Annotated in this window: 216 protein-coding genes, 4 tRNA genes and 3 pseudogenes (2 of these 223 running past the window's edge); 127 read left to right on the forward strand and 96 right to left on the reverse strand. The window is 67.5% G+C overall.

The genetic code is table 11. The features are described from left to right. Together ACFOM8_RS00515 and ACFOM8_RS00520 are read right to left on the reverse strand one after the other, a co-directional pair. Positions 1–1,450: the 5' portion of a propionyl-CoA synthetase gene (locus ACFOM8_RS00515; protein WP_377758322.1), read on the reverse strand. Its footprint begins 443 nt before the window's first position; the window shows 1,450 of its 1,893 coding nt (coding positions 1–1,450); it begins with the start codon at positions 1,448–1,450; its stop codon lies beyond the left edge, outside the window. Positions 1,451–1,684: 234 nt separating this feature from the next. After that, on the reverse strand, positions 1,685–3,964 hold the full coding sequence (locus ACFOM8_RS00520; RefSeq protein WP_377758324.1) for an NADP-dependent malic enzyme: 2,280 nt from the start codon (positions 3,962–3,964) through the stop codon (positions 1,685–1,687). Positions 3,965–4,091: 127 nt separating this feature from the next. Between ACFOM8_RS00520 and ACFOM8_RS00525 the strand changes: the two genes are divergently transcribed. The 6 genes from ACFOM8_RS00525 (at position 4,092) to ACFOM8_RS00550 (ending at position 9,570) form a co-directional block, all read left to right on the forward strand. Then, the gene (locus ACFOM8_RS00525) at positions 4,092–4,487 is read left to right on the forward strand and encodes a cytidine deaminase (RefSeq protein ID WP_377758326.1); all 396 of its coding nucleotides are present in this window, start codon (positions 4,092–4,094) and stop codon (positions 4,485–4,487) included. After that, a complete protein-coding gene (locus ACFOM8_RS00530) occupies positions 4,484–5,767 on the forward strand; it encodes a thymidine phosphorylase (RefSeq protein WP_377758327.1) in 1,284 nt (427 codons plus the stop codon). The genes ACFOM8_RS00525 and ACFOM8_RS00530 overlap by 4 nt, the downstream gene beginning before the upstream one ends. Then, on the forward strand, positions 5,764–6,951 hold the full coding sequence (locus tag ACFOM8_RS00535; RefSeq protein ID WP_377758329.1) for a phosphopentomutase: 1,188 nt from the start codon (positions 5,764–5,766) through the stop codon (positions 6,949–6,951). Before ACFOM8_RS00530 ends, ACFOM8_RS00535 begins: the two co-directional genes overlap by 4 nt. Then, positions 6,948–7,907, forward strand: a complete 960-nt coding sequence (locus ACFOM8_RS00540) for an adenosine deaminase (RefSeq protein WP_377758331.1) — start codon at positions 6,948–6,950, stop codon at positions 7,905–7,907. Before ACFOM8_RS00535 ends, ACFOM8_RS00540 begins: the two co-directional genes overlap by 4 nt. Next, positions 7,904–8,539 carry a uracil phosphoribosyltransferase gene (upp, locus tag ACFOM8_RS00545; protein ID WP_377758333.1) on the forward strand — a complete coding sequence of 212 codons (636 nt, stop codon included), beginning with the start codon at positions 7,904–7,906 and terminating at the stop codon, positions 8,537–8,539. The genes ACFOM8_RS00540 and upp overlap by 4 nt, the downstream gene beginning before the upstream one ends. Positions 8,540–8,622: 83 nt before the next feature. Then, positions 8,623–9,570, forward strand: a complete 948-nt coding sequence (locus tag ACFOM8_RS00550) for an SPOR domain-containing protein (protein WP_377758334.1) — start codon at positions 8,623–8,625, stop codon at positions 9,568–9,570. Positions 9,571–9,631: 61 nt separating this feature from the next. On the opposite strand, the gene ACFOM8_RS00555 is transcribed toward ACFOM8_RS00550, so the two are convergent. Both ACFOM8_RS00555 and tyrS read right to left on the reverse strand, forming a co-directional pair. After that, the gene (locus ACFOM8_RS00555; protein ID WP_377758336.1) at positions 9,632–9,772 is read right to left on the reverse strand and encodes a hypothetical protein; all 141 of its coding nucleotides are present in this window, start codon (positions 9,770–9,772) and stop codon (positions 9,632–9,634) included. Between the two features lie 119 nt (positions 9,773–9,891). Beyond that, complete coding sequence (tyrS, locus tag ACFOM8_RS00560; protein WP_377758337.1) at positions 9,892–11,136, reverse strand: tyrosine--tRNA ligase; 1,245 nt, start codon at positions 11,134–11,136, stop codon at positions 9,892–9,894. Between the two features lie 59 nt (positions 11,137–11,195). On the opposite strand from tyrS, the gene ACFOM8_RS00565 reads away from it, so the two are divergent. From ACFOM8_RS00565 to ACFOM8_RS00580, 4 genes are all read left to right on the forward strand, one after another. After that, positions 11,196–12,323, forward strand: coding sequence for an anhydro-N-acetylmuramic acid kinase (locus ACFOM8_RS00565; RefSeq protein ID WP_377758339.1), 1,128 nt, complete (start codon positions 11,196–11,198; stop codon positions 12,321–12,323). Positions 12,324–12,390: 67 nt separating this feature from the next. Next, positions 12,391–12,467 (forward strand) — tRNA-Asp (locus ACFOM8_RS00570). 26 nt (positions 12,468–12,493) lie between these two features. After that, positions 12,494–12,570, forward strand: a tRNA-Asp gene (locus tag ACFOM8_RS00575). 149 nt (positions 12,571–12,719) lie between these two features. Further along, the gene (locus ACFOM8_RS00580) at positions 12,720–13,985 is read left to right on the forward strand and encodes a glutamate-5-semialdehyde dehydrogenase (protein WP_377758341.1); all 1,266 of its coding nucleotides are present in this window, start codon (positions 12,720–12,722) and stop codon (positions 13,983–13,985) included. A gap of 16 nt (positions 13,986–14,001) precedes the next feature. On the opposite strand, the gene ACFOM8_RS00585 is transcribed toward ACFOM8_RS00580, so the two are convergent. Further along, positions 14,002–14,625 carry a histidine phosphotransferase family protein gene (locus tag ACFOM8_RS00585; RefSeq protein WP_377758343.1) on the reverse strand — a complete coding sequence of 208 codons (624 nt, stop codon included), beginning with the start codon at positions 14,623–14,625 and terminating at the stop codon, positions 14,002–14,004. Positions 14,626–14,665: 40 nt separating this feature from the next. On the opposite strand from ACFOM8_RS00585, the gene ACFOM8_RS00590 reads away from it, so the two are divergent. The 4 genes from ACFOM8_RS00590 to ACFOM8_RS00605 all read left to right on the forward strand — a co-directional run bounded on the left by ACFOM8_RS00590 (position 14,666) and on the right by ACFOM8_RS00605 (position 18,953). Continuing rightward, positions 14,666–14,845, forward strand: coding sequence for a DUF3553 domain-containing protein (locus tag ACFOM8_RS00590; RefSeq protein ID WP_377758345.1), 180 nt, complete (start codon positions 14,666–14,668; stop codon positions 14,843–14,845). 146 nt (positions 14,846–14,991) lie between these two features. Continuing rightward, entirely contained in the window at positions 14,992–15,774 is a 783-nt protein-coding gene (locus ACFOM8_RS00595; RefSeq protein ID WP_377759153.1) for a GNAT family N-acyltransferase, read from the forward strand. Continuing rightward, positions 15,771–16,619, forward strand: a complete 849-nt coding sequence (locus ACFOM8_RS00600; protein ID WP_377758346.1) for a lysophospholipid acyltransferase family protein — start codon at positions 15,771–15,773, stop codon at positions 16,617–16,619. Before ACFOM8_RS00595 ends, ACFOM8_RS00600 begins: the two co-directional genes overlap by 4 nt. Before the next feature lie 69 nt (positions 16,620–16,688). Further along, positions 16,689–18,953, forward strand: a complete 2,265-nt coding sequence (locus ACFOM8_RS00605) for an adenosylcobalamin-dependent ribonucleoside-diphosphate reductase (RefSeq protein ID WP_377758347.1) — start codon at positions 16,689–16,691, stop codon at positions 18,951–18,953. Positions 18,954–19,524: 571 nt separating this feature from the next. Here the strand turns inward: ACFOM8_RS00605 and ACFOM8_RS00610 are convergent. Next, positions 19,525–20,265, reverse strand: a complete 741-nt coding sequence (locus tag ACFOM8_RS00610; RefSeq protein WP_377758349.1) for an N-formylglutamate amidohydrolase — start codon at positions 20,263–20,265, stop codon at positions 19,525–19,527. A gap of 113 nt (positions 20,266–20,378) precedes the next feature. Here ACFOM8_RS00610 and pyk point away from each other — a divergent pair, with 113 nt between their 5' ends. The 7 genes from pyk (at position 20,379) to pheS (ending at position 26,252) form a co-directional block, all read left to right on the forward strand. After that, positions 20,379–21,824 (forward strand): pyruvate kinase, encoded by a 1,446-nt coding sequence (pyk, locus tag ACFOM8_RS00615; protein WP_377758351.1) that lies wholly within the window; start codon positions 20,379–20,381, stop codon positions 21,822–21,824. Between the two features lie 33 nt (positions 21,825–21,857). Next, positions 21,858–22,082, forward strand: coding sequence for a hypothetical protein (locus tag ACFOM8_RS00620; protein WP_377758353.1), 225 nt, complete (start codon positions 21,858–21,860; stop codon positions 22,080–22,082). Positions 22,083–22,190: 108 nt separating this feature from the next. Next, positions 22,191–22,391: a 50S ribosomal protein L35 gene (gene rpmI / locus ACFOM8_RS00625; RefSeq protein WP_103171044.1), complete on the forward strand. Its 201-nt coding sequence runs from the start codon at positions 22,191–22,193 to the stop codon at positions 22,389–22,391. Positions 22,392–22,407: 16 nt separating this feature from the next. Next, the gene (rplT, locus tag ACFOM8_RS00630) at positions 22,408–22,767 is read left to right on the forward strand and encodes a 50S ribosomal protein L20 (protein WP_089388309.1); all 360 of its coding nucleotides are present in this window, start codon (positions 22,408–22,410) and stop codon (positions 22,765–22,767) included. A gap of 232 nt (positions 22,768–22,999) precedes the next feature. Then, entirely contained in the window at positions 23,000–23,602 is a 603-nt protein-coding gene (locus ACFOM8_RS00635) for a hypothetical protein (RefSeq protein WP_377758355.1), read from the forward strand. A 117-nt stretch (positions 23,603–23,719) separates the two neighbouring features. Next, the gene (locus tag ACFOM8_RS00640; protein WP_377758357.1) at positions 23,720–25,111 is read left to right on the forward strand and encodes a cytochrome P450; all 1,392 of its coding nucleotides are present in this window, start codon (positions 23,720–23,722) and stop codon (positions 25,109–25,111) included. A gap of 58 nt (positions 25,112–25,169) precedes the next feature. Next, a complete protein-coding gene (pheS, locus tag ACFOM8_RS00645; RefSeq protein WP_377759155.1) occupies positions 25,170–26,252 on the forward strand; it encodes a phenylalanine--tRNA ligase subunit alpha in 1,083 nt (360 codons plus the stop codon). A 517-nt stretch (positions 26,253–26,769) separates the two neighbouring features. Here the strand turns inward: pheS and ACFOM8_RS00650 are convergent. Further along, positions 26,770–27,261, reverse strand: coding sequence for a hypothetical protein (locus tag ACFOM8_RS00650; RefSeq protein ID WP_377758359.1), 492 nt, complete (start codon positions 27,259–27,261; stop codon positions 26,770–26,772). 111 nt (positions 27,262–27,372) lie between these two features. Here ACFOM8_RS00650 and ACFOM8_RS00655 point away from each other — a divergent pair, with 111 nt between their 5' ends. Beyond that, entirely contained in the window at positions 27,373–27,783 is a 411-nt protein-coding gene (locus tag ACFOM8_RS00655) for a SufE family protein (protein ID WP_377758360.1), read from the forward strand. Here ACFOM8_RS00655 and mnmA read toward each other — a convergent pair. Continuing rightward, positions 27,755–28,921: a tRNA 2-thiouridine(34) synthase MnmA gene (gene mnmA / locus ACFOM8_RS00660; protein WP_377758362.1), complete on the reverse strand. Its 1,167-nt coding sequence runs from the start codon at positions 28,919–28,921 to the stop codon at positions 27,755–27,757. The two genes, ACFOM8_RS00655 and mnmA, sit on opposite strands and share 29 nt — an antisense overlap. Positions 28,922–29,065: 144 nt before the next feature. Between mnmA and sciP the strand changes: the two genes are divergently transcribed. The 4 genes from sciP (at position 29,066) to recG (ending at position 34,513) form a co-directional block, all read left to right on the forward strand. Next, positions 29,066–29,341: a CtrA inhibitor SciP gene (gene sciP, locus ACFOM8_RS00665; RefSeq protein WP_377758364.1), complete on the forward strand. Its 276-nt coding sequence runs from the start codon at positions 29,066–29,068 to the stop codon at positions 29,339–29,341. A 94-nt stretch (positions 29,342–29,435) separates the two neighbouring features. Beyond that, complete coding sequence (ctrA, locus tag ACFOM8_RS00670) at positions 29,436–30,143, forward strand: response regulator transcription factor CtrA (RefSeq protein ID WP_154765440.1); 708 nt, start codon at positions 29,436–29,438, stop codon at positions 30,141–30,143. Between the two features lie 90 nt (positions 30,144–30,233). Further along, positions 30,234–32,420 carry an NAD-dependent DNA ligase LigA gene (gene ligA, locus ACFOM8_RS00675; protein WP_377758366.1) on the forward strand — a complete coding sequence of 729 codons (2,187 nt, stop codon included), beginning with the start codon at positions 30,234–30,236 and terminating at the stop codon, positions 32,418–32,420. Then, positions 32,417–34,513: an ATP-dependent DNA helicase RecG gene (gene recG, locus ACFOM8_RS00680; RefSeq protein WP_377758367.1), complete on the forward strand. Its 2,097-nt coding sequence runs from the start codon at positions 32,417–32,419 to the stop codon at positions 34,511–34,513. The genes ligA and recG overlap by 4 nt, the downstream gene beginning before the upstream one ends. A 260-nt stretch (positions 34,514–34,773) precedes the next feature. Here recG and ACFOM8_RS00685 read toward each other — a convergent pair whose 3' ends face one another. Continuing rightward, on the reverse strand, positions 34,774–35,211 hold the full coding sequence (locus tag ACFOM8_RS00685) for an iron-sulfur cluster assembly scaffold protein (protein ID WP_377758369.1): 438 nt from the start codon (positions 35,209–35,211) through the stop codon (positions 34,774–34,776). Positions 35,212–35,272: 61 nt separating this feature from the next. Here ACFOM8_RS00685 and hisI point away from each other — a divergent pair, with 61 nt between their 5' ends. After that, on the forward strand, positions 35,273–35,629 hold the full coding sequence (gene hisI, locus ACFOM8_RS00690) for a phosphoribosyl-AMP cyclohydrolase (protein WP_377758371.1): 357 nt from the start codon (positions 35,273–35,275) through the stop codon (positions 35,627–35,629). 63 nt (positions 35,630–35,692) lie between these two features. Here hisI and gluQRS read toward each other — a convergent pair whose 3' ends face one another. The 5 genes from gluQRS to ACFOM8_RS00715 form a co-directional block, all read right to left on the reverse strand. Further along, positions 35,693–36,544 carry a tRNA glutamyl-Q(34) synthetase GluQRS gene (gluQRS, locus tag ACFOM8_RS00695; RefSeq protein WP_377758373.1) on the reverse strand — a complete coding sequence of 284 codons (852 nt, stop codon included), beginning with the start codon at positions 36,542–36,544 and terminating at the stop codon, positions 35,693–35,695. After that, positions 36,526–37,863, reverse strand: coding sequence for a methylenetetrahydrofolate--tRNA-(uracil(54)-C(5))-methyltransferase (FADH(2)-oxidizing) TrmFO (trmFO, locus tag ACFOM8_RS00700; RefSeq protein ID WP_377758374.1), 1,338 nt, complete (start codon positions 37,861–37,863; stop codon positions 36,526–36,528). Before trmFO ends, gluQRS begins: the two co-directional genes overlap by 19 nt. Positions 37,864–37,954: 91 nt before the next feature. Further along, complete coding sequence (locus ACFOM8_RS00705) at positions 37,955–38,575, reverse strand: 50S ribosomal protein L25/general stress protein Ctc (RefSeq protein ID WP_377758376.1); 621 nt, start codon at positions 38,573–38,575, stop codon at positions 37,955–37,957. A 65-nt stretch (positions 38,576–38,640) separates the two neighbouring features. After that, complete coding sequence (locus tag ACFOM8_RS00710; RefSeq protein ID WP_377758378.1) at positions 38,641–39,849, reverse strand: alpha-hydroxy acid oxidase; 1,209 nt, start codon at positions 39,847–39,849, stop codon at positions 38,641–38,643. 56 nt (positions 39,850–39,905) lie between these two features. After that, entirely contained in the window at positions 39,906–40,172 is a 267-nt protein-coding gene (locus tag ACFOM8_RS00715) for a hypothetical protein (RefSeq protein WP_377758380.1), read from the reverse strand. 74 nt (positions 40,173–40,246) lie between these two features. Here ACFOM8_RS00715 and ACFOM8_RS00720 point away from each other — a divergent pair, with 74 nt between their 5' ends. The 7 genes from ACFOM8_RS00720 (at position 40,247) to ribD (ending at position 48,678) form a co-directional block, all read left to right on the forward strand. After that, positions 40,247–40,831 (forward strand): TetR/AcrR family transcriptional regulator, encoded by a 585-nt coding sequence (locus ACFOM8_RS00720; protein WP_377758382.1) that lies wholly within the window; start codon positions 40,247–40,249, stop codon positions 40,829–40,831. 75 nt (positions 40,832–40,906) lie between these two features. Then, entirely contained in the window at positions 40,907–42,802 is a 1,896-nt protein-coding gene (gene dnaG / locus ACFOM8_RS00725) for a DNA primase (RefSeq protein WP_377758383.1), read from the forward strand. A 140-nt stretch (positions 42,803–42,942) separates the two neighbouring features. Further along, positions 42,943–44,916: an RNA polymerase sigma factor RpoD gene (rpoD, locus tag ACFOM8_RS00730; protein WP_377758385.1), complete on the forward strand. Its 1,974-nt coding sequence runs from the start codon at positions 42,943–42,945 to the stop codon at positions 44,914–44,916. Positions 44,917–45,058: 142 nt separating this feature from the next. Beyond that, complete coding sequence (gene rmuC / locus ACFOM8_RS00735; protein ID WP_377758387.1) at positions 45,059–46,657, forward strand: DNA recombination protein RmuC; 1,599 nt, start codon at positions 45,059–45,061, stop codon at positions 46,655–46,657. After that, entirely contained in the window at positions 46,654–47,076 is a 423-nt protein-coding gene (locus ACFOM8_RS00740; protein WP_377758389.1) for a secondary thiamine-phosphate synthase enzyme YjbQ, read from the forward strand. The genes rmuC and ACFOM8_RS00740 overlap by 4 nt, the downstream gene beginning before the upstream one ends. Before the next feature lie 120 nt (positions 47,077–47,196). Further along, a complete protein-coding gene (gene nrdR, locus ACFOM8_RS00745; RefSeq protein ID WP_377758390.1) occupies positions 47,197–47,661 on the forward strand; it encodes a transcriptional regulator NrdR in 465 nt (154 codons plus the stop codon). 30 nt (positions 47,662–47,691) lie between these two features. Beyond that, the gene (gene ribD / locus ACFOM8_RS00750; protein ID WP_377759156.1) at positions 47,692–48,678 is read left to right on the forward strand and encodes a bifunctional diaminohydroxyphosphoribosylaminopyrimidine deaminase/5-amino-6-(5-phosphoribosylamino)uracil reductase RibD; all 987 of its coding nucleotides are present in this window, start codon (positions 47,692–47,694) and stop codon (positions 48,676–48,678) included. A 6-nt stretch (positions 48,679–48,684) separates the two neighbouring features. Here the strand turns inward: ribD and ACFOM8_RS00755 are convergent, their stop codons facing one another. Beyond that, positions 48,685–51,105 (reverse strand): penicillin acylase family protein, encoded by a 2,421-nt coding sequence (locus ACFOM8_RS00755; protein ID WP_377758391.1) that lies wholly within the window; start codon positions 51,103–51,105, stop codon positions 48,685–48,687. A gap of 157 nt (positions 51,106–51,262) precedes the next feature. Between ACFOM8_RS00755 and ACFOM8_RS00760 the strand changes: the two genes are divergently transcribed. Beyond that, positions 51,263–52,126: an NAD(P)-dependent oxidoreductase gene (locus ACFOM8_RS00760; RefSeq protein WP_377758392.1), complete on the forward strand. Its 864-nt coding sequence runs from the start codon at positions 51,263–51,265 to the stop codon at positions 52,124–52,126. On the opposite strand, the gene ACFOM8_RS00765 is transcribed toward ACFOM8_RS00760, so the two are convergent. Genes ACFOM8_RS00765 through ACFOM8_RS00775 form a run of 3 tightly spaced genes read right to left on the reverse strand, consistent with a single transcriptional unit; the run spans position 52,123 to position 55,175 of the window. Continuing rightward, positions 52,123–52,896 carry a hypothetical protein gene (locus ACFOM8_RS00765; RefSeq protein ID WP_377758394.1) on the reverse strand — a complete coding sequence of 258 codons (774 nt, stop codon included), beginning with the start codon at positions 52,894–52,896 and terminating at the stop codon, positions 52,123–52,125. The two genes, ACFOM8_RS00760 and ACFOM8_RS00765, sit on opposite strands and share 4 nt — an antisense overlap. Further along, on the reverse strand, positions 52,893–54,293 hold the full coding sequence (locus ACFOM8_RS00770; RefSeq protein WP_377758395.1) for a dihydrolipoyl dehydrogenase: 1,401 nt from the start codon (positions 54,291–54,293) through the stop codon (positions 52,893–52,895). Before ACFOM8_RS00770 ends, ACFOM8_RS00765 begins: the two co-directional genes overlap by 4 nt. A gap of 57 nt (positions 54,294–54,350) precedes the next feature. After that, positions 54,351–55,175: a 2-dehydro-3-deoxygalactonokinase gene (locus tag ACFOM8_RS00775; RefSeq protein WP_377758397.1), complete on the reverse strand. Its 825-nt coding sequence runs from the start codon at positions 55,173–55,175 to the stop codon at positions 54,351–54,353. Between the two features lie 81 nt (positions 55,176–55,256). On the opposite strand from ACFOM8_RS00775, the gene ACFOM8_RS00780 reads away from it, so the two are divergent. From ACFOM8_RS00780 to ACFOM8_RS00795, 4 genes are all read left to right on the forward strand, one after another. Then, complete coding sequence (locus ACFOM8_RS00780) at positions 55,257–56,072, forward strand: TIGR00282 family metallophosphoesterase (RefSeq protein WP_377758399.1); 816 nt, start codon at positions 55,257–55,259, stop codon at positions 56,070–56,072. 90 nt (positions 56,073–56,162) lie between these two features. After that, positions 56,163–57,941, forward strand: coding sequence for an SLC13 family permease (locus ACFOM8_RS00785; RefSeq protein WP_377758400.1), 1,779 nt, complete (start codon positions 56,163–56,165; stop codon positions 57,939–57,941). A 125-nt stretch (positions 57,942–58,066) separates the two neighbouring features. Then, positions 58,067–58,291, forward strand: coding sequence for a hypothetical protein (locus ACFOM8_RS00790; RefSeq protein WP_377758402.1), 225 nt, complete (start codon positions 58,067–58,069; stop codon positions 58,289–58,291). Between the two features lie 140 nt (positions 58,292–58,431). Next, positions 58,432–59,175, forward strand: a complete 744-nt coding sequence (locus tag ACFOM8_RS00795; RefSeq protein WP_377758404.1) for a YebC/PmpR family DNA-binding transcriptional regulator — start codon at positions 58,432–58,434, stop codon at positions 59,173–59,175. 94 nt (positions 59,176–59,269) lie between these two features. Here the strand turns inward: ACFOM8_RS00795 and ACFOM8_RS00800 are convergent, their stop codons facing one another. Further along, entirely contained in the window at positions 59,270–60,160 is an 891-nt protein-coding gene (locus ACFOM8_RS00800; protein WP_377758406.1) for a LysR family transcriptional regulator ArgP, read from the reverse strand. A 50-nt stretch (positions 60,161–60,210) separates the two neighbouring features. On the opposite strand from ACFOM8_RS00800, the gene ACFOM8_RS00805 reads away from it, so the two are divergent. Both ACFOM8_RS00805 and ACFOM8_RS00810 read left to right on the forward strand, forming a co-directional pair. Continuing rightward, positions 60,211–60,804 carry a LysE/ArgO family amino acid transporter gene (locus ACFOM8_RS00805; RefSeq protein WP_377758408.1) on the forward strand — a complete coding sequence of 198 codons (594 nt, stop codon included), beginning with the start codon at positions 60,211–60,213 and terminating at the stop codon, positions 60,802–60,804. Positions 60,805–60,843: 39 nt separating this feature from the next. After that, on the forward strand, positions 60,844–61,740 hold the full coding sequence (locus ACFOM8_RS00810; protein WP_377758409.1) for a DMT family transporter: 897 nt from the start codon (positions 60,844–60,846) through the stop codon (positions 61,738–61,740). 48 nt (positions 61,741–61,788) lie between these two features. Here the strand turns inward: ACFOM8_RS00810 and glyA are convergent, their stop codons facing one another. Next, positions 61,789–63,084, reverse strand: coding sequence for a serine hydroxymethyltransferase (glyA, locus tag ACFOM8_RS00815; protein ID WP_377758410.1), 1,296 nt, complete (start codon positions 63,082–63,084; stop codon positions 61,789–61,791). Between the two features lie 158 nt (positions 63,085–63,242). Between glyA and ACFOM8_RS00820 the strand changes: the two genes are divergently transcribed. The 7 genes from ACFOM8_RS00820 to ACFOM8_RS00850 all read left to right on the forward strand — a co-directional run bounded on the left by ACFOM8_RS00820 (position 63,243) and on the right by ACFOM8_RS00850 (position 69,146). After that, entirely contained in the window at positions 63,243–64,034 is a 792-nt protein-coding gene (locus ACFOM8_RS00820) for an NAD kinase (RefSeq protein ID WP_377758412.1), read from the forward strand. 65 nt (positions 64,035–64,099) lie between these two features. Beyond that, positions 64,100–65,116: an alanine racemase gene (alr, locus tag ACFOM8_RS00825; protein ID WP_377758414.1), complete on the forward strand. Its 1,017-nt coding sequence runs from the start codon at positions 64,100–64,102 to the stop codon at positions 65,114–65,116. Further along, the gene (locus ACFOM8_RS00830; protein WP_377758416.1) at positions 65,113–65,877 is read left to right on the forward strand and encodes an MlaE family ABC transporter permease; all 765 of its coding nucleotides are present in this window, start codon (positions 65,113–65,115) and stop codon (positions 65,875–65,877) included. The genes alr and ACFOM8_RS00830 overlap by 4 nt, the downstream gene beginning before the upstream one ends. Next, positions 65,874–66,584: an ABC transporter ATP-binding protein gene (locus ACFOM8_RS00835; protein ID WP_377758418.1), complete on the forward strand. Its 711-nt coding sequence runs from the start codon at positions 65,874–65,876 to the stop codon at positions 66,582–66,584. The genes ACFOM8_RS00830 and ACFOM8_RS00835 overlap by 4 nt, the downstream gene beginning before the upstream one ends. Positions 66,585–66,647: 63 nt before the next feature. Further along, a complete protein-coding gene (locus ACFOM8_RS00840; protein WP_377758420.1) occupies positions 66,648–67,724 on the forward strand; it encodes a PhoH family protein in 1,077 nt (358 codons plus the stop codon). Next, positions 67,717–68,211, forward strand: coding sequence for an rRNA maturation RNase YbeY (gene ybeY / locus ACFOM8_RS00845; protein WP_377758422.1), 495 nt, complete (start codon positions 67,717–67,719; stop codon positions 68,209–68,211). Before ACFOM8_RS00840 ends, ybeY begins: the two co-directional genes overlap by 8 nt. Next, positions 68,211–69,146, forward strand: coding sequence for a hemolysin family protein (locus tag ACFOM8_RS00850; protein ID WP_377758424.1), 936 nt, complete (start codon positions 68,211–68,213; stop codon positions 69,144–69,146). Before ybeY ends, ACFOM8_RS00850 begins: the two co-directional genes overlap by 1 nt. On the opposite strand, the gene ACFOM8_RS00855 is transcribed toward ACFOM8_RS00850, so the two are convergent. Beyond that, a complete protein-coding gene (locus ACFOM8_RS00855; protein WP_377758426.1) occupies positions 69,143–70,057 on the reverse strand; it encodes an alpha/beta fold hydrolase in 915 nt (304 codons plus the stop codon). The genes ACFOM8_RS00850 and ACFOM8_RS00855 overlap by 4 nt on opposite strands. A 47-nt stretch (positions 70,058–70,104) precedes the next feature. Then, entirely contained in the window at positions 70,105–70,389 is a 285-nt protein-coding gene (locus ACFOM8_RS00860; protein ID WP_347139669.1) for an SCP2 sterol-binding domain-containing protein, read from the reverse strand. A gap of 152 nt (positions 70,390–70,541) precedes the next feature. On the opposite strand from ACFOM8_RS00860, the gene ACFOM8_RS00865 reads away from it, so the two are divergent. From ACFOM8_RS00865 to ACFOM8_RS00900, 8 genes are all read left to right on the forward strand, one after another. After that, entirely contained in the window at positions 70,542–71,045 is a 504-nt protein-coding gene (locus ACFOM8_RS00865) for a hypothetical protein (RefSeq protein ID WP_377758428.1), read from the forward strand. Positions 71,046–71,049: 4 nt separating this feature from the next. Then, positions 71,050–73,992: a helicase-related protein gene (locus ACFOM8_RS00870; protein ID WP_377758430.1), complete on the forward strand. Its 2,943-nt coding sequence runs from the start codon at positions 71,050–71,052 to the stop codon at positions 73,990–73,992. After that, a complete protein-coding gene (locus ACFOM8_RS00875) occupies positions 73,989–74,267 on the forward strand; it encodes an RNA-binding S4 domain-containing protein (RefSeq protein ID WP_377758432.1) in 279 nt (92 codons plus the stop codon). Before ACFOM8_RS00870 ends, ACFOM8_RS00875 begins: the two co-directional genes overlap by 4 nt. Before the next feature lie 156 nt (positions 74,268–74,423). Next, positions 74,424–74,762: a ferredoxin FdxA gene (fdxA, locus tag ACFOM8_RS00880; protein ID WP_377758433.1), complete on the forward strand. Its 339-nt coding sequence runs from the start codon at positions 74,424–74,426 to the stop codon at positions 74,760–74,762. Positions 74,763–75,091: 329 nt separating this feature from the next. Next, the gene (locus ACFOM8_RS00885) at positions 75,092–75,601 is read left to right on the forward strand and encodes a CarD family transcriptional regulator (RefSeq protein WP_377758435.1); all 510 of its coding nucleotides are present in this window, start codon (positions 75,092–75,094) and stop codon (positions 75,599–75,601) included. Between the two features lie 105 nt (positions 75,602–75,706). Further along, positions 75,707–76,174 carry a GNAT family N-acetyltransferase gene (locus ACFOM8_RS00890; protein ID WP_377758437.1) on the forward strand — a complete coding sequence of 156 codons (468 nt, stop codon included), beginning with the start codon at positions 75,707–75,709 and terminating at the stop codon, positions 76,172–76,174. Between the two features lie 7 nt (positions 76,175–76,181). Next, positions 76,182–76,517: an MliC family protein gene (locus tag ACFOM8_RS00895; protein ID WP_377758439.1), complete on the forward strand. Its 336-nt coding sequence runs from the start codon at positions 76,182–76,184 to the stop codon at positions 76,515–76,517. A gap of 39 nt (positions 76,518–76,556) precedes the next feature. Then, positions 76,557–76,633: transfer RNA gene (locus ACFOM8_RS00900), tRNA-Arg, on the forward strand. Between the two features lie 58 nt (positions 76,634–76,691). Here the strand turns inward: ACFOM8_RS00900 and ACFOM8_RS00905 are convergent. From ACFOM8_RS00905 to ACFOM8_RS00925, 5 genes are read right to left on the reverse strand one after another with little or no spacing between them, the layout of a single operon-like run. After that, positions 76,692–76,931, reverse strand: a complete 240-nt coding sequence (locus tag ACFOM8_RS00905; RefSeq protein WP_377758441.1) for a DUF1236 domain-containing protein — start codon at positions 76,929–76,931, stop codon at positions 76,692–76,694. 60 nt (positions 76,932–76,991) lie between these two features. Continuing rightward, complete coding sequence (locus ACFOM8_RS00910) at positions 76,992–77,960, reverse strand: TRAP transporter substrate-binding protein (RefSeq protein ID WP_377758443.1); 969 nt, start codon at positions 77,958–77,960, stop codon at positions 76,992–76,994. 4 nt (positions 77,961–77,964) lie between these two features. After that, the gene (locus ACFOM8_RS00915) at positions 77,965–79,224 is read right to left on the reverse strand and encodes a TRAP transporter large permease (RefSeq protein WP_377758445.1); all 1,260 of its coding nucleotides are present in this window, start codon (positions 79,222–79,224) and stop codon (positions 77,965–77,967) included. Then, a complete protein-coding gene (locus tag ACFOM8_RS00920) occupies positions 79,221–79,766 on the reverse strand; it encodes a TRAP transporter small permease (RefSeq protein WP_377758447.1) in 546 nt (181 codons plus the stop codon). The genes ACFOM8_RS00915 and ACFOM8_RS00920 overlap by 4 nt, the downstream gene beginning before the upstream one ends. Positions 79,767–79,770: 4 nt before the next feature. After that, a complete protein-coding gene (locus tag ACFOM8_RS00925) occupies positions 79,771–80,337 on the reverse strand; it encodes a cytochrome b (RefSeq protein WP_377758449.1) in 567 nt (188 codons plus the stop codon). Between the two features lie 181 nt (positions 80,338–80,518). Between ACFOM8_RS00925 and ACFOM8_RS00930 the strand changes: the two genes are divergently transcribed. The 3 genes from ACFOM8_RS00930 to ACFOM8_RS00940 are packed head-to-tail and all read left to right on the forward strand — an operon-like array spanning position 80,519 to position 86,233. Beyond that, positions 80,519–82,147, forward strand: a complete 1,629-nt coding sequence (locus ACFOM8_RS00930; protein ID WP_377758451.1) for a (2,3-dihydroxybenzoyl)adenylate synthase — start codon at positions 80,519–80,521, stop codon at positions 82,145–82,147. After that, positions 82,144–82,380: a phosphopantetheine-binding protein gene (locus tag ACFOM8_RS00935; protein WP_377758453.1), complete on the forward strand. Its 237-nt coding sequence runs from the start codon at positions 82,144–82,146 to the stop codon at positions 82,378–82,380. The genes ACFOM8_RS00930 and ACFOM8_RS00935 overlap by 4 nt, the downstream gene beginning before the upstream one ends. Next, positions 82,373–86,233 carry an amino acid adenylation domain-containing protein gene (locus tag ACFOM8_RS00940; protein ID WP_377758455.1) on the forward strand — a complete coding sequence of 1,287 codons (3,861 nt, stop codon included), beginning with the start codon at positions 82,373–82,375 and terminating at the stop codon, positions 86,231–86,233. Before ACFOM8_RS00935 ends, ACFOM8_RS00940 begins: the two co-directional genes overlap by 8 nt. Here the strand turns inward: ACFOM8_RS00940 and ACFOM8_RS00945 are convergent. Continuing rightward, positions 86,176–87,012, reverse strand: a complete 837-nt coding sequence (locus tag ACFOM8_RS00945) for an alpha/beta hydrolase (protein ID WP_377758456.1) — start codon at positions 87,010–87,012, stop codon at positions 86,176–86,178. The two genes, ACFOM8_RS00940 and ACFOM8_RS00945, sit on opposite strands and share 58 nt — an antisense overlap. 137 nt (positions 87,013–87,149) lie before the next feature. On the opposite strand from ACFOM8_RS00945, the gene ACFOM8_RS00950 reads away from it, so the two are divergent. Genes ACFOM8_RS00950 through ACFOM8_RS00965 form a run of 4 tightly spaced genes read left to right on the forward strand, consistent with a single transcriptional unit; the run spans position 87,150 to position 91,468 of the window. After that, entirely contained in the window at positions 87,150–88,550 is a 1,401-nt protein-coding gene (locus ACFOM8_RS00950) for a YncE family protein (protein ID WP_377758458.1), read from the forward strand. Positions 88,551–88,575: 25 nt separating this feature from the next. Continuing rightward, complete coding sequence (locus ACFOM8_RS00955; protein ID WP_377758459.1) at positions 88,576–89,670, forward strand: ABC transporter substrate-binding protein; 1,095 nt, start codon at positions 88,576–88,578, stop codon at positions 89,668–89,670. Then, entirely contained in the window at positions 89,649–90,704 is a 1,056-nt protein-coding gene (locus ACFOM8_RS00960) for a FecCD family ABC transporter permease (RefSeq protein WP_377758461.1), read from the forward strand. Before ACFOM8_RS00955 ends, ACFOM8_RS00960 begins: the two co-directional genes overlap by 22 nt. Continuing rightward, positions 90,701–91,468 carry an ABC transporter ATP-binding protein gene (locus ACFOM8_RS00965; RefSeq protein WP_377758463.1) on the forward strand — a complete coding sequence of 256 codons (768 nt, stop codon included), beginning with the start codon at positions 90,701–90,703 and terminating at the stop codon, positions 91,466–91,468. Before ACFOM8_RS00960 ends, ACFOM8_RS00965 begins: the two co-directional genes overlap by 4 nt. Here ACFOM8_RS00965 and ACFOM8_RS00970 read toward each other — a convergent pair. Together ACFOM8_RS00970 and ACFOM8_RS00975 are read right to left on the reverse strand one after the other, a co-directional pair. Further along, on the reverse strand, positions 91,427–92,773 hold the full coding sequence (locus ACFOM8_RS00970; protein WP_377758464.1) for an ATP-binding protein: 1,347 nt from the start codon (positions 92,771–92,773) through the stop codon (positions 91,427–91,429). The genes ACFOM8_RS00965 and ACFOM8_RS00970 overlap by 42 nt on opposite strands. Further along, a complete protein-coding gene (locus tag ACFOM8_RS00975) occupies positions 92,770–93,489 on the reverse strand; it encodes a response regulator (protein WP_377758466.1) in 720 nt (239 codons plus the stop codon). Before ACFOM8_RS00975 ends, ACFOM8_RS00970 begins: the two co-directional genes overlap by 4 nt. Before the next feature lie 187 nt (positions 93,490–93,676). On the opposite strand from ACFOM8_RS00975, the gene ACFOM8_RS00980 reads away from it, so the two are divergent. The 4 genes from ACFOM8_RS00980 to ACFOM8_RS00995 all read left to right on the forward strand — a co-directional run bounded on the left by ACFOM8_RS00980 (position 93,677) and on the right by ACFOM8_RS00995 (position 100,296). Beyond that, positions 93,677–95,941 (forward strand): FepA family TonB-dependent siderophore receptor, encoded by a 2,265-nt coding sequence (locus tag ACFOM8_RS00980; RefSeq protein ID WP_377758468.1) that lies wholly within the window; start codon positions 93,677–93,679, stop codon positions 95,939–95,941. Between the two features lie 109 nt (positions 95,942–96,050). Then, on the forward strand, positions 96,051–97,649 hold the full coding sequence (locus tag ACFOM8_RS00985; RefSeq protein ID WP_377758470.1) for a GMC family oxidoreductase: 1,599 nt from the start codon (positions 96,051–96,053) through the stop codon (positions 97,647–97,649). Between the two features lie 33 nt (positions 97,650–97,682). Beyond that, positions 97,683–99,329: a gamma-glutamyltransferase gene (ggt, locus tag ACFOM8_RS00990; RefSeq protein WP_377758471.1), complete on the forward strand. Its 1,647-nt coding sequence runs from the start codon at positions 97,683–97,685 to the stop codon at positions 99,327–99,329. A gap of 7 nt (positions 99,330–99,336) precedes the next feature. Continuing rightward, complete coding sequence (locus ACFOM8_RS00995) at positions 99,337–100,296, forward strand: 2-hydroxyacid dehydrogenase (RefSeq protein ID WP_377758473.1); 960 nt, start codon at positions 99,337–99,339, stop codon at positions 100,294–100,296. A 54-nt stretch (positions 100,297–100,350) separates the two neighbouring features. On the opposite strand, the gene ACFOM8_RS01000 is transcribed toward ACFOM8_RS00995, so the two are convergent. Further along, positions 100,351–101,721, reverse strand: a complete 1,371-nt coding sequence (locus tag ACFOM8_RS01000) for a dicarboxylate/amino acid:cation symporter (protein WP_377758474.1) — start codon at positions 101,719–101,721, stop codon at positions 100,351–100,353. 215 nt (positions 101,722–101,936) lie between these two features. Here ACFOM8_RS01000 and ACFOM8_RS01005 point away from each other — a divergent pair, with 215 nt between their 5' ends. The 3 genes and pseudogenes from ACFOM8_RS01005 (at position 101,937) to ACFOM8_RS01015 (ending at position 104,921) form a co-directional block, all read left to right on the forward strand. Next, positions 101,937–103,607, forward strand: a complete 1,671-nt coding sequence (locus tag ACFOM8_RS01005) for a sensor histidine kinase (protein WP_377758476.1) — start codon at positions 101,937–101,939, stop codon at positions 103,605–103,607. After that, positions 103,604–103,885, forward strand: a pseudogene (locus ACFOM8_RS01010) (response regulator); the annotation flags it as partial. The gene ACFOM8_RS01005 and the pseudogene ACFOM8_RS01010, both read left to right, overlap by 4 nt. Positions 103,886–104,189: 304 nt before the next feature. Beyond that, positions 104,190–104,921: a sigma-54-dependent transcriptional regulator gene (locus ACFOM8_RS01015; RefSeq protein WP_377758478.1), complete on the forward strand. Its 732-nt coding sequence runs from the start codon at positions 104,190–104,192 to the stop codon at positions 104,919–104,921. Here the strand turns inward: ACFOM8_RS01015 and cysW are convergent, their stop codons facing one another. The 7 genes from cysW to ACFOM8_RS01050 form a co-directional block, all read right to left on the reverse strand. Then, positions 104,922–105,743 (reverse strand): sulfate ABC transporter permease subunit CysW, encoded by an 822-nt coding sequence (cysW, locus tag ACFOM8_RS01020; RefSeq protein ID WP_377758480.1) that lies wholly within the window; start codon positions 105,741–105,743, stop codon positions 104,922–104,924. Further along, the gene (cysT, locus tag ACFOM8_RS01025) at positions 105,740–106,591 is read right to left on the reverse strand and encodes a sulfate ABC transporter permease subunit CysT (RefSeq protein WP_377759158.1); all 852 of its coding nucleotides are present in this window, start codon (positions 106,589–106,591) and stop codon (positions 105,740–105,742) included. The genes cysW and cysT overlap by 4 nt, the downstream gene beginning before the upstream one ends. Positions 106,592–106,593: 2 nt before the next feature. Beyond that, positions 106,594–107,589 carry a sulfate ABC transporter substrate-binding protein gene (locus ACFOM8_RS01030; protein WP_377758482.1) on the reverse strand — a complete coding sequence of 332 codons (996 nt, stop codon included), beginning with the start codon at positions 107,587–107,589 and terminating at the stop codon, positions 106,594–106,596. Next, positions 107,586–108,683: a sulfate/molybdate ABC transporter ATP-binding protein gene (locus ACFOM8_RS01035; RefSeq protein ID WP_377758483.1), complete on the reverse strand. Its 1,098-nt coding sequence runs from the start codon at positions 108,681–108,683 to the stop codon at positions 107,586–107,588. Before ACFOM8_RS01035 ends, ACFOM8_RS01030 begins: the two co-directional genes overlap by 4 nt. Before the next feature lie 205 nt (positions 108,684–108,888). After that, positions 108,889–110,892: a capsular polysaccharide biosynthesis protein gene (locus ACFOM8_RS01040; RefSeq protein ID WP_377758485.1), complete on the reverse strand. Its 2,004-nt coding sequence runs from the start codon at positions 110,890–110,892 to the stop codon at positions 108,889–108,891. A 7-nt stretch (positions 110,893–110,899) separates the two neighbouring features. Continuing rightward, complete coding sequence (locus tag ACFOM8_RS01045) at positions 110,900–112,000, reverse strand: polysaccharide biosynthesis/export family protein (RefSeq protein ID WP_377759160.1); 1,101 nt, start codon at positions 111,998–112,000, stop codon at positions 110,900–110,902. A 142-nt stretch (positions 112,001–112,142) separates the two neighbouring features. Further along, positions 112,143–113,474: a capsule biosynthesis protein gene (locus ACFOM8_RS01050; RefSeq protein WP_377759162.1), complete on the reverse strand. Its 1,332-nt coding sequence runs from the start codon at positions 113,472–113,474 to the stop codon at positions 112,143–112,145. A 127-nt stretch (positions 113,475–113,601) separates the two neighbouring features. On the opposite strand from ACFOM8_RS01050, the gene ACFOM8_RS01055 reads away from it, so the two are divergent. The 5 genes from ACFOM8_RS01055 to ACFOM8_RS01075 all read left to right on the forward strand — a co-directional run bounded on the left by ACFOM8_RS01055 (position 113,602) and on the right by ACFOM8_RS01075 (position 117,313). Continuing rightward, positions 113,602–114,201 carry a riboflavin synthase gene (locus ACFOM8_RS01055; RefSeq protein WP_377758486.1) on the forward strand — a complete coding sequence of 200 codons (600 nt, stop codon included), beginning with the start codon at positions 113,602–113,604 and terminating at the stop codon, positions 114,199–114,201. Between the two features lie 52 nt (positions 114,202–114,253). Beyond that, positions 114,254–114,742 carry a transcription antitermination factor NusB gene (gene nusB / locus ACFOM8_RS01060; RefSeq protein WP_377758488.1) on the forward strand — a complete coding sequence of 163 codons (489 nt, stop codon included), beginning with the start codon at positions 114,254–114,256 and terminating at the stop codon, positions 114,740–114,742. 73 nt (positions 114,743–114,815) lie between these two features. Continuing rightward, positions 114,816–115,127, forward strand: coding sequence for a hypothetical protein (locus tag ACFOM8_RS01065; RefSeq protein ID WP_377758489.1), 312 nt, complete (start codon positions 114,816–114,818; stop codon positions 115,125–115,127). Positions 115,128–115,539: 412 nt separating this feature from the next. After that, on the forward strand, positions 115,540–116,505 hold the full coding sequence (locus ACFOM8_RS01070; RefSeq protein ID WP_377758491.1) for a DUF481 domain-containing protein: 966 nt from the start codon (positions 115,540–115,542) through the stop codon (positions 116,503–116,505). Positions 116,506–116,848: 343 nt separating this feature from the next. Continuing rightward, positions 116,849–117,313, forward strand: coding sequence for an MmcB family DNA repair protein (locus tag ACFOM8_RS01075; RefSeq protein ID WP_377758493.1), 465 nt, complete (start codon positions 116,849–116,851; stop codon positions 117,311–117,313). Here the strand turns inward: ACFOM8_RS01075 and ACFOM8_RS01080 are convergent. Further along, positions 117,294–117,512, reverse strand: coding sequence for a DUF6324 family protein (locus ACFOM8_RS01080; RefSeq protein WP_377758495.1), 219 nt, complete (start codon positions 117,510–117,512; stop codon positions 117,294–117,296). The genes ACFOM8_RS01075 and ACFOM8_RS01080 overlap by 20 nt on opposite strands. Before the next feature lie 103 nt (positions 117,513–117,615). Between ACFOM8_RS01080 and ACFOM8_RS01085 the strand changes: the two genes are divergently transcribed. The 3 genes from ACFOM8_RS01085 (at position 117,616) to ACFOM8_RS01095 (ending at position 118,904) form a co-directional block, all read left to right on the forward strand. Then, a tRNA-His gene (locus ACFOM8_RS01085) sits at positions 117,616–117,692 on the forward strand. 104 nt (positions 117,693–117,796) lie between these two features. Further along, positions 117,797–118,234 carry a DUF883 family protein gene (locus ACFOM8_RS01090; protein ID WP_377758497.1) on the forward strand — a complete coding sequence of 146 codons (438 nt, stop codon included), beginning with the start codon at positions 117,797–117,799 and terminating at the stop codon, positions 118,232–118,234. A gap of 7 nt (positions 118,235–118,241) precedes the next feature. Beyond that, a complete protein-coding gene (locus tag ACFOM8_RS01095; RefSeq protein WP_377758499.1) occupies positions 118,242–118,904 on the forward strand; it encodes a phage holin family protein in 663 nt (220 codons plus the stop codon). 42 nt (positions 118,905–118,946) lie between these two features. On the opposite strand, the gene grxD is transcribed toward ACFOM8_RS01095, so the two are convergent. From grxD to ACFOM8_RS01120, 5 genes and pseudogenes are all read right to left on the reverse strand, one after another. Continuing rightward, positions 118,947–119,309, reverse strand: coding sequence for a Grx4 family monothiol glutaredoxin (gene grxD, locus ACFOM8_RS01100; RefSeq protein ID WP_377758501.1), 363 nt, complete (start codon positions 119,307–119,309; stop codon positions 118,947–118,949). 48 nt (positions 119,310–119,357) lie between these two features. Continuing rightward, a complete protein-coding gene (locus tag ACFOM8_RS01105) occupies positions 119,358–119,597 on the reverse strand; it encodes a BolA family transcriptional regulator (RefSeq protein ID WP_268942263.1) in 240 nt (79 codons plus the stop codon). Between the two features lie 112 nt (positions 119,598–119,709). Further along, positions 119,710–119,877, reverse strand: coding sequence for a hypothetical protein (locus ACFOM8_RS01110; RefSeq protein ID WP_207099467.1), 168 nt, complete (start codon positions 119,875–119,877; stop codon positions 119,710–119,712). A gap of 52 nt (positions 119,878–119,929) precedes the next feature. Continuing rightward, positions 119,930–120,456 (reverse strand): annotated as a pseudogene (locus ACFOM8_RS23090) (hypothetical protein); the annotation flags it as partial. A 58-nt stretch (positions 120,457–120,514) separates the two neighbouring features. After that, a pseudogene (locus tag ACFOM8_RS01120) lies at positions 120,515–121,546 on the reverse strand (IS30 family transposase); the annotation flags it as partial. Positions 121,547–121,751: 205 nt separating this feature from the next. Here ACFOM8_RS01120 and ACFOM8_RS01130 point away from each other — a divergent pair. The 3 genes from ACFOM8_RS01130 to ACFOM8_RS01140 all read left to right on the forward strand — a co-directional run bounded on the left by ACFOM8_RS01130 (position 121,752) and on the right by ACFOM8_RS01140 (position 123,995). Continuing rightward, positions 121,752–122,306 carry a thioredoxin family protein gene (locus ACFOM8_RS01130; RefSeq protein WP_377758507.1) on the forward strand — a complete coding sequence of 185 codons (555 nt, stop codon included), beginning with the start codon at positions 121,752–121,754 and terminating at the stop codon, positions 122,304–122,306. Beyond that, entirely contained in the window at positions 122,303–122,983 is a 681-nt protein-coding gene (gene gph / locus ACFOM8_RS01135; RefSeq protein ID WP_377758509.1) for a phosphoglycolate phosphatase, read from the forward strand. The genes ACFOM8_RS01130 and gph overlap by 4 nt, the downstream gene beginning before the upstream one ends. A 586-nt stretch (positions 122,984–123,569) precedes the next feature. Further along, positions 123,570–123,995: a TIGR01244 family sulfur transferase gene (locus tag ACFOM8_RS01140; RefSeq protein ID WP_377758511.1), complete on the forward strand. Its 426-nt coding sequence runs from the start codon at positions 123,570–123,572 to the stop codon at positions 123,993–123,995. Here the strand turns inward: ACFOM8_RS01140 and ACFOM8_RS01145 are convergent. From ACFOM8_RS01145 to ACFOM8_RS01165, 5 genes are all read right to left on the reverse strand, one after another. Continuing rightward, the gene (locus tag ACFOM8_RS01145) at positions 123,992–124,336 is read right to left on the reverse strand and encodes an arsenate reductase family protein (RefSeq protein WP_377758513.1); all 345 of its coding nucleotides are present in this window, start codon (positions 124,334–124,336) and stop codon (positions 123,992–123,994) included. The two genes, ACFOM8_RS01140 and ACFOM8_RS01145, sit on opposite strands and share 4 nt — an antisense overlap. Positions 124,337–124,470: 134 nt before the next feature. After that, positions 124,471–125,778 carry a DUF3422 family protein gene (locus tag ACFOM8_RS01150; RefSeq protein WP_377758515.1) on the reverse strand — a complete coding sequence of 436 codons (1,308 nt, stop codon included), beginning with the start codon at positions 125,776–125,778 and terminating at the stop codon, positions 124,471–124,473. Positions 125,779–125,872: 94 nt separating this feature from the next. Further along, positions 125,873–127,315, reverse strand: coding sequence for an NAD(P)(+) transhydrogenase (Re/Si-specific) subunit beta (locus ACFOM8_RS01155; RefSeq protein ID WP_377758517.1), 1,443 nt, complete (start codon positions 127,313–127,315; stop codon positions 125,873–125,875). A gap of 10 nt (positions 127,316–127,325) precedes the next feature. Beyond that, a complete protein-coding gene (locus ACFOM8_RS01160; protein ID WP_377758518.1) occupies positions 127,326–128,897 on the reverse strand; it encodes a Re/Si-specific NAD(P)(+) transhydrogenase subunit alpha in 1,572 nt (523 codons plus the stop codon). Between the two features lie 176 nt (positions 128,898–129,073). Beyond that, positions 129,074–129,715: a hypothetical protein gene (locus ACFOM8_RS01165; RefSeq protein WP_377758520.1), complete on the reverse strand. Its 642-nt coding sequence runs from the start codon at positions 129,713–129,715 to the stop codon at positions 129,074–129,076. Positions 129,716–129,908: 193 nt separating this feature from the next. Between ACFOM8_RS01165 and pepN the strand changes: the two genes are divergently transcribed. Together pepN and ACFOM8_RS01175 are read left to right on the forward strand one after the other, a co-directional pair. Next, positions 129,909–132,500 carry an aminopeptidase N gene (pepN, locus tag ACFOM8_RS01170; RefSeq protein WP_377758522.1) on the forward strand — a complete coding sequence of 864 codons (2,592 nt, stop codon included), beginning with the start codon at positions 129,909–129,911 and terminating at the stop codon, positions 132,498–132,500. A 42-nt stretch (positions 132,501–132,542) separates the two neighbouring features. After that, on the forward strand, positions 132,543–133,451 hold the full coding sequence (locus tag ACFOM8_RS01175) for a 1-acyl-sn-glycerol-3-phosphate acyltransferase (RefSeq protein ID WP_377758524.1): 909 nt from the start codon (positions 132,543–132,545) through the stop codon (positions 133,449–133,451). Here the strand turns inward: ACFOM8_RS01175 and ACFOM8_RS01180 are convergent. Then, positions 133,448–134,308 carry a D-amino-acid transaminase gene (locus ACFOM8_RS01180; RefSeq protein WP_377758526.1) on the reverse strand — a complete coding sequence of 287 codons (861 nt, stop codon included), beginning with the start codon at positions 134,306–134,308 and terminating at the stop codon, positions 133,448–133,450. The two genes, ACFOM8_RS01175 and ACFOM8_RS01180, sit on opposite strands and share 4 nt — an antisense overlap. Before the next feature lie 140 nt (positions 134,309–134,448). Between ACFOM8_RS01180 and ACFOM8_RS01185 the strand changes: the two genes are divergently transcribed. Then, positions 134,449–135,405 (forward strand): L-malyl-CoA/beta-methylmalyl-CoA lyase, encoded by a 957-nt coding sequence (locus ACFOM8_RS01185; protein WP_377758528.1) that lies wholly within the window; start codon positions 134,449–134,451, stop codon positions 135,403–135,405. A gap of 96 nt (positions 135,406–135,501) precedes the next feature. Here ACFOM8_RS01185 and ACFOM8_RS01190 read toward each other — a convergent pair whose 3' ends face one another. Then, complete coding sequence (locus tag ACFOM8_RS01190; RefSeq protein ID WP_377758530.1) at positions 135,502–136,341, reverse strand: TIGR02186 family protein; 840 nt, start codon at positions 136,339–136,341, stop codon at positions 135,502–135,504. After that, positions 136,341–137,255, reverse strand: a complete 915-nt coding sequence (locus ACFOM8_RS01195) for a sulfite exporter TauE/SafE family protein (RefSeq protein ID WP_377758532.1) — start codon at positions 137,253–137,255, stop codon at positions 136,341–136,343. Before ACFOM8_RS01195 ends, ACFOM8_RS01190 begins: the two co-directional genes overlap by 1 nt. 176 nt (positions 137,256–137,431) lie before the next feature. Here ACFOM8_RS01195 and surE point away from each other — a divergent pair, with 176 nt between their 5' ends. From surE to ACFOM8_RS01215, 4 genes are all read left to right on the forward strand, one after another. Next, positions 137,432–138,247 carry a 5'/3'-nucleotidase SurE gene (gene surE / locus ACFOM8_RS01200; protein ID WP_377758534.1) on the forward strand — a complete coding sequence of 272 codons (816 nt, stop codon included), beginning with the start codon at positions 137,432–137,434 and terminating at the stop codon, positions 138,245–138,247. Then, on the forward strand, positions 138,244–138,906 hold the full coding sequence (locus ACFOM8_RS01205; protein ID WP_377758536.1) for a protein-L-isoaspartate(D-aspartate) O-methyltransferase: 663 nt from the start codon (positions 138,244–138,246) through the stop codon (positions 138,904–138,906). The genes surE and ACFOM8_RS01205 overlap by 4 nt, the downstream gene beginning before the upstream one ends. Positions 138,907–138,946: 40 nt before the next feature. After that, entirely contained in the window at positions 138,947–140,074 is a 1,128-nt protein-coding gene (locus ACFOM8_RS01210) for a LysM peptidoglycan-binding domain-containing protein (protein WP_377758538.1), read from the forward strand. Between the two features lie 64 nt (positions 140,075–140,138). Further along, positions 140,139–140,435, forward strand: a complete 297-nt coding sequence (locus ACFOM8_RS01215) for a PRC-barrel domain-containing protein (protein WP_377758540.1) — start codon at positions 140,139–140,141, stop codon at positions 140,433–140,435. A gap of 45 nt (positions 140,436–140,480) precedes the next feature. On the opposite strand, the gene ACFOM8_RS01220 is transcribed toward ACFOM8_RS01215, so the two are convergent. From ACFOM8_RS01220 to purC, 7 genes are all read right to left on the reverse strand, one after another. After that, positions 140,481–141,812, reverse strand: a complete 1,332-nt coding sequence (locus ACFOM8_RS01220; RefSeq protein WP_377758542.1) for a glutamine synthetase family protein — start codon at positions 141,810–141,812, stop codon at positions 140,481–140,483. 4 nt (positions 141,813–141,816) lie between these two features. After that, on the reverse strand, positions 141,817–142,641 hold the full coding sequence (locus ACFOM8_RS01225) for an ABC transporter permease (RefSeq protein WP_377758544.1): 825 nt from the start codon (positions 142,639–142,641) through the stop codon (positions 141,817–141,819). Beyond that, on the reverse strand, positions 142,638–143,519 hold the full coding sequence (locus tag ACFOM8_RS01230; protein ID WP_377758545.1) for an ABC transporter permease: 882 nt from the start codon (positions 143,517–143,519) through the stop codon (positions 142,638–142,640). Before ACFOM8_RS01230 ends, ACFOM8_RS01225 begins: the two co-directional genes overlap by 4 nt. A 45-nt stretch (positions 143,520–143,564) precedes the next feature. Continuing rightward, a complete protein-coding gene (locus ACFOM8_RS01235) occupies positions 143,565–144,287 on the reverse strand; it encodes a transporter substrate-binding domain-containing protein (RefSeq protein WP_377758546.1) in 723 nt (240 codons plus the stop codon). A 29-nt stretch (positions 144,288–144,316) separates the two neighbouring features. Next, positions 144,317–145,111: an ABC transporter ATP-binding protein gene (locus ACFOM8_RS01240; RefSeq protein WP_377758548.1), complete on the reverse strand. Its 795-nt coding sequence runs from the start codon at positions 145,109–145,111 to the stop codon at positions 144,317–144,319. Between the two features lie 81 nt (positions 145,112–145,192). Beyond that, positions 145,193–145,432, reverse strand: a complete 240-nt coding sequence (gene purS / locus ACFOM8_RS01245) for a phosphoribosylformylglycinamidine synthase subunit PurS (protein WP_377758550.1) — start codon at positions 145,430–145,432, stop codon at positions 145,193–145,195. Positions 145,433–145,443: 11 nt separating this feature from the next. After that, on the reverse strand, positions 145,444–146,205 hold the full coding sequence (gene purC / locus ACFOM8_RS01250) for a phosphoribosylaminoimidazolesuccinocarboxamide synthase (protein WP_126155922.1): 762 nt from the start codon (positions 146,203–146,205) through the stop codon (positions 145,444–145,446). A 130-nt stretch (positions 146,206–146,335) separates the two neighbouring features. On the opposite strand from purC, the gene ACFOM8_RS01255 reads away from it, so the two are divergent. Further along, positions 146,336–146,653 (forward strand): DUF1476 domain-containing protein, encoded by a 318-nt coding sequence (locus tag ACFOM8_RS01255; RefSeq protein WP_377758552.1) that lies wholly within the window; start codon positions 146,336–146,338, stop codon positions 146,651–146,653. Positions 146,654–146,704: 51 nt separating this feature from the next. On the opposite strand, the gene ACFOM8_RS01260 is transcribed toward ACFOM8_RS01255, so the two are convergent. Genes ACFOM8_RS01260 through ACFOM8_RS01270 form a run of 3 tightly spaced genes read right to left on the reverse strand, consistent with a single transcriptional unit; the run spans position 146,705 to position 148,965 of the window. Further along, a complete protein-coding gene (locus tag ACFOM8_RS01260; RefSeq protein ID WP_377758553.1) occupies positions 146,705–148,009 on the reverse strand; it encodes an MATE family efflux transporter in 1,305 nt (434 codons plus the stop codon). An 11-nt stretch (positions 148,010–148,020) separates the two neighbouring features. After that, positions 148,021–148,521, reverse strand: coding sequence for a PaaI family thioesterase (locus ACFOM8_RS01265; RefSeq protein WP_377758555.1), 501 nt, complete (start codon positions 148,519–148,521; stop codon positions 148,021–148,023). A gap of 3 nt (positions 148,522–148,524) precedes the next feature. Further along, positions 148,525–148,965: a PaaI family thioesterase gene (locus ACFOM8_RS01270; RefSeq protein WP_377758557.1), complete on the reverse strand. Its 441-nt coding sequence runs from the start codon at positions 148,963–148,965 to the stop codon at positions 148,525–148,527. A gap of 139 nt (positions 148,966–149,104) precedes the next feature. Between ACFOM8_RS01270 and ACFOM8_RS01275 the strand changes: the two genes are divergently transcribed. The 7 genes from ACFOM8_RS01275 to ACFOM8_RS01305 all read left to right on the forward strand — a co-directional run bounded on the left by ACFOM8_RS01275 (position 149,105) and on the right by ACFOM8_RS01305 (position 156,559). Next, on the forward strand, positions 149,105–149,485 hold the full coding sequence (locus ACFOM8_RS01275) for a MerR family transcriptional regulator (RefSeq protein ID WP_377758559.1): 381 nt from the start codon (positions 149,105–149,107) through the stop codon (positions 149,483–149,485). A 122-nt stretch (positions 149,486–149,607) separates the two neighbouring features. Beyond that, positions 149,608–150,006, forward strand: a complete 399-nt coding sequence (locus ACFOM8_RS01280) for a MerR family transcriptional regulator (protein ID WP_377758561.1) — start codon at positions 149,608–149,610, stop codon at positions 150,004–150,006. A gap of 4 nt (positions 150,007–150,010) precedes the next feature. Next, positions 150,011–151,783, forward strand: a complete 1,773-nt coding sequence (locus tag ACFOM8_RS01285; RefSeq protein WP_377758563.1) for an acyl-CoA dehydrogenase C-terminal domain-containing protein — start codon at positions 150,011–150,013, stop codon at positions 151,781–151,783. Between the two features lie 276 nt (positions 151,784–152,059). Continuing rightward, positions 152,060–152,701, forward strand: a complete 642-nt coding sequence (locus tag ACFOM8_RS01290; RefSeq protein ID WP_377758565.1) for a glutathione S-transferase family protein — start codon at positions 152,060–152,062, stop codon at positions 152,699–152,701. Further along, complete coding sequence (locus ACFOM8_RS01295; RefSeq protein ID WP_377758567.1) at positions 152,698–153,909, forward strand: acetyl-CoA C-acetyltransferase; 1,212 nt, start codon at positions 152,698–152,700, stop codon at positions 153,907–153,909. The genes ACFOM8_RS01290 and ACFOM8_RS01295 overlap by 4 nt, the downstream gene beginning before the upstream one ends. Further along, positions 153,909–154,379: a cupin domain-containing protein gene (locus ACFOM8_RS01300; RefSeq protein ID WP_377758569.1), complete on the forward strand. Its 471-nt coding sequence runs from the start codon at positions 153,909–153,911 to the stop codon at positions 154,377–154,379. Before ACFOM8_RS01295 ends, ACFOM8_RS01300 begins: the two co-directional genes overlap by 1 nt. Then, a complete protein-coding gene (locus ACFOM8_RS01305; protein ID WP_377758571.1) occupies positions 154,376–156,559 on the forward strand; it encodes a 3-hydroxyacyl-CoA dehydrogenase NAD-binding domain-containing protein in 2,184 nt (727 codons plus the stop codon). Before ACFOM8_RS01300 ends, ACFOM8_RS01305 begins: the two co-directional genes overlap by 4 nt. Before the next feature lie 34 nt (positions 156,560–156,593). Here the strand turns inward: ACFOM8_RS01305 and proB are convergent, their stop codons facing one another. Together proB and obgE are read right to left on the reverse strand one after the other, a co-directional pair. Then, the gene (proB, locus tag ACFOM8_RS01310; protein ID WP_377758573.1) at positions 156,594–157,706 is read right to left on the reverse strand and encodes a glutamate 5-kinase; all 1,113 of its coding nucleotides are present in this window, start codon (positions 157,704–157,706) and stop codon (positions 156,594–156,596) included. Then, positions 157,694–158,725, reverse strand: coding sequence for a GTPase ObgE (gene obgE / locus ACFOM8_RS01315; RefSeq protein WP_377758574.1), 1,032 nt, complete (start codon positions 158,723–158,725; stop codon positions 157,694–157,696). Before obgE ends, proB begins: the two co-directional genes overlap by 13 nt. Before the next feature lie 136 nt (positions 158,726–158,861). Here obgE and ACFOM8_RS01320 point away from each other — a divergent pair, with 136 nt between their 5' ends. The 5 genes from ACFOM8_RS01320 to ACFOM8_RS01340 all read left to right on the forward strand — a co-directional run bounded on the left by ACFOM8_RS01320 (position 158,862) and on the right by ACFOM8_RS01340 (position 164,575). Next, entirely contained in the window at positions 158,862–159,563 is a 702-nt protein-coding gene (locus ACFOM8_RS01320) for an aquaporin (protein ID WP_377758576.1), read from the forward strand. 59 nt (positions 159,564–159,622) lie between these two features. Further along, on the forward strand, positions 159,623–161,023 hold the full coding sequence (locus tag ACFOM8_RS01325) for a protein adenylyltransferase SelO (protein ID WP_377758578.1): 1,401 nt from the start codon (positions 159,623–159,625) through the stop codon (positions 161,021–161,023). A gap of 90 nt (positions 161,024–161,113) precedes the next feature. After that, positions 161,114–161,800 carry an endonuclease/exonuclease/phosphatase family protein gene (locus ACFOM8_RS01330; protein ID WP_377758580.1) on the forward strand — a complete coding sequence of 229 codons (687 nt, stop codon included), beginning with the start codon at positions 161,114–161,116 and terminating at the stop codon, positions 161,798–161,800. A gap of 185 nt (positions 161,801–161,985) precedes the next feature. Further along, complete coding sequence (gene eno, locus ACFOM8_RS01335; protein WP_377758582.1) at positions 161,986–163,260, forward strand: phosphopyruvate hydratase; 1,275 nt, start codon at positions 161,986–161,988, stop codon at positions 163,258–163,260. A 193-nt stretch (positions 163,261–163,453) separates the two neighbouring features. Further along, a complete protein-coding gene (locus ACFOM8_RS01340) occupies positions 163,454–164,575 on the forward strand; it encodes a TRAP transporter substrate-binding protein (protein WP_377759164.1) in 1,122 nt (373 codons plus the stop codon). 99 nt (positions 164,576–164,674) lie between these two features. On the opposite strand, the gene ACFOM8_RS01345 is transcribed toward ACFOM8_RS01340, so the two are convergent. From ACFOM8_RS01345 to selD, 4 genes are all read right to left on the reverse strand, one after another. Beyond that, positions 164,675–167,020, reverse strand: coding sequence for a hypothetical protein (locus tag ACFOM8_RS01345; protein WP_377758584.1), 2,346 nt, complete (start codon positions 167,018–167,020; stop codon positions 164,675–164,677). Positions 167,021–167,250: 230 nt separating this feature from the next. Then, positions 167,251–169,161: a TRAP transporter large permease gene (locus tag ACFOM8_RS01350; RefSeq protein ID WP_377758586.1), complete on the reverse strand. Its 1,911-nt coding sequence runs from the start codon at positions 169,159–169,161 to the stop codon at positions 167,251–167,253. Beyond that, entirely contained in the window at positions 169,158–169,802 is a 645-nt protein-coding gene (locus tag ACFOM8_RS01355; RefSeq protein ID WP_377758587.1) for a TRAP transporter small permease subunit, read from the reverse strand. Before ACFOM8_RS01355 ends, ACFOM8_RS01350 begins: the two co-directional genes overlap by 4 nt. Positions 169,803–169,926: 124 nt before the next feature. Next, positions 169,927–170,982 carry a selenide, water dikinase SelD gene (selD, locus tag ACFOM8_RS01360; RefSeq protein WP_377758589.1) on the reverse strand — a complete coding sequence of 352 codons (1,056 nt, stop codon included), beginning with the start codon at positions 170,980–170,982 and terminating at the stop codon, positions 169,927–169,929. A 96-nt stretch (positions 170,983–171,078) separates the two neighbouring features. Between selD and hisF the strand changes: the two genes are divergently transcribed. The 5 genes from hisF to aat all read left to right on the forward strand — a co-directional run bounded on the left by hisF (position 171,079) and on the right by aat (position 174,766). Beyond that, on the forward strand, positions 171,079–171,840 hold the full coding sequence (hisF, locus tag ACFOM8_RS01365) for an imidazole glycerol phosphate synthase subunit HisF (protein WP_377758591.1): 762 nt from the start codon (positions 171,079–171,081) through the stop codon (positions 171,838–171,840). After that, complete coding sequence (locus tag ACFOM8_RS01370) at positions 171,837–172,151, forward strand: phosphoribosyl-ATP diphosphatase (RefSeq protein WP_377758593.1); 315 nt, start codon at positions 171,837–171,839, stop codon at positions 172,149–172,151. The genes hisF and ACFOM8_RS01370 overlap by 4 nt, the downstream gene beginning before the upstream one ends. 109 nt (positions 172,152–172,260) lie before the next feature. Further along, the gene (accB, locus tag ACFOM8_RS01375; RefSeq protein WP_377758595.1) at positions 172,261–172,773 is read left to right on the forward strand and encodes an acetyl-CoA carboxylase biotin carboxyl carrier protein; all 513 of its coding nucleotides are present in this window, start codon (positions 172,261–172,263) and stop codon (positions 172,771–172,773) included. A 7-nt stretch (positions 172,774–172,780) separates the two neighbouring features. Further along, entirely contained in the window at positions 172,781–174,127 is a 1,347-nt protein-coding gene (accC, locus tag ACFOM8_RS01380; RefSeq protein ID WP_377758597.1) for an acetyl-CoA carboxylase biotin carboxylase subunit, read from the forward strand. A 9-nt stretch (positions 174,128–174,136) separates the two neighbouring features. Further along, entirely contained in the window at positions 174,137–174,766 is a 630-nt protein-coding gene (gene aat / locus ACFOM8_RS01385; protein ID WP_377758599.1) for a leucyl/phenylalanyl-tRNA--protein transferase, read from the forward strand. Here the strand turns inward: aat and ACFOM8_RS01390 are convergent. From ACFOM8_RS01390 to ACFOM8_RS01410, 5 genes are all read right to left on the reverse strand, one after another. Beyond that, positions 174,733–175,083: a DUF2155 domain-containing protein gene (locus ACFOM8_RS01390; protein WP_377758601.1), complete on the reverse strand. Its 351-nt coding sequence runs from the start codon at positions 175,081–175,083 to the stop codon at positions 174,733–174,735. The genes aat and ACFOM8_RS01390 overlap by 34 nt on opposite strands. Then, positions 175,080–175,544 (reverse strand): outer membrane lipid asymmetry maintenance protein MlaD, encoded by a 465-nt coding sequence (mlaD, locus tag ACFOM8_RS01395; protein WP_377758602.1) that lies wholly within the window; start codon positions 175,542–175,544, stop codon positions 175,080–175,082. Before mlaD ends, ACFOM8_RS01390 begins: the two co-directional genes overlap by 4 nt. After that, positions 175,545–175,919 (reverse strand): NADH:ubiquinone oxidoreductase subunit NDUFA12, encoded by a 375-nt coding sequence (locus tag ACFOM8_RS01400; protein ID WP_377758604.1) that lies wholly within the window; start codon positions 175,917–175,919, stop codon positions 175,545–175,547. Between the two features lie 114 nt (positions 175,920–176,033). Next, complete coding sequence (gene clpX, locus ACFOM8_RS01405; RefSeq protein WP_377758606.1) at positions 176,034–177,299, reverse strand: ATP-dependent Clp protease ATP-binding subunit ClpX; 1,266 nt, start codon at positions 177,297–177,299, stop codon at positions 176,034–176,036. A 152-nt stretch (positions 177,300–177,451) separates the two neighbouring features. Then, complete coding sequence (locus ACFOM8_RS01410) at positions 177,452–178,084, reverse strand: ATP-dependent Clp protease proteolytic subunit (protein WP_377758608.1); 633 nt, start codon at positions 178,082–178,084, stop codon at positions 177,452–177,454. A 153-nt stretch (positions 178,085–178,237) separates the two neighbouring features. Here ACFOM8_RS01410 and pth point away from each other — a divergent pair, with 153 nt between their 5' ends. The 3 genes from pth to ACFOM8_RS01425 are packed head-to-tail and all read left to right on the forward strand — an operon-like array spanning position 178,238 to position 179,960. Next, positions 178,238–178,936 (forward strand): aminoacyl-tRNA hydrolase, encoded by a 699-nt coding sequence (gene pth, locus ACFOM8_RS01415; protein WP_377758610.1) that lies wholly within the window; start codon positions 178,238–178,240, stop codon positions 178,934–178,936. A 60-nt stretch (positions 178,937–178,996) separates the two neighbouring features. Further along, positions 178,997–179,371, forward strand: coding sequence for a DUF2237 family protein (locus ACFOM8_RS01420; protein ID WP_377758611.1), 375 nt, complete (start codon positions 178,997–178,999; stop codon positions 179,369–179,371). Beyond that, entirely contained in the window at positions 179,358–179,960 is a 603-nt protein-coding gene (locus tag ACFOM8_RS01425; RefSeq protein WP_377758613.1) for a DUF4893 domain-containing protein, read from the forward strand. Before ACFOM8_RS01420 ends, ACFOM8_RS01425 begins: the two co-directional genes overlap by 14 nt. Before the next feature lie 6 nt (positions 179,961–179,966). Here the strand turns inward: ACFOM8_RS01425 and trpB are convergent, their stop codons facing one another. The 5 genes from trpB to rpsA form a co-directional block, all read right to left on the reverse strand. Beyond that, entirely contained in the window at positions 179,967–181,193 is a 1,227-nt protein-coding gene (gene trpB / locus ACFOM8_RS01430; RefSeq protein WP_377758615.1) for a tryptophan synthase subunit beta, read from the reverse strand. 392 nt (positions 181,194–181,585) lie between these two features. After that, positions 181,586–182,218, reverse strand: coding sequence for a phosphoribosylanthranilate isomerase (locus ACFOM8_RS01435; RefSeq protein ID WP_377758617.1), 633 nt, complete (start codon positions 182,216–182,218; stop codon positions 181,586–181,588). A 3-nt stretch (positions 182,219–182,221) separates the two neighbouring features. Then, entirely contained in the window at positions 182,222–182,641 is a 420-nt protein-coding gene (locus ACFOM8_RS01440; protein ID WP_377758618.1) for a LapA family protein, read from the reverse strand. A gap of 60 nt (positions 182,642–182,701) precedes the next feature. Continuing rightward, a complete protein-coding gene (gene ihfB / locus ACFOM8_RS01445) occupies positions 182,702–182,986 on the reverse strand; it encodes an integration host factor subunit beta (protein ID WP_207102018.1) in 285 nt (94 codons plus the stop codon). A 213-nt stretch (positions 182,987–183,199) separates the two neighbouring features. Then, entirely contained in the window at positions 183,200–184,879 is a 1,680-nt protein-coding gene (gene rpsA / locus ACFOM8_RS01450; protein ID WP_377758620.1) for a 30S ribosomal protein S1, read from the reverse strand. Between the two features lie 329 nt (positions 184,880–185,208). On the opposite strand from rpsA, the gene modA reads away from it, so the two are divergent. The 3 genes from modA to modC are packed head-to-tail and all read left to right on the forward strand — an operon-like array spanning position 185,209 to position 187,728. After that, entirely contained in the window at positions 185,209–185,946 is a 738-nt protein-coding gene (modA, locus tag ACFOM8_RS01455; RefSeq protein ID WP_377758622.1) for a molybdate ABC transporter substrate-binding protein, read from the forward strand. Between the two features lies 1 nt (position 185,947). After that, positions 185,948–186,643 carry a molybdate ABC transporter permease subunit gene (modB, locus tag ACFOM8_RS01460; RefSeq protein ID WP_377758624.1) on the forward strand — a complete coding sequence of 232 codons (696 nt, stop codon included), beginning with the start codon at positions 185,948–185,950 and terminating at the stop codon, positions 186,641–186,643. Continuing rightward, positions 186,640–187,728, forward strand: coding sequence for a molybdenum ABC transporter ATP-binding protein (gene modC, locus ACFOM8_RS01465; RefSeq protein ID WP_377758626.1), 1,089 nt, complete (start codon positions 186,640–186,642; stop codon positions 187,726–187,728). The genes modB and modC overlap by 4 nt, the downstream gene beginning before the upstream one ends. Here the strand turns inward: modC and ACFOM8_RS01470 are convergent. The 10 genes from ACFOM8_RS01470 to ACFOM8_RS01515 all read right to left on the reverse strand — a co-directional run bounded on the left by ACFOM8_RS01470 (position 187,668) and on the right by ACFOM8_RS01515 (position 200,804). Then, positions 187,668–188,516, reverse strand: a complete 849-nt coding sequence (locus ACFOM8_RS01470) for a metallophosphoesterase family protein (protein WP_377758628.1) — start codon at positions 188,514–188,516, stop codon at positions 187,668–187,670. The two genes, modC and ACFOM8_RS01470, sit on opposite strands and share 61 nt — an antisense overlap. Next, positions 188,513–189,469, reverse strand: coding sequence for a diacylglycerol/lipid kinase family protein (locus ACFOM8_RS01475; protein ID WP_377758630.1), 957 nt, complete (start codon positions 189,467–189,469; stop codon positions 188,513–188,515). Before ACFOM8_RS01475 ends, ACFOM8_RS01470 begins: the two co-directional genes overlap by 4 nt. A 65-nt stretch (positions 189,470–189,534) precedes the next feature. Further along, entirely contained in the window at positions 189,535–189,735 is a 201-nt protein-coding gene (locus tag ACFOM8_RS01480; RefSeq protein ID WP_377758632.1) for a formate dehydrogenase subunit delta, read from the reverse strand. Continuing rightward, positions 189,725–190,549, reverse strand: a complete 825-nt coding sequence (fdhD, locus tag ACFOM8_RS01485) for a formate dehydrogenase accessory sulfurtransferase FdhD (protein WP_377758633.1) — start codon at positions 190,547–190,549, stop codon at positions 189,725–189,727. The genes ACFOM8_RS01480 and fdhD overlap by 11 nt, the downstream gene beginning before the upstream one ends. Before the next feature lie 3 nt (positions 190,550–190,552). Then, positions 190,553–193,471 carry a formate dehydrogenase subunit alpha gene (gene fdhF / locus ACFOM8_RS01490; RefSeq protein ID WP_377758635.1) on the reverse strand — a complete coding sequence of 973 codons (2,919 nt, stop codon included), beginning with the start codon at positions 193,469–193,471 and terminating at the stop codon, positions 190,553–190,555. After that, the gene (locus ACFOM8_RS01495; RefSeq protein WP_377758637.1) at positions 193,468–194,985 is read right to left on the reverse strand and encodes a formate dehydrogenase beta subunit; all 1,518 of its coding nucleotides are present in this window, start codon (positions 194,983–194,985) and stop codon (positions 193,468–193,470) included. Before ACFOM8_RS01495 ends, fdhF begins: the two co-directional genes overlap by 4 nt. Continuing rightward, positions 194,982–195,458, reverse strand: coding sequence for a formate dehydrogenase subunit gamma (locus tag ACFOM8_RS01500; protein ID WP_377759166.1), 477 nt, complete (start codon positions 195,456–195,458; stop codon positions 194,982–194,984). Before ACFOM8_RS01500 ends, ACFOM8_RS01495 begins: the two co-directional genes overlap by 4 nt. Positions 195,459–195,546: 88 nt before the next feature. Then, positions 195,547–196,434, reverse strand: a complete 888-nt coding sequence (locus tag ACFOM8_RS01505; RefSeq protein ID WP_377758639.1) for a LysR family transcriptional regulator — start codon at positions 196,432–196,434, stop codon at positions 195,547–195,549. A gap of 12 nt (positions 196,435–196,446) precedes the next feature. Next, positions 196,447–199,569, reverse strand: a complete 3,123-nt coding sequence (locus tag ACFOM8_RS01510) for an efflux RND transporter permease subunit (protein ID WP_377758641.1) — start codon at positions 199,567–199,569, stop codon at positions 196,447–196,449. Positions 199,570–199,598: 29 nt separating this feature from the next. After that, on the reverse strand, positions 199,599–200,804 hold the full coding sequence (locus ACFOM8_RS01515) for an efflux RND transporter periplasmic adaptor subunit (protein ID WP_377758643.1): 1,206 nt from the start codon (positions 200,802–200,804) through the stop codon (positions 199,599–199,601). Between the two features lie 199 nt (positions 200,805–201,003). Between ACFOM8_RS01515 and ACFOM8_RS01520 the strand changes: the two genes are divergently transcribed. After that, a complete protein-coding gene (locus ACFOM8_RS01520; protein WP_377758645.1) occupies positions 201,004–201,330 on the forward strand; it encodes a DUF1330 domain-containing protein in 327 nt (108 codons plus the stop codon). A 78-nt stretch (positions 201,331–201,408) separates the two neighbouring features. Then, the gene (locus ACFOM8_RS01525; protein ID WP_377758647.1) at positions 201,409–202,158 is read left to right on the forward strand and encodes a WecB/TagA/CpsF family glycosyltransferase; all 750 of its coding nucleotides are present in this window, start codon (positions 201,409–201,411) and stop codon (positions 202,156–202,158) included. On the opposite strand, the gene ACFOM8_RS01530 is transcribed toward ACFOM8_RS01525, so the two are convergent. Then, positions 202,159–202,839 carry a sugar transferase gene (locus tag ACFOM8_RS01530; protein WP_377758649.1) on the reverse strand — a complete coding sequence of 227 codons (681 nt, stop codon included), beginning with the start codon at positions 202,837–202,839 and terminating at the stop codon, positions 202,159–202,161. Between the two features lie 358 nt (positions 202,840–203,197). On the opposite strand from ACFOM8_RS01530, the gene ACFOM8_RS01535 reads away from it, so the two are divergent. The 9 genes from ACFOM8_RS01535 (at position 203,198) to lexA (ending at position 212,051) form a co-directional block, all read left to right on the forward strand. Next, positions 203,198–204,388 carry a toxic anion resistance protein gene (locus ACFOM8_RS01535; RefSeq protein WP_377758652.1) on the forward strand — a complete coding sequence of 397 codons (1,191 nt, stop codon included), beginning with the start codon at positions 203,198–203,200 and terminating at the stop codon, positions 204,386–204,388. After that, entirely contained in the window at positions 204,385–205,407 is a 1,023-nt protein-coding gene (locus ACFOM8_RS01540) for a DUF2927 domain-containing protein (protein ID WP_377758654.1), read from the forward strand. Before ACFOM8_RS01535 ends, ACFOM8_RS01540 begins: the two co-directional genes overlap by 4 nt. Before the next feature lie 64 nt (positions 205,408–205,471). Beyond that, entirely contained in the window at positions 205,472–206,587 is a 1,116-nt protein-coding gene (locus ACFOM8_RS01545) for an SPFH domain-containing protein (protein WP_377758656.1), read from the forward strand. A gap of 7 nt (positions 206,588–206,594) precedes the next feature. Further along, complete coding sequence (locus ACFOM8_RS01550) at positions 206,595–207,854, forward strand: zinc ribbon domain-containing protein (RefSeq protein ID WP_377758658.1); 1,260 nt, start codon at positions 206,595–206,597, stop codon at positions 207,852–207,854. Positions 207,855–207,866: 12 nt separating this feature from the next. After that, positions 207,867–208,787, forward strand: a complete 921-nt coding sequence (locus ACFOM8_RS01555) for a carbohydrate kinase family protein (RefSeq protein ID WP_377758660.1) — start codon at positions 207,867–207,869, stop codon at positions 208,785–208,787. Positions 208,788–208,811: 24 nt separating this feature from the next. Then, a complete protein-coding gene (gene trpC, locus ACFOM8_RS01560; protein ID WP_377758662.1) occupies positions 208,812–209,603 on the forward strand; it encodes an indole-3-glycerol phosphate synthase TrpC in 792 nt (263 codons plus the stop codon). Beyond that, positions 209,600–210,073, forward strand: coding sequence for a cyclic pyranopterin monophosphate synthase MoaC (gene moaC / locus ACFOM8_RS01565; protein ID WP_377758664.1), 474 nt, complete (start codon positions 209,600–209,602; stop codon positions 210,071–210,073). Before trpC ends, moaC begins: the two co-directional genes overlap by 4 nt. Next, complete coding sequence (locus tag ACFOM8_RS01570; protein WP_377758666.1) at positions 210,070–211,248, forward strand: molybdopterin molybdotransferase MoeA; 1,179 nt, start codon at positions 210,070–210,072, stop codon at positions 211,246–211,248. The genes moaC and ACFOM8_RS01570 overlap by 4 nt, the downstream gene beginning before the upstream one ends. 101 nt (positions 211,249–211,349) lie before the next feature. After that, complete coding sequence (gene lexA / locus ACFOM8_RS01575) at positions 211,350–212,051, forward strand: transcriptional repressor LexA (protein WP_377759167.1); 702 nt, start codon at positions 211,350–211,352, stop codon at positions 212,049–212,051. An 89-nt stretch (positions 212,052–212,140) separates the two neighbouring features. On the opposite strand, the gene hemC is transcribed toward lexA, so the two are convergent. After that, a complete protein-coding gene (gene hemC / locus ACFOM8_RS01580; protein WP_377758668.1) occupies positions 212,141–213,082 on the reverse strand; it encodes a hydroxymethylbilane synthase in 942 nt (313 codons plus the stop codon). 74 nt (positions 213,083–213,156) lie between these two features. Between hemC and hemE the strand changes: the two genes are divergently transcribed. Both hemE and ACFOM8_RS01590 read left to right on the forward strand, forming a co-directional pair. Continuing rightward, positions 213,157–214,185: a uroporphyrinogen decarboxylase gene (hemE, locus tag ACFOM8_RS01585; RefSeq protein ID WP_377758670.1), complete on the forward strand. Its 1,029-nt coding sequence runs from the start codon at positions 213,157–213,159 to the stop codon at positions 214,183–214,185. Then, positions 214,182–215,066, forward strand: coding sequence for an EamA family transporter (locus tag ACFOM8_RS01590; protein ID WP_377758672.1), 885 nt, complete (start codon positions 214,182–214,184; stop codon positions 215,064–215,066). Before hemE ends, ACFOM8_RS01590 begins: the two co-directional genes overlap by 4 nt. A 338-nt stretch (positions 215,067–215,404) precedes the next feature. On the opposite strand, the gene hemF is transcribed toward ACFOM8_RS01590, so the two are convergent. Further along, positions 215,405–216,259, reverse strand: coding sequence for an oxygen-dependent coproporphyrinogen oxidase (hemF, locus tag ACFOM8_RS01595; protein ID WP_377758674.1), 855 nt, complete (start codon positions 216,257–216,259; stop codon positions 215,405–215,407). Between the two features lie 76 nt (positions 216,260–216,335). Between hemF and ACFOM8_RS01600 the strand changes: the two genes are divergently transcribed. Further along, the gene (locus ACFOM8_RS01600; protein WP_377758676.1) at positions 216,336–216,755 is read left to right on the forward strand and encodes a hypothetical protein; all 420 of its coding nucleotides are present in this window, start codon (positions 216,336–216,338) and stop codon (positions 216,753–216,755) included. Position 216,756: 1 nt separating this feature from the next. Here ACFOM8_RS01600 and ACFOM8_RS01605 read toward each other — a convergent pair whose 3' ends face one another. The 3 genes from ACFOM8_RS01605 to clpS all read right to left on the reverse strand — a co-directional run bounded on the left by ACFOM8_RS01605 (position 216,757) and on the right by clpS (position 218,887). Next, positions 216,757–217,563 (reverse strand): SDR family NAD(P)-dependent oxidoreductase, encoded by an 807-nt coding sequence (locus ACFOM8_RS01605; RefSeq protein ID WP_377758678.1) that lies wholly within the window; start codon positions 217,561–217,563, stop codon positions 216,757–216,759. Beyond that, positions 217,563–218,507 (reverse strand): methyltransferase, encoded by a 945-nt coding sequence (locus ACFOM8_RS01610; protein WP_377758680.1) that lies wholly within the window; start codon positions 218,505–218,507, stop codon positions 217,563–217,565. Before ACFOM8_RS01610 ends, ACFOM8_RS01605 begins: the two co-directional genes overlap by 1 nt. A gap of 62 nt (positions 218,508–218,569) precedes the next feature. Beyond that, positions 218,570–218,887 carry an ATP-dependent Clp protease adapter ClpS gene (clpS, locus tag ACFOM8_RS01615; RefSeq protein WP_154763512.1) on the reverse strand — a complete coding sequence of 106 codons (318 nt, stop codon included), beginning with the start codon at positions 218,885–218,887 and terminating at the stop codon, positions 218,570–218,572. 217 nt (positions 218,888–219,104) lie between these two features. Here clpS and ACFOM8_RS01620 point away from each other — a divergent pair, with 217 nt between their 5' ends. Next, positions 219,105–220,760: a D-alanyl-D-alanine carboxypeptidase family protein gene (locus ACFOM8_RS01620; protein WP_377758682.1), complete on the forward strand. Its 1,656-nt coding sequence runs from the start codon at positions 219,105–219,107 to the stop codon at positions 220,758–220,760. Positions 220,761–220,828: 68 nt separating this feature from the next. Here ACFOM8_RS01620 and ccoS read toward each other — a convergent pair whose 3' ends face one another. Continuing rightward, on the reverse strand, positions 220,829–220,990 hold the full coding sequence (gene ccoS, locus ACFOM8_RS01625; RefSeq protein ID WP_377758684.1) for a cbb3-type cytochrome oxidase assembly protein CcoS: 162 nt from the start codon (positions 220,988–220,990) through the stop codon (positions 220,829–220,831). 3 nt (positions 220,991–220,993) lie between these two features. Next, positions 220,994–222,979, reverse strand: the 3' portion of a protein-coding gene (locus tag ACFOM8_RS01630; protein WP_377758687.1) for a heavy metal translocating P-type ATPase. It continues 216 nt past the right edge of the window; 1,986 of the gene's 2,202 nt are visible here — the last part of the coding sequence; its start codon lies beyond the right edge, outside the window; its stop codon occupies positions 220,994–220,996.

Genomic DNA, 222,979 nt, shown 5'->3' on the forward strand with positions numbered 1-222,979 from the left:
CCTTGTCGATACAGCCCGCGTCGCCGGTCTCGTAATAGCCGGGAAAATGCGACAGGTAGGACTTGCGGAACCGGTCCTCGGCGTTCCACAGGGTCGGCAGGGTGCCCGGCGGCAAAGGCAGCTTGATCGCCACCGCGCCCAGGGTGCCTGCGGGGAGCGGGTGGCCCGCCTCGTCCAGGATCTGCACGTCATAGCCCGGCAGCGCGACCGAGGGGCTGCCGTGCTTGACGGGCAGCAACTCGATCCCGAGCGGGTTGGCGACGATGGGCCAGCCGGTCTCGGTCTGCCACCAGTGGTCGATCACCGGCACGCCCAGCTTTTCCTCGGCCCAGCGGATGGTGTCGGGGTCGGCGCGCTCGCCCGCCAGATACAGGGCCTTGAAGTGGCGCAGGTTGTAGTCGCCGATCAGCTTGCCGTCGGGATCCTCGCGGCGGATGGCGCGGATCGCGGTGGGGGCGCTGAAGACACTTTTGACGCGGTGGTTCTGGATCACCCGCCAATAGGCGGCGGCGTCGGGGGTGCCCACGGGCTTGCCCTCGAAGACGATGGTGGTCGCGCCCACGGTCAGCGGGCCATAGCAGATATAGCTGTGGCCCACGACCCAACCCACGTCCGACGCCGCCCAGAACACGTCGCCCGCCTCGATGTCGTAGACGTTCTTCATCGACCAGGCGAGCGCGACCAGATGCCCGCCGGTATGGCGCACCACTCCTTTCGGCTGGCCCGTGGTGCCCGAGGTGTAAAGCACGTAAGCGGGGTGGTTGCCTTCGACCGGGACGCATTCGGCGGGCTTTACGCCGTACTGAAAGCTGTGCCAGGCCACGTCGCGGCCGGGGACCAGATGCGCCACCTCTTGCTCTCGCTGGAAGATGACGCAGAAATCGGGCTTGTGGGCGGCTTCCTCGATCGCGCGGTCGAGCAGCGGCTTGTAGGGGACGATGCGCCCCGGTTCCAACCCGCACGACGCCGCGATGATCGCCTTGGGCGTAGCGTCGTCGATGCGGACCGCCAGTTCATGCGCCGCGAAGCCGCCAAAGACGACGGAATGGATCGCGCCCAGTCGCGCGCAGGCCAGCATCGCTTCCAGCGCCTCGGGGACCATGGGCATGTAGATGATGACCCGGTCGCCCTTTCCGATGCCCTTGGCGCGCAGGGCGCCCGCAAGGCTGGCCACGCGGTCGCGCAGTTCGCCATAGGTGATGCCGCGATAGGACCGGGTGATCGGGCTGTCGTGGATGATGGCAAGCTGGTCGCCGCGCCCGGCCTCGACATGGCGGTCCACGGCGTTCCAGCAGGCGTTCAGCATTCCGTCCGCGAACCATTCCCCCGCCGGTCCCTGGTCGAAGAAGGCGCGGCTTGGCGGACGGTCCCAGTCGATCCTGCGGGCGGCGTCCAGCCAGAAGGCTTCGGGGTCTGCCTGCCAGGCGGCATAGATGTCGCGATACGACATGGTGGTGTCTCCTCACTCCTGCCGCATGTGTTACGAAGCCGAGCGGGGTTCGCGCAACAATGTTAGCGGGACAGGTCGGAAGCCCGCGGCAAAATACAGCAGATGACGCCTGCCTTGGTTTGCAAACCGCAAAAAGCTGCAAACCAGGCCATGCGGGCGCGTCGGTTTTGCAAATGCGGCAATGCAGTTGCGGCGCGCCGGGCGGTCATCAGCCGAATCGCCCGGCGCCGGTGATCAACTGTAATGGGCGACCGGGGTTCCGGCGAGAACGCTCATGTTCAGCAAGCCGCGCGTGGTGATGGAGGGGGTGACGATATGGGCGCGGTTGCCCATGCCCATCAGGATCGGCCCGACCTCCAGCCCGTTGGCGCGCATCTTCAGCGCGTTGCGCACGCCCGATGCGGCGTCGGTGCCCGCGAAAACCAGCACGTTCGCCACCCCCTCGAGCCGCGAGCCGGGGAAGATCCGTTCCCGCAGTTCCGGGCTGAGCGCCGAGTCCACGTGCATTTCGCCGTCATACATGAAGTCGGGCTTCCGGGCGTCCAGCAGGGCCATGGCCTCGCGCATCTTGCGGCCCGTATAGGTGTCGAGGTTTCCGAACTGCGAATGGCAGCAAAGCGCGATTTTCGGGGTCAGGCCGAAGCGGCGGACATGACGGGCGGCGCCCATCACCGTGTCCATCACCTGCTGCGGCGTGGGATCGTCGTTGCACTGGGTGTCCGCGATGAACAGCGGCCCGTCTTCCAGGATGATCATCGACAGCGCGCCGACGGGGTTCAGGCCGTCCCGCGCCAGGATCTCGCGGACATAGCGCAGGTGCCACGAATATTGCCCGAAGGTGCCGCAGATCAGGCTGTCGGCCTCGCCCCGGTGGACCATGACGCCGGCAATGGCGGTGGTGTTGGTGCGCATGATCGCGCGGGCGATGTCGGGGCTGACCCCGCGCCGGGCCATCAGCTGGTGATAGGTTTCCCAATAGTCGCGATAACGGGGGTCGTTTTCAGGGTTCACGATCTCGAAATCGCGTTCGGGGCGGATCGGCAGGCCCGCGCGTTCGGCGCGCATGGCGATCACCTCGGGGCGGCCGATCAGGATCGGCACGTCGGTCGTTTCCTCCAGCATGGCGTTGGCGGCGCGCAGGACGCGCTCGTCCTCGCCCTCGGCGAAGGCGATGCGGCGGGTGGCGGTGGCCGCGGCCTCGAAAACCGGGCGCATGATCAGGGCGGACCGGAAGACCGAACTGTCCAGCTTGCGCTTGTAGGCCTCCAGGTCGGCGATGGGGCGGGTCGCCACGCCGGTTTCCATCGCGGCGCGGGCCACGGCGGAACTGACCACGCCGACCAGACGCGGATCGAAAGGCTTGGGGATCAGGTATTCGGGGCCGAAGGTCAGCGTCTCGCCGCGATAGGCGGCGGCGGCCTCGGCGGCGGTGGTGGCGCGGGCCAGGGCCGCGATGCCCTCGATGCAGGCCAGTTCCATGTCCGCGTTGATGGTGGTCGCGCCCACGTCAAGCGCGCCCCGGAAGATGAAGGGGAAGCACAGGACGTTGTTCACCTGGTTCGGAAAATCGCTGCGGCCCGTGGCGATGATCGCGTCGGGGGCGACGGCGCGGGCGTCGTCGGGCAGGATCTCGGGGGTGGGGTTGGCAAGCGCGAAGATGACGGGGCGGCGCGCCATCCTGGCCACCATGTCGGGCTTCAGCACGCCGGGGCCGGACAAGCCCAGGAACAGGTCGGCGCCGTCGATCACCTCGGCCAGGGTGCGGGCGTCGGTGTCCTGCGCGAAGGCGGCCTTCTGGACGGTCATGTCCTCGACCCGGCCCTTGTAAACCAGCCCGTGGATGTCGCACAGCCAGACGTTCTCGCGCCGGACGCCCAGCTTCAGCAGCATGTTCAGGCAGGCGATCCCCGCCGCGCCGCCGCCGGTCGAGACGACCTTGATGTCGGCGAACCGCTTGCCCGCGACGTGCAGGGCGTTGGTGGCCGCCGCGCCCACCACGATGGCGGTGCCGTGCTGGTCGTCGTGGAACACGGGAATGTTCATCCGTTCGCGGCAAAGCTTCTCGACGATGAAGCAGTCGGGCGCCTTGATGTCCTCGAGGTTCACGGCGCCAAAGGTCGGCTCCAGCGCGCAAACGATGTCGGCCAGCTTTTCGGGATCGGACTCGTTCACCTCGATGTCGAAGCAGTCGATGTTGGCGAATTTCTTGAACAGGACCGCCTTGCCCTCCATCACGGGCTTGGACGCCGCGGCCCCGATGTTGCCCAGGCCCAGGACCGCCGTGCCGTTCGACACGACCGCCACAAGGTTCCCGCGCGAGGTGTAGCGGCTGGAATTGGCGGGATCGGCCTTGATTTCCAGGCAAGCCTCGGCCACGCCGGGGGAATAGGCGCGGCTTAGGTCGCGGCCGTTGGCCAGCGGCTTGGTCGCGCGGATCTCCAGCTTACCCGGACGCGGGAATTCGTGATAATCCAGCGCCTCTTGCCGGGCATTGTCCTGCCTGCGTTCTTCCATCTTTTCCCCCTCGGTCTGTGAATTAGTTGACCGTTAAACCATTTCCCGGGCGGGGAACAGAAGCCTTCGGCTTGCGTTGGCGGCAACCCTGCGCAAAACTGATGATCGAACTGATGGAGAATAACGGATGTCGCTGCTGGATGCCGCCCGCGAGGTGCGCGAAATGGCCTATGTTCCGTATTCCCGCTTCAAGGTCGGCGCGGCCGTCCGAGGCGCGTCGGGCGCGGTTTACCGCGGCTGCAACGTGGAAAACGTCGCCTATCCCGAAGGCACCTGCGCCGAGGCCGGAGCCATCGCCGCCATGGTCGCGGCGGGCGAGACGGAACTGATCGAGGTCGCGGTGATCGCCGACAGCCCGTCGCCCGTGCCGCCCTGCGGCGGCTGCCGTCAGAAGCTGGCGGAATTCGGCAAGGCGCATACGCCCGTGCTGCTGGCGACCACCGAGGGCGCGACGCTGGCGACAACGGTGGGCGAGCTGCTGCCGGGGCGGTTCGACGCCGGACACATGGCCAAGGCGGAATGACCGACCCGCGTCCCGTCATCGCGGCGGTCCGCGACGGCCGCGGCCTGGACGGCCCGGGCGCGGCGCTGATCGCGCAGGGGCTGGCCGACGGATCGGTCAGCGACGCCCAGGCGGGGGCCTTCGCCATGGCGGTTCTGGTCAAGGGCGTCGGCGTGCCCGGCCGCGTGGCGCTGACCCGGGCGATGCGCGATTCGGGCCATGTGCTGCACTGGGACTTGCCGGGGCCGGTGGTGGACAAGCATTCGACTGGTGGCGTCGGCGATGCGGTCAGCCTTGTGCTGGCCCCCTTGCTTGCCGCGCGGGGCATGTTCGTTCCCATGATCTCGGGGCGGGGTCTGGGCCATACCGGCGGCACGCTGGACAAGCTGGAGGCGATCCCCGGATACCGCTGCGACCAGGCCGAGGACGATCTCCGCCGGATCGTGCGCACCGTGGGATGCGCCATCGTCGCGGCCAGCGGCGATTTCGCGCCCGCCGATCGCAGGCTTTACGCCATCCGCGACGAATCGGCGACGGTGGAATCCATCGACCTGATCACCGCGTCCATCCTGTCCAAGAAGCTGGCGGCGGGCTTGCAGGCGCTTGTGCTGGACGTGAAGGCCGGGTCGGGGGCGTTTCTGCGCAAGTCCGAGTCGTCCCTGCGGCTGGCGCAGGCCCTGGTGGAAACCGCGAACGGCGCGGGGTGCGGGACTTCGGCCCTGATCACCGACATGGACCAGCCCCTTGCCCGCAGCGCGGGAAATGGCCTGGAAGTCGCCGAATCCATCCGCGTCTTGAAAGGCGAGCCGGGCGCCCTGCGCGACCTGACCCTGGCGCTTGCATCCGAGGTGCTGCGGCTTGTGGGGCAGGGGGATGACGGCCTGGCCGACCTGCTGGATTCCGGCGCCGCAGCCGAAGCCTTTGGCCGCATGGTCGCGGCGCAAGGCGGCCCCGCCGATCTTCTGGACCGTCCCGATGCGCATCTGGCGCCCGCGCCGGTTGTCCGTCCCGTTCCCGCGCCCGAGGGGCGCATCGCCCAGATCGACGTGACCGCGCTTGGTCACGCCGTTGTGGCCCTTGGCGGTGGGCGCGTCCGCGCGGCCGAGGCGATCGACCCCCGCGTCGGCCTGTCCAGGCTGGCGAAGCTGGGGGAAGAGGTCGGTCCCGGCCGTCCCCTGGCCCTGGTCCACGCCGCCGACGACACCGCGGCCGAGGTCGCCGTCGCGGCCGTCGCCGCAGCCTATCGCCTGGGCGAGGGGGGCGAACCCGGCCCTCTGGTCCGCGAACGGATCGCGCCGTGACGGAACGGCGCGCCTTTCTGATCGTGATGGACAGCGTGGGCATCGGCGGCGCCCCCGATGCGGATCAGTTCTTCAACGACAATCTGCCCGATACCGGCGCGAACACCGTTGCCCATATCGCGCAGGCCCGCCCCCTGGATATGCCGAACCTCGCGCGGCTCGGCCTGGGCGCGGCGGTGCGGCTGGCCTCGGGGCAAGAAGCGCCGGGCCTGATGGCGCCGCCGCAAGGTCTGTGGGGGGCGGCGACCGAAGTCTCTCGCGGCAAGGACACGCCATCGGGCCATTGGGAGATCGCGGGCGTTCCGGTGCCCTGGGACTGGCATTACTTTCCCGACTCCACCCCCGCCTTTCCGCCCGAAGTGACGGCGCGCATCTGCGAACTGGCGGGGACGGATGGGATCCTTGCCGACTGCCACGCCTCGGGGACGCAGGTGATCGAGGATTTCGGGGCCGAGCATCTCCGCACCGGCTGGCCGATCTGCTATACCTCGGTGGACAGCGTGTTGCAGATCGCCGCGCACGAGGATCGCTTCGGCCTGGACCGGCTGATCCGTCTTTGTGAAACGCTGGCCCCCATGCTGCACGCCATGCGCGTGGGCCGCGTGATCGCGCGGCCCTTCGTGGGCGAGGCGCCCGGCGATTTCCGCCGCACCGGCAACCGCCGCGACTTCGCCATCGCGCCGCCGGGCCGCACGATCCTGGACATCGCCCAAGGCGCCGGCCGCGTGACCCATGCCGTCGGCAAGATCGGCGACATCTTCAGCCACCGCGGCATCACCTGCCTGCACAAGGGCAAATCCGACGCGGACCTGGCCGGTCATCTGATCCGCCTGGGCAGCCAGGCGGAACCCGGCAGCCTGACCTTTGCCAATTTCGTGGAATTCGACACGAATTTCGGCCATCGCCGCGACATCGCGGGCTATGCCGCGCAACTGGAATGGTTCGACGGGGTGGCGGGGCGGTTCCTGGCGACGCTGCGCCCCGGCGATCTGGCGATCTTCACCGCCGATCACGGCAACGACCCGTCCTGGCACGGCACCGACCACACCCGAGAGCGGGTGGCCGTCCTGGGCCACGGCGCCGGCGCGCGGCAGGTGGGTCTTGTGGGCTTCAGCGACATCGGCGCCTCGATCCTCGCGCATCTGGGCCTGCCTCCGTCGGATCATGGAAGGTCGTTCTTGTGAAGAAGATCGAATTGCATCTGCATCTGGAAGGCGCAGCGCCGCCCGCCTTTATCCGGGGTCTTGCCGCAGAGAAACACGCCGACCTGACCGGCATCTTCGACGCACGCGGCAACTATGCCTTTGACGGTTTCGACGGCTTCCTGCGCTGCTACGAGGCCGCGACCAGCGTTCTGGAAACGCCCCGGGACTATGCCCGCCTGCTGGCCGAGGTGCTGGAACGGTCGGCCGAACAGGGCATAGTCTATACCGAGCTGTTCGTTTCGCCCGAGTTCTGCGGCGGCGGCGACCTGTCGGCCTGGCGCGACTACCTGGCCGCGATGACCGAGATCGCCGCCAAGGCGCGCGCGCAAGGCATCGACAGCCGCGCCATTGTGACCGCCATCCGCCATTTCGGCCCGGACCGCGCGAAAAAGACCGCGATCTGCGCGGCAGAAACGGCGGGCGAATGGGTCACGGGCTTCGGCATGGGCGGAGCTGAAACCGTGGGCCGGGCGGGCGATTACGCCTGGTCCTTCGATTGCGCGCGTGAAGCGGGCCTGGGCCTGACCTGCCACGCGGGGGAATGGGGCGGCCCCGACAGCGTCCGCGACGCGCTGGCGCTTGGCTGCACCCGCATCGGCCACGGCGTCCGCGCCATCGAGGATCCCGCCCTGGTCCGCGACCTGGCCGAGAAGGGCATAACGCTGGAGGTCTGTCCGGGATCCAACGTCGCGCTTGGCGTCTGTGCGTCCTGGTCCGCCCATCCCGTCGCGCGGCTGGCTGATGCGGGCGTTCGCGTCACCGTCTCGACCGACGATCCGCCGTTTTTCCACACGACGATGCGTCACGAATACGACCGGCTTGCCGACGCCTTCGGTTGGGGCGATACGGAACTCGCGCAGATCAACCGCTGGGCCGCCGAGGCTGCGTTCTGCGACCCTGCGACCCGCGACCGGCTTTTGAAGGAGTTCCCGTGACCCAACCGCACCTGACCGTCATCGACCACCCGCTTGTCCAGCACAAGCTGACGATCATGCGCCAGAAGGACGTGTCCACCGCCGGCTTCCGCCGCCTGCTGCGCGAGATCAGCCTGCTTCTGGCCTATGAGGTCACGCGCGAACTGGAACTGACCACCACCCGCATCGAGACGCCCTTGTGCGAGATGGACGCCCCCACGCTGGAAGGCAAGAAGCTTGCGCTGATCTCCATTCTGCGGGCGGGAAACGGCCTGCTGGACGGCATCCTCGAGATGATCCCCGGCGCCCGCGTCGGTTTCGTGGGCCTTTACCGCGACCCCGAAACGCTGCTGCCGGTGGAATACTACTGCAAGGTTCCCAAGGAATTGGACGCGCGGCTGACAATTGTCGTCGATCCCATGCTGGCCACCGGCAATTCCTCGGTCGCGGCCATCGACATGCTGAAGGCGCGCGGCGCCACCAACCTGCGTTTCCTGTGCCTGCTGGCCGCGCCCGAGGGTGTCGAGCGGATGCGCCAGGCCCATCCCGACGTGCCGATCTTCACCGCCTCGCTGGACGAAAGGCTGGACGATCATGGCTACATCGTGCCGGGCCTGGGCGATGCGGGCGACCGGATGTTCGGGACGAAATAGCCGTTAACCCCGGGTTCAGGCTTTCGGCCTATTGCTGATTCGGGAAATCGAATCGCGGGTGGCCGATGCGGGTCTTGGTTTGGATGATGCTGGTGCTTTGGCTGCCGGGGCGGGTCATGGCCGCGCCCGAGCCGCCCCCGCCCGGCGACTATCCGGGTGCGCAATACATCGACCGAACGGGCTGCGTCTTCGTTCGTGACGGTGCCGACTGGAAGCCCCGCCTGGACAAGCAGGGCGCGCCGATCTGCGGCTTTCCCCCCAGCCAGCCTGCCGAAGCGGCAGAGGCGCCCGCCGACCCGCCCACGCCCGAGGAGGCGCTGACGGCGGTGCTGGCCGAAGGTCTGCGGTCCGGCGATCTGCTGACGGACGCGCCCGCAGCGGCGCTGCGGGATGCGGCGCCCGATCCCGCGCAGGCGCAGCTGGACGCGACGCTTGCCCAGCAGGTCGATCTGGAAGCCCGGATTCGCAGCGCCATGACGGGCCGCGCGCCGGATGGGCTATGCGCGCGCTTGGGCTATCGCCCGGCGGCCGGGGGTGGGCCGATCCTTGGCGGGGATGTCACCCAAGGCCTTTGCCCCGGCATGACGGCAACCGATCTGGAACCTGGCATCACCACGGCCCCGGCTCGGGCCGGGATTGCTCCGGTCCCGGCGCCTGCCGAACGCCCGCCCAGGCTGTCCCGCAAGGCTGCGGCGCCCGCAACGCGACCACAAGGGGCCGAGCCTGCCGGATCCGCCTCGGTGGTGGCGCGCCGCCCCGCGCCCCCGCGACCCGCGGCCCCGGCAGCTGTCGAGATGATCCCGGCCAATGCGCGCTATGTCCAAATCGGAACCTATGCCGACGAAGCCAACGCCCTTGCGGCCCTGCGGCGGTTGTCGGGCATGGGATACCGGACCGCTCAACGGCACGAACGATCAAAAGACAAGGTGGCGAAAGCCATCCTGGCCGGGCCTTTCGCGGACAGGCAGGCGCTGGTGGCGGCGCTGTCGCGCCTGCGGGCGAACGGCTATCCCCGGGCGGTGGCCCGCTGAGGTCCAGACATGCAAAGGGGGCGCGAACGCCCCCGGAAATCCTGTGCTGGTCTGGTCGCGATCAGGCGGCGCGGCGCGCCTCGGCCTCGCGCGGGGCTTCTTCGCGGGTGAAGTAGCCGAACATCTGATCCAGCACGGCATCGGCCTGAGCCTGCAACTTGCGGGCGCCGAGGCTGAGGGGTTGTGAGGTGTTCTGTGCCATTGTCCTGTCTTCCGGGTCGGAGTGGTCCTCCCGACAGGGGAGATAGGCGCGCTGCCATGGCCTGTCCAGCGGCGGGGTGCCGCAGTGCGGCGATGCAAGGCTGCCATGCAGCCGCCGCATCAGCCGACCTGCACCATCCGATGCTTTTTCTTGCCGACCGAGACCTTCAGCCCGTCCCCGATCAGCGCCGCGTCGACGGCCATCTGCGGGTCGGACACCGCCTCGTTGTTCAGCCGCAGCCCGCCCTCGGCGATCAGGCGCTTGGCCTCCTTGCCCGATGCGGTGATTCCGGTCTGGACCAGCAGTTGCGCCACCGTCAGCCCGCCCGACAGGGCCTCGGCGCTGACCGTCGCGACTTCCAGATCGCCGCCCGCGCCGCCCTGTTCGAAGACCTCGCGCGCGGTGGCCTCGGCGCTGGCGGCGGCGTCGGCGCCGTGCAGCAGGGCGGTGACCTCGTTGGCCAGACGGATCTTGGCCTCGTTGATCTCGGACCCTCCGAGCGCGCCCAGGCGGTCGCATTCGGCGACCGGCAGTTCGGTGTATAGCTTCAGGAACCGGCCCACATCGGCATCGGTCGTGTTGCGCCAGAATTGCCAGAACTCGTAGGGCGAGAGCATCGCCCCGCTCAGCCAGACGGCGCCGCCTGCCGACTTGCCCATCTTGCGCCCGTCGCTGGTCGTCAGCAGGGGCGAGGTCAGGCCCCAGACCGCCGCGTCGTCCACCCGGCGGGTCAGGTCGATGCCGTTGACGATGTTGCCCCACTGGTCCGACCCGCCCATCTGCAACCGGCAGCCATAACGGCGGTGCAGTTCCAGGAAGTCGTAGGCTTGCAGGATCATGTAGTTGAATTCCAGGAAGGACAGCGACTGTTCGCGGTCCAGCCGGGATTTCACCGATTCGAAGGACAGCATCCGGTTGACGCTGAAATGCCGTCCGATGTCGCGCAGGAAATCGAGGTAGTTCAGCCCGTCAAGCCATTCGGCGTTGTTCAGCATCAGGGCGGCATCGTCGCCATAGGCAAGATAGCGCGCGAAGACCTGCTGCATTCCGTCGATGTTGGCCTGGATCGCGGCCTCGGTCAGCAGGGGACGTTCCTCGGACCGGAACGAGGGGTCGCCCACCTTGGTGGTGCCGCCGCCCATCAGCGTGATCGGCCGGTTGCCGGTCTTCTGGAACCAGCGCAGCATCATGATGTTCAGCAGGTGGCCGACATGCAGCGACGCCGCCGTCGCGTCATAACCGATATATGCCGTGACCGGCCCGTCAAGCAGCGCCCAGTCCAGCGCGGCGTGATCCGTGCAGTCGGCGACATACCCGCGTTCGAACATAACGCGCAGGAAATCGGACTTGGGGCTGTAGGTCATCGGCTTTTTCCTTCTGCTCGGCGCGGATATACCGGCTGGGGCATGGAAGGAAAAGCGCGATGATCCGAGTTCTGGGAATGATGTCGGGCACGGCGATGGACGGCGTGGACGCGGCGGTGATCGACACCGATGGGGTGCGGATCGGCGGCTTTGGACGCAGCGCGTTCCGCGCATATTCGGACAACGAAGCCGCTGCGCTGCATGCCGCCCTTGGCCGCTGGCCGGGCGAGGACGGGGTGGCGGATGCCGCCGCGATATCGGTCGCGGGCCATGCCGCCATGGCCGCCGACTTTCCCGAGGCCGAGTTGATCGGCTATCACGGCCAGACGCTGGCCCACGATCCGCAGGGCCGGGGCACGCATCAGGCGGGCGACGGCGCGCTGCTGGCGCGGGCCGCCCGCCGACCGGTGGTCTGGGATTTCCGCCACGAGGATATGCGGCGGGGGGGCGAGGGCGCGCCGCTGGCGCCCTTCTTCCACTGGGCCTGTGCCGGGTGGGCGGTCGCGCAGGGCCATCTGCCCGCGCAGCCGGTGGCTTTTCTGAACCTTGGCGGCGTCGGCAACATCACCTGGGTCGATCCGGCTGCCCCCGCGCCCGAGGCGCCGGGCGCCTGCCTGGCCTTCGACACCGGACCCGCCAATGCGCCGATCAACGACCTGATGCGGCGCAGGCTTCGCCGCAGCCATGACCAGGACGGGGCGCTGGCAGCGGCGGGCAGGGCGGATGACGCCATGGTCGCCGATTTCCTGCGCCATCCGTGGTTCGACCGCCCCCCGCCCAAGTCGCTGGACCGCGACCGGTTCGCGGGCCTTGCCGCCGCCGTCGAGCCGCTGGCCGACGCCGATGCCGCCGCCACGCTGGTCGCCGCCCTGGCCGGAGCGGTCGCGGCGGGCTTTTGCTGGCTGCCGTCCGTTCCCGCCGCAGTGCTGGTCTGCGGCGGCGGGCGGCGCAATCCCGCGATCATGGCGCGGCTCGCGCAAGACCTGCCCTGCGGCGTGCAGCCGGTCGAGGCCGCAGGTCTGGACGGCGACATGCTGGAAGCCCAGGCCTTCGGCTGGCTGGCCGCCCGGGTCGTGCGGGGGCTGCCCACGTCCGGCCCGACCACCACCGGCGTTCCGGCGCCATGCTGCGGGGGCCGGATCAGTTATCCGCGCGGCGGCCGCCGATTTTTTCCGACGCGCCCTTGACGGGGGCGGTGTGTCTGCGTAAACCGCCCCTCACCCCGGCGGGCGATGCGATCGGGGTGGTGAGTGTGCGGTTGTAGCTCAGTTGGTTAGAGTACCGGCCTGTCACGCCGGGGGTCGCGGGTTCGAGCCCCGTCAACCGCGCCACACACACCAGTCGCCCAAGACATAGCGCGGTTGTAGCTCAGTTGGTTAGAGTACCGGCCTGTCACGCCGGGGGTCGCGGGTTCGAGCCCCGTCAACCGCGCCATTTCTTTCCCTTTTCGTGATCGAAGCGTCGCTTGGGGGCGCTGCCCCCGTCCTGCGGACTCCCCCGGGATATTTGGGACAAAGGTGAACGGCCGGGTTGAAGCGCGCGCCGGGATGGGTCATCTGAACGGCTGATTGCGGGGGATTGCCATGACCGGACACGAGGATGCAACGGCGCTGATCGCGACCATGGGCGAGGCCGCGCGCGCCGCCGCGGTGGATCTGGCGCAGGCCACGGCCGAGCGCAAGCACGCGGCCCTGGTCGGCGCGGCCGAGGCCTTGCGCCGCAATCAGGCCGGGATCCTGGCTTCCAATGACAAGGACATGCAATTCGGCCGCGACAAGGGCCTGGCCGATTCGATGCTGGACCGGCTGCGGCTGGACGCCGACCGCCTGCGCGGGATCGAGGATGGCCTGCGCGCGGTCGCCGAGCAGCGCGATCCGGTGGGCGAGGTCGTGGCCGAATGGGACCGCCCGAACGGCCTGCATATCCAGCGCGTCCGCACCCCCATCGGCGTGATCGGCGTCATCTATGAAAGCCGCCCGAACGTGACCGCCGACGCGGGTGCGCTGGCGTTGAAATCCGGCAATGCCGTGATCCTGCGCGGCGGATCGGAAAGCCTGCATTCCAGCCAGGCGATCCATGCCTGCATGGTGCAGGGTCTGCGCCAGGCAGGCCTGCCCGAAGCCGCGATCCAGCTTGTGCCGACGCGCGACCGGGCGGCGGTGAGCGCCATGTTGCAGGCCCAGGGGCTGATCGACGTGATCATCCCGCGCGGCGGCAAGGGTCTGGTGGGGCTGGTCCAGCGGGAAGCCCGCGTGCCGGTCTTCGCCCATCTGGAAGGCATTTGCCACGTTTACGCCGACGGGGACGCCGACCCCGACAAGGCGCGGCGCGTGCTGCTGAACGCCAAGACGCGGCGCACCGGGATTTGCGGCGCGGCGGAATGCCTGCTGATCGACCACCGCTATTATGCCCGGCACGGTTCCGCCCTGGTTCAGGCGCTGCTGGACGCGGGGGTCGAGGTCCGGGCCGATGGCGATCTGGCGCGGATCCCCGGCACCGTCATGGCCGAGCCCGACGATTTCGGGCGCGAGTTCCTGGACATGATCATCGCGGCCAGGCTGGTCGACGGCGTGGACGGCGCCATCGACCATATCCGCCGCTTTGGCAGCCAGCACACCGAATCGATCCTGACCGAGAATGACGCGACCGCGCAGCGGTTCTTCGCGGGCCTGGACAGCGCGATCCTGATGCGCAACGCCTCGACCCAGTTCGCCGACGGGGGCGAGTTCGGCATGGGCGCCGAAATCGGCATCGCCACGGGCAAGATGCACGCGCGCGGCCCCGTGGGGGCCGAGCAGCTGACCAGCTTCAAGTATCTGGTGACGGGCGACGGAACGGTCCGGGCCTGAGGCCCCGGGGTCGGGATCAGAAGGCGATCTCGGCGCCCTTGTCATCGACCTCCCAGCGGACGGCGCGGTCCGCGCTGGCCAGGGCCTCGGCTAGCAGGGGGAAATGCACCTCGGACGGCATGGGGCTGCGCGGCGCCGGCCCCCCCAGCCAGGCCCACAGGTTTGCGTCATGCTTGGTCCGCTCTGCCTCGGCCAGCAGGCGCCAGCCGGCGGGGCCGTGCAGCACCGTGACCGTGCCGCCCCAGGGGATCGCGCTTTCCAGGCACATCATCGCCAGCATGACCATCCGCATCTCGGTCCGGGCGAAATCGCCCTCGGCCTCCAGCCGGATCCGCATCCTGCCCTGCGCGGAAAACCCGTCCAGCAACTGCGTCAGCCCCGCGCGGGAAAGGCGCTGGTCCCCCTGCACCTGCCCGAAGGCCACCCGGAAAATCTGGATGCGGGCGCGCGCCGCCAGAACGCTTTCGGCGATCAGCTTCAGTTCGGGGCAGGCGCCGATGCCGGGAAAATCCGGCGACATCTCCAGCAGTTCGACCCCGTTGCCGATGGCCCCCAGGGGCGAGACGAGGTCGTGGCACAGCCGCGATCCCAGCAGTTGCGACAGTTCGCCCGATGCGATGCGCGTTGTATCCGGGACCATGGGGGATTACCTTTCGATATAAGACACAAGGGACGCCGCCGTGAACGAGATCCTGGAACCCGGAATGATCGTCCGCCACCCCGGCGCGCCCGAATGGGGCGAAGGGCAGGTGCAATCGCGCATCGGCGACCGCATCACCGTCAATTTCTCCGAGGCGGGCAAGCAGGTCATCGACGGAAAACGGGTGTCACTGGATGTCGTCTGGTCACAAGGCGGCTAGAAAGCGGCTAGGGATTCGTTTGCCACGATTGCAACCTTTGATTGTCCTGTGCAAGCCGTGACGCGCGGTTGTCCGCCGCGCTGTTGCAATGCCGGCACCCGCCGCCTAGAGAAGATGCGATGACCATGACCGCCCTTGCCGCCCGAATGAAGTCCGACCAGTCCTTCTTCGACATCCGCCTGGCCGTGTCGGAAGCGGATCTGCTGGCCGCGCAGCGCCTGCGTTACCGCGTCTTTGTCGAGGAACTGGGCGGCGACGGGCCTCTGGTCGATCACGGCCGCCGCCTGGAATGCGACGCCTTCGACCCCGTGGTCGATCACCTGTGCCTGATCGACAACCGCCGGTCGGTTGCGGATCTGGATCACGTGGTCGGCGTTTATCGCCTGCTGCCGGGCGACCGCGCGGCGCGGTTCGGCCGGTTTTATTGCGATTCCGAATACGACCTGACGCCTTTGCGCCAGTGCGGGCGCCCGGTTCTGGAACTGGGCCGGTCCTGCGTCGATCCGGCCATCCGGGGCGGGTCGGGCATGTTCCTGCTGTGGAACGCCCTTGCCGATTACGTGCTGGACCACCGGATCGAGATCCTGTTCGGCGTGGCAAGCTTTCACGGCACCGACACCGCGGCGCTGGCGCCGTCGCTCAGTTGGCTGCATCACCATCATCTTGCGCCGGCCGGTCTGCGGCCCAGGGCGCTGCCGCCCGGCCATCACCGGATGGACCTGATCCCCCCCGACCGCCTTGACCGGCGCGAGGCCATGGTCGGGATGCCCGCGCTGATCAAGGCCTATCTGCGTCTTGGCGGCATGGTGGGCGAGGGGGCCTTCATCGACCGCGCCTTCAACACCACCGACGTGTTCCTGCTGATGGACACCGCCGCGATGTCCGACAAGCACCGGCAGTTCTACGAAAGCCGCTGGCAGCCGCAATGACCCTTTCCGCGCGCCCCGATCCGGGCCGAGGCGCGACGACCTGGCGCGACGAGGTGCCGCCCGTTGCCCGCCCCCGGGGTCTGCGCACCTGGCTGCGCGTCCTTCGGCGGGGCGGCGGCGCCGTCCTGGTGTTGCTGCTGGGCGTGCTGCTGATCCTGCCCCTGCGCGGGATCGAACGTCTGTTCCACGGCCGGCGGCGTCCCTGGACCGGCCCGCATGTGCAGATGGTCTGCCGTTTGACCCTGGCCTGCATGGGCATCCGCTGGCGACGGCTGGGCAAGCCGATCAGCGGCCCGGGCGCGGTGGTCGCGAACCATTCCAGCTGGCTGGACATCCTGGTCCTGAACGCCGCCATGCCGGTCTTCTTCGTCAGCAAGGCCGAGGTCGCGACCTGGCCCGGCATCGGCATCCTGACGCGCGTGACCGACACGCATTTCGTTGTCCGCGACCCGCGGCTGGCCCGCGCCCAGGCCGAGGCGTTCGCGGCGCGTGTCCGGGCTGGGCACCGGCTGCTGTTCTTCCCCGAGGGCACCTCGACCGACGGGCGGCGGCTGTTGCCTTTCAAGCCGACGCTGTTCCAGGGCTTCCTGGATCCCGCGCTGCCCGAGGGACTGGCGATCCAGCCGGTCAGCGCGGCTTACCACGCGCCCGCCGGGGCCGATCCGCGCTTTTATGGCTGGTGGGGCGACATGGACCTGGGGCCGCACCTTCTGGCCGTGCTGGCCGTCCGGCGTCAGGGACGGATCACCGTGGTTCTGCACGACCCGATCCGGGTGGCGGGCCAGACCCGGAAGACCCTCTCGGCCGCAGCCGAGGATGCGGTGCGCCGGGGACTGGCGTTCTGATCGCTTGATCGGGCGGGCAAAGCGACCATATCTTGTAGATTCACCGCCTGCCGCCCCAAGGGATCCGCCATGACCCGTTTTTCCGCGCCCATCGCCGAACAGATCTGGGACATGAAGTACCGCCTGAAGGATGCCGAGGGCCGCGCGCTTGATGCCACGGTCGAGGACAGCTGGCGCCGCGTGGCCCGGGATCTGGCCCAGGTCGAGGCGGACCCTGCCGCATGGGAGGACCGCTTCTACGCCGCGCTTCAGGATTTCCGGTTCCTGCCCGCAGGACGGATCCTGGCGGGGGCGGGCACGGGCCGCTCGGTCACGCTGTTCAACTGCTTCGTCATGGGCACCATCGAGGACAGCATGGCGGGCATCTTCGATGCCTTGAAGGAGGCCGCGCTGACCATGCAGCAGGGCGGCGGCATCGGCTATGATTTCAGCACGCTGCGCCCCAGGGGCGCCGAGGTGCGGGGGGTGGCGGCCGACGCCTCGGGGCCGTTGTCCTTCATGGACGTGTGGGACTCGATGTGCCGCACCATCATGTCGGCAGGGTCGCGCCGGGGCGCGATGATGGCGACGATGCGCTGCGATCACCCCGACATCGAGGATTTCATCGCGGCCAAGCAGGACAGCGCCCGGCTGCGGATGTTCAACCTGTCGGTGCTGGTGACGGATGCCTTTATGGAGGCCGTGAAGGCCGATGCCCCATGGGACTTGGTCTTTGCGGGCCGCGTTTATCGCACCGTGCAGGCCCGCGACCTGTGGAACCGGATCATGCGGGCGACCTATGACTATGCCGAGCCCGGCGTGATCTTCATCGACCGCATCAACCGGCAGAACAACCTGCATTACGCGGAAACCATCGCGGCGACGAACCCGTGCGGCGAACAGCCGTTGCCGCCCTATGGCGCCTGCCTGCTGGGATCGGTGAACCTCGCGCGGCTGGTCGGCGACCCGTTCACGCGGCAGGCGCGGCTGGACATGGCGGCGCTGGACGATCTGGTCCGCGTGGCGGTGCGGATGATGGACAACGTGGTAGATGCCTCTCGGTTTCCGCTGCCGCAGCAGGCGGCCGAAGCGCAGGCCAAGCGCCGCATCGGCCTGGGCGTGACGGGGCTTGCCGACGCGCTGCTGATGCTGGGCCTGCGCTATGGCGCGCCTGACGCCGTGGACCAGACGCGGGCCTGGATGAAGGCGATCGCGCGGTCGGCCTATCTCGCCAGCGCCGATCTGGCGCGTGAAAAGGGGGCCTTTCCGCTGTTCGACCGCGATGCCTTTCTGGCGTCCGGCTTCATGCGGCGGATGGACGCGGATGTGCGCGAGGCCGTGGGCCGGCACGGCATCCGGAACGCCCTGCTGACCTCCATCGCGCCGACCGGGACGATCAGCCTTTACGCGGGCAACGTCTCCTCGGGCATCGAACCGGTCTTTGCCTATGCCTATACCCGCAAGGTCTTGCAGAAGGACGGGTCGCGGACCGAGGAAGAGGTCGTGGACTATGCCGTCCGGATGTGGCGCGACATGCATGGCGATGCGCCCTTGCCGGATCACTTCGTCAATGCCCAGACCCTTTCGCCCGGCGATCACGTCGCCATGCAGGCGGCGGCGCAGGAATGGGTGGACAGCAGCATCTCCAAGACGATCAACTGCCCCGCCGACATCGGTTTCGAAGATTTCAAGGACGTTTACCTGTCCGCCTGGGATCTGGGCTGCAAGGGCTGCACGACCTATCGGCCGAACGACGTGACCGGCAGCGTGCTGTCGGTCAGCGAAAAGACCGAAACCGTGCCGCAGGCCGATGCGGGCGCCGACGTGGTCTATCTGACCGAGCCGCTGGACCGGCCCGCGGCGCTGGAGGGCGCAACCTACAAGCTGAAATGGCCCGCCAGCGAACACGCGATCTACATCACCATCAACGACATCGTTCAGTCCGGCCACCGCCGCCCTTTCGAGATTTTCATCAATTCCAAGAACATGGAGCATTTCGCCTGGACGGTCGCGCTGACCCGGATGATCAGCGCCGTGTTCCGGCGTGGCGGCGATGTCAGCTTCGTGGTCGAGGAGCTGAAGGCCGTTTTCGACCCCCGCGGCGGGGCCTGGATGAACGGGCGCTATGTTCCCTCGATCCTTGCGGCCATCGGCGGCGTGATCGAGCGCCACATGATCGCCATCGGCTTTCTGGCGGGCGAGGGCATGGGCCTGAAATCCGATCCGCATATCGAGGCGGTGGCGGTCGGCGAACGCCCGCTGGGACCGGCCTGCCCGAATTGCGGCCAATACGGGATGCGCATGAACGAGGGCTGCATGACCTGTCCCAATTGCGGCCACTCGAAATGCGGGTAAGGGGGTGGGGATGCTGTTTGTGTGCTGACAGCCAAAAACTTTTCCTTTTGCCGGGCATGCCTTTCCTTTTTGCCGAGCAATTCTCCTCCAGCGCGGAACAGAAAGGTTAGGCCGGTCGAAACCTTTTTGGCGGCTGCTTTTCGACATCCGCGCTGCGGCAGCTTGCTCTACGCCGTCCCGGCAGCATGATTGAGCCGGCGCACGAGAGACGTGCGGCAAGATCCCGCCGGCAAGGCGAAGATGCGCTGTCCTCAGTATCATGCAGGACATCGAAGGCAGACTCCAACCGCTGTCAAGCCGTTCAGAGCCAAAGGTGAAGACAAAGCCTTGTGCGCCATCATGCAGGTCGATCTCGAGTAAACCTGCACGGAGAAGCCGAGTCATGGGACCAGACCCTATGAAATGACCCGTTTGCGGGCGTGAAACAGTCGGCCTTGCTGGCAGCTGGAAAAACGTCCTTCGCGCTCGGACCTGCTGATTTCTGGCGATGGCCAGGGAAAGGCTGTGACCGCAGCCCCGTCCTGCGGCGTTTCGCGGGAAACTGCGCCGCATGGGGTTTCACCCCACCATTCTACAAACCCGCGCCCGCCAGCGCAGCCCGGATCACCGGCGCCAGCCGCGCCGCCCAGTCCGCCTGACCCGATTCATCGGCGATCAGGTCGTTGCGAACCTCGATCAGCACATTGGGCCGTCCGTGCCTCAAGGCGTGGCGGTCGATCGAGTCGCCCTCCAGATGGCCGTCGTAGGGCTGGTTCTCGCCCGTGATCCAGCCAGCCTCGCGGCAGGCCTGCACCATCGGCGGACCAAGCCGCACGTCCTGCCAGGAATACAGGATCCCCACCTGCCAGGGCCGCATGGGGCGGCCGCGCAGTTGCGGCGTAAAGCTGTGGATCGCGCAGATGCAGCGGGCGGGGTGGCGGTCGGCCAGCCGGGCCAGCGCGGCGTGATAGGGGCGGTGCAGCCGGTTCAGCCGCCGCTCGCGTTCCCCCGCATCGGCATCCTTGTTGGCCGGGATCACCGTGCCGTCGTAAAGCCGCATCAGCAGGGTCGGATCGTCCTCGCCCCGGTTGGGGTCGATCACCAGACGCGAGAAATCCGAAAAGATCGCGGGCGCCTCCATCAGGGCGGCCAGCCGCGAGGCCAGCCCCGCCGCGCCCACGTCATAGGCGATGTGGCGGGCCATGTCGTCGGACGCGATGCCCAGGGTTCCGCCGCCCACCCAGTCCGGCACCCGGTTCGTGGCGTGGTCGCAGGTGATCAGCCAGCGGGACGGGCGATCCTCGCCCTCGGTCCAGAAGGCACGCTCTGTCATGGGTCGGTCATCCTTCATGTCGTGCGATGTCTATGCCATGGTGCCGCCGGACGCCAGTTGCGGCTGCCCGCGTTCTGGACCATAGTTAGCGCAAACGGAAGAAAGGCGGCAGGATGAGACGACACCGCAACGTGAAGATCGTGGCCACGCTGGGGCCCGCCTCAAGCACCAAGGACATGATCCGCGCGCTGTTCGACACCGGGGCCGACGTGTTCCGCCTGAACATGAGCCATGGCAGCCACGCCGATCACCGCGCCCGCTATGACGCCATCCGCGCGGTCGAGGCCGAGACGGGCCGTCCCATCGCCATCCTGGCCGACCTCCAGGGGCCGAAGCTGCGCGTGGGCCAGTTCACCGCGGGTGCCTGCGATCTGGAGGAGGGCAACCGCTTCCGTTTCGACCTGGACCCGGCGCCGGGGGATTCGCACCGCGTGCAGTTGCCCCATCCCGAGATTTTCGCCGCGCTCGTGCCGGGCAGCAACCTGCTGGTGAACGACGGCAAGATCCGCCTGCGCGTGGACGACTGCGGTCCCGACTTCGCCGATTGCACCGTAAAGGTCGGCGGCACGATCAGCGACCGCAAGGGCGTGAACGTGCCCGACGTGGTGCTGCCGCTGGCGGCGCTGTCCGACAAGGATCGCTCGGATCTGGAATTCGCCTGCGAGCTGGGCGTGGACTGGCTGGCCCTGTCCTTCGTGCAGCGCGCGGCGGATGTCGAGGAAGCGCGCGCCCTGGCCAGGAACCGCGCGGCGATCCTGTCCAAGATCGAGAAACCGGCGGCGGTCGATGCCTTCGAGGATATTCTGGCCGCGTCCGACGGGATCATGGTGGCCCGCGGCGACCTTGGGGTCGAACTGCCGATCCATTCGGTGCCGCCGATCCAGAAGCGGCTGGTCCGCAGGTGCCGGTCGGCGGCCAAGCCCGTGATCGTCGCGACCCAGATGCTGGAATCCATGATCGAAAGCCCGATGCCCACCCGGGCCGAGGTCAGCGATGTCGCCAACGCGATCTACGAAGGCGCGGACGCCGTGATGCTGTCGGCCGAAAGCGCCGCCGGCGCCTATCCCATCGAGGCCGTGCGCACGATGGACAGCGTTGCCCGCTCGGTCGAGGCGGACAGCAACTACCGCGCCATCATCGAGGCCTCGCGCCAGAACAAGCTGCACACCGTGGCCGACGCCATTGTCACCGCCGCGCGCGAGATCGCGGAAACGACGGACATCGCGGCCATCTGCGCCTTCAGCCAGTCGGGCAAGACCGCCAGCCTGGTGGCCCGCGAACGTCCGCGCGTGCCCATCATCGCGCTGACCCATGTCGAATCGGTGCTGCGCCGCATGTGCCTGACCTGGGGCACCCATTGCGTCATCACCCCGCAGCTGAGCCGCTTCAAGGAGGCGGTGGTCAACGCCACCCGCGCCGCGCGCGAGTTCCACTTTGCAGACGAGTCCCGTCAGGTCGTGGTGATCGCGGGCGTGCCCTTCAACGTTCCGGGCAGCACCAACATCGTCCGCATCGCGCCCTGCGACGAACGCTTGATCTTCGCGTCCGATCCAGAATAAGCGCGGATCAGGCAAACCATTACGGGGATTCCCATGTCTGATCTTCTGCTGCTTGGCGGCATCGCGCTGTGCCTGATCTCGGTCGTCGTGGCCGTCGTGCAGTTGTTGCAGACCCGGCCCCCGCGCGCGGCGGCGATCCTGCTGGTGCTGGGGATCGCGGCGATCCTCGCCGCCGCCTATCTGGGTCCGCAGCCCTTCACGCTGGACCAGATCCCGCAGGCCTGGACGCGCATCGCGGGCGGCACGACCACGCCGTAAGCCCTTGCCAAACCTGACAAGCGCGCTTATACGGCGCGCTTCCTATCCGTGCGTCCGGCCACCATGGCATTGCCGAGGCGCGCGTTCACTCTGATGAAGGAGATGAAAATGCCGAAGATGAAGACCAAGTCGGCCGCCAAGAAGCGGTTCTCGTTCACGGCCGGGGGCAAGGTGAAATCCGCCCAGGCCGGCAAGCGCCACGGCATGATCAAGCGCACCACGAAGTTCATTCGCGACGCGCGCGGCACCACCGTCCTGTCGGACGCGGACGCCAAGATCGTCAAGAAATACATGCCCTACAACCGCTGATCGCGAGGACTGAACAATGGCACGAGTTAAATCCGGCAAGGTCACCCACGCCCGCCACAAGAAGGTTCTTGACGCGGCGAAAGGCTATTACGGCAACCGTTCGCGCAACTTCCGCACCGCCACCCAGGCCGTGGACAAGGCGAACCAGTACGCCACCCGCGACCGCAAGACCCGCAAGCGCAACTTCCGCGCTCTGTGGATCCAGCGCATCAACGCCGCCGTCCGCCTGGTGGACGCCGAAATGACCTATTCGCGCTTCATCAACCTGCTGGCGAAGGCCGGGATCGAGGTTGACCGCAAGGTTCTGGCCGATCTGGCCGTGAACGAGCCCGAGGCCTTCGGCGCGATCGTGGAAAAGGCCAAAGCCGCCGCCTGACAGGGCCGCGTTCCGGCATTTCCGAAGGCCCGCCACCCCGGCGGGTCTTTTTCATGCGCGGCCTTGGCGTTCGCCCTTGGCCCCGAATCATCGTTGACTGACCCGTTTTCCGGATAAATACTGGACAGGCAATCATATCCGGTCGGCTTGCCATGGACCAGCGAACGAAACTGTCCTGTGGCGGGTTTACCCCAAGTTCGGAGTTCACCGAGTCCTGTCATAAGGGTTGTCCATGAGTGTTCGGAACATCTGCGCAGCGGCCTTGACTTTCGTCACCTTGGCAGGGGCGGCCCAGGCCGCGACATATGCTGCCACCACCTTTATCGACAGTGAAACCGCTTATGGCGCCTGCGCGGCCTCCAGCGCCGCTGCCTGCGAGGCGAACAACCGCAAGGGGGTCGAAAACGCCTTGGGCGGGACGGATGGCACCTTTTACGCCCTTGGTCTTGGCGGACAGCTGGCGCTCGGCTTTGCCGTGCCTTTGCTTGCGCCGGGCGCGATGGTGACCTTCGAGGAGGTGACCTTTGGCGGCGCGGCGGGCAGCGGACATTTCGAAGCTGCCGACGTTTATGCGGTGGTGGACGATGTCGCCACTCTGGTGGCCACCATCTACAACACCACGCCCGGCACGACGCTGCAAATCACGCAAGGGTTCGAATATCTTCGCCTTGTGGACGCGACGCTGCGGGAGTTTTCCCTGACCAGCAGCTTTGACGGTTTCGACGTGGACTCGGTCACGGTCGTCGCCGCAGTCCCGGTTCCCGTCGGCGGGGCGCTGCTGCTGTCGGGCCTTGGCGGGTTGACGCTGCTGCGCCGCCGCCGGAAGGCTGCCTGAGGTCATCACATCATCCCTCGGACGCCGGGACCGCTCTGAATGATTTGTGATCACAGGCGGGTCTTTCTTCGCCATCCCCCGATTGTCTGAACGGCGCCCCGCGCCTAGCTTGGACGCATGAGCCAGGAAAACCTTTCCTTCGCCGCCAGGCCGTTCCGAGACCGATCCGGTCCGGCGGAGCCGGTCAAGGTCGCGCTGGCGCGTCAGCCTCTGGGCATCTTGGGAACGGCCCTGACGGCGCGGCGGAACCTGCTGGAACTGATCCCCGAAATCGCCACGCGTCAGCCGATCGTTTCGGGCAAGACCGGAGTGCGGTTCCACATGGTCATGGACCCGGCGGCCTTGCGCCATGTCCTGAAGGATCGGGTCGAGGATTACCCCAAGTCCAACGTCACCAAGCTGATCCTGGAACCCGCCATCGGCGACAGCCTGTTCGTGGCCGAGGGCGCCCAGTGGCGCTGGCAGCGCCGCGCCGTGGCCCCCGCCTTCGCCCTGCGCCATGTCGAGGCGCTTGGCCCGATCATGACCGCCGCCGCCCAGGCGTCCTGCCGCCGCCTGTCCGCCGCGCGCGGTCCCGTCGATCTGTTCGAGGAAACGGTGGCCGCGACCTTCGAGGTGATCTCGGACGTGACGCTGTCGGGCGACCGGGCCTTCGACCGCGACGCGGTGCATCACGCCATCGACGCCTATATCGCCCAGACGGCCAAGGTGTCGCTGCTGGACGTGATGGGCCTGCCGGGCTGGATCCCCCGTCCGGGCCGGATGTTTTCGCGCCCCGGCCTGAACCGCATGAAGGACATCGCCGACCGCGCCATCGACGCCCGCGCCGCCGCGCCCCGGACCGAAGGCGTGCCGGACCTGCTGGACCTGCTGCTGGACGCCGCCGATCCCGAGACCGGCCGCGCCATGACGCGCGACGAATTGCGCGACAACCTGCTGACATTCATCGTGGCAGGGCACGAGACGACCGCCCTCACGCTGGCCTGGGCGCTGTATCTCTGCGCCTTCGATCCCGCCGTCCAGGACCGCGCCGCGGCCGAGGCCCAGGCGGCCCTGGGCGGTCGCGCCGCCGACGCCGCCGATCTGCCCGCTCTGCCCCTGATCCAGCGGATCGTGAACGAAACGCTGCGGCTTTATCCCCCCGCCGCCTTTCTGTCGCGCACCGCGCAGATCGCGGACCGTTTGTGCGGCCGCGAGGTTCTGCCCGGCGACACGGTTATGCTGCCGATCTATGCGCTGCACCGCCACCATCTGCTGTGGGACCGCCCCGACGCCTTCGAACCGGACCGCTTCCTGACCGCGCCCGACCGTTATGCCTTTCTGCCCTTCGGCGCCGGGCCGCGCATCTGCATCGGCGCCAGCTTCGCCCTGCACGAGGCCGTCATCATCCAGGCCACGCTTCTGGCGCGCTTCCGCTTCCGGGCCATTCCGGGCCGCGATCCGCAGCCTCGGATGATCCTGACGCTGCGCCCGCATGGCGGGGTCTGGCTGGATGTCTCGCCGCGCTGAGGCTTTTCCCTTGCCGCCGCAGATGCTAACGCAGCCTTGGCATACGCGAGGCATGACGATGGACGACCTGACCCCCCTGCGCCAGCAATGGCTTGACCGCATCAACGGCGCCGCCGATCCGGCCGCCATCGAGGAGGTGCGCCTTGCCGCCCTTGGCAAGAAGGGCGAGATCAGCGTGATGATGCGCGAACTGGGCCGCATGACGCCCGAGGAACGCCAGACCACCGGGCGGGCGCTGAACGAATTGCGCGACGAATTGGACGCCGCGCTCCGCGCCCGCAAGCTGTCGCTTGAGGATGCGGCGCTGGAGGCGCGGCTGGCGGGCGAATGGCTGGACGTGACGCTGCCCGGCCGCCCGCGCCCGCAGGGGACCATCCATCCGATCAGCCAGGTCACCGAGGAGGTGACGGCGATCTTCGCCGACATGGGGTTCGCGGTGGCCGAAGGCCCGCAGGTGGAATCCGACTGGTACAATTTCGACGCCCTGAACATCGCGCCCGAACATCCCGCGCGCCAGGAACACGACACCTTCTTCATGCACCGCGCGCCTGGCGACGACCGCCCGCCGCACGTGCTGCGCACCCACACGTCTCCGGTCCAGATCCGCGCCATGCAGGAGCAGGGCGCGCCGATCCGCGTCATCTGCCCCGGCCGCGTCTACCGCATGGACATGGACCAGACCCACACCCCCATGTTCCACCAGGTCGAGGGCCTGGCCATCGACCGCGACATCTCCATGGCGCAACTGAAATGGACGCTCGAGGAATTCTGCCGCGCCTTTTTCGAGGTGGGCCAGGTCGAGCTGCGCTTCCGCGCCAGCCACTTCCCCTTCACCGAGCCCTCGGCCGAGGTGGACATCCGCTGTTCCTGGGAAGGCGGCCAGTTGAAGATCGGCGAGGGGGACAGCTGGCTGGAGATCCTGGGGTCCGGCATGGTGCATCCCAAGGTCCTGCGCGCGGGCGGCATCGACCCCGACCAATGGCAGGGCTTCGCCTTCGGCATGGGCATCGACCGCATCGCCATGCTGAAATACGGGATCCCGGATCTGCGGGCTTTCTTCGAAAGCGATCTGCGGTGGCTGCGGCACTATGGGTTCGCGGCGGGGGATGTGCCGAGCGTGGCGGGCGGGCTGAGCCGGTAGCGACAGCAATTGCGCGCCCGTCTTGTCCCTTCTCGGACTTCGTTATCCGTAGTGACGTAAATTCCGGATCATCTTCGATCCTTCCAAGCGTGCAAAGGTTCTGGTCGAAAGGGGCGTTGATCTGATGGATGCGGCTCGGGTCTTCGCCGGACCGCGCCCGATCACCCTGGGCCAGTTGGCGGGCGCATGGCGGTTCCGGTTTGGATCCCGAACGGCGAAGCCCGTCGCCTCATCTCGATGACGGAAAGCCAATGACCGCGAACGGGCAGCCTATTCCGACCGGCTTCGATGACGATGAATTCCCGACCTGTCCAGCCCGGACTGGCCGACAAAACTCGACGCCGCGCCATTCAACGAGGCCGTTCGAAAGCGGGCAGTCCCGAAGTCTCCACGGCGATCCGCCTGGATCCCGAGGGTGCTGGATCGCTTCAAGGCCCATGGCGTTGGCAGGCAACGCCGCATCAACCCCGCGTTGCGCAAGGCGGTCGGGCCGGACTGCGGCTTCGTCCGCCCATCCTCACCGCCGCAGCGTCACCACGTTCCCCGCGCTGGCGATTTCCACCGCCGCGATCCGCGACAACTGCACCGACGACAGCGCCATCGCCGCCGTGATCTCGTCCACGCCCGGCCGGGCGGGCAGGGCGGCGGGGCTGCCGGGGGCGGGGGGCACGCCCACCAGCCGCAGACGCAGCACGCCGTCCGCGTCGGGAGAGATCCGGTCGCCCGGCATCGGACGCGCCGTGACCAGCGCCACCGCCGAATAGCCGCGCACCGGGGCAAAGCCGTTCACCACCAGCAGAAGGCCTTCGTTCAGCGGCTCCCACCGGGCCGAGGTGATCTGGGGGATGGAGGGACGGGTGTCGGACACCTGCGTATAGCCGCCCTCGGGTTCAAGCGACCTTGCGGGCGCGCTGCCCCAGGACAGGGGATTCCAGCCGCTGTCGCCAAGCCGCCCGCAGGCGGAAACAGCCATCGTGGCGATCAGCAGCGTCGCGGTCAGCTTGGTCATGTCACCATCCCTCGGGTCTTTTTCGGTGTGTTAGGCGAAAACCGCGTGGGGATAAAGGCACTTTGACCTTGGCGACGCGGCGCGCTAACCACAATCCGAAAGGATCCCGCCATGGCAACCCAAGCCTTCGAAGACATCGCCGACACCTTCGACTTCCTGGACGACTGGGAGGACCGCTATCGCCACGTGATCGAGCTTGGCCGCGCCATGCCCCCGATGGATCCCGCCCTTCAGGTGCCCGCCACAAAGGTCGAAGGCTGCGCCAGCCAGGTCTGGATCATGCCAAGGATCGAGAACGGACGCTTCGACTTTCAGGGCGACAGCGACGCCATGATCGTGCGCGGGCTGATTGCGGTGCTGCACGCGCTTTACTCCGGCGTCCCGGTGGCCGAGGTGGGCCGGATCGACGCGCAGGCCGAACTGGCGAGGCTGGGGCTGGACGAACACCTGTCCTCGCAGCGGTCGAACGGGCTGCGGGCGATGATCCAGCGGATCAGACAGCTTTCCGCCGACGCAGCGTGATCCAGCCGCCGCCCAGCACCCGGGTGCTGTCCGGTTCGTAGAAGACGCAGGCCTGGCCGGGGCTGACGCCTTCCTCGGCATCCAGCAGTTCCACCTCGGCGCGGGTGGCGTCCAGGGGGCGCAGGATCGCCGGCCGGGGCGGCCTGGTGGACCGGATGCGGACCATCACGGGGATCTCGCCCGCGAAGGGGCGGTCGCCCAGCCAGTTCACCTCGGAAATGGGCACAACGGTGGTGGCCAGCGCGGATTTCGGGCCGACCACGACGCGGCGGGCATCCGGGTCCAGCCGCACCACATAAAGCGGATCCCCGAGACCCCCGATGCCCAGGCCACGGCGCTGGCCGATGGTGTAGTGGATCACGCCGCGATGCTGGCCCAGGACATTGCCGTCCATGTCCACGATCTCGCCCGGTTCGGCCGCATTGGGGCGCAGCTTCTCGATCACCGCCGCATAGTTTCCGTTCGGCACGAAGCAGATGTCCTGGCTGTCCGGCTTGTCCGCGACCGCCAGTCCGTATCGGGCGGCCAGGGCCCGGGTTTCCGCCTTGCTGGCCAGATGGCCCAGGGGAAAGCGCAGGAAATCCAACTGCTCTTGCGTGGTCGAGAACAGGAAATAGCTTTGATCCCGGTTGGGATCCGCGGCCATGTGAAGCTCGGCGCGCCCGGCGCCGGTCTTGCGCTGGATGTAATGGCCGGTCGCCATGCAATCGGCGTCCAGGTCGCGCGCGGTTTCCAGCAGGTCGCGGAACTTCACGCGTTCGTTGCAGCGGATGCAGGGCACAGGCGTCGCGCCCGCCAGATAAGCGTCGGCGAATTCGTCGATGACCGATTCGCGGAACTTGTTCTCGTAATCGAGAACGTAATGCGGAAAGCCCATCCGCTCGGCCACGCGCCGCGCGTCGTGGATGTCCTGCCCCGCGCAGCAGGCGCCCTTTTTCGCCAGCGCCGCGCCGTGGTCGTAAAGTTGCAGCGTGACGCCGATCACGTCGTATCCCTCGGATTTCAGCTGCGCCGCCACGACGGAACTGTCCACGCCGCCCGACATCGCGACCACCACCCGCGTCTGCGCAGGCGGCTTGGCAAAGCCCAGGCTGTTCAAGTCGGAAGCGCGCGCCGGGGCGCGGTGGTGAAGCGTCATGGCAGGTCTCGGGTAAGGGTTGCGTCGAAATATAAGCAAATGCTGTCTATTCTCAAGCGTTCAGGGCGCCAAAAAGCCGCCATGCTCAATTCGGGATTAAGGGCTTTCCGTCAATGTCGTCACACGCGACATGGGACAGGTGGAATGTTCTTGAAGAAAAGCAATGCTCCTCGAACCGTGATCCTGCCCGATGGCAGGGTTCTGTCTTTGGCCGACCTGCCGCCGGAGGACACCCGATGGGTGGCCAGCCGCAAGGAAACGGTTGTCAACGCCGTGCTGCACGGCCTGATCGGGAAAGACGAGGCCCTGCGCCGCTACGGTCTGTCCGAGGAAGAGTTCGACGGCTGGACGAAAGCCATGCAGAAACACGGCAAGGCCGCATTAAAAGTGACGGCAATCCAGCGTTTTCGGCAACCATAGATTGCGCGGCGCCGATTTACCCATAAGGTAACGACATGTTAACCTTATGGCCCGATGGTTGGGTCAGGTTAGACACGAATCGGGGTAGACCTTTATGCGCATTCTGTTGGTTGAAGACGATCCCAGTACGGCACGCGCCATCGAGCTGATGCTGACCGCCGCAAGTTACAACGTATTTCGAACGGACATGGGCGAGGAGGGAATCGACCTTGCCAAGCTTTATGACTACGATCTGATCCTGCTGGACCTTGATCTTCCCGACATGCACGGGATGGAGGTTCTGCGCCACCTGCGCCTGGCCCGCGTGGACACGCCGATCCTGATCCTGACCGGGTCGGACGACACCGAAAGCAAGCTGCGCGGCTTCGGCTTCGGCGCCGACGACTACATGACCAAGCCCTTCAACCGCGAGGAATTGCAGGCCCGGATCCAGGCGATCATCCGCCGGTCCAAGGGCCACAGCCAGGCGATCATCAAGACGGGCGAAATCGTGGTGAACCTGGACGCCCGCTCGGTCCAGGTGAAGGGCAAGACCGTCAACCTGACCGGCAAGGAATACCAGATCCTCGAACTTCTCAGCCTGCGCAAGGGCACCACGCTGACCAAGGAGATGTTCCTGAATCATCTTTACGGCGGCATGGACGAGCCGGAGTTGAAGATCATCGACGTGTTCATCTGCAAGCTGCGCAAGAAGCTGTCCGAGGCGATCGGCGGCGACAGCCATATCGAGACGGTCTGGGGCAGGGGCTATGTCCTGCGCGAGCCCTCGCCCAGCGTGGAGCGTCTGGCGATCGGCGCCTGATCCCGGCGGGCTGCGGCGGCTTGCCGTGGCCCCTGTAAAATCCCCTGCCGAACGTCGTATAGAACCTGCAGACGGAAGGCGGAGGCAGCGATGACGTTCGGCAATCAGGATGACGGCGAAGGCGCGCGGCCGGACGTGGCCGCGCTGGACGAAAGGGGTGCCGCCGACGAGATCGCCGATCTGTCGGCCCGGATCGCGCAGGCGGACGAGGCGTATCACGCCCTTGACGCTCCTGTCCTGTCGGATGCGGACTACGACGCGCTGAAGCTTCGCCTGCTTGCCCTGGAGCGCGCCTTTCCGCAGCTTGCCCGGCCCGACAGCCCCACGCAGACGGTCGGGGCCGCGCCGGCCGAAGGCTTTGGCAAGGTGGTTCACGCGCAGCGCATGATGTCGCTGGAAAACGGCTTCAGCGCCGAGGATGTGAGCGATTTCGTGGCCCGCGTCCGCAGCTTTCTGGGGCTGCGCGACACCCCGGCCTTTACCGCCGAACCGAAGATCGACGGATTGTCCCTGTCTTTGCGCTATGAAGGCGGCGTGCTGGTCCAGGCCGCCACGCGCGGCGATGGCGCCGTGGGCGAGAACGTCACCGCCAATGCCCGCACCATCGCCGACATTCCTCACCGGCTGACGGGCGACGTGCCCGCCATCCTCGAGGTCCGGGGCGAGGTCTACATGACCCATGCCGACTTCGAGCGGCTGAACGCCGCCGATGGCGGCCGCGTCTTCGCCAATCCCCGCAATGCCGCCGCCGGATCGCTGCGCCAGATCGACCCGGCGGTCACCGCCTCGCGCCCGCTGCGGTTCTTCGCCTATGGCTGGGGACAACTGAGCGAGCCCCTGTCCGACACGCAGATGGGCGCCATCGGGCGGCTGGCGGCCCTTGGCTTCCAGACCAATCCCCTGACGCGTCTGTGCCATGACGCCGACGGGATGATCGCCGCCTGGGCCGAGATCGAGCAGCAGCGTGCCACCCTGGGCTACGACATCGACGGGGTCGTCTACAAGGTCAACGACCTGTCCTATCAGACGCGCTTGGGCTATCGGTCTACCACGCCCCGCTGGGCCCTGGCGCACAAGTTTCCGGCCGAAACCGCCTGGACCCGCCTGGACCGCATCGACATCCAGGTGGGCCGGACCGGCGCGCTGTCCCCCATCGCACGGCTGGAGCCGGTCACGGTGGGCGGGGTCGTTGTTTCCAACGCGACGCTGCACAACGAGGATTACATCGCCGGGCGCGACAGCACCGGCGCCCCGATCCGCGAGGGCCGCGACATCCGCGAGAACGACTGGGTCAAGGTTTATCGCGCCGGCGATGTCATTCCCAAGATCGCCGATGTGGATCTGGCCCGGCGCCCCGAAGGCAGCCAGCCCTATCAGTTCCCCCGGACCTGTCCGCAATGCGGCTCGGACGCGATCCGCGAGCCGGGCGATTCGGTGCGCCGCTGCACCGGCGGCATGGCCTGCCCCGCGCAGGCGGTCGAGAAGCTGAAGCATTTCGTCAGCCGCGCCGCCTTCGACATCGAGGGGCTTGGCGCCAAGCAGATCGAGATGTTCTTCACCGACGCCGTTTTGCCGATCCGCGAACCCGCCGACATCTTCACCCTGGCCCGGCGCGACGCGCGCAACCTCGCCAAGCTGAAGAACCGCGAAGGGTTCGGCGCCAGGTCCGCCGAAAAGCTGTTCGCCGCCATCGAGGACAAGCGCCGCATTCCCCTTGCGCGGCTGATCTTCGCGCTTGGCATCCGCCATGTGGGCGAGGTCGCGGCAGGCATTCTGGCCCGCCATTTCGGCACATGGGACGCCCTGATCGCCGCCGTGGATGCGGCGGCGCGCGAACCTGCCTTCGCGGCGGACGAAAAGACCCGCCGCACGGTTCTGGCGGAAAGCCCCCACTGGGCCGAACTGACGGCCATCAACGGCATTGGCTCGGTGCTGGTCCAGTCCCTCGTGACCACCCTGACGCAAGAGGCCGAGCGCGCCAGCATCGACCGCCTGATTGCCCAGATCGAGGTGATCCCGGCCGAATCGGGCCAGGTCCGGGAAACCGCCATCAGCGGCAAGACCCTGGTCTTCACCGGCACGTTGGAGCGCATGACCCGGGCCGAGGCCAAGGCGCGGGCGGAAGCCATGGGTGCCAAGGTCGCCGGATCGGTCAGCGCCAAGACCGACCTGCTGATCGCCGGTCCGGGCGCCGGATCGAAGGCCGCGAAGGCCGCCGCTCTGGGCGTCGCCGTTATCGACGAGGATGAGTGGCTGCGCATCGCGGACAGCGCATGACGCAGCCCAAGGGCCGCCCCCCGGCGCTGTTTCCGCTGTTTTCCGATGTCGATACCCTGCCGGGGATCGGCCCGAAAAGCCGCGCGGCGCTGGCGCAATTGGGGATCGAACGCCCGCGCGACCTGATCCTGACCCTGCCTGCCAGCGGCATCACGCGCCGCCGCATCGCCCGCATCGCCGATGCCCGGCCGCCCGAGGTGGTCACGGTCGCCGTCACGGTGGGCCGCCATCACCCGCCTACGGTCAAGGGCCGCCCCTGGCGCGTCCATTGCGGCGACGGCGTGGGCGACCTGACGCTGGTTTTCTTTCACCCGCGAAAGGAATGGATCGAGGCGCAGCTTCCGACCGGCGCGCGCCGCGTGGTCAGCGGCAAGATCGAGCTGTTCGACGGCCTGGCCCAGATGGTCCACCCCGACCACATCCTTCGCGAGGACGAGCCTGCGCTGCCCGAATTCGAGCCGGTTTATCCCCTGGCGGCCGGGCTGACGCGCAAGGGCATGGCAAAGGCTGCCGAGGCCGCTCTGACCCGTTTGCCTCATGTCCGGGAATGGATCGACCCGCAGCTCGTGGCGCAGCGCGGCTGGCCCGACCTGGCGACGGCGCTGCGGCGGGCGCATGACCCGCAATCCATGCGCGACCTGTCGCCCGATGCTCCGGCGCGGGCGCGGCTGGCCTATGACGAGTTTCTGGCCCACCAGATGACCCTGGCCCTGGTGCGGCGGGAAAAACGGCGCCTGAAGGGACGGCCGAGCCGGGGCGACGGGCGGCTGCGCCGCGCGGTCCTGGACAGCCTGCCCTGGCCCCCCACCGGCGCGCAGCGCCGCGCGGTCGAGGAGATCGCCGCCGACATGGCCAGCGACCGGCGCATGAACCGGCTGCTGCAAGGCGACGTGGGGTCCGGCAAGACGCTGGTGGCGATGCTGGCCGCGCTTGTGGCGGTCGAGGCGGGCGGGCAGGCGGTGATGATGGCCCCGACCGAGATCCTGGCCCGCCAGCACGCCCGCGCGCTGGAGCCCCTGGCGCGGGCGGCGGGCATCCGGCTGGCCGCGCTGACGGGCCGCGACAAGGGCGATCTGCGTGCGCAGCTGCTCGAGGATCTGGCCCAAGGGCGCATCGACATCCTGGTGGGCACCCATGCGGTTTTCCAGAAGGACGTGCATTTCCACGACCTGCGGCTGGCGATCATCGACGAACAGCACCGTTTCGGGGTGGCGCAGCGGCTGGAACTGTCGGCCAAGGGCCAAGTGCCGCCGGACATGCTGATCATGACCGCGACGCCGATCCCGCGTTCCTTGGCGCTGACGCAATATGGCGATCTGGACATCTCGATCCTGGATGAAAAGCCCCCGGGGCGGCAGCCGATCACCACCGTGATGATCAGCGACCAGCGTCTGGACGAGGTGACGGCGCGGCTGCGCCGGGTGCTGGACCAGGGCGCGCGGGCCTATTGGGTCTGCCCGCTGGTCGATGAAAGCGAGAACAGCGACCTGACCGCTGCCGAGGCGCGGTTCCAGTCGCTGCGCGCGCAGTTCGGCGAAACGGTGCGGCTGGTCCACGGCCAGATGCCGCCCGATCAGCGCGATGCCGCCATGGCCGACTTCGCGCAGGGCCGCGCGCAATTGCTGGTCGCGACCACGGTGATCGAGGTGGGCGTGGACGTGCCCCAGGCGACCATCATGGTGATCGAGCGCGCCGAAAGTTTCGGCCTGGCCCAGTTGCACCAGCTTCGGGGACGGGTCGGACGGGGAACGGGCGCCTCGACCTGCCTGCTGATGTATCACCCGCCGCTGAACGAGTCGGGCGCCCGGCGGCTGACCACCCTGCGCGATACCGAGGACGGTTTTCGGATCGCCGAGGTCGATCTGGAGATGCGGGGCGCGGGCGACGTGATCGGCACGGCGCAATCCGGGCTGCCGCGTTTCCGCATCGCGGATCTGGAACATCAGGCCGGCCTGATGGCCGTCGCGCGGCAGGACGCGCGCGCGCTGCTGGACCGCGATCCGGCGCTGGAAAGCCCGCGCGGGCAGGCGATCCGTATGCTGATGTGGCTGATGAGCCAGGACGAGGCGATCCGGCTGATCTCTGTCGGCTGACAGAGTTCTTAAAATGTTCTTTACAGAACGACCCGAATATGAGAACAAATGAGCAACAAACAGGAGTTGCCCATGTCCCGTGAATTCGCTTCTGATCTGTTGGGCGTTATCGCCCTTGCCACCACGACGATGATCGTTTTGTGGCTGCCTGCCATTTTGCAGGCCTGAACTCTGCCCCGCGTTGCGATGACGGCGCTTCGCCTGTGTGTCGTCAATTTCCCTGCACGCGCACCTGCCGGCCCGTCTGGGCCGGTTTTTTTTTACGCCCCTGCCTGGTCGATCGCGTCCAGCGTGGCCTCCCATGCCAGCAGGATCGAGGCGTGGCGGTTCGGATAATCGCGGGCAGGCAGCAGCGCCTCGAGATCCGCGAAGGGCGCGGGGGGCGGATCGCCGGCGGTCGTCAGCATGGCCCGCAGCGCGTCACGGGTGGCCGCGATCTCGTCCCGGCTGCGGCCGATGACCGCCTGTCCCAGGACCGAGGCCGAAGCTTGGCCAAGCGCGCAGGCCCGCACCTCTTGCGCGAAGCCGGCGATCCGTTCGCCTTCCATCGCGACATAGGCCGTGACCGAGGATCCGCATTGCGGCGACCGGCGCATGGCCTTGCCGTCGCAGTCCGGCAGCGTTCCCAGATGCGGAATGGCCGTTGTCAGCGCAAGGATCCTGCGCGAGTAAAGCTGCATCAGGTCGCTGTCGGCCATCGGTCTTTCCCACGGTTTGCCTTCGGCCTAGATAGGAACGCGACCGAGGAAAGGAAACCCGATGTTCGACCCCGACAGCCTGAAATACGACGGGAACGGCCTGATCCCGGCTATCGCGCAGGATGCGGACAGCGGCGAGGTGCTGATGATGGCGTGGATGAACGCCGAAAGCGTGGCCCGGACGCTGCAAACGGGCCGCGTCACCTATTGGTCACGGTCGCGGCGGGCCTTCTGGGTGAAAGGCGAAAGTTCGGGACATGTGCAGGAGTTGGTCGAGTTGCGCGTGGACTGCGACCGCGACTGCCTGCTGGTCATGGTGCGCCAGACCGGACCCGCCTGCCATACCAACCGGCGCAGTTGCTTTTACACTGCGGTCCGTGACGGGGCCGAAATCGAGATCATGGCGCCGATGGAGTGAAGGGGGCGCTGCCCCCGTCGCGCCATGCGCGACTCCCCCGGGATATTTGCGGTCCAAAGCAGGTCAGAAAGCAAGCATCCGCCGGATGTCCTGTGGGGTGGCGCCGTCCTCGCGGTAGTGGCGGATCGCGCGGGCGTCGTCGCGTTTGGCCAGCCGTTTGCCTGCGGCGTCGCGGATCAGGCGGTGGTGGTGGTAAAGCGGCGTCGGAAGTTGAAGAAGTTTCTGAAGAAGGACGTGGATATATGTCGAATCGAAAAGATCTTTTCCACGCGTGATCACCGTTATCCCTTGCGCGGCATCGTCCACGGCCACCGCAAGGTGATAGGAGGTGCCCATGCCCCGGCGGGACAGGATCACGTCGCCGATGCCATCCAGAAATTGATCGCGGCTCAGCGAATGGTCATGGCCGGGCATGATCGCCTCGTCCCGGAAGACGATGCGGTCGAGGTCCAAGGCGTCGAAGGCGCGGCCGACATCAAGGCGGATCACGTCGTCCGGCCCTGCCTCGGACAGGCTGCGGCCGCGACAGGTGCCGGGATAGATCAGGCCGTCGGGACCGGCGGGCAGGGCGCCCTCTTGCGGGGCGGACAGCGCGGCGCGGATGTCTCCGCGGCGGCAGCGGCAGGGATAGGTCAAAGGCGCCAAGACGGACAGCGCATCCCCGTAGGCCGCCATTCGGTCCGACTGCCGCATCACGGGGCGCTGCCAGCGCAGGCCCAGCCAGGCCAGATCCTCGTAGATCGCGGTTTCATGATCCGCGCGGCAGCGGTCGCGGTCTATGTCCTCGATCCGCAGCAGGAACTGGCCGGGACCGGCTTCGCGTTCGGCCACAAGCGCGGCGTAGGCATGGCCCAGGTGCAGCAGGCCCGTGGGCGAGGGCGCGAACCGCGTGCGTCTTATTGCGCCGCCAGCCATGCCGCAAAGTCGTCCTTGGCGCGTTGCGTATAGGCGGGGTAGCGGTCCTTGCGTCCCTTGCGGCCGCTCCTCGCCTCGTCCAGCGGGGGAAACAGGCCGAAGTTCACGTTCATCGGCTGGAAGGTCTTGGCCTCGGCTCCGCCGGTGATGTGGCTGACCAGGGCGCCCATGGCCGTGGTCGGAGCCGGGGGCGGCAGATCGCGCCCTTGCGCCTGCGCCGCCGCCATCCGACCCGCCAGCAGGCCCATCGCGGCGCTTTCCACATAGCCTTCGACGCCCGTGACCTGACCCGCGAAGCGCAGGTTTGGGCGCTGGCGCAGGCGCATCCGGTCGTCCAGAAGCGTGGGCGAGTTCAGGAAGGAGTTGCGGTGGATGCCGCCAAGGCGCGCGAAGCTGGCGTTTTCCAGGCCGGGGATCATGCGGAACACCCGGGTCTGGGCGCCGTATTTCATCTTGGTCTGGAAACCTACCATATTGTACAACGTCCCCAAGGCGTTGTCCCGGCGAAGTTGAACCACAGCATGAGGTTTTTCCGCAGGGTCATGCGCGTTCGTCAGGCCGACCGGCTTCATCGGCCCGTGCCGCAACGTTTCGCGCCCGCGTTCGGCCATCACCTCGATGGGCAGGCAGCCGTCGAAATAGCCCGCCGTCTCTCCCTCGTGGAACTCGGTCTTGTCGGCGGCCAGAAGGGCGTCGATGAAGGCCTCGTACTGCTCTCGGGTCATCGGGCAGTTGATATAAGCGCGCCGCTCGGCCTCGGTCTCGCCCTTGTCGTAGCGGCTTTGTTCCCAGGCTACGGACATGTCGATGGTTTCGGCATGGACGATGGGAGCGATGGCATCGAAGAAGGCCAGCGAATCCGTACCTGTCGCCGCCCGGATCGCCTGGGCAAGCGCGTCCGAGGTCAGCGGCCCCGTGGCCACGATCCAGTTGCCGTCGCGGGGCAGGTCCGCGATCTCTCCCGGAACGATTTGGATCAGCGGATCGGCTTGCAGCGCCTGCGTCACGGCGGCGGAAAAGGCGTCGCGGTCCACGGCCAAGGCGCCGCCCGCGGGCAGCTTGTGGCGGTCGGCCATCGCCATGATCAGCCCGCCCGCGGCCCGCATCTCCCAATGCAGCTGGCCCACCGCGTTCATCACGTCGTCGTCGGAACGGAAACTGTTCGAGCAGACCATTTCGGCGCAATCGCCGGTCTTGTGGGCAAAGGTGCCCTTGGCGGGGCGCATCTCGTGCAGGATGACCGGCACGCCCGCGCGGGCGACCTGCCAGGCGGCCTCGGACCCGGCAAGGCCTGCGCCGATGATATGGACTGGTTCCATGTGACCTCCTGCAAAGGGGCTAGCAAAGCGGCCCGCAAATGGAAAGGGCGGCGCCAGCGGCACCGCCCCGATCTTGCCGTGCGGGCGAGGATCACTCCTCGGCGGCGGCCTCGGCCGGTTCGTCGTCGCCACCCGAACGCAGCGCGGAAGGCGCGGCGATGTTGGCGATCACGAAGTTGCGGTCGATGGTCGGCTTCGCGCCTTCGGGCAGCTTCACGTCGTTGATGTGAATCGTGTCGCCGACATTCAGGCCCTCCAGATCGACGGTGATGTGATCGGGGATGTCGCCCGCGGTCACGACCAGCTCGACCTCGGGGCGCACCGTCACGAGGGTGCCGCCGCGCTTCAGGCCGGGGCATTTGTCGTGATTGATGAAGTCCACGTGGATGAACAGGTTCACCTTCGAGGTGCGGCGCAGGCGCATGAAGTCGATGTGGATCGGCAGATCCTTCACCACGTCCTTTTGCACGCCGCGGCAGATGACGCGAACGTCGTCCTGGCCTTCGACCTTGAGGTTGAACAGCGTGGACATGAAGCGGCCGGCGCGCAGTTGCGTCAGCAGCTTGTTGAAGTCGAACTGGATGTTGACCGGGTCCTTGTGGTCACCATAAACGACTCCGGGCACCTTGCCGTCGCGGCGAGCTTGGCGGGCGGCCCCCTTGCCTGACCCCGCGCGCGGCTCGGCCACCAGATCAGGGATCTCTTTGGCCATGATATGTTCCTAACATAGTTGTGGGTGCCGCCATCCTCCAAGGGTGCATGGCGACAGGTCGCGGCCTATACGGCAACGGGGGCGATTTGTGAAGGCCTGTTCGGCGCCTCGATGTCGTATTCGTCCAGGAAGCCGCGCGGGATCATCACGTTTTGCGGCCCGATGTCCCGGACATCGCGTTCGCCGCACAGCGCCATGCTGATGTCCAGCTCCTTGCGGATGATTTCCAGCGCGCGGGTCACGCCCGCCTCGCCCATGGCGCCCAGGCCATGCAGCCAGGCCCGTCCGATCCAGGTCGCATGGGCGCCAAGCGCCAGGGCCTTCAGCACGTCCTGGCCCGAACGGATGCCGCTGTCCAGGTGGACCTCCACCCGGTCGCCCACGGCCTTGACGATATGCGGCAGCATCCTGATCGAGGACAGCGCGCCGTCCAGTTGTCGCCCGCCGTGATTGCTGACGATGATCGCGTCCGCCCCGAAATCGGCGGCGATGCGCGCGTCGTCGGGATCGAGGATCCCCTTCAGGATCAGCTTGCCGCCCCACATGTCGCGGATCCGCGCGATCTTGTCCCAATCCAGCTGCTCGTCGAACTGCTCGGCCGTCCAGCTCATCAGGCTGGACGGGTCGGCGACGCCCTTGGCGTGGCCCACGATGTTGCCGAAGAACCGCCGCTTGGTTTGCAGCATCCCCATGCCCCACCGCCAGCGGAAGGCCAGATCCAGCAGGGTGGGCAGGGTCAGCTTGGGCGGGGCGGAAAGGCCGTTCTTCAAATCCTTGTGCCGCTGTCCCAGGATTTGCAGATCCAGCGTCAGCACAAGGGCGCTGCAATTGGCCCTTTTCGCGCGCTCGATGATGGCGGCCAGGAAATCCTGATCCTTCATCGTGTAAAGCTGGAACATGAAGGGCTTGGAGGTGTGTTCCGCCACATCCTCGATGGAGCAGATCGACATGGTGGACAGGCAGAAGGGAACCCCGAACTTCTCGGCCGCGCGGGCGGCGTGGATCTCGCCGTCGGCGTGCTGCATCCCGGTCAGGCCGACGGGGGCCAGCGCCACCGGCATCGTCGCGGGCAGGCCCGCGATGTCCGATGCCGTGCTGCGGTTCGACATGTCCACCGCGACCTTCTGGCGCAGCTTCAGCCGGGCGAAGTCGGTCGTGTTCTCGCGAAAGGTCTGCTCGGTATAGCTGCCCGATTCCGCATAGTCATAGAACATCTTCGGCGCGCGCGCGCGATGCATCCGCTTCAGATCTTCGATCGAGGTGATGACGGGCATGGAAACTCTCCGCAGCTTGGTCAAAAGTTTTTACCAGAGCGGCGCGCGCAGGGCAATCAATCCCGTGGCCGCATCCGCGAGCGCGCTTCCGGCTCGATCACCGGGCCGCGCAGGGCATCGGCGCGCTCGCGCAACGCCTCGGCCCGCGCCTTGGCCTGGGCATCCACCGCGGTGGGCGAGGTTGCCGCGTCGGGCGCATGGTCGGGCAGAACGGGTTCCGCCAGGATCCGGTCGGTCGGCAGCAGGCGCGGATAAGGATCGGCCTCGCCCCCGCAGCCCGACAGCAGGGCGGCGCAGGCGAACAAGGGAAGGGTGCGTTTCATGACCGCAGCCTAGGGCGCGACGCCCGGCGCGGCAACGGGCTTTCCCGGGTCCGGGCCGCGCGCTAGAAAGACCCATGGCCCGCACCCAAGGTTCCCGCGCCGAGATCACCGGCCCCCTGATCCGCGACGAAGCCCGCCGCCTGTTCGCGCGGCAGGGCTATGCCGCCGTGTCGATGCGCCAGATCGCCTCGGCCGTGGGGGTGCAGGCGGGGGCGCTTTACGCCTATACCCCCGACAAGCAGGCGCTGCTGCTGGATCTTTTGGAAAGCCACATGCAGGAACTGCTGTCGGCCTGGTCGGACGTGCCCGGCGATCCCCTGGCGCGGCTGGAACGCTTTGTGCGCTTTCACATCGACACCAGCCTGGACCATCCCGACGCCGTGTTCCTGTCCTACATGGAACTGCGCAACCTGTCGCCCGAGAACTTCGCCCGCATCGCCGCCCTGCGCGGCCGCTACGAGGCCGCGCTCGAGGCGATCCTGCGCGACGGCGTGGCGGCGGGGCTGATGCGCATCGACGATCTGAAGCTGGCGACCATGGCGCTGATCGCGATGCTGACCGGGGTCACGAACTGGTATCGCGAAGGCGGGCGGCTGGACCGACAGCGGATCGGCGACATCTACTGGGGCCTTGCGCGCGGCGCGGTCGGCGCGGATTGACCTCCGCTTCTTCTTTGCCCAAATACCCCGATCCCGACGCTTGCCCCGCAGCGCCCCCGCCCCGATAATCGCCCCATGAGTCTGCCCCCCGGCTTCCTTGACGAGATTCGCAACCGCGTTCCGATCAGCCGCGTGATCGGGAAGAAGGTTGTTTGGGATCTGCGCAAGTCGAACCAGGCGCGGGGCGACTGGTGGGCGCCATGTCCCTTTCACCAGGAAAAATCCGCCAGTTTCCATTGCGATGACGGGAAGGGCTATTATTACTGCTTTGGCTGCCACGCCAAAGGCGACGCCATCAAGTTCCTGCGCGAAGCCGACGGGATGGAGTTCATCGAGGCCGTCAAGCTGCTGGCCGCCGAGGCGGGCTTGCAGATGCCCGAACCCGACCCCCGCGCCCGCGAACGCACCGACCGCCGCACCCGCCTGTTCGAGGTGACCGAGGCCGCCTGCCGCTGGTTCCGCCTGCAATTGCAGACCGCCGCCGCCGCCGAGGCGCGCGACTATCTGGTCCGCCGGGGACTGGACCGCGCGGCGGAGGACCGGTTCGAGATCGGCTTCGCCCCCGACAGCCGCACCGCGCTGACCCAGGCCTTGCGCGACAAGGGCTTCGACGAATCGCTGAGCGTCGAATCGGGCATGTCCGCCAGACCCGATGGCGGCGGCGCGGCATACGACCGCTTCCGGGGCCGCATCATCTTCCCGATCCGCGACGGGCAGGGGCGCTGCATCGGATTCGGCGGCCGGTCGATGGATCCGAACGCCCGCGCCAAGTATCTCAACAGCCCGGAAACGCCGCTGTTCGACAAGGGCCGCAACCTTTACAACCTGGGCCCCGCCCGCGCCGCCGTCGCCAAGGGCCAGCGGCTGGTCGTGGCCGAGGGCTACATGGACGTGATCGCCCTTGTCCGCGCGGGGTTCGAGGGCGCGGTGGCCCCCCTCGGCACCGCCATCACCGAGGATCAGCTGCGCCTGATGTGGCGCGTCTCGCCCGAGCCGGTGATCGCGCTGGACGGCGACGCGGCGGGCCAGCGCGCCGCCCAGCGGCTGATCGACCTGGCGCTGCCCCTGACGGGACCGGGGCAGGCGCTGCGCTTCGTGATGCTGCCTGCGGGGCAGGATCCTGACGACCTCCTCAAGGCCGCCGGGCCGGGCGCGATGGGCGCGCTTCTGGACGGGGCGCGCCCGCTGGCGGATCTTCTCTGGGCGCGCGAAACCGAGGGCCAGGTCTTCGACAGCCCCGAGCGCAAGGCCGCGCTGGACAAGCGGCTGCAAGACGCCGTGGCCAAAATCCCCGACGAACTGACCCGCAACCATTATGCCGAGGAGCTGCGCCGCAAACGTTGGGAGCTGTTCGGCGGCCAGTCCCGGCGGGCCGAGCGGCGCCCGGCGGACCGCAAGTTCGCCCGCCGCGACAAGGCCCAGGCCCCGCGTCCCGTTCCCGCGGCGACCGTCGCGCCACAGGCCGCCGCCGCGCTGCTGGAAGGCGCCAGCCTTCTGATCTGCGCGCTGCGTCCCGAACTGATCGCGCGCGCCGAAACGCGGCTGGAGCGCCTTGCGCCGCCCGACCCCGACCGGGCGGCCCTGCTGTTCGACCTGCTGTCCCACGGCGAAAGCGCGGCCGGACGGCGCGGTCTTGAAACGCTTCGGCGCGACGCCCATCTGGGCCTGACGCCGGCCGTCATCGGTTCCCAGGACGACGAGACGGCCTTGGCGACATTGAACAATCTTCTCGACCGGCTCGAGGCGCAGCGGGCGGCGGGCGCCGAGCTTGCCCGCGCCGAGGCCGAGATCCAGGGCGAGGCCGATGAAGGGCTGACCTGGCGGATGCAGCAGATCGCCCGCGCCAGGCATCGGGCCGAACGGCCGGATCTGGAAGGCGGGGCCGATCTGAACGAAGACCGCGAGGCCTTGTCGGCCCAGCTGTCCCGATTCGTGGACGCTCAGATCTGGCGCAAGCCGCCACGCCGCTGATCGTCCTTCAGCCGATTCGCGGGATGCGAATCAATTTGCGTGGCGCTCTCTTTGATTCGGGGGTGCGGCGCGCTACATGTGGAACGGAATTCCAGTGATTCGGCTGCGTGCGAATCATTGCCTGACAAAGGGAGCCCTTGATGGCCGCCAAGGACGACGATCACGACAAGACCGACAAGGACGACAACGCCCACTCGCTGGACATGAGCCAGGCGGCCGTCAAGCGGATGATCGCGGACGCGCGCGAACGGGGCTATATCACCTATGATCAGCTGAATGCCGTTCTGCCGCCCGAGCAGGTCAGCAGCGAGCAGATCGAGGACGTGATGTCGATGCTGTCCGAAATGGGCATCAACGTGATCGAGGACGAGGACGGGGCCGAGGAACCGGAAGGCGGCGCGGTCGCGGTTGTCGGCTCGACCTCCCGCGAGGTCGCGGTTGCCACGTCGGAAACCGAAAAGCTGGACCGCACCGACGACCCGGTGCGCATGTATCTGCGCGAGATGGGCAGCGTCGAGTTGCTGTCGCGCGAAGGCGAGATCGCCATCGCCAAGCGGATCGAGGCGGGCCGCAACACGATGATCGCGGGCCTTTGCGAAAGCCCGCTGACCTTCAAGGCCATCACCATGTGGCGCGAGGAGCTTCTTGACGAGGAGATCCTGCTGCGCGACGTGATCGACCTGGAAACCACCTTCGGCCAGTCGCTCGACGACGAGGAAGGCGACGAGGAGGAGTTGTCCGACGACAGCGTCCAGACCGAATCCGCCCAGAAGCGCGAGGAACTGGATGCCGACGGCAACCCCATGCGCAGCGAGGACGACGAGGACGAGGACGACGGCGCCAACCTGTCGCTTGCCGCGATGGAGGCCAGCCTCAAGCCCAAGGTTCTGGAAACGCTGGAACTGATCGCGCACGACTATGAAGCCCTGGCCGCGATGCAGGACCAGCGCATGTCGGCCACCCTGAACGAGGACAACAGCTTTTCGGCCACGGCGGAAAGCGACTATCAGGTGCTGCGCTCGCGCATCGTCGGGCTGGTGAACGAGCTTCACCTGAACAGCAGCCGGATCGAGGCGCTGGTTGATCAGCTTTACGGCATCAACCGCCGCATCGTGACCATCGACAGCGGCATGGTCAAGCTGGCCGACGCCGCGCGCATCAACCGGCGCGAATTCATCGACGCGTATCGCGGAACCGAGCTTGACCCGACCTGGATCGACCGCATGTCCCAGCAGTCTGGGCGCGGCTGGCAGGCGCTGTTCGAACGCTCGCGCGAGAAGGTCGAGGAATTGCGCAACGAGATGGCGCAGGTCGGACAGTATGTCGGCGTCGACATCGAGGAATTCCGCCGCATCGTGGCCCAGGTCCAGCGCGGCGAAAAGGAAGCCCGCCAGGCCAAAAAGGAAATGGTCGAGGCGAACCTGCGGCTGGTGATCTCGATCGCCAAGAAATACACGAACCGGGGCTTGCAATTCCTTGACCTCATTCAGGAAGGCAACATCGGCCTGATGAAGGCCGTGGACAAGTTCGAGTATCGGCGCGGCTACAAGTTCAGCACCTATGCGACCTGGTGGATCCGCCAGGCGATCACCCGGTCCATCGCCGACCAGGCCCGCACGATCCGCATCCCGGTCCACATGATCGAGACGATCAACAAGCTGGTCCGCACCGGGCGGCAGATGCTCCACGAGATCGGCCGGGAGCCGACCCCGGAGGAACTGGCCGAAAAGCTGCAAATGCCGCTGGAAAAGGTCCGCAAGGTGATGAAGATCGCCAAGGAGCCGATCTCTCTCGAAACCCCCATCGGGGACGAGGAGGACAGCCAGCTTGGCGACTTCATCGAGGACAAGAACGCCGTCCTGCCGCTGGATTCGGCCATCCAGGAAAACCTGAAGGAAACCACGACCCGCGTTCTGGCCTCGCTGACGCCGCGCGAGGAGCGGGTTCTGCGGATGCGCTTCGGCATCGGCATGAACACCGACCACACCCTGGAAGAAGTGGGCCAGCAGTTCAGCGTGACCCGCGAACGCATCCGCCAGATCGAGGCCAAGGCCCTGCGCAAGCTGAAGCATCCAAGCCGCAGCCGCAAACTGCGGTCCTTCCTGGATCAGTGACGAAAAGCCGCCCTCGGGCGGTTTTTTCTTGCCCGGACTGGATGGAACCGTCGGCGATCGCGTCCTGAGGGCGGTTTCCTTGGGTCTTGCAATCCTGGGGTAAATCATGAACGCTGCGCCCTGGATTGCCAGGGGTTCGTTCATGCCTGCCGACGCGATACTGATCGTTCTCTGCCTGTTCCTGGCGGCGATGGTGCTGGTCCTGCTGCTGGCCCAGCGGCGGGGCACGGCGCGTTCCGCGGACGACGGCAGGCTTGGGGATCTGGAGCGCAGGCTTGCCGACCAGGGGGCGCTGCTTGACGAACAGCGGCTGCGCGGGGAACGGCTTGAAGCGCAGGCCGAGCATCTGGAAAGGCGGCTGTCCGAACTTGGCCAGGAACGCGACGACCTGACGGATGCGCTCCACGCCGAACGCCGCAATCTTGCGCGGCTGGAAGGGGAACTCGCCTCGGCCCGCCTGGCTGCCGAGAAGGACCTGGCGGCCGAACGGCGGGAGGTCGCGCGCCTGCATGAAGCGCGCGACCAGGTGAACGACGCGGTTGCCAGGCTGACCGCCGAACGTGACGGCTTGGACCAGGCCTTGCGCGCGGAACGCCAGACCATCGCCCGCCTTGAACGCGACCTGTCCGAGGCCCGCCTGTTGGCGCAGAAGGATCTTGAGGCGGCGGGGCGCGAGATCGCCACGCTGAAGGAACTGCGCGAGGACATGACCGGCCAGTTCAGGCTGCTGGCCAACGAAACCCTGAAAACCCAGGGCGCCGAGATGCAGCGTGCCCATGGCGACCAGTTGAACGCGCTGCTGACCCCTTTCCGCGACCAGGTTCACCGCTTTCAGACCGAACTTCAGGCCCGCAACAAGGCCACCGATGAGGAGCGTGCGCGCCTGCGCGAGCAGATCGAGGGGCTTTACCGCCGTTCCGAGGCCATTTCCCGCGAGGCGGTCAACCTGACCCGCGCGTTGAAGGGCGACAGCCAGAAGCGCGGAGCCTGGGGCGAGATGATCCTGGAACGCATTCTCGAGGATTCGGGCCTGCTGGAGGGGACGCATTACGTCGCCCAGACCAGCCGCCGGGACGAGAACGGCAAGGTCTGGCGCCCCGACGTGATCATCAGGATGCCGCAGAAGAAGGTTCTGGTTGTCGACAGCAAGGTCTCGCTCGTGGCCTATGAGGAGGCGGTCAGCGCCGAGGATCCGGCGATCCGCGACGGCGCGCTGCGCCGGCACGTGGCGGCGATGCGGACGCATGTCGCCTCGCTGTCGGGCAAGGGCTATCATGCGCTGGACGAAGGCTCGGTCGATTACGTGCTGATGTTCATCCCCGTCGAAGGCGCGTTTTCCGAGGCGCTGCGCGTCGATCCCGACCTGACGCGCCACGCGATGGAAAACCGCGTGGGGCTGGCGACGCCCACCACGCTGATGCTGACGCTGCGCACGGTCGATCACATCTGGACGGTCGAGCGGCGGGAATCCAACGCGGCGGCGATCGCCAGCCGGGCAGGGGCGCTTTACGACAAGCTCTACGGCTTCGTCTCGGCCATGGACGAGGTCGGGGCGGCGCTGGACAAGGCGCAGAAAAGCCATGCCACGGCGATGGACCGGCTGTCCCGCGGGTCGGGCAACGTGATCCGCCAGGCCGAGATGCTGCGCCAGCTTGGCGCGCGCAACCAGAAGCGTCTGTCGACCGGGCACGACGGCGACGACGACCTGCCCCTGCTGAGCAGCCCCGAGGCGGCGGAATGATCGCCACCTTCACCGTCGAGACGCGCGGGCCCGCCTGCCATGACATCACCGGCAAGGTCGCGGGCTGGCTGCGCGAGGAGGGTGCGCAAGACGGCGTCCTGACGCTGATGGTGCGGCACACGTCCTGTTCGCTGCTGATCCAGGAAAACGCCGATCCCGATGTGCAGCACGATCTTCTGGGCTGGCTGGACCGGATCGCGCCGCCTGCCGACCATCCCTCGATGTCCTGGCTGCGCCACCGGGACGAGGGACCCGACGACATGCCCGCGCATCTGAAGGCCGCCGTGCTGCCGGTCAGTCTGCAAGTTCCGGTCGCGGCGGGGCGGATGATGCTGGGGACGTGGCAGGGCATCTATCTGGTCGAACACCGCCGCGCCCCGCATCGCCGCCAGATTGCGGCCGCCTTTCTGGGCGGCTGATCCGCGGCATTCCTGTCACAGATAGGGCAGGGAACATCTTGTGTCCGCTGGATAATGCTACCCAAGCCCTGCCTGCCTGCCTATAGTCGTTGCAGACCGAGGACCGAAAGGGACAACCGGATGCGCTGCCCGTTTTGCGGAAATGTCGATACGCAGGTCAAGGACTCGCGTCCCGCCGAAGACAATGTCGCCATCCGCCGCCGCCGCTTCTGTCCGGCCTGCGGGGGGCGCTTCACCACCTATGAACGCGTGCAGCTGCGCGATCTCGTGGTCGTCAAGTCCAGCGGCCGGCGCGAGGATTTCGACCGCGACAAGCTGGCCCGGTCGATCCGCATCGCCATGCAGAAGCGCCCCGTGGAACCCGATCGGATCGAGCAGATGATCAGCGGCATCGTCCGACGCCTGGAAAGCACGGGCGAGACGGACATCCCCTCGAAGATGATCGGCGAGATTGTCATGGAGGCGCTGTCGCGCATCGACAACGTGGCGTATGTCCGTTTCGCAAGCGTTTACAAGAATTTCCAGGATGCGGGCGATTTCGACAAGTTCGTGTCCGAATTGCGGCCCGGCCCGGCCAGCGACTGAGCCGTGACGCCCGGGGACGATCTGCGCCACATGGCCCATGCCCTGCGCCTGGCGCGGCGTGGCCTGGGCAATGTCTGGCCGAACCCCGCTGTGGGCTGCGTGATCGTGCAAGACGGTCGCGTTGTCGGACGGGGCTGGACGCAGCCGGGCGGGCGCCCCCATGCCGAACGTGTGGCCCTGGACCGGGCAGGGGCGCTGGCGCGGGGGGCCACGGCCTATGTCACGCTGGAACCCTGCGCGCATCACGGGCAAACCCCGCCCTGCGCCGAAGGGCTGGTCGCCGCAGGCATCGTCCGCGTCGTGTCGGCCATGACCGATCCCGATCCACGCGTGGCCGGGCGCGGGCACCGGATCCTGCGCGAGGCGGGCGTCGACGTGACCGAAGGGATCCGAGAACCCGAGGCGCGTGAGGTGCAGGCGGGCTTTCTGTCGCGCGTCGAGCGGGGGCGGCCCTTCGTGACGTTGAAGCTCGCGACCAGTTTCGACGGGCGCATCGCCACGGCCGGCGGGGAAAGCCGGTGGATCACCGGACCTGCGGCGCGGCTGCATGTCCATGCCCTGCGCATGGCCCATGACGCGGTGATGGTGGGCGGCAACACCGCCCATGCGGACCGCCCGTCGCTGAACGTGCGCGGAATGGCGACACCGCGCCAGCCGGTGCGGGTGGTTTTGTCCACCCGCCCGCTGCCGGATCTGCCGCCCGAGGGACCGATGCACGGGCCCTTGTGGCGGATCGACGCCCCGCCCGAGGAGGCGCTGGCGCAACTTGCGGACCGCGGCATCACGCGGGTCTTTTGCGAAGGCGGGGGGGTGCTGGCCGCCTCGCTGTTGCAGGGGGGGCTTGTGGATCAGATCGTCGGCTATACCGCGGGCGTCACCCTGGGGGGCGACGGGCTGCCTGCGGTCGGGCCGATGCGGCTTGTCCGGCTGGCCGATGCGCCCCGCTTCGCCCTGGCCGAGACGCGCCGGATCGGGCCGGACCTGTTCCATCGCTGGCGCAGGGTCGCGCTTGCGTGAAACCGCCTAGTCGGCCATGGGTGTCAAGGTCGTGATCCCCGTCGCCGCCGCGCGCGCCAGCTGCGGATCCAGCGACATGCCGATATATTCGCCGCGCCGCCACAGCCCCGCCAGATCGTCGTAATGCCGCGACAGCGGATGGCCCGATTGCCCGGTCGAGATGATGAAGACCGAACTGTCGGGATCGGCCAGATCGTAAACGCCGCGATAGCCGGGGCCGGCGGCGGCCTCGAACGGATTGGGGCCGGTGCCCAGGATGGCGGTGTGGGACAGGGTGAACGTTCCGCCCGAGATCGCCTGCGGCAGGTTCACGATCCAGCCAAGCCCGCCGATCCGGCCCAGTCCCGGATGCACATGCCGCGCCTGGTGCGCGTCGCCCCATCGCCAGCTGGTCACGTCCGGGCCATATCGCTGCGTCAGATCCAGGATCGCTCGGTCCAGCGCCTGGCGGGCGATGGTGGTGCAGTCCTCGACCGGGGCGCTTTGCACGATGTCGCACCAGGCGCCCGCGCCGCCCCGGTTGCGGAACACGGCATCGGCAAAACCCGGATGCAGCCTGCGGATGTCGTCCGCCACGGGGCCAAGCTCGTCCCGGATCAGGCGGTCCTGCAAGGCGCCCATCCAGGCGGCATAGATCAGCGGCTCGGGCAGGTGCTCGCTCATGGCGCCGTCCCATTCCGCCAGCAGGTTCAGCGCGTCCTGGCGCTGGCGCTCCGGGGTGCCGGGGGCCGCGGGTTCGCCCGTGAACCACAGATCAGCGCCCACCAGAGGCAGCAGGGCGCGGGCCGCCGGGCTGACGACATCCAGCTGGGCCGCGATGAAGCTGTCTCGGGAATGGACTTCCCGGTCCTTCAGCAGATGGGCCAGGCGGGTGCGGCGCAGGGCCAGGGGACCGCGTTCCTCGGTCGCGAAGGCCAGGCCGTCCTCGGTCGGACCATCCTCGGACAGGGGAGCAAGCCCCTGCCATTCCCCCTCGGCCAGCCAGCCGGGAACGGGCATGGCGCCGCCGGTGGGGTGGTCGGACGCCCGTTGCGGCACGGCGCCCACCGTCACTTGGCGGATGCCGTCGTCATCGGCCAGCGTCACGGCCAGGGCGGGGGCCACGACCCGGCCAAGCGCGGTCGCGGCGCTGTTCGCATCCGTCGCCCGCATCACCCCGATCAGCGCCGACAAGGTTGTGTCCGTGCCCGACAGCCCGGTCCAGCGCAGCGCCGCGACATGGCCCATGGGCGTGACATCCGCCAGCCCCGGATCCAGCAGCGGCACCAGCGGGCCGTTGCGGCTGCTGCGCAGGGTGACGGCGCGGTTCGGCTCGTTCAGAACGCGGATCACCTCGCGCCGGGTAGCGAATTCGGTCCAGCCGCCCGCGCCGCGATAGCGGTCGGCGCGGCCGGGCTGGATTTCCTCGATGGCGATGTCGGCGTCATCCAGGCCGGCGGGCGCGATGCCCCAGGCCAGTTGCGGATTGCGCCCGGAAAAAACCACCGGCATCCCCGGGATCGTCGCTCCGATCACCCCGCCCGAGGTCAGTTGCAGCCGCGCAAGGTAATACAGCGAGGGCGCGACCAGCGGCGCCTGCGGATCGTTGGCCAGCAGCGCGCCGCCCGCCGCAGTCCGATCCGCCGCGGCAGCAAAGCTGTTGGCCCCAAGCCCGCTGCCCGGGCGCAGGAAATCCGTGGCGTCGCGGTTAGGGGCGGGGCCGCGGCGCGCCTCGGGCGGGGCCAGGCGCGCGCCGGGGAACAGGTCGGCATAGCGGGGCAGGAGGGCGGGGGTTTCGCCCTCGCCGATCAGCAGGTCGGTTCCGCGCTCCGGCCAGGTCAGCGATAGACGGGCGCGCAGGATCTCCTCGGCGGCGGAATTGCTGGCGGCGGCCGCCAGCAGCTTCAGGATCGCCAGCGAATCGGCGGGCTGCCAATAGGCGATGTCCTGCGGCAGCACGAAGAACTCGGGCGCGCCCCGGCCAAGCGCGCCCTTGTTGACCTGCGCGATCCACTGGTTCACCCCGTCGGAATACGCCCGCAGCGCGGCCTGTGTCGCCTGGTCTTGCGAATCGAGCGAGGCGCTCGCGTTGCGGTAAAGCTCCAGCCGCCGGGCCAGGTCGTCGGCGGGAAAGGCGCCCGCGCCATAGACCTCGGCCAGGCGGCCCTGGGCCGCGCGGCGCAGCAGCGTCATCTGGAACAGCCGGTCCTGGGCATGGGCCAGGCCCAGGGCGAAGAACACGTCCTCGTCCGTCTGGCCGAAGATGTGGGGCACGTTTTCGGTGGACCGGACGATCTCGACCGGGGCCGAGATGCCCTGGACCTGAAGCGTGGCGTCGTAGTCGGGCAGCGACCGGACGGCGAAATACCAGGCCAGGATCACTGCCAGGACCAGCAGCACGATCAGGCCTATGGTCAGCCGCAGAAGCCAGCGGAAAAGGGTCAGCATGTCGGAAGATGATCCATGGGCCGGTCCGCCGCCTGTCCTTGTGGGGGTGCCTGCACGCTTGACCATGGCGCGCAGGGATGCTGGGTTGCTGCATAATGGAGGCGCGGGGCCAGTTCAACGGAGGGCAGCCCGCGCCGTGGAATGGATCGGGGGGCAAATGGCGAAGCTGGCATTTCTGGGACTGGGCGTGATGGGCGCGCCGATGGCGGGGCATCTGAAGACGGCGGGGCACGCGGTGACGGTTTTCAACCGCACCCGGGCCAAGGCCGAGGCCTGGGCGGCCCGGCATGGCGGGGCCTTGGCCGACACCCCCCGCGAGGCCGCGGCGGACGCCGATCTGGTCATGGCCTGCGTGGGCAATGACGACGACCTGCGGTCCGTCTGCCTTGGCCCCGACGGCGCCTTCGCGGGCATGAAGCCGGGGGCGGTCTTTGTGGACCACACCACGGTATCCGCAGCCGTGACGCGGGAACTGGCGCAGGCGGCGCGGGCGGCGGGGCTTGGCTATGTCGACGCTCCGGTTTCGGGCGGGCAGGCGGGGGCCGAAAACGGCCAGCTGTCCGTGATGTGCGGCGGCGCGCAGGAGGATTTCGACCGCGCCGCGCCGGTGATCGACGCTTACGCCAGAATCTGCCGCCGTATGGGCGACGTGGGCGCCGGCCAGATCACCAAGATGTGCAACCAGATCGCCATCGCCGGGCTGGTGCAGGCCCTGTCGGAGTCGCTGGCCTTCGCCAAAAAGTCCGGGCTAGAGGTCGGACAGGTCGTCGAGGTGATCAGCCAGGGCGCCGCCGGAAGCTGGCAGATGGTCAACCGCCACAAGACCATGGACGAGGGCCGGTTCGACCACGGCTTCGCGGTGGACTGGATGCGCAAGGATCTGGCAATCTGTCTGGCCGCCGCCGACGACGTCGGCGCATCGCTGCCGGTCACAGCCCTTGTGGACCAGTTCTACAAGGACGTGCAGCGGATGGGCGGGGGCCGCTGGGATACCTCGTCCCTGATCGCGCGGTTGGGTTAACGGCCCTTCGCCTCGGCTCGTTTCAGGGCGGGTTCCGCCCGGGCGAGGGCCTTGCGGACATGATCGGGAAAGCTGCCAGGCCGGATCGGAAGCGTGGCCGAATGGGCCGCGCAGACCGTGCGGGTGTCGCGCCAGTCCCCGGCGATCCGCAGCGCCCAATCACGGAAATCCCGCGCGGCCCCGGGGCGGTCCTGAAGCGCCTGTCCCAGGGTCGGGTGGAAGCCGATGCGGGGCAGGCGCAGCAGGCGCCTCAGCAGGCCGGGGATCGGCAGGACGTTCAGCGTGTCGTCCACGTGCAGGCTGCCGCTGGCGGGATGCCAGGCCAGCAGCGATCCGGCATGGACGCGTTCGTTCTGACAGATGTAGTCGATCCCGTCCGGCAGGGAAAAGCGCAGATCCGGGAAGCGCGCGGCGACCGGGGGCGATTCGACCGGATCGCTTTGCCAGGGCAGGTCGGGCCACTTGCGGCGGTGGCGGTCCGATCCGAACAGCTGCGCGTGCGGGAACATCCGGTGCATCGCCTGGCAATGCAGCGTGTGGAAGGGATGCAGGTTCAGCACCGCCTCGACCGCGCGGCCCCCTTCGGTCAGGGCCATGACCTGCCGGGCGATGTCCGGGCCGAAGCCGTAGGAGTCCAGGAACACGAACCGCCCCGAGGAAAGCCGCACCAGAGAGCAATGCGTTCCCACATTCACCAGCCCGCCGATCCGCAGGGTGCCGCGGATGTTCCAGAAGCCGTCGCCAAGATCCATCAGTCGTTCCGCCATCATGCCCCCGGTGGATTGCCAACGTCGCGCAGCGACAGATCCGCCCCCCGGCACAAGTCGCGCAAGGCGGGTTTCAACCCTTCCTCCAGCGTCGGGTGATAGAAGGGCATCTCCAGCACATCCGCCGCGCTGGCGCCTTGGCCGATCGCCCAGACCAGCAGATGCGCCAAGTGTTCGCCCCCCGGCACCGCCAGATCGGCGCCCGTCAACCGGCCCGTCCGGTCCGCGCCGAGAAGCAGAAGGCCCCCGGCCTTGCCTTCGACCCGTGCGCGGCCCTGGTCGGCATAGCTGGCATGGGCGTTCAGGGCGCGGTCCTCGGGCGGCGCGCCGATGGCCGCAACCGGCGGATCGGTAAAGGCGATGGTGAACAGCGGCGGTCGGTCGGCGGCTTCGACATCGGGCCAGCGGCCCGCGTTGGTCCCGGCGATGATGCCGTCCAGCCGGGCCTCGTGCAGGACCGGCGCATCGCCGTCCGCATCGCCCGCCATGAAGACCGCCGTGTCGCCGCATTGCATCGTGCGGCGGTCGATACGGGGCACGCCCTTGTCGTCCAGCGCCAGTCCTGCCGCTTCCAGGTTCAGGCCGTCCAGCGCCGGGGCGCGGCCAGTCGCCACAAGCACATGGTCGAAGTCCTCGGTTCCGCCGTCCCATGCCAGCCGGATCGCGTTCCCTTGCGCCGAGGGCTCGGGCGCGCAGCCCAGATGCAGCGTCACGTCCCGGGCATAGATGTCGCGGAACGCGTCATGCACCTTGGCGCAGCGGATCCCGGCCAGCCTGTCGCCTGCGTCGAACAGCGCCACCCGGACGCCCAGCCGGCCCATCGCCTGCGCCAGCTCGGCGCCCAGCGGCCCCGCGCCGATCACGGCCAGACTTGCGGGAAGATCCTCAAGCTCGAAAATGGATTCGCTGGTCAGCAGGCGCGGCCCCAGGTCGCGATACGGCTTGGGAATCACCGGCTCCGATCCCGTGGCGATCACCACCGCCCGCGCCGCGACCTGACGTCCGTCGTCCAGCAGCAGCCGGTCCCGCGCCATGAAGCGGGCGCGGGCGTCCAGGCAGGTTCCCTCGGGCAGTTCGCGATAGCTGTTCTTTGCCCCCTGCACGAAGCGGTCGCGCTCGGCCCGCAGCCGCTCCATCACGCGGCGGCCGTCCACCCGCGCCTGCGGGATGTCGATGCCCATCATGCGCGCGCGGTCCAGGCCGGCATGGGCGCGCGCCGCCGCGATCAGCAGTTTGGACGGCATGCAGCCGGCGTTGGCGCACAACGTCCCGCGAAAGCCGTCGTCGATCAGCAGCGTCCGCGCGCCTGCGGACCGCGCCGCGCGTTCCGCCGCAAGCCCTGCGGTTCCCGCGCCTATGACCGCCACGTCGCAGGACAGATCGGACGTGGTATCGGTCATCGCGTGCCTCTTGCCATGGGTCGGCAACCCAACGGCAAGGCGCGGCGCGGGTTCCGGTCAAGAGGCGCGGCGCGCGGCACGGAACCCGTCCAGAAGCGCGTCCGTCGGGTCCGCCACGGCGGGCGCAAGGCCCTGCGAGGCCAACGCCTCGGCATAGCGGCCGGACAGCCAGCCTTCGCCGATCACCGTGACCGGCTGGCCCAGCCACCAGGGCCGCGCGGCCGCCAGTTCGGCCCCGATCAGCAGGCCCGCCATGCGCGCATGGGCTGCGGGCGGGGTGATCGTCCCGGCCGCCAGCCGGGCGCGGACCGTTGACAGGTCCGCCGCCAGTCCCGCCGGACGGGACAGCGCGTCCCGAACTGCCTCGTCAAATCCCGCGCTTTCCCCCTCGGCCGACGTGGAAAGCGCCGACAGCAGCTCGCCCGTCAGGAAGCTGCGGAAGCTGACGATCTCGCCCGCGCTGAGATGCGCCCAGACTGTCTGCTGGCCCGGCAGGCACAGCACGCCGTCGAAATCGGGATGGCGGAACAGATGTCCGCCGATGCGGGTTGCCTGCGCGCCGATCAGATCCGCCGGGCGATCCTGCACCAGGCCGGGAAGCCGGCGCAGGATGATGCGCCCATCCAGGGCCAGCGCGGGCAGGGGCGGAGGCGGCGGGCAGGGCACCCGCGCGGGCGCGGTTTCCGGCCAGCCTGCGGCGATCACGTCGATGGCGGCCCCCGGTGCCAGCATCGTCCGCAGCGCGGCCGCCGGATCGCCGTTGTCAGGCGCGGCGTTCGCCGGGCCTTCGGCATCGCCCCGGAACAGCCACAACCGCAACTCGCCCGGCGTCCGCTCCACCGCCGCCCATTCGGCCCGATCCATCGCCGCCCTCCCCGTCATGTCCCGCAAGATGGCCGCCCCGCGCCGCCCTGTCCAGAGACGGCGCTTGAAGCGGGGCGGCTTCACGCGTAACCAGCCTTCATGCGGATACTCTTTCTTGGCGATGTGATGGGCCGCGCCGGACGGCGGGCCATAACCGAGCGGCTGGCGCCGCTCCGCGCGCGGCTCAAGGCGGACCTGGTGGTCGTGAACGCCGAAAACGCCAGCGGCGGGCGCGGCTGCACGGCGGGGCACGCGCAACTGCTGCTGGGGGCCGGCGCCGACTGCCTGACGCTGGGCGACCATGCCTTCGACCAGAAGGACATGCTGGCCTTCATCGAGCGCGAGCCGCGCATCGTCCGCCCCCTGAACTTCGCCAAGGAGGCGCCGGGCCGGGGCAGCGCCGTGATCAGCGACGCGCGCGGGCGCAAGCTGCTGGTGACGCAGGCGCTTGGGCAGGTGTTCATGTCGCGGCCCTATGACGATCCGTTTTCGGCCCTCGACGCCGTGCTGCGCGCCCATCCGCCGGGCGGCATGATGCAGGCCGCCCTTGTCGATTTCCATGCCGAGGCCACCAGCGAGAAGATGGCGGCCGGGCATTTCTGCGACGGCCGCGCCGCCGCCGTGCTGGGCACCCATACCCATGTGCCCACGGCGGATGCGCAGATCCTGCCGCGCGGGACCGCCTATCAGTCGGATGCCGGGATGTGCGGCGACTACGACAGCGTGATCGGCATGGACAAGACCGAACCCCTGCGCCGCTTCATCACCGGAATGGCCCGCGACCGCTTCACCCCGGCCGAGGGAGAGGCCACCCTGTCCGGCGTCCTGGTCGTGACCGACGACCGCAGCGGCCTTGCCACCGGCGTCGAACCCGTGCGCGACGGCGGGCGGTTGGCGCAAACCCATCCTGCGTAGAACGATCCCGCTTTCGCTTGCGGCGGCAGGGAAAACAATTCTATCACCGCGACGATTTGCCGGTGACCCGTCCCGCTCGACAGAGGCTTCATGCTTGGATTTGAATTGACCGGAACGAACGCGGCGGTTGCGATGCTGGTCATTGTCGCGATCACCTTTGTCCAGTTCATCCGGGAAAAGCAGCCGCCCGAGGTCGTGGCCATCGGATCGGCCGCCGCCATGCTGGTCCTGGGGCTGCTGCCGGCCGAGGATGCGGCGGGCGTCCTGTCGAACAGCGCCCCCTGGACCATCGCCTTCATGTTCCTGATCATGGGCGGATTGCTGCGCACCGGCGCGCTTGAGATGATGTCGCGCATCGTGACCGCGCGCGCCGTGACCAACCCGGCCTTCACCATCTGCGCGCTGTTCGCCTTTGTGATCGTGGCTTCGGCCGTGATGAACAACACGCCGGTTGTCGCGGTGATGATCCCCATCTGCATCCAGCTTGCCAACCGGATGAAGCTGGCGCCGTCCAAGCTTTTGATCCCGCTAAGCTATTTCACGATCCTGGGCGGCATGATGACGCTGATCGGCACATCAACGAACCTGCTGGTGGACGGGGTGGCGCGCGAGCAGGGCATGGAGCCCTTCACCATCTTCGAGATCGCGCCCGTGGGGATCGCGATCACCCTGGCGGGGGTCGCCTATTTCACGCTGTTGGGAAAGCACCTGCTGCCCGACCGGACCTCGCTTGCGGGCTTTTTGGGGTCCAAGCGCGGCATGAAGTATTTCACGGAACTGGCGATCCCCGAGGATTCGAGCCTTGTCGGCCAGAAGGCGGTCGAGGTCGGCCTGTTCCGGCGCGAGGCCGTGCGCCTGATCGACGTTCTGCGCGGCGATGCGTCCCTGCGGCGCAACCTGGCCGAGGTCGTGCTGGAGCCCGGCGACCGGGTGGTTCTGCGGTCCGAGATGGCCGACCTGCTGGAATTTCTAGGCAACAAGAACCTCCAGGTCGTGGACAAGCTGAGTTCCGTCGCGACCGAGACGGTCGAGGTGCTGATCTCGCCCGGCGCGCAACTGATCGGGCGGCGGTTGGGCGACATGCGCCTACGCCGCCGCTATGGCATCTATGTGCTGGCGGCGCATCGGCGCGACCAGAACCTGGGCCGCCAGCTGGACGATCTGGTCGTGCGCGTGGGCGACACGCTGCTGCTGGAAGGCGCGCCCGAGGACATCGCGCGCCTTGCCGCCGACATGGGGCTGGTCGATGTCTCGCGCCCGTCGGTCCGGGCCTACCGACGGGAACGCGCGCCCATCGCCATCGTCTGCCTGCTGGCCGTGGTGACGCTGGCGGCGCTGGATGTCGCGCCGATCATGGTGCTGTCCTTTCTGGCGGCGGCGGTGATCCTGCTGACGCGCTGCATCGACGCCGAGGAAGCCTTTTCGTTCATCGACGCCCGCCTGATGGCGATGATCTTTGCCATGCTGGCCGTGGGCGAGGCGCTGGAACATACCGGCACCGTCCGGCTGATCGTGGATTTTGTGTCGCCCACGCTGCGCGATCTGCCGCCCTTCGCCACGCTGATCGCCATCTACTTCCTGGGCTTGGTGATGACCGAGATCCTGTCGAACAATGCGGTCGCCGTGCTGCTGACGCCGATCGCCATCGCCTTGGCGCAGTCGCTGGGCCACGATCCCCGCGCCTACGTGGTGGCGGTGATGTTCTCGGCCACGGTGGCCTTTGCCACGCCCATCGGATACCAGACCCACATGATGGTCTATGGCCCCGGCGGCTACAAGTTCAGCGACTTTGTGCGGGTGGGCGTACCACTGGACATCCTGTGCGGGATCGTCGCCTGTCTGGTCATCCCCTTGTTCTGGCCCCTGTGACGCCCCTCCTCCTGTGAGGCCTTTGCAATGCTGCCATGCAGCATTGGCTGTTGCTCCGGCCGGGTTTCGGCCTGACATTGCCAGGCAAGGGAGGAAACGGCCTTGTGTCGCAAAGGAGTTTCCAGATGGCCAACACGATCACATTCGACAAACCCCGCCTGTCCGTTCTGGGCAGGCTTGCCGCGCCGTTCGTCGCTGCCGGCAAGGTCTTTGCCCTGATCGCCGAGGCAAGCCCCAGGGTCCGGGAGCTTGAGCGCCTGAACGGCCTCAGCGATGCCGAACTGGCCCGCCGCGGCCTGACCCGCGACGGTGAAATCCGCCGGATCCTGGGCGTCGCCGCCATGATCTGAGCCGCCGGTCCGATCCTGCCGCAAGGCGCCCGTCCATGGGGACAGGGCGCCTTTCTTATGCGCGGCCCGGCTTGCGATGCGCCGCCGGGCTGGACTAAAAGCGCCTCCATCCGCTTACGAATTGCGAAGGACGACCGACCATGGCAGGCCATTCCAAATGGGCCAATATCCAGCATCGCAAGGGCCGTCAGGACGCGGCCCGCTCGAAGCTGTTTTCCAAGCTGGCAAAGGAAATCACCGTCGCCGCCAAGATGGGCGATCCCGACCCCGACAAGAACCCGCGCCTGCGCCTTGCGGTCAAGGAAGCCAAGTCCAATTCATGCCCCAAGGACGTGATCGACCGGGCCATCAAGAAGGCGGTCGGCGGCGATGCCGAGAATTATGAGGAAATCCGCTACGAAGGTTACGGCCCGAACGGCATCGCCCTGGTGGTCGAGGCGATGACGGACAACCGCAACCGCACCGCGTCCAACGTGCGCAGCTATTTCACCAAGGCGGGCGGCGACCTGGGCCAGACCGGCTCGGTCAGCTTCATGTTCGACCGCGTGGGCGAGATCATGTATCCGCTGTCCGCAGGCGACGCCGACACCGTGATGCTTGCCGCGATCGAAGCCGGAGCCGACGATGTCGAAACCGACGAGGAAGGCCACTGGATCTACTGCGCCGACACCGCGCTGAACGAGGTCTCCACCGCGCTGGAGGCCGCCTTGGGCGAATCCGAGACCGCGAAGCTGATCTGGAAGCCGCAGGCCCCGACCGAGATCACCGACGTGGAAACGGCGCAGAAGCTGATGAAGCTGATCGACACGCTGGAGGACGACGACGACGTGCAGAACGTCACCGGCAATTTCGACCTGTCCGAGGAGGTGGCCGCCCAGCTGTAAGCTGGCCGGTTCCCGTCGGGGACGGTGGCGGGGGGCCAGCCCCCCGGTCCCTGCGGGACTCCCCCCGGGATATTTGGACAAAGGTGAAGGGCCGTCAGGGCAGGAGGGCTGCCTTGGCGGCCTTTTTGATGGCCTCGGTCAAGGGGGCGAGGGCCGGGGCGGCGATGCGGCTGAACTGCCAGCAAAGCGGCACGTCCAGCGGCAGGTCCGGCGCAAGGTCGATCAGGCTGCCTTTGTCCAAATCGTCCCGGATCATCAGTTCGGGGTTCATGCCCCAGCCGATGCCAAGCCGCGAGGCCGCGGCAAAGCCGTGGGCCGAGGGGATGCGGTGCATCGGCAGAACGACGCGGCTGCCGGTCAGCGCCTGGACCCAGCGGGTTTGCAGCGTGTCCTTGGCGTTGAAGCAGAGCGAGGGGGCCAGCGACAAGGCCTCGGCCGTCACGCCCCTTGCGAAGTGGCGGGCCGCGAAGGCGGGGCTTGCCACCGCCCGATAGCGCAGCGTGCCAAGCCGCAGGCTGTCGCAGCCGGTCACGGGACGGCTGTCGCTGGTCAGCGCCGCCGCCACCATGCCGCCTTTCAGCCAGTCCAGCGCATGGTCCTGATCGTCGATGGTCAGGTCCAGAAGCCCCGGCGCGGCGGCCAGCGCGGGCATCGCCCAGCTTGCCAGGCTGTCGGCATTGACGGCCAGGCGCAGCACCGGACGGTCCTGCGGCAACGCCAGAGCGGATTCCAGCAGCCGCACCTGATCCAGATGCGCGGCAAGCCGCAGGCCTTGTTCCGTCGCGGCGACGGGCGGACCCCGGTCGATCAGCACCGTGCCCATCCGGTTCTCGAGAGAGCGGAGCCGTTGCGAGACTGCCGACGGGGTGACATGCAGGACCGCCGCCGCGGCTTCAAAGGAACCGTGCCGGATGATCTCGGCCAAGGCGGCGACAGCGGGATAGTCCAGCATCAGTTCGGCTTCATCCGGGTAAGCGCGATTCATTTTACCTCATCCGCACCGCATGCGAAAGCGCGGACCGGGAGGTGCTTGCCATGATGTCCTATGCCGCCGGTCTTGGAACCGGATTGTCCCTGATCGTCGCCATCGGCGCGCAGAATGCCTTTGTTCTGAAGCAAGGGCTGATGCGCCGCCATGTCTTCTGGGTCTGCCTGTTCTGCGCGCTGTCCGACGCGCTGTTGATCCTGCTGGGCGTCAACGGCATTGCCCGGATCGGATCGGCGGCGCCGGGGCTGCTTTCGGGAATGAAATGGGCTGGGGCCGCCTTTCTGATCTGGTATGGCGCGCGGTCTTTTCGGGCGGCCTGGCGAGGCGGGGGCGCGTTGCGGCCCGAGGGCGGCGCCGCCAGCCTGCCCAGAACGCTTGCGGTGATCGCGGCGCTGACCTGGCTCAACCCGCATGTGTGGCTGGATACGGTGGTGCTGGTCGGCGCGATCTCGGCCCAGTGGCCGCGGCCGGGGGCCTTCGGGCTTGGCGCGGTGACCGGATCGTTCCTGTTCTTCTTTGCGCTTGGCTATGGCGCGCGGCTGCTTGCGCCGGTCTTTGCCCGTCCGCGCGCGTGGCAGGTGCTGGAGGTGCTGATCGGCGTGGTGATGTGGGCCATCGCCGCCGCCCTTGTCGCGGAATGAGGCTTGCGCCGCCCCGGCAAAGCGGTCCAACTGCACGCCATGCACATCGACGGGCAGACGCGCCGTGACCTTGCGGGAATAGGCTGGATGCTGGCGACGGGGCTATGCTTCGTCGCCGTCAACGGCATCGTCCGCTGGCTGGGGGGTGCTTTGCCCGCGCCGCAATCGGCCTTTATCCGCTTTGTCTTCGGACTGGCATTCCTGGGGCCGCTGCTGCTTCCGGCGCTGCGGGCGGGCTTTTCCCCCCGCATCTGGCGGCTGCTGACGCTGCGCGGGGCGCTGCATGTGCTGGCGGTGATCGCATGGTTCTATGCCATGTCGCGCATCCCCGTGGCCGAAGTGACGGCCATCGGCTTTCTGAACCCCATCGTCGTGACGGTCGGCGCCGCGCTGTTCATGGGCGAAAGGCTGGCGCTGCGGCGCGTCGCGGCGGTCGGGGTGGCGCTGATGGGGGCGCTGGTCGTGCTGCGGCCCGGACTGCGCGAGCTGGATCCGGGGCATCTGTCGCAGATCGCGGCCTCGCTGGCCTTCGGGTCGTCCTATCTGGTCGCCAAGCGGATCACCGAACAGGTGCCCGCCGCCATCGTCGTTGCGATGATGTCGCTGACCGTCTCGGTCGGTCTGGCGCCGCTGGCCTGGGCGGTCTGGGTGCCGCCCACATGGCCGCAGATCGGCTGGCTGGGGCTGGTCGCGGTCTTTGCCACGGCGGGCCATTACACCATGACGCGGGCCTTTGCAGCCGCGCCGCTGACGGTCACGCAGCCCGTGACCTTTCTGCAACTGATCTGGGCCAGCCTGCTGGGCGTCTTCGTCTTCCACGAGCCGCTGGACGAATGGGTGATCCTGGGCGGCGCGATGATGATCGGCGCCATCACCTATATCACCTGGCGCGAGGCGCGGCTGCGGACCGCCGCGCCCGCTGCCGCCGCCGAATAGAAAGCCCCGCCGCGACGGGCGCGGCGGGGCAATGTTGCCGTCGGCAGGTCACATCCCGGAATACAGCGGGAAGCGCGCGCAAAGCTGGGCGACCTCGGCCTTCACCTTGGCCTCGACTTCGGCGTTGCCGTTCTCGCCATGGGCGGCAAGGCCGTCGACGACCTCGACGATCCAGCGGGCGATCTGGCGGAACTCCTCCTCGCCGAAGCCGCGGGTGGTTCCCGCGGGCGCGCCCAAGCGGATGCCCGAGGTGACAAAGGGCTTTTCCGGGTCGAACGGCACGCCGTTCTTGTTGCAGGTGATGTGGGCGCGGCCCAGGGCGGCCTCGGTCGCCTTGCCGGTCACGCCTTTCGGGCGCAGGTCGGCCAGGCAAAGGTGGTTGTCGGTGCCGCCCGACACGATGTCGATGCCGCCCTTCATCAGCTCGTCCGCCATCGCCTGGGCGTTCTTGACGACCTGCGCGGCATAGGCCTTGAACGAGGGTTGCAGCGCCTCGCCGAAGGCCACCGCCTTGGCGGCGATCACGTGCATCAGCGGGCCGCCTTGCAGTCCGGGGAACACCGCCGAATTGATCTTCTTGGCGATGTCGGCGTCGTTGGTCAGCACCATGCCGCCGCGCGGGCCGCGCAGCGACTTGTGCGTCGTTGTTGTCACGACATGCGCATGGGGCAGGGGCGAGGGGTGGACGCCGCCCGCGACCAGGCCCGCGATATGGGCCATGTCCACCATCAGATAGGCGCCCACCTCGTCCGCGATCTTGCGGAAGGCCGCCCAGTCCCAAACCCGGCTATAGGCCGTGCCGCCCGCGACGATCAGCTTGGGCTTGCTTTCCAGGGCCTTCTGGCGGACTTCCTCCATGTCCAGCAGCTGGTCCTGCTGGCGCACGCCATAGCTGACCACGTTGAACCACTTGCCCGACATGTTCACCGGCGAGCCGTGGGTCAGGTGCCCGCCCGAATTCAGGTCCAGCCCCATGAAGGTGTCGCCCGGTTGCAGCAGCGCCAGGAACACCGCCTGGTTCATCTGCGACCCGCTGTTCGGCTGGACATTGGCGAAGTCGCAGTCGAACAGCTTCTTCGCCCGCTCGATCGCCAGGGTTTCCACGACATCGACATACTGGCAGCCGCCGTAATAGCGTTTGCCCGGATAGCCCTCGGCATATTTGTTGGTCAGGACCGAGCCCTGCGCTTCCAGCACCGCCTTGGACACGATGTTCTCGGACGCGATCAGTTCGATCTCGTCGCGCTGGCGGCCGAGTTCCTGGGTGATGGCCTTGGCGATCTCGGGGTCGCTGTTTTGCAGCGCTTCGGTGAAGAATCCCGTTTCGCGGGTGGGGGCGTTCATGGGTCTCGCGTCCTTATCATAGGGCCAAGGGGCGGCGGTTTGGCGTTCTCATACCCCAGGGTTGACGGTGCGGAAAGGCACAAATGCGGCAGAAACCCGGGACAGGTGCGACTTCCGCGCGGATGCGGCGGGGCTTGCAATGCCCGATGGGCCGTCGGATGCTGCCCGCGCCAAGGGCAGGGGCCATCATGACGACAAGGATCCACTTCACCGCCAGCGAATCCGAAACGGCGCAACAGGCGCTGACCCTGCTGTCGGACCGCTATGGCGCGGTGGATCTGGATTGCTGCGACGTGGTGGTCGCGCTTGGCGGCGACGGCTTCATGTTGCAGACGCTGCACGCGCTGACCGACCGCGACCTGCCGGTTTACGGCATGAACCGGGGCACGGTGGGATTTCTGATGAACGGCTATGCCGAGAGCGGTCTGCCCGAGCGCCTGTCCGCCGCCGAGGAGACGGTGATCAATCCCTTGCGGATGCGCGCGATCCGGGCCGACGGGTCGGTGCATGAGGCGCTGGCCATCAACGAGGTCAGCTTTTTGCGCGAAGGCCCCCAGGCGGCCAAGCTGCGCATCCATGTGGACGGCAAGATGCGCATGGCGGAACTGGTCTGCGACGGCGCGCTGATCGCCACGCCCGCAGGCTCGACGGCTTATAACTATTCCGCGCATGGCCCTATTCTGCCGATCAATTCCGAGGTTTTGGCCCTGACCGCCATTGCCCCCTTCAGGCCCCGCCGCTGGCGCGGGGCGCTGCTGCCCAAAGGGGCCGAGGTCGAGGTCGAGGTGCTGACCCCCGAGCGCCGTCCGGTCATGGCCGACGCGGATTCGCGTTCGGTGCGCCATGTGGTGCGGGTGGGCATCCGCAGCGCGCAGGACGTGCGCCACCGGCTGCTGTTCGACCGCGGCCATGGGCTTGAGGAACGGCTGCTGCGCGAGCAGTTCGTCTGATCCGGGCTGGAAGCGTTGCGCGATTTCTGCTTGAAGGTCGCCGATCAGCACAGGACCGGCCCGCCATGACCCTGCATATCGACCTGCAAGCCATTGTCGCCAACTGGAAGGCGCTTGCCGCCAAGGCGCCCGGCTCCCGCGCCTCCGCCGTGGTCAAGGCCGACGCCTATGGCCTGGGCGCGGCCCGGGTGGCGCCTGCGCTGTATCAGGCGGGCGCGCGCGATTTCTTCGTGGCCCTGGCTTCCGAGGGCCGCGCCCTGCGGCCGCATCTGCCGGACGACGCCCGCATCAACGTGCTGTCGGGGCATATGGAGGGCGCGGATCTGACCGGTCTGGTGCCCGTCCTGAACAGCCCCGAACAGTTCTTCCGCGACCGCGCCATGCGCCCCGGCAAGCCATTCGCGATCCAGCTGGACACCGGCATGAACCGCCTGGGCCTGGAACCCCGCGAATGGTCCGCCATCCGCGCCGAGGCCCTGGCCGCCAAGCCCGACTTCATCATGTCCCATCTGGCCTGCGCGGACGAGCCCGATCATCCCGCCAATGCCGCGCAGCTGGCCGCTTTCCGCGCCATGACCGAAGCCTGCAACGTGCCGCGTTCGCTGTCGGCGACGGGGGGGATCCTGCTGGGGGCCGATTACCACTTCGACCTGATCCGCCCCGGCATCGGCCTTTACGGCGCGTTGCCCTTTGCCGATGCCAAGCCGGTGCTGCGCCTGTCCCTGCCGGTCATCCAGACCCGCACGGTCCAGCCGGGCGAGTTCGTGGGCTACAGCGCGACCTGGACGGCGGACGCCCCGCGCCGCATCGCCACGGTCGCTGCGGGCTATGCCGACGGGATCCTGCGCTCGATCTCCTCCACGGGCGTCAGCCTTTACGCAGGGGGTGTCGCCTGTCCCGTCGTGGGCCGCGTGTCCATGGACCTGATCACCGCGGATGTGACGGACCTGCCCGACGTCCCGGGAGAGCTGGACCTGATCTGCCCCGAACAGCCGGTGGACCGGCTGGCGGACCACGCGGGCACCATCGGATACGAGATCCTGACCTCGCTGGGCCACCGCTACGAACGGATCTATCGGTGAACGCAGTCCGCCTGATCGGCCGCGCCGCGCTGTTCCTGACGCGCGGCATCGGCGCCGTGGCGCTGTTCACCGCGCGCGGGCTGTTCGGGCTGCGGCCCTTCTACGGGCGGGCCTTCGGGGCGCAACTGGTCCAGATCGGCTGGCTGTCGCTGCCCGTGGTGGGCCTGACCGCGCTGTTCACCGGCGCGGCGCTGGCCTTGCAGATCCATTCCGGCGGCGCGCGATTCCAGGCCAGCGACGTGGTGCCCGCCATTGTCGCGATCGGCATGGTCCGCGAACTTGGTCCGGTGCTGGGCGGGCTGATGGTCGCCGCGCGCGTGGCAAGCTCCATCGCGGCCGAGATCGGCACCATGAAGGTGACCGAACAGATCGACGCGCTTGTCACGCTGTCCACCGACCCGATGCGCTGGCTGGTCACGCCGCGCCTTTGGGCGGCGATGCTGACCGTGCCCCTGCTGGTCGGCGTGGGCGACATTATCGGCATCGCGGGAGGCTGGCTGGTCGGCACGCAGTCGCTGGGGTTCAACTCGGTGGCCTATCTGGCGAACACGTCCGCCTATCTGGAACGGTGGGACGTGGTGTCGGGCCTGCTGAAGGGCGCGGTCTTCGGGCTGATCGTCGCGGTCTGCGGCTGCTGGTTCGGCATCCGCTCGGGCCGGGGCGCGGCAGGGGTGGGGCGGGCCACCAAATCCGCCGTGGTCGCCGCCGCCGTGGCGATCCTGGCCGCGAACTTCGCGCTGACGGGGCTGTTTTTCGAATGATCCAGGTCCGGGGGCTGCACAAATCCTTTGCCGGCAAGCCGGTGCTGGCGGGCCTCGATCTGGCCGTAGGGCAGGGCGAAAGCCTTTGCGTCATCGGCCAGTCGGGCACCGGCAAGTCGGTGCTGCTGAAATGCATCCTGGGCCTGACCGCGCCCGAGGCGGGCCAAATCCTGTGGCGGGGGCGACCGCTGGACGCGGCCGCCCGCCCGGCCTTTCTGTCGCGCTTCGGGATGCTGTTCCAGGGGGCCGCGCTGTTCGACAGCCTGACCGTGTGGCAGAACGTGGCCTTTCGCCTGCGCCAGCGGATGCCCGATGCGCAGGCCCGCGCCATCGCTGTGGAAAAGCTGGCCCGCGTGGGTCTGGGGCCGGAAACAGCCGACCTGATGCCCGCCGAACTGTCGGGCGGCATGGCCAAGCGCGCGGGACTGGCCCGCGCCATCGCGGACGACCCGGAGGTGATCTTCTTCGACGAACCGACCACCGGCCTGGACCCGATCAGGGCGCGGCGGATCAACGGCCTGATCCGGGGCATCGTCACCGAAACCGGGGCCACGGCCGTCACCATCACCCATGACATGGATTCGGTCCGCGCCATCGGCGACCGGGTGGCGCTGTTGCAGGACGGGCGCATCGTCTGGGACGGGCCGGTTTCGCGGATGGATCACGCCGCGCCCTTGGCGGGGTTTCTCGGCAACACCCCGTCATGATGACCTTGCGCGAATCCCCTTGCGGGGCCACCATTAAAGAAGACGCCTTTGCAGGAGAAAGATTTGGGCCTTACGCCTACGCCCCCCGTTGCGACCCCTTCGGCTGAAACCCTGCTGGAATTTCCCGACAACCGGCTGCTGATCGACCTGTGCGGCGCCAATGACCGGCACCTCGCCCGGATCGAGGAGGCGCTTGGCGTCCATATCCTGCGACGCGGCAACCAGCTGGCCGTTGTCGGCGGCCCCGAAGCGCAGGCCGAGGCCGCGCTGCTGCTGCGCGGCCTTTACGCGCGGCTGGAACAGGGCCGGCCGGTTTCGCTGGCCGAGGTCGAGGCCGCGCTGCGCATGGGCGTGGATGACACCGTTCCCACGACACCCGCCGAACAGATGGAGATGTTCGCGGCGGGCGATTACGAACTCCGCACCCGCAAGAAATCGGTCGAACCCCGCACCGACGCGCAAAAGGCCTATGTCCGGTCGCTGTTCCAGAACGAACTGGCCTTCGGCATCGGTCCGGCGGGCACCGGCAAGACCTATCTGGCCGTGGCGGTCGGCGTGACCATGCTGATCGGCGGGCATGTGGACAAGATCATCCTGTCGCGTCCGGCGGTCGAGGCCGGGGAACGGCTGGGCTTCCTTCCCGGCGACATGAAGGAAAAGGTCGATCCCTACATGCAGCCGCTGTATGACGCGCTGAACGATTTCCTTCCCGCCAAGCAGATGCAGAAGCTGATGGAGGAAAAGCGGATCGAGATCGCGCCGCTCGCCTTCATGCGCGGCCGCACGCTGTCCAATGCTTTTGTCGTCCTGGACGAGGCGCAGAACGCCACCACCATGCAGATGAAGATGTTCCTGACCCGTCTGGGCGAAGGATCGCGCATGGTCGTGACCGGCGACCGCACCCAGATCGACCTGCCGCGCGGGATGCTGTCGGGCCTGGTGGATGCGGAACGCATCCTGGATGGGGTCAAGGGGATCAGCTTCAGCTACTTCACCGCCAAGGATGTCGTGCGCCACCCGCTTGTCGCGCGCATCATCACGGCGTATGACGCCGAGGATGCCGCCGCCCTGGCGCGTGGCGAATCAGAGGAACCGCGCGGGCAATACGTCCCCCGCCGGGCGATGCGAGGCGATGCCTGACGACATATCCACCGATTGCGTCATCGAGGATGACCGATGGGAAAGCCTGGGGCTTGAGGCCCTGGCCGACCGCGCCGTCAAGGCCGCGCTGTCCTGGCACGGCATCGGCGGCGAGGTCGTGGTCATGGGCTGCGACGACGCCCGGATCGCGGCCCTGAACGCCGATTTCCGTGGCAAGCCACGCGCCACGAACGTGCTGTCCTGGCCCTCGGTCGAGCATGTGCCGCACGAACCCGGCGCCACGCCCTTCCTGCCGGACGAGGAGGAACTGGGCGACATCGCCATTGCCTTCGACACCTGCCTGGCCGAAGCGCAGGCGCAGGGCAAGCCGGTCGCCGATCACGTCACGCATCTGCTGGTCCATGCCACCCTGCATCTGCTGGGCTATGACCACATGAACGACGCCGACGGCGAAACCATGGAGGCCGCAGAGCGTTCGATCCTGGCGGGCCTGAACATCCCCGATCCTTATCAAGAGAAGGTCTGATGAGCTCCGAGTCTCGATTACCCGCCGGGCCCCTGGGCGCCGATGCCGCCTCCGAGGCGGACGGTGTCGGAGGGGAAGGGCGGGATCTTCCCAGTTCGCGCGGTTTCCTGGGGCGCTTCTTCGATGCCCTGAAAGGCGCCGAGGACGACGCGGAGGACAGCGAAAGACCTGCCGCTGTCGCGCCCGGCATGGTCAACCTGCGGCGGATGCGCGTGGACGACGTGGCCGTTCCCAAGGCCGAGATGGTCGCCGCCCCCGAAACCAGCAGCCTGGACGATCTGGTCGCGCTGTTCCGCGAACACGGCTTTTCCCGCCTGCCGGTCTATGACGAGACGCTGGACAGTCCCCTGGGCATGATCCACCTCAAGGATCTGGCGCTGAAGCACGGGTTCGGGCAGGGCGGCGACTTCAACCTGCGCCCGATGTTGCGTCCGCTGCTGTATGTGCCGCCGTCGATGCCGATCGGGGTGCTGTTGCAGCAGATGCAGCAGAAACGCATTCACATGGCTTTGGTGATCGACGAGTACGGCGGCGTGGACGGCCTTGTCACCATCGAGGATCTGATCGAGCAGGTCATCGGCGAGATCGAGGACGAGCACGACGATGCCGAGGGCAGCCTGTGGATCCTGGAAAAGCCCGGCCAGTGGCTGATCCAGGCCCGCGCCCCCCTGTCCGAGGTGGAAGCCGAGACGGGGCTGTCCCTGGCGGATGCCGAACTGGACGAGGACATCGACACGCTGGGCGGACTGATCTTCGTGCTTGCGGGCCATCTGCCCGCGCAGGGCGAGGTGATCCCCCACGCCTCGGGCGCCGAGTTCGAGGTGGTCGATGCCGATCCGCGCCGCATCAAGCGCGTGCGCCTGCGCCTTGCGGGCGCGGCGGCAAAGATTCAACCGATGCATATCCCCCGGGCGCTGCCCAACGGAAAGGCCTAGGCTTCCGCAGCGCCCTTGAACAGCGACAGCACCGCCGACAGGAAGGCGGCGCGGTGATCGGGGGTGCACATCAGGATCTCGTGCCGGACATCGGGGATCTCCAGCAGCCTGGCGCCGGGCCACCGGGCCAGGCGTTCGCGGATGGCCGCTGGCGAGACGACCTTTTCCTGCCCCCCCAGGCTGGCCAGCGCCGGAAGAACCGGCGATTTCAGCCGCGACAGGCGCAGGCATTCGTTCAACGCCTTGCCCACCCAGTCGAAACTGGCCCCGCCCAGCGTCAGGTCGGGCCAGGCCGCCGCTTCCCGGACCATGCGGCACCATTCGTCGGGATCGGCCGTCAGCAGGTTGGCGCTGAAGCTTTCGTCCAGGACATAGGTGCCCAAGGCCCCGCCGCTGCCCGGCGCGGGCCGCGCGCCCCGGCCCAATCGCCCCGCCAGATAGGCGATGCCCACGGCCACGCCATGCGGCATCTGCCGCAGGTTGATCCCCCACATCGGCGCCGAAAAGGCCGCCGACGCGACCGGCAGCCCCCGATGCAGCGCCGCAAGTCCGATGCAGCCGCCCATCGAATGGGCCAGCAGATGCCAGGGACGCGGCAGGTCCATGGCTGTCGCCGTTCTGACCACCTCGGCCACGTCGCGTCCGTAATCGGAAAACTGTCCGACATGGCCAAGCCGCGCATCGGGCAGCAGGCGGTCCGACAGGCCCTGGCCGCGCCAGTCCACCGCCAGCACATGGTATCCCCCGGCGTTCAGCGACTGCGCGACACCGGCGTATTTCTCGACATATTCGGTGCGGCCGGGGAACAGCAGCACGCCGCCCCGGCTGTCCGCACCGGCGGCCCAATGCGCCAGCCGCAGCCTTTTCCCGTCATCGGCCCGGACCCAGAATGCCTGCGCCGGGCGGGACATATCGCCCGGCAGTTGCCGAAAAGGGGCCTGCTGCGCCTGCACAACGATCAGGACAGCGCCTGACCCAGCTGCATGGCCACGCCCATGGATCCGTCGATCTTCAGCTTGCCCATCATGAACGCGGTGGCGGGGTTGACGGTGCCGTTCAGGATGCCCTCGAAGGTGTCGCGGCTGGCGAACAGGGTCACCTCGGCCTCCTCGTCGCCGGCACGAACGCCATTCTCGTCGATCATGATCGCGCCCTCATCCTCGATCACGAACTTGGCGGTCGAGCCGAAGCTGCCGATCTTTTCGTTCAGCTTCTCGACGGCGGCGTTCACAACATTGCTCATTTCAGGTCTTCCCCTTCCGATGGGACTGGCGCCCGGTGGCCGGGCTGATTAAGATCCAACATATGCGTCTGGTCCGCCACATTATCCATAATGTCGTCGCGGCAATCCGCCACCGAATAGTTACGTTTTTCTTTATTCTACCGGTTATGGTCATGGCGACCGGGGCGGGTGCGCAGGACAGCCCCGACATGGACGCGCTGTTCCGTCGCCTGGCCGAGCCCGAGGGCGAGGCCTGGCGCATCGCCGAATCGGACATCCTGCGCGAATGGTCGAAGTCGGGCTCCGCCGCGATGGACCTGCTGCTGCAACGGGGCGAGGAGGCGCTGGACGGGGGCGATGCGGCCGCGGCCATCGGCCATCTGACCGCGCTGACCGATCATGCGCCCGATTTTGCCACGGGCTTCTACACCCGCGCCGCCGCCTATGCGACGGCCGGCCAGTTCGGCCCGGCCTTTCAGGATCTGGCGCGCGCGCTGCAACTGGAACCCCGCCATTTTCCCTCTCTGACGCAGCTGGGCGTCATGCTGGAGGAAACGGGCGACACCGAACGCGCGCTTGCCGCCTATCGCCGAAGCCTGACCATCCATCCCAACCAGCAAGAGGCGATCGACGGCATCGCCCGTCTGGAACGGCAGCAAGACGGCACCGATATCTAGGCCCATGACAATTTATGAACGCGGCCGGGTGACGGCCATCCTTGGCCCGACGAACACCGGGAAAACGCATTACGCGATCGAGCGCATGCTGGCGCACCGCACCGGCGTGATCGGCCTGCCGCTGCGCCTTCTGGCCCGAGAGGTTTACGACCGGATCGTCAGGGCGCGCGGCCCCTCGGTGGTGGCCCTTGTCACCGGCGAGGAGCGGATCGTCCCCGACCGGGTGCAATACTGGGTCGCCACGACCGAGGCCATGCCCGACATCGCCGCCGACTTTGTGGCCGTCGACGAAATCCAGCTGTGCGCCGATCCCGAACGCGGCCATGTCTTCACCGACCGGCTGCTGAAGATGCGGGGTCTGCACGAAACGCTGTTCCTGGGCAGCGACACGATGCGCCCGGCCATCGCCCACCTGATCCCCGGCGTGCAGTTCCAACGCCGCGAGCGGTTGTCGCAGCTGTCCTGGTCGGGATCGAAGAAGCTGTCGCGGATGCCCGCGCGGTCGGCCATCGTGGGCTTTTCGGTCGACGACGTTTATGCCATGGCCGAGCTGATCCGGCGGCAGAAGGGCGGCTGCGCGGTGGTCATGGGCGCGCTGTCGCCGCGCACCCGAAACGCCCAGGTCGCCATGTATCAGGCGGGCGAGGTCGATTACCTGGTCGCCACCGACGCCATCGGCATGGGCCTGAACCTCGACATCCGGCACGTGGCCTTTTCCGCGACCCACAAGTTCGACGGCCGCCGCGTCCGCCCCTTGTTCCCGCACGAGATGGGCCAGATCGCGGGCCGGGCGGGGCGGCACACCGAATCCGGCACCTTTGGCGTAACCGGCGAGGCCGAGATCCTGGACGAGGGCCTGATCGACGCCATCGAGAATCACCGCTTCGGCCCCATCCAGCGGCTGACCTGGCGCAATTCGGACTTGCAGTTCGGCACGATGGACCGGCTGATCGAAAGCCTGGAAGCGCCTTCGGGCCATGCGCTTCTGGGCCGGGGCCGGGACGCCGACGACGTGCAGGCGCTGAAAACGCTGCGCGACATTCCCGAAATCCGCGACCGCGTGCGCGGCGGGCAGGATGTCAGGCTGCTGTGGGATGTCTGCCGGGTGCCGGATTTCCGCGGCATCTCGCCCGCCGAGCATACAGGCCTGCTGGCGCGAATCTTCGGCTTTCTGCAAGATGGGGCGATCCCCTCGGACTGGCTGGGCAATGCCATCAAGCGCATCGACCGGACGCATGGCGACATCGACGCGGTCTCGAAACGGCTGGCCTATATCCGCACCTGGACCTATGTCGCCCAACGATCTGGCTGGGTTCAGGACGAAAGCCATTGGCGCGGCGAGACGCGCGCGGTAGAAGACCGCTTGTCGGACGCCCTGCACGCGGCGCTGACCCAACGATTTGTGGACCGGCGCACGGCGGTGCTGCTGCGCCGGCTCAAGCAGAAGGAGAGCCTTGTGGCCGAAGTGAACGACAAGGGCGAAGTGACGGTCGAGGGCGAGTTCGCCGGCCGCCTGGAAGGCTTCCGTTTCCGTCCCGACCAGACCGGATCGGCGGACGAGGCCCGGATGCTGAATCGCGCCAGCTACGAGGCGCTGCGCCCCGAGTTCCATCTGCGCGCCGACCGCTTCTACAACGCGCCCGATACCGAGCTTGACTACACCGAGCAGGGCGGCCTGATGTGGGGCACCGCTGCCGTGGGCAAGCTGGTGCGCGGATCCGATGCGCTGCATCCCGGCGTCGAGGTCTTCGTGGACGAGGAAGCCGGCCCCGAGATCGCCGAAAAGGTCAAGCGTCGGCTCCAGCACTTCATCGACCGCAAGGTCGCGGCCCTGTTCGAACCCTTGCTGGCCCTGCAAAAGGACGAGGCGCTGACGGGCCTTGCCCGCGGCTTCGCCTTCCGCCTGGTCGAGGCGCTTGGCGTGCTGCCGCGCGAGGGCATCGCGAACGAGGTCAAGGAACTGGACCAGGACGCGCGCGGCGCGCTGCGCAAGCATGGCGTCCGCTTCGGCCAGTTCACGATCTTCATGCCCGCGCTGCTGAAGCCCGCGCCGACCCGGCTGCGGCTGGTTCTGTGGTCGCTGGCCGAAGGCCTGGACACCTTTCCCGAAAGCCCGCCCCCCGGCCTGGTCACGATCCCGCATATCGCCGATGTCCCGGAACAGCATTACACGCTGTCGGGCTATCGCCCCGCGGGCGAACGGGCGATCCGCATCGACATGCTGGAACGGCTGGCCGACCTTTTGCGCACCCAGGACACGCGCGGCGGCTTCGAGGCCAACCCCGACATGCTGTCGATCACCGGCATGACGCTGGAACAGTTCTCGCGCCTGATGGAGGGCCTGGGCTATGCCGCCGAGAAGGGCGAGCGGGCCAAGGTCAAGGCACTCGAGACGCCGGCCGCGGTTCCGGCGCCCGAGGGCGAGGGGTCGGACGCGCCGATGACCGAGGAGGAAAGCGTCCTTGCCGCCGAAACCCGCGCCCGCTGGGAAGCCGAGCAGGCCGAGAAGCGCCGCGCCGAGGCCGAGGCCGCAGGCGAGCCGGTCGAGGAAGCCGCGCCCGAGATGGAGGTGTTCTATACCTTCCGCTGGGCGCCCAAGCCGCGTCCGCACCGCCGCCCGCAAGGCGATGGGCATGGGCAGAACCGGCGCGGCGGCGGCCCGCGCCGCGACGCCGCCCAGGACGCGCCGCGCGAAGCCCGGGGCGAACGCCCCGACCGCGGCGAACGTCCTGACCGCCCGGAAGGCGGCCGTTCCAATCGCGAACGCCGCGAAAAGCAGGAAGGCCGGGATCGCGGCGACGGCGGCAAGCCGCGCGGCAAGGACAACTTCAAAAAGGGCGGCAAGCCGCAGCACAACAAGCCCGCCACCTTCTCGTCCCGCCCCGAGAAGAAGGCCGACCCCGACAGCCCCTTTGCGATCCTCGCGGCCTTGAAGGACAAGAAGTGACCCAAGTTCCGGACGCGCTGCGTCTGGACAAGTGGCTGTTCTTCGCGCGGGTCTTCAAGTCCCGCGCGGTCGCCGTCGAGCGGATCGAAGCGGGGGGCGTGCGGGTGAACGACCAGGCCTGCAACAAGCCCGGCAAGCTGGTCAGGCCCGGCGACCGGATCACCGTGTCCGCCTTTGGCCAGGTCCGGGCGCTGGAAGTCACCGCGCTCGGCCAGCGCCGCGGCCCCGCCATCGAGGCCCAGGGCCTGTATCACGACCTCGGATCCGGCGGCTGAACGCGCCGGATTGCCGTTCAGGCTGCGGGCAACCGTTCCGAACGGCTGTTTGCCATTGCCCCGATTTGCCGGAACGACGGTCTTTTCCGCCGCCGCAGCCTTGAATGATCCCGGCGCCGGGCGTAACTACCGCCTCGGACGGAAGTGGAGCCTGCGATGACCTATGTCGTGACCGATAATTGCATCATGTGCAAATATACCGACTGCGTCGAGGTTTGTCCCGTTGACTGCTTCTACGAGGGCGAGAACACCCTGGTCATTCATCCCGACGAATGCATCGACTGCGGCGTCTGCGAGCCCGAATGCCCCGCAGACGCCATCCGTCCCGACACCGAACCGGCCATGGAGGAATGGGTCGAGTTCAACCGCAAGTATTCGGAGATTTGGCCGGTCATCACGCAGAAGAAGGATCCGCTGCCGACCGCTGCCGAAATGGACGGGGTGCCCGGCAAGCTGGCGAAATACTTCTCGGAAGCGCCGGGCGAGGGGGACTGATCCCCGCGTTCCGTGACGCGACGTTGCGGGGCCAAGCCTGTCGTCGCCCGGCGGACAATTCGTTGATCTGACTGCATATCGGCCTTTCGGCCGGTCGCGTGGCCGCGCCCATCGAATTGCTTTTTTTTAGGCGATTTTTGTGCTATCTTCCCGTCATATTCGCATCTGATGGGAGTCAGAGGCCCAGAAGATGTGCGCCCCCACCGCCGGTTTCCTGCCCTCTGCCGGGCGGAAACGCAAAGATGACTGAGATATGGACCGGAGGCGGCTTGGCCGCTTGCGGTTCTTTTGTGTCCTTCCCCGCGAAGGCACCACCTAGAGGAAGCCAGATGTCCAAGACCAAGAAAAACGAATTCCGCCCCGATGACTTCGTCGTCTATCCGGCCCATGGCGTGGGCCGGATCGTGTCGATCGAAGAGCAGGAAGTCGCGGGGCTGCGGCTGGAAATGTTCGTCATCTCGTTCGATAAGGACAAGATGACCCTGCGCGTCCCGACCTCGCGCGCGACGGAAATCGGCATGCGCAGCCTGTCCAGCCCGGACCTGATCGACCGTGCGCTGGAAACGCTGAAGGGCAAGGCCCGCGTCAAGCGCGCCATGTGGTCGCGCCGTGCGCAGGAATACGATCAGAAGATCAATTCGGGCGACCTGATGTCCATCGCCGAGGTGGTGCGCGACCTGCACCGCAACGACGACCAGCGCGAACAGTCCTATTCCGAGCGTCAGCTTTACGAAGCCGCGTTGGACCGCCTGACCCGCGAAGTGGCCGCCGTCAGCGGCCTGGACGAGGGCGCGGCGCAGAAGCGCGTCGAGGAAGTCCTGCTGTCGCGCGCGGCCTGATCCTTTTTCCCGGCAAGGGGCGGCCCGGCGGCCGCCCTTTTTGCGTCCGGTTGCCGGCCTCCGCGATCCTTGCTAGCGATGCGGCAGCATCCGCCCGAGGTCGCCGTGACAGAACCCCTTTCCTTTGCCCCGCAATCCCCGCTGACGGACGACCTGACGCTGCTGTTTCAGCGCCATGCCGCCGAGATGCACGCCGACACCCCGCCCGAATCGATCCACATGCTGCCGCGCGAGGCGCTGGTTTCGCCCGACATCGACTTTTTCGTGCTGCGCCGGTCCGGCAAGCCTGTCGGCATGGCCGCCCTGAAGCGCCTGAACGACGCGCATGGAGAGGTGAAGTCCATGCATGTCCTGGCCGAGGCGCGGGGCCGTGGCCTGTCGCGCCTGATGCTGGACCACCTGATCGAGCACGCGCGCCGCTCGGGCCTGACGCGCCTGTCGCTGGAAACCGGGGCGCAGCCCGGCTTTGCCGCCGCGCGCGGGCTTTACGCGCGCGGCGGATTTGCCGAATGCCCGCCCTTCGGCAGCTATCGCCCCGATCCGAACAGCGTCTTCATGACCCTGGCCTTGTGAGGAAACGATGATCCGCATCCTGATTCTTGCCGCCTGCGGCGCCGCGACAATGGCCGTAGCCCAGACCGGCGACCTGGTTTCCGTCACCTATGTCTGCGAACGCGGGGTCCAGGTTCCGGTGGTCTTCGTGAACCCCGGCTCCGGCGAAGCCTATGTGGTGGCGCGGATCGACGGCAAGCTGCTGGGGATGCGCCAGGCCGTCTCGGCCTCGGGGGCGCGCTATCGCAGCGGGGACGGCGCCGATGCCTATCAGCTTTGGTCAAAGGGCGACAACGCGTTGATCTCGTTCGGGGCGGACGGGCAGGACACGACGCTGTTCCGCGACTGCGCCGCGCAAGGGTGACTTGCGCATCGCCGCGCGATCCCGCAAAAGTCGGCGCGTGGCCCCGTAGCTCAACTGGATAGAGCAGCCGACTTCTAATCGGCAGGTTGAGGGTTCGAGCCCTTCCGGGGTCGCCAAAAAGGCTACAGGCTGGCGCAAGGGCCAGCCTGCCGGTGTGTTCCGGGATCGCAGGACTTATTCGTAGATGTGAATGATCTTGCGGCTGCCCGGTTCGACCAGAACTGGCCGGTCATTCACATGGACATACTGGTTTTGCGTGTTCGGCACGGCCTGCACCGGGGCGGTTTCCGGGATCACCGTGCCCATGGCAGGACCGCCGTCCAGCAGCACGGACTCCGTCCTGTTCTCCAGGGCATAGGTGCGGGTTTCAGGGGTCGGCGCGTCTTCGGACACGTCGCCCATCACCGCGCCCACGGGCCACCCGGCAACGGCGCCCGAAAGTTCCCAAGCCCCGGACTTGTGATCGCCCGTAACCTATTGCTTCGCCAGAAGGCTGTCCCGCTCGATTTCAAGTTCAACCAGCAGCGGCGTGCGGGCGCGCCATTCCTGGTACCAGCTTTCCACGGCATTGCCGAAGACCTCGGGACCGGCCTGTTGCAGCGGCGCGCCGGCCTGGGTCAGCCTGGCGCGATAGTCCGCGTCGATCTGCGGATAGGCTTCGCGGATCTCGGCGGTGGTCTCGGTCATCAGGCGGCCGATCAGGGCGCGGTCCTTGTCGCTGTAGGTCTGCCATTTCCGCCCCGAGGCCACGGCGAACATGGGAAAGATCATGTGCTGCGTGTCGAGGATCGCCGCCGAATAGTCGTGGAAGCGCGTGTTCCAGGTGCCTTCCAGGTCGATCTGCATCCCGTCGATCTGGCCGTTGGTATAGGCGTCGAACAGCTCGGGCAGGGGCAGGGGCGTGGGCGCGGCCCCGGCCCGGGTCCAGAAATCCAGCTCTTGCGCCAGCGGCACGGTGCGGATCTTGCGGCCCGCCAGGGTCTGCCCTTCGGCCAGCGGGTCCGACACCAGCACGATCCGCATCCCGGCCATGCCCAGTCCAAGCCCCTTCAGGCCAAGCCCGCCCAGCTTTTCTTGCAGCGCGGTCGCGGTTTTCCCTTCCAGCAGCCTTGCGGCCGTTTCGGCGTCGGGCACCAGGTAGGGCGCGACGAGGATGCCGAAATCGGGATTGCGGTTCGCAAGCTCTCCGACCGTCAGAAAGGCAAGGTCCAGCGCGCCGGATTGCAGCTGTTGCAGCATCTGCGCCTCGTTCCCCAGCTGGCCCGACGGGAACACGGCCAGGTCCAGCCGCCCCTCGGTCTCGAGCGCCAGCGTGTCGGCCAGGTTCTGCGCCGATTGCGTCCATTGGTGCGAAGGCGGCGTGACCATGCCGATGCGCAGCGTTTCGGCGGACAGGGGGCTTGCCAGGAACAGCAGGCAGGCGGCGGCTTTCAGGATGGTCATGGGTTCAGGTTCCTGCTTGAAAGGCGGCGACGATGGACATGCCCGCCAGAACGGCCAGCATGGCGATAAAGAAGGGGGTCAGCAGCAGCGACAGCCGTTCCGCGCGCACGCCTGTCAGCATGGATGCCGTGAACAGCCCCGCGCCCACCGGCGGCGACAGCAGCCCAAGCGCGAGATTCGCGCACAGGATCACGCCGAAGGCCAGCGGGTCGATGCCGTAAACGCCCGTCGCGATCGGCAGCAGCACCGGCGCGGTCAGGATGATGGCCGGGATCGGCTCCAGCACGGTGCCCAGGGCCAGCAGCAGCAGGTTCAGCAGGACCAGGAACATCAGCGGCGTTCCGGCCATGTCCTGCACCCAGGCCGCGGCCTGCGCGGGCAGGTTGCCGAAGGTCAGCACCCAGGCCAGCACCTGCGCGGCGGCGACCAGATACAGCACCGCGCCCGCCGTCGCGGCGGTGCGCACCAACGCCCCCGGCAGGTCTCGCAGGCGCAGTTCGCGATAAACCAGCCGTCCCACCAGGATCGCCGCGACCGAGGCTATGGCCGCGGCCTCGGTCGGGGTGGCGACGCCGCCGATGATCGATCCCACGGCGATGGCGGGCACCACAAGCGCGGGCAGGGCCTGAACGACGGCCCGCAGCCGTGCCCCCGCCGGTTGCGAGGGCACGCGCGGCAGGGCGTGGCGCCGGCCCAGCCAGGCGATCACAACGGCGAATGCCGCGGCCAGGGCCAGGCCGGGGATCACCGAGGCCACGAAGATGTCCGCGACCGGCACCTGCGCGATGGCCGCATAAACGATCAGGTTCATCGACGGCGGCACCACCGGCGCCAGCAGCCCGCCCGCCGCCGTGACGGTTGCCGCCACATCGCGGGGATAGCCCGCGCGCTCCATCTCGGGCACGGCGAGCCTCGCCATCACGGTCAGCTGCGCCACGGTGGATCCCAGGATCGAGGCCAGCATCAGGTTCGCCAGCAGGTTCACATGGGCCAGCCCGGCCCGCACCGGCCAGACAAGCGCCTGCGCCAGGGCCAGCAGCCGCCGCCCGATCCCGCCCGCGCCCATCAGTTCGCCCAGCAGGATGAACAAGGGCAACGACAGCAGGCTGTAGCTTTCGATGCCCGCGAACAGCTGCTGGCCGAAGCCTTGCAGCAGGGCGGTGTTTCCGCCCTCGGCGATCAGGATCATCGCCGTGGCGATCATGGCAAAGGCGATGGGCGCGCCAAGGCCCAGCAGCGCCAGGAAGGACAGGCCCGCCGTCATGGCCGCAGCGCCCCCATGTCCCGATGCAGCGCGGCAAGGCAGTGGACCAGGGCGGTCGCGCAGGTCAGCGGCAGGGCCAGCCAGAACCAGACCTTGCGCAGGCCAAGGGTGTTGGTCGGGTCGGTGTAAACGAAATTGAAGCTTTGTTCCGCCAGCGCCGCGCCCGATCCCGCCCGCAGCAGGCCCGGCAGGTCGAACCAGCGCCACAGGATCAGCGCCAGCGCCAGCAGGAAGACCAGAACCGACAGGTCCGCCAGCAGCGCCAGCGCCGCGCGGCCTCGCGGGCCAAGCCGGTCCGGCAGCAGGCCGATGGCCATGTGCCCCCGCAGCGCGATGCCCAGCGACGCGCCGACAAAGGCCAGCACCACCATTAGGTGCACGGCCAGCTCGTCCGTCCAGATCAGCGGGCGCCCGGCCGTGCGCGACACGACATTGGCCAGCAGCAGCATCAGGATCGCGCCGACAAGGACGCCGCCCAGGGCCGCCTCGGCCCGCATGACGGCGCGGCTCAGCCGCTGGAGGATGTGGCTGTCCGGGGCCACGGGATCAGCCCCGCCGCCCGGCCATGCGCGCCAGCGTGCCGTCGCGCCACATCGCCTGGTGCAGCCCGACCATCAGCACATGGCCCGCGACCAGCGCCAGCAGGAACCACCCCAGTTCCCCGTGCAGGGCGCCCGCGAGGGCGCCGGTCCATTCGACGGCTGGCGTTCTGGCCGGAAAAATCTCGAACCCGAAGGGCGCGAAGGCGCGGTCCGATCCCCAGGCCCGCAGCAGCGCCAGGCCGGGGATGACCAGCATCAGCAGATACAGCAGCCCATGGCCCGCCGTTGCAGCGGTCCCCAGCAGACCGCCGTCATGCGCCGGGCGGTTGCGGCGGTTCGCCAGCGCCCAAAGGCCGCGCAGGATGATCAGCGCGAACAGGGCCGTGCCGACCGGCGCGTGGCTGCCCACAAAGGGCGCCAGCCAGTCCTGCCGCCCATAGACCGTGCGCAGCCCCATGCCCAGGAACTGCCACAGGATCAGGACCGCCATGGTCCAATGCAGAAGGCGTGTCACCTTGCCATAGACCTGCGGCGTATCGCGAAGCGGCACCCTGGGGGCGGCGTGGATCATGGCTTGACCTGTTCATCTGTTCGGGAAGAACCGGAGGATGGCTGCAACACTGGCTTTCCACGGGCCTTTCCCGCCCTTTAGCCGGTTGGCCGCGCCTGTCCAAGTCCGCTTTGCGAAAAGTTGACGATTTCCGTCAACCGGCTTATGCCGCCGCCAAGGCCGATCCGAAAGGCAATGCGCAGTGACCGAAGCGAACACGATCCCCCGACAAGTCTGGCCCGAAGACCTGGCCGCGCGCTATCGCTCCAAGGGCTATTGGCGCGGCGAGACCTTCGGGGATGTCCTGCGCGCCCGCGCGGCGGATCATCCCGACCGCCTGGCCGTGGTGGATGCCGACAACCGCTGGACCTATGCCGATCTGCTGGCCCGCGCCGAATCGGCCGCGGGCGGATACCTGGCGCTCGGCTTGCAGCCGGGCGACCGGGTGATCGTGCAGATCCCCAATGTCGCGGCCTTCTTTCCCGCCGTGTTCGGGCTGTTCCTGGCCGGGCTGATCCCGGTCTATGCGCTGCCCGCGCATCGCCAGACCGAGTTGATCCACTTCGCGCGACGCTCGGGCGCGAAGGCCATGGTCGTGGCCGACCGGCACGAGGGCTTTGACTACCGCCCCCTGGCCGATCTGGTCCGGGCCGAGGCGCCGGCCATCGCCCATGTCGTCGTGATAGGCGATGCCGGCGATCACATCCCCTTCGACAGCCTGCGCGCCGGGCCCGCGCTGCCCCGGGTCGATCCGTCCGCGGTCGCCTTTCTGCAAATCTCGGGCGGGTCCACGGGCCTGTCCAAGCTGATCCCCCGGACGCATGACGACTATATCTACAGCTTCCGCGAAAGCGCGCGCATTTGCGGGCTGACCGGCGACAGCGTTTATCTGGCCGCTCTGCCCGTCGCGCACAATTTCCCGATGAGCTCGCCCGGCGTCTTCGGCACGCTTCATGCGGGCGCGCGGGTGGTGATGGCGCCGAACCCGGCCCCGGAAACCGCCTTCTCGCTGATCGCGCGCGAGGGGGTGACGATCACCGGCGTCGTGCCGCCCTTGGCGCTGCTCTGGATGCAGGCGGCGGCCAGGACGCCGCACGACCTGTCCAGCCTGCAAGTCCTGCAAGTCGGCGGCGCCAAGTTCATCCCCGAGGCCGCGGCCCGCGTCCGCCCGACGCTGGGCTGCACCCTGCAACAGGTCTTCGGCATGGCCGAGGGGCTGGTGAACTATACCCGCCTGGACGACCCCGAGGAGATCGTCACCGGAACCCAGGGCCGCCCGATCAGCCCCGACGACGAGGTGCTGATCCTGGACGACAACGGCGTCCCGGTCCCCGAAGGCCAGCCGGGCCACCTGCTGACGCGCGGCCCCTACACGATCCGCGCCTATCACAACGACCCCGGCGCCAATGCCCGCAGCTTCACGCCCGACGGCTTCTACCGCACCGGCGACATCGTCAAGCGGCTGCCCGGCGGCTATCTGGTCGTGCAAGGCCGGGCGGGCGATCACATCAACCGCGCGGGCGAGAAGATCTCGGCCGAGGAGATCGAGGATCACCTGCTGGCCCATCCCGCCGTCTTCGACGCCGCCGTGGTGTCCATCCCCGACGAGTTCCTGGGCGAACGCAGTTGCGCCTTCGTCATCGCCGCCGAAGGCACCAGCCCCCGCGCGTCCGAACTGAAGGCCTTCATGCGCGGACGCGGGGTCGCGGACTTCAAGGTGCCCGACCGGATCGTCTTTGTTCCCGAATTCCAGACCACCGCCGTCGGCAAGGTCAGCCGCAACGTGCTGCGCGCGGACCTGCGCAGCCGCTATCTGAAGGAAACCACATGACCCTGACGCTGGACCGGATGCGCGCCGATGTGGCCAGCGCGATCCGCATGGACCCGTCCGACATCCGCGACGACGACCACCTGGGCGACCTGGGCTTGGATTCCCTGCGCCTGATGCGGCTGGTTTTGGCCTGGGAGGAGGCCGGGCTGCGCGCCGATTTCAGCCTGTTCGCGGAATACGAGACGCTGGGCGATTGGTGGACCCATATCGTCGCCCCCGCCGCCGATGCCTGACAAGCGCCCCCTGACCGAGGCGCAGGAAGGCCTGTGGTATGCGCAGGCGCTCGATCCCGCCAACCCGATCCTGAACACCGGGCAGTATCTGGACCTGCGCGGCCCGGTCGATCTGGATGCGTTGCACCAGGCGCTGACCCGCACGTTGGCGGAAACCGAGGCGCTGCGTTTGCGCTTTGACCGCGGCCCGGATGGTCCCCGGCAATGGCTGGACTCCGCGCCGATCCTGCCTGCTGTCGTTGAAACGACAGAGGCCGAGGCCCTAGCGATGATGCGCGCCGACAGCGACCGGCCGCTGGATCTGGCGGCGGAACCCGCTGCGGCCTTCACGATCTTCATTCTTGGTCCCGACCGGGTGCTGGTCTATGAGCGCATCCACCACCTCGCCATCGACGGCTATGGCATGGTGCTGCTGACCAACCGGATCGGAGAGCATTATTCCGCCATCACGACCGGCGGCCCGGTCCCGCTGCCCTTCCCGCCGCTGGACCGCGCGCATGAGGAGGACGCGGCCTATCGCGCCTCTGACAAGCGCACGGCGGATGCAGCCTGGTGGCGCGACCGGATGGCCGGCCTGCCCGAGGTGACCGGCCCCGCAACCGGCACCGCCGTCAGCGCGCACCGCTTCCTGCGCGAAAGCCGCTGGCTGGATCCGGCGCTGCTGGCCCGGCTGTCCGCCTTTGCGGATGCCCACGACCTCGGCTGGCCCGATGTGCTGACGGGGCTGGCGGGCGCCTATCTCGCCCGCTGGACGGGGGGCGAGGCCGTGATCGGCACCCCCTTCATGGCCCGCATGGGCCGCAGGATCGCGCGGCTGCCCTGCATGGCGATGAACGTGCTGCCGCAGCGCATCTCCCTGGACGAGGATGCGCCGGTCGCCGATTGGCTGGGCGCCCTGACGCGCGACATGGGCCAGGCCCGGCGCCACGGCCTTTACCGCAGCGAACGGATGCGCCGCGACCTGGGCCTGATCGGCGGATCGCGCAGGCTTTATGGCCCCTTGGTCAACGTCCAGCCCTTCGACCGCGCGCCGCGCTTCGCGGGCTTGCAGGTCGGCCTGCATATCCTGGGCGCGGGGGCGGTGGACGACCTAACGCTGACCTTCCGGGGCGATCCGCAAGGGGGCCTGCTGTTCGAAGCGGACGCGAACCCCGACCTCTACTCTCCCCAGGATGTGGCGGGCCACTGCGCGCGCCTGCCGGACTTCATCGCCGCCGCGCTTGATGCCGCAACCCTGGCGCAGGTGCCCACCGCCAGCCGCGCCGAGATCGCCGCCGCCGCCGCCGTGAACGCGACGGATCACCCGGTTCCCGACACCACGCTTGCGGCCCTGATCGAGGCGCAGATGGCCGCGACCCCCGACGCGCCCGCCGTGACCTTCGGCAACGCCACGATCGGCTTCGCCGATCTCGACCGGCGCAGCGCCGCCCTTGCCGCCCGCCTGGCGGCGCTTGGCGCGGGGCCGGACCGCATCGTCGCTGTGGCCCTGGACCGCTCGCTGGAACTGCCCATCGTCCTGCTGGCGATCCTGCGGGCGGGGGCGGCCTATCTGCCGCTGGACCCCGGCCACCCGCCGGAACGGATCGCGCGGATCCTGGCGATGGCGCAGCCTGTCGCGGTCGTGACGCAGCCGGATCTGGCGGACCTGTTCCCGTCCGGCGCGCCCCTGCTGACCGAATGGCCCGCCCAAGGCGTCCCGCCGGCTTTGCCCGCGCCGGGCGACATGGCCTATGTGATCTACACTTCGGGTTCAACCGGCGAACCCAAGGGGGTGGCGATCGACCACCGCGCCATCGTCAACCGCCTGCTGTGGATGCGCGACCATTACGGCATCGGCGCCGCCGACCGCATCCTGCAAAAGACCCCCGCGACCTTCGATGTGTCCGTGTGGGAGTTCTTCCTGCCGATGATCGCGGGGGCCGAACTGGTCATGGCCCCGCCCGGCGCGCATCGCGACCCTTCGGCCATCGCGGCCCTTGTCCGCCGCCACGCGATCACCACGCTGCATTTCGTGCCCTCGATGCTGTCGGCCTTTCTGGCCGCGCCTGCCTCGGACGGGATCGCGCTGCGCCGCGTCTTCTGCTCGGGAGAGGAACTGACCGCCGATCAGCGCGCCCGCTTCCACCGCCGCATCCGGGCGGAGCTGCACAACCTTTACGGCCCGACCGAGGCTGCCGTGGATGTCAGCTTCTGGCCCGCGGGGCCGGACGACGCCTCGAACCCGCTGCCGATCGGCTGGCCGGTCTGGAACACGTCGCTGCATGTTCTGGACGACCGGATGCGCCCGGTCCCGGCGGGACTGGCGGGCCACCTGTATCTGGGCGGCGCGCAGCTTGCGCGCGGCTATCTGGGCCGCGACGACCTGACGGCGCAGCGGTTCGTCACCGGCCCGGACGGCGGGCGGCTTTACGCCACCGGCGATCTGGCGCGCAGGCGGCACGACGGGGCGGTGGTCTATCTGGGACGGTCCGACCATCAGGTGAAGATCCGGGGCCTCCGCATCGAACTGGGCGAGATCGAGGCCGCCGCCATGGCCTCGGGGCTTGCCCGCGAATGCGTGGTCCTGGCGCGAGAGGACCGGGCCGGGGACCGCCGCCTGGTCGCCTATCTGGTGCCGTCCGACGCCTGGGCCGATGGGCTGCTGGCGCGTCGTCTGGCCGCGACCTTGCCCGCCTACATGGTCCCATCGGCCGAGGTCGTTCTGGATGCGCTGCCCGTGACCGCGAACGGCAAGCTGGACCGAAAGGCGCTTCCCGCGCCGCAATTCAGCGCCGCCGGACGAGAGGCCGAAACCGCCACTGAAAGGCTGCTCGCCCGCCTGTATGCCGAGGTTCTGCACCTGCCGCAGCCGCCGGGCACGCAGGCCGATTTCTTCGCGCTTGGCGGCGATTCGCTGTCCGCCGTCCGCCTGATCCTGCGGATCGAGGAGGAAACCGGCCACGACCCCGGCCTGGGCACGGTCTTCGGGCACCCCGTGCTGGAGCATCTGGCGGCGGCGCTTGGAACGGCGCATCGGGATGACGGCCTGGAACCGCTGATCCTGCTGGCGGACGGCGATCGGACAGCGGCGCCGCTGTTTCTGATCCACCCGGCAGGCGGCATCGCCTGGGGCTATCGCCACCTTGCGCGGCTGATCGCGCCTGCGCGGCGGGTTTGGGGCATCCAGCATCCGGGGCTTGATCTGGCCGTGCCGCTGCCGGGCAGCCTGGACGAGCTGGCGCGCGACTATGCGGCGCGGATCGCGGCGGTTGCGCCCGATGGCCCGGTGCATCTGGCGGGCTGGTCGGTCGGCGGCATCCTGGCGCAGGCCACCGCCATCGAACTGGCCGCGCTCGGGCGGCGGGCGGGTCTGGTCGCGGCGCTGGACAGCTATCCTGCGGATGTCTGGCGCGACCAGCCGGAACCCGATCCCGTTGCCGCCCTGCGGGCGCTGCTGGCGATCGCGGGCCATGACCCGGACGCGCATCGGGATCTGGACACGCGCCCCAAGGTCGTGGCCTTTCTGCGCGCGGGCGACACCGCGCTGGGCGCGCTACCCGAAGCCGTGCTGGACGGCGTGGTCCGCACCGTCACCGACACGAACCGCCTGGTGCGCGGCCATCATCACCGCCCTTGGCCCGGCACGCTGACCCATATCCGCGCCGGTCTGGACCATCAGAACCGCGACCTGCGCGCAGACCTGTGGCGCGCCCATGCCGCCCGGGTCAAGGAACTGTCGGTGCCGTTTCTGCATCCTGCCATGACATCGGCGGAAGCCTCGGCCCTGATCGCGCCGATGCTGGCCGGGCGGATGGATCAGGCGGCGGCGAAAGGCAGCGCCAGCGGCAGGGATCCGGCGATGGTGTCGATGTGAACCAGCCCGGGCAGGACATGGATCTGCGGTGACAGTCCGGGCCCGTCGCGCAGGTCGGCCAGGAACCGCATCGTTGCAGGCGCCGGACCATCGGGCGGCGGGCCGTCGCTGCCCGAACGCTTTTCCCGGTCGCCCAGGGCGGCCAGCAGCGGCGGGGGCGCGGCCATCCGCCCCGCCCGGTCCGCCACCCGGCGGATCAGCCCCTCGTCCCACCAGATCGAGGGGCTGATGGCGGCGTAACGCGCGAAGGCACCGGGCCGCGTCAGCAGCGCGTAAAGCGTGAACAGCCCGCCAAAGGAATGCCCCCACAGGGTCCGGCGCGCGGGATCGACGGGGGCGGCTGCCTCGGCCGCCGCGCGCAAAGGCCCGGTCAGCCGGTCCAGGAACAGCGAAGCGCCCCCCACCAGGCGGCCGGGGTGGACCGGGTCGGGACGGATGCCGTCGCCCGGTCCCTCGGGCGCGGTGAAATCCAGCGTGCGCTGCTCTCGCGCGAATTGCCGGTCCGTGTCATAGCCGATCCCGGCCAGCATCAGCCCCGGCGCCAGGGCCAGCAGATCGGGCGTCAGGAAGTCGAAAACCGCGTTGCCGTCCAGCAGGTACACGATCGGCCAGCCCCCCGCCGGAGGCGTCCCGCGCGGCACCGCCAGAAACAGGCGATGGCCCGGCCCGGCCTTTACGACAGTTTGCGACAAAAAATGTGTCGGCACCGCCTGGCCGAAAATCCGCAATTCCGCCTGCTTTCGCGCATGTTCCGGTCCGACCTGTCCGGTGTTCCGCATCCCGTCCCCCTTCTTCGCCGTTTTGTCGGTCCGCCATGGTTGACAAACTTCGTCAGGAATATACTGCTGCACGCGATCGAAGCCAGCCCGCATGTCGGACGAGCCTGAAAAGCGATCCATTCTTCAAGGAGATCACGATGGCAACCCCCATCCGTCGCCATGCCCGCGCCCTGTTCGGCGCCTCGATTCTGGCCCTGTCGCTGGCAAGCCCCTCGCTGGCCGAAACCATCTTCACGCCCACCTCGGACGGCTTCGTCGGCGAGGTCAGCGCCGAGGCGCCGAACCGCGCCCCGATCTATGCCGGAACGACCGTCACCATCGCGGGCGAGGATCTGACCCCCGGTCAGCAGATCACCCTGATGCGCGGCACCACCGTTCTGAACGCGGACGGCCCGCTGACCGTGGCGCAGGACGGCACATTCAGTTTCGACGTGCCCGTGGATCGGGACGCGGCGACCGGGCTTCAGCCCATCGTCGTGATCGGCGAAAATCCGGCGGCGGCCACCGTGGTGGATCTGAAGGTCTCGCCTCAGGTGCCGATCTCGGGGCAGGACCGGTTCGCCATTCTCAGCCAGCCGCTGACGCGGGGGCTGTACCAGGTGGCCTACAGCCCGAAATCGGACGCGCTGTTCGTGACCTCGGCCGTGGGTCGCCCGCCGGTCAGGCAGTCGGCCCTGGTCAAGGTGGACCCGGAAACGCTGGAAACCGTCGCCCAGGTCACGCCCGAACCCGCGCCCGCGCGCGAGGACGGCAGCGAAGGCGGCGTTTTCGCGGTTTACGGCGTGGCCGTGGACGATGCGAACGGCACCGTCTGGGTGACGAACACGCGTCAGGACACGGTCGCGGTTTATCGCCAGGACGACCTGTCGCTTGTCAGGCAGTTCGAACCGGGCGCCGCGTCCCATCCCCGCGACGTGGTGATCGACGAGGATCGCGGCCGCGCCTATGTCAGCACCAGCATGGGCCCCGAGATCCTGGTTTTCGACACCAGGACGCTGGAACGGCTGGACCCGATCATGGTGCCCTCGAATGTCCGGGGCGAGGAGTTCGGCACCATGGCGCTGGATCTGGACGCCAAGACCGGCACGCTGGTCACGGCCAGCCTGAACACGCCCGAGGCCGCCGTGATCGACCTGAACAGCGGCGCGGTGAAGGTGTTTCAGATCAAGGGCGCCCAGGGCACCGCGGGGGCGGCCTATGACGCGCAGGACGGGCTGCTGTTCGTCACCGCGCAGAAAACCGACAACCTGCTGATCCTCAAGGCCGACACGGGCGAGGTGCTGCACGATGTCGCCGTCGGCGCAGGCCCGCTGAACGTCACCTTCGATCCCGTCAGCCGCCACGCCTTTGTCGCCAACCGCGGATCCGGCACGATCACGGTGGTCGATACCCAAGGCAAGATCGTCGCGAACCTGGACGCGGGCAGCTTCCCGAACCAACTGCGCGCGGACGGCAAGGGCAACGTCTATGCCGTGAACAAGTCGCGCGGCGAAAACGACGACGCGGGCGACCGGGTGTGGCGCATCCGCGCCAACTGATCTTGCCGTGATGAAAGGAAAGCCCGTGCTTCTTCGTTGCCTCGCCGCATTCCTGGCCTGCGCCAGCCTGGGCTTTCCGGCACTCGCCGACATCACCGTGACCGACATCCTGGACCGGTCCGTCACCCTGTCCGAACCCGCCGACCGCATCGTTCTGGGCGAAGGGCGGCACCTGTCCGTCCTGGGCCTGATCCACGACGATCCCGTTTCGCTGGTTGCGGGCTGGCGTCTGGAGCGTTCCTTGGACGAGCCGACGCTGGCCGCCTATCGCGCGAAATTCCCGGCCATCGACGCCATCCGGACCGTGGGCGGCGGGGCGCGCAGCATTTCCGCCGAAAGCGTGATCGCGCTTCGGCCCGACCTTCTGGTCATGTCGCTGATGGACGCGAACGATCCGGCCATGCAGCGCGCCCGCGAACAGATCGAGGCGGCGGGCATCCCGGTCGCCTATGTCGATTTCTTCTCTCACCCTCAGGAAAACTCCATCCCCAGCCTGCGGATCCTGGGCAGGCTGACAGGGGCCGAAGACCGGGCCGAGGAATTCGCGCAGTTCTACCAGGAACGCCTGGACCGGGTACGCGACCGGCTGGCCGCCAGCGACGCGCCCCGTCCGGGCGTGTTCTTCCATGTCCATGCCGCCGCGCGAGATTGCTGCTCGACCGTGGGGCAGGGGGTGTTTCACGACTTCATCGACACGGCAGGCGGGCAAAACCTGGCGGCAAGGGTCGCGTCCGGCGTGCAGGGCAATGTCAGCCTGGAATACCTGATCGGCGCGGACCCGGATTTCTATGTCGCCACCGGCGGCACGCACATGGCGGCGCGCGGCGGTCTGGTGCTGGGGTCCGGCGTGGACGCGGACCAGGCCCGCCAGAGCTTCGACGCGCTGATCGGGGCCCCGGGGTTCAACGCCCTGTCCGCCGTGCGGAACGGCCAGGCGGCGGGCGTGTGGCACCTGTTCAACGACTCGCCCATCCATATCGCGCTGATCGAGTATCTGGCCAAGACCTTTCACCCCGACCTTTTCGCGGACCTTGACCCCGCCGCGACATTGGCCGAAATCCAGACCCGCTTTTCCCCGGTGGCTGTGGACGGAACGTGGTGGATCGACAACCGGCAATAGGCGGCATCCTGCTGCGCCGCTATCATCGGCAGAACCGCCGCCGCGCGGTTCTGGTGGCGGCGATGGCGGCGCTGGCGGTGCTTGGCATCGTGCTGGATCTGGTCACCGGTCCCGCCGGGCTGCCGCTGTCCGAGACCCTGCGCGCCCTGACCGGGGCCGAGGTGTCCCGCGCGACCGGTGTGATCGTCTGGCAGGTCCGCCTGCCTGTCGCGGCCCTAGCCCTGCTGGTCGGCGCGGCCCTGGCCCTGTCGGGGGCCGAGATGCAGACGGTGCTGGAAAACCCGCTGGCCGAACCCTTCACCCTGGGGGTTTCCGCGTCGGCCGCGCTTGGGGCGGCGATGGCGATCGTCCTGGGCCTGACGCTGCCGGTTCTGCCCGCGCAATGGTCGATTTCCGCCAATGCCTTTCTGTTCGCCCTTGGCGCCCTGGCGCTGCTGCAACTGCTGGGCCGCCTGCGGGGCGGGGGCCCCGAGGTGCTGATCCTGTTCGGCATCGCGCTGAACTTCTCGGCGGCGGCGTTCCTGTCGGTGCTGCAATTCGTGGCCTCGGCGGATGCCTTGCAGCAGCTGGTGTTCTGGACCATGGGCAGCCTCGCCTCGGCCAGTTGGCAGGGGGTGGTGGCTCTGGCCGCGGTGCTGGCGGCCTGCGTGCCGTTTTCCCTGCGCGCCGCCTGGCAGCTGACCGCCCTGCGCATGGGCGAGGATCAGGCCCGCAGCTTTGGCGTCGATGTGGATGCGCTGCGCCGATGGACGCTGCTGCGCGTCAGCCTGCTGGCCGCCACCGCCGTGTCCATGGTCGGCGTGATCGGCTTTGTGGGCCTTGCCGGTCCCCACATCGCCCGGATGCTGGTGGGCGAGGATCACCGCTTCTTCCTGCCCGCCAGCCTTTTGACCGGCGCGCTGGTCATGTCGCTGGCATCCACCCTGTCCAAGATGGTCGTGCCGGGGGTGCTGCTGCCGGTGGGCCTTGTAACGTCCCTGATCGGCTTGCCGGTGTTCTTTTGGCTGATCCTGCGCGGGCGCGCGCGGCGATGAGCGGGCTGCGCGTCGAAAGCGTCAGCCTGCATTACGGCGCGCGTCCCATTCTGCGCGGGTTGACGCTGCCCGACCTGCGTCCGGGCGAGGTCACGGTGCTGGCCGGTCCCAATGCCGCGGGCAAGTCCACGCTGCTGCGCGCCATCGCTCAGCTTGCGCCCTATCGCGGGCGGGTCACGCTGGATGGCGAGGATCTGGCCCGGATGCCGATCCGGCGCCGCGCCCGGCTGATCGGGGTCATGCCGCAGGCGCTTCCCGCCGGGTCGTCGCTGGTCGTGCTGGAAAGCGTGATCGCCGCCCTGCGCGCGGGCAGCGACGGCCTTGCGCGCCAGGCCGACGCGCGGGCCATGGCGGTGCTGGACCGGCTTGGCATCGCCGATCTGGCGATGGAGCCCATGGACCAGCTGTCGGGCGGGCAGCGGCAGATGGTCGGCCTGGCCCAGGCCATCGTCCGCGATCCCCGCGTGCTGCTGCTGGACGAACCCACAAGCGCGCTGGATCTGGCCCGCCAGGTCCGTCTGCTGGGCGAGTTGCGCGCGCTTGCCGCCGAAGGCCGGATCGTCGTGGCGGTGCTGCACGACCTGGCGATGGCCGCGCAATGGGCGGACCGGATCGTGCTGCTGCACCGGGGGGAGCTGCATTCCAGCGGCCAGCCCGCCACGGTGCTGACACCGGGCCTGCTGGCCCAGGTTTATGGCGTGCGCGCCCGGGTCGAGCGATGCTCACAAGGCCGCATCACCGTTCTGATCGACGGCGAGGTCTGAGGCGGGCAGAACGATCCGCGCCGACAGTCCGCCGTTCTCATGGTTCGTCAAGGTCAGTTCTCCGCCATGGTCGCGGACGATGGTGCTGGCGATCGAGAGGCCCAGGCCGGTGCCTCCGGTCTCGGCGTTGCGGCTGGCCTCGCCCCGGAAAAAGGGCCTGGTCACATGGCCCAGAAGGGCCGGGTCGATCCCCGGCCCCTTGTCGCGGATGGTGACGGCGACACGGTCCGCTTCGCGGGTCACGGCGATCGCGGCACCGCCGCCATAGCGCAGGGCGTTGTCGATCAGGTTGCCGATGGCGCGCGACAGGGCGACCCTGCGGACCGTCGCCACGGCAGGGGGACCGGGTGTGAAGGACAGGCCCCGGTCGCGGCACACCGAGGCGACAAGCGCCGCCAGGTCGGTCGGGCGCGGCTTTTCGCCCGGGTGGATCTGGCGGGCATAGTGCAGCAGGTCGCTGACCATGACCGTCATGTCGTCCAGCGTGCGGATCATCGCGTCGCGGGTGTCGTCGTCCTCGACCATCTCGGCGCGGATCCGCAGGCCGGTGATGGGCGTGCGCAGGTCGTGGCCCAGGGCGGCCAGCATCCTGATCCGCTCGGCGTCGAAATCCGCGATGTCGCGCTGCATTCGGTTGAAGGCCGCCGCGACCTCTTGCAGTTCCCGTGCGCCGGTTTCTGGGACGCGGACGCCATAGTCGCCGCGTCCCGCCGCAAGCGCCGCCCCCGCCAGATCCCGCAAGGGACGCGTCATCCGCCGCGTCAGCACCAGCGCCACCGCCATCGTGCCCAGGACCGAGGCCGCCAGCGGCAGAAAGAACCCCAGCTTCTGCCGCCACGCGGCCGGCGCGGGCAAGGGATAAACAAGCGTGTTCAGCCACTGGCCCGCAAAGGCGCCCTTGTTCAGGCGCAGCGACATCAGAAACAGCGCCTGCCGCCCGGACGGCGTTCCGCCCGCATCGACCACGCGGATGGCGCGGCCCGGAAGCTCGGCCCCGACGGCGGCCTCGACATCCGGCAGGGGACGGGCATCGGCGGGCGCGATCGGATCGGGCGCGACGGAAAAGCGGGTATAGCCGGTGCCGCTGTGGGCCACGATCTCGGTTCCCGTGTCGCGGCCCACCTCCTCCAGCGCGGCGACAAGGGCCACCAGCCGTCCCATGTCGCGCTGCACGCGCACGGCGCGGTCGAAGCCCGACCCTTCGCGCGCCAGGATCAGGGCGGCGATGGCATTGATCGCCAGAAGCGAGATCAGCAGAAGCAGCGCGAATTGCGTGGCCAGCCGGGGGGGCCGCCAGCGCGTCATTCCACAGTCTCGACGGCGCCCACAAGGCGATAGCCGCCGCCCCATTCGGTGACGATCACCTGCGCCGGTTTCGCGTCGTCGCCGATCTTGCGGCGCAAGCGGCTGACAGTGTTGTCCACGGCGCGGTCATAGGCGCGGGGACTGCGGCCGCGCATCAGTTCCAGCAGGCGGGCGCGCGACACGGTTTGCCCGGCATGGTCCAGAAAGGCGCCCAGCAGCCGGTTTTCTCCGGTGGTCAGTTCGATGTCCCGGCCCGCGTCGTCGCAAAGGATGGCCCGCGTCGGGTCGTGGACGAACCGGCCAAAGCGCCGCCTGCCCGTGGGCGGCGAGGGCAGTTCGGCCGGAACGCGGCGCAGGACGGCGCGGATCCGGGCGATCAGCTCGCGCGGGCTGAAGGGCTTGGTCACGTAATCGTCGGCGCCGTGGTCCAGCCCGCGGATGCGGTCCGTTTCCTCGGCGCAGGCGGACAGCAGGATCACCGGCACCCGGCTGGTGCGGGTCAGGTGGGCGCACAGGCTCAGCCCGCTTTCGCCCGGCATCATGATGTCGATGATCGCCAGATGCACGCCGCCTTCTGCCAGAATGGTGCGGGCATCGGCGGCATTGGCCGCAGTCCGCGTGCGAAAGCCGTGGCGCGCCAGGAAGCTGGCCAGGGGGTCGCGGATGTCGCGCGCGTCGTCGGCGATCAGGATCAGGGGGGCATGGACGTCTCGCATGGGGCATGTCTAGCCGAAGCCACGGCGGCAGACGAGTGCGCCCCCGCAACAAGGTGTGACATCCAGACAATTTGCGACAACTGTTTTCGTAAGGAATATTGTTAATGGTCCTCACGACTGCTTGAAGCCGCCGCAAGCCCGCCCCGAGCCAGCCGGAAATCCATAGATACCAAAAAGGAGCCTTGTCATGGCGGCCTTTCGTTCGCGGCTTGTCTCGGGCACGTCGCTGTCGCTTCTCATGTCGGTCGGACTGGTGGTCGCGCCTGTCCGGGCCCAGGAAACCGGCGAAGTCACCGTTCTGGAAGAAATCGTCCTGACCGCCGAGGAACAGGCCAAGCAGGCCCTGGGCGTGTCCCAGATCACCGCCGAGGATCTGGAAAAGCAGCCCGTGGTCAACGACATTTCCGAAGTCGTGCGCAAGCAGCCGGGCGTGAACCTGACCGGATCCACGGCCACCGGGCAGCGCGGCAACCAGCGCCAGATCGACATCCGCGGCATGGGGCCTGAAAACACGCTGATCCTGATCGACGGCAAGCCGGTCCTGTCGCGCAATTCCGTCAAGATGAGCCGGGGCGGCGAACGCGACACCCGCGGCGATTCGAACTGGGTGCCCGCCGAGCTGATCGAGCGGATCGAGGTCATCCGCGGCCCGGCCGCCGCGCGCTACGGATCGGGCGCCTCGGGCGGGGTGGTCAACATCATCACCAAGCGCCCCGAGACCTTTACCGGCCAGATCGGCCTGCACTGGAACCAGCCCGAGAACGACAAGGAAGGCGTGACCAAGCGCACCAACTTCTTGCTGGCCGGTCCGGCGGGCGAACGGCTGACCTTTCGCGTTTTCGGCAACTACAACGAGACGGGCGGCGACGATCCCGACCTGAACCCGCCGCAGCTCGACGAGGACACCGGCGAGCTGACCGAGACCTATGCCGCGCGCGAAGGCGTGGTGAACAAGGATCTGGGCACCCTGCTGACCTGGGACATGGCCCCGGGCCACGAGCTGGATCTTCAGTTCGACTTCTCGCGCCAGGGCAACATCTATGCGGGGGACACGCGCAACGGGTCGGTCAGCGAGGACGCGGCCGGGCTGGTCGGATCGGAAACCAGCCGCATGTACCGCCGCGTGCTGTCCGCCACGCATCGCGGCGAATACGACTTCGGCGAATCGATGAGCTATCTGCAATGGGAGCAGACCGACAACACCCGCCTGTGCACCGGGCTGTCCGGCAGCGTCGAGGACAACTATGTCCCCTGCGTCGATACCGACGGCGACGGCGAGAACGACGCGTTCCGCTATAACACCATCGATCTGGACAACATCACGGCCAAGTCCGAATGGATCATGCCGATGAACCTGGGCGGCAAGGCCAGCCGCGTGACCCTGGGCGCGGAATACCGCGGCGAGTTCATGAAGGATCCCAATTCGATCCTGAACTCGCTGGCCGAGGATCCCGCGGTGGCCGAGGAGCTGGCGGAACTTCTGGGCATTCCCACCGATCCCGCCCTGCGCGACACGGAAAGCGAACAGAACCTGATCGGGCTTTACGCCGAAAGCAACATCGAATGGGACGAACGCCTGACGCTGACGCCGGCGCTGCGCTTCGACTACAGCGACACCTTCGGCAGCGCCTGGTCGCCGGGGCTGAACGCGACCTATGAATTCAGCGACGAATGGACGGTGAAGCTGGGCGTCGCCCGCGCCTTCAAGACGCCGAACCTGTTCCAACTTAACCCGAACTATGTTTATCGCACCCGGGGCAACGGCTGCCCCTATTTCGAAGGCATCCAGGTCGACGGCCCCTGCCTTGTGATCGGCAACCCGGATCTCGAGGCCGAGAAAAGCCTGAACAGCGAAATCGGCGTCGCTTATGCGGGCGCGCAGGGCATCAATGCCAGCCTGACCTATTTCCACAACGACTACGACAACCGGATCGGGTCGGGCTTCGTCCAGTACAACGAAGGCGCGACGACCGACCGGATCTATCGCTGGGAAAACGAGGGCAAGGCCGTGATCTCGGGTCTGGAAGGCAACTTCTCGACCGACCTGGGCGACCGCTTCGCGTTCAACGCGAACTTCACCAAGATGATCAAGTCGGAAAAGGACAACGGCGAGCCGCTGAGCCTGGTGCCCGAATACACGATCAACGCGGCGCTGGACTGGTATGCGACCGAGGCGCTGACCGTCACCCTGTCGGCCACCCATTACGGCGAGATCTCGGCCGCCGGAATCGCCTCGACCACCGGAGAGGTTTACGAGGACACCGAAAGCCGCGATCCCTATACGCTGGTCAACCTGGGCGGCAACTGGCAGATCAACGACACGGCGCGGGTGTCGGCGGGCATCACCAACCTTCTGGACAAGACGGTTGTGCGGACGGGCAGCGGCGCGAACGCCAATACGTTCAACGAACCGGGCCGGGCCTTTTACCTGACCCTGAACAAGTCGTTCTGATCCGAAGGCGGACCTCATGCGGCCCGGCCCGTGCCCGGGCCGCATTTCCGCACGGAACACAGGCATAGCGCGCTTGTGCAGCCCCGGCTTTGCGGCCATCCTCTTGCGGATGGAAAGCCACGATTACATCGTCATCGGTGCGGGCAGCGCGGGATGCGTTCTGGCCAACCGCCTGTCCGCCGATCCCCGCGCCCGTGTGCTGCTGCTCGAGGCGGGGGGCCGCGACAACTACCACTGGATCCATATCCCGGTGGGGTATCTTTACTGCATCGGCAATCCGCGCACGGACTGGGGTTTCCGCACCCAGGTCGAGGAAAGCCTGGGCGGCCGGTCGCTGCTGTATCCGCGCGGCCGGGTGCTGGGCGGCAGTTCGTCGATCAACGGCATGATCTACATGCGCGGACAGGCGGCCGATTACGACCACTGGCGCCAGCTCGGCTGCACCGGCTGGGCTTGGGATGACGTGCTGCCGCTGTTCAAGGCGCAGGAGGATTTCTATCGCGGCGCCGACGACGCCCACGGCGCCGGCGGCGAGTTGCGCGTGGAAACCGCCCGCGTCCGTTGGGCGGTCCTGGACGCCTTCATGCAGGCGGCCGAACAGGCGGGCATCCCGCGCACGGCTGATTTCAACCGAGGCGACAACGAAGGCAGCGGCTATTTCGACGTGACCCAACGCCGCGGCTGGCGGTGGAGCGCGGCAAAGGCCTTTCTGCGCCCCGTGCTGCGCCGCCCCAACCTGCAAGTGCTGACCGGCGCCGAGGTCGAGCGTCTGGTGATCGAGGCGGGCGAGGTCAAGGGCGTGGTCTTCCACCACGCGGGCCAGCGGCGGGAAGTCCGCGCGGCCCGCGAAACCGTGCTGTCGGCGGGCGCCATCGGGTCGGTGCAGATCCTGGAGCAGTCGGGCGTCGGACGCGGCGAAGTGTTGCAGGCGGCGGGCATCACCCCTCGGGTCGAGGTGCCGTCCCTGGGCGAGAACCTTCAGGACCACCTGCAATTGCGCCTGGTCTACAAGGTCCGGGGGGTGCCCACGCTGAACGAAAAGGCGTCGCGGCTTCTGGGCAAGGCGTCGATCGGGCTGGAGTACCTGCTGAAGCGGTCCGGCCCGATGTCCATGGCCCCCAGCCAGTTGGGGATCTTCGCCAGATCCGGCCCCGACAAGGCCACGGCGGATCTGGAGTTCCACGTCCAGCCGGTCAGCCTGGACAAGTTCGGGGATCCGGTCCATTCCTTCCCGGCCATGACCGCCAGCGTCTGCAACCTGCGCCCCGAAAGCCGCGGCTCGGTTCACGTCACCGGCCCGGATTTCCGCGCCCATCCCGCGATCCGCCCGAATTACCTGTCCACGCCAGGGGATCAGGAGGTGGCCGTCCGCGCCATCCGCCTAGCGCGCAGGATCGCCGCGCAGCCCGCCTTTACCCGCTATGACCCCAGCGAGCATGTTCCGGGCATCGCCTTTCAGACCGACGAGGATCTGGTCAAGGCCGCGGGCGCGGTCGGCACCACGATCTTCCACCCGGTCGGCACCTGCCGGATGGGCGTGGACGACGGCGCGGTGGTGGACCCGCGCCTGCGGATGCGCGCGCTTGGCCGCCTGCGGATCGCGGACGCCTCGGTCATGCCGACCATCACCAGCGGCAACACCAACGCGCCGGTGATGATGATCGCGGAAAAGGCCGCGCGGATGATGCTTGAGGATGCGCGGGCTTGATGGTCCGCCCGTCCGCCGCCTAGAGTGGCCGTCATGAGTCTGCCATTCACCTGCGAAAAGCGTCCCGCAACCGGCTCGATGGGCGTGGTGGTGACGAACGCCCCTCCGGGAACCGCGGCGGGGGCCGAGATGCTGGCTGTCGGCGGCAATGCGGTGGACGCCGCTGTCGCCGCGCTGCTGACGCTGACGGTGGTAGAGCCGATGATGGTGGGCATCGCGGGCGGCGGCATCGCGCATCTGCGGCTGGCCGACGGACGGCATGTGGTGATCGACGCGCTGTCGGTCGCGGGGCAGGGCGCGCGGGCGGACATGTTCACCCCGGTGTCCGACCTGCCCGACGCCTATATGGACACCGAAGGGCGGCGGAACATGGTCGGGCCTTCGGCGGTCGCCGTGCCCGGCAACCTGCGCGGCTGGTTCCTGATGCAGCGCCGGTACGGGCGGCTGCCCTGGGCCGATGTGGTCGAACCCGCCATCCGCGCGGCGACCCGGGGCTTCACGGTCAGCCCCTATCTGCACGGCGCGGTCCGCGAACACGAGAACGACCTGCGCGCCGATCCCGAGATCGCCCGGCTGTTTCTGCCGGACGGCGCGCCGGTGGCGCCGGGCGCGCGGCTGGTCATGGGCGATTACGCCGAAAGCCTGCGCCTGGTCGGGCAACAGGGCGACGCGGCGCTGCATGGCGGCGATCTGGGACGCGCGCTGGCGGACCGGCTGGCCCAAGGCGGGCACGTCACGCTGGCCGATCTTACGGCAGCCCGCGCCATCGAGCGGGAAGCCATCTTCGGCGCCTATCGCGGGCACACCATTGTCGGCCCGCCGCCGCCCGCATCCTCGGGCGTTCACATCGTCCAGATGCTGAACATGCTGGAACCCCATGACCTGCGCGCCATGGGCTTTGGCAGCCCCGATGCCATGGACCTGATGGCGCAAGCCATGGCCCTGGCCTTCGAGGACCGGCGCAGCGCCTCGGGCGATCCCGATTTCGTCGATGTGCCGGTGGACCGATTGATGTCCAAGGACCACGCCCGGCGGCGGATGGCGGAACGCGCCTTGCCTGCGGCCCGCGCCTTGCCTGCGGCCTGCGCCGCGCGTGAAAGCCGCGACACGACGCACCTGACCGTGGCCGATGCCGACGGCGCCATCGTCAGCGCCACCCACACGATCAACGGGCTGTGGGGCGCGCGCTTCATGGTGCCGGGGACGGGGATCATCCCCAACAACTACATGCTGAACTATGACCCTCGGCCGGGGCGGGCGCTGTCGGTCGCGCCTGGCAAGCGGGTGCCCACGTCCATGGCGCCGATGATGGTGCTGCGGGGCGGGCGGCCCGCCTTCGCGCTTGGCCTGCCGGGGGGCGTGCGGATCTTTCCGTCGGCCATGCAGGCGATCGTGAACCTGATCGACCACGGCATGCCGCTGCAACAGGCGGTCGAGGCCCCGCGCCTGTGGACCGAGGGGCATCACCTGGAACTGGAACCGGCTTACGCGGCGCGGGCGGATGCGATGCGCACGCGCGGCCACGAGGTGCGGCTGGTCAAGACCATCGGCGGCGGCATGAACGCCATCGGCTTTGCGCCGGACAGGGTGATGACCGGCGCCGCTTGCTGGCGCGCCGACGGCACGGTGTTGGCGCAGGGCGGCGGACTGGCCCGCCCGGGCATCCGTTTCGTGATCTGAGGATGCGATGACCACGCTTGTCCTGCTGGATCCCTCGACCCCCGAACGGCTCGACCGCCTTCGGCCCTTCCTGCCGCCGGGCTGGCTTCTGACCACGGCCTTGTCGCGCGCACCCCAGGACCAGCTTGCCGCGCTGCAAGGCGCCGGTTTCGCGATCACCGGCGATGTGCCCGTGACCGAAGCCATGTTCGCGGTGCCCGGGTTGCGGGCGGTCCACAAATGGGGCGTGGGCTTCGACGGCATCGACCTGGAGGCCGCGCGCAGGCACGGCGTGCGGGTGCTGCGCACGACCGGCTCGAACGCCGTGGCGGTGGCGGAAACCACGCTGGGCCTGATCCTGGCCGTCAACCGCAACATCGTGCGGGGCCATGCGGGGATCGCGAAAGGCCGCTGGTCCAAGGCCGAGATCGCGCCGGTTGCCGCCACCCTGTCGGGCCGCACCGTGGGCATCGTCGGCATGGGCCATATCGGCAAGGCCCTGGCCCGCCTGCTGCGCGGCTTCGGCTGCCCGATCCTTTACGCCAAGCGCAGCCCGTTGCCCGCGGCCGAGGAAGCGGACCTGGGCGCGCGCTTCGCGCCCCTGGACGAGTTGCTGGCGTTGTCCGACGTGGTGACGCTGAACTGCGACCTGAACGACAGCACCCGCGACCTGATCGACCGCAGCCGGCTGGCGCTGATGAAGCCGGACGCCATCCTGGTCAACGCCGCGCGCGGCGGCGTCCTGGTCGAGGCCGATCTGGCCGATGCGATCCGCGCGGGCCGGTTGCGCGGGGCCGGAATCGACGTGTTCTCGGTCGAGCCGATCACGCCCGACAACCCCTTGCTGGGCCTCGACCCCGTGGTTCTGACCCCGCATCTGGCGGCGCTGGACGCGGCGGGCTTCGCGCCCACGGTTGCGCGGATGATGGACAACCTGCTGGCGATCCAGAACGGCAAGCCGCCGCGCCTTTCCGATGTGCTGGTCTGACGCACGAAAAAGGGCGCCGCATCGCTGCGGCGCCCGGTCGTGTTTCCTCGGCGATCAGTCGGCGCTGCGTTCGCCCAACTGCAACCCGGCGGGGTGGACGGCCAGCCCGGCGACGGGAACGGCAAGGCCCTCGGGCTCGCGGCCGCCCATCACGGCATCGAAGCGGTCCCGGTCCAGCGCGCCCTGCCAGCGGCTGACCACGACCGTGGCCACCGCGTTGCCGATGAAGTTGGTGATCGACCGGCATTCCGACATGAAGCGGTCGACGCCCAGGATCAGCGCCATGCCGGCGACCGGCACGGTGGGCACCACCGACAGCGTTGCGGCCAGGGTGATGAAGCCCGCGCCCGTCACGCCCGCAGCGCCCTTGGACGACAGCATCGCGACCAGCAGCAGCAAGACCTGCTGTTGCAGCGACAGGTCGGTGTTCGTCGCCTGGGCGATGAACAGCGCGGCCAGCGTCATGTAGATGTTGGTGCCGTCCAGGTTGAAGCTGTAGCCGGTCGGCACCACGAGGCCCACCACGGGGCGCGCGCAGCCGGCCTTTTCCATCTTCTCCATCAGCGAGGGCAGCGCCGACTCCGAGGACGAGGTGCCCAGAACCAGCAGGATCTCGGCCTTGAGATACGAGATCAGCCGGAAGATCGAAAAGCCGTTGACCATGCAGACCGTGCCCAGGATCACGATCACGAACAGGGCCGACGTCAGGTAGAACGTGCCCACCAGCATCGCCAGGTTCATGATCGACGCGATGCCGTATTTGCCGATGGTGAAGGCAAAGGCCCCGAAGGCGCCGATGGGCGCGGCCTTCATCAGGATGTCCACCACGCGGAAGATCGCGAAGGAGGCCGATTCGAGGATGTTCAGGACCGGCCGGCCCTTGTCGCCGACCAGGATGAGGCCGATGCCGAACAGGATGGCGACGAACAGCACCTGAAGGATGTTGCCTTCGACAAAGGCCGAAACCAGCGTCGTCGGGATGATGTCCATCACAAAGCCCGTGAGCGACGTTTCATGCGCCTTTTCGGCATAGGTCGTCACGGTCGAGGCGTCCAGCGTGGCCGGGTCGATGTTCATCCCCGATCCCGGCCGCACCACGTTCGCCACGATCAGGCCCACGATCAGGGCCAGCGTCGAAAAGGTCAGGAAATAGGTGAACGCCTTGCCCACGACCGAGCCCACGCCGCGCAGCGACCCCATGCCCGCCAGGCCGGTGACGATGGTCAGGAAGATGACGGGGGCGATGATCATCTTGACCAGCTTGATGAAGCCGTCACCCAGGGGCTTCAGCGCCTCGCCCGTCTGGGGATAGAAATGGCCCAGCAACGCGCCCGCCACAATGGCGATGACGACCTGGAAATACAGGTGGCGGTAGAAAGGCCGCCTTTCATGGGCAACGGGATGCGCGGATGTGTCCAACTGCATGAAGGCCTCCTCCAGCCTTGTGTGTGTCAATGCGATGACGGACATCCTAAGCCGCGGGCAGTTCAGCCCAAAAGACTTGCCGCATGGCGGCAATGCGCTGAAAACATGGCTGTTTTCACCCGGTAGCGCCGTAAATATGTGTGGTTTTCCACACAAGCCCAAGCTGCTAGTGTGGAAATGGAAACAGCTTGCCGGAACCCGGACGGATGCGGGACATGCAGGACGCCTTGCCGATCGACAGCGATTCGCCGCGCTTCTTCCGCGCGGCGGGGTGGCTGGCCGTGGTCCTGGCCATGGCGCTGCTGGTTCTGGTTCCGGCGGCGGCTTTCTGGGGGGTGCGGGCCGGGGCCTTGCAGAACCTGCGCGATGAAGGCCTGGCCGCCGCGCAGTCGCGGGCGCTGACGCTGGAAAGCATTCTGGACCGCCAACGCGCGGTTGTCGCGATCCTGGCCGACGACGCCATGGTCAAGGCCACGCTCCGCAAGGGGTTTGACCAGGGCGACGCGGTTTCCGCCAAGCTGGAAGGGTTGCGGGCGGAAACGCAAAGCACCGTCCTGTATCTGCTGGACGCGACGGGGCGGACCATCGCCGCGTCGAACTGGAACCAGCCGAACAGCTTTCTGGGCCACGACTACAGCTTCCGCGACTATTTCCGGCAGGCGAACCCGACGGCGCTGGAGTTCGCGCTTGGCACCGTCAGCGGCCAGCCGGGGCTGTATCTGTCCCACGACGTGCGCGACGGCGGGGCGCTTTTGGGGGTAGTGGTTGTCAAGGTGCAATTCGACGGCCTTGAAGCCGCTTGGGCGCGCAGCCCGAACGCGACCCACGTGACCGAGGCCGATGGCCGGGTGATCATCACCACCGACGCGGCGCTTCGCTTTACCGCCACGCCGCCTGCGGTGCCCGACAGCCTGCCGATCGCCCTGCCGGTGCGGGGCACGGGCTGGACCCTGGCCATGCACGTGCCCACGCGGGAAGCGCGGCAGACCGCCCTTTATGCGGCCGGAGCGGCGGGGCTGGCGGTGCTGCTGCTGATGGCGCTGGCCGATCAGGCCCGCCGCGCGCGGCTGCGTGCCGCCCGCAAGGCCCGGGCCGACCGCGCTTACCGCGCGGAGCTGGAACGCGCCGTGGCCGAACGCACCCGCGACCTGTCCGAGGAAATGCGCGAGCGTCAGCTGGCCCAGCAGCGGCTGTCGCAGATGCAGTCGGATCTGGTGCAGGCCAACAAGCTGGCCACCATGGGCCAGATCACCGCGGGCGTCGCCCACGAGATCAACCAGCCGCTTGCAACCATCCGCCTGCTGGCCGAGAACGGCCAGGCCATGCAGCCCGGCGGCCCCGCGGGCGACAATCTGGCCCGCATCACGCGCATGACCGACCGGATCGGCCAGATCACCGACCAGTTGCGCTCTTTCGCGCGCAAACCGACCGGAGAGATCGGGCCCGTTCCTTTGCGCCCGGTGATCGAGGCTTCCTTGCTGCTGACCGCCAGCCGCCGCAAGGCCAGCGATATGCCCGTTCACCTGCCCGACATCCCCGAAGACCTCGCCGTGGCCGGAGAGCAGGTGCGGGTGGAACAGATCCTGGTGAACCTGCTGACCAACGCCTTCGAGGCGCAGGACGCCAGTTCCGATCCCTGGATCCGCATCGGCATCCAGGCCGGCGAGCATGTCACCCTGACGGTGGCCGACAACGGCCCCGGCCTGCCGCCGCAGGTCAGGGACCAGCTGTTCGCGCCTTTCGCCACCAGCAAGGCGCAGGGCCTTGGCCTGGGACTGGTCATCTCGCGCGACATCGCCCGCGACCTCGGCGGCGAACTGACCGCCGACGACCCGGTTCCGGGGCAGGGCGCCACCTTCCGCCTGATCCTGAGGAGGGCCGCATGACCGGGCTCGTGCGGCTGGTCGAGGACGACGAGGATCTGCGCGCGGCCCAGGTCCAGACCCTGCAACTGGCGGGTTTCCGGGTCGAGGAGTTCGGGCTTGCCGCCGATGCGTTGACGGGCGTCACGCGCGATTATCCCGGCGTGGTGCTGTCCGACGTGCGGATGCCCGGCATGGACGGGTTGCAGCTGTTCCAGCGGCTCCGTGCCATCGACGCGGACCTGCCGGTGATCCTGCTGACCGGGCATGGCGACGTGCCCATGGCGGTGGCCGCGCTGAAGGCCGGGGCCTATGACTTTCTCACAAAGCCCGTGGGGCGCGACGGGCTGCTGGCCGCGCTGAACCGTGCCGCCGCCGCCCGTGCGCTTGTTCTGGAAAACCGCGCACTGCGGCAGGCCAGCCACGACGCTTCGGACAGCTTCCCCGAGCTTGGCGGCGGCAGCGAGGTCATGGCCCATCTGCGCGCGGCGCTTGACCGCGTGGCCGAGGCCGAGGGCAATGCCCTGCTGACCGGCCCCGCTGGCGCGGGCAGGCTGGCGGTGGCGCGCGATCCACCGCCGAGGTCCGCGCCGCGCCCGCGCCTTCGTGCATCTGGCCTGCGACGCGCTGGACGACGCGCGCTTCGACGCCGACCTTCTGGGCAGCGAGGCGCCGGGCCCGCGCGGCACAAGGCAGGCGGGCCAGCTGGAACGGGCGCAGCGCGGCGTGCTGTTTCTGGACCGCGTGGACGCGCTGACGCCGGCCATGCAGGCGCGCCTGTCCGCGATCTTCGAGGCGGGCGAGTTCCGGCCCGCGGGCGCCGGCGCGCCCCGGCCGATGGATGTGCAACTGCTGGCATCCACCAGCGCCGATCCGGCCCGTCTGGCCGAGGGGCCGTTCGACGCGCGGCTGTTCTATCGCCTGTCGGGCACCGTTCTGCCGGTTCCGTCCCTGGCTGAACGGCGCGAGGACATTCCCGCGCTTTACCGCCATTTCCTGCTGGCGGCCTGCGCGCGGCTGGACCGGCCCGCCCCCGCGATGACCGGGCCGGTCAAGGCGCGGCTTTCAGGGCACGGCTGGCCGGGAAATCTGCCCGAACTGCGCGGCTTCGCCGAAAGCCAGGCCATCGGCGTGACGCCCTTCGATGCGCAGGCCGACGGCGCGGCGCCAGGGCTGTCCGAGCTGGTCGCCAGCTACGAATCCGAACTGATCCGCGACGCCCTGCGGCTGGCGGGCGGCAATGCCACGGCGGCAATGGCGCGGCTGCAACTGCCGCGCAAGACCTTTTACGACAAGCTGGCCCGCCACGGGATCAAGCCCACGGATTTCCGGCGCTGATCAGCGGGTGCGCGATTCGATTACGGTTTTCAGGACCAGCACCACAAGCGCGATCAGCGTCAGGGTGGACGCGGCGGCAAAGGCTCCGACCGTGTTCAGGTCGTTGAACAAAAGCTCAATCTGCAAGGGCAGGGTCATCGTCTGGCCCCGGATCGCGCCCGACACCACCGACACCGCGCCGAATTCTCCCACGGCCCGCGCCGTTGCCAGCACCGCGCCGTAAAGCAGCGCCCAGCGGATGTTCGGCAGCGTCACCCGCCGGAAGATCTGCCAGCCCGAGGCGCCCAGCGTCAGCGCCGCCTGTTCCTGTTCCGACCCCTGGGCCTGCATCAGGGGCAAAACCTCCCGGGTGACAAAGGGGCTGGTGACGAACAGCGTCACCATGACGATGCCGGGCAGCGCGAACAGAACCTTCACGTCGCCCGCCTCCAGAACGGGACCAAGCAGCCCCTGACGGCCGTAAAGCAGCAGATAGCAGACCCCGGCGATGACGGGCGAGATCGAGAAGGGCAGCTCGATGATCGTCAGCAGCGCCTTGCGGCCCGGAAAGGTGAAGCGCGCGATCAGCCAGGCGGCGGCAATGCCGATGCACAGGTTGACGGGCAGCGTGATCACCGCCACCACCGATGTCAGCCAGATCGCGTGCAGCGTGTCCGGGGCCATGATGTTCTGGGCGAAGACAGCAAGGCCTTCGGACAGCGCGCGCCAGAAGATATAGACCAGCGGCACCACGACCACGAACAGGGTCAGCGCCACCGCCAGCCCGATCAGCAGCCATTGCGCGCTGCGGTCCTGGCGCGGGGCAAGCGCGGCGGGCGTCATGCCGGAACCCTCCGCCGGGTCAGGCGCGATTGCAGCCAGTTCGACAGGACCAGCAGCACCATGGCGATCGCGACCAAGGTCAGAGCGATGGCCGCGGCGCCGTTGTAGTCGTATTCCTCGAGCCGGATCACGGCCAGCAGGGATGCGATCTCGGTCTTCATCGGCAGGTTTCCGGCGATAAAGATCACCGCGCCGAATTCGCCCAGCGACCGGGCGAAGGCGATGGTGGTGCCGACCAGGAAGGACGGCAGGATTCCCGGGAAAATGACCCTGGCGAAGATCTGGAACGGCGTCGCGCCCAGGGTTCGGGCGGCTTCTTCCTGGCTTTGGTCCAGATCCTCCAGAACCGGCTGGACGGTGCGGACCACAAAGGGGATCGAGGTGAAGGACATCGCGACCGCCACCCCCCAGATGGTGTAAACGACCGAAATCCCGGCGGGCGCCAGGATCGCGCCATACCAGCCGTTTTCAGAGAACAGCGCGGTCAGCGCCAGGCCCGCCACGGCGGTGGGCAGCGCGAAGGGAATGTCCATCATCGCGTCAAGCAGCCTGCGCCCCGGAAAGCGGTAGCGCACCAGCACCCAGGCCATCAGCAGTCCGTAAACCGCGTTGAAGACCGTCGCCAGGGCGGCGGCGGTCAGGGTCAGGCGCAAGGCGGCCAGGGTGCGGGGGGCGGTCACGATCTCCCAGAAGCGGAGGGGACCGATCTCGGCCCCCTTCAGCGCCAGGGCGATCACGGGCAACAGGACAATGACGCCGACATAGGTCAGCGTCAGCCCCATCGTCAGGCCAAAGCCCGGAAGCACCCGTTTCTGCCGCCCGGCGGGGGCAGCCGCGACCGCCGCCATGCTCATTGGTTCACGAACACGGAATCGAGGATCCCGCCTTCGGCAAAGTGTTCCTGCTGGACCCTGTCCCAACCGCCGAACACATCCTCGACCGTGACCAGCTTCACCTCGGGGAAGTTCGCGGCGAATTCGGCGGTGATCGTCTCGTCATGCACGCGGTTGAAGTTCCGGGCCAGGATCCGCTGCGCGTCGGGCGAATAAAGAAAGTCCAGATAGGCCTTGGAAACTTCCTCGGTGCCCTTGTCCTCGGCATTCTCGGTCACGACGGCAACCGGGAATTCCGCCAGGATCGACAGGGACGGCGTGACCCGTTCCAGCTTGGCGTCGGCGTATTGCCGGGCGATGCCGCCGGTCTCGGCCTCGAAGGTGATCAGCACGTCGCCGATGCCGCGTTCCGCGAAGGTCGCCGTGGCCGCGCGCCCGCCCTGGTCGAAAACCGGGACATTGGCGAAGATCTTCCTCACGAAGTCCTGCGCCGCCGCATGATCGCCGCCGTTCTTGTCCAGCGCATAGGCATAGGCCGCCAGATAGGTGTAGCGCGCATTGCCGCTGGTCTTGGGGTTGGGGAAGATCACCTGCACGCCCTCTTGCGTCAGGTCGTCCCAATCGTCGATCCCCTTCGGGTTCCCCTCGCGCACCAGAAAGGCCGGCAGCGAGTAATAGGGCGACGCCTGGTTGGGGAACGCCTCGCGCCAGTTCTCGCTGACCAGGCCGCCTTCGGCCAGCACGTCGATGTCCGTCACCTGGTTGAAGGTCACGACATCGGCGGGCAACCCTTCCAGGATGGCGCGGGCCTGTTTAGACGATCCGCCATGCGACTGGTCGATGGTGACGGTCCGGCCGGTTTCCGCCTGCCACTTTTCGGCAAAGACCGGGTTCAGTTCGGCAAACAGCTCGCGTGCGATATCATAGGACACGTTCAGAATCGCGTCCTGCGCGGCCACGGGCGAGGCGAGGCCCAGCACAAGGGCGAGGGCGGTGGTCAGGCGGGTCTTCACGAAAGGGCCTCCTTCAGGGTTCTGGACGGTTCGGCGGGCGCGGCAGCGGATGCCCCGCCGCCGGGAAAGATCTGGCCCGCCACGATGCGAAGCCCGACGGGCTGGCCGACCGACAGGCCGCGGGCATCGCGGCGCGGCAACTCTGCCTCGATCCGGCAGCCGGTGCCGCTTTCCGCCACGATCCGCAGCAGCGCGCCGGTGGATGCGGCCTCGGTCACGCGAAAGGGCGCGGCAGTATCGGGCAGGACTTCGATGTCGGCGGGGCGCAGGAACAGGGTTGCGGGACCATCGGGAAGGGCGCGGCGGGGCAAGGCGGTCAGGTCCAGGCCCGCGGCCTGCGCCCGGCCCGCGCGCATGGTCACGGGCAGTTCGACCGTCAGGCCCAGGAAGCGCGCGACAAAAGGCGTGGCGGGGTGGTCATAGATCTCGTCCGGGCGACCGATCTGTTCGATGACGCCGCCGTTCATGACGACCACACGGTCGGCCAGCTCGAAGGCTTCCTCCTGGTCGTGGGTCACGAAGATGGTGGTCGTGCCCGCGCTGTCATGGACGCCGCGCAGCCAGCGGCGCAGGTCGCGGCGGACCTGGGCGTCGAGGGCGCCGAAAGGTTCGTCGAGCAGCAGCACGCGCGGCCCGGTGGCCATGGCGCGGCCCAGGGCCACGCGCTGGCGCTGCCCGCCCGAGAGTTCGGCGGGATAGCGGTCGGCCAGGCCGTCGATCTGCAAAAACCGCAGCAGCCCGTCCACCGTGGCCGCGATCTGCGCCTTTCCGGGCCGCTGGGCGCGGGGCAGGACCGTCAGGCCGAAGGCGATGTTGTCGCGCACGCTCATGTGCGGAAACAGCGCATAATGCTGGAAAACAAAGCCGATCCGCCGTTCTGCCGCCGATTTCGCCAGCCAGTCGGCGCCGTCGAAGGACAGCCCGCCCGCGTCCGGCCAGTCCAGCCCCGCGATGATCCGCAGCAGCGTGGTCTTGCCCGAGCCAGAGGGGCCCAGAAGCGCGACCAGTTCGCCCTGCCGCACCTCGAGATCAATCCCGCGCAGGACGGGGGTCGCGCCGAAGCGCCGGGCAAGGTGCGAGATCACAAGCGACATGGGCGGCCTTCCTGTTTGCGCGTCACAGTTAGCAACGGACCCCCTGCTTGCCAAGGAACCCGGCTGATCCGGGGGGGCTTTCCCGGAAGAACGGTGTTCCATGCAGGTGCCGTTCCGTCCCAGGACGGACCAATGATGTCATGTGCCCGGATGCCGGTGTTCGGCAGGAATGCCACAGGCGCGACGATTTTCCTTTTTGCGGCCGCTACCGCCGCCAAAGCCAGCTTTGCCCGGCCAGGCGGCCCTGGACCTTGGCCAGCAGGCGCAGCATCGGGGCACGCGGGCCGATGCCGTCCTTCAGCCGGTCCGCCGCGACCTCGACCGGGCAGGGCAGGCCGCTGACCGGGTCGCGGTAGCGCGGATAGGCGATCAGGCAGGCGTGAACCAGCGCCGCAGGATCCGGGCGCGCCTGGCGGCGCGGCGGGATCGGTCCCAGGTCGCGGGTCAGCCCCCAGCCTGCATAGAAGGGCGCGCCCAGCACCGTGACCGGAACGCCGCGCAGCAGGGCCTCGAACCCCAGGGTCGATGTGATGGTCCAGACCTCGTCGACATGCGCCAGCAGCGCGACGGGGTCGGCGGCGGCGGCCACCTCGTCGGCAAGCCCGCGCAAGTCCGGGACGGGAATTGCGCCGGGGCGCAGGCCCGCCTCGACATCGGGATGGGGCTTGTAGATCAGGCAGGCATCGGGATTGTCGCGGCGGACGCGGCGCAGCAGGTCCAGGTTGGTGCGCTCGGCCCCCGCGCCAAGGCGGATCGAGGCGTCGTTCTCGACCTGGCCGGGAACCAGGATGCGCCTGCGCGCCGCCAAAGGGGGGCGGTAACCCTGGTCCGGCAGGTTGTATTTGGACAGGCCCGCATCCCGGATCGCCGCGATCAGACGGGCCGCCCGCGCCGCGCCGCCCGGCGGGGGGCCTTCGCCGATCAGCCGCTCCAACCGGCTTTCGCGGCCTGGGTCGAAATAAATGCCCAGATCGTCCGCGATCAGCGACAAGGGGGGCGTCAGTTCGGCGCCAAGCCCCCGGGACCGTAGAAAGCCGTCCTCGACCCGGATCGCCCCCGGAAGCCGGTCCGCCTTGCCCGCCCAGGCCAGCGTGACGTGGGCCGAGGGCCTGTCGGTGAACCGCACGCCCCGCCCATCGCCGAAGGCGCGCGCGATGAAGGGGCGCTTCCACAGCCGCATCCCATAGGCCAGATGGCCGTCGCGGTCCTGGCGGAAGGCCCTGGCCTCGGCTTCCAACTGATCGACGGCGCCGTCGAAACCGGTCAGCCGGTCGCGGCAAGGATCATACCAGACCGGCGCCAGAAGGTGGCTGGCGGCAAACAGCGCCCCCGCCGACGCGGGGCCGCGTCGGCCCGGCGGCAAGGGGATTTCGTCCTGCGACAGGCCCCAGCCGGCATAAAAGGGCTGGCCGAACAGGCGCGGCCTGTGGCCCGCCAGGACCGCCTCGTACCCCAGCTGAGAGCTGACCGCATAAACGGCATGGGCGTTTTCCAGCAGCCGCCAGGGCGAGACTTCCCCGTCGCAAAGGATGTCCCCGGGCCGCAGATCGTCCGCGCCAAGATGGCCGGGACGCAGGCCCCGGATCGTCTCGGGGTGGCTGCGCAGAAGGATGGGACGGCCGGGATGCTCGCGCCGCGCCGCGTCCAGCATGGCCAGGAACCGATCCCGTCCTGCGCCCATCAGCGAGGCGTCGCCCCGTGTCTGGTCGATCACCATGACATAGCCGGGATCGGGACCGGGAAGATCGGGCCGGTGAGCGTTGTATTTCGACAGATCCAGCGCCCGCAGCCGCGCGATCCCCTCGCGGGCGCGCTGCTCATGGCCGGCCGTCGCGCCCTGGGCGACAAGCCGTTCGATCAGCGAAGGGCGGGACGGGTCGAAATGCAGGCCGAAGGGGTCGATCAGCAGCCCCAACGGACCGCGCCGGGCGATGCGCCCCCTGGCGCGGCCGGGAAGAACGGAGCGCAGAAAGGCATCCTCGACCGTGACCAGCCCCGCGCCGCGGCGCGAGGCGATGGCCCGGCCGCGCCAAGCCGTGGGGCTGGCGCCCCAGACGCCCACGGCATCCCCCGGCCCGGGCAGCCCGAGGCGCAGATCCCATCCCGACAGTTGCAGGATGCGGCGCAGGCGGGGGCCGTGCCAGAAGCCGCGGCTGTATGCGAAAAGCCGCCGGTTCTGTTGTCCGGCGGCCTTTTGCCCAGTCGTCATCCGCCGCTCACTGCGTGATGTTCGACACCGAGTTCGCGGTGCTGATCGGCCCGATCAGGGCAGCCAGCCGCTTTTGCCACTGAACATAGGGCGCCTCGGTCACGTAAACCGTATCCTCGTCCCGGATCAGGAAATCGCGCGCCAGAAACAGGCCGTTGGGCCGCGTCAGATCCATCACATAGGCGATGCGCTGCGTGCCGTAGACCGTTTTGCCCAGCACCCGCGACGCCACCTGTTCCGGCTCGTCGCGCAGGATGAAGACCCCCGTGGGATCGGCCAGGTTCGAGTTCAGGCCGCCGACCATCGCCACGGCCTCGACCGCGTTGATCATCTCGTTGCCCAGGGGAACGCGGGTCTGGCCGCCCAGGGCGCCAAGCGCGGTAAAGCTGCGCTGGTCTTCCTCGACAAGGATCACGTCGCCGGGGCGCAGGGCGATGTCGTTGCTGGCGTTGGAATAAAGATCGGTCAGCCAGACCTTTCCGGTGCTGTTGCCGCGCTTGACGGTGATCACCGCGATCTCAGGCTCGATCGACACGCCGCCGGCGCGGGCCAGCATGGCCGAGAGCGTCCGCGTCGGCCGCTCGATCGGATAAACGCCTTGCGCCGTGACCTTGCCCATGACCGAAACGGTCGCGCCGTCGCCCGCCACGCGGGCCACTGTGACCTGCGGGTCGGGGGTCTGCGTGGACAGCCGTTCGGTGATGATCTGGCGCAGCTGGTCGGGCGTGTTGCCCGCGGCCTGGACCCGTCCCGCATAGGGCACGAAGATATAGCCGCTGCTGTCCACCTGGATTTCCTGCAAGGCGGTCGAACTGGCCCCCAGCGAGGTCAGCAGCCCGTCATCGACGTTTTCCCAGATCGCCAGGCCCAGCACGTCGCCCGCCCGGATCTCGTCCGCGCCGACCTGCCCGGCGCGCAAAAAGCTGTTCGAGAAGCCGTAGGCGGGGGTGAAGTTGGTGGCGCGCGCGACATGTTCGTTCACATAGATCACATGCGCGTTGCCGCCCTTTTCAACGGCGCCCGAATAGATTTCGCTTTTGCTGGGGCCGGAACGCGGCAGGCTGCAAGCCGCCACAAGCGTCAGCGCCGCGATCACGACAAGGCGCATGGCCAGACCCGCTGCCGGACGGGCAGGAGAAAGCTTCACTGTCACCTCTCGAAAACTCCTGTGCCTTTTAGCCCGGACTTGCTGTCCGGTTGTGCGGGCAATGTAGCCCGGCGCGCCCCCGGATACCACAACTTCATGAACCCTAGTCCAGAAGTTCGCCGATCTGTTGCCGCCGCTGGAAACGGCCAGCGGCCAGCGCCTGATAGGGATCCTCGGGGGCAAGGATCAGGTCGGCGGCCAGCCGCAGGGCATGGGCACGCGAACGCCGGGAATAAAAGCCGCCGGGAACCTGGCTGGTTTGCAGCAGATAGTCGCGGAAGACCCGGTACGAGGCCTGGTCGGGCTGCCGGGGCTGGACCAGGAAGTCCGGCAGCGGCTGGTCCGAAACCAGCCCCGGCTTGCAGTAAACGGCGCGGCCCAGGGCCTTGACCGGCAGGCCGCGCCACAAGGCCTGCTGGGCGGCGGTGGAGTTGACCGTGATCACCGCGCGGGCATGGGCCAGCATGTCGGCCAGCTTGCCGCCCCGGAAGTAATGCACGCGGTCGGCCACGCCGTGGCGCGCCGCCGCCTCGCGGATGGAACGGCGGTTGCGCGCCCGGCCATCCTCCAGCGGGTGCGCCTTGAACAGCAGGTGATGGTGGCGCGGCGCCGACCGGGCGAATTCGGCAACGACTTCCTCGACGAACTGGCGGTTTTCGGTGAAGGGCGAGTGGCCCTGCATGCTCGAATCATGTTCCAGTTGCATGGGCACCAGCAGATAAGGGTTGCCCGACAACCGGAACCGCTGCCATTGGACCGCCCGCGTCAGCGAATGGAACGGCGTCAGCACAAGGCGGCGCAGGTTCAGCCGGAACTCGTCCCCGATCGGCAGGGCGCGGTGGCTGGTGAACTTGCGGTAGCGCCGGTTCGCCACAAGAACCAGGAAATGATAAAAGGCGCCGTAGAACTTGTGGTGGCGCATGTCGCCCCAGCGTGCCGGCGGGCGCCGCACCTCGGACAGGGTGTCGCGCAGCGTGGCCCGCATCTCGGCCAGCGAGATGTCCAGCAGCGCCGAATGGCCGTTCGATCCGCCGCGTTCGTAGCTGATCCAGTAGGGGCGCAGATAGCCCTCCTCGAAAACGTGCAATCTCAGGTCGAGAGCCTGCGCGGCGGACCGTGCGGCGGCATGGATCGGGCGCACGTCGCCGTAAAGCACGATGTCGGTGATGCCGCGTTCCGCGATGATCTTCAGAAGATGCGCGGGCCATTCGGCGCTGCTGCCCTGGTGGCGCAGCAGGCGGTTCTTGTCGGACCAGAAGAATTCGTCCCCCGCGTTGAAGGCGCAGCGCCAGACCTGCGCCCCCGCGTTCCGCAGCAGACGGCCCAGCCGGTCGAAGAACGGGCCATGAGGGCCTTGCAGTAAAAGGAACGTGCGCGCGGCAGGCGCGTCAACGGTGACTCTCAGTCCTGGCTGGAAAGCAAGATGATCCTGGATCAACTCGGTATACTCTGGAAAACACCTGGCCTGTTTACGCCAGCCAAGGTTAACCGACGATTAACGGGCGCGCGCCTTGCGAGAAAAAACGCAATGTCCTAGTCATCGCCAAAAGAGGGGGCGTCACGTGTTCACAGGCATCATCAGCGATATCGGAACCGTTCTTGCCGTCGAGATGCGCGGCGACATGCGCGCGAGGATCGGCTGCGGCTATGACATGGGCGCGGTCGACATGGGCGCCTCGATCGCCTGCGACGGCGTGTGCCTGACCGTGGTCGACAAGGACCAGGGCTGGTTCGCCGTCGACATCTCGGCCGAGACGCTGTCCAAGACCAACATCGGCGCGGCGGGCTGGTCCGTCGGACAGCGCCTGAACCTGGAACGCGCGCTGCGCGTCGGCGACGAACTGGGCGGCCATATCGTCAGCGGGCATGTCGACGGCGTGGCCCGCGTGGTCGAAATGCACGACGAAGGCGACAGCCTGCGCCTGACCTTCGAGGCGCCGCCAGCCCTGGCGCGCTTTATCGCGCCCAAGGGCTCTGTGGCGCTGAACGGCACCTCGCTGACCGTGAACGAGGTTGACGGGAACCGCTTCGGCATCAACCTGATCCCCCATACCCGCCAGGTCACGACCTGGGGAAATGTGGCGACCGGCGATGCGGTAAACCTTGAGATCGACACACTGGCCCGCTATGTCGCGCGGCTTGCCGAAGCGGGCGGGGCTTGACGCCCGGCCGCTTTCGTTCCATGTCAGCCGGTCTCTGTGCAAGGCCGGAACCATGAACCCGAACGAAGACAAGGCGAATGACAAACGCGCGGATCGGCGGGCGCTCAGCAGCGGCGCGCGCTTTTATGCCGTGCAGGCGCTGTACCAGATGGAGGCCGCCAGCCAGTCCGCCGAACGCGTCATGCGAGAGTTCGAGATCCATCGCCTTGGGGCCGAAAACGAGGACGGCCAGTACCTGCCCGCAGATGAAAACCTGTTCGCCCGTGTCGTGGATGCGGCGGTGACCTGGCAATCGAGGATCGACCAGGCCACGGATCGCGGCCTTGTCGCCAAATGGCCCATCGACCGCATCGACCCGGTGCTGCGCGCGCTGTTCCGTGCGGCAGGGGCGGAACTGGTCACCCCGCAGACGCCCCCCAGGGTCGTGATCAGCGAATATGTCCGCCTTGCCGAGGCCTTCTTCCCCGAAGGGCGCGAGCCGAAGTTCGTCAATGCGGTTCTGGACCACGTGGCCCGGGAATTGCGCCCCGAGGCGTTCTGACGCGCAGATTTTTCCCGCTGTTCCCGCGCAGCTGTCCTATAATTGGGGCCTGGCGGGAAAACAGGGGTGCGTCATGCCCAAGATTGTCCGTGTCTATATCCGCAGCGTCCTGATCGGCGCCGCGCTGTCCTGCTGCTTTGTCGCGGCGCTGCTGGCGCTGGACGTGGCGCATCTGCGGCACCTGATCCTGAACAGCAGCGTGGGCTGGCTGGCTGCGATCATGATGATCGTCTTCAACACCATCCTCTTTGGCGGGGTCCAGTTCGCCATCGCCGTGATGGGCCAGTCCGGGACGCCGCCATCGCCCGGACGCAGGGCCGTTGTCCCAGGCGATCTCCAGCCCGCCCTGACCGTTGCCAAGACGTCGAAACCCCGCCCCGCATGAAAACCCGGTTTCGACCGCCCCTGTGCAAAACTGCCAGGGAGCGTGTCGATTCTGCAACAACTTCCCCTGCCAACCGCCTTGAGGAAAATGCCTTCGATCTAGGCAATCACGGCTTTGTTGCAAACTCGCGGCAAGCGCCTTCGCATGAAGTCAGAAGATGAGATACAACTTTCACGTTTCACATCAGCCAGTTCGCCAACCGGGGATTTTGTTCCGAATCATTTGTTCAAACCCATGTTTCAGCGGAATTTTGCGCAAAGTGCAAAACTGGCGGATTTCTCTTTTATCAGGCGGCCGACGACGTTCTTGCCGGGTCTTTGAACCGGGGGAGGGGCGGACTACTTCATATTCCGCAGAGATGCTCTGGCGACCGTCAGGCCCCAGGACAACAAACTCAGCTCGTGAGGAAAACATGAAAAAAATTACGCTGCTCACCGGCACCGCCGCGCTGATGGCTGCCCTTTCCACCCCGGCCTTCGCCCAGACCGAGGTCGCGGCGGGTGCCGATGCGACCGGCATCACCGGCATCAACGAGCGTATCATCGACGTCGAGGATGCGGTTCAGGACGATTTCAACCGTGACAACGACGATGCGCGCTTCGGCAATCCTGACCGCCGCGAAGGGCTGTTCGGTTCGATCGCATTGACCTATGCCGGCAGCACCGGCAACGACGAGAACCAGGATTTCTCGCTGGCGGGCCGCGTCTCGAACAACGCCGGACCCTGGCAGCAGTCGGTCGGCATGCTGATCGAATTCGGCGAGGACGAGCAGGGCAACAAGGACAAGGAAGAAGTTTCGACCATCTATGATGGCGCGTATTACTTCAACGACCGCTTCTACGCCTTTGTCCTGGGCCGCTTCAGCATCGACGGTCTGGCCAACGGCGACGAGGACTATGATGGCCAGCCGATCGACGAGATCGACGAGAAGCTGAGCGACTTTGCCCGTGACGGTTTCATCGGCGTTGGCCCGGGCTATCGCGTCATCAACACCGAACAGACCGCGTGGCGCGTTCAGGCCGGTATCGGCTATCGCTACACCCAGACCGGCGCCCAGAAGTCGGGCTTCGATCTGGTCGACACCAACGACGACGGCGTGCTCGAGCGTGTCGATGTCGATGATTCGTCCGACAGCGGTCTTGGCTACATCGTGTCGTCGCGCCTGTACCACCGGTTCAACGACATGGTCTTCATCACCAACGACACCGACTACCTGTCGTCGGAAGATTCGGATGACGTGATCACCAACCAGTTCGGCGTCAACTTCCAGATGTCCGACCAACTGGCGACCCGCGTCAGCTACACCACCGAATACCAGGAAAACCGTGAGATCCGCACGGACAACACCCTGGGCGTGTCGGTCGTCTACGGCTTCTGATTTCCCTCTCTCTGGTCAGAAGCAAGCTGGAAGGGCGGCCCGCAAGGCCGCCCTTTTCCCATGAAAAAAACCGCCGCTGCGGGGCAGGGCGGTTGCAAAGGGGTGGCGGGAACCGCAGCAACCGCGGCAGCACGAGATTTCCCGAAAGCCTGGATTACCAGGTGGGCGCCGGGTAACGAGACCAGGGTCACGCCAGAGCCAGCCCCCTCGGAAAAGTTATAGGCCAGTGGAAAAATGGCCACGCGCGCGAAGAGCAGAAACCCGCCTGACCAATCAGATAGGACCAGGAACCCGGCGTTTCAAGCGGCTTGAGGGTGTTTCCTATTCGTTCTATGTTGCGGCGATGGACCAGCCCGATCCCAACCTTCCCGCCACGCCCGGCCACCGTCTGGCGCGCGGGGTGTCCCGCATGTTGCGCAGCATGGATCATGCCGTGCTGACCGAGTTCGTGCCCAGCCGAGGTCTGCGCGTCGATGTCATCAGCATGGGCCCGAAGGGCGAATTCTGGATCGTCGAATGCAAAAGCTGCCGCGCCGATTTCATGGGCGACCGCAAGTGGCAGGGCTATCTGGAATGGTGCGACCGCTATTTCTGGGCGGTCGATTGCGACTTCCCGACCGAACTGCTGCCGCCCGACACCGGCCTGATCTGCGCCGATGCCTACGGCGCGGAAGTCCAGCGGATGGCCCCGGAAACCCGCCTGGCGGGGGCGCGCCGGTCCAGGGTCATGCGCGATTTCGCCCGCTGTTCTGCCTTGCGCCTGCAAGGCATGACCGATCCCGAAGGCTTCAGCGCCGCGGCTTTTTAGGCTTGCCGCCACCCCCGCCCATCTGCCGGGCTGCTTCTGCCGCGGCCAGCAGTTCCTCGGCGATCTCGGCCGCCTCGTCCGGGTCGAAGTCCAGGGGCAGGTCGATCCCCTCTGCCTCGACATAGATCCGCACCATGCCCTGATCCGTGGGACCGATTTGCAGATTGGCCGCGATGTCGCTTTGGCTGTTGATGCCCATCACCGTTGTCCTTGTTCAATGGTCGCTTTCTGTATCGCGGGTGAAAATTCCCGGCAAGACAGGCTTGCAACGGCGCCGAACCGGCGTTACAGAACGCATCCGTGCCGCCTTAGCTCAGTTGGTTAGAGCGCTAGATTGTGGATCTAGAGGTCCCCCGTTCGAGCCGGGGAGGCGGTACCATCCTCCAAGCCATTGCGTGCCGTTTATTCTTCCGTTCTGCGGAACCTTGATGTTTTCGCGGGGTTTAGCCCCTGATGGTGACAATCACACCGGAGGACATCAAGATGGCTCAATCCAACAATCCCACCGCCAACGACCTGAAGAACGACGCCAGCGCTGCGGGCCAGCAGGCCAAGGCCGACCTGCGCGAAGGCGCCAACAAGGTCGGCAACGACATCCGCGACACGGCCGACAAGCTGTCGAACAATTCGGCTTCCGACAACCTCAAGGATCGCGGCAACGATCTGGCCCAGAACGCCCGCGACACGGCTCAGGACTATGTGGAACGCGCGCGCGAGGCCGGCAGCGAATATGCCGGCCGGGCCCGTGCCGAAGCGGAACGGCTGTACCAGCAGGGCCAGGAACGCGCGTCCGAACTGACCCACTATGCGGGCGAGCGTTATGACGAAGTGTCCGAGATGGTTCGCCGCAACCCCGCCCAAGCCCTTGGCATCGCGGCCGGTGTCGGCTTCCTTGTCGGTCTGATCCTGGCCCGCCGCTGAGGTTCCCATGTTCGACTATGCGCAGCGCCTTCAACTTGCTCTCAAGGACACGGCGCGCCGGTCGGCGATGAAGGCGATCGCCGGGATCATCCTGGTGGTCGCCGCAGGCTTCCTGATCGCCGCGCTGTGGTCGTTTCTGGCGCATGATCTGGGATGGGGACCGGCGCTTGCCTCGCTGGTAATCGGGGGCGTCTTTGTTCTGGTCGCGGTGGTCCTGCTGGCTGTATCGAAAAAACCCCAGCACGACATGCCGACCACCGACGATCTGCGCAAGGAAGTCGAAGCGCGAATCACCTTGGCGAAAGACGCCGCCATCGACAAGGCGCGGGCCGAGGCCGAACGGATGGTGGACGTGGCCGGCAACAAGGTCGCATCGCTGATGGACGAAGCGAGCTTCCGCGCAACCAAGCTGGCCGACGACACCGAACGCCGCGTCTACGGCGCTGCCCGCCACGCGGCCGAGGCAGTTGGGCTGACATCGAGCAACATCACCACCATGCGCTCCAAGGTGGACGATGCCACCGACACGCTTGCACGCGCCAACAACACCAATGCCGCCAGCATCGCAAAGCTTTTGGGGGCATTCGCCGTGGGGATTACCCTGGCCGCGAAACTGCGCGAAGGGCGCGACACGGACGAGTATGACGAATACGAGGACAACATCCTCTGACGAAAGCGGGCCGCATCTGCGGCCCGCTTTCACGATGTCCGCTCAGGCATTGGCTTCGCGGATCTTGTCAGCCGCAGCCTTGTCGTAGGCGACGCCCTTCTGGTCGAACAGCTGGTCCAATTCGCCCGACAGGGTCATCTCGGTGACGATATCGCAGCCGCCCACGAACTCGCCCTTGACATAAAGCTGGGGAATGGTGGGCCAGTCCGAAAAGTCCTTGATGCCCTGGCGAATAGCGTCGTCCGACAGCACGTTCACGTCGCGATAATCGACGCCCATATAGTTGAGAACACCCGCAACGCGGCTGGAAAATCCGCATTGCGGCATTTCCTTTGTGCCCTTCATAAACAGCACGACATCGGCCGCATCGACGAGGCCTTGAATCTTATCAACAACTTCGGTCATTTTCGTTATCCTGTTTCTGAAGGGCTGGCCAAGGGGCAGGGGGCTTGGTCAGGGGGCCTTCGTTGTCAAGGCAAGGGCGTGCAATGCGCCCGACTTGCCGGCCATCTTGTCCTGAAGCGCGGCATAGACGGCGCGCTGCTGCTGAACGCGGTTCTGGCCGCGGAAGCTTTCGTCGATCACCTCGGCCGCATAGTGATTACCGTCGCCGGCCAGGTCCGTGATGGTGATCTGCGCGTTTGGAAAGGCCGCGCGAATGAGGGCTTCGATGTCATGAGCTTCCATGGGCATGTGGCTGTCCTTCCGCCTTTGCCATCCAGATGTAGGGGAAGCCCGATGGCCCCGCAAGACCAACAAAAAACGACCGCGCCGGGGGCGCGGCCGTTTGTCGATGCGGGCCTGCTCAGTTGGCCGTGGCGGCTCCCACCGTGCCGCCGACCACGGCACCCGCAGGCCCGGCGATAACGGCGCCGCCCAGACCGCCCGTGGCCGCCCGTTCCGTAGCTGTGTTGCCGCAGGCTGCGAGCGCGAAAATCATGGAGCCGAAAAGACTTGCAGTCAGAAGTCGCATCAGATGATCCTTTCTGCGCGCCCGATTGCGCGTTCTAACCAGAAAAGCATCATCAACCGTAAAAGTTCCCGAAAGACAGAAAACTGCGAAGTCGTGCCGAAAGGCAGAAAACCGTGTCTTTTCCGATCCGGTCCGTTTCGGATATTATCGGGTTGCTCTCGAAGACCTCCGCCGGTGCGCTCGCCCTTGCATTTGCGCTGCGCAAATTAACTTCGAGTGTTGATATGTAAGAGCTGTCGGTTCCGTCGAACCGGACAGGTGCTCTCTCAGCCGTCTGTATTCTCGACCATTACCATTCGCCATGGTGCCCGCCGATCCCTGTAACTAACTCGCGGCGGCGATCCCATCATCAGCCGTTGTCTGGCAGACAATTCGGTACTGCGATCCAAGGTGATCGACTGGGCACCTCGGCGGGGAGGGGAAAGCGAGACTCGTGATAGGCGCTTCCATGATCGGCTCGGAGTGGCGATCCTCATTGCGCATGGCAACGGCGAATCGGCTGACCCGCTCTACCAGCGAGGTGAAATTCACCTTGCCGTTTTCCTTGCGGAACATCATCGGAGCGCATTCCCAATGCCCGGTGTAGCGCGTCAACCACCTTGCCCTTGACCAACAACCAGCTTGGCCGGTGGACGCGCTAGCCCCAATGCGACTTTGGTTGCCGGGAGAGTTTCTCCCGTCTGTGGCTGCGTCCGAGCAGGTTGGCCTTGAAGACCTCCGCAGGCGTCCGGAAGCCGAGGCACTTGCGCGGCGTGGCATTCAGGGCTGCGCAGAGCTGACGGAGTTCTTCCTGCGAGAGGCTGTTCGGATCGGTGTCGCGGCAGAGCCATCGTCTGAGACGCTTGTTGGCATTCTCCACGGCCCCTTTCTGCCAGGGAGATTGCGCCTCGCAGAACCACGTCTGCGTACCCACCTCGGCCTGTAGATGCGGCCAATCAATGAATTCGGATCCGCTATCAAAGGTGATCGATCGGCAGGCATGCCGGGGCAGGGGCGTGAGCGCTTGGGCGATCTGGGCCATGATCGGCTTGGTGCGTTTCTCGGCGTTCTTCAACGCCACCAGGAAGCGGCTGGTCCGCTCGATCATGGTGGTGACATTGGCAGGCCCATACTTCTGCCGGAACAGCACCAGATCTGCATCCCAGTGTCCGAACTGCTTGCGATGCGCGATAACGTCCGGGCGGAACAAGATGCTGAGTTCCGGCGCAAACTTGGGCGGCGGGCGCTTGCGCAGCCGGTAACCCCGGCGACGTCGGCGCCCGGAGGGCAGGTGGCGCCACAACTCAGCCCGGCGGCCTTCATCGGAGTAGAACATGGCGATAGATGGTCTCCTGGCAGACCCGGCGCGGGGCATCTTCGTAGCGCATCCGGCCGGCGATCTGCTCAGGTGTCCAGCCAGACCTCAGACAGCGCTCGATCTGGTCGCGCAGCCCGGGATCCCGCACCAGCTTGCGCTGCCGGGTCCGCCGTCCATCCGAGTAGCTTTGCGCAACAACGCACCAGTAGCCGCTGAGCTTCGGGACTTCGCTGTCGTGGAAATGATTGCGCCTCAGCTTGCGGAGATCGTTGAACGATGCCGGCCGAGCCTTCGCGCCATCTCGTCAGGGCTCAGCTTCGTCCGCCGCCAGCGCTCGATCTTGCGCCGCTCGGAAAGGGAAAGGTGAGAGAACCGAACCTTTCATTCCTATGATCCTTTCATGGCTCAACCCATTGTTGAGCAAAGACAATCGCAGTTCAGGATAGCGCGTCCCCCTATCGGTTGAATTTCACTAATAATCCGTATTATGGAAAAACTGCCGCTATCCGACCATTGCCGCACTTGCTCTAGTCGCTCGCATTTTCCAAACTGACCATGCCGAGGCAAGGGAGCAATCATGGCCGTCTCACCACCTGTCTGCGATTTCGGCGCGCCCTGGCACGATTTCCGGCTGCCTGCCACGGATGGAAAACTCTACGGTTTGACGGATGTGGCGGGTCCGCGCGGCACATTGGTCATGTTCATCTGCAACCATTGTCCCTATGTCCGGTCGATCATCGACCGGATCGTGCGCGACGCAAGGCAGATGCAAGCAGCCGGGATCGGCGTCGTGGCGATCTCCGCCAATGACGCCGAACGGTACCCGGAGGACGGACCCGAACAGATGAAGGTCATGGCCGATCGCCACGCGTTCAGCTTTCCTTATCTTTATGACGAAACGCAGCAGGTCGCCCGCGCTTACGGCGCCGAATGCACGCCCGACTTCTTCGGCTACAACGCCGCAGGAGAGCTGCAATATCGCGGCCGTTTTGACTCTTCGGCCCGAACCGCCGGACCAGCGGATGCGCGGCGCGAGCTTCTGGACGCCATGCTGCAAATCGCTGAAACCGGCAAAGGACCAAAGAACCAGGTTCCGTCAATGGGTTGCTCGATCAAATGGAAAACCGCATGAATGTCTGCCTTTCGCCTTGTCCCATCGTCTTCGATCTGGACGGCACGCTGATCGACAGCGCGCCCGATATCCACGCTTGCGTGAACACCGTGCTGGGCCAGCACCGGGCGCCCTTGCTGACCCTTGAACAGGTTCGCAGCTTCATCGGCGGCGGCGTGGACGTTCTGTGGCAAAAAATCATTGCCGCAAGCGAACTGCCCGACGACAAGAAGCCCGATTACGTCGCGGCCTTCATGTTGTGCTATCAGAACGCCACGCAAATGACCCGGCTGTTTCCCGGCGTCGCCGAAACCCTGGCGCTGCTGGCGGACCGTGGGCACCCCTTGGGAATCTGCACGAACAAGCCGCATGCCGTCACCGAAGTCATTCTGGAGCATTTCGGAATCGCGCGTCTGTTCGCCTGCGTCATCGGCGGCGACTCGGTGCCTGAACGCAAGCCCCATCCGGCGCCCCTGCGCGCCGCCCTGGCGGGCCTTGGCGCCGATCCACGGCAGCCCAAGGCCTTCTATGTCGGCGATAGTGAGTTCGACGCCGCCTGCGCGGCGGCGGTCCCGGTGCCGTTCCTGATCTTCTCGCAAGGCTACCGGCAGACCCCCTTGTCCGACCTGCCGCATCTGACCTCTTTCGATCATTTCGCTGACCTTCCGGCCCTTGTCGAATGGCAGGCGGCGGCCTAGTCAAGGAACGATCAGTCCGCTTAGCAGCAGACGAATGCAAAGCCACAGATGCTGAGACGCTGACAGAAAATCAATATTTAAAACAACAGACTATTTTAAGATTATTGAAACAAGATCAGCATTCCTGTGCCCGGGCCTGCGCGTCGCATTCCAGGCTGCGCGTCAGCGCGGCTTTCGGCAAGCCATTGCCATGACCATCAGCCGCTCCGTTATCGGCGCACTGATCTTGCCATGAATCGCTGCCTTGCCCATCGGGATTTTCGACGTGATCGCGGCGGGTGACGAAAGCGCAGCCAATAAGCTACCATGAATGTCTATCTTCTGGACATGAAACGCCCTGGCTGCCCGCAGCCGAATGCATCTCGGTCAAGGACAGCACGCCAGGCCGGCAGCAGCGTGCACGGCAGGTTCGCGGTTTCCATCACCCCGTCCGTTTATGGCGACGGTGGCGACTTCGGCACCGCCGACCGGGTGGTGCCCGACCTGGCGCCCCCTGCCCGGCCCGTTGGCGGTCGTCCTTGCACGCGCTTGACATTCCCTGCCGCTTCGCCCCAATCGGGGGTTTGTCGTCATCAAAGGGCTTGTCATGGACCTGCGCCAGCTTACGCCGAACCTTGCCGTCGCACCGCAAATCGCCCTCGAGGACGTGCCGCTGCTGGCAGCGTCGGGCTTCAGGACGCTGATCAACAACCGTCCCGACGACGAAGCCGGCGCCGTGGACCATCAGCTGATGGCCCAGGCTGCCGCAGATGCGGGGATGGAGTATCACTATCTGCCCTTCATGCCGGGCCAGATCACGCCCGACCTGATCCAGGGCTTTGCCGAGGCGCTGGCGGGGGAAAAGCCTGCCCTCGCCTATTGCCGGTCGGGCAACCGCTCCACCGTCCTTTGGGCGCTGAGCCAGGCCGGAAAGCAGTCCGAGGGCGAGCTTCTGTCCACCGCCGCCGAGGCGGGCTATGACCTGTCGGGGATCGTGCCGCTGATGCGGTCGCTGGCGGGGGGCAAGGGCTAGGCAGGCATCCCGAGGGCGCGCTTCACGTTCGCGGTCCAGCCCAGCAGGCGCAGGTCGCCCGCCGCAATGGCCGGGCGCTTCATGACGCTGGGCTTGGCCCCCATCATCGCGACCGGATCGGCGGCGCGCTCCTCCTCGGACATGGCGCGCCAGGTCAGGCTGGCGCGGTTGACGATCTTGTCGCCGAAATCGGCCAGCAGGGACGCGCGTTCGTTTTCGGTCAGCGGTTGCTTTTGGACATCCCGAAACGCGACCGTCCAGCCGTGCCGTTCCAGTTCGGCCTGCGCCTTTTGGCAGGTGGAACAATGCGCAAGCCCGTAAAGGGTCAGGATCCCGGCCATCAGACGAAGGGCACCAGCGGGACGCCGCAGGCGGACAGCGTCAGAACGGCGGCAAGGGCAAGAAGCAGTTTCATGTCAACCTCGATCATTGGCCTTATGCTTGCCTTATCAACGCCCTGCCCCGCGTCCACAAGTCACAAATCGCCCGCGGGCCCATGCTTGTGCAGGCGTCGCCGAACCTGCCGCATGGCCCACCAGACGACCAGCACGGCCACGGGCGTCAGGCCCGCGATCAGATAGGCCTTGTCCACACCCAGCTTGGCCGCGACCGGATACAGCGCATAGGACAGCAGGCCCACGACGTAATAGCTGATGGCGACAACCGACAGCCCCTCGACCGTGTGCTGAAGGCGCAGTTGCAGGTCGGCGCGGCGGTCCATGCGCTCCAGCAGCAGCTGGTTCTGCGCCGAGCGTTCGACATCGACCCGGGTGCGCAGCAACTCGCCCGCCCGCGCCGCGCGTTCCAGCATCGTTTTCAGCCGGGTCTCGGCGGAATTGGCGGTTCTCATTGCCGGACGATACCGGCGGCGCATGAACTCGGTCAGCATCTGGCGACCGGCAAAGCGCGTTTCGCGCAGCGCCGTGATGCGGTCCGTGACGATCGCCTCATAAGCCTTGGTCGCGCCAAACCGGAAAGAGTGCTGCACCGCCTGCGCCTCCAGTTCAGCCGAAACCGTCAGCAGTTCGTGCAGGACCGCCTCGGCGGGGCGGGACTCGTCCGTCATGCCGTCCACGATGGCCGACAAGCGCGGCTCAAGCTCGTTCAGCCGGTTGCTGAGATTGCGGGCCCGGCCAAGACCCAGCATGGACATCGCGCGATAGGTTTCAAGCTCGACCAGGCGATGCACGATCCGGCCGATGCGGCCCTCGCCCACCCCCGGCCTCACGAACAGCGCGAATCGCATCCAGCCGTCCGCGTCAATCCTGAAATCGCCCGCGATCAGGGCCGCTTCCTCCAGCACCCAGACGGCGGTCAGGCTGTCGCGGGCGAACCAGGTGCCGATGCGGTCCAGCGCCTCGGCCGGATCGTCGGGCAGCAGGTCGATCTGCACCATGACGGCGGCCACGCGCTTGCCGGGCGCCGCCTGCTGCCAGTCCTGCGGAAAGATCGCTCCCGCGCTTGGGTCGAAGGGCCGGATCGGCAGGCCAGGCGTCAGCGCCATATAGGTCACGAATTCCGTATGGCTTTCCCATTTCAGGTCATGGCGACCAAGCCGCCCCTGGTAATGGCTTTCATGGGGATCGGGCCGCGGTCCGCCATGCCTGCCGGTCAGTTGCGTCAGATGCGCCAGATCCCGCGCCCGATCCCGGTTGGCCGCGTCGCGCGGTTCCTTGAAGGCCACAAAGACGCAGGTGGCCGGGGCGGACAGCCGGGGCGAGGGCCGCGCATGGAGTTCGTTGACGAGATCGTATCGCAGCGGATGTTCAAGTTCCGGTCCCATGACGCAGCTTCCCTTCATGGCCGGTCGGACCGGCGTGGCTGATGCGGAAAGGGGCGCGATTGTTCGCGCCCCCTGCCCTGGTCCATCCTGCCGATCACTCGATCATGGGCAGCAGCTTGTTGAGGCTGTCCTTGGCGTCGCCATAGAACATCCGGGTGTTTTCCTTGAAGAACAGGGGGTTCTCGATGCCCGAATAGCCGGTGCCCTGCCCGCGCTTGCTAACGAACACCTGCTTGGCCTTCCAGACCTCAAGGACCGGCATTCCGGCGATGGGGCTGTTCGGATCGTCCTGGGCCGCCGGGTTCACGATGTCGTTCGAGCCGATGACGATCACCACATCCGTGTTCGGGAAATCCTCGTTGATCTCGTCCATCTCCAGCACGATGTCGTAGGGCACCTTGGCCTCGGCCAGCAGCACGTTCATGTGGCCCGGCAGGCGTCCCGCGACAGGGTGGATGGCAAAGCGCACCGTCTTGCCCGCCGCGCGCAGCTTTCGGGTCAGTTCGCTGACTGCGCCCTGCGCCTGCGCCACGGCCATGCCATAGCCCGGCACGATGATGACGCTGTCGGCGTCGTTCAGCGCGGCGGCCACGCCCTCGGCGTCGATGGCGATCTGCTCGCCCTCGATTTCCGCCGCCGGTCCCGTCTCGCCGCCGAAGCCGCCCAGGATCACGCTGACGAAGTTGCGGTTCATCGCCTTGCACATGATATAGGACAGGATCGCACCCGAGGAGCCCACAAGCGCGCCCGTCACGATCAGCAGGTCGTTGGACAGGGTAAAGCCGATCATCGCGGCGGCCCAGCCGGAATAGCTGTTCAGCATCGACACCACCACCGGCATGTCCGCCCCGCCGATGCCCATGATCAGGTGATAGCCGATAAAGAACGCCAGAAGCGTGATCAGGATCAGCCAGAAGATCGCGGGGCCAACGCCCGTGCAGTAAAGGATGCCCAGCAGCACCGACAGCGCCAGCGCGCCCGCGTTCAGCATGTGCCCGCCCGGCAGCTTCCTGGGCTTGCCGTCCACGCGGCCCGCCAGCTTGCCGAAGGCCACGACCGACCCGGTAAAGGTCACGGCGCCGATAAAGATGCCCAGGAACACCTCGATCTTCAGCATGGCGATCTCGGCCGGGGTTTTGTGGGCCAGCACGGCGGCGAAGCCGTAGAAGACGTCCACGCCCTCGGCGGCCTTGGCGCGCAGGACGCGGGCCAGTTCGATCTGCGCGTTGAAGCCCACGAAGACCGCCGCAAGCCCCACCAGAGAGTGCATGGCGGCCACAAGCTGCGGCATCTCGGTCATCTGGACGCGCTGCGCCACGACCCAGCCGATCGCGCCGCCGATGGCGATCATGACCAGCGACAACAGCCAGTTGTCCGCGCCCGGCCCGAACAGCGTGGCCAGCACCGCCAGCGCCATGCCGACGATGCCGTACCAGATCGCGCGCTTGGCGCTTTCCTGCCCCGACAGGCCCCCCAGCGACAGGATGAACAGCACGGCTGCGACCACGTAGGCCGCGGTGGTGAATCCGTATTCCATGGCTGTCCCCTTACGACTTCTGGAACATGGCGAGCATCCGGCGCGTGACCATGAAGCCCCCGAAGATGTTGACGGCCGCCATCAGCACGGCCAACGCGCCCAGCAGGACCACCCACCACGACCCGGACCCGATCTGCATCAGCGCGCCCAGGATGATGATGGAACTGATCGCATTGGTGATCGCCATCAGCGGGGTGTGCAGCGAATGCGCCACGTTCCAGATGACCCGGAAGCCGATAAAGCAGGCCAGCACGAAGACGATGAAATGCGCCATGAAGCTGGCGGGCGCGACCGCGCCGATCAGCAGCAGGACGATGGCGCCCGCGCCCAGCAGCGTGACCTGCGACTTCGTCTCGGCCCGGAAGGCGGCGACCTCGGCGGCGCGGCGTTCCTCGACCGTCAGGGCCTTGGGCTTTTCCTTGGGCTTCTGCGCGGCGATGGCCGCGATCTTCGGAGGCGGCGGCGGCCAGGTCACGTCGTGGTCGCGCGTCACGGTCGCGCCCCGGATCACGTCGTCTTCCATGTTGTGATGAATCACGCCGTCCTTCTTGGGCGTAAGGTCGGCCAGGAAATGGCGCACGTTGTTGCCGTAAAGCTCGGACGCCTGGGCGCCCATGCGCGACGGAAAGTCGGTATAGCCGATGATCGTCACGCCGTTTTCCGTCACATGGCGTTCGTCGGGGATGGTCAGCTCGCAGTTGCCGCCGCGTTCGGCCGCAAGGTCCACGATCACGCTGCCGGGCTTCATTGCCTCGACCATGTCGCGGGTCCAGAGCTTGGGCGCGTCGCGGCCGGGGATCAGCGCGGTGGTGATCACCACGTCCATCTGCGGCGCAAGCTCGCGGAACTTGGCCAACTGCTTTTCGCGGAATTCGGGGCTGGAAGGCGCGGCATAGCCGCCGGTGGCGGCCCCGTCCTGCGCTTGCTCGAAGTCCAGGAACACGAACTCGGCGCCCATGCTTTCGATCTGCTCGGCCACCTCGGGGCGCACGTCGAAGGCATAAACCTGCGCGCCCAGGGACACCGCCGTGCCGATGGCGGCAAGGCCCGCCACGCCCGCGCCCACCACCAGGACCTTGGCGGGCGGCACCTTGCCCGCCGCCGTGACCTGCCCGGTGAAGAAGCGGCCGAAGTTGTTCGCGGCCTCGATCACCGCGCGATAGCCCGCGATGTTGGCCATCGACGACAGCGCGTCCATCTTCTGCGCGCGGCTGATCCGCGGCACCATGTCCATGGCGATGGCGGTGATGCCCTGTTCCTTGGCCAGGTTCAGCAGTTCGCTGTTCTGCGCGGGATAGAAGAAGCTGATCAGTGTCTGGCCTTCGCGCATCTGGCCGATCTCGCCCTCGGACGGCTGGCGCACCTTGGCCACCACGTCGACCGAGCGGATCAACTCGGCGGCGGACGGCACCACCGTCACCCCCGCCGCGCGATAGCTGTCGTCCGAAAACCCGGCCCGCGCGCCCGCACCGCTTTCAACAAAAACCTCGTGGCCCAGCTTCATCAGATGCCCGGCAGAGGATGGCGTGATCGCGACCCGCGCCTCACCCTCGAAACTTTCCTTCAACGCGCCAACCTTCATGGCCCTGTTGTCCCCCGCTCGTTCCGTTTCGGTTGGGTGACAGATAGCACCGCGAAAGATTTGTTCACAAGGCCGCGAATTGACCTAACGATACGAATGTCCGGGACGGGCAGAGCGGCAAAAGGAAACGCCCGGAGTTTGAAACTCCGGGCGCGAACGGCAAGGCTTGACCGCAATCAGTTCGCAGGCGCGGGCGTAGCGGGGGCCGGGGTCGCCGGCGTCGCGGGCGCCGGAGTGGGCGTCGTGGTGGTGGCCGGAGCCTCGTCAACGGTCACGGCGTCCTCCACGGCTTCGCCCGCATCGCTGGCCGCCTGCGCCGCGGCGTCGGCGGCGTTGTCGGCGGCCTCGCTTGCGGCATTCGCGGCATCCTGGGTCGCGGTGCCGACGGCCTCGGCAGCGTTATCGGCAGCGGATTCGGCGCTTTCAGCCGCGTTTTCGGCGGCAGCGGCAGCGTCCTCGGCCGCGCCTTCGGTCGCCGTGGCAGCATCGCTGGCGGCATTCTCGGTGGCCTCGGTCGCGCTTTCGGCGGCGGCTTCGGCATCGGCCGCGGCGGCCTCGGCGTCAGCGGCGGCGTCGCTGGCCGCGCCCGTGTCTCCGCCTTCGGTGGTGGTCACGGTGGTGGTGTCGCCATCGACAGCCACGGTGTCGTCGCCGGTGAACCGCTGAAGCACGAAATAGGCCAGGGCCAGCGCCAGAAGGACGCCGATGATCAGCGGCAGGGGCGAGGAACGACGCTCGACAGGCTCGACATAGGTTTCGTTGCGCACGGTCGGATCCGCCGGGCGGACGCGGTTCGGATCGTTCGGGTCATGGGTCATTGCTGGCCTCCAAGTCCAAGGTTGGGAAACCGGTTCAGTGTCGCCAAAGCTGCGGTCTTCCTGCGGTCCCTCGCGATGGGGCGGGCTGCGTAGGATCGACCAGCCGACTTGCGACCCGGCCTTCGTGCGACTAACACATTGGACAAGATGAAGTTCCGCCCGGCGGAGCAGCTTTCTTCATGCCGAGGATGCGATGACCCAGACCAACGGGCAGACTGTGCGATATCTTGCCGATTACCGGCCCTATCCCTTTGTGCTGTCGGCGACGCGGATGACTTTCGACCTGCACCCGACCGCCACGCGGGTCCGCACGGCCCTGTCGATGGTGCCGCGCGATCCGGGCGCGCCGCAGGACCTGGTCCTGGACGGCGGCAAGGGGGTGGAGCTGCTGTCGCTGACCATCGACGGCCAGGCCCCCGACACTGCCCATGTCAGCCGCCAGGACGAGACGCTGACGGTCGCCGCGGCCGCCCTGCCCCCGCATCCTTTCCTGCTTGAAACCGCCGTCCAGATCGACCCGTCGGCCAACACCGCCTTTGAAGGGCTTTACATCTCGAACGGCATGTTCTGCACCCAGTGCGAGGCCGAAGGGTTCCGCCACATCACCTTCTATCCCGACCGCCCCGACGTGATGGCGACCTTCCACGTCACCATCGACAGCGACCTGCCGGTGCTTTTGTCGAACGGCAACCCGGTCGGCCAGTCGCAGGGCCGCGCGGAATGGCACGATCCCTGGCCCAAGCCGTCCTATCTGTTCGCGCTTGTCGCGGGCGATCTGGTGGCGGTCAGCGACAGCTTCACCACTCGATCGGGCCGCAGGGTTGCGCTGAACGTCTGGGTCCGCCCGGGCGACGGGGACCGCGCGGGCTTCGCCATGGAATCGCTGATCAAGTCGATGAAATGGGACGAGGATGTCTATGGCCGCGAATACGACCTGGATGTCTTCAACATCGTCGCCGTCGATGATTTCAACATGGGGGCCATGGAAAACAAGGGGTTGAACATCTTCAACTCGAAACTGGTGCTGGCAAGCCCCGAAACCGCGACCGACACCGATTATGAACGCATCGAGGCGGTGATCGCGCACGAGTATTTTCATAACTGGACCGGCAACCGGATCACCTGCCGCGACTGGTTCCAGCTTTGCCTCAAGGAAGGTCTGACGGTCTTTCGGGACCAGCAGTTCACCTCCGACATGCGCAGCGCGGCCGTCAAGCGGATCGAGGACGTGCAGGCCCTGCGCAGCCGCCAGTTCCGCGAGGACGGCGGGCCGCTGGCCCATCCCCCGCGCCCGGACCGCTATGAGGAGATCAACAACTTCTACACCGCGACCGTCTACGAGAAGGGCGCCGAGGTCATCGGGATGCTCAAGCGCCTTGTGGGCGACGACGGGTATCGCCGGGCGCTGGATCTTTACTTCGACCGCCACGACGGCGACGCCGCCACCATCGAGGATTGGCTGAAGGTTTTCGAGGACGCCACGGGCCGCGACCTGACCCAGTTCAAGCGGTGGTATACCGACGCCGGCACCCCGCGCCTGACCATGGCCGAGGATTGGCAGGCGGGCAAGGCGGGCGGCACGCTGACCCTGACCTTCACGCAAGACACCCCGCCCACCCCCGGCCAGTCCGACAAACCGCCGCGCGTGATCCCCATCGCCGTGGGCCTGATCGGCCCCAACGGCGACGAGGTCGCGGCGACACGGGTGCTGGAGATGACCGAGGCCCGCCAGTCCTTCGCCTTTGACGGCCTGGGCGCGCGCCCGGTCGTGTCGGCGCTGCGCGGCTTTTCCGCCCCCGTGATGCTGTCGCGTCCGCTGGACGACGCCACCCGCGCCTTTCTGCTGGCCCACGACACCGATCCCTTTGCCCGGTGGGAGGCCGGCCGCGACCTGGCGCTGTCGGCGCTGACCGCCGCCGCGCAAGGACAGTCCGCCGACGGCGATTACATCGAGGCCGTCGGCCGCCTGATCGCGGACGAATCCGCCGATCCCGCCTTCCGCGCCCTTTGCCTGAACCTGCCGGGAGAGGAGGAGATCGCCACCCGCCTGTCGGCGGACGGCACCATCCCCGATCCCGACGCGATCCATGCCGCGCGCGAAGCCCTGGCCCGCCGGATCGCCGAAACCCATCTGGATCTTCTCTCGGGTCTTTACGACGTCATGACGGTGGCCGGTCCCTATCGCCCCGATGCGGCGGATGCCGCGCGCCGGTCGCTGCGCAACGCCGTGCTGGCGCTGCTGACCCGCATCGACGGGGGCGAGCGGGCCGAGATCCTGTTCGGCGTCGCGGGCAACATGACCGAACGCATGGCTGCGCTGACGGCCCTGCTTCGGCGTGGACGGGGCCAGACCGAACTGGCGGCGCTGCGGGACGAATTCGCCGACAACCGCCTGGTCATGGATAAGTGGTTCGCCATCCAGCCCATGGCCGCGCCCCCGGCCCAGGCGGCGCAGATCGCCCGCACCCTGTCGCAGCGCAAGGATTTCGACTGGAAGAACCCCAACCGCTTCCGTGCGCTGCTGGGCGGGCTGTCGGCCAATCACGCCGGTTTCCATGCGGCCGACGGATCGGGATATGATTTCACCGCCGACTGGCTGCTGCGCATGGACCCGGTCAATCCGCAGATCGCCGCCCGCATGTCCACCGCCTTCGAGACCTGGACCCGCTATGACCCCGCGCGCCGGGCCAAGGCTTTGGGGGCATTGGAACGAATCGCCTCTGCCGACGGTTTGAGCAGGAACACCCGCGAGATGGTGTCGCGGATGATCGCCGCAGGCCGATGATGCCGCTTGCGGGCGCCCGCGCGCCGGGGCAGAAAGGCCGGAATGACTGACCGACACGCCGACGCCAAGGCCGAGATGCAGGCCCGTCTGGACCCGCTGATCGCCGAGCGGGCGCCCTGGCTTTATTCCGGCAAGCCCCATCACCGGCTGGCGAAATGGGCCATGATGGCCCTGCTGCGCTATCCCACCACCATCCGCCTGGGGGCCGAGTTCCGCGACGCCCCCACGCCCGAGATCATGCGCCGCATGACCGACCTGATCGTCCGCGACGTCCGGGTCGAGGGGATGGAGCATATCCCCGCCACCGGCCCTGCCCTGATCGTGGCGAACCATCCGACCGGGATCGCCGACGGCATCGTCGTCCATGCGCTGATGTCGCATCTGCGCGACGACCTGTTCATCTATGCCAACCACGACATGATCCGCGTGCTGCCGCAGACAGCCGATCTGATCGCCGGCGTCGAATGGCGGCTGGAAAAGCGCAGCCACGCCAAGACCAAGGCCACGATGGATTACACGCGCGAGGCTCTGGCGGCGGGCCGGATCGGGCTGATCTTCCCGTCGGGCCGCTTGGCGAAACGCCACGGGTTGACGCTGCACGAACGCCCCTGGATGGCCAGCGCCGCGATGATCGCGCGCAAGTTCGGCGTGCCGATCATCCCCATGAACATCCGCGCCCGCAATTCGGCGCTGTTCTACCTGCTGGACGCCATCCACCCCACGCTGCGCGACGTGACCCTGTTCAACGAGGTTCTGAACAAGCGCCGCCAGCCCTATCGCATCACCGTGGGCGCGCCCATCGACCCCGCCTCGCTGCCCAAGGGCGAGGAGGCGATCGCCGTTCTGCGCGATGCCGTTCTGGCCCTGCCCGCCCCCGGCCCGGACGCCGCGCGCCTGATGCAGGACCGCGGCAGGGCGCGGCTGGTGCGCGGATCCGAGGGGCTGGCCTAGACCGCGGCCTTGCGGCTTTCTTCCAGGTAGATCTCGCGCAGGCGCGTGGCGACCGGACCCACCTGCCCGGTGCCGACTGCCGCGCCGTCGATTTCCACCACCGGCATCACGAAGGCGCTTGCCGAGGTGATAAAGGCCTCGTCCGCCCCTTGCGCTTCGGCGATGGTGAAGCTGCGTTCTTCTACCTGCATCTGCGCCTCGGCCGCGAAGCGCAGCACGGCGGCGCGGGTGATGCCGTGCAGGATGTCGTTGGACAGCGCCCGGGTCACGATCTTGCCGCCCTTCACGATATAGGCGTTGTTGCTGGTGCCTTCCGTGACCATGCCGTCCTCGACCATCCAGGCGTCGTCCGCGCCGCGCGCCTTGGCCTCCATCTTGGCCATCGACGGATAAAGCAACTGCACCGTCTTGATGTCGCGGCGCGCCCACCGCTGGTCCTCGATGCTGATGACGCGCCAGCCGGTTTTCGCTGCGGGCGCATCGGCAAGGCCGGGCTTCGATTGCGTGAACATCACCACCGTGGGCCGGGTGCCCGCCGCCGGATAGGCGAAATCCCGGTCGCCCGGGTTGCCGCGCGTGACTTGCAGATAAACCAGCCCGTCGGTGATCGCGTTCTTGTCCACCAGCGCGCGGAAGGCCGCCAGGAAATCCTCGTCGGACAGCGGATTGTCCATCGCCAGTTCCTTCAGCGACCGCTTCAGGCGCACCAGATGGCCTTCGAAATCAAGCAGTTTGCCATCCAGGACACTGACCACCTCGTAGACGCCGTCGGCCATCAGGAAGCCCCGGTCGAAGATCGAGACCGTGGCCTGATCCTCGGGCAGGTAATCGCCGTTCACATACACCGTGCGCGTCATGCTATCCCCTTGGGTTCGACTGTCGCCGTGGTCCTGCGCCCAAAGCGCGCCGCCGTCAAGCCAAACCAAGTCCGGGCTTGATGCTGCGGATGCGAAACAATATTGCTTGTCGGAACGGAAATCTTTTCGGAACGGATCCCATGAGCTTTCGCACCCAACCCTTGCCCCCTGCCCGCCTGAACCGCTGCCAGTTGTTCGGCCCCGGATCGCGCGACAGCCTGTTCGAGAAGATGGCGAAATCCGCCGCCGACGTGATCAACCTGGATCTGGAGGACTCGGTCGCCCCCGACGACAAGGACCGGGCGCGCAAGAACATCATCCAGGCCATCGGCGACATCGACTGGGGCGGCAAGACGCTGTCGGTCAGGATCAACGGGCTGGACACGCCCTTCTGGTATCGCGACGTGGTGGACCTGCTGGAACAGGCGGGCGAACGGCTGGACCAGATCATGATTCCCAAGGCCGGAAACGCCAGCGACATCTATGCCGTCGATGCCCTTGTCACGGCGGTGGAACGCGCCAAGGGGCGCACCAAGCGCATCGCATTCGAGGCGATCATCGAAAGCGCGGCGGGCATCTGCCATGTCGAGGAGATCGCGGCATCCTCTCCCCGGATGCAGGCGATCAGCCTGGGCGCGGCGGATTTCGCGGCCTCGATGGGTATGGCCACCACCGGCATCGGCGGGACGCAGGAGAACTATTACATGATCCGCGAAGGGCAGAAATACTGGCCCGATCCATGGCATTGGGCGCAGGCCGCCATTGTCGCGGCCTGCCGGACGCACGGGCTGCTGCCGGTGGACGGACCCTTCGGCGATTTCGGCGACGCGGAAGGGTTCGTGGCGCAGGCGCGCCGGTCGGCGACGCTGGGCATGGTCGGCAAATGGGCGATCCATCCCAGCCAGGTGGCGCTGGCGAACGAGGTCTTCTCGCCCAGCGACGCCGCCGTGACCGAGGCGCGCGAAATCCTGGCCGCCATGGAAAAGGCCAAGGCCGAAGGCGCTGGCGCGACCGTCTACAAGGGGCGGCTGGTGGACATCGCCTCGATCAAGCAGGCCGAGGTGATCGTGCGGCAGGCGGAACTGATCGGAGGTTAGGGCGGCTCTCGATTTTGCGGGCGGGACCGGGAAACGCACGGCGTTTCCCCCGCCCACGGCATAAGGGTGCCGACAAAGACGGCGCGATCCCGCGCGCTAAGGCCGCCGCAGCTTCCTGAACGCGGCCGACGCGCCCCAGCCTGCAAACACCGCCACACCCAGCGACATCAGCCCGTAGAGAAACGGCTGGTCGAAGGCCAGCCGATACAGCCAGCGTTCCACCCCCACCTTGCGCACGTTGATCGGGGCCACGAACACGTCGATCACCTGCCCGTTCCGCAACAGGAAGATGCGCGTCTTGTAGGCGCCTTCGACCAAGTTCGCGGGCAGGTTGACATCGGCGCGGAAAAGCGTCTGGTCGATCAGCGACACGCTGCCCTCGTCCAGGCGATACAGCCCCTCGTCCTCGCGCAGGCGGACCAGCGCCTCGGTAAAGGGGACGGCGCTTTCGACGGCAACCTCGCCCGCGAAGGCGCGCATCGCGTGGGACAGCGAAATCCGGTAGCGGCTGTCCCATTCCGGCAGCAGGATGTCCTCCAGCGCGGCCGAGGTCGCCACCGCATAGAAGCCCGGCGCCGCGCCGATCCTCACCGCCTCGGAATTGATCCAGATACCCGCCTTGCGTTCCTTGCGCCAGACGGTGACGCCGCTGGAGGGCGCCTCGACGGTGACGATCACCTGCAAGGGCGGTCCTTCGGGGATCGGGGTCTCGCGCTTGATCGCGCCATAGATCAGGATCTCGGATCCGTTGAAGCTGGCGGTGATGGCGACGGAATCGCTGGACAGGCCCGCAACGACGCTTTCCTCGGGCGGGGTGTCGGCGGTGGGCGCGGCCTGGATCGGCAGGGCGCCGGCGTCGGTCTGCGGAACCAGGGACTGCGCGCCGGCCGAGCCGGCCAGGGCGAGCAGCATCAGCCCGGCGAACACGGCGCGCATCAGCCGATCCCTTGCTGGACGACATAAAGATCGTCGGGCGTCAGGAACAGATCCAGCGCCAGCTTGCCGCAAACCGCCAGCACCAGCAGCGCCAGAAGGATCCGCAACTGCTCTGCCCGCAGCCGCGCGCCAAGCGTGGTGCCGAACTGCGCGCCGACGACCCCGCCGATGATCAGCAGCACCGCCAGCATGATGTCCACGGTGTTGTAGCTGACGGCGTGCATCAGCGTCGTGAAGGCGGTGACAAAGGTGATCTGGAACAGCGACGTGCCGACCACGACCTTTGTGGGCATTCCCAGCAGATAGATCATCGCGGGCACCATGATGAAGCCGCCGCCCACCCCCATGATCGCGGCCAGCACGCCCACGGCCAACCCCACCAGCAGCGGGGGAAAGACGCTGATGTAAAGGCCCGAGGCGCGGAACTTGACCTTGACCGGCCAGCGGTGGACCCAGTTGTGCTGGTGCAGGCGGCGCCGGTGGCCGGGCATGGATGACCGGCGCAGCGCGCGGACGCTTTCCTGAAGCATCATCATGCCGATCAGACCCAGGAACACGACATAGCACAGCTGCACCACCAGATCGACCTGACCCACCTGTTGCAGGATGGTGAAGACCCAGACCCCCAGCCAGGATCCCACCAGCCCTCCGGCCAGCAGCACCCCGCCCATTCTGAAATCGACGCTTTTGCGTTTCACATGCGCCAGGACGCCCGATACCGAGGATGCGACGACCTGGTTCGCGCCCGTCGCCACCGCAATGGCGGGGGGAATGCCGATGAAGAACAAGAGCGGCGTGATCAGGAAGCCGCCGCCGACGCCGAACAGCCCGCTCATCAGGCCCACAAGCCCGCCAAGCCCGACCAGCGTGAACGCGTTGACCGATACCTCTGCGATGGGAAGATAGATCTGCATGAAACCGCGCGCCGCCTGCGTCGGGGGCAAGGATGCAACGGCCCGGCGGTCCCGTCAAACCGCTTTCCGGTCCCCCGTGGGCCAGCAGGTGCTTGAAGCCCGTCCATGGCCCGGCTAATCAGGAACGAAGACGTGAACGGGCGCTGCTTTTCGGCGCAGGACCAGCGGGCCGGACAATGCGCATCTTGATCACCAACGACGACGGCATCAACGCACCCGGCCTTCAGGTGCTGGAGGAGATCGCCGCCACCCTCGCCGGTCCCGGGGGCGAGGTCTGGACCGTCGCCCCCGCCTTTGAGCAATCGGGCGTGGCCCATTGCATCAGCTATGCCCACCCGACCATGGTCGCGCGCCTGGACGAACGCCGCTACGTGACCGAGGGAAGCCCCGCCGACTGCGTGCTGGCCGCCGTCTGCGACATCATGGCGGATGCGCGGCCCGATCTGGTGCTGTCGGGCGTGAACCGGGGCAACAACTCGGGCGAGAACGCGATGTATTCCGGCACCATCGGCGGCGCGATGGAAGCCGCGCTGCAAGGCCTGCCCGCCATCGCGCTGTCGCAATACCTGGGGCCGCAGACCGCCGGTCTGGCCGACCCGTTCGAAGGCGCCCGCCGCCACGGCGCCGCCGTCATCCGCCGCCTGCTGGATCATGGCGACTGGACCTCGGACGCGGATTTCCGGCTGTTCTACAACATCAACTTTCCGCCGGTCCCAGCGGCCTCGGTGCGCGGCACCCGCGTCGTGCCGCAAGGGCGCAGGCGGGGCACGAATTTCAGCGTCGTGCCCTACACCGCGCCGAACGGACGCCGCTTCATGTGGGCGGCGGGCGGCGCGCAGAACGCCCCGGCCCGGCCCGGCACCGATGTCGCGGTCAACATGGACGGCTTCATTTCGGTCACGCCGATGCGGGCCGACCTGACCTGCCATGCCTCGCTTCGCGATCTGGCCGCCGTGCTGGAAGACAGCCCGCGAGAGACGGAGAACCAATGACCGAAGGTCACGGCGACGAGGACGACCCGGCCGAGCGCAAGATGCGCTTTCTGTTCCAGTTGCGCTCTCGCGGCGTGACCGACCCCCGCGTCCTGGCGGTGATGGAGCGGATCGACCGGGGGCTGTTCGTGCGCGGCCAGTTCGCCGACCGCGCCTATGAGGACACGCCCCTGCCGATCCCCTGCGGGCAGACGATCAGCCAGCCCTCGGTCGTGGGGCTGATGACGCAGTCGCTGAACCCCGGCCCGCGCGACACCGTGCTGGAGATCGGCACCGGATCCGGCTATCAGGCGGCGGTTCTGTCGGGGCTGTGCCGACGGGTCTATACCGTCGATCGCCACCGCCGCCTCGTGCAGGAGGCCGAGGCGATCTTCCGCCAGCTCGGCCTGTCGAACATCACCGCGCAGGTGGCCGACGGATCGCGCGGCCTGCCCGACCAGGCGCCCTTTGATCGCATCCTTGTCACCGCCGCGGCCGAGGATCCGCCGGGCCCCTTGTTGGCACAGTTGAAGATCGGCGGTATCATGGTCGTGCCGGTAGGACAGTCCGATGCGGTCCAGACCCTGATCCGCGTCACCCGGACCGAAACCGGCTTTGATTACGACGAATTGCGGCAGGTGCGGTTTGTTCCGCTGGTCGAAGGGTTGGGACAGACATGACCCCGATCTGCGCCGTGGCAGGCTAAGGACGACAAGAACGATGAGCAGGACTTTCAGATCGACCGCCAGCGCCGGGGCGGCGGTGCTTCTTCTGGCCTCTTGCGGGGCGACGGGCTTCGATCCCGACCTGCGCGGCTGGATGCCAGGATCCCTCAGCACCGCCGATGCCGCCGCCCGCGCTGCGCCGCGCCCGCAGCCCGACAGCCGCGGCATCATCAGCTTTCCCTCTTATCAGGTCGTGATCGCGCAAGGCGGCGACACGCCCACGGCCATCGCCCGCCGTCTGGGCATCGACGCGGCCCGCCTGGCGCAGCACAACGCCCTGCCGCCGGACGCGCCGTTGTCCGCCGGGCAGACCCTGGTCCTGCCGCAGCGGGTGGGAACGGCGCCCGCGCTCGGCGGCGGCGGCGTCAAGGATCCCATCGCGGGCCAGCCCGCCCGTGGTCCCGCCGCCGCCCCTGCGCCCGCGGCCAGCCCCGCGCCCGTGGCCAGGGCCAATCCCGCGCAACATACGGTTGCCGCGGGCGAGACGGCCTGGTCCATTGCGCGGAAATACGATGTCAGCGTGCAGGATCTGGCGTCATGGAACGGGCTTCCCACCAGCATGTCGCTGCGCGTCGGACAGCGGCTTGTCATTCCCGTCTCGGGGCAGAAACCGCCAAGCGCCACTGCGGTCACCACCATGCCCGGCAGCGGCAGCCCGACCCCGCGCCCGCCCTCGGCCGCCGAGCCCCTGCCGTCCGAGAAGACCACCCCCGCCGCCGAGCCCGGCCCCAAGGCGCCCGTCACCGACCTGGGCGCGACACGCACGGCGGCCTCGGCCGCGGGGCGGTTCCAGATGCCGGTGTCGGGGTCGATCATCCGGGTCTATGAAAAGGGCAAGAACGACGGCATCGACATTTCCGCAACCGCCGGGACGGCGGTAAAGGCGGCAGGCCGGGGCACGGTGGCGGCCGTCACAAGGGACACCGGCGGCGCCCCCATTGTCGTGGTCCGGCACGACGGCAACCTGATGACGGTGTATACCGGGCTGGACGCGCTGGACGTGGCCAAGGGCGACAGCGTTTCGGCGGGCCAGTCCCTCGGCAAGGCGGGCCGGGGCGGTTTCGTGCATTTCGAGGTGCGCCAGGGCTTCGACAGCGTGGACCCCGAGAAATACCTGAACTGACCGGACGGAACGCCTGCCCCTGCCGGACGTTGGCCTGCCATGGCCAAGCCAATGGAGGACAGACATGGACCATTCCGAACATCCCCGGCTTCTGCCGGACGAGTTGACGGATGCGGTGCTGACCGGCGCCACGATCTATGGCCCCGGCGATGACACCGTGGGCACCATCTCGCATGTGCATGGAACCGGCAGCAGCGCGCAGGTGGTGATCGACGTGGGCGGTTTCCTGGGAATCGGATCAAAGCCGGTTCTGGTGCCGGTGGCCGACCTGGATCTGATGCGCGACGGCGACGGCGTCGTCCACGGCGTGTCGCGGTGGAGCAAGGAAGACCTGAAGGCACTGCCCGAACATACCGATTGAACGGCCGGGCGGCGGTTTCGCCCGCTGCCCTTGGCCCGCCCCGCATTACACGGTGTCGAGATAAAGCTCCACCGTTTCCTCGTCCGACAGTTCGGCCATGTAGTGCAGTTCCTGCCGCTTGGTCAGAACAAAGTTCTCGATCAGGTGTTCGGGAAAGATGCGCCGCATCTCGGGGCATTGGTGAAAGGCGTCGATGGCCTGACCCCAGGTTCCGGGCAATTGCTCCAGCTTCTGGTCATAGGCATTGCCCTTGAATGGCTCGGGCGCCTCGAGCTTGTCGAGGATCCCGTTCAGGGCCGCCCCCAGGATGGCCGCCACGGTCAGATAAGGGTTCACGTCGCCCCCCGCCACGCGATGCTCGATCCGCCGCGCGCGGGGGCTGGACGAGGGGATGCGGATGGCGGCGGTGCGGTTCTCGTAGGCCCAGCCGATGCCGGTGGGCGCATGGGCGTTCGGGACCAGCCGGTCGTAGCTGTTCTCGTGCGGGGCGAACAGCAGCGTGGATCCCGGCATCGCGCGCAGGCATCCGGCCACGGCCTGGCGCAACTGCTCGGTCCCCTCGTCCCCGCCGTTGTCGAAGATGTTCCGGCCGGCCCGGTCAAGGATCGAGAAATGCATGTGCATCCCGTTGCCCGAAAACGTCTCGTAAGGCTTGGCCATGAAGCTGCCCGCGAACCCGTATTGCCGCGCGATCCCCTTGACCAGCATCTTGAACAGCCAGGTGTCGTCCGCCGCCTTCAGGGGGTCGGGCTGGTGCATCAGGTTGATCTCGAACTGGCCCGGCCCCGCTTCGGAAATCGCGGTGTCGGCGGGAATGTCCATCGCCTCGCAGGCGTCGTAAAGCGTGGTGAAAAACTGGTCAAAGGCGTCCAGCGCCCGCAGGGACAGCACCTCGCCTCCCGTGCGGCGCTTGCCGGAACGCGGGCTTGGCGGCACGCGCAACTGGCGGCCCGAATCGTCGATCAGGAAGAACTCAAGTTCGGTTGCCACCACCGGGGTCAGCCCGGCCTGGTTGTAGCGTTCGACCACGCGGGCCAGCGCCTGCCGGGGATCGCCCTCGTAGGGGCGGCCATCCAGGTGGAACATCCACAAAGGCAACAGCGCCGTCGGCGCGTCCAGCCAGGGCATCGGCAGAAAGCCCCGTTCGGTCGGCAGCAGCAATCCGTCGGGGTCGCCGATCTGGAACACCAGCGGGCTGTCCTCGACATCCTCGCCCCAGATGTCCAGGTTCAGGACGGAGAAGGGGAACTTGGTGCCCTCCTCGAGGATCTTGTCGGCATAGCGCGCGGGAATGCGCTTGCCCCGCGCGACCCCGTTCAGGTCGGCGGCGGCTACGCGGATGGTCTTGACCTCGGGGTGTTCTTTCAGCCAGTCCATGAAATCACCGGAAAACTTGCGGACGGTATCTGACGCGCCCGACGGCACCGGGCAGATGACGGTTAAGACGCCGGTTCACGATGCCGAACAGCGCGATCAAGGCCAGGGTGCAAAGAACGAAATACCCCGCCACAATGGGATAGGCGACAAAGGGGTTGAAGGTCTGGCCCGCGAAATAGCTGGCGTAATACAGGCTGTCGCCGCGCTGCTGAAAGGCCGGAAAGCCCGAAAAGAACACCAGCGTCGTGGCGTGGAACAGAAAGATCGCCTCGTTGGTGTAGGACGGCCAGGCCAGCCGCAGCATCGTGGGCCACAGAATGCGGCGGAACTTGGTCCAGCCGGTCATGCCGTAAGCCTCGGCGGCCTCGATGTCGCCCTTTGGGACAGCCATCAGCGCGCCATGGAAGATCTGCGCGGAATAGGCGGCGGTGTTGAGCGTCAGCACGATCAGGGCGCCGGCCCAGGCCTTCGCCAGCCAGCTTGTCGCAACCGTGAAGCCGAAGACCTCGACGCCTGCGCGGGGCAGCATAACCAGCGCCTCGTAGGCCAGAAAGAACTGGATAAACAGCGGGCTGCCCCGGAACAGGAAGATAAAGCCGTCGGCGGGCCTGCGCAGCCAGGGGTTCGTGCTGGTCCTGGCCAGCGCCAGCCCGGTCGCCAGGAAGAACCCGAACAGCAGCGCGAAAAAGGCGAAATACAGGTTCCAGATCAGCCCCGACCCGATCAGCGTGACCTGCTGGCACAGCGTAAAATCCGAACGCGGCAGCAGCCGTTCACCGATGCCCAACGAGCGCAACCCGTAATCCAGGATCGTCTGCGCGCAGGTCATGGCGCGACCGCCTTGCGCTGCGCCTCGCCGGCCATGGTGGCCTGACCGGCGGACAGGCGGGCGATCACGCGGTTCAGAACCCGTTCCGACACCCAGGTCATCAGCAGATAGAAGCCCAGCACCACCAGGAAGTAATACAGCCGCCAGTCGGGATGCGGATAGGCGAAGGAGGATGTCTTGGCCCCGCCCAGTTCCCGCGCCCAGTAAACGATGTCCTCGATCCCCAGCAGGAACAGCAGCGGCGTGGCCTTGATCAGGATCATCCACAGGTTCGACAACCCCGGCAGCGCATAGGTCCACATCTGCGGCACCAAAATCCGGCGCGAGACCTGGCGGGGGGTCATGCCGTAGGCCTCGGCCGTTTCAAGCTGCGCGCGGGGAACGGCCTGCATGGCGCCATGCAGCACGTTGGCCGCGAAGGCGCCGAAGACGACGGAAAAGGCGATAACGGCCAGAACCATGGCATAGATGTCATGGACCCACTCCGGGCTGGTGGACAAGGGCAGCTTGGCCGCCGCGCAGACAACGAAATCGTTGCCCTGCCGGACCGGCGCGTCGCTGTCGCACAGCGCCTTGTGGCGCAGCCATTCCAGGCCCTGGTCCAGGGCGATCGGCACGAACAGGAAGAAGATGATGTCGGGCACCCCCCGCACCATCGACGTGTACAGTCTGCCGAACCATCGCAGCGGCGCGATGCGCGACCGGGACGCCATCGCGCCGCCGTAACCGAACAGCAGCGCGATGGGCGCGGTGACCGCCAGCAGCATCAGGACCACGCCGAAGCTGGCATAGAACAGCATGTGCGTGCCTGTCGTCAGATAGCACGACAGCCACGCAAGCCCGTCCAGCACCGATGGGTCGCTGCAAAAGGAAAACATCGTTCGTCCCGATAACGGCCGCGGGTCGCCCCGCAGCCCGTCAGATCATTCGTAGGTCTGCGCGTCGTCGCCGAAATGCTTCCTGATCAACTCGTTCAGGCTGCCGTCTTCCTTCATCGACGTGATGGCGGCGTCGAATTTTTCACGCAGTTCGGTATCGGACTGGCGCAGGCCGACGCCGATGCCTTCGTCCAGGTTCACCTGCTCGCCCACGAAAACCAGGTCGTTGCTGTCCTCGACAAAGGGACGCATCACCTCGTGATCGCCAAAGCCCGCATCCGCCTCTCCGTTGCGGATCGCGGCCAGAACCTGGTCGATGTTCGGGAATTCCAGCAGAGTCGCCCCGGTTTCCGCGATGTGCGACGCCTGCACGGTGCCGGTCTGCACGGCGATGACGCCGCCTTCCAGATCGACCCCGTCCTGCAACGCGACATAGGACGACGGCGCGGGCGGCAGATAGTCCTGGGTAAAGGCGATAACAGCCTTGCGTTCCTCGTTGATGCTCATCGCGGCCATGATCGTGTCATAGTTCGACGAGACCAGGTTGGGGATGATCGAATCCCAGTCGTTCTTGACCCAGGTGCATTCCAGTTGCGCACGCCGGCACAGCTCGTCCCCCAGCTCGCGTTCAAAGCCCGCGACCTCGCCCGCCTCGTTGATGAAGTTGTAGGGGGGATAGGCGCCTTCGGTTCCCATGCGCACGGTCTGGGCCAGTCCCATGCCGGCGGTCAGGGCCAGGGCAGTCGCGGCAAGCAGCAGTTTCTTCATTCCTAAGGTCTCCTGTTGGTCATTTTTTTTCAATGCGCCGAGGCGCTGAGGAACTGGCGCAGCCGGTCGGTCCGGGGGGCGCCGAACAGCTGGTCCGGGGGGCCTTCCTCGGCGATCAGGCCCTGGTGGAGAAAGACCACATGGTCGCTGACATCGGCGGCCAGGCGCATGTCATGGGTCACGATGATCATGGTGCGCTGTTCGTCCGCCAGATCCTTGATGACGCGCACGACCTCTTGCTGCAATTCGGGATCAAGGGCGCTGGTGGGTTCGTCGAACAGCAGCGCCTTGGGGTTCATGCACAGCGCGCGGGCGATGGCCGCGCGCTGCTGCTGGCCGCCCGACAGTTGCGCGGGCCAGGCGTTGCATTTGTCGCCGATGCCGACCTTGTCCAGCAGCGACCGGGCGCGAGCCTCGACCTGGGCGCGGTCCTGGCCCAGCACGGTCACCGGCGCCTCCATGACGTTTTGCAGGATGGTCATGTGGGACCACAGGTTGAACTGCTGGAACACCATCGACAGGTTGGTGCGGAACCGCATGACCTGCGCGCGGTCGGCAGGCACGCGGGCCATGCCCTGGCCCCTCCAGCGGACCGCCTCGCCTTCAAAGCTGATCTCGCCCGCCTGGCTGTTTTCCAGCAGGTTGCAGCAACGCAGCAGCGTGGACTTACCCGATCCCGACGACCCGATCAGACTGACCACATGCCCGCGCGGCGCGGTCATCGAGACGCCCTTCAGCACCTCGACCGAGCCATAGGCCTTGTGCAGCCCCTGGATGCGGATCACGGGGGCAACGTCGTTCTGGACGGCTTTGTCGTTCATCATCGGCACATTGGGCGATAATCCCGCCGCTTTTGCAACGGGGTCTGCGGGGCAACCTGACGATAAACGCAGATTGCCGCTGCGTCAGACGATCTCGACCGAATATTTCTCGATCACGGTATTGGCCAGCAGGCCTTCGCACATCCTCTCGACCTCGGCCTTGGCTTGGCCCGGATCGGACGCCTCCAGATCCAGTTCGATCAGCTTGCCCTGACGGACGCCCGCGACGCCCTTGTGGCCCAGGCCGCCAAGCGCATGGCGGATTGCCTCGCCCTGCGGATCCAGAACGCCATCCTTCAGCATGATCGTGACACGGGCTTTCATGGCGCTTTCCTTCAGTTGATCGCGGTGGGCTTGAGGCTGGTGGTGTTGGCGGGCATCAGGCCAAGCCGGCGCGCGACCTCGGTATAGGCGTCGGTCAGGTTGCCCAGGTCGCGGCGGAACACGTCCTTGTCCAGCTTCTGGCCGGTCTTCATGTCCCACAGGCGGCAGCTGTCGGGGCTGATCTCGTCGGCGACGATCAGGCGCATGAAGTCGTTGTCCCACACGCGGCCGATCTCGATCTTGAAGTCGATCAGCTTGATGCCGACGCCATAAAAGACGCCCGACAGGAAGTCGTTAACGCGCAGCGCCAGGGACACGATGTCGTCCAGATCCTGCTGGGTGGCCCAGCCAAAGGCGATAATGTATTCCTCGGACACCATCGGGTCGCCCAGCTCGTCGTTCTTGAAGCTGTATTCGACGATGGGACGGGGCAGCAGCGTGCCTTCCTCCAGCCCCAGACGCTTGGAGATGGAACCGGCGGCGAAGTTGCGCACGATCACCTCAAGCGGAACGATCTCGACCTGGCGGATCAGCTGCTCGCGCATGTTGATGCGGCGGATGAAGTGGTTGGGGACGCCGATGTTCGTCAGCCCGTTCATGAAGAATTCGGACAAGCGGTTGTTCAGAACGCCCTTGCCCTCGATCACGGCCTTTTTCTGGGCGTTGAAGGCGGTGGCGTCGTCCTTGAAATACTGGACCAGCGTGCCCGGCTCGGTGCCTTCGTACAGGATCTTCGCCTTGCCTTCGTAAACTTTCTTGCGGCGCGGTGCCATGGCGGGCGTCCTTTCGCATGTCCCTTATTTCATGCGCCTTACCTTACAAGCGGCCCCGGGGGCAATACGAGAGGCTTGCAAGCCCCCGCCGGCAGGCTAAGCTTTCACCAAGACAACAGCGGAGGCCACGATGACCACCTTCGACGACCGCGAGCGCGGGTACGAATCCAAGTTCGCCCATGACGCCAACCTGCGCTTCAAGGCCGACGCGCGCCGAAACCGCCTGCTGGGGGAATGGGCGGCGGGCCTTCTGGGCAAGACGGGCGACGACGCCCGCGCCTATGCCCTGACCGTTGTGACCTCCGACTTCGAGGAGCCGGGCTACGAGGATGTGGTCCGCAAGCTGGCGGCCGATCTGCAAGGCAAGGCGGACGAATCGGAAATCCGCGCCAAGATGGCCGAACTGACCCTTGTCGCACGGCGGCAGATCATCGACGAGGCGGAATAGCCGGGTCCGGCGGGCAAGCCGACCGCATCGGGGGCCGGACGGCCCCCTTTTTCATGCGGGCATGGCGGCCGCCTCGGCCCGGGGATAGCGCAGCGCCATGGTGACGCCGCGCGACAGGTTCAGGGCCATCAGCGCGGCCCAAAGCCCATGGTTGCCCCAGACCGGCGGCAGCAGCAGAACGGCGGCCGCAAAGACCAGCGCCGACCTGATCATCGCCACGCGCATGTCGCGCGTCAGGGTCGCGCCGATGAAGATGCCGTCCAGCATCCAGGCCGCCACCCCGATCAGCGGGGCAAGGCCCAGCCAGGGCAGGTAACGGCGCGCCTCGGCCCGCACCTCGGGCGAGGTGGTCAGCCCGTCGATGATCGCGCCGCCGCCGAACCAGAAGGCCAGCGCCAGGGCCGCGGCCCCGCCCGCACCCCAAACCGAGGTCAGCACCGAGGCCCGGCGGACCCCGCCGGGCCTGCGGGCGCCGACCGCCTGGCCCACCAGACTTTCGGCGGCGAAGGCAAAGCCGTCCAGCGCATAGGCGGTGATCGACAGGAATTGCAGCAGCACCTGGTTGGCCGCCAGCGTCACATCCCCCCGCCCCGCGGCCAGAAAGACAAAGCTGGTGAAGCTGGCTTGCAGCAGCACCGACCGGATCATGATGTCGCTGTTCACGCGGGTCAGCCGGGCCAGCCTGTCCCGCGCGAACAATCCCGCCGCGGTCCGCCCCTGCGCCATGGCCCTGCGCGTCATCCACAATCCCAGGGCCAGACCGCACCATTCCGACAGCAGCGTGGCCGCCGCCACCCCCGGCACGCCCAGGCCAAGTCCCAGCACGAACCAGACCGACAAGACCGCGTTCAGCCCGTTCTGCACCAGTTGCAGCAGCAGGACCGACCGGGCGCGCTCGGCCGCGATCAGCCAGCCGGTAAGGGCATAAAGCGCGATGGTGGCAGGCGCGCCCCAGACCCGGATCGCCAGGTAATCGCGCGCCAGCCCCTCGACCACGGCCGAGGCCGGGGCGATGCGGAACGCCGCTCCGAAGACCGCGCCTTGCAGCAGGATCAAGGCAAGCCCGGCAATGGCCGCGATGGCCAGCGCCCGCAGCAGATGCGCACCGCTCTCCGCCGCATCGCCCGCGCCCCGGGCCTGCGCCACAAGCCCCGAGGTGCCCATCCGCAGGAACCCGAAGATCCAGTAGATCGAGGTCAGCACCACCGCGCCGACCCCCACCGCGCCGATCGCCTCGGGGCGGCCCAGCTGGCCGACGACGGCGGTATCGACCAGCCCCAGCAGCGGCACCGTGGCGTTCGACAGCACGATGGGCACGGCGATCGCCAGCACCCGCCGATGGGTCAGCCTGTCCATTCCCGGCCCGCTCAGCCCTGCGGCATCAGGAAATGCCCGGTCGCCTGGGCCAGCAGCCGCGCGCGGTTGTCCTGCCAGGCCTCGACCTGCACCGAGGCATAGCGCCGTCCCGACCGGACCACCTTGGCCCGGGCATAGGCGTCGCGCGGCAATCCGCTGCGCAGGTAATCGACGGTGAAGTCGATGGTTTTCGGCAGGCGCGGCAGGCTGGCGTCGACGGCGGCATCGGGAACGATGCGGCCCGATTCCATCTCCTCCCACATCGCGGCCCAGGCCAGTTCGATGATCGCCGTGGTTTCCAGAAAGGCCGCCGTGACCCCGCCATGCAGCGCGGGCAGCATGGGGTTGCCGATCAGCTTTTCGTCATAAGGCAGGGTCGCGGTCAGCTCGTCCCCGCGCCGGTCGAAGCGGATGCCCAGCCAGGTCAGGTAGGGCACGCCCGACACAAGGGCCGACAACGCCGAATCGCGGCGCGACTTGATCCGGTCCAGCGGTTCGCGACGGTCCATCATGGCTTACCTTTCCACCGTGAAGGCGCCGGTGGCGGCGGCAACCGGATTGTCCGTATCCTCGTCCAGGGCGACGGCCCGGACAAAGGCCACCGTCCGCGTCAGGTGATAGCATTCGGCCTTGGCGGTGATCCGCTGCCCACTGGTGGCCGAGCGCATGTAGTCGATGCGCAGGTCGATGGTCGCCGTCGACGACGGCCCCGAGGGATGGGCCATCACCGCCGCCCCGCAGCAGGTGTCCATCAGCGCGGACACCACGCCGCCATGCACCACCCCGCTGCGCGGATCGCCCACCAGATGTTCCGCCCAGGGCATGCTGATCGCGGCCGTCCCCGCGCCAAGCGCATCGACGCGCATCGCCAGGGCGCGGGCATGGGGGATCGCCTCGATGAACTGCTGCGCGATTCGCGTCTGGTCGCCGTTCATGGTCTTGCCGCCTGCCGCCATTGCCGCCCCTTTCCTGTTTCGTGACACGCTATCCGCAGGATGCTTTCCGCCTCAACCCCGCAGACAAAGGTTTTCGCCCAGGTTGAGTAGCGCCCTCCGACAAGTTAGCCTTTCCGAAATTCCGCAACAGGAGGCGCAAATGCCGGGCGAGCAGACGATCAGCTTCAAGGACATGTGCGCGCGCTTCGACGTGACCCCCCGCACCTTGCGCTATTACGAATATATCGAGCTTCTGAGCCCCCGAAAGGAAGGCCGCGCCCGCTTCTACGGCCCGCGCGAGATCGCCCGCATGACGCTGATCCTGCGCGGCCGCCGCTTCGGCTTCTCGCTCGAGGACATCCGGCAATGGCTGCTGATCTACGAACAAAAGGGCTCGCGCGAGCAGTATGGGGTCTGGCTGGACCTGGCGGACCGCCAGCTCAAGGTGCTGGACGGCCAGATAGCGGACCTGAACGCCGCCCGCGCCGATCTGCAAGCCTTGCGCGAAACCGCCGCGCAGGAGTTGAGCGAGATGGGTTGACCCGGCGTCATGCTTGGCCTTGACTCGACCTGTGACGCGGCGTCCCGCTTACGTTCGCGTCAACTTGGCCCTATATCGGTGGCTAAGGACGGCAGACGGTGAACGAGGAGGAACCGCGATCCATGTCCGACGAGCTGATGACGATTCGCCAGATGTGCGATGCGTTCGGCGTTACCCCCCGCACGCTGCGCTTCTACGAGGCGCGCGAGCTGATCTTTCCCGAACGTCGCGGGCAGCACCGCCTTTACGACCGCCGGGACAGGGCGCGCCTGACGCTGATCCTGCGCGGCAAGCGGTTCGGCTTCAGCCTCGAGGAACTCCGCCAGCTGCTGGAGCTTTACGAGCCCGGCGGCACGAACAAGGCGCAAATCGCCGCGACCATCGCGGTCGGGCGCCAGCGTCTCGCGGACATGGAGCGTCAGTATGCGGACCTGAGCGAGGCGATCGTCGAACTCAAGTCGCAGCTTGCCGACGCGGAATCCCGACTGGCTGGGACGTCCAGAGCAACGATCACAGGATAGCGCCATGACGATCTACAATCCGCCGGTCCGCGACATGCAGTTCGCGCTGCATGACGTTTTGAAGCTGTCGCGATCCGGCCTGCCGGGCCACGAGGATCTGGACCCCGGCTTTACCGAGGCGATCCTGGACGCCGCCGGAAAGCTGGCGGCCGAGGTTCTGGCGCCGCTGAACGCCGTGGGCGACCGGCAGGGCTGCCGGCTGGAAAACGGCGTGGTCCGCACGCCCGATGGCTTCGACCGCGCCTTTCAGGCGATGAAGGAAGGCGGCTGGACCGCGCTCGACTGCGATCCGGAATACGGCGGCCAGGGGATGCCCTATGTGCTGGGCGTGGCAACGGGCGAGATGTTCGTCAGCGCCAACATGGCCTTCAACATGTATCAGGGCCTGACGCACGGCGCCTATTCCGCGATCCGCGCCCACGGGACCGCCGACCAGAAGCGCACCTATCTGCCCAAGATGGTCAGCTGCGACTGGACCGGCACCATGAACCTGACGGAACCCCACAGCGGCACCGACCTGGGCATTCTGCGCACCAAGGCGGAACCGCAGCCGGACGGCAGCTATCTGATCACCGGCCAGAAGATCTTCATCTCGGCCGGCGATCACGACCTTGCGGAAAACGTCATCCATCTGGTGCTGGCCAAGGCTCCGGGCGGGGGCGAGGGCACCAAGGGGATCAGCCTGTTCATCGTGCCGAAGTTCCTGGTGAACCCGGACGGATCGCTGGGCGAACGCAACGGCGTATCCGTCGGCGCGCTGGAAGAAAAGATGGGCATCCACGGCAACGCCACCTGCGTGATGAACTATGACAACGCGAAGGGCTGGCTTTTGGGCGAACTGCACAAGGGCATGCGCGCCATGTTCACGATGATGAACGAGGCCCGCCTGGGCGTCGGCCTGCAAGGCTATGCCTGCGCGGTGCCCGCCTATCAGAACGCGGTCGCTTATGCCAAGGACCGCCTGCAAGGCCGCGCCGTGACGGGCGCCCGGAATGCCTCGGGCGCGGCGGACCCGCTGATCGTCCATCCCGACATCCGCCGTTCGCTGATGGACCAGAAATCCTTTCTGGAAGGCGCCCGGATGCTGGCTCTGTGGGGCGCGCATCTGATCGACAAGGGGCATCATGGCGATGCCGATGCCGAGGGGCTGGTCTCGCTGCTGACCCCGGTGATCAAGGGCTTCCTGACCGACAAGGGCTTCGAGACGGCCGTGCTGGCCCAGCAGGTTTACGGCGGCCACGGCTATATCGAGGAACATGGCATGAGCCAGTTCGTCCGCGATGCCCGGATCACCATGATCTATGAGGGGGCGAACGGCGTCCAGGCCCTTGACCTGGTCGGACGCAAGCTGGCCCAGGACGGCGGCAAGCACGTCATGGCCTTCTTCGAGATGGTCAAGGCCTTCTGCAAGCAGCACGGCGAAGGACCGATCGCCGCCGATTTCGTCGCGCCGATCAAGGCTGCCTCCAAGGATTTGCAGACTGCCGCCATGTTCTTCATGGAACGCGGCATGAAGAACCCGAACGATGCCCTGTCCGGCAGCTATGACTTCATGCACCTGTTCGGCCATGTCGCGCTTGGCCTGATGTGGGCCCGGATGGCGGTCGCGGCGCAAGAGGCGCTGGATGCCGGCAACGGCGACGCGGCCTTCCTGAAGACCAAGCTTGCGACCGGACGCTATTACATGAAGCGGCAACTGCCGATGACGGCGACCCATCTGGCGCGCATCCGGTCGGGCGCCGAGCCGGTGATGGAACTGGAGGCGGAGGCGTTCTGAAGCGGATCGCGGGCGGAGAGGTCGTCATGGGTATTTTTGCAAAGAAGAAGCACAAGCAGGTGCGCCCCGGCCCCTCCGGCCTTCCGGCAGGTTCGGCATGTCTCAGCCAGGAACCGGGGCGGCTTCTCCTTTGGCGGTCATCGGCTCCCCAGCCTGTACCGCAGGGGCAGGATTAGCCCCGAAACTTTGAAAAAGGGTTAATCCGAACCCCTTCTTCTTTGTCGAAATACCCCGCGGGGGTCCGGGGGCGCGAAGCCCCCGGGGTGGAGGAACAGAATGACCGCGCAACTCTGGTGCTTTGGCGAATCCGGCAATGCCTACAAACCCGCGCTGACGATGGAACTTGCGGGCCATGACTGGACCCCGGTCTATGTCGATTTCTTCAATGGCGAGGCGCGCAGCCCTGCCTTTCGCGCGATCAACGCCATGGGCGAGGTGCCGGTCTTCCGCGAAGGCGGTCTGACCCTTACCCAATCCGCCGTGATCCAGTTGCACATCGCGGAACGCACCGGCAAGTTCCTGGGCCGCGACCGCAATGAAACCCTGCGCTGGCTGATGTTCGACAACCACAAGCTGTCGGGCCAGGCCGGACCCGCGCGGTTCCTGCTGAACTTCCTGCCCGCTGGAAAGCGCCCGGCGGGCGCGGCGGAATACCTGCAAGGCCGCCTGAAGGCCGCCTACAAGGTCCTGGACGATCACCTGTCCGCGCGCGACTGGATCGCCGACAGCGCCCCCACCATCGCCGACTTCGCCTGCTGCGGATACCTGTTCTACCCCGAGCCCTTCGGCTTCGACCGCAAGGACTGGCCCCATATCGACCGCTGGCTGGACGCGATCAGCGCCCTGCCCGGCTGGAAACACCCTTATGACCTGATGCCCGGCAATCCATCCGACCGGGCGCCGAAGGAGGACGCATGACCGACGCATTCATCTATGACGCCGCCCGCACGCCGCGCGGCAAGGGCCGCCCGGACGGCGGCCTGCACGAAGTCACCGCGCTGGCGCTGTCCGCCCGCCTGCTGAACGCGGTCAAGGAGCGCAACAACCTGGAAGGAAACGCGGTCGAGGACGTGATTTGGGGCAATGTCACCCAGGTCAAGGAACAGGGCGGCTGCCTGGCGCGGTCCGCGGTGCTGGCATCCGATCTGGACGAACGCATCCCGGGCCTGTCGATCAACCGCTTCTGCGCCAGCGGCATGGAGGCCGTGAATCTCGCCGCCAACCAGGTCAAGGCCGGTGCGGGCAACGGCTATATCGCCGGCGGGGTCGAGATGATGAGCCGCGTTCCCATGGGCAGCGACGGGGCCGCCATCGCCGTCGATCCCACGGTCGCGATGAACCATTATTTCGTCCCGCAGGGCATCAGCGCCGACATCATCGCCACCGAATACGGCTTTTCCCGCGAGGAAGCCGACAGGCTGGCCGTGGAAAGCCAGCGCCGCGCCGCGCAGGCGTGGGAGGAAAGGCGCTTCGCCCGCTCGATCGTGCCGGTCAGGGACCAGAACGGCCTGACCATTCTCGACCGCGACGAATACATGCGCCCCGGGACCACCATGGAGGATCTGGCCAAGCTGAAGCCCGCCTTCAAGGACATGGGCGAGGTGATGCCCGGCTTCGACAAGGTGGCGATGCTGAAATATCCGCATCTCGACCGCATCGACCACATCCACCACGCCGGCAACAGCAGCGGCATCGTGGACGGTGCCGCCGCCGTCCTGATCGGCAACGAGGAATTCGGCAAGGCCCACGGCCTGCGCCCCCGCGCCCGGATCCGCGCCACCGCCAAGATCGGCACCGATCCCACGATCATGCTGACCGGCCCGGTCCCCGTCACCGAAAAGATCCTGGCCGACAGCGGCATGTCCATCGGCGACATCGACCTGTTCGAGGTGAACGAGGCCTTTGCCGCCGTGGTTTTGCGCTTCATGCAGGCCTTCCAGGTCGATCCGGCCAAGGTCAACGTCAATGGCGGCGCGATGGCCCTTGGGCATCCGCTGGGCGCGACCGGCGCCATCATCATCGGCACGCTGCTGGACGAGCTGGAACGCCAGGACAAGGAAGTGGGCCTTGCGACGCTGTGCATCGCGTCCGGCATGGGCGCGGCCACCATCATCGAGCGCGTGTGATGGCGATCTTTCGCAAGGACGGCGTGCCTTTGACCGAGGGGGTTTCGCGCTATCCCGATCCCTGGAACCTTGGTCGCGGCTTCGTCACCTACCGTCACCTGACCGAGGCGGGCGGGCTGACCCAGTTCGGCATCGCGCTGGAAACGCTGCATCCCGGAAAGCAGTCCAGTCAGCAGCACTGGGAGGAGCACGAGGACGAGTTCCTCTACATGCTGGAAGGCGAGCTGACGGTGATCGAGGATGATCGCGAAACTGTGGTCCGTCCTGGAGATTGGTGCTGCTGGAAGGCAGGTGTTCCGGTTGCGCATGTGCTGAAGAACCACTCCGGCAAGCCTGCCACCTATCTGATCGCGGGAACCCGCGATCCCAGAAACGTCTGCCATTATCCGGGACTCGACATGCTGGCCACGGACGCCGGGTACACGCATCTTGACGGCACCCCCTACCCGACGAAGGGAGAAAACGAATGACCGACTTCACCATGCAGAAGGACGCCGACGGCGTCGCGATCATCACCTGGGACGTGCCCGGCAAGTCGATGAACGTGCTGTCGCTGGAGGGCGCGTCCGAGCTGAACAGCCTGATGGACGACGCCCTGGCGGACGCAGCCGTGAAGGGCATCGTCATCACCAGCGGCAAGAAGGATTTCGCCGCCGGCATGGACCTGAACGTCATTGCGGGCATGAAGGGGGGCGGCGCGCAGGCGGTGTTCGACGGGATCATGTCGCTGCACCATGTCCTGCGCAAGATCGAGCGCGCGGGCATGGACCCCAAGACGCTAAAGGGCGGCAAGCCCGTCGCCGCCGCCCTGCCCGGCACCGCGCTTGGCATCGGGCTGGAACTGCCGCTGGCCACGCACCGCATCTTTGCCGCCGACAACGCCCGCGCCAAGATCGGCCTGCCCGAGATCATGGTCGGCATCTTTCCCGGCGGCGGCGGCACGATCCGCCTGTCGCGCAAGCTGGGCGCCATGGCCGCCGCGCCCTTCCTGCTGGAAGGCAAGCTGTCGGACCCGAGAAAGGCCAAGGCCGCCGGGCTGATCGACGAGGTGGCGGAGGATCCGCTGGCCGCCGCCCGCGAATGGGTGCTGAACGCCTCTGACGCCGATCTGGTCAAGCCGTGGGACCAGAAGGGCTACAAGATGCCGGGGGGCGAGCCTTATCATCCGGCGGGCTTCATGACCTTTGTCGGCGCATCGGCCATGGTGAACGGCAGGACCATGGGCGTCTATCCGGCGGCCAAGGCGCTGCTGTCGGCGGTCTACGAGGGGGCGCAGGTGCCCTTCGACACCGCGCTGAAGATCGAGGCGCGGTGGTTCACCCATGTGCTGATGAACCCCAGCAGCACCGCGATGATCCGCAGCCTGTTCATCAACAAGGAGGCGCTGGAAAAGGGCGCCAACCGCCCCGAGGCGCCGGACCAGTCGGTCAGAAAGGTCGGCATCCTGGGCGCCGGGATGATGGGCGCGGGCATCGCCTATGTCAGCGCCATGGCGGGGATCCAGGTGGTGCTGATCGACGCGAAGCAGGAAAGCGCCGACAAGGGCAAGGGTTATTCCGAGGGCCTGCTGGACAAGGCCATCGGCCGCAAGAAATCGACGCCCGAGAAGAAGGCCGAGGTGCTGGCCCGCATCACCGCCACAACCGATTATGCCGCGCTGGAAGGCTGCGACCTGATCGTGGAAGCGGTGTTCGAGGACCCGCAGGTCAAGGCCGAGGTCACGAAAAAGGCCGAGGCCGTGATCCCGCCGGACGCGATCTTCGCCACCAACACCTCGACCCTGCCGATCAGCGACCTGGCCCGCGCCAGCACGCGGCCCGATCAGTTCATCGGCATTCATTTCTTCAGCCCCGTGGACAAGATGAACCTGGTCGAGATCATCAAGGGCCGCGAAACCGGTCCGCGCGCCGTCGCCAAGGCGCTGGATTTCGTGCGCCAGATCCGCAAGACGCCCATCGTCGTGAACGATGCGCGCTTCTTCTATGCCAACCGCTGCATCATCCCCTATATCAACGAAGGCATCCGCATGGTGGCCGAGGGGGTCAACCCCGTGCTGGTCGAAAACGCCGCCAAGCTGATGGGAATGCCGCTGGGGCCGCTGCAACTGGTGGACGAGACTTCCATCGACCTGGGCGTGAAGATCGCCAAGGCCACCCGCGCGGCCATGGGCGAGGCCTATCCCGACGGCGCGGTGGACGAGGTGCTGTTCTGGATGGCAGACGCTGGCCGCCTGGGCCGCAAGTCGAAGGCGGGCTTTTATGCCTATGGCGAGGACGGCAAGCGGCAGGGGCTGTGGGATGGGCTGGCAGCCCGCTATCCCCAGGCGGACGACCAGCCGGACCTGACCGCCGTGCAGCATCGGCTGATGTTCGCGCAAACGCTGGAAGCCGTGCGCGCCTTCGAGGATGGCGTGCTGGAAGACATCCGCGAGGGCGATGTCGGCGCGATCCTCGGCTGGGGATTTGCGCCCTGGACCGGCGGGCCTTTCGCCTGGCTGGACATGCTGGGGGCGGCCCGCGCGGTCGAAATCTGCGACCGGCTGACGGCCGACCACGGCGACCGCTTCTCGGCGCCCCGGCTGCTGCGCGAGATGGCGGACAGCGGGCGGGGCTTCTACGACCGTTACGGCAGCGGCAAGAAGGCAGCCTGATCCTGGCGCGCGCCCCGGCCGCGATGCCGGGGCGCTACAGCGCCATGTCGTCGCGGTGAACCAGGGCGGCGCGGCCGGTATAGCCCAGGATCGCCTCGATCTGGTCGGACCGGTTGCCCGCGATGCGCCGCGCCTCGTCGGCGGTATAGCGGGTCAGGCCGGTCGCCAGCGTCGCGCCCGAGGGGCCGGTGATCGCCACGGGGTCGCCCCGCCCGAAGTCGCCCACCACCGTGCGCACGCCCGCGGGCAACAGCGACTTTCCCCGGCGCAGGGCGTCCACCGCGCCCTTGTCCACCACAAGCGCGCCCTTGGGCTTCATGGCCGCGATCCAGCGCTTGCGGGCAAGCTGCGGGTCGCTTTCGGCCAGGAACCAGCTGCACCGCGCGCCATTCGCCACCGCCGACAAGGGCCGCAGCACCGATCCCTCGGCGATCGCCATGGCGCAGCCCCCGGCGATGGCGGTGCGCGCGGCCAACAGCTTGGTCTTCATGCCGCCCTTGGAAAGGCCGGACACCGGATCGCCGCCCATGGCCTCGATCTCGGGCGTCATGTGTTCGATCACCGGCAGATGGCGGGCGGTCGGGTCGGTCTTGGGATTGGCGGTGTAAAGCCCGTCCACGTCCGACAGCAGCAGCAACTGGTCGGCGCCGCAGGTCACGGCGATCTGCGCCGCCAGACGGTCGTTGTCGCCGAAGCGGATTTCGTCGGTCGCCACGGTGTCGTTCTCGTTGACGATGGGCACGACGCCCAGGGACAGCAGCGTCTGCATCGTCGCGCGGCTGTTCAGATAACGACGGCGGTCCGCGCTGTCCTCCAGCGTCAAGAGAACCTGCGCGGTGGTCACGCCATGCGGGGCCAGGGCCTCCTCATAGGCGCGCGCCAGCCGGATCTGACCCACGGCGGCGGCAGCCTGCGCCCGTTCCAGCGGCAGCGCGCCCCCGGGCAGGCCCAGCACCCGCCGCCCAAGCGCGATGGACCCCGAGGACACCAGCACCACGTCGCAGCCGCGCCCGCGCCAATCGGCCACGTCGTCGCACAAGGCCCGCAGCCATTCGCCCCGCAGGCCGTTTTCGTCCACCAGCAGCGCCGAGCCGACCTTGACCACCAGCCGCCGCGCCGCGGTCAGCGTCGGGCTTACGGCTGCCATGGCGCCTCGGGTTCGTTCTTCGCGGCGCGGCGGGTCGGCTCGATCTGCGTCCACAGCGCGCGCAGCACCTCGGTCACGCCCAGCTTGGCGACGCCCGACATCAGCAGGACCGGGCCCCCGATCTCGGCTTCCAGTTCGGCCCTGCGCTCGGCGATGGTGTCGTCGTCCAGAGCGTCGATCTTGTTCAGGGCCGTCACGCGGGGCTTCTGCATCAGCACCGGGGAATAGGCCTCAAGCTCGGTCAGGATGGTGCGGGCATCAGACGCCACGTCCTCGGACGTGCCGTCCACCAGATGCAGCAGCACGTTCGAGCGTTCGACATGGCCCAGGAACTGGTCGCCCAGGCCCCTGCCCTCGCTGGCGCCCTCGATCAGGCCGGGGATGTCGGCCATGACGAATTCATGGCCGTCGATGCCCACCACCCCCAGGTTCGGATGCAGCGTGGTGAAGGGGTAATCCGCGATCTTGGGCCGGGCGTTCGACACCGCCGCCAGGAAGGTCGATTTCCCGGCATTCGGCAGACCCACCAGCCCGGCATCCGCGATCAGCTTCAGCCGCAGCCAGATCGTGCGCTCCACCCCCGGCTGGCCCGGATTGGCGTTGCGGGGGCTGCGGTTGGTCGAGGTCTTGAAATGCAGGTTCCCCCACCCGCCGTTCCCGCCGCGCGCCAGCAGCACCCGCTGGCCCGGTTCGGTCAGGTCGGCGATAACGGTTTCCTCGTCCTCCTCAAGGATCTCGGTTCCAACGGGCACTTTCAGGACGACATCCTCGCCCGACTTGCCGGTCATCTGGCTGCCCATGCCGTGCTGGCCGGACTTGGCGAAGAAATGCTGCTGATAGCGAAAGTCGATCAGGGTGTTCAGCCCCTCGACCGCCTCGGCCCAGACATCGCCGCCATTGCCGCCGTCGCCGCCGTCGGGGCCGCCGTATTCGATGAACTTCTCGCGCCGGAAGGACACGCAGCCCGCGCCGCCGCCGCCCGAGCGGATATAGACTTTGGCGAGGTCGAGGAATTTCATGGGCCAAGCTCCTGGTTCAAGGGGATGCGATACGCCGACCGCATCCCCGGTTCAAGAGGCTTGCCATATGCCGGAACCAAGGCACAATCCGAACCGTGGGGTTCAGAAGAATCCTCGTCGTGTATGGAGAGTGATCATGTCCGGCAAGGCCATCGCCGAATTCATCGGCACCTTTATACTCGTGTTTTTCGGCGTCGGATCCGCCGTCCTGATGGGCGCGCAGATCGGCTTTCACGGCATCGCCATGGCCTTCGGCCTGTCCATCGTCGCGGCGGCCTATGGTCTGGGCGCGATCTCGGGGGCGCAACTGAATCCGGCGGTGTCGCTGGGCTTTCTGACCTCGGGGCGGATGGGCGGGGGCGATTTCGTCACCTATTGCATTGCGCAAATCCTGGGGGCGGCGGCGGCCGCGGCCGTTGTTCTGGTTATCGCCTCGGGCAAGGCGGATTATTCCGTCGCTCAGAACGGGTTGGGCCAGAACGGCTGGGGCATGGGTTACAACGGCGAATACACGCTGTTCGCCGCCCTGGTGTTCGAATTCGTGGCGACCTTCCTGTTCGTGACGGTGATCCTGGGCGCCACGCAGACCGACGCGCCCGCGGGCTTCGGCGGGCTGGCGATCGGGTTGACGCTGGCGGGCATCCACCTGGTCGGCATCGACGTGACGGGCGTGTCGGTGAACCCCGCGCGGTCCATCGGGCCCGCGGTCTTCGCGGGCGGTCAGGCGCTGTCGCAGTTGTGGCTGTTCATCCTGGCCCCGCTGGCCGGAGGAGCCCTGGCAGGCGCATTGCACGGCGCGGGCATCACCCGTTCGCCGCACGTCAAGCCGCGCGGCTGACGGCCAAGGTCTTTTTACACAAGCCTCCGGTTCCTAGATGAAAGGGACAGGAGGCCCCGATGATCCATTTCGACAACAGCTATGCCCGCCTGCCGCAGGGTTTCTTTGCCCGCGTGGCGCCCACGCCCGTGGCCGAACCCCGCCTGCTGGCGCTGAACGAGGGGCTGGCGCGCAGGCTGGGTCTGGACACGGGCTGGCTGTCCAGCCCCGAGGGCGTGGCGATGCTGGCGGGCAATGCGGTGCCGGAAGGGGCCGAACCCATCGCCCAGGCCTATGCGGGCCACCAGTTCGGCGGCTTCGTTCCCCAGCTGGGCGACGGCCGCGCGGTCCTGCTGGGCGAGATCAAGGCCCCCGACGGCGCGCGCTTCGACATCCAATTGAAGGGCAGCGGGCCGACGCCCTTTTCCCGGCGCGGCGACGGCCGGGCCTGGGTTGGTCCGGTGCTGCGCGAATACGTCGTCAGCGAATTCATGCACGCGATGGGCGTGCCGACCACCCGTGCCCTGGCGGCGGTCGCGACGGGCGAAACCGTGTGGCGCGAAACCGCCCTGCCCGGCGCGGTCCTGACCCGCGTCGCCGCCAGCCACATCCGGGTCGGCACCTTTCAGTATTTCGCGGTGCGGGGGCAGGACGACGCCTTGGCAGCCCTGACCGATCACGTCGTCGCCCGGCATTATCCGACGGCGAACGGCCCGCTGTCGCTGCTGGATCACGTTGTCGCCCGCCAGGCGGAAACCATCGCGCACTGGATGGCGCTCGGCTTTATTCACGGGGTGATGAACACCGACAACATGGCGGTGTCCGGCGAGACGATCGACTATGGCCCCTGCGCCTTCATGGACGCCTATCATCCCGACACGGTGTTTTCGTCGATCGACCGGGGCGGGCGCTATGCCTGGGCGCAGCAGCCGCAGATCGCGGTGTGGAACCTGGCCCAGCTTGCCACCTGCCTGATCCCCCTGATGGGCGAGCGCGAGGCCGCCATCGAGGCCGCGACGAAATCCGTCCACGCCTTTGCGCCGCTGTATCAGGCGGCATGGCGGCGGCGTTTCGGCGAAAAGCTGGGCCTGACCGAGGCCGCGGACGCGCAGCCCTTGGCCGAACGCCTGCTGAGCATGATGGCCCAGCAGCGCGCGGACTTCACGCGCGTCTTCGCGGGCCTGTCCGACGGCGCCGCGCAGGACGAGTTCACCGACCGCGAGGCCTTCGACGCCTGGGCCGCCGACTGGCGGGCGCGCGATCCCGACCCGGATCTGATGCGCCACGCGAACCCCGTCCGCGTCCCGCGCAACCACCGCATCGAGGAAGCGATCGCCGCAGCCGTGACGGGCGACCTCGCCCCCTTCCGGCGCCTGTTCGAGGCCGTGACGCATCCCCGCGACCGCCGGCCGGAATGGGACGACCTGGCGGCCGCCCCCTTGTCCGAGCAGATCGTCCATCAGACATTCTGCGGCACCTGATCCCATCGCGGGCAAGGCTGGGCCGGGCCGCGCGATCCCCTTGCGGCTGGCCTGCCCCCGGCTATCTTGCGACCAGCACCCAAGGGCGGCATGTCGTTGTTGAGACTGGCGAGTTACAATCTGCACAAATGCCGCGGGCTGACCGGCCCGCACGCGCCGGAACGCAATCTTGCCGTTATCGCCGCGCTGAAACCCGACATCATCGCCCTGCAAGAGGTCGATTTCCGCCTGGGCGCCCGCCCCGAGGCCCTGCCCCGCCGCCTGATCCGCGAGGCCACCGGTCTGGTTCCGGCCGACATGACGACAACGGGCGAAAACTCGCTGGGCTGGCACGGACAAACGATCCTGATGCGGCCGGATCTGGCGGAACAGGCCGTGCTGCGCCGCCTGCCCCTGCCGGGGCTGGAGCCGCGCGGCGCGGTGGTGCTGCGGCTGCCCCGGCTGACGGTGATCGGGGTGCATCTGGGGCTTGCCCGGTCGTCCCGCCGGGCGCAACTGGCGCGCATCACCGCGCAAGCGGCGCGCATCGCGGACGACAACATCGTCCTGATGGGCGACTTCAACGAATGGCATGACAGCCGAGGCCTGGAATCGCTGGCGGGCTTCCGCGTCATTGCACCGGGACCGTCCTATCCCGCGCCGATGCCGCGCCTGCGGTTCGACCGGATTGCCATCTCGCATCACCTCGACGTGCTGAGGCATGGCGTCTTCACCGGGGCGGATGCGCGGGACGCGTCCGACCACCTGCCCATCTGGGCCGAGATCGAACAGCCGTAAGCCGTTGCCGGGTGGCCGGCGCCTGGTTTCCTGCCCTGCGGCTTGCGCCTTCCGCATTCGGTCCGGGCATCCCGCCGCCGGACGGATGCCAACCGGACTGCGATCCGCCGCCCTGAAATTTGCGGCTTCCGGCCTGCCCCCGCGGCAGCTATGAAGGCCGCGACGCAAGCAACGGAGGGGCGTTCATGACCGCCATCATCGACATCTACGCGCGAGAGATCCTGGACAGCCGCGGCAACCCGACCGTCGAGGTCGACGTGACGCTGGAGGACGGCACCATGGGCCGGGCGGCCGTTCCCTCGGGGGCGTCCACGGGCGCGCACGAGGCGGTCGAAAAGCGCGACGGCGACAAGGCGCGCTATCTGGGCAAGGGCGTGCTGGAGGCCGTGGCCGCCGTGAACGGCGAGATCGCCGAGAACCTGATCGGCGAGGACGCGACCGAACAGCGCGCCATCGACGCCATGATGTGCGAACTGGACGGCACCCCCAACAAGGGCCGGCTGGGCGCAAACGCCATCCTGGGCGTTAGCCTTGCGGTGGCCAAGGCCGCGGCGGATGCCTGCCAGCAGCCGCTATACCGCTATGTCGGGGGAACGGCGGCGCGGATCCTGCCGGTGCCGATGATGAACATCATCAACGGCGGCGAACATGCCGACAACCCCATCGACATCCAGGAATTCATGATCATGCCGGTTTCCGCGGAAAACATCCGCGACGCCGTGCGCATGGGATCGGAAGTCTTCCACACGCTGAAGAAGGAGTTGTCTGCGGCGGGCCTGGCGACCGGCGTGGGCGACGAGGGCGGCTTTGCCCCGAACCTAAGCAGCACCCGCGACGCGCTGGACTTCATCCTGCGCGCGGTCGAGAAGGCGGGCTACAAGCCCGGCGACGACATCATGCTGGCGCTGGACTGCGCCTCCACTGAATACTTCAAGAACGGCAAGTACGAGATGAAGGGCGAGAACAAGTCGCTTTCCTCGGCCGAGAACGTGGACTACCTCGCCGCGCTCTGCGCCGACTATCCGATCCTGTCGATCGAGGACGGCTGCGCCGAGGACGACTGGGACGGCTGGAAGCTGCTGACCGACCGCCTGGGCGCATCGGTGCAGCTGGTGGGCGACGACCTGTTCGTGACCAACCCGCGCCGTCTGGCCGAGGGGATCGAAAAGGGCTGCGGCAACAGCCTGCTGGTCAAGGTCAACCAGATCGGCACCCTGTCGGAAACGCTGGACGCCGTGCGCCTGGCCGACTGCAACGGCTATACCAGCGTCATGTCCCACCGCTCGGGCGAGACCGAAGACGCCACCATCGCCGACCTGGCGGTCGCCACCAACTGCGGCCAGATCAAGACCGGCAGCCTGGCGCGGTCGGACCGGCTGGCCAAATACAACCAGCTGATCCGCATCGAGGAAATGCTGGGCGCCACCGCCGAATACGCGGGCAAAAGCATCCTGCGCTGACCGGCAGGCAAGCCAAGAACGGCGCCGCCCCCACGTCACCGCGGGGGCGGCTTCATTTTTTCCGGGCCTTCCATGCTCGCCACTCGACAGGCGGCAATCACCGGCTAAACTGCTGTCATTCGGGGCAAGGCCCCGTTGGGCAGCAATCGTGATTGCCCTGACCGGAGGAAAGTTCATGAAAGATTCCAAGACCCTGCACCGCAGGTCGTTTCTGACCAAGGCGTCGGTCGGCGGCGTCGCGGCCGCGGCCAGCGCCACCCTGGCGGCACCGGCCATCGCGCAGGAGGCGCCGACGATCAACTGGCGGTTGGCCTCGTCCTTCCCCAAATCGCTCGACACGATCTATGGCGGCGGCGAGGAGCTGTCGATGCGGCTGAAGGAAGCCTCCGACGGCAAGTTCAACATCCAGGTCTTTGCCGCGGGCGAGATCGTGCCGGGCCTTGACGCCATCAACGCCGCCGCCGACGGAACCGTCGAATCCGCCCATTCGGTGGGCTATTACAACTGGGGCAAGGATCCGGCCTTCGCCCCCGGCGCCGACCTGCCCTTCACCTTCAGCGCGCGCGCGAAGAACGCCTACAACTATCAGGGCGGCGGCATCGACCAGTACAACCAGTTCCTGGAAACCGTGGGCCTTGTCGGCTATCCCGGCGGCAACACCGGCGTGCAGATGGGCGGCTGGTTCCGCAAGGAAGTCAACACACTGGCCGACATGCAGGGCGTCAAGATGCGCATCTCGGGCCTTGCTGGCCGCGTTGTGGAAAAGCTGGGCGTGGTGCCCCAGCAGATCGCGGGCGGCGACATCTATCCGTCGCTGGAGAAGGGCACCATCGACGCCGCCGAATGGGTCGGCCCCTACGACGACAACAAGCTGGGTTTCCAGAAGGTCGCGCCCTACTACTATTACCCCGGTTTCTGGGAAGGCGGGCCGACCGTCAGCTTCTTCTTCAACAAGGGGAAATTCGACGAGCTGCCCGAAAGCTACAAGTCGCTGCTGCGCACCTGCTGCCAGGCGACCGACCTGAACATGCTGGCGAAATACGACTACAAGAACCCGACCGCGCTGAAGGAACTGGCCGCGTCGGGCGCGCAGTTGCGGACCTACAGCGAGGAAATCCTGACCGCCGCCTTTACGGCGGCGCACGAGGTTTACGCCGAGATCGCCGGCCAGAACGAGCATTTCAAGCGGCAATACGAGGCGCAGTTGCAGTTCCGCGACGACTGGTACCTGTACAACCAGACGGCGGAATACACCTTTGACACGTTCATGATGATCCAGCAGCGCAACGGCAAGCTGGCGCCGACACAAGGCTGACCGCCGGCGCGTCACGCCGAAAGGAAAAGGCCGGGCATTCCGCTGACACATTCCGGCCCTTAGGACACAGCCCGCTCCGTTTCCGGGGCGGGCTTCTTATCATCCTTCGAACCGGGTCCCGATCGGCGTGCCGTGGAGTATCCATGGCTTGTAGAGAACCCTGTGGAGATCCGGCGCCTTGCGGGGCGACGGCCTTCCGATCCGGTCTTGAAGGCCGAGGCGCATGGCGGGCGTTTGCTTGATCGACACCCGCTTTCTCTGCTTCGGGACGGTGATCCGATCCGACGAACCCGGCACGCGCTTGGCCACGGTTCCGGGTGCGACCGGCTCGGTGCTGTCGTTCTCGTTCAGTTCCGAGACATAGGAACGCGGGTCGAACCAGTTGTAGTAGATGCGATAGATATTGAGCACGGCGATCAACACCCGCGGATTGTAGGCGGCGCCGCTGACGAAGCTGGGGCCGTTCCGCGTCGATCTGCCGCCGGCACGCCCAGCGAGAGCGAGGCGTGTGCGCAGAGCGTTGAAAAAAGTGCTGGTGGGCTGGATGGTGGCGCGCAGGACACGGCACGCCAGGGCGGCGCGAAGCTCCGGGTCGGTCGGGCTGGCATCGTAGGCGAGGGGCCGCAGCCGCGAGCGATACCGCGGCGACAGGATCGGGAACCCGACGATCTTCTGCGTTTCGCCAGCGATCTCGGCGGGGGAAGCGATCCAAACCTGCGGGAAGGCACGCGACTCGAAGGTGGCGCCATGGGCAGGCCCGGTCGCCCCGCTTCGCGTGCTGGATGTCGCGGGCGTCCTCGCATGTTCGACAAACAGTTCGAGCATTTCCCAGTCGGAGATCTCCTGACCCGCATAGGACTGCTTGAACTGTTCGAGACTGCTGCGGAACACGCCGACGCGGTGCTGGACCTTCGGCTTCGTGGCCTCCTTGTCGAAGGCGATGGCAAGCCATTCGAAGCGGTCCGCAAGGATGTCGTCGCGAAAGATGTGCGGCACGGTCCGTGCGATAAGGGCTTCCTGTTCCGACACCAGGGTCATCTTGCCCTCGGGCAGCATCTCTTTCAGCAGGGCCAGATGGGCAGCCTTTGTGTAGGCATCACGCGTCATGATGCCGGTGAAGGTGTTTCGGCTGTCGCGCCGATGCTCGGAAAGCCCGAACCACCCTTCTCCTATAACTTCGGCAGCGTCGGCGAACCAGCGCGCGTCTGTTATGGCCTGCTGGACATCCGGCGGCAGCGTGGCCCCGCCGAAGGCGTCCTCGGTCTGCACCGCGAACAAGCGCAGGCTCGATTGGCAGGCTCCGAAGAACGCAGCCTCATCGAAACGGCCCGTGGGGCGTTGGTAGTGCAGAAGCGGAGCAACGAAGTTTTGTGTCGCGTTCCGATACTGACCGTGCAGGTTCTTCGGATTCCGGTTGGCATCAAGGTAGGCGGCCTTGAACATCTCGACCGGATCGACGCGGGGATCGAAATCCACATCGAGGCGGAATACATACCCGCTCCGGATGTCGGTCGAGGCCGTGCAGTTCAGGGCGGTGATGCGGCGATCCGCGGAGGTTTCCCAGTTGATCCCCAGCACGATGTCGTCGTGCGCGATACGCGTATGGCGGAACAGCCCTCTGCCCTCCAGTTCCTTGCGCCAATTCCCGATCTGGGCACGCTCGAACGCGAGAAGCGTCCGCTCGAGCCAGAAGATCCGGTCATAGATCCGGGACATGCCGGCGCGCTCGCCGGTTCTGGGGCAGGTCAGAACCCGCTGAATGGCGTTGATCGACGCCCCGTTCACCAGCATCTTCAAAATCTTGATGTTGTCTTCCCGATCGCGCTGATCCTGGTGGTCCTTCGCGACGGTGAAGCGCGCGCCCTTTTGGCCCTTGCAAGGTTTGTGGATCACGCGGACCCCCAATGGGCGCTTCGTTCTCGGATCCTTTCCGTTGGCGCCGTTCAGGGCGAATTCCTCTGGTGCGTCGAGATATCGTCTTCCACACGCTCCGCATCTCGGACCGTCGAGGACGCCGTCGTGATCCCTCAGCCTTTCGACTTCATCCAGGAAGTGCTGGTTCGAAAGCAGGGAAAAACCGACCTTGCACGCCGAGGCGTCCTGCTGATGGCGACACACCAATCGGCGGCCATCGCTCCATACCGCCGGAGCGTTATGGAAGTTGAGGACCTTCGAGATGCGCTCCTCGTCCTTCACGGAACTTATCGTGTAGAAGCCGAGACCTGCCGCAATTCTCGGGTCTTTTCGTCCGGCCGCTTGGCGCCGGGCGATTGCGCCCCTACCTACGAATTGGTCGAACACCGGGTCGGGGGAAACGCCGTAGTTGCCGCAGTCGGGATCGCCGCAGGTATTGAGGTTGATTTCCTTTCGTTGTTCGGGATAAAGTTGGGAAACGGTGAGCTTCGGCAGAGTCGTGACTTGCAAGTTGCCTCGCGTCTTGATCATTGCGTCGCTCCGTAGATTGGCCATCATCGCCTGCTGCGAAGCGCAATAATCCAAAATCCCCTATAAAGTGTTTCCAGGCGCAGCTGCGCGCGCCCTCAACCGCGCGATGTGTCAGAGCGGCGGCTGAAATCTTGCAGAAGAACAATGGCCTGCCGGATGGTATCCGACAGGCCAACTGCTGCGTGTCCTAAAAGCCGGAATGTGTCAGCATTCCGCCCGGCCTTTTTTCGTCAGTTGCCGCCGCCCAGGCCGGGCGGCGGACCGCCAAGCCCAAGTCCGCCCTGCGCCGGCGCAGGCTGGGGCGCGGTCGCCCCATCTGCCGGTGCCGGGGCCGGCAAGGGCGTCGCGGGCGCCGGTGCGGCAGGCGCCCCCAGACCCGGAGGCGTGCCGCCCAAGCCGCCCGCGGGCGCAGGCGCGCCCCCGCCGGCCGGGGCCTGCTGTCCGAAGGGCGACCCGCCCAATCCGCCGCCCAGTCCGCCGCCCAATCCGCCGCCAAGCCCGCCGCCCAGACTGCCGAACCCGCCCGTATCGCCCGCCGGGATCTCCAGCCGGACATTGGACGTGTCCACCGGCGCGCCCTTGTAGTGCATGACCAGCCCCGGAAAGGCGATCACCACGCCGATCATGATCAGCTGGATGCAGACGAACGGCACCGCGCCCCAATAGATCTGGCTGCTTTTCACCGGGGCCATGCGCTTTTTCGTGACCTTGTCGATGTAGTCGGCCTTGGGTGCGACCGACCGCAGATAGAACAGGGCGAAGCCGAAAGGCGGGTGCATGAAGGCGGTCTGCATGTTCACGCCCAGGATCACGCCGAACCAGATCAGGTCGATTCCCAGGGCCTCGGCCGCAGGGGCCAGCAAGGGCACGATGATAAAGGCCAGCTCGAAGAAATCCAGGAAGAAGGCCAGAAAGAACACCAGGATCGAAACGACGATCAGGAAGCCGTATTCGCCCCCCGGCAGCGAGGTCAGCAGGTGTTCGACCCACAGATGCCCGTTCACGCCATAGAAGGTCAGCGAGAAGACCCGCGCGCCGATCAGGATGAACATCACGAAGGCCGACAGCCGCGTGGTGGCGTAAAGCGCCTGGCGGATCACGTCCATGCTCAGCCGGCGCTTGATGCCCGCCATGACCAGGGCGCCCACGGCCCCCATGGCGCCGCCCTCGGTCGGCGTCGCGATGCCCAGGAAGATCGTGCCCAGCACCAGGAAGATCAGCGCAAGCGGCGGGATCAGCACGATGATGACCTGCTGCGCCAGCCGCGACATCATGTTGATGCCGCCCGCCTTGTCGATCAGGGCCACGACATAGATCACCGCCACCGCGACCACCAGGCCCCAGATCGGCGCATCGGCTGCATGCTCCGGCCCGAGCCAGCGCGTGGTCAGCCAGAAGATCCCCGCCGCGACCGCCAGGGCCACGATCAGCGAGGTCACGCCGGAACCCAGCGTCCGCGCCGCTTTCGGCAGGGCGGGCAGGTACTGCGGGCGGATGATCGACACCGCGAAGATGTAGGACATGTAGATCCCGGTCAGCACCAGCCCGGGGATCAGCGCGCCCTTGTACATGTCGCCCACCGACCGGCCCAGCTGGTCGGCCAGCACGATCAGCACCAGCGAGGGCGGGATGATCTGCGCCAGCGTCCCCGACGCCGCGATGGTGCCCGCCGCGATCCGCCGGTCATAGCCGTATCGCAGCATGATCGGCAGCGAGATCAGGCCCATGGCGATCACCGACGCCGCGACGACGCCCGTGGTGGCGGCCAGCAGCGCCCCCACGATGATCACCGCATAGGCAAGGCCGCCGCGGATGGGGCCGAACAGCTGGCCGATCGTGTCCAGCAGATCCTCGGCCATGCCGGATTTTTCCAGCACGATGCCCATGAAGGTGAAGAAGGGGATGGCCAGCAATGTCTCGTTGGCGACGACCCCTCCGAAGAAGCGGTCGGGCAGCGCGCCGAGCAAGGGCCAGCTGAGGTTGATCGACCCGCCCGACAGCGGCGCAAGTTCCACCCCGATGACGAAGAACAGCAGGCCGTTGGCGGCCAGCGCGAAGGCGACCGGATAGCCCAGCAGCAGAAACACGATCAGCGAAACGAACATGATCGGCGCCATGTTCTGCGCGATAAGTTCCATCATTTGCGGATGTCCTCGCGCGACTTGTCCACCGGCAGATCGGTCATCGGATGGTCGGGATCGGCGAAGCCCGCCTGTTGCAGCAGTTCCTCGTCCAGGTCCAGGGGCGCATGATGGCCCATGGGGGCGTTGAAGTCGGGAATGAGGCCCCGCATGACGGCGATCTTCTTGATGATTTCCGAAATTCCCTGAAAGAACAGCAGCACGAAGCCCGTGAACAGCAGCGCCTTGGCGGGCCACAGCATCAGCCCGCCCGCGTTCATCGACATCTCGCCCGTGCGGTACGACCGGGCGAGCCAGGGCCAGCACAGCCACAGGGTCAGCAGGACGAAGGGCATCAGAAAGAAGATATGGCCCAGAAGCTCGATCCAGTGCTGGACGCGGCGCGACCAGGCGGCGAAGATGATGTCGATGCGGATATGTTCGTTTTCCAGCAGCGTGTAGGCGGCCGCCAGCAGAAAGGCCGCGCCGTAAAGATACCACTGCAATTCAAGCCAGGCGTTGGACGAGATGCTGAAGGCCTTGCGGATGATGGCGTTGATGGCGCTGACGAAGATGGCAAGCAGGATCAGCCATGACACGTTTCGGCCGATCACGGTATTGATGCGGTCAATGCCGCGCGACAGGGCCAAAAGGCCACTCATTGGAAACCCCTCCTCCGGTCGGCCTTTGTTGTCCCGGCCAGTTCCTTGGTAAGCCGGGTATGCGCGAAGGCCGAAAACCGGTCAAGATTTTCCACGCCCTGGCCGTTACGTCAGCCTTGGGCCGTCAGGAGATGACGATTTCCCCCGCTCCTTCGGCCGCCCGCCCGATCACCGCCGCCTCGGCAAAGCCGTGGTCGCGGAAGATCGCCAGGGCAGCCTCGGCCTGGTCCTCGACGCAGGCGACCAGCAGCCCGCCGCTGGTCTGGGGATCGGTCAGAAGCGCGCGGTCGGTTTCGGCAAAGCCCCCCGGCAGCGCGACCTCGGCCCCGTAGCTGGCCCAGTTGCGGCCCGAGGCGCCGGTGGCAAAGCCCTGCGCCGCCAGATCGCGCACCCCGCTCAGCAGCGGCACCGACTGCCAGTCCAAGCGCAGATCGCATCCCGACCCCCGCGCCATTTCCAGGGCGTGGCCCGCCAGGCCGAAGCCCGTCACGTCGGTCATGGCGTGAACCCCCGGCAGCCGCGCCAGATCCGGGCCGGGCGTGTTCAGCTTGGTCGTGGCCGCGATCATCGCGGCGTAACCATCCGGGGACAGCGCGCCCTTTTTCAGCGCCGCCGACATCACGCCCACGCCCAGCGGCTTGCCCAGGATCAGCACGTCGCCCGGACGCGCCCCCGAATTGCGCTTCACATGCGCCGGATCGACCAGACCCAGGGCCACCAGGCCATAGATCGCCTCGACCGAATCGATGGTGTGGCCGCCGCCGATGGGGATCCCCGCCTCGCGGCAGGCCATCGCGCCGCCTTCCAGGATCCGGGCGATGGTTTCGCCCGACAGCGTGTTGATCGGCATCCCCACCAGCGACAGCGCCATGATCGGCGTGCCGCCCATGGCGTAAACGTCGCTGATCGCGTTTGTCGCCGCGATGCGCCCGAAATCCAGCGGATCATCCACGATGGGCATGAAGAAATCCGTGGTCGCCACCAGCGCCTGCCGGTCGTTCAGCCGGTAGACGGCGGCGTCGTCCGCCGTCTCGATCCCCACCAGCAGCGCATCCGGCACCGGCAGCATCGCGGTGCCGCGCAGAAGGCCCGTCAGCACCCCCGGCGCGATTTTGCAGCCGCAGCCGCCGCCGTGGGACAGCGAGGTCAGGCGGGGTTCGGTCTTGTGCCGGTCGTCCATGGGGCCTCCGTTCGGTTGGCGGCACGGTATCACCCCCAAATCGCATCTTCAACGGAACGCCATTTGCGCATAGGACGGCCCTGCAAGGAGAAGCCCATGCTCAAGACCCGCATCATTCCCTGCCTGGACGTGGCCGACGGCCGCGTCGTCAAGGGCGTCAACTTCGTGGACCTGATCGACGCGGGCGACCCCGTGCAGGCGGCCAAGGCCTATGACGCCGCCGGCGCGGACGAGATCTGCTTCCTGGACATCCACGCCACGCATGAAAACCGGGGCACCATGTTCGATCTGGTGACGCGCACCGCCGAACAATGCTTCGTGCCGCTGACCGTCGGCGGCGGCGTCAGGACGCATGACGATGTGCGGGCGCTGCTGCTTGCGGGGGCCGACAAGGTCAGCTTCAACTCTGCCGCCGTCGCCGATCCCGATGTCGTGGCCCATGCCGCCGACCGCTTCGGCAGCCAGTGCATCGTTGTGGCCATCGACGCCAAGTCGGTCGCGGACGGCCGGTGGGAAATCTTCACCCATGGCGGCCGCAAGCCCACCGGCATCGACGCCGTGGACTTCGCCCGCACGGTCGAGGCCAAGGGCGCGGGCGAGATCCTGCTGACCTCCATGGACCGCGACGGCACGCGGGCGGGCTTCAACATCCCCCTGACCCGCGCCATCGCGGACGCGGTGAACATTCCCGTGATCGCCTCGGGCGGGGTGGGGACGCTGGACCACCTGGTCGAGGGCGTGACGGAAGGCCACGCAAGCGCCGTCCTGGCCGCCTCGATCTTCCACTTCGGCACCTTCACCATCGCCCAGGCCAAGGCCCACATGGCCGCCGCCGGCATCCCGATGAGGCTGTCATGAGCGCCCTTCACGACCTGGCCGCCACTATCGCCGCCCGCGAGGGCGCCGATCCCGACAGCAGCTGGACGGCCAAGCTGCTGGCGAAAGGGCCCGAGAAATGCGCCGAAAAGTTCGGCGAGGAAGCCGTCGAGGCGATCATCGAGGCCGTCAAGGGCGACCGCGCCCGCCTGACGGCGGAAGCCGCAGACGTGATCTTTCACCTGCTGGTCATGCTGGCCGCCCGCGGCGTGACCCTGGCCGATGTGGAACAGGAACTGGAACGCCGCGCGGGCATCTCGGGATTGGCGGAAAAGGCGGCACGGCCGTCTTGATCGGACCAGCCCGTCTCACACCCTTTCCCTTGGCGGGGCTTGGGGTCTATAAGCGGGCAAATTGCCGGACCCCGGGGTCGCGGCATCATAAACATTGGCAGAGGACCGCATGAGCAACGATTCCCAGAACGGCAAGCATCACGAAGGCGACGTGGCTTTCATCCAGTCGCTGGCGGAACTGCTGAATGCAAGCGACCTGTCGGAACTGTCGGTGAAACGCGAATATGGCGAACACGACCGCCTGACCGTCAGCCTGTCCAAGCACGGCAAGCCGGTCGCCTTCGCCGCACCCGCCCCTGCCCCCGCCGCCGCGGCAGCCGCCCCTTCGGCCGCGCCTGCCGCCGCCGCCGCGCAGCTTCCCGCCGTTTCCGAGGATCCGGCCAGCCTGCCCGGCGCCGTGACATCGCCCATGGTGGGAACCGCCTATCTGTCGGCCGAACCCGGCGCCGCGCCCTTTGTCCAGATCGGCCAGGCCGTTGCCGAAGGCGACACGCTGCTGATCGTCGAGGCGATGAAGACCATGAACCACATCCCCTCGCCCCGCGCCGGCACCGTCAAGCGCATCCTGATCGACGACGGCATTCCGGTCGAATTCGGCACCCCCCTGATGGTTGTCGAGTGAGGCGCGGATGTTCGACAAGATCCTGATCGCCAACCGCGGCGAGATTGCCCTGCGCGTGATTCGCGCCTGCCGCGAGATGGGCATCGCCTCGGTCGCGGTTCATTCCACCGCCGACGCCGACGCGATGCATGTCCGCATGGCCGACGAATCCGTCTGCATCGGCCCCGCGCCGTCCTCGGCCAGCTACCTGTCCATGCCCGCCATCATTTCCGCCTGCGAGATCACGGGCGCGCAGGCGATCCATCCCGGTTACGGCTTTCTGTCGGAAAACGCCGCCTTTGTGCAGATGGTGGAAGACCACGGCATCACCTTTATCGGCCCGCGCGCGGAACATATCCGCATCATGGGCGACAAGATCACCGCCAAGGACACGATGAAGGCGCTTGGCGTGCCCTGCGTTCCGGGCAGCGAGGGCGGCGTCAACGACGTGGACCAGGCGCGCAAGGTGGCGGCGGCCATCGGCTATCCGGTCATCATCAAGGCCACGGCGGGCGGCGGCGGGCGCGGCATGAAGGTCGCCCAGGATGAAGCAAGCCTGGAGGTCGCCTTCCGCACCGCCCGGGCCGAGGCCAAGGCCGCCTTCGGCAACCCCGACGTTTATATCGAAAAATACCTCCAAAGGCCGCGCCACATCGAGATTCAGGTTTTCGGCGACGGCAAGGGCCGTGCCGTCCACCTGGGCGAGCGCGACTGTTCCCTGCAACGCCGTCACCAGAAAGTGCTGGAGGAAGCACCCGGCCCCGTCATCACCGCCGAGGAACGCGCCCATATCGGCAAGGTCTGCGCCGATGCCGTGGCCCGGATCGGCTATGCCGGGGCGGGCACCATCGAGTTCCTGTACGAGGACGGCGAGTTCTACTTCATCGAGATGAACACCCGCCTTCAGGTCGAGCATCCCGTGACCGAGGCGATCTTCGGCGTGGACCTCGTCCGCCAGCAGATCCTCGTGGCCTCGGGCGCCGCCATGGAATTCCGGCAGGAAGACCTGTCGATCCGCGGCCATTCCATCGAGGTTCGAATCAACGCCGAAAAGGTGCCGGGCTTCTCGCCCTGTCCGGGCCGGATCACGCAATACCATGCTCCGGGCGGCCTTGGCGTGCGCATCGACAGCGCGCTTTATGACGGCTATTCGATCCCGCCCTATTACGACAGCCTGATCGGCAAGCTGATCGTGCACGGCCGCGACCGGGCCGAGGCCCTGGCCCGGCTGGACCGCGCCCTGGGAGAGCTGATCGTGGACGGCATCGACACCACCGTCCCGCTGTTCACCGCGCTGCTCAAGGAACCCGACATCCTTGCCGGAAACTACTCGATCCACTGGCTGGAACGCTGGCTGGATCAGAAATTCGGCTGACCGGATCCCATGCTGACGCCCGCGCAACTGCTGAAAGGCTATGCGCGCGGCGTCTTTCCCATGGCCGAAAGCGCCTATGACCCGCGGCTTTACTGGTACGATCCGCCCTTGCGGGGCATCTTGCCGGTGGGCGGGGTCCATGCCTCCCGGTCCTTGCTGCGCGACCTGCGCAGGGGGGGCTGGTCGGCGCATCTGGACGGCGACTTCGATGCCGTCCTGACCGCCTGCGCGGACCGCGAAACGACCTGGATCAACGCGCCGCTGATGCGGCTTTATCACCAGCTTCATCGGGCAGGCCACGCCCATGCCCTGGAAATCCGGCAAAAGGGCGCCTTCGCGGGCGGCATCTTCGGGGTGACCCTGGGGGCGGCCTTTTTCGGGGAATCGATGGTTTCAGCCCGGACCGGCGGGTCCAAGATGGCCCTGCTCTGGATGTCCAGCCATCTGGCGCGCTGCGGCTTCACGCTGTTCGACACGCAGTTCCTCACCCCGCATCTGGCCCGCATGGGCGGCCTGGAGGTCGCGCGGGAGCGGTATCACCTGCTGCTGGCGGACGCCCTGGGCAGGCGCGCCGATCTGAGGGCGCATCCCCTGCCCTCGGCCGATCAGCTTTGGCAGGAAATCACCCACACGTCATAGCGCGCGTCGTCCAGCGCCGACAGCGCGGGCGAGGACGCGATCATCCAGCCGCTGAAGCGCGTGACGTTCTGCGCCGTGTCGGTGATGGTCAGCTGCGCATAGGCGTCGGAACTGGGATCGCCCGCCGGATATCGGCATTCGCCCAATCGGACCTCCAGCCGCCCATAGCGGACGGCTTGCCCCACCTGGACCGGCAGGTCGGTCGTGCGGCCCGAGATCTTGTCCAGACCGCGCAGCAGCGCGCCGTCGGCCCGCGCGACCTGCTGCGCGCCGACAGGGGTCGCCAATGCCGCAAGCACCAGCGCAAGGCGGATCACGGCTGATCCCCTTCCTGCGCCTGGCTGTCCACGAACTTCATCATCAGCGCCAACAGGCTGACAGCGCCCTGCACATCCTCGATCTCGTCGCCCGGAGCCAGGTTCTCGGGGCTGCCGCCCGGCTGGATCTGGATATACGCCCCGCCCAGAAGCCCGTCCGTCTGGATCAGCGCCGCGCTGTCCGCCGGCAGGGCGATGCCCGCGGGGATCGTCAGCCGCGCATCCGCCATGTAGGTGTCGGGGTTCAGCCTGACATCAGAGACGCGCCCCACCTTGACCCCTGCAAGGCGAACCTCGGTTCCCACGGCGATGCCGTCCACGTCGGGGAAGGACGCCCGGACTTCATACCCGGTCTCGCCCGCAAGACCGTCGCCAAAGCCCCAGGCAAGAAAGCCCGCGGCGGCAACCAGCACCGCGGCACCGGCCAGAAGCTCGGCCCGATGCTCGACCCCGGCTGTCATCTATTCGGGCTGCCAGGCGTCGTAATCGCGCCGAACGGGCTGTTCGGCGCGATACAGCGATCCTTCGGGATAATAGGCGCCCGGCGTTCCCGTCTGGTTTTCCCGGTGCGGCTTTTCCCAGGGCTTGTGCTGCAAGGGCGCCTTTGTCGGCGGCTCGTCCCAGGTGTGATGCAGCCAGCCATGCCATTCCGGGCTGACCCGGCTGGCCTGCGATTCGCCGCTGTAGATCACCCAGCGGCGCGAACCGTCCTTGTTCTGGTAAAAGACATTGCCCTCGGCATCCTCGCCGACCTTGATGCCGTTCCGCCAGGTCCAGAACTGGGTGTTGATCGTCTGGCTGTTCCACCAGGTCAGGGCACGAAGCAGAAAGGACATCGGCAGGAACCTCTTGGTCTTTGGCTGGCAAGGATATGGCGCAAAGCGCGGCGAAGATCCAGCCTGCCCGTACAGCATCGGCGCACTGCGAAAAGGGGCCTTGCGGCCCCTCGATCACCCAGCCGAGGCCGTTTCCTTTTTCGAATCCGCGTGGATCAGCAGCGGCTTGGTCGCGGCGTTGTCCACGGCTTCCTCGTTCACCACCACCTCCTGGACGCTGTCCATGCCGGGCAGTTCGAACATGGTGTCCAGCAGGATGTCCTCCATGATCGACCGCAGGCCGCGGGCGCCGGTCTTGCGCTTGATGGCGCGCTTGGCGATGGCTTGCAGCGCATCATCGGTAAAGGTCAGCTGCACGCCTTCCAGGTCGAACAGGCGCTGATACTGCTTGACCAGGGCGTTCTTCGGCTTGGTCAGGATGATGATCAGGGCTTCCTCGTCCAGATCGGTCAGGGTGGCGATCACCGGCAGACGGCCGACGAACTCGGGGATCAGGCCGAATTTCAGCAGATCCTCGGGCTCCAGCTCCTTGAACAGTTCGCCCACGCCCCGGTCGTCGTTCTCCTTGACCGAGGCGCCGAAGCCCATGGCCGTGCCCTTGTTGCGCTGCGCGATGATCCGGTCCAAGCCCGCAAAGGCGCCGCCGCAGATGAACAGGATGTTGGTCGTGTCCACTTGCAGGAATTCCTGCTGCGGATGCTTGCGCCCGCCCTGCGGCGGGACCGAGGCGACCGTGCCCTCCATGATCTTCAGAAGGGCCTGCTGCACGCCCTCGCCCGAAACGTCGCGGGTGATCGAGGGGTTGTCGGACTTGCGGGTGATCTTGTCGACCTCGTCGATATAGACGATGCCGCGCTGCGCGCGTTCGACGTTGTATTCGGACGCCTGCAACAGCTTGAGGATGATGTTCTCCACATCCTCGCCCACATAGCCCGCCTCGGTCAGGGTGGTGGCGTCCGCCATGGTGAAGGGCACGTCCAGGATCCGCGCCAGGGTCTGGGCCAGCAGGGTCTTGCCGCAGCCGGTCGGACCGATCAGCAAAATGTTCGACTTGGCAAGCTCGATGTCGCCCTTGGCGCCGTGGTTCAGCCGCTTGTAGTGGTTGTGGACGGCGACCGACAGCACGCGCTTGGCGTGTTCCTGGCCGATCACGTAGTCGTCAAGGACCGCGCAGATCTCCTTGGGCGTCGGCACCCCGTCGCCCGATTTCAGCCCCGAGGATTTGGTTTCCTCGCGGATGATGTCCATGCACAGTTCCACGCATTCGTCGCAGATGAACACGGTCGGTCCCGCGATCAGCTTGCGCACCTCATGCTGGCTCTTGCCGCAAAAGCTGCAATAAAGCGTGTTCTTGCTGTCACTGCCGGACTGGTTCGCCATCGTCCACGTTCCTTGATTGCCGCAGGTCTGCCAACCCGCAGGCGGCGCCGGTCGCTCCGTGCCGCACCTGATTTGGTCCGTGGCGACGGGCCGCCACGGGGTATGCCCTTTATGTTAGGGACGACGCGCTTCCGTCACAATCCCCAACAAGCCTATTTCTTCTCGGGTTCCGCCTTGCCGCGCGGCGCGACGACCTCGTCGATGAGGCCCCAGTCCTTTGCCTCGTCGGGCGACATGAAGCGGTCGCGCTCCAGCGCCTCCTCGACTTCCGCCAGGTCGCGGCCGGTGTGCTGGACATAGATTTCGTTCAGCCGGCGCTTCAGCTTTTCCGTTTCGCGGGCGTGGATCAGGATGTCGGTGGCCTGACCCTGGAACCCGCCGGACGGCTGGTGGACCATGACCCGGCTGTTGGGCAGCGAATAGCGCAGCCCCTTTTCCCCTGCCGCCAGCAGCAGCGACCCCATGGACGCCGCCTGCCCGACCACCAGCGTGGACACGCGCGGGCGGATGTACTGCATCGTGTCGTAGATCGACAGGCCCGAGGTCACGACGCCGCCGGGGCTGTTGATGTACATGCTGATGTCCTTGGACGGATTCTCCGCCTCGAGGAACAGCAGTTGCGCGCAGATCAGCGTGGACATGCCGTCATGAACCGGCCCCGAGACGAAGATGATCCGTTCCTTGAGCAGCCGCGAGAAGATGTCATAAGCCCGTTCCCCGCGCGAGGTCTGTTCGACCACCATGGGAACGAGGGTGTTCATGTAGAATTCTGCCGGATCGGTCATCGTCTGTCCTTGCCTTGTGTCCCTGTTCCCGCGATTCGCCAGGGCACTGATCCCATCGTTAGCCGCGAAAGGTTGACAGAGTCTTAGTAACGGGCAAGGTCCGCCGCAAGGCATGGAACGAACATCGCCCGCCATGGGCCACAGGAGACACGCGTGAAGTTGATCGTTGGACTGGGCAATCCCGGCGCGAAATACGCGGCCAACCGCCACAACATCGGCTTCATGGCCGTGGACCGGATCGCCGCCGATCACGGTTTCTCGCCGTGGAAGGCGCGCTTTCAGGGGCTTGCCGCCGAAGGGCGGCTTGGGGCCGAACGCATGACGCTGCTGAAGCCCCAAACCTTTATGAACCTCTCGGGCCAATCGGTGGGCGAGGCGATGCGCTATCTGAAGCTGACCCCCGCCGAGGTGATCGTGCTGCATGACGAACTGGACCTTGCCCCCGGCAAGTGCCGCGTCAAGCAGGGCGGCGGCCATGCGGGCCATAACGGGCTGCGGTCGATCCACCAGCATATCGGCCCGGATTACGCCCGCGTCCGGCTGGGCATCGGCCATCCGGGCCACAAGGACAGGGTGGCGGGCTATGTCCTGTCGGACTTCGCCAAGGCGGACGGAGAGTGGCTGGACGACCTGCTGCGCGGCGTCTCGGACGGGGCCGAGGCCCTGGCTGCCGGCGATGGGCCGCGCTTCCAGAACGCCGTGGCGGCGCGGATGCAGCCCGCCCGGAACAGCGGCGCCCGGCCCGCGGCGCAAAAAACCGCGCCGGCGCCGACGGCCCCTCCGGCGCAGGCCGAGCCTGCCGGCCTGGCCGACAAGCTGCGGCAGCTGACGGACCGCTTCCGTCAGCCGTGATCGCCCGGGGCTTGGCGCGCGCGCCGCATGGCTGTAGCCTGCAAAGGGGGAGGAAGCGCCATGGACCCATCGCTGAACGTCCTGGGAAGCCGGCTCGAGCCGTGCTCGATGAAGCCGCTGACCGGGTTTTACCGCAACGGCTGCTGCGACACAGGACAGGGCGACGCGGGCAGCCATACCGTTTGCGTCGTGGTGGACGCGGAGTTCCTGGCGTTGTCGAAATATTTGGGCAACGACCTGACCACGCCGCGCCCCGAGTTCCGCTTTGACGGGCTGAAGCCCGGAGACCGCTGGTGCCTTTGCGCGGCGCGGTTCCTGCAAGCCGCGCAGGAGTTCGCGGCCCCCAAGGTGGTGCTGGAATCGACCCATGCCCGCGCCCTGGACATCATTCCGCTGGAACTGCTCAGGGCCCATGCGGTCGATGCGCAGGGTTGACCTTGCCGCCGCCGTCTTCGCCTGCCTTGCGCCCGCGGCGGGCCTGTCCCAGCCGTTGACCGGCGGCCTGCCGATCCATGCCGACGATGCGCAGAGGCTGGCCGGATACCAGGCGGCGGCGGGCGAGGCGCTGCTGGACGCCTTTTCCGGCGGCGATCCGGCAGATCTGGCGATTCTGGCCGATGTCCTGCGGGGCGATCCGCTGCCGCCCGGCGAGGCCCGCGCGGTCATGCCCGGCGAATGGTCCTGCCGGGTGATCAAGATGGGAAGGCTGCTGCCGATCACCGTCTACCAGCCCTTCCGGTGCCGGATCGGCAGCGACGGCGATCTGGAGAAGCTGACGGGATCGCAGCGGACCAAGGGGCGGATCCACGAGGACGGCGACCGGCTGGTCTATCTGGGCACCGGGTTCATCGCCGGCGACACGCCGCCGCCTTATGCCGAACTGCCGCCCTTTTCCGACGGCGCCAGCCCGCAGCGGGTGCCCGAGGTCGGCCTTGTCGAGATCATCGGCGAAAACAGGGGCCGGGTGATGTTTCCCGCCCCCCATCTGGAATCGCGCTTCAACATACTGGTTCTAAGCCGCTGAATCCGATCAGGTCTTGATGTCGAAGCCCAGGTGCTTGGCGACCGTGAAGATGTCCTTGTCGCCGCGCCCGCACATGTTCATCACGATCAGGTGGTCTCGCGGCAGGCCGGGGGCGATCTTCATCACATGGGCCAGGGCATGGCTGGGCTCCAGCGCGGGGATGATGCCCTCCTGTTCGCAGCAAAGCTGAAAGGCAGCCAGGGCCTCGTCGTCTGTGATGCTGACATATTCGGCGCGGCCGGTGTCCTTCAGCCAGGCATGTTCCGGGCCGATGCCGGGATAGTCCAGGCCCGCGCTGATCGAGTGGCCTTCGAGGATCTGGCCTTCGTCGTCTTGCAGCAGATAGGTGCGGTTGCCGTGCAGCACCCCCGCGCGCCCGCCCGACAGGCTGGCGCAATGCTGCATCCGGTCGTCGACGCCCTTGCCGCCGGCCTCGACCCCGATGATGCGGACCTCGGGGTCGTCCAGGAAGGGATGGAACAGGCCCATGGCGTTCGAGCCGCCGCCAATGGCCGCGACGATGGTGTCGGGCAGGCGGCCCTCGCGGGGCAGGATCTGTTCCTTGACCTCTTTCCCGATGATCGACTGAAAATCGCGCACCATGGCGGGATAGGGATGGGGGCCGGCAACCGTGCCGATGCAATAGAAGGTGTCGCGCACGTTCGTGACCCAATCGCGCAGCGCGTCGTTCATCGCGTCCTTCAGCGTGCCGCGGCCGCTGGTGACGGGCACGACCTCGGCCCCCAGCAGGCGCATGCGGAAGACGTTGGGCGCCTGGCGTTCCACGTCATGGGCGCCCATGTAGACGATGCATTTCAGCCCGAAGCGCGCGCAAACGGTCGCCGTCGCCACGCCGTGCTGGCCCGCGCCGGTTTCGGCGATGATGCGGGTCTTGCCCATGCGGCGCGCCAGCAGGATCTGGCCCAGCACGTTGTTGACCTTGTGCGCGCCGGTGTGGTTCAGCTCGTCACGCTTCATGTAGATCTTGGCGCCGCCAAGATGCTGGGTCAGGCGTTCCGCGAAATACAGGGGCGAGGGCCGGCCGATGTAATGCGTCCACAGGTCGTTCATTTCCGCCCAGAAGGCCGCGTCGGTCTTGGCGCGTTCGTATTCGGCCTCCAGATCCAGGACCAGCGGCATCAGCGTTTCGCTGACGAAGCGGCCGCCATAGATGCCGAAGCGGCCCTGTTCGTCGGGGCCGGTCTTGTAGCTGTTCACCAGATCATCGGCCATGGGATCGCCTTCACGGTTGGAATGGGTATTTGGACAAAGAAGAAGCGTCAGGGCGTCTTTGTATAACCGATATGGCCGGGGGTGAAGCCCGGCCGGTCATGGAAGCGGTGGGGCATCGGCCCGCGCCCGGATGATGCGCACCGCCGCCATCCGGGCGCGGAGAGCGGCAGCGGCGGAAGGCCCGGAGCAAAGACGATCCGACAGCGGGAAACGACACCGCCCTTCGGCAGCCCGACGATCGGCCGATCGCCGCCCGGGGGCCCGCACGGCATCTAGGGCGGCAAGATTGAGATGCATGTCCGCCCTTTCGCGGCCCGGCATGTCGCGGACCGGCAGGGACAAGGCCGGGAAAGCAGCGTCCCGCCCGGCAGGAAGGAGCCGCACGGCCATGGTCATGCGGCCGCCGCGACAAAGGCGCGGATCAGGGCCTCGTCCTTCACACCCGGTTCGATCTCGACGCCCGAGGAGACATCGACGGCGGGCGCGCCGGTCAGGCGGATCGCCTCGGCCACGTTCTGGGCGGTCAGCCCGCCCGCCAGCATCCAGGGGCGCAGCCACTTGCGCCCGACCAGCAGGCGCCAATCAAAGGACAGACCGTTGCCGCCCGGAAGCTCGGCCCCCCTGGACGGCTTGGCATCGACCAGCAGCATGTCGGCCACCAGCCCATAATCGGTCAGCGCGGGCAGGTCGGCCGGATCCGACAGCCCCACGGATTTCATCACCGGCAGGCCGGTCAGCGTCTTGACCGCGGCAACCCGGTCCGGGCTTTCCGATCCGTGAAGCTGAACGATGTCCAAGGGCACCCGGGCCAGCGTCTCGTCCAGAAGGGCGTCGTCGGGATCGACGAACAGCCCCACCCGCGCCACGCCGACCGGGACATGGGCCGCCAGATCGGCGGCCTCGCCGATGGACACGGCGCGAGGGGATTTGGGAAAGAACACAAGCCCCACATAGCGCGCTCCGGCCTCGGCCGCCGCGGCGATGTGGTCGGGACGGCGCAGTCCGCAGATCTTGACCTGAGCCATCCGTCAGCGGGCGGCAGGCAGCGTGGTGCCCGGCGCAGGTTCGGCCGAGGCTGCGGGAAGGACCGGCGCCGTGGTCTTGGGGCGGTCGAGGATCGCCAGAACCTCGTCCTTGGGCGCGGCATGGCGTTGGCGCAGATGACCGACCTCGTCCTCCAGCCGGGCGGCGCGGTGGGCCTGGGCGCGCAACTGGCGGCGTTCCTGGGCTTCGCGCAGCCATTCCCACACCAGGCCGGCCAGCATCCCGAACGCGAAGGCCAGAAAGACGACAAGAAACAGCGGCAGGTCCACCGACCAGCGCCCGCCAAGATACTGCCCGAAATTCGCCGGAAAGGCGGACAGCGTCACGACGTCGCGATTGGCCAAGGCAACCGCGATCAGGATGATTGCCAGCAGCACGATGAAGATCAGGCGAAGAAAGCGCATCGGTGGTCCTTGCTTGCGGCCAGCGGTCGCGGCCGTGATTCATGCAGGGGTTTAGCCCTGTCAGGCCTCTCCGTTCAACCGATCGCGCAGCAGTTTTCCGGTCTTGAAGAAGGGCACGTATTTCTGGTCCACATCGACCGATTCCCCCGTCCGGGGGTTGCGGCCGGTGCGCGCGTCGCGCTTTTTGACGGAAAAGGCCCCGAAGCCCCGCAATTCGACCCGGTCGCCGCGAGCCATGGCGTCGATGATCTCCTCGAAAACCGTGTTCACGATCCTTTCGACATCCCGCCGGAACAGATGCGGATTTTCGTCAGCGATAAGCTGGATCAGTTCGGAACGGATCATCATCCCCCCAGATGGCGTAACGGCTGCATGAGGTCGTTCGCACAGCTTGCGACAAAAAGGCAACGCAGGAAAAGGTCTCAAGTTTCCATAGCGATGCCAGTTTTGCCATCGCCGCGCAAGAGACCTGTCGGAACGCTGCCCGATTGCCGGGCAGGAAAAAAGCCCGCCCCCACAACCGCAGGGACGGGCGATGTCGGACGTCTGAAACCGCGATCAGGCGTTGCGGTTCAGCGCGGCGCCCAGGATGTCACCCAGCGAGGCGCCCGAGTCGGACGAGCCGTACTGGTCGATGGCCTCTTTCTCCTCGGCGATCTCGCGGGCCTTGATCGACAGGCCCAGGCGGCGGGTCTTGGTGTCGATGTTGGTCACGCGGGCATCGACCTTGTCGCCGACGCCGAAACGCTCGGGGCGCTGGTCCTGGCGGTCGCGGGCCAGATCCGAACGGCGGATGAACGACTTGACGCCGTTGTATTCCACCTCGATGCCGCCGTCCTCGATGGCGGTGACCTCGACCGTCACGACCGAGCCGCGCTTCACGCCGTCAACGGCTTCGGCCATGTGCTCGTTTTCCAGGGCCTTGATCGACAGGCTGATGCGCTCCTTCTCGACATCCACGTCCTGAACGACGGCTTTCACCACGTCGCCCTTGCGGAAGTCCTGGATCGCGTCCTCGCCCCGGGTATCCCACGAGATGTCGGACAGGTGGACCATGCCGTCGATGTCGCCTTCCAGGCCCACGAACAGACCGAATTCGGTGATGTTCTTGACCTCGCCCTCGATGACGGTGCCCGAGGGATGCGTTTCCGCGAAGACTTCCCAGGGGTTGCGCTGCGTCTGCTTCAGGCCCAGCGACACGCGGCGCTTCGCCTCGTCGATCTCCAGCACCATCACGTCGACCTCTTGCGAGGTGGACACGATCTTGCCCGGATGGACGTTCTTCTTGGTCCAGGACATTTCGGACACGTGAACCAGACCCTCGACACCGGCTTCCAGTTCGACGAAGGCGCCGTAGTCGGTGATGTTGGTCACGCGGCCCTGGTGGACCGAGCCGATCGGGAACTTGTCGCCCACGGTATCCCACGGGTCGGCCTGAAGCTGCTTCATGCCCAGGCTGATGCGGTGGCTGTCCTTGTTGATCTTGATCACCTGGACCTTGACGGTCTCGCCGATGTTCAGGATCTCGGACGGGTGGTTGACGCGGCGCCAAGCCATGTCGGTGACGTGCAGCAGGCCGTCAACGCCGCCCAGATCGACAAAGGCGCCGTATTCGGTGATGTTCTTGACGACGCCGTTCACGGTCTGGCCTTCGGTCAGGTTGGCGATGACCTCGGCGCGCTGTTCGGCGCGGCTTTCCTCCAGGATGGCGCGGCGCGACACGACGATGTTGCCGCGGCGGCGGTCCATCTTCAGGATCTGGAACGGCTGCTTCAGGCCCATCAGCGGACCGGCGTCGCGCACGGGGCGCACATCGACCTGGCTGCCCGGCAGGAAGGCCACGGCGCCGCCCAGATCGACGGTGAAGCCGCCCTTGACGCGGCCGAAGATGGCGCCTTCGACGCGCTCTTCATCGGCATAGGCTTTTTCCAGGCGGTCCCAGGCTTCTTCGCGGCGGGCTTTCTCGCGGCTGATCGAGGCTTCGCCGCGGGCGTTTTCCACGCGGTCCAGATAAACCTCGACCTCGTCGCCCACCTTGATGTTGGGTTCTTCGCCGGGGTTCGCGAATTCCTTCAGATCGACGCGGCCTTCCATCTTGTAGCCCACGTCGATGATGGCCTGGCCCGCCTCGATGGCGATGACGCGGCCCTTGACGACCGAACCTTCGTCCGGGGTGTCGATGTCGAAGCTTTCGTTCAGGAGGGCTTCGAATTCCTCCATGGTCGCTTTAGCGCACATATATGATCGGTTTCCTTTACGACGATTTCACTGGCCATGCGGTTGGCTCCGCCGGTCTTTATGACGCCTTCCGGGAACGACAAAGGGTCGCGGCACAAAGCCCGACCCGTTCAGATGCGGTCTGTTCTGACCATGTCGCCCAAAGACTGCCGGTCATATAGTCGCGCGAGGCGTTCAAGACAACCGAAAAGGCGGTGGGCGAAAAGGCGGTGGGCGAAAAGGCGGCGGGCGAAAAGGTGGCGGCAGGGTTATGTTCGGCGGGAAATATCGCTTGCGCCGCAGGCGGGCGGGGCGATAGGTTCGCCGGAACATAACGAACGAGGCCCGGAATGATCCGCCCCGCCCTTCTGCTTGCCCTGACCGCCACGCCGGCCATGGCCGATGACGTGACGGTCTTCGCCGCCGCCTCGCTCAAGAACGCCCTGGACGAGGTCGCGGCAGGCTTTTCCCGGGACACCGGCCACACCGTGACGATCTCCTATGCGGGGTCGAACGCGCTGGCCAAGCAGATCATCGAGGGTGCGCCCGCAGACCTGTTCGTCTCGGCCAGCGGCGAATGGATGGACGAGGTGGAAAAAGCCGGGCTCGTCGAAAGCCGCGCCGACCTGCTGGGCAATCGGCTGGTGCTGATCGCGCATGGCGACGCGGAGCCCGTGTCGATTTCGGCGGACACCGATCTGGCGGCGGTGCTGGACGGCGGCAAGCTGGCGATGGCGCTGGTCGATTCCGTGCCCGCTGGGCAATACGGCAAGGCGGCCCTGGAAAGCCTGGGCCTGTGGGACGACGTTCAGGCCGATGTGGCGCAATCGGACAACGTGCGCGCGGCCCTGGCCCTGGTCGCCACCGGAGAGGCGCCCTACGGCATCGTCTACGCCACCGACGCGGCGGCCGAGGACGACGTGACGGTGGCGGGCGACTTTCCCCCCGACAGCCATCCCCCGATCACCTATCCCGCGGCCCTGCTGGCAGGAGCCGCCGACGATGCCGACCGGGCCTTTCACGACGCCTTGTCGTCGGACGCCGCCGATGCGATCTTCGAACGGCATGGCTTCATGGTGATGGACTGACTTGACCGACTGGCTGACCCCCGAGGCATGGCAGGCCGTCCGCCTGTCGCTGAAGGTCTCGCTGTGGGCCGTGGCCGCCAGCCTGCCCTTGGGCGTCTTCGTGGCTTACGCCTTGGCGCGGTGGCGCTTTCCGGGGCACGGGCTGCTGAACGGGCTGGTGCATCTGCCGCTGGTGCTGCCGCCGGTCGTCACCGGCTATCTGCTGCTGCTGACCTTCGGGCGGCGGGGAACCGTCGGGCAATGGCTGGACCAGATCGGCATCGTTCTGGCCTTCCGCTGGACGGGCGCGGCGCTGGCCGCCGCCGTGATGGCCTTTCCGCTGATGGTCCGCGCCATCCGCCTGGCCATCGAGGCTGTGGACCCCAAGCTGGAACAGGCGGCCTCGACCCTGGGCGCCCCGCGTTCCTGGGTCTTTCTGACGGTGACCCTGCCGCTGATCCTGCCCGGCATCCTGGCGGGGGCGATCCTGGCCTTCGCCAAGGCGATCGGCGAATTCGGCGCCACCATCACCTTTGTGTCGAACATCCCCGGCCAGACGCAGACCCTGCCCTCGGCCATCTATGCCTTTCTGCAAGTGCCGGGAGGAGAATCCGCCGCAGCCCGGCTGGTTGTCGTCGCCATCGCCATCGCCATGGCCGCGCTGTTCCTGTCGGAAGCATTGTCGCGCCTGATCGCCCGCCGCATCCGGGGGGCGTGATGCTGTCGGTCGCGCTGCGCCATGTCTTTCCCGGCTTCACGCTGGACGCCGGTTTCCAGGCGCCTGCCGGGCTGACGGCGTTGTTCGGGCGATCAGGCTCGGGCAAGACCACGATTGTCAACGCCGTCGCCGGCCTGCTGCGCCCGCAATCGGGACGCGTCGCGGTGGGCGACGCGGTGCTGACCGACAGCGCGCGGGGCATCTTCCTGCCGCCGCACCGGCGCGGCATCGGCTATGTCTTCCAGGAAGCGCGGCTGTTTCCCCATCTGACCGTCCGGCAGAACCTGCTTTACGGCCACTGGTTCACGGGACGCGGGCGGAAGGCGGATCTGTCCCATGTGGTCGAGATGCTGGGCGTCGGTCCCCTGCTGCACCGCCGCCCCGCCGCCTTGTCGGGCGGCGAACGCCAGCGGGTCGCGCTTGGCCGGGCGATCCTGTCCCATCCCCGCCTGCTGCTGATGGACGAACCCCTGGCCGCCCTGGACCAGCCCCGGAAAGAGGAAATCCTGCCCTATCTGGAACGCCTTCGCGATCAGGCGGGGCTGCCGATCCTTTACGTCAGCCATTCCCCGGCCGAAATCGCGCGGCTGGCGACAACGGTGGTTCTGGTGGACAAGGGGCGGGTCACGGCGGCGGGGCCTTTCGCAGACATGCTGTCCGATCCGGCCATTGCGCCGCTGTTCGGCATTGCCGAGGCAGGCTCCGTCCTGACCGCCCGGATCGAGGCGCAGGAACCCGACGGCCTGACGCGGCTGTCCACGCCGTCCGGCCCGCTGTTCCTGCCGCGGATCGCGGCGCCCATCGGCACCGGGCTGAGGCTGCGAATTCTGGCGCAGGACGTGATGATCGCGGTTGCGCCGCCGCGCGGAATTTCGGCGCTGAACGTGATCCCGGCGCGGGTGCACGACATGACGGCGGTGCCGGGCGGCGTCCTTGTGCGGCTGAACGCGGGCGAGCAGATGATCCTGTCGCGGGTCACCGCGCGGTCGGCCGACCTGCTGCGCCTGTCGCCCGGCCTGCCCGTTCACGCGGTGCTGAAGGCGGTCTCGGTCGCACCCGGCACGATCGGCTTCTCGGCTGGCTGATGGGCCACCCAGATCCCGCTTTCCCGCGAGAAATGCTCGTATTCGGGGGGGCGGAAGGACGGTTCGTCCATGGGCGCGATGTGGCGCTCGATGGCAAGCCACGGGCCGTCGATCTGCAACACGGCGAATTCGTTCTGCCGGTCGGACGGACGGCCGCACAGCGCCGTGCCCGCCTGGATTTGCAGCACGCCCGGATGCGCCGTCTGGTCCAGCATCGCCCCCGTCGCCCAGACATGCAGATGCCCCGACAGGACGATCTGCGCGCCCGCGCGCTCCAGCCGCGCCAGGGCCTCGGGGGCGCGGCGGGTCAGTTCCTTGTCCACCTCGGCCAGATGCTCCAGCGGATGATGCAGGGCCACGATGTTCATCGCCTGGGGATCGAGCCCGCCGATCAGGCGCCCGATCTCTCCTTCGCGGACGACCCCGCGCTGCACGGCGAAGGGATCGACGCTGTTCATGCCCAGCACCCTGACCGCGCCCGCCTGACGCGTGGGCGTCAGATCCGGGCCAAGCGCGCGGCGAAAGCCCGCATAGGGCGCGAGATAGCGGACAGGCAGATTGTACAGCGGCACGTCATGGTTGCCCGGAACCACCATCAGCGGGGCCTGGATCCGCGACAGAAAGGCCGCCGCCAGGGCATACTGGTCCGACCGCCCGCGATGGGTCACGTCGCCGGTCACGACCACCAGGTCGGCGCGGGCGCGGTTCACGCGTTCCAGCAGGGCGTCGGCCAGCGCCGCGCGGTGGAACCCGAAATGCAGATCCGACAGGTGGACGATCCGCGTCACGCCCCGCCGTCCTCGGTCTTGCTGCTGCCGTCTGCGGGAACCAGAACCTTGAGGGCGCCGTGCCGCACCCTGAGATGGAATGGGCTGGCCATGCGGGTCTTTTCGCCGTCATGGGCGATCAGCTGCTGGCGCTTGCCGGTCTCGATGGTCAGGCTGTCGGTGATGATCAGGTCGAAGTCGCTGTCCTTCGCGCTGAGCCCGAAGGCCAGCCGAAAGGCCGAGCGCAGCAGCGGCAGGGGGCGGCGGGCCTTGGCGATCAGCACGGCGAAATTGCCGGCCCGGATCGCGTCCGCGCCGTCCAGCCCGAAGGCGTCCAGCTGATAGGCGCTGCGGGCGACAAAGACCAGGGCGGTGGTGAAACGACGCGACCGCCCATCGACCTTGGCCGTCAGGCGCATCGGATGGCGCAGCCGCCGCATCGCCACAAGCACCGACCAATAGGCCGCAAGGCGCGACCGGCCCCAGCGTTTGTAGATCCCCTCGCGCGTCTTCAGGATGTGGGGATAAGCGCCCAAGCTGATATTGTTCAGGAAAACCAGGTTCTCGATCTGGCCGACATCCACGCGCCTGATCCGCGCGTCCAGCAGCGTTTCCAGCGCATCCTCGACCGTCTCGCCCACGCCCATGTCGCGCGCGAAATAGTTGAAGGTGCCCCCCGGCAGCACGCCCATCACCGTTTCGGTTCCGGCCAGGGCACCCGCGACCGCCGATTGCGTTCCGTCGCCCCCATAGGCCACGACGATGTCGAAGCCGTCCTCGACGGCCTGGCGGGCCAGGCCGGACAGTTGCTCGCCCCGGTCGGTTTCCCGCAGGGCGAACTCGGCGACCCGGCCTTCCAGCGCGTCGCGGATGGCCTGGGCCTGCTGCCTGCCGTTCTTCTTGCCCGACCCGAGATTGCCGATCACGCACAATCGGCAGGCGGACAGGTCCACCTTATCGGCTATATCGCGCATCCGTCCCCCGATGTGATGTCCATCACCAACACGCAGGCAGCCGCGACGGTTTCACGGGCGGGGGATCAAAGCTGCCGCACGGCCTCGCGGACCGACGGGCGCAGCCCCGCGCCTCCGGTCTCGACATAGGATTTCAACTGACCCCGCATCCGGGGTTCCCAGTAATCCTTCAGATGCGCGGCGATCTTGTCGGGCGCATGGCCCGGCTGCGTGTCGAAAAACGTGGCGATCTGGTTGGCCATGGTGACCATCTTTTCAGGCGACATCGGAAACCTCGGCGCGCAGCCGCTGGGGGTGGCAGAACAGGTCGAACCCTTCGCCCCGCGCAAAGGCGGCAAGGGTCAGCCCCGCGCCTTCGGCCAGGCGCAGGGCGTGCAGCGTGGGGGCGGACACGGCGATCAGCACGGCGCAGCCCGCCATCACGCATTTCTGCACCATCTCGGTCGAGACGCGGCTGGTCAGGACGATGGCGCCCCCTGCGGGGTCGATCCCCTGCCGGGCCATGGCGCCGATCAGCTTGTCCAGGGCGTTGTGGCGGCCCACATCCTCTCGCGCGAGGACGACGCCCCGCCCCGGCAGCAGAAAACCCGCCGCATGAACCGCGCGGGTCCGGTCATGCAGGGGCTGCCAGCCGCGCAGGGAGTCCGTGGCGGCCGCGATCTCCTCGACCGTCAGGGTCGGTCCAACGCCCGCAAGGCTTGGCAGGGACCGCACCGCAGCTTCGATGCTGTCGATTCCGCAAAGGCCGCAGCCGACCGGACCGGCCAGAGAGCGGCGGCGGGCGGCAAGCTGGGCGCCGCGATCCTCGGCCAGCCACATCTGCGCCTCGATCCCTTTCGGATGGGCGATCACGTCGCAGGACGCGATCTGGTCCAGGCCGGTGACGATCCCCTCGGTCAGCGAGAAGCCTGTGGCGAAATCCTCCACATCCGCAGGCGTCGCCATCATCACCGCATGGGTGCTGCCGTCATAGACCATGGCGATGGCCGTTTCCTCGGGCAGCGCACGGCTGACCGCGACATTGCTGCCCGGCCGGTGATGGGTCGCGTCCCTGGCCCCGAAGGGCGGCGGCAAGTCCATGGGCTACTCCGCGGCGGTCAGGATCCGCCGCGACCGTTCGGCCTGTTCGTTATAGCTTTCCTGCCAGTCCGTCGGACCGTTCGAGGGGCTGACCTGCACCGCCGTCACCTTGAATTCGGGGCAATTCGTCGCCCAGTCCGAAAAATCGGTCGTGACCACGTTAGCCTGGGTCGAGGGGTGATGGAAGGTCGTATAAACCACCCCCGCGGCCACCCGGTCGGTCAGCACCGCCCGCAGCGTGGTTTCCCCCGCCCGAGAGGCCAGCCGCACCCAATCGCCATCCTTGATGCCCCGGAACTCGGCGTCGTGGGGATTGATCTCCAGCACGTCTTCGGGGTGCCAGGCGACGTTCTCGGTCCGGCGGGTCTGCGCGCCGACGTTGTAATGCGCAAGGATCCGCCCCGTGGTCAGCAGCAGCGGAAAGCGCGGGCCGGTGCGTTCGTCCGTCGCGACATATTCCGTGACCATGAAATGCCCCTTGCCCGACACGAACCCGTCCACGTGCATCAAGGGCGTTCCGTCCGGCACCGTCGCGTTGCAGGGCCACTGGACGGACCCCTTTTCCTCCAGCACCTCATAGGTGACGCCGGCGAAGCTGGGGGTGGTGGCGGCGATCTCCTCCATGATCTGGCGAGGATGGGTATAGTGCCAGTTCGCGCCCATGGCGTTGGCCAGAAGCTGCGTGACCTCCCAGTCCTCGTAGCCGTTGCGGGGGGCCATCACCTTGCGCACGCGGTTGATGCGGCGTTCGGCATTGGTGAAGGTGCCGTCCTTTTCCAGGAAGGTCGATCCCGGCAGAAAGACATGGGCATAGTTCGCGGTCTCGTTCAGGAACAGGTCGTGGACGATCACGCATTCCATCGCCGCAAGACCCGCCGCGACGTGCTTCGTGTCAGGGTCGGATTGCAGGATGTCCTCGCCCTGGCAATAAAGGCCCTTGAAGGTGCCCTCGACCGCCGCGTCCAGCATGTTGGGGATGCGCAGACCGGGTTCGGGGTCGATCTCGCAGTTCCAGGCCGCCTCATAGATCGCGCGGACATCGGGCATCTTGACGTGGCGATAGCCGGGCAGTTCATGCGGGAAGCTGCCCATGTCGCAGGAACCCTGCACGTTGTTCTGGCCGCGCAGCGGGTTCACGCCCACGCCGGGGCGGCCGATATTGCCGGTCAGCATGGCAAGGTTGGCGATGCCGATCACGGTGGTGGATCCCTGCGAATGCTCGGTCACGCCCAGGCCATAGTAGATGGCGCCGTTGCCGCCGGTCGCATACAGCCGCGCCGCCGCGCGCAGGTCGGCGGCGGGAACGCCGGTCAGCAGTTCCACATTCTCGGGCGCGTGGCGCGGGTCGCTGACGAAATCGACATAGAACTGGAACTCGTCCCAATCGCAGCGGGTGCGGATGAAGTCCTCGTCGAACAGTCCCTCGGTCACGATCACATGGGCCATGGCGGTGACGACGGCGACGTTGGTGCCGGGCTTCAGCGGCAGGTGATAGGCGGCCTCGATGTGGGCGGACCGCACGATGTCGGTGCGGCGCGGATCGACCACGATCAGCTTGGCGCCCTGCCGCAGGCGCTTCTTCAACCGGCTGGCGAAGACCGGATGCCCGTCGGTCGGGTTGGCGCCGATGACCACCACCACATCGGCGGCTTCCACGCTGTCGAAGTCCTGCGTCCCGGCCGAGGTGCCGTAGGTCTTGCCCAACCCGTATCCGGTCGGCGAATGGCAGACGCGGGCGCAGGTGTCGGTGTTGTTGTTGCCGAAAACCGCGCGGGTCAGCTTCTGGACCAGATAGGTTTCCTCGTTGGTGCAGCGGCTGGAGGTGATGACGCCCACCGACTTGCGGCCATACTTTTCCTGGATGCCCTTCAGCCTGGCGGCGGCGAAGGCCATCGCCTCGGCCCATTCGACCTCGCGCCAGGGCTGGTCGATGGTCTCGCGGATCATTGGTTTCAGAATCCGGTCCTTGTGCTGGGCATAGCCATAGGCGAAGCGGCCCTTGACGCAGGAATGGCCCCGGTTGGCCTTGCCGTGCTTGTAGGGGACCATGCGCACCAGCTGGTCGCCGTTCAGTTCCGCCTTGAAGGAGCAGCCGACGCCGCAATAGGCGCAGGTGGTGATGACCGACCGTTCGGGCGTGCCCAGTTCGATCACCGATTTTTCCTGCAAGGTCGCGGTCGGACAGGCCTGCACGCAGGCGCCGCAGGACACGCAGTCCGACGTCAGGAAGTCGTCGCCGACGGCCCCCGCCTTGACGCGGCTGTCGAAGCCCCTGCCCTCGATGGTCAGCGCGAAAGTGCCCTGCACCTCCTCGCAGGCGCGGACGCAACGGGAACACACGATGCACTTGGCCGGGTCATAGGTGAAATACGGGTTGCTGTCGTCCTTGGGCGTATAGCGGGCATTGATCCCCGCCCCGTCGCGCGTGGCGAAGTGGTTGTCCAGCGTGCCGCCTTCGGGCGCCTTGTAGCGCACGTCGCGCAGGCCGACATTGCCCGCCATGTCCTGCAATTCGCAGTCGCCGTTGGCGGCGCAGGTCAGGCAGTCCAGCGGATGATCGCTGATATAAAGCTCCATCACGCCTTTGCGCATCCGGCGCAGCTTGTCGGACTGGGTGTGGACGACCATGCCTTCGGCCACGGGCGTGGTGCAGGACGCGGGCGTGCCGCGCCGCCCGTCGATTTCCACGACGCACAGGCGGCAGGATCCGAACGCCTCCATGTTGTCGCTGGCGCAGAGCTTCGGGACCATGATCCCAGCCTCGGCGGCGGCGCGCATGACCGACGTGCCCTCGGGCACCGTCACGGCGATGCCGTCGATGTTCAGCGTGACCGGCAGGCCGCTGCGGGCGGGGGTGCCCATGTCGCGGTCGCCATGGGGTTCGGCGCCCGGCGGGAACTGGGGGATGATGAAGTCTCTCATTCGGCTGCCTCCTTGAAGGTGGCGAAATCGTCGGGGAAATTGCGGAGCGCGGACATGACCGGGAAGGGCGTGAAGCCGCCGAGCGCGCAAAGCGAGCCGTCCTTCATCGTCTCGCACAGATCGGTCAGCAGCGGGATCGCGGCGGCGTCGCCTTGCGCGATGCGGTCGATGGTTTCCACCCCGCGCACGGCGCCGATCCGGCAGGGCGTGCATTTGCCGCAGGACTCGACGGCGCAGAACTCCATGGCGAAGCGCGCCATGCGCAGCATGTCCGCCGTGTCGTCGAAGACCACCAGCCCGGCATGGCCGATCAGTCCGCCGCTTGCGTCGAATTCCTCGTATCCCATCGGCGTGTGGAACTGGTCGACATGCATGTAGGCCCCCAGCGGGCCACCGACCTGAACCGCCTTGACGGGCCGCCCGCTGGCCGTGCCGCCGCCGATGTCGTTCACGACCTCGCCCAGGGTCAGGCCGAAGGCGGTCTCGAACAGCCCGCCGCGTTTGACGTTTCCGGCGATCTGCAAGGTCACGGTGCCCCGCGACCGGCCCAGGCCGAAGTTGGCGTAATGTTTCGCGCCGCGTTCGAAGATCACCGGGATCGTGGTCAGCGAGATGACGTTGTTGACGACCGTGGGCTGGCCCAGGAAGCCCTGCAACGCGGGCAGCGGCGGCTTGGCGCGCACGGTGCCGCGCTTGCCTTCCAGGCTGTTCAGCAGCGACGTTTCCTCGCCGCAGACATAGGCGCCCGCGCCGGTGCGGACCTCCATGTCGAAGGCGCGGCCCGATCCCAGCATGTCAGGACCCAGCAGGCCCCGCTGGCGGGCGATCTTCACCGCCTGCGTCAGGATCGCGATGGCGTCGGGGTATTCGGAACGCAGATAGACATAGCCCCGCGTGGCGCCGACGCCCAGGCCCGCGATCGCCATGCCCTCGATCAGCTGGAAGGGATCGCCCTCGATGATCATGCGGTCGGCGAAGGTGCCGCTGTCGCCCTCGTCGGCGTTGCACACGATGTATTTCTGCGCGGCTTCGGCTTCGCTGACGGTCTTCCACTTGATGCCGGTCGGAAAGCCCGCGCCGCCGCGTCCGCGAAGGCCGCTGTCGATGACCTCCTGCACGATCTGCGCATTGGTCATGGCCAGCGCCCGGCGCAGGCCAACCAAGCCGCCATGCGCCACGTAGTCGTCCAGATCCAACGGGTCGATCACGCCGCAGCGGGCGAAGGTCAGCCGCGTCTGGCGGGCGAACCAAGGAATGTCCTCGACCCGGCCCAGGCTGTTCAACCTGCCGTCCAGCAGATCGGGCACCTGGCCGGGGGTCACGTTTCCGTAACCGATCCGGCCTTCGGGCGTGTCGATCTCGACCAGAGGCTCCAGCCAGACCATGCCGCGCGTGCCGTTGCGGACAAGCTGCACGTCCAGGCCGCGCGCCGCGACCTCGCGCGCGATCGCGTCGGCCACGTCGTCCGCGCCAAGCGCCTTGGCGGCGCTGTCCCCGGGAACGAAGATCCTCATGCGCCCACCTCGGTCAGGATGCGGTCCATGCGGGCGTCGTCGATGCGGCCCACCACGCGGCCGTCCACCATGGCGGCGGGGGCGCAGGCGCACATGCCCAGGCAATAGACGGGTTCCACCGTCACCGCGCCGTTGGGCGTGGTGCCGTGCCAGCCGATGCCCAGCTTTTGCAGGGTGGATTCGGCCAATGCGTTGGCGCCCATGGACTGACAAGCCTCGGCCCGGCAGATCTTCAGCACGTGGCGGCCCGCCGGATGGTCGCGGAAATCGTGATAAAAGCTGACAACGCCGTGCACCTCGGCCCGGCCCAGGTTCAGGATGTCCGCCAGCACCGGCACGGCGGCCTGCGGGACAAAGCCCCAGGCGTCCTGCAACGCGTGCAGCATCGGCAGAAGTGGCCCTTCCAAGGAAGCAAGCGGCGCAACGACGCCCCGGATCTCCTCCTCGGTCGGGGCTGGCGCATGAAGATGCATATGCTGGCCTTTCGACGATCCTTTGACGGACATCTAAGCAGGCCTGACAATCCGAAATCAATATCGTTGTTTCGTCAGTTGATAGGGATCATCTATCGTCCGCCATGCGCCGTGCCTCGGCCAGCAGGGCCTCCAGCACGGGCGTGTGGGGTTCGCGCCAGGGGGCGACAAGCCCGACGGCATGGCTGGCACCGTCGCCTTCCAGCGGAATGGTCCGCAGCGGCTTGCCTTGGGTCAGGAAACCCGCGATGTCCTCGGGCAGGATGGTGATCCAGCCGCCTTCAAGGACATGCGCGACCAGCACCACCGTGGAGCTGGATTCGACCGTCGCCTGCGGCGTCACGCCCGCCTCGAGGAGGTTGCGGTTGATGATGCGGCGGTTCTGCATGTCGCCCGTCAGCAGGCACAGCCGTTGCCCCGCCAGATCGGACCAGGCGACGCGATCCTGCCCGGCCAGGGAGGAATCCGCGCCGCAGACCAGCATATAGCGTTCGTCGTAAAGGCTGACGGTGCTGACCCGGCCCAGCGGTTCGTTGTCGAGATAGGAAATCCCCGCATCCACGTCCAGGTCGTCGATCATCTGCAAGATCTCGACCGAGGTGCGCGACAGGATGGTCATGCCGACGTTGGGATGCGCCGCGCCGAAGCGCGCGCTGATCCGGGCGGCCCAGGTCAGCGCCGTGGGGATCACGGCGATGCGCAACTGGCCCGACAGACCGTGGCGCGTGGCCCGCATCTCGTCGCGCAACTGACGCGCGTCGCCGACGATGCGGCGCGCCCAGACCAGGGCGGACTGGCCTTCCGGCGTCAGCCCGCCAAAGCGCGAGCCGCGAAACACCAGCAGCACGCCCAGCTGTTCCTCAAGCTGCTTGATGCCCGCCGACAAGGTGGGCTGCGTGATGCCGAGGCTGGCGGCGGCGCGTCCGAAATGGCGTTCCTTGGCGACGGCCAGGAACATCTCCAACTTGTCGATCACGCCGCCACCCCGTCACCGGGCCGGTGCCGGCACGGCCTCGTCCATGCTGTCCTTGCGGCCAAGCAGGCGACGCATCAGCACGTAGAACAGCGGCGCGAACAGAATGCCCAGCACGGTCGAGGCGATGGTCCCGCCGATCACCGTGGCGCCGATGGCGTTGCGCCCGTTGGCCCCCGCGCCCGAAGACAGCAGCAGCGGCAGCACGCCCAGCGTGAAGGCGATGGATGTCATGATGATCGGGCGGAACCGCTGGCGCGCGGCCTCGACGACGGCCTTGAACAGGGGAACGCCCTGTTCGGACTGTTCGCGGGCGAATTCCACGATCAGGATGGCGTTCTTGCCGGTCAGGCCGATCACGGTCAGCAGGCCCACCTGGAAGAACACCCCGTTGTCAAAGCCGCCGAGGAAAGCGCCCGCAAGCGCGCCCAGCACGCCGATGGGCATGACCAGGATCACCGCCAGCGGAATCGACCAGCTTTCGTAAAGCGCGGCCAGGCACAGGAAGACGGCGGCCAGCGACAGAGCGTAAAGCAGCGTCGTCTGGTCGCCCGATGCCTGTTCTTCCAGCGACAGGCCCGTCCAGGCCACGGCAAAGCCCGGCATCTGCGACACCAGGTTCTCGACCTCGGCCATCGCCTCGCCCGTGCTGACGCCGGGGGCGGGGCTGCCCTGGATCTGCATGGCCGGAATGCCGTTGTAGCGGTTCAGCCCCTGCGGACCGAAGTTCCAGTCCCCCGTCGAGAAGTTCGAAAAGGGCACCAGCCCGCCGCTGGCATTCCGCACGCGCCACTTGTCGAAATCGCTGGGGGTGGACCGCGAATCGGGTTCGCCCTGGACATAAACGCGCTTGATGCGGCCGCGGTCCACGAAGTCGTTCACGTAGCGCCCCGTCCAGGCCACCTGGAGCAGGTTGGCCACATCGGTCGCCGTGACCCCCATCGCGCCCGCCTTGCGCCAGTCGATGTTCAGCTTGAACTGCGCCGCATCCTCCAGGCCCGAAGGGCGGGTCTGCGTGATCACCTGGCTTTGCGCAGCCATGCCGAGGAACTGGTTGCGGGCTTGCAGCAGTTCCTCGTGGCTCTGCCCGCCGCGCGCCTGGAGGTAGAAGTCGAAGCCCGAGACGTTGCCAAGCTCGATCACCGAAGGGGGCACGATCGGGAAGACCATCGCGTCCTGGATGCCGCTGAGCGCCCCGAAGGCGCGGCCCGCGACTGCCTGGACCGATTGCGCGGGATCGGGACGTTCGTCCCAGTCCTTCATCCGCACGAAGGCCATGCCGACGTTCTGGCCTTGTCCCGCGAAGCTGAAGCCCACCACGCCGAACATCGAATCGACCGAGTCCTTTTCCTGGTTCAGGAAATAGTCCTGCACCTGATCGACCACCGCCGCCGTCCGCTCCGCCGTGGCCCCGGTCGGACCCTGGATCAGCACGAACATGATGCCCTGATCCTCGTCTGGCAGAAAGCCCTCGGGCGTGCGCAGGAACAGCAGCACCATCGCCGCGCCAAGCGCCGCATAGACCAGCAGCACGCGCAGCGGACGGCGCACGATCCAGCCGACCGCGCCGGTATAGCCGTCCGTCGTGCGGTCGAAGTTGCGGTTGAACCAGCCGAACAGGCCGCGTTTGGCGTGGTGGTCCTTGGACCGCAGCAGCGTGGCGCAAAGCGCGGGCGTCAGCGTCAGCGCCACCAGCACCGACAGACCCATGGCCGAGACGATGGTGATCGCGAACTGCTGATAGATCACCCCCGTCGATCCGCCGAAGAAGGCCATCGGCACGAACACGGCGGACAGCACCAGCGCGATGCCGATCAGCGCGCCGGTGATCTGGCCCATGGATTTGCGCGTCGCCTCGCGCGGCTCTAGCCCCTCCTCCTCCATGATCCGTTCGACGTTTTCCACCACCACGATGGCGTCGTCCACCAGCAGGCCGATGGCCAGCACCATGGCCAGCATGGTCAGCGTGTTGATGGTGAATCCGAAGGCCGCCATGATGCCAAAGGTGCCCAGCAGGACGATCGGCACCGCCAGCGTCGGGATCAGCGTCGCCCGCCAGTTCTGAAGAAAGACATACATGACGATGAAGACCAGCACGATGGCCTCGATCAGCGTCTTGACGACCTCCTCGATGGAGATTTCCACAAAGGGCGAGGTGTCGAAGGGGATGACGTATTCCACCCCCTCGGGGAAGAATTCGGCGAATTCGACCATCCGCTCCTTGACGCGTTCGGCGGTGTCCAGCGCGTTCGCCCCGGGCGCGAGGGACAGCGCCATCCCGGCGGCGGGCCGCCCGTTGTAGGTCGCCTCGGTGGCATAGCTTTCGGACCCGATCTCCACCCGCGCCACGTCGCGCAGCAGGACCAGGCCGCCGTTCTCCTCGGCCCGCAGAACGATCTGGCGGAAATCCTCGGGCGTGGACAGCAGGGATTGCGCGGTCACGGTGGCGTTCAGCTGCTGGCCTTCGACCGCGGGCAGGTCGCCGAAGGCCCCGGCCGAAATCTGCGTGTTCTGCGCCGACACGGCCGCCACCACGTCCGAGGGCGCGATCTCGTAGGCGGCCAGCTTGTCGGGCTCCAGCCAGATGCGCATGGCATAGGGCGAGCCGAAGACCTGCACGCTGCCCACGCCCTCGACCCGGGACAGGTCGTCCACCAGGTTCGAGAACATGTAGTCCGACAGGTCGGTCTGGTCATAGCTGTCGTTGCCGATCAGGCCGATGACCATCAGAAAGCCCGCCGTCGATTTCTCGACCACGACGCCCTGTCGCTGCACGGGTTCAGGCAAAAGGGGCGTGGCCTGCGACAGCTTGTTCTGGACCTGGACCTGGGCGATGTCCACGTCGGTCCCGGTTTCAAAGGTCAGCGTGGTCTCGGACGCGCCGGCCGAGGAGGAACCGGACGAGATGTAGCGCAGCCCGTCGAGGCCCGTCATCTGCTGTTCGATCACCTGGGTCACGGTGTTCGAGATCGTCTCGGCCGAGGCGCCCGGATAGGTCGCGCGGATCGTGACCGAGGGCGGCGCGATCTGCGGATACTGCGCGACCGGCAGCGACAGGATCGACAGGATGCCGATCCCCATGATGATGATCGAGATGACCCAGGCGAATACCGGACGGTCGATGAAGAAACGGGCCATGATCTGTCACGCCTTGCTTGTCTGGATCGTCAATTGGCCGACGCGTCCGCGGTGTCTTCGGAGCCTTGTCCGGCGGTCGCGGGCTGTCCCTCGGCTGGGGCGGCGGCTTCCGCGCCGCGTTCCTGCGGCGCCACGGCGGCGCCCGGCGCGATGCGCTGCAATCCCGCCACGACCACGCGGTCGCCGGGCGCCAGCCCGCCGGTCACGACCCATTGGGCGCCGCGGTCCTGGGCGATTTCCACGATGCGTTCCTCGACCACGTTCTGGTCGTTGACCACCATCGCCACGGGACGCCCGCGCCGGTCGCGGGTGACGCCTTCCTGCGGGGCCAGGACGGCGTTCTTGAGCTGCGCCTGCGGGATGTCGGCCAGGACGAACATGCCCGGCAGCAGAAAGCCGTCGGGATTGGCGAACTCCATCCGCAGGGTGATGACGCCGGTGGTCTCGTCCACATGCGGCTCGGCTGCGGTCATGGATCCGGTGTGTTCATAGGTGGAGCCGTCGGCCAGCCGCAGCGTCACCGTGCGGTCGGCGCCCTGGGGCAGCGCGGCTTCGGGGCCCATGCGCTGCCAGCGGGTGATCTCGGCCGCGGATTGCGTGACATCGACGCGCACCGGGTCGATGCGCCGGATCACGGCCAGCGGCGCCGCCTGCCCCGCCGTGACGAGGGCGCCGGGGCTGACCTGCGCCAGACCGATCACGCCGTCGATGGGCGCGGTGATCGTGGTGCGGTCCAGGTCGATCTGGGCCGCCAGCAGCTGCGCCTCGGCGGCCTTGACGGCGGCCTCGGCCGCGTCGCGGGCCGCGATGGCGCTGTCCTGGGTTTGTTCGCTGGCCACGCGCCGGTCGCGCAGGGTCACGATGCGCTCGGCCTCGCGGCGGGCCGCGTCGGCCTGGGCCTGGGCCTGGGCAAGCGCCGCCTGGGCCTGGGCCACGGCGGCCTCGTAGGTCCGGGGGTCGATGCGATACAGGGGATCGCCCTCGGCCACGGGGCTGCCTTCCTCGAACAGGCGCTCGACGATCAGGCCGCCGACCTGGGGACGCAGCTCGGCCTCGGCCGAGGCCACGACGCGGCCCGGCAGGCTGGCGGTCAGGGTCACGTCCTCGGCCTTCAGGGTGACAACGGTGACCGCGGGGGGCGGCATCTCTCCGCCCGGGGCCTGGGCGGAAAGGCCCTGGGGAACCGTCGCCGCGACCATGCCGGCAAGAACAAGGATTCGTGTCAGCGTCGCCATGCCGTCCGTCCGTCTGGGATAATTAACCGATGCTGGCGTCTGCCCGTTCGCCGGGGCAGTCCGTCGCCGCCGCTCACGCTATCGTCAAGCGGCGGGAAGAACAACGGGTCCATTTCGGATTCCGCCGTTTGCCTCGACGCTTGCCTGAGGAACCGGCACAAGGCACTCTGGTCCCGGACAGCGCAAGAAGGAGAAGCCGATGCCAGCCTATCTGATCGCGGACGTGAAGGTCACGGACGATGCCTGGGTGCCCGACTACGCCGCCCGCGTCCACGAGATCGCGGCCCGGCACGGCGGCCGCTACCTGTCGCGGTCGGGCAATGTCGAGACGCTGGAAGGCAAGCCCCTGGGCGGCACTCTTGTCGCGCTGATCGAGTTTCCCTCCAAGGAGGCCGCGCGCGCCTTTGCGGCCGATCCCGATTACGCCCCCTTCAGCGAGGCGCGCAAGGCGGGCAGCGTCAGCAATTTCCATCTGATCGACGACACCGACCTGGCGGGCGGCATCCCCTATCTGCCGAAAGGTTGACGCATCGCATTGCCGCGCCCGGCGCAAGATGCAAGAAAAAAGCGCGGCGGCTTGCGCCGGTCTGGTTCGGAACACGCGATGAATTTTGCCTACGGCCCCGCCCTGATCCGGGTGAACATGCCCGACCGCCCCGCCCTGCTGGCCGAGGTGACGCGCCGTTTCCGTGCGGGACAGGGCTTTGCCCTGGCGACGATCAACCTGGATCACCTGGTCAAGCTGCGGGGCGACCGCGCCTTTCGCGACGCCTATGCCGCGCAGGATCTGGTGGTGGCGGACGGCAACCCCATCGTCTGGCTGTCGCGGCTGGCCCGCCGTCCGGTCGGGCTGGTGACCGGCTCGGATCTGGTGGTTCCGCTGGCAGAGCTTGCGGCGGCCGAGGAGGTGGACATCGCGCTTGTCGGCACAACCGACGCGGCGCTTGCGGCGGCGGCCGGGGACATCGCCCGCCGTGTGCCGGGCTGCCGGATCGTTTTGCGGATCGCCCCGCCGATGGGCTTCGACCCGGACGGCGAAGCGGCGCGCGACCTGCTGCGCCGCGTGCGGGACAGCGGCGCCCGGTTGTGCTTCCTGGCCCTTGGCGCGCCCAGGCAGGAACGGCTGGCCGCGCGCGGGCGGCAAGAGGCGCCCGAGGTGGGCTTCGCCTCGATCGGCGCGGGACTGGACTTTCTAGCCGGAAACCAGAGGCGCGCGCCCGAATGGGTCAGGCGCATCGCGATGGAATGGGCATGGCGGATGCTGTCGGCGCCCAAGCGGCTGGTGCCCCGCTATGCCCGCTGCGCCGCGATCCTGCCCGCCGAAGCCGTGGCGGCCCTGAGGCAGCGGCGCTGATCAGCAGCCGGTCCGGCCCAGCACCACCGCCACGGTGCGCAGCAGGATCGACATGTCGCTGCCGAAGGACAGGCCGCGTTCGTAACGGTCGTCATACCAGGCACGGGCGGCAAAGGTGGTGCGGTTGCGCCCGGCGGTCTGCCAGAACCCGGTGATGCCGGGACGCAGCCGGTAATAACCGTCGCCCCCATACATCGCCTGCTGTTCCGGCATCATGGGACGCGGGCCGACCAGGCTCATCTCGCCCGTCAGGACGTTCCACAGCTGCGGCAGCTCGTCCATCGAGCTTGCGCGCAGCACCCTGCCAAAGCGCGTGACGCGCGGGTCGTTGCGCAGCTTCTGCGTCGCGTCCCATTCCTGCCGCGCGTCCGGGTTTTCCGCCAGATAGGCTTCAAGCCGCTGGTCCGCGTCGTGAACCATGCTGCGCAGCTTCCACATGCGGAAGATCCGGCCGTCGCGACCGATCCGCTTTTGCGCGTAAAAGGGGTTCTTGCCGTCCATCATCACCACAAGCGCCAGAAGCAGCACCAGCGGCAAGACCACCGGCGAGGTCAGAAGAACCGCCAGCAGGTCCAGCGGACGCTTGACAAGACTGCGATAAAGCCAGGGACGGGTTTTGCTGCCAAGGAAAGGGGCGGCCGCAACACGGGCCAAAACGACCGATTGGGACTTAACTGACATCTTTACCTGCACATCACTGAAAACGACACGGCCCGAATGGTGGGGCCATCACCGACAACGCTCCGATCATACCATCCCCCTAACGCGGGGAACATGGATAAAGTTTGATTTAATTCGTTAATAACTTGCCATTTTGGATAGTTTGTCTGCGAACCCCGCCCAAAGGCGGTGCGCGGCAGGCCCGCGGCAACCCAGGGATGCGGCATTGTGATTCTGCCGTCCTTTGTCCGCGCCCCTGCCTGTGGCCGGGTTGCGAGGGGGCTTGGGACTTTCGCCAGCCATCCGGTTGAACTGCGGCCGTTTCCGCCTATTCTGCGGTGCGACAAGCCTGCCGCACGACGGATAAGGAAAGCATGCCATGACCGACGAAACCCGCCGCCGCGCCGAAGATATCCGCGCCCAGATTGAGGATCTGGCCCGCGCGCCCCTGCCCGAACCCAAGGCCGACCCCCTGTCGGTCCGCGCCGCCGATCCCCAGCTTGCCGCCGAGATCCGCCGCCGCATGGACGAGATCGACCTGGGCGACACCGGCTCCATCGTCCGCTTCGGCACCCGCGCGCAGGCGGGCTTGCAGGAAATCAGCCAGAAGATGCTGGCCGATGTCAAAAGCAAGGACGTCGGCCCCGCGGGCGAAAGCCTGCGCGGCATCGTGACAACCATCCGCGGCTTTTCGACCAGCGAACTGGACATGCGCCGGACACGCAGCTGGTGGGAAAAGCTGCTGGGCCGGTCCGCGCCCTTCGCCAAGTTCGTGGCCAACTACGAACAGGTCCAGACCCAGATCGACCGCATCACGGTGGAACTGGAGCGGCACGAACAAACGCTGCTCAAGGACATCAAGGCGCTGGACCTGCTGTATGACCACACGCTGGCCTTTTATGACGAACTCGCGCTCTATATCGCGGCGGGCGAGGAGAAGCTGCGGGAACTGGACAGCACCGCCATTCCCGAGCTTGAGGCCCGCGTGAAGGCCGCGCCCGAGGACGAGCAGGTCATGCAGGCACAGGCCCTGCGCGACCTGCGGGCGGTCCGCGACGATCTGGAACGGCGCGTCCATGACCTGAAGCTGACGCGGCAGGTGACGATGCAGTCCCTGCCCTCGATCCGGCTGGTGCAGGAAAACGACAAGTCGCTGGTCACGAAGATCAACTCGACCCTCGTGAACACGGTGCCCTTGTGGGAAACGCAACTGGCCCAGGCGGTTACGATCCAGCGCAGCGCCGAGGCCGCCCGCGCCGTCAAGGAGGCCAGCGACCTGACCAACGACCTGCTGACGCGCAACGCCGACAACCTGCGCCAGGCGAATGTCCAGATCCGCACGCAAACGGAACGCGGCGTCTTCGACATCAACGCGGTCAAGTCCGCGAATGCCCAGCTGATCGCCACCATCGAGGACAGCCTGCGCATCGCCGACGAAGGGCGCGCCCGCCGCGCCGCCGCCGAAAGCGAGCTGACCAAGATGGAGGCCGACCTGCGCGACACCCTGGCCCGCGCCACGGCACAGCGCCAGGACGGCCGCACGGCGCCGGGGGCGCCTGCGCGGACATGACGGCGCGATGGTCCAGGGCCGGACGCCTGCTGTTCCTGCTGGGGCTTCTGGCCACCGCCGCCTGCGGGAACCGCGAACCCTTGCCGCCGGTCGCCGACCCCAGGCCGGTGGTCCGGCCCGAGCCCGGCCCTTCGCAGGAAGCGTTGCGCAAGGCCCGCGCCGAACGCAACCGCGCCGCCAACGCCGTCGCGGCCGAGGCTCTGGTCAAGGCAAGCGCCGCCAGCACCGCGCAGCGCGACTTCTATGACCGCGCCGAACGCTCTCTGCGCGCCCAGGGCAGGCTGCGGCGGGACCGCGTGCCGCTGGACGCCCCCATTGATCCCGAAACGCTGACGCGCGACTTCATCGCCATCGCCCTGCGGGACGAATACGGCCAGGGGGGGATGCAGGCGGGCGGCGGCGGCGCCCCGGCCCCGCTGCGCCGCTGGCAGGATCCGGTGCGCTTCCAGATCGAGTTCGGCACCACGTCGGACGTGGCGACCCGCCGCGCCTACCGGGTCGAGGTCGGCCAGTTCGCCGCCCGCCTGGCCGAGGCGACGGGCCACAGCGTTTCCCTGACCGACAGCGGCGGCAACTTCATCGTGATGGTCCTGTCCGACGACGAACGCCGCGCCATCGGCCCGCGCCTGGCGCAGCTTGTGCCGGGCATTCCCCCGCAGGACATCGCGGTGATGCAGGATCTGGACGCCGACAATTTCTGCACGGTTTTCGCCTATTCGCGCGGCGCCGCGCCCGTCTATTCCAACGCCGTCGCCCTGATCCGGGCCGAGCTTCCGCCCCTTCTGCAAAGCTCGTGCATCCACGAGGAACTGGCCCAAGGCATGGGCCTGGCCAACGACAGCCCCGACGCGCGCCCCTCGATCTTCAACGACGACGAGGAATTCGCCCTGCTGACCCGGCATGACGAACTGCTGCTGAAGATCCTGTATGATCCGCGCCTGCGTCCCGGCATGACCCGCGCCGAGGCCGAGCCGATCGTCCGCCGGATCGCGGCCGAGCTTCTGGCCCAAAGCCTGTGATAGCCGTCTTGCGCCGGGCCTTTCCCGCCCCCTAACATGGGCCAGGCATCCTGCGGAGGCGGACATGGCGATCTTCGACATTCTGGGCGGCGAGTTCATCGAGGTCATCGAATGGACCGACGACACCCGCGACACGATGGTTTGGCGCTTTCCGACGGTCGGCAACGCCATAAAATACGGCGCCAAGCTGACCGTGCGCGAAGGCCAGGCCGCCGTTTTCGTCCATGAAGGGCAGCTTGCCGACACCTTCGGCCCCGGCCTCTACATGCTGGAAACGAACAACCTGCCGGTCCTGACGCGGTTGCAGCACTGGGACCACGGGTTCCGCAGCCCCTTCAAGTCCGAGATTTACTTTGTCAACACGACCCGCTTCAACGACCTGAAATGGGGCACGCGCAACCCGATCATGGCGCGCGACCCGGAATTCGGGCCGGTCCGCCTGCGCGCCTTCGGCACCTATTCCATGCGCGTGACCGACCCCGCCCGCTTCATGACCGAGATCGTGGGCACCGACGGCGAGTTCACCCGCGACGAGATCGCCTTTCAGATCCGCAACGTCATCGTGCAGGAATTCTCGCGCGTGATTGCCGGGTCGGGCCTGCCGGTTCTGGACATGGCGGCCAATACCGGCCAGCTGGGCCAACTGGTCGCCAAGGCCATCGAGCCGACGATCGCCGCCTATGGCCTGACCATTCCCGAATTCTACATCGAGAACATCAGCCTGCCGCAGGATGTCGAGAAGATGCTGGACAAGCGCACCTCCATGGGCATCCTGGGCGACCTGGACCGCTTCGGTCAGTATGCGGCGGGAGAGGCGATGGCGAATGCCAGCCAGAACCCCGGCGCGGCAGGGGCGGGGATGGGCGCCGCCATGGGCGCGGCGCTTGGCGCGGGCATGGCGGCCCGTCCCGCTTCGGGGCCTTGGGGCAGCGTCCCGCAGGCCGGTGCCGCGACCCCGCCGCCCGTGCCGCCGCAGGCGGATGCGCAATGGCATGTCGCGCTGAACGGCGCGGCGCAGGGGCCTTATGGCCGCGCGCAGATGGAACGCCTCGCGACCGAGGGGCGGGTGATGCGCGACACGCTGGTCTGGACGCCCGGCCAGGACGGCTGGCGCAAGGCGGGCGAGGTGACGGATCTCGCCCCCATCTTCCCCGCCATGCCGCCGCCCCTGCCCGGCTGACCGCCCGATGCCCACGCCGCAGGCCGAACACCGCTACCCCTGCGAACGCTGCGGGGCGAGCCTCCGCTTTCATCCGGGCCAGCGGATGCTGGTCTGCGACTGGTGCGGCCACCAGCAGGTGATCGGCGACGGCCCCGCCCGCGCCCCGGCCCGCCAGCCCGGCGGCGGGGCCGAGGGCGAGGAGGCGATCCTGGCCGATCCCGAGACAGGCCGCGCGCTGCAATGGGACGCGGGCCACAAGTCGCCGGATCTGGCCGAAATCCCGCTGGAACGAGGTCTGCGGCTGGACACGGATTCGGACATCTCGGCCAGCGTCCGGCTGCTGTCCTGCCCGAACTGCGGCGCCCAGATCGAGATGGGCGAGGCCACCCATGCCAGCGCCTGCCCCTTTTGCGCGACGCCCGTCGTCACCGACACCGGCACCAGCCGCAAGATCAAGCCCCAGGGCGTGCTGCCGTTCCGCGTGACCGAAAGCCAGGCCCGCAAGGCCATGGAGGACTGGCTGGGCAACCTGTGGTTTGCGCCATCGGGCCTGACCGCCTATGCCAGGCGCGGGCGCAGGCTTCGCGGCGTTTACTCGCCCTTCTGGACCTTCGACGCGCGCACCCGGTCGCATTACGTGGGACAGCGCGGGGATCATTACTACGAGACCGTTTATGTCACCCAGCAGGTCGACGGCCGCAGCCAGCAGGTCGCGCGCCAGGTCCGCCGCACGCGGTGGCGGCCCGCCGCGGGCCAGATCGCGCGCGCCTTCAACGACGTGCTGGTGCTGGCCTCGGCCTCGCTGCCGCGCAAGTTCTCGGACGGGCTGACGCCCTGGGATCTGGCGCATCTGCGGACCTATCGCGCGGATTATCTGGCCGGGCTGGAGGCCGAGGCCTATACCATTCCGCTGGCCGAGGGGCACAAGATCGCCAGGGCCGAAATGGCGGGCGTGATCCTGAACGACGCCCGCCGCGACATCGGCGGCGACGAACAGCGCGTGGACCGGATCCGCACCGATTACCGGGACGAGACCTTCAAGCACATCCTTCTGCCGGTCTGGACCGCGGCCTATCGCTATAACGGCAAAAGCTATCGCTTCGTGGTCAACGGACAATCGGGCCGCGTCGTGGGCGAACGTCCCTGGTCGGTCTGGAAAATCGCCGCCGCGGTGATCGCTGCTCTGGTTGCGCTAGCGGCTTTCCTGTATGGGGCGGATGCGGGGGGCTATATCGACCTGGACGCCGTGTTGCAGGGTCGGGATATCGTCATCCAGGGCTATTGAGAAAGGGGACCGATGATCCTGTGCGCGGGCGAATCGCTGATCGACATGGTGCCGCAGGACGGCGCCTTCCGGCCTTTGGCGGGCGGATCGGTTTACAACACCGCCATTGCGCTTGGCCGCCTGGGCGAACCCACGGCCTATCTGTGGCCCATCAGCCGCGACCCCTTTGGCGAGGTTCTGCTGCGCCCCTTGGCCGAGGCCGGGGTGAACACCGACCTTTGTCCCAGGACCGACCGGCTGACGACCCTGGCCCTGGTGACGCTGACCGGGGGCGAGGCGCGCTATTCCTTTTATGACGAAGGCTCGGCAGGGCGGATGCTGGCGCCCGCCGATCTGCCGGTTCTGCCCGGCGAGATCCAGGCGCTGTTCGCGGGCGGCATCAGCCTGGTCCCCGACCCCTGCGGCGCGGCCATCGAGGCGCTGGTCGAACGCGATGGCGCCCGCCTGCCGGTGATGCTGGATCCGAACATCCGGCCGTTCTTCATCACCGACGCCGACGCCTATCGCGCGCGCCTGTCGCGGCTGATCGCCCGGGCCGATATCGTCAAGCTGTCCGGCGACGACCTGGAATGGCTGCATCCCGACCTGCCGCCCGAGGACGCGGCCCGCCGGGTTCTGGCCCGGGGGCCGCGGCTGGTGCTGCAAACGGGCGGCGCGGCGGGGGCGCGGGCGCATTGGGCGGGCGAGACCGTCGCGGCTCCGGCCATCCGCACAGCCGTCGCCGATACGATCGGCGCGGGCGACACCTTCAACGCGGGCGTTCTGGCCAGCCTTCGCAGGCAAGGCGTGCTGAGCAAGGCGGGGCTGGCCGCGATCACCGCCGACCAGATCGCCGCGGCCCTGACGCTTGGCGCGCAGGCCGCCGCCGTCACCGTCTCGCGACCCGGCGCAAACCCGCCCTGGTCGCACGAGATGCCCGCTCTTTCCCCTTGACGCATACCGGGCTAGAACCGCCGCATGGACATTCTGGACAAGATCAAGGCCTACAAGCTGGACGAAATCGCCGCCGCCAAGGCCGCCCGTCCCCTGGCCGACATCGAGGCTGCCGCCCGCGCCGCCCCGGCCCCGCGCGGCTTCGCCCGCGCCCTGACGCGAAAGGCCGCAACCGGCGCGGCGCTGATCGCCGAGATCAAGAAGGCCAGCCCGTCCAAGGGGCTGATCCGGCCCGACTTCGATCCGCCGGCCCTGGCGCGGGCCTACGAGGTGGGCGGGGCCGCCTGCCTGTCGGTCCTGACGGACGCGCCCAGCTTCCAAGGCGCGCCCGCCTATCTGACCGCCGCGCGCGAGGCCTGTTCGCTGCCGGTCCTGCGCAAGGATTTCCTTTACGACACCTATCAGGTGGCCGAGGCGCGGGCCTGGGGCGCGGACTGCATCCTGATCATCATGGCCTCGGTCGAGGACGCCCTCGCGGCAGAGTTGGAGGACGCGGCCTTCCACTGGGGCATGGATGCGCTGATCGAGGTCCACAATCCCGCCGAACTGGATCGTGCGCTGCGGTTGAAGTCGCCGCTTGTGGGCATAAACAATCGCAATCTCAAGACCTTCGATCTGTCTCTTGACGTGACGCGAGAGCTTGCGCCGCGCATTCCGGCGGATCGGCACATCGTCTGCGAAAGCGGGCTGTTCACCGCCGACGACCTTGCGGCGATGATGAAGGTCGGCGCCCGCCGTTTCCTGATCGGAGAAAGCCTCATGCGGCAGGCCGACGTGGCCGCCGCCACCCGCCAGATCCTGGATGTGGCGGCATGAGCCTGACCCATTTCGACGCCTCGGGCCAGGCTCACATGGTCGATGTCTCGGGCAAGGAGGCAACGGTCCGCGAAGCCGTGGCGCAGGGCTGCGTCGCGATGACGGCGGAAACCCTGGCACTGGCGCAAGGCGGCGCGAAAAAGGGCGATGTCCTGGGCGTGGCGCGTCTGGCGGGGATCATGGCGGCCAAGCGGACGGCGGACCTGATTCCGCTGTGCCATCCGCTTCCGATCAGCAAGGTGTCCCTCGACCTTGAACCCGATTACGCGCTGCCCGGCATCCGCGTCACCGCAACCGTCCGCACCACCGGCAGAACCGGGGTGGAGATGGAGGCTCTGACCGCCGTGTCCGTCGCCTGCCTGACGATCTACGACATGCTAAAGGCGGCCGAAAAGTCGATGACCATCCGCGACATCCGTCTTGTCAGGAAAAGCGGCGGGAAATCCGGCGATTACGAGGTAAACCTGTGATCTCGGTCGAGGAGGCTCTGGCAAAGGTTCTGGGCCTTGCCCATCCGGTCGCAGGCGAGATCATCCCCATCGATCAAGCCTGGGGCCGCGTTCTGGCGCAACCGGCCGTTTCCCGGATCACGCAACCGCCCTTCGACGCCTCGGCCATGGATGGCTATGCCGTTCGGACCGTGGACATGGATCGGCCCCTGTCCGTAATCGGAGAGGCTGCGGCGGGCCGCCCCTGGACCGGCCGGGCGGCCCCCTCGACCGCGGTCCGCATCTTTACCGGCGCAGCGGTGCCGGACGGCTACGACCGTGTCGTCATGCAGGAACACGTGGTCCGCGAAGGGGATCGGCTGCGGGTTGCCGACCGCTCCAGCGGCACCAATATCCGCAAGGCCGGCGACGACTTTCGGCAAGGCGAATGCTTTGCCCCGGCGCGCAGGCTGACGGCAGCCGACATCGGGCTGCTTGCCGCGATGAACATTCCGGCCGTGACCGTCGCCAAGCGTCCCCGGGTCGCGGTTCTGGCCGGAGGGGACGAACTGGTGCCCCCCGGAACGCCGCCCGGGCCGGGACAGATCGTCAGTTCCAATGACCTTGCCATCGCCGCCCTGGTGCGGGAAGCCGGGGCCGACCCGATCATCCTGCCGATCGCCTGTGACACCGAAGACAGCCTGCGCGCGGGCTTTGCCTCCGCCTCGGGCGCCGATCTGCTGGTCACCATCGGCGGCGCGTCCGTCGGCGATCACGATCTGGTCGGCAAGGTCGCGGCAGACCTTGGTCTGCAACGTGCCTTCTACAAGATCGCGATGCGACCCGGAAAGCCGCTGATGGCCGGCCGACTGGGCGAGATGCCGATGGTAGGGCTTCCAGGAAATCCCGTTTCGGCAATTGTTTGCGGCATCTTGTTCATCCAACCTCTCATAGCCGCGATGCAGGGTGTTCGGCCAAGCCACGGATTGAGGAAGGCGCGGCTTGCGGCCGATCTTGCGGCTGAGGGCGACAGGCAGCACTATTTGCGCGCGGCCCTGGAGAATGGCGATGATCTGCCGTTGATCCGGCCGTTTTCCAGCCAGGATTCAGCGCGGCTGTCGCTGATGGCGCAAGCCGACGCGCTGCTGGTCCGCCCGCCGAACGACCCGCCCCGCCCTGCCGGCGACATCGTCAGCTTTCTGCCTCTTCGCGGCTAAGATTTAACGAAAATTTCAGTTTCCCCTGTTCTGTTCGTTGACGCGATTCTGCTTTTGCGATAGAACAGAAAAGGAACAAGAAGATGCCGGGGATCGACGGAATGCTGACCAAGAAGCAAATCCAGTTGCTGGATTTCATTCAAAAGCGCATGGCGCGCGACGGGGTTCCGCCGTCCTTCGACGAAATGAAGGAAGCCCTGGATTTGCGGTCCAAGTCCGGCATCCACCGCCTTGTCACCGCGCTTGAGGAGCGGGGCTTCATCCGCAGGCTTCCGCATCGCGCCCGCGCCCTGGAAATCGTGCGCCTGCCCGATGCCCTGCTCGAGGCGGCGGAAACGAAGCAAAGCTTTTCGCCGCGCCTTATCTCGAACAGTCGCCCGCCTCGTCCGCGCGGCGCCATCGCGATTGCGGACAGCCCGGCGGTCGAGTTGCCGCTGATGGGCCGCATCGCCGCCGGCGTCCCCATCGAGGCGATTTCCGAGGTGTCCCACCATGTCGCGGTCCCGGGCACCATGCTCAGCGGGCGAGAGCATCACTATGCGCTGGAGGTCCAGGGCGATTCGATGATCGAGGCGGGCATCAACGACGGCGACGTGGTGGTCATTCGCGAACAGGACACGGCGGAAAACGGCGACATCATCGTGGCCCTTGTCGAAGGGCATGAGGCGACGTTGAAGCGTTACCGTCGGCGCGGCGGGATGATCGCCCTCGAGGCCGCGAACCCCGCCTATGAGACGCGAATCCTGCCCGAGGAAAGCGTGCGCATCCAGGGGCGGCTGGTCGGGCTGATCCGCAGCTACTGAAGCGTTCGCTGGCGCAGGCAGGCTTCAGTCACCCCGAGAAAGCCTGCCGTGCCTCACAAACGCGAATTCCTGCCGCCTTGACGCAGGCTTCAAACGCCGTCGAAGAAACCCTCTCCCGCGCGGCCCAGCAGTTCCTCGGCCAGGTCGGCGCCCATGGATGCGCCCTCGTCAAGACCGCCTTCCCGGTGGCCGCTGATGGCTGCCGAACCGTCGGGCCGGAGAATTTCGCCGCGCAGCAGCAGGCGGTTCTTTCTGATCTCGGCCAGACCGGCGATCGGGGTCTGGCACGATCCGTCAAGCCGGGTCAGGAAGGCGCGTTCGGCTGCGATGCGGTAGCCGGTATCGACGTGGTGGATCGCGGCCAAAAGACTCGCCGCCATGATGTCGCCCTGCCGCCGCTCGACCCCGATGGCGCCTTGCGCCACGGCGGGCAGCATCTCGGCCGGGTCGATGGCGTCCCGCGCGACCTCGCGCATGCCGAGACGCGACAGGCCCGCCATCGCCAGAAAGGTCGCCGCCGCCACGCCTTCGTCAAGCTTCTTCAGCCGGGTCTGGACGTTGCCCCGGAACTCGACCAGGCGCAGGTCGGGACGACGATGCGCCAGCTGCGCGCGGCGGCGCAAGCTGGAGGTGCCGACCACGGTGCCCGCAGGCAGTTCGGGGATCGAGGCGAAATGCGGGCTGACAAAGGCGTCGCGCACGTCCTCGCGCGGTAAAAGGCAGTCGATCACCAGACCCTCGGGCTGGAGCGTCGGCATGTCCTTCATCGAATGAACGGCGATGTCGATCTGCCCGGCCAGCAGCGCATCCTCGATCTCGCGCGTGAACAGGCCCTTGCCGCCGATCTCCTTCAAGGGGCGGTCGGTGATCCGGTCGCCGGTCGTCTTGATGACGACGATGTCGAACGCCTCGCCGGGCAGGCCATGCGCGGCAGCCAGCCGGTCGCGCGTTTCGTGCGCCTGCGCAAGCGCCAGCATCGAGCCTCGGGTGCCGATCTTCAGGGGACGGGTGGGGTCGGGCATCTGGGTCATGTCCTCGGCATAGCCGTCGGGACGCTGCTTGACAACGCCCCCCGCCTCGCCTTGAAGGGGCCGAAGGAGGCGTCATGACCAAACTTCTGCTGCGTGCCCTGGCCGGCGAAACCCTGCCCGTCCCGCCGATCTGGATGATGCGTCAGGCCGGGCGCTATCTGCCGGAATACCGGGCGACGCGGGCGCAGGCGGGCGACTTCCTGTCGCTGTGCTACACCCCCGACCTTGCGGCCGAGGTGACGCTGCAGCCGATCCGCCGATTTGGCTTTGACGCGGCGATCCTGTTCGCCGATATTCTGCTGGTTCCGCAGGCCTTGGGCGCCGACCTGTGGTTCGCCGCCGGAGAAGGGCCGCGCCTGTCCACGGTGACGACGGCGGACGAGGTCGCCGGGCTGAAGCCTGCGGACCAGATCCACGACCGTCTGGCCCCGGTTTACGAAACCGTGCGCATCCTGTCCCGCGAACTGCCGCGCGACACGGCGCTGATCGGCTTTGCCGGGGCGCCCTGGACGGTGGCGACCTATATGGTCGCAGGCCGCGGCACGCCCGACCAGGGCCCGGCCCATGCCTTCAAGAACGAGGATCGCGCGGCCTTCACGGCCCTGATCGACCGGATCACGGACGCCACGATCCACTATCTGTCGGCCCAGATCGAAGCGGGGGCCGAGGTCGTGAAGCTGTTCGACAGCTGGGCGGGCAGCCTCAAGGGCCGGGATTTCGACGACTTCGCCATTGCCCCGGCCCGCCGCATCATTGCCGCGCTGAAGCATCGCCATCCTCAGGTGCCCGTTATCGCCTTTCCCCGCGAGGCGGGCGACCGCTATGTCGGCTTTGCCCGCGCGACCGGAGCGGATTGCGTCGCGATGGACAATTCGGTCAGCGCGGAATGGGCGGCGCGGCATGTGCAGGTGGACGGCTGCGTGCAGGGCAACCTGGATCCCCGCCACATGGTTACGGGCGGACCCGATCTGGTGGCCGAGGCGCAGCGGATCACCCGCGCCCTGCGGGGCGGGCCGCACATCTTCAACCTGGGCCACGGGATCACGCCCGACGCCGATCCCGAAAACGTCGCCCTGATGATAAAGGCCGTGCGCAGCGCATGATCTGGGTCGCGGCCACGCTGATCGCGGCCACGGCGCAAACCGCCCGAAACGCCGCGCAGGCGGGGCTGACGCAAGAGGTCGGCACCCTTGGCGCAACGGCCGTCCGCTTCGTTTTCGGCTTTCCCTTCGCGGCATTGGCCCTGCTGGCGGTTTCGGTCTGGAATCCGCCGCCAAGCCCCGGTCTGACGGCGATCGGCTGGGCCGCGCTTGGCGCCATGGCGCAGATCGCCGCGACCGCCTTCATGCTGGTCACGATGCGCGACAAGGGCTTTGGAGTCGCGACCGCGCTGATGAAGACCGAACCCGTGACCCTGGCCCTGATCGGCGCCGTTGTTCTGGCCGAGCCGCTTGGTCCGGCCCGGCTGGCCGCGATCGGGCTTGCCACGCTGGGCGTCGTTCTTGCCTCGGGCGCGGCCTGGGGCCGGGCGGCCTGGGGCACGGTGGCGACCGGCGTTCTGTCGGGCGCGCTGTTCGGCCTGTCGGCGATCGGCTTTCGCGGCGCCTTGCTGGCCTTGACCGATGGCGGTTACGTCATCCGCGCCATGACCGTTCTGGCCATCACGCTGGGATTGCAGGCGGCCGTGATGCTGGCTTGGCTTGGGCTGCGGGACCGGGCGGCGCTGCGGGCGATCGCGGCCCAATGGCGCTTGTCGCTGGGCGCCGGGGCCTTGGGGGCCTTCGCCTCGCTGTTCTGGTTCATCGGCTTTGCCCTGACCCCCGCCGCCAATGTCCGCACGCTGGCCCTGGTCGAGGTGGTGATGGCGCAGCTTTTGTCGGGCCGGCTGTTCCGCCAGACGGTCCGGCCCGTCCAGCTGGTTGGAATGGGGCTGATCCTGGCCGGGGTGGCCTGGCTGCTGGCCGTGGCCGCTCGGCCGTCTTGACCGCCAATCGGCAGCGAAAGCACGCCGCGCCTCGGGACCGGGCGCCGGAGGTTGGCCAAGAGGGTGACGCGCCGCCCCGGCGGCCATGGATGATGGTCAGGTGATCGGCATGGCAATCAGAGCGTATAGCAGCGGCAATCCGGCAACCTGCGGCAGGACCGGCCGGGCGGACGGCCGAAATCAGGGCGAAGGCCTTGGTGTTCGGCAGGTTCGCGACCGGCCCACGATGAAAGATCCGGGTCGGGCCGGAACCCGGCGCGGCATGGTCAGACGGCTCATCCCCTCGGGCCAGCCATCCCAGGCCAGCCGTCCCGGGCCAACCGACCCAGGCCAGCCGTTCAAATCCACTTCGCCAGCGGCGGCAGGCTCATCAGCACGGCATCCGCGCTGTGGCCGGTTTCCAGCCCGAACTTCGTTCCCCGGTCGTAGACGAGGTTGTATTCCGCATAAAGCCCGCGATGGATCAGTTGCGCGTCACGGTCGGCGTCCGACCAGGGCTGGCCCATCCGCGCCTCTGCCAGCGGCAGGAATGCGGGCAGGAAGGCCTCGCCCACGGCGCGGGTGAAGTCGAAATCGGCCTGCCAGTCGCCGGTGTTCAGGTCGTCGAAGAAGATCCCGCCCACGCCCCGCGCGCGGCCCCGGTGCGGAATGAAGAAGTATTCGTCCGCCCAGGCCTTGAAGCGGTTGTAGTAATCGCCCCCGTGCGCGTCGCAGGCGGTCCGAAGAACGGCGTGGAAGTGCGCGGTGTCGTCGGCATATTCAAGGCAGGGGTTCAGGTCGGCCCCGCCGCCGAACCACCACGCCCCCGGGGTCCAGAACATCCGCGTGTTCATGTGCACGGCGGGCGCATGGGGATTCTGCATATGCGCGACCAAGCTGATGCCGCTGGCCCAGAAGCGGGGATCCCCGTCGATCCCAGGCACCCCCCGGGACGCCATCGCCGCCTGCGCGCGCGGGGCCAGCGTGCCGTGAACTTCGGACCAGTTGACGCCGACCTTCTCGAACACGCGGCCGCCGCGCATGACGGACATCAGCCCGCCGCCACCGTCGCCGTCCCGGGCGGTCGGGGTGACGGTGAAGCGGCCTGCGGGACCGGCGCCGGGTCCGCGATCCTCGAGCGTTTCGAAGGCCGAGACGATGCGGTCGCGCAACGCGCGGAACCAGGCGGCGGCGGTGCGGCGTTCATGGTCCATGACGTTCTCCAAACTTGATTTGCCAGCCCTGGCGCGCGGCGCTAGCATTGCTTAACCCGCTGTAATGAGACCCGCCATGAGCCGCAACACCGCCCTTGCCGCGATCGTCACCCTGCCGCTGATCCTGGCGGCCTGCGGGACGCCCCAGGAACGCTGCATCAGCCGCAACACCAGCGAATACCGCACCGTCAGCCGCCTGCTGGCCGAGGTCGAGGGCAACCTTGCGCGCGGCTACGCCTGGGAGGAACGGCAGGTCGTGCGCGACCGGCTGACCCAGTGCCGCACCTACCTGCGCGACAGCAAGGGCCGCGCGGTGGTCGCCTATGAGCCCTGCTGGCGCGATTACGTGGACACCGAACGCTACCGCGTCCCCATCGACCCGGCGGCCGAACAGCGCAAGCGCGACAACCTGGCCGCACGCGCCGCCGTGCTGCGCGAACGGGCCGCATCCGTGGTCCAGGCCTGCCGGGCGGCCTATCCCGAGGATCAGGGATAGGTCAGACCGTCTGGACCGCCACCCGGTCGGCCAGGCTGCGGCCGCCATCCACGGTGACGATCTGCCCGGTGACAAAGCGCGAGGCATCGCTGGCCAGATACATCACCGTTTCCACCAGCTCGTCGGCAGGCGCGATGCGGCCCATGGGGGTGGCCTCGATGATGCGGTCGCGCAATTCGGGCTTGTCGCGCAGCGACTCCTTCAACTCGTGCGACATGACGCTGCCGAAGCGCACGCCGTTCACGCGGATCCTGTGGGGCGCCAGAGCCAGCGCCATGCCCCGCGTCGCCTGTTCCTGGGCGGCATAGGCGATGGAATAGCCCAGCATGGTGGGCACCGGATGCTGCGCGGCCAGCGTGGACAGGTTGACCACGGCCCCGGCCGATCCGGCCTCGGGCGCTTCCTCGGCCTGCCTGATCATGCGCTTGGCGACGATCTGCGTCATGCGCAGGCCCGCTATCATGTTTTCGCGCAGAAGATGTTCCAGCACGTCGGGATCGGTGTCCAGCGGGTCCGAGGCCTTCACCAGCCGATGGGCGTTGACCAGGATGTCCACCCTGTCAAAGGCATCCAGCGTTGCCGACAGCAGGTTCGCCGTGGCCAGCCGTTCCGACATCCGCCCCGTGAAGCTGCGGACATGCGGGTCGCGTTCGTCATAGTCGGACATGGCGGCGGCCAGCGCCGTCTCGTCCGTGTCGGCGAACATCACGTTGGCGCCGCGTTCGACAAGCTGGCGCGCGATGGCCAGACCGATGCCGCGCCCGGCGCCGGTCACGATGGCCGTTCTGCCCTGGACCCCGCCGCCCATCAGCCCCGCCCTTTGCGGGCGGCGCCCCGGCCCGCGGCGGTTGCCTCGAACACCTTGAAGCGGGTGTCGCCGCCGATCTCGCGGACCTGCCCGAAATGCAGCGCCAGAACGGCCTCATAAGGCAGGTGCCGGTTCGCGACCATCCACAGCCGCCCTGCCCCGGTCAGCAGCCGCGCGGCCGCCGCGATGAAGTCCGCGCCGATCCGCGGGTCCGCCGCGCGGCCATCGTGGAAGGGCGGGTTCATGACGACGCCGTTCACGGGCTCCTTCAGGGTGAAATCCCGCGCATCGGCCCAATGGAACCGCGCGCGCGGATCGCGGATATTGTCGCGCGCCGAGTCCAGCGCGGCGTGATCGGCCTCTACCAGGTGGAGGATCTCGATGCCGGGGCGGGCCAGCGCCTGCGCCGAAAGCCATCCCCAACCCGCGCCCAGATCGACCACGCGTGTCGGCATCCGTTCGGGCAGCGCTGCCGCGAGCATGGCGGATCCGGGGTCGATGCCGTCGGCCGAAAAGACGCCTGGACGGGTGACAAAGCCGGGCGCGATTTCTTGCGGGCGAGCGGCCCAGCCGGGAGGCAGCCAGTCGCCCGCGGGAACCGTCACGCGGAAGATCTTGCCATGGGCCTTGCTGTGGATCTCGTCCACCGGGGCAAGGGCGCGCAGATCCTTCAGCATGGAATCGACACCATCGGTCTTTTGCCCGTCGATCCAAAGGGCAGCGCCAGCGGGCAGGAGCGACGCGGCCTGCGCAATGCGCGCACGGCCCTGCGCCTTGGCGCGGGGCAGCATCACAAGCGCCGCCTCGAAACGGCCATCGACCTGCGGCGCGACGCGATAGCCGCGCGCGGCCAAGGCCTTATGATCCGGGAAATTGCCCTGCTGAACCTGCGTGCGGGCGGGGTCCAGCGGCGTCAGGTCATCGCCGCCCTTTGCGCCGATCACAAGAAAGTCTCCTCCGGGATGACCATCCGGGAGGGCGAGAGCCAGGCGAGTCGCTGTCACTGTTATTCTTTTTCCATGGTGCATTGCAGCGGATGCTGCTGCCGCCGCGCCAGTTCCATCACCTGCGCGACCTTTGTTTCGGCAACCTCGTGCGAGAAGACGCCCACAACCGCCACGCCCTTGCGATGAACGGTCAGCATGATCTCGATCGCCTGGGCATGGGTCATGTTGAACAGCCGCTCCAGCACATGGACCACGAACTCCATAGGCGTGAAGTCGTCGTTCAGCATCAAGACCTTGTACATCGGCGGACGTTGGGTCCGGGTGCGCGGCTTGGTGACCAGTTCGATCTGGTCGTCGGGTCCGTCGCCGTCTGTCATCCAGTGCGCCATGCTGTCCAGTCTGATCGTGATTGTCGTGATGCGTGCATCAATATAGTCGATTTTGCCGCCGATAAAAGCCCGCCCGGGCCGGATCGGGCGCAGGAAAATAACGCAAATGAACGGTTACATGGCAGGAAATGCCGTGCTATTATCCAATTGTTAAGCAATGGCATGCGACAAACGACATGCCGCCAGAGGCAGAGAGACCGCGACAGTGATCCGTATTTCCCAAACAGCCCGGCTGTGGGCTATCCTCTTGCTGGCCGTTCTGGCCCCGGCAAGCCTGTCGGCTGCCCCCTTCGCCGCCTATGTCATCGACGCGCGGACCGGCCAGCCGATCTACAAGCAGAACGAGGATACGCGGCTGCACCCCGCGTCCCTGACCAAGATGATGACGCTTTACATGGCCTTTACCGCCATCGAACGCGGGCAGGTCCGGCTGGATTCGCAGTTTCCCGTGTCCACCAACGCCGCGTCCGAACCGCCGTCCAAGCTGGGCCTGAAGGCCGGTCAGCGAATCGAGCTGCGCTATCTGATCCGCGCCGCCGCCATCAAGTCGGCAAACGACGCGGCGACAGCGATCGGCGAAGGGCTGGCTGGGTCCGAAGCGGCGTTTGCCCAGCAGATGACGCAGATGGCGCGCGCCCTGGGGATGCGGAACAGCAACTTCCGCAACGCCCACGGGCTGACGCAGGAAGGGCATTACTCGACCGCCCACGACATGACCATCCTGGGGCGGCGGCTGTTCTACGATTTCCCGCAATATTACAACATCTTCTCGCGCCGGTCGGCGGATGCGGGGATCGCGCAGGTGGCTTCGACCAACAAGCGGTTCCTGGATTCCTACCAGGGCGCGGACGGGATCAAGACGGGTTATACCCGTGCGGCGGGCTTCAACCTGACCGCCTCGGCGCAGCGCGGCAACAAGCGGCTGGTGGCGACCGTGCTGGGCGGCACCTCGACCGCGCATCGCAACCAGGTCATGGCGCAGCTGCTGGACGCGGGCTTCAGCCGCGTGCCGAACCGCGTGCGCGAAGTCCGGCCCGAGGCGCCCGCCCTGCTGGCGACCCGCGTCGTGCGCCGCGCCCAGATCGAGCCGTCTGCCGCCGCGACGCAGCCCGACCCGCAACGGCTGGTGCTGACGGCCTCGGCCCCTCCGGCGCGCGTCAGCCGCCCTGCCCAGGCCTCCACCGCGGCCCTGGCCCCCGCCCCGCAGCCCAAGGCCGCGCGCGAGGCCGAGCCGGTCGCCACCGGCCGCCTGACGCTGGCCGCAAGCGCCCGTCCCGTCAGCCGCCGCGCAGCGCCCGCCCAGGTGGCCGCGGCAGCACAGGCCGAGCCTGCCGCGCCCTCGGCCAGCCTGGTGGCCCCGGTCCTGCAACAATCCCTCCGCCCTGCCCCCGCACCGCGGTCCCGTTCCGCCAGCACGGCGGCGGCGATCACCAATGCCGGTGCCGAACCCGAGGCGATTGCCCGCGCCGTGGCCGAGGCCGTGCCGCAGGATGGCGGAGCCTCGATGTCGCTGCTGGCCTCGCCCGCGCCGAAGCCCCGCTCGGAAACGGTGATCCTCGCCGCGATGGGCGAGGGCGACCTTGCCGAGCCCGAGGCGCTGGAAATCGTGTCGCGTCCCGCGGGCAGCGGACGTGGCTGGGGCGTGACGCTGGGCATGTTCACCTCCAAGGCCGAGGCCGAGCGCCTGCTGCTGCGCAGCGCCTTGCAGGACGGCGCCATCCTGGAAGGGGCGGCGCGCCATGTGGCCGACACCAGGCGCGGCTTTCAGCCGAGCTTCGCGAACCTGACGCGGGCCAATGCGGAACTGGTCTGCGAACGCTTCGCCAGCCGGTCGCAGGAATGCCAGGTGGTGGGACAGTAGGAAACGCCGTCAGTGATGGGGAAAAAGGGGCAAGGATGACCTTGCCCCTTTTTTCGTGTCCCGGCCTGCTAGTCGGGCCTCGGCCGGTCGTCCCATTGGTCGGACAGGATCCGTTCGGCGTCGCCTTTCGGATCCTCGAACTGGCGGGACCGCAAGGCCCAGATAAAGGCCGCAAGGCCTGCCGCGCCAAGGCCCAGCGACACGGGGATGAGGATGGACAGGATTTCCACGAGCTAATCCTTTCCGTCGCGCAGCCGCAGCGCGTTCAGCGTCACCGTGATCGAGCTGAGCGACATCGCCAGCGCCGCGATCAGCGGCGTCACCGTTCCGGCGACGGCCAGCGGCACCGCCACGATGTTGTAGGCGATCGAGATCGCGAAGTTCTGGCGGATCCGCCGGACAGCGCGACGCGCGGTCACCACCGCGTCGGCCACGGGCGCAAGGTCGTTGCCGGTCAGCACCATGTCGCTGGCCACCCGCGCGGCATCCAGCGCGCTTGCGGGCGAGATCGAGGCATGGGCGCGGGCCAGCGCCGCCGTGTCGTTCAGCCCGTCGCCCACCATCAGCACGCGCGCGCCTTTGGCGGCTAGGCTGGCCACTATCGCCTCCTTGCCCTGCGGATCGACCCCCGCGCGATAATCCCCGATGCCCAGGCGGGCGGCCAGGTCCGCCACCGCCGCCTGGCGGTCGCCCGAAACCAGCACGACCCGCATCCGCGCCTTGCGCAGCATCGCCACGCAATCCGCAGCGCCGGGCCGCAACGCGTCGGTGAAATCCAGCCGGACCGGGGTCTGCCCTTCGACCGCAAGCCAGGTCGCGCTGGTTGGCAGGGCGCGGTCATCGTCCCCTACCCCCAGCCAGTCGGCACGGCCCAGCCGGACCATGCGCCCCTGCCAGCGGGCCGAGACGCCAAAGCCCGGATGCTCGGTCACGTCGGACAGCTCGGCAAGGGGCCGGTCGGCCAGGGCCTCGGCCAGGGCGCGCGACAGGGGATGGGCCGAGGCCTCGGCCAGCGCGCGGGCCACGGGGGGCAGATCGGCGGGCAGCGGCGCGGCCGAGACCAGGACCGGGCGGCCCATGGTCAGGGTGCCGGTCTTGTCGAACACCACGGTGTCGACCTCGGCCAGGCGTTCCAGCGCGGTGCCGTTCTTGATCAGCAGCCCGCGCCGGAACAGCCGCCCCGAGGCTGCCGTCGCGACCGCCGGGACCGCCAGGCCAAGCGCGCAGGGGCAGGTCACGATCAGCACCGCCGCCGCGATGTTGACGGCCAGCCGCAAATCGCCCGTGGCCCACATCCAACCCGCAAAGCTGGTCAGCGCCATCGCATGCACGCTGGGCGAATAGGCCTTGGCGACGCGCTCGGCCAGCGAGGTATAGCGCCCGCGCGCGGACTCGGCGGCCTCGACCAGGGCGGTCAGGCGCGCAAGCGAGGAATCGCGGCCCGCCGCCGTGACGCGCAGGGTCAGGGGGCCGGTCAGGTTGACCTCGCCCGCCGACAGCATCTGGCCGGGGGCCGCCAGCACGGGCAGCGTCTCGCCGGTCAGCAGGGCGCGGTCGATCTCGGACCGGCCTTCGACGATTTCGCCGTCCGCGGGCACGCGGGCGCCGGGGCGCACGCGGATCAGGTCGCCCGGGCGCAACGAGGCGATGGGCACCACCTGTTCCGCCCCCTCCGCCAGCAGGGTCGCGCGGGGAACCTCCAGCGCGGTCAGTTCGGCGGCGGCGGACCGGGCGATGGCGCGGGTGCGGTGGTCCAGATAGCGCCCGATCAGCAGAAAGAAGCACAGCATGGTCACGCCGTCGAAATACGCGTGTTCCCCCGACTGCGTCGTTTCGAAGACCGAGATCGCGCTGGCCAGCACGAGGGCCAGCGAGATCGGCACGTCCATTCCCAGGCGGCCCGCCCGGATCGCGGACCAGGCGCTGCGGAAGAAGGGCTGGCCCGCGAAGAACACGGTGGGCAGCGCGATGGCGCCGCTGATCCAGTGGAACAGGTCGCGGGTCGCGGCCTCGGCCCCCGACCAGACGGCGACCGACAGGATCATGATGTTCATCATGGCAAAGCCCGACACGCCGATGCGCATCAGCAGGTCGCGGCCCTGCCGGTCGGCGGCGGTGGCCGACAGCGCGTCGGGGTCAAGCTCGTGCGCCTCGTAGCCGACACGGGCCAGGACCGGGATCAGGTCGTCGGCGCTCAGGCCCGGCGCGTCCACGGTGAC

This window comes from Paracoccus angustae, from assembly GCF_042648745.1.
Taxonomy (GTDB): Bacteria; Pseudomonadota; Alphaproteobacteria; order Rhodobacterales; family Rhodobacteraceae; genus Paracoccus; species Paracoccus angustae.

Excerpts from the sequence above, each read along its gene's own strand:
- rpmI (WP_103171044.1), top strand. The coding sequence starts at position 22,191 with ATGCCGAAGATGAAGACCAAGTCGGCCGCCAAGAAGCGGTTCTCGTTC.
- ACFOM8_RS01550 (WP_377758658.1), top strand. The coding sequence starts at position 206,595 with ATGCCCACGCCGCAGGCCGAACACCGCTACCCCTGCGAACGCTGCGGG.
- ligA (WP_377758366.1), top strand. The coding sequence starts at position 30,234 with ATGACGTTCGGCAATCAGGATGACGGCGAAGGCGCGCGGCCGGACGTG.
- fdhF (WP_377758635.1), bottom strand. The coding sequence starts at position 193,471 with ATGAGAGACTTCATCATCCCCCAGTTCCCGCCGGGCGCCGAACCCCAT.
- ACFOM8_RS00775 (WP_377758397.1), bottom strand. The coding sequence starts at position 55,175 with ATGACGGGGAGGGCGGCGATGGATCGGGCCGAATGGGCGGCGGTGGAG.
- mlaD (WP_377758602.1), bottom strand. The coding sequence starts at position 175,544 with ATGACAGCCGGGGTCGAGCATCGGGCCGAGCTTCTGGCCGGTGCCGCG.
- ACFOM8_RS01555 (WP_377758660.1), top strand. The coding sequence starts at position 207,867 with ATGATCCTGTGCGCGGGCGAATCGCTGATCGACATGGTGCCGCAGGAC.
- ACFOM8_RS01160 (WP_377758518.1), bottom strand. The coding sequence starts at position 128,897 with ATGAAGGTTGGCGCGTTGAAGGAAAGTTTCGAGGGTGAGGCGCGGGTC.
- ACFOM8_RS01425 (WP_377758613.1), top strand. The coding sequence starts at position 179,358 with ATGCGCAGGGTTGACCTTGCCGCCGCCGTCTTCGCCTGCCTTGCGCCC.
- ACFOM8_RS01520 (WP_377758645.1), top strand. The coding sequence starts at position 201,004 with ATGCCAGCCTATCTGATCGCGGACGTGAAGGTCACGGACGATGCCTGG.
- clpS (WP_154763512.1), bottom strand. The coding sequence starts at position 218,887 with ATGACAGACGGCGACGGACCCGACGACCAGATCGAACTGGTCACCAAG.
- ACFOM8_RS00915 (WP_377758445.1), bottom strand. The coding sequence starts at position 79,224 with ATGACGGCGGGCCTGTCCTTCCTGGCGCTGCTGGGCCTTGGCGCGCCC.
- ACFOM8_RS01325 (WP_377758578.1), top strand. The coding sequence starts at position 159,623 with ATGATCCATTTCGACAACAGCTATGCCCGCCTGCCGCAGGGTTTCTTT.
- ACFOM8_RS00765 (WP_377758394.1), bottom strand. The coding sequence starts at position 52,896 with ATGATGGCGGAACGACTGATGGATCTTGGCGACGGCTTCTGGAACATC.
- ACFOM8_RS01095 (WP_377758499.1), top strand. The coding sequence starts at position 118,242 with ATGTTCGACTATGCGCAGCGCCTTCAACTTGCTCTCAAGGACACGGCG.
- ACFOM8_RS00640 (WP_377758357.1), top strand. The coding sequence starts at position 23,720 with ATGAGCCAGGAAAACCTTTCCTTCGCCGCCAGGCCGTTCCGAGACCGA.
- ACFOM8_RS01420 (WP_377758611.1), top strand. The coding sequence starts at position 178,997 with ATGGACCCATCGCTGAACGTCCTGGGAAGCCGGCTCGAGCCGTGCTCG.
- ACFOM8_RS01035 (WP_377758483.1), bottom strand. The coding sequence starts at position 108,683 with ATGTCGCTTGTGATCTCGCACCTTGCCCGGCGCTTCGGCGCGACCCCC.
- ACFOM8_RS00975 (WP_377758466.1), bottom strand. The coding sequence starts at position 93,489 with ATGCGAGACGTCCATGCCCCCCTGATCCTGATCGCCGACGACGCGCGC.
- ACFOM8_RS00580 (WP_377758341.1), top strand. The coding sequence starts at position 12,720 with ATGACCGGACACGAGGATGCAACGGCGCTGATCGCGACCATGGGCGAG.
- mnmA (WP_377758362.1), bottom strand. The coding sequence starts at position 28,921 with ATGACGCTTCACCACCGCGCCCCGGCGCGCGCTTCCGACTTGAACAGC.
- ACFOM8_RS00965 (WP_377758463.1), top strand. The coding sequence starts at position 90,701 with ATGAGCGGGCTGCGCGTCGAAAGCGTCAGCCTGCATTACGGCGCGCGT.
- eno (WP_377758582.1), top strand. The coding sequence starts at position 161,986 with ATGACCGCCATCATCGACATCTACGCGCGAGAGATCCTGGACAGCCGC.
- ggt (WP_377758471.1), top strand. The coding sequence starts at position 97,683 with ATGAGTCTGCCATTCACCTGCGAAAAGCGTCCCGCAACCGGCTCGATG.
- ACFOM8_RS01400 (WP_377758604.1), bottom strand. The coding sequence starts at position 175,919 with ATGTCCTTTCTGCTTCGTGCCCTGACCTGGTGGAACAGCCAGACGATC.
- ACFOM8_RS00770 (WP_377758395.1), bottom strand. The coding sequence starts at position 54,293 with ATGACCGATACCACGTCCGATCTGTCCTGCGACGTGGCGGTCATAGGC.
- ACFOM8_RS01190 (WP_377758530.1), bottom strand. The coding sequence starts at position 136,341 with ATGCGCGCCGTGTTCGCCGGGCTGATGCTGCTCGCCCTGGCCGGCTCG.
- ACFOM8_RS00790 (WP_377758402.1), top strand. The coding sequence starts at position 58,067 with ATGGCCAACACGATCACATTCGACAAACCCCGCCTGTCCGTTCTGGGC.
- ACFOM8_RS00950 (WP_377758458.1), top strand. The coding sequence starts at position 87,150 with ATGGCAACCCCCATCCGTCGCCATGCCCGCGCCCTGTTCGGCGCCTCG.
- ctrA (WP_154765440.1), top strand. The coding sequence starts at position 29,436 with ATGCGCATTCTGTTGGTTGAAGACGATCCCAGTACGGCACGCGCCATC.
- ACFOM8_RS00705 (WP_377758376.1), bottom strand. The coding sequence starts at position 38,575 with ATGGCCAAAGAGATCCCTGATCTGGTGGCCGAGCCGCGCGCGGGGTCA.
- alr (WP_377758414.1), top strand. The coding sequence starts at position 64,100 with ATGACCCTGCATATCGACCTGCAAGCCATTGTCGCCAACTGGAAGGCG.
- tyrS (WP_377758337.1), bottom strand. The coding sequence starts at position 11,136 with ATGACCTACAGCCCCAAGTCCGATTTCCTGCGCGTTATGTTCGAACGC.
- ACFOM8_RS00715 (WP_377758380.1), bottom strand. The coding sequence starts at position 40,172 with ATGAAACGCACCCTTCCCTTGTTCGCCTGCGCCGCCCTGCTGTCGGGC.
- ACFOM8_RS01080 (WP_377758495.1), bottom strand. The coding sequence starts at position 117,512 with ATGGGCATCAACAGCCAAAGCGACATCGCGGCCAATCTGCAAATCGGT.
- ACFOM8_RS01305 (WP_377758571.1), top strand. The coding sequence starts at position 154,376 with ATGACCGACTTCACCATGCAGAAGGACGCCGACGGCGTCGCGATCATC.
- ACFOM8_RS01110 (WP_207099467.1), bottom strand. The coding sequence starts at position 119,877 with ATGCGACTTCTGACTGCAAGTCTTTTCGGCTCCATGATTTTCGCGCTC.
- ACFOM8_RS01155 (WP_377758517.1), bottom strand. The coding sequence starts at position 127,315 with ATGGAATACGGATTCACCACCGCGGCCTACGTGGTCGCAGCCGTGCTG.
- ACFOM8_RS01500 (WP_377759166.1), bottom strand. The coding sequence starts at position 195,458 with ATGCATCTTCATGCGCCAGCCCCGACCGAGGAGGAGATCCGGGGCGTC.
- ihfB (WP_207102018.1), bottom strand. The coding sequence starts at position 182,986 with ATGATCCGTTCCGAACTGATCCAGCTTATCGCTGACGAAAATCCGCAT.
- ACFOM8_RS01075 (WP_377758493.1), top strand. The coding sequence starts at position 116,849 with ATGGACCAGCCCGATCCCAACCTTCCCGCCACGCCCGGCCACCGTCTG.
- ACFOM8_RS01525 (WP_377758647.1), top strand. The coding sequence starts at position 201,409 with ATGAATTTTGCCTACGGCCCCGCCCTGATCCGGGTGAACATGCCCGAC.
- ACFOM8_RS01180 (WP_377758526.1), bottom strand. The coding sequence starts at position 134,308 with ATGACGCGCACGGTGTATGTGAACGGCGATTACCTGCCCGAGGATCAG.
- trmFO (WP_377758374.1), bottom strand. The coding sequence starts at position 37,863 with ATGGAACCAGTCCATATCATCGGCGCAGGCCTTGCCGGGTCCGAGGCC.
- hisI (WP_377758371.1), top strand. The coding sequence starts at position 35,273 with ATGTTCGACCCCGACAGCCTGAAATACGACGGGAACGGCCTGATCCCG.
- lexA (WP_377759167.1), top strand. The coding sequence starts at position 211,350 with ATGCTGACCAAGAAGCAAATCCAGTTGCTGGATTTCATTCAAAAGCGC.
- ACFOM8_RS00755 (WP_377758391.1), bottom strand. The coding sequence starts at position 51,105 with ATGCTGACCCTTTTCCGCTGGCTTCTGCGGCTGACCATAGGCCTGATC.
- ACFOM8_RS01600 (WP_377758676.1), top strand. The coding sequence starts at position 216,336 with ATGAGCCGCAACACCGCCCTTGCCGCGATCGTCACCCTGCCGCTGATC.
- ACFOM8_RS00935 (WP_377758453.1), top strand. The coding sequence starts at position 82,144 with ATGACCCTGACGCTGGACCGGATGCGCGCCGATGTGGCCAGCGCGATC.
- ACFOM8_RS01270 (WP_377758557.1), bottom strand. The coding sequence starts at position 148,965 with ATGGCGGCAGGCGGCAAGACCATGAACGGCGACCAGACGCGAATCGCG.
- modA (WP_377758622.1), top strand. The coding sequence starts at position 185,209 with ATGATCCGCCCCGCCCTTCTGCTTGCCCTGACCGCCACGCCGGCCATG.
- ACFOM8_RS01040 (WP_377758485.1), bottom strand. The coding sequence starts at position 110,892 with ATGACGACTGGGCAAAAGGCCGCCGGACAACAGAACCGGCGGCTTTTC.
- ACFOM8_RS01105 (WP_268942263.1), bottom strand. The coding sequence starts at position 119,597 with ATGCCCATGGAAGCTCATGACATCGAAGCCCTCATTCGCGCGGCCTTT.
- ACFOM8_RS00855 (WP_377758426.1), bottom strand. The coding sequence starts at position 70,057 with ATGTCCCGCCCGGCGCAGGCATTCTGGGTCCGGGCCGATGACGGGAAA.
- ACFOM8_RS01225 (WP_377758544.1), bottom strand. The coding sequence starts at position 142,641 with ATGACCTGCGCGCAGACGATCCTGGATTACGGGTTGCGCTCGTTGGGC.
- ACFOM8_RS01255 (WP_377758552.1), top strand. The coding sequence starts at position 146,336 with ATGACCACCTTCGACGACCGCGAGCGCGGGTACGAATCCAAGTTCGCC.
- ACFOM8_RS00635 (WP_377758355.1), top strand. The coding sequence starts at position 23,000 with ATGAGTGTTCGGAACATCTGCGCAGCGGCCTTGACTTTCGTCACCTTG.
- dnaG (WP_377758383.1), top strand. The coding sequence starts at position 40,907 with ATGAGTCTGCCCCCCGGCTTCCTTGACGAGATTCGCAACCGCGTTCCG.
- ACFOM8_RS01090 (WP_377758497.1), top strand. The coding sequence starts at position 117,797 with ATGGCTCAATCCAACAATCCCACCGCCAACGACCTGAAGAACGACGCC.
- ACFOM8_RS00760 (WP_377758392.1), top strand. The coding sequence starts at position 51,263 with ATGGCGAAGCTGGCATTTCTGGGACTGGGCGTGATGGGCGCGCCGATG.
- ACFOM8_RS00820 (WP_377758412.1), top strand. The coding sequence starts at position 63,243 with ATGCTGCCCGCGCCAAGGGCAGGGGCCATCATGACGACAAGGATCCAC.
- ACFOM8_RS01175 (WP_377758524.1), top strand. The coding sequence starts at position 132,543 with ATGACTGACCGACACGCCGACGCCAAGGCCGAGATGCAGGCCCGTCTG.
- ACFOM8_RS01210 (WP_377758538.1), top strand. The coding sequence starts at position 138,947 with ATGAGCAGGACTTTCAGATCGACCGCCAGCGCCGGGGCGGCGGTGCTT.
- ACFOM8_RS01130 (WP_377758507.1), top strand. The coding sequence starts at position 121,752 with ATGGCCGTCTCACCACCTGTCTGCGATTTCGGCGCGCCCTGGCACGAT.
- ACFOM8_RS01045 (WP_377759160.1), bottom strand. The coding sequence starts at position 112,000 with ATGCGCCTTGTCGTGATCGCGGCGCTGACGCTTGTGGCGGCTTGCAGC.
- nrdR (WP_377758390.1), top strand. The coding sequence starts at position 47,197 with ATGCGCTGCCCGTTTTGCGGAAATGTCGATACGCAGGTCAAGGACTCG.
- sciP (WP_377758364.1), top strand. The coding sequence starts at position 29,066 with ATGTTCTTGAAGAAAAGCAATGCTCCTCGAACCGTGATCCTGCCCGAT.
- ACFOM8_RS01480 (WP_377758632.1), bottom strand. The coding sequence starts at position 189,735 with ATGTCGCCTGAAAAGATGGTCACCATGGCCAACCAGATCGCCACGTTT.
- ACFOM8_RS01000 (WP_377758474.1), bottom strand. The coding sequence starts at position 101,721 with ATGCAGTTGGACACATCCGCGCATCCCGTTGCCCATGAAAGGCGGCCT.
- purC (WP_126155922.1), bottom strand. The coding sequence starts at position 146,205 with ATGGCACCGCGCCGCAAGAAAGTTTACGAAGGCAAGGCGAAGATCCTG.
- rpsA (WP_377758620.1), bottom strand. The coding sequence starts at position 184,879 with ATGTGCGCTAAAGCGACCATGGAGGAATTCGAAGCCCTCCTGAACGAA.
- recG (WP_377758367.1), top strand. The coding sequence starts at position 32,417 with ATGACGCAGCCCAAGGGCCGCCCCCCGGCGCTGTTTCCGCTGTTTTCC.
- purS (WP_377758550.1), bottom strand. The coding sequence starts at position 145,432 with ATGAAAGCCCGTGTCACGATCATGCTGAAGGATGGCGTTCTGGATCCG.
- ACFOM8_RS00895 (WP_377758439.1), top strand. The coding sequence starts at position 76,182 with ATGATCCGCATCCTGATTCTTGCCGCCTGCGGCGCCGCGACAATGGCC.
- ACFOM8_RS00865 (WP_377758428.1), top strand. The coding sequence starts at position 70,542 with ATGGCGACCGGGGCGGGTGCGCAGGACAGCCCCGACATGGACGCGCTG.
- surE (WP_377758534.1), top strand. The coding sequence starts at position 137,432 with ATGCGCATCTTGATCACCAACGACGACGGCATCAACGCACCCGGCCTT.
- ACFOM8_RS01410 (WP_377758608.1), bottom strand. The coding sequence starts at position 178,084 with ATGACCGATCCGGCAGAATTCTACATGAACACCCTCGTTCCCATGGTG.
- ACFOM8_RS01295 (WP_377758567.1), top strand. The coding sequence starts at position 152,698 with ATGACCGACGCATTCATCTATGACGCCGCCCGCACGCCGCGCGGCAAG.
- ACFOM8_RS00910 (WP_377758443.1), bottom strand. The coding sequence starts at position 77,960 with ATGACCATCCTGAAAGCCGCCGCCTGCCTGCTGTTCCTGGCAAGCCCC.
- ACFOM8_RS00885 (WP_377758435.1), top strand. The coding sequence starts at position 75,092 with ATGTCCAAGACCAAGAAAAACGAATTCCGCCCCGATGACTTCGTCGTC.
- ACFOM8_RS01320 (WP_377758576.1), top strand. The coding sequence starts at position 158,862 with ATGTCCGGCAAGGCCATCGCCGAATTCATCGGCACCTTTATACTCGTG.
- ACFOM8_RS00940 (WP_377758455.1), top strand. The coding sequence starts at position 82,373 with ATGCCTGACAAGCGCCCCCTGACCGAGGCGCAGGAAGGCCTGTGGTAT.
- ACFOM8_RS00810 (WP_377758409.1), top strand. The coding sequence starts at position 60,844 with ATGCACATCGACGGGCAGACGCGCCGTGACCTTGCGGGAATAGGCTGG.
- glyA (WP_377758410.1), bottom strand. The coding sequence starts at position 63,084 with ATGAACGCCCCCACCCGCGAAACGGGATTCTTCACCGAAGCGCTGCAA.
- ACFOM8_RS01355 (WP_377758587.1), bottom strand. The coding sequence starts at position 169,802 with ATGAGTGGCCTTTTGGCCCTGTCGCGCGGCATTGACCGCATCAATACC.
- rplT (WP_089388309.1), top strand. The coding sequence starts at position 22,408 with ATGGCACGAGTTAAATCCGGCAAGGTCACCCACGCCCGCCACAAGAAG.
- ACFOM8_RS01330 (WP_377758580.1), top strand. The coding sequence starts at position 161,114 with ATGTCGTTGTTGAGACTGGCGAGTTACAATCTGCACAAATGCCGCGGG.
- ACFOM8_RS01065 (WP_377758489.1), top strand. The coding sequence starts at position 114,816 with ATGCCCAAGATTGTCCGTGTCTATATCCGCAGCGTCCTGATCGGCGCC.
- ACFOM8_RS00610 (WP_377758349.1), bottom strand. The coding sequence starts at position 20,265 with ATGACAGAGCGTGCCTTCTGGACCGAGGGCGAGGATCGCCCGTCCCGC.
- ACFOM8_RS01235 (WP_377758546.1), bottom strand. The coding sequence starts at position 144,287 with ATGAAGAAACTGCTGCTTGCCGCGACTGCCCTGGCCCTGACCGCCGGC.
- ACFOM8_RS00995 (WP_377758473.1), top strand. The coding sequence starts at position 99,337 with ATGACCACGCTTGTCCTGCTGGATCCCTCGACCCCCGAACGGCTCGAC.
- ACFOM8_RS01290 (WP_377758565.1), top strand. The coding sequence starts at position 152,060 with ATGACCGCGCAACTCTGGTGCTTTGGCGAATCCGGCAATGCCTACAAA.
- ACFOM8_RS01280 (WP_377758561.1), top strand. The coding sequence starts at position 149,608 with ATGTCCGACGAGCTGATGACGATTCGCCAGATGTGCGATGCGTTCGGC.
- ybeY (WP_377758422.1), top strand. The coding sequence starts at position 67,717 with ATGCCTGACGACATATCCACCGATTGCGTCATCGAGGATGACCGATGG.
- aat (WP_377758599.1), top strand. The coding sequence starts at position 174,137 with ATGCTGACGCCCGCGCAACTGCTGAAAGGCTATGCGCGCGGCGTCTTT.
- ACFOM8_RS00780 (WP_377758399.1), top strand. The coding sequence starts at position 55,257 with ATGCGGATACTCTTTCTTGGCGATGTGATGGGCCGCGCCGGACGGCGG.
- ACFOM8_RS00970 (WP_377758464.1), bottom strand. The coding sequence starts at position 92,773 with ATGACGCGCTGGCGGCCCCCCCGGCTGGCCACGCAATTCGCGCTGCTT.
- ACFOM8_RS00585 (WP_377758343.1), bottom strand. The coding sequence starts at position 14,625 with ATGGTCCCGGATACAACGCGCATCGCATCGGGCGAACTGTCGCAACTG.
- ACFOM8_RS01510 (WP_377758641.1), bottom strand. The coding sequence starts at position 199,569 with ATGGCCCGTTTCTTCATCGACCGTCCGGTATTCGCCTGGGTCATCTCG.
- ACFOM8_RS01240 (WP_377758548.1), bottom strand. The coding sequence starts at position 145,111 with ATGATGAACGACAAAGCCGTCCAGAACGACGTTGCCCCCGTGATCCGC.
- ACFOM8_RS01495 (WP_377758637.1), bottom strand. The coding sequence starts at position 194,985 with ATGAGGATCTTCGTTCCCGGGGACAGCGCCGCCAAGGCGCTTGGCGCG.
- hemE (WP_377758670.1), top strand. The coding sequence starts at position 213,157 with ATGACCAAACTTCTGCTGCGTGCCCTGGCCGGCGAAACCCTGCCCGTC.
- accC (WP_377758597.1), top strand. The coding sequence starts at position 172,781 with ATGTTCGACAAGATCCTGATCGCCAACCGCGGCGAGATTGCCCTGCGC.
- ACFOM8_RS00600 (WP_377758346.1), top strand. The coding sequence starts at position 15,771 with ATGACCCTTTCCGCGCGCCCCGATCCGGGCCGAGGCGCGACGACCTGG.
- hisF (WP_377758591.1), top strand. The coding sequence starts at position 171,079 with ATGCTCAAGACCCGCATCATTCCCTGCCTGGACGTGGCCGACGGCCGC.
- ACFOM8_RS01005 (WP_377758476.1), top strand. The coding sequence starts at position 101,937 with ATGCAGGACGCCTTGCCGATCGACAGCGATTCGCCGCGCTTCTTCCGC.
- ACFOM8_RS00795 (WP_377758404.1), top strand. The coding sequence starts at position 58,432 with ATGGCAGGCCATTCCAAATGGGCCAATATCCAGCATCGCAAGGGCCGT.
- grxD (WP_377758501.1), bottom strand. The coding sequence starts at position 119,309 with ATGACCGAAGTTGTTGATAAGATTCAAGGCCTCGTCGATGCGGCCGAT.
- proB (WP_377758573.1), bottom strand. The coding sequence starts at position 157,706 with ATGGCAGCCGTAAGCCCGACGCTGACCGCGGCGCGGCGGCTGGTGGTC.
- ACFOM8_RS00800 (WP_377758406.1), bottom strand. The coding sequence starts at position 60,160 with ATGAATCGCGCTTACCCGGATGAAGCCGAACTGATGCTGGACTATCCC.
- moaC (WP_377758664.1), top strand. The coding sequence starts at position 209,600 with ATGAGCCTGACCCATTTCGACGCCTCGGGCCAGGCTCACATGGTCGAT.
- ACFOM8_RS01195 (WP_377758532.1), bottom strand. The coding sequence starts at position 137,255 with ATGCAGATCTATCTTCCCATCGCAGAGGTATCGGTCAACGCGTTCACG.
- cysW (WP_377758480.1), bottom strand. The coding sequence starts at position 105,743 with ATGACGCCCGCCGCGCTTGCCCCGCGCCAGGACCGCAGCGCGCAATGG.
- ACFOM8_RS00520 (WP_377758324.1), bottom strand. The coding sequence starts at position 3,964 with ATGGAAGAACGCAGGCAGGACAATGCCCGGCAAGAGGCGCTGGATTAT.
- ACFOM8_RS00525 (WP_377758326.1), top strand. The coding sequence starts at position 4,092 with ATGTCGCTGCTGGATGCCGCCCGCGAGGTGCGCGAAATGGCCTATGTT.
- ACFOM8_RS01540 (WP_377758654.1), top strand. The coding sequence starts at position 204,385 with ATGACGGCGCGATGGTCCAGGGCCGGACGCCTGCTGTTCCTGCTGGGG.
- obgE (WP_377758574.1), bottom strand. The coding sequence starts at position 158,725 with ATGAAATTCCTCGACCTCGCCAAAGTCTATATCCGCTCGGGCGGCGGC.
- ACFOM8_RS01590 (WP_377758672.1), top strand. The coding sequence starts at position 214,182 with ATGATCTGGGTCGCGGCCACGCTGATCGCGGCCACGGCGCAAACCGCC.
- ACFOM8_RS00595 (WP_377759153.1), top strand. The coding sequence starts at position 14,992 with ATGAAGTCCGACCAGTCCTTCTTCGACATCCGCCTGGCCGTGTCGGAA.
- ACFOM8_RS01440 (WP_377758618.1), bottom strand. The coding sequence starts at position 182,641 with ATGCGCTTTCTTCGCCTGATCTTCATCGTGCTGCTGGCAATCATCCTG.
- ACFOM8_RS00980 (WP_377758468.1), top strand. The coding sequence starts at position 93,677 with ATGGCGGCCTTTCGTTCGCGGCTTGTCTCGGGCACGTCGCTGTCGCTT.
- fdxA (WP_377758433.1), top strand. The coding sequence starts at position 74,424 with ATGACCTATGTCGTGACCGATAATTGCATCATGTGCAAATATACCGAC.
- ACFOM8_RS01260 (WP_377758553.1), bottom strand. The coding sequence starts at position 148,009 with ATGGACAGGCTGACCCATCGGCGGGTGCTGGCGATCGCCGTGCCCATC.
- ACFOM8_RS00710 (WP_377758378.1), bottom strand. The coding sequence starts at position 39,849 with ATGCCCGTCATCACCTCGATCGAAGATCTGAAGCGGATGCATCGCGCG.
- ACFOM8_RS01605 (WP_377758678.1), bottom strand. The coding sequence starts at position 217,563 with ATGGGCGGCGGGGTCCAGGGCAGAACGGCCATCGTGACCGGCGCCGGG.
- ACFOM8_RS01345 (WP_377758584.1), bottom strand. The coding sequence starts at position 167,020 with ATGATCAAGACGCGAGGCAACTTGCAAGTCACGACTCTGCCGAAGCTC.
- ACFOM8_RS01535 (WP_377758652.1), top strand. The coding sequence starts at position 203,198 with ATGACCGACGAAACCCGCCGCCGCGCCGAAGATATCCGCGCCCAGATT.
- fdhD (WP_377758633.1), bottom strand. The coding sequence starts at position 190,549 with ATGGACTTGCCGCCGCCCTTCGGGGCCAGGGACGCGACCCATCACCGG.
- pyk (WP_377758351.1), top strand. The coding sequence starts at position 20,379 with ATGAGACGACACCGCAACGTGAAGATCGTGGCCACGCTGGGGCCCGCC.
- ACFOM8_RS00605 (WP_377758347.1), top strand. The coding sequence starts at position 16,689 with ATGACCCGTTTTTCCGCGCCCATCGCCGAACAGATCTGGGACATGAAG.
- ACFOM8_RS01285 (WP_377758563.1), top strand. The coding sequence starts at position 150,011 with ATGACGATCTACAATCCGCCGGTCCGCGACATGCAGTTCGCGCTGCAT.
- ACFOM8_RS00530 (WP_377758327.1), top strand. The coding sequence starts at position 4,484 with ATGACCGACCCGCGTCCCGTCATCGCGGCGGTCCGCGACGGCCGCGGC.
- ACFOM8_RS01215 (WP_377758540.1), top strand. The coding sequence starts at position 140,139 with ATGGACCATTCCGAACATCCCCGGCTTCTGCCGGACGAGTTGACGGAT.
- pepN (WP_377758522.1), top strand. The coding sequence starts at position 129,909 with ATGACCCAGACCAACGGGCAGACTGTGCGATATCTTGCCGATTACCGG.
- ACFOM8_RS00720 (WP_377758382.1), top strand. The coding sequence starts at position 40,247 with ATGGCCCGCACCCAAGGTTCCCGCGCCGAGATCACCGGCCCCCTGATC.
- accB (WP_377758595.1), top strand. The coding sequence starts at position 172,261 with ATGAGCAACGATTCCCAGAACGGCAAGCATCACGAAGGCGACGTGGCT.
- rmuC (WP_377758387.1), top strand. The coding sequence starts at position 45,059 with ATGCCTGCCGACGCGATACTGATCGTTCTCTGCCTGTTCCTGGCGGCG.
- ACFOM8_RS01515 (WP_377758643.1), bottom strand. The coding sequence starts at position 200,804 with ATGGCGACGCTGACACGAATCCTTGTTCTTGCCGGCATGGTCGCGGCG.
- ACFOM8_RS01370 (WP_377758593.1), top strand. The coding sequence starts at position 171,837 with ATGAGCGCCCTTCACGACCTGGCCGCCACTATCGCCGCCCGCGAGGGC.
- ACFOM8_RS01150 (WP_377758515.1), bottom strand. The coding sequence starts at position 125,778 with ATGGGACCGGAACTTGAACATCCGCTGCGATACGATCTCGTCAACGAA.
- trpB (WP_377758615.1), bottom strand. The coding sequence starts at position 181,193 with ATGGCCGATGATCTGGTGAACAGCTACAAGACCGGCCCCGACGAACAG.
- ACFOM8_RS00620 (WP_377758353.1), top strand. The coding sequence starts at position 21,858 with ATGTCTGATCTTCTGCTGCTTGGCGGCATCGCGCTGTGCCTGATCTCG.
- ACFOM8_RS01265 (WP_377758555.1), bottom strand. The coding sequence starts at position 148,521 with ATGATGGACCGTCGCGAACCGCTGGACCGGATCAAGTCGCGCCGCGAT.
- ACFOM8_RS00740 (WP_377758389.1), top strand. The coding sequence starts at position 46,654 with ATGATCGCCACCTTCACCGTCGAGACGCGCGGGCCCGCCTGCCATGAC.
- ACFOM8_RS01205 (WP_377758536.1), top strand. The coding sequence starts at position 138,244 with ATGACCGAAGGTCACGGCGACGAGGACGACCCGGCCGAGCGCAAGATG.
- ACFOM8_RS00850 (WP_377758424.1), top strand. The coding sequence starts at position 68,211 with ATGAGCTCCGAGTCTCGATTACCCGCCGGGCCCCTGGGCGCCGATGCC.
- gluQRS (WP_377758373.1), bottom strand. The coding sequence starts at position 36,544 with ATGGCTGGCGGCGCAATAAGACGCACGCGGTTCGCGCCCTCGCCCACG.
- cysT (WP_377759158.1), bottom strand. The coding sequence starts at position 106,591 with ATGGCGGCGGTCGCGGCTGCCCCCGCCGGGCGGCAGAAACGGGTGCTT.
- ACFOM8_RS00870 (WP_377758430.1), top strand. The coding sequence starts at position 71,050 with ATGACAATTTATGAACGCGGCCGGGTGACGGCCATCCTTGGCCCGACG.
- trpC (WP_377758662.1), top strand. The coding sequence starts at position 208,812 with ATGGACATTCTGGACAAGATCAAGGCCTACAAGCTGGACGAAATCGCC.
- ACFOM8_RS01545 (WP_377758656.1), top strand. The coding sequence starts at position 205,472 with ATGGCGATCTTCGACATTCTGGGCGGCGAGTTCATCGAGGTCATCGAA.
- ACFOM8_RS00565 (WP_377758339.1), top strand. The coding sequence starts at position 11,196 with ATGATCCGAGTTCTGGGAATGATGTCGGGCACGGCGATGGACGGCGTG.
- ACFOM8_RS00655 (WP_377758360.1), top strand. The coding sequence starts at position 27,373 with ATGGCAACCCAAGCCTTCGAAGACATCGCCGACACCTTCGACTTCCTG.
- ribD (WP_377759156.1), top strand. The coding sequence starts at position 47,692 with ATGGCCCATGCCCTGCGCCTGGCGCGGCGTGGCCTGGGCAATGTCTGG.
- ACFOM8_RS00685 (WP_377758369.1), bottom strand. The coding sequence starts at position 35,211 with ATGGCCGACAGCGACCTGATGCAGCTTTACTCGCGCAGGATCCTTGCG.
- ACFOM8_RS01145 (WP_377758513.1), bottom strand. The coding sequence starts at position 124,336 with ATGGCCGGGATCCTGACCCTTTACGGGCTTGCGCATTGTTCCACCTGC.
- ACFOM8_RS00550 (WP_377758334.1), top strand. The coding sequence starts at position 8,623 with ATGATGCTGGTGCTTTGGCTGCCGGGGCGGGTCATGGCCGCGCCCGAG.
- ACFOM8_RS01350 (WP_377758586.1), bottom strand. The coding sequence starts at position 169,161 with ATGATGGAACTTATCGCGCAGAACATGGCGCCGATCATGTTCGTTTCG.
- ACFOM8_RS00650 (WP_377758359.1), bottom strand. The coding sequence starts at position 27,261 with ATGACCAAGCTGACCGCGACGCTGCTGATCGCCACGATGGCTGTTTCC.
- ACFOM8_RS00860 (WP_347139669.1), bottom strand. The coding sequence starts at position 70,389 with ATGAGCAATGTTGTGAACGCCGCCGTCGAGAAGCTGAACGAAAAGATC.
- ACFOM8_RS00555 (WP_377758336.1), bottom strand. The coding sequence starts at position 9,772 with ATGGCACAGAACACCTCACAACCCCTCAGCCTCGGCGCCCGCAAGTTG.
- ACFOM8_RS01530 (WP_377758649.1), bottom strand. The coding sequence starts at position 202,839 with ATGTCAGTTAAGTCCCAATCGGTCGTTTTGGCCCGTGTTGCGGCCGCC.
- ACFOM8_RS01140 (WP_377758511.1), top strand. The coding sequence starts at position 123,570 with ATGGACCTGCGCCAGCTTACGCCGAACCTTGCCGTCGCACCGCAAATC.
- ACFOM8_RS01275 (WP_377758559.1), top strand. The coding sequence starts at position 149,105 with ATGCCGGGCGAGCAGACGATCAGCTTCAAGGACATGTGCGCGCGCTTC.
- gph (WP_377758509.1), top strand. The coding sequence starts at position 122,303 with ATGAATGTCTGCCTTTCGCCTTGTCCCATCGTCTTCGATCTGGACGGC.
- ACFOM8_RS01230 (WP_377758545.1), bottom strand. The coding sequence starts at position 143,519 with ATGTTTTCCTTTTGCAGCGACCCATCGGTGCTGGACGGGCTTGCGTGG.
- ACFOM8_RS00985 (WP_377758470.1), top strand. The coding sequence starts at position 96,051 with ATGGAAAGCCACGATTACATCGTCATCGGTGCGGGCAGCGCGGGATGC.
- clpX (WP_377758606.1), bottom strand. The coding sequence starts at position 177,299 with ATGGCGAACCAGTCCGGCAGTGACAGCAAGAACACGCTTTATTGCAGC.
- selD (WP_377758589.1), bottom strand. The coding sequence starts at position 170,982 with ATGGACGACCGGCACAAGACCGAACCCCGCCTGACCTCGCTGTCCCAC.
- hemF (WP_377758674.1), bottom strand. The coding sequence starts at position 216,259 with ATGGACCATGAACGCCGCACCGCCGCCGCCTGGTTCCGCGCGTTGCGC.
- ACFOM8_RS01475 (WP_377758630.1), bottom strand. The coding sequence starts at position 189,469 with ATGCGCGATATAGCCGATAAGGTGGACCTGTCCGCCTGCCGATTGTGC.
- ACFOM8_RS01165 (WP_377758520.1), bottom strand. The coding sequence starts at position 129,715 with ATGACCCATGACCCGAACGATCCGAACCGCGTCCGCCCGGCGGATCCG.
- pheS (WP_377759155.1), top strand. The coding sequence starts at position 25,170 with ATGGACGACCTGACCCCCCTGCGCCAGCAATGGCTTGACCGCATCAAC.
- nusB (WP_377758488.1), top strand. The coding sequence starts at position 114,254 with ATGAACCCGAACGAAGACAAGGCGAATGACAAACGCGCGGATCGGCGG.
- ACFOM8_RS00805 (WP_377758408.1), top strand. The coding sequence starts at position 60,211 with ATGATGTCCTATGCCGCCGGTCTTGGAACCGGATTGTCCCTGATCGTC.
- rpoD (WP_377758385.1), top strand. The coding sequence starts at position 42,943 with ATGGCCGCCAAGGACGACGATCACGACAAGACCGACAAGGACGACAAC.
- ACFOM8_RS00785 (WP_377758400.1), top strand. The coding sequence starts at position 56,163 with ATGCTTGGATTTGAATTGACCGGAACGAACGCGGCGGTTGCGATGCTG.
- ACFOM8_RS00835 (WP_377758418.1), top strand. The coding sequence starts at position 65,874 with ATGATCCAGGTCCGGGGGCTGCACAAATCCTTTGCCGGCAAGCCGGTG.
- ACFOM8_RS01435 (WP_377758617.1), bottom strand. The coding sequence starts at position 182,218 with ATGGCTCAGGTCAAGATCTGCGGACTGCGCCGTCCCGACCACATCGCC.
- ACFOM8_RS01300 (WP_377758569.1), top strand. The coding sequence starts at position 153,909 with ATGGCGATCTTTCGCAAGGACGGCGTGCCTTTGACCGAGGGGGTTTCG.
- ACFOM8_RS00945 (WP_377758456.1), bottom strand. The coding sequence starts at position 87,012 with ATGCGGAACACCGGACAGGTCGGACCGGAACATGCGCGAAAGCAGGCG.
- ACFOM8_RS01070 (WP_377758491.1), top strand. The coding sequence starts at position 115,540 with ATGAAAAAAATTACGCTGCTCACCGGCACCGCCGCGCTGATGGCTGCC.
- hemC (WP_377758668.1), bottom strand. The coding sequence starts at position 213,082 with ATGACCCAGATGCCCGACCCCACCCGTCCCCTGAAGATCGGCACCCGA.
- ACFOM8_RS01220 (WP_377758542.1), bottom strand. The coding sequence starts at position 141,812 with ATGGACTGGCTGAAAGAACACCCCGAGGTCAAGACCATCCGCGTAGCC.
- ACFOM8_RS01185 (WP_377758528.1), top strand. The coding sequence starts at position 134,449 with ATGAGCTTTCGCACCCAACCCTTGCCCCCTGCCCGCCTGAACCGCTGC.
- ACFOM8_RS00925 (WP_377758449.1), bottom strand. The coding sequence starts at position 80,337 with ATGATCCACGCCGCCCCCAGGGTGCCGCTTCGCGATACGCCGCAGGTC.